214 protein-coding genes, 6 tRNA genes, 5 pseudogenes and 1 riboswitch (1 of these 226 only partly in view) are annotated in these 222,834 nt (G+C 69.9%); of the genes and pseudogenes, 115 read left to right on the top strand and 110 right to left on the bottom strand.

Features of this window, described 5'->3' with window-relative positions:
• Positions 1-338 precede the first annotated feature (338 nt).
• Complete coding sequence (locus ACWD04_RS05510) at positions 339-620, top strand: HU family DNA-binding protein (RefSeq protein WP_003968811.1); 282 nt, start codon at positions 339-341, stop codon at positions 618-620.
• Between the two features lie 335 nt (positions 621-955).
• On the opposite strand, the gene murA is transcribed toward ACWD04_RS05510, so the two are convergent.
• A complete protein-coding gene (gene murA / locus ACWD04_RS05505; RefSeq protein WP_451128371.1) occupies positions 956-2,296 on the bottom strand; it encodes a UDP-N-acetylglucosamine 1-carboxyvinyltransferase in 1,341 nt (446 codons plus the stop codon).
• A gap of 297 nt (positions 2,297-2,593) precedes the next feature.
• Between murA and ACWD04_RS05500 the strand changes: the two genes are divergently transcribed.
• The 12 genes from ACWD04_RS05500 to mycP all read left to right on the top strand — a co-directional run bounded on the left by ACWD04_RS05500 (position 2,594) and on the right by mycP (position 17,440).
• Complete coding sequence (locus tag ACWD04_RS05500) at positions 2,594-3,193, top strand: YqgE/AlgH family protein (RefSeq protein ID WP_451128369.1); 600 nt, start codon at positions 2,594-2,596, stop codon at positions 3,191-3,193.
• Between the two features lie 30 nt (positions 3,194-3,223).
• Entirely contained in the window at positions 3,224-3,526 is a 303-nt protein-coding gene (locus ACWD04_RS05495; RefSeq protein WP_451128367.1) for a DUF3039 domain-containing protein, read from the top strand.
• Positions 3,527-3,800: 274 nt separating this feature from the next.
• Positions 3,801-5,105, top strand: a complete 1,305-nt coding sequence (locus ACWD04_RS05490) for an extracellular solute-binding protein (RefSeq protein WP_451128365.1) — start codon at positions 3,801-3,803, stop codon at positions 5,103-5,105.
• 2 nt (positions 5,106-5,107) lie between these two features.
• Positions 5,108-6,079, top strand: a complete 972-nt coding sequence (locus ACWD04_RS05485; RefSeq protein WP_451128363.1) for a carbohydrate ABC transporter permease — start codon at positions 5,108-5,110, stop codon at positions 6,077-6,079.
• Complete coding sequence (locus tag ACWD04_RS05480; RefSeq protein ID WP_451128361.1) at positions 6,076-6,924, top strand: carbohydrate ABC transporter permease; 849 nt, start codon at positions 6,076-6,078, stop codon at positions 6,922-6,924. Before ACWD04_RS05485 ends, ACWD04_RS05480 begins: the two co-directional genes overlap by 4 nt.
• A gap of 1 nt (position 6,925) precedes the next feature.
• Entirely contained in the window at positions 6,926-8,566 is a 1,641-nt protein-coding gene (locus tag ACWD04_RS05475) for a beta-N-acetylhexosaminidase (protein ID WP_451128359.1), read from the top strand.
• Positions 8,567-8,815: 249 nt separating this feature from the next.
• Positions 8,816-9,712 (top strand): FAD binding domain-containing protein, encoded by an 897-nt coding sequence (locus ACWD04_RS05470; protein ID WP_451128357.1) that lies wholly within the window; start codon positions 8,816-8,818, stop codon positions 9,710-9,712.
• Positions 9,709-11,475 carry a 2Fe-2S iron-sulfur cluster-binding protein gene (locus ACWD04_RS05465; protein WP_451128355.1) on the top strand — a complete coding sequence of 589 codons (1,767 nt, stop codon included), beginning with the start codon at positions 9,709-9,711 and terminating at the stop codon, positions 11,473-11,475. The genes ACWD04_RS05470 and ACWD04_RS05465 overlap by 4 nt, the downstream gene beginning before the upstream one ends.
• Positions 11,476-11,551: 76 nt before the next feature.
• Positions 11,552-13,885 carry a xanthine dehydrogenase family protein molybdopterin-binding subunit gene (locus ACWD04_RS05460; RefSeq protein WP_451128353.1) on the top strand — a complete coding sequence of 778 codons (2,334 nt, stop codon included), beginning with the start codon at positions 11,552-11,554 and terminating at the stop codon, positions 13,883-13,885.
• A gap of 147 nt (positions 13,886-14,032) precedes the next feature.
• Positions 14,033-14,527 (top strand): hypothetical protein, encoded by a 495-nt coding sequence (locus ACWD04_RS05455; RefSeq protein ID WP_451128351.1) that lies wholly within the window; start codon positions 14,033-14,035, stop codon positions 14,525-14,527.
• A gap of 46 nt (positions 14,528-14,573) precedes the next feature.
• Positions 14,574-16,034, top strand: coding sequence for a translation initiation factor IF-2 (locus ACWD04_RS05450; RefSeq protein ID WP_451128349.1), 1,461 nt, complete (start codon positions 14,574-14,576; stop codon positions 16,032-16,034).
• 41 nt (positions 16,035-16,075) lie between these two features.
• Complete coding sequence (mycP, locus tag ACWD04_RS05445) at positions 16,076-17,440, top strand: type VII secretion-associated serine protease mycosin (protein WP_451128347.1); 1,365 nt, start codon at positions 16,076-16,078, stop codon at positions 17,438-17,440.
• Between the two features lie 134 nt (positions 17,441-17,574).
• Here the strand turns inward: mycP and ACWD04_RS05440 are convergent, their stop codons facing one another.
• Positions 17,575-18,135, bottom strand: coding sequence for a hypothetical protein (locus tag ACWD04_RS05440; RefSeq protein WP_451128345.1), 561 nt, complete (start codon positions 18,133-18,135; stop codon positions 17,575-17,577).
• Positions 18,136-18,590: 455 nt separating this feature from the next.
• Between ACWD04_RS05440 and ACWD04_RS05435 the strand changes: the two genes are divergently transcribed.
• From ACWD04_RS05435 to ACWD04_RS05410, 6 genes and pseudogenes are all read left to right on the top strand, one after another.
• Positions 18,591-18,785, top strand: coding sequence for a hypothetical protein (locus ACWD04_RS05435; protein WP_451128343.1), 195 nt, complete (start codon positions 18,591-18,593; stop codon positions 18,783-18,785).
• 238 nt (positions 18,786-19,023) lie between these two features.
• Complete coding sequence (locus ACWD04_RS05430; RefSeq protein ID WP_451128341.1) at positions 19,024-19,602, top strand: ISAs1 family transposase; 579 nt, start codon at positions 19,024-19,026, stop codon at positions 19,600-19,602.
• A pseudogene (locus tag ACWD04_RS05425) lies at positions 19,593-19,913 on the top strand (ISAs1 family transposase); the annotation flags it as partial. The gene ACWD04_RS05430 and the pseudogene ACWD04_RS05425, both read left to right, overlap by 10 nt.
• A 254-nt stretch (positions 19,914-20,167) precedes the next feature.
• Entirely contained in the window at positions 20,168-20,932 is a 765-nt protein-coding gene (locus ACWD04_RS05420; protein ID WP_451128339.1) for a toxin glutamine deamidase domain-containing protein, read from the top strand.
• Complete coding sequence (locus ACWD04_RS05415) at positions 20,933-21,235, top strand: YrhB domain-containing protein (RefSeq protein WP_451128337.1); 303 nt, start codon at positions 20,933-20,935, stop codon at positions 21,233-21,235.
• 4 nt (positions 21,236-21,239) lie between these two features.
• Positions 21,240-22,541 carry a YrhB domain-containing protein gene (locus tag ACWD04_RS05410; RefSeq protein WP_451128335.1) on the top strand — a complete coding sequence of 434 codons (1,302 nt, stop codon included), beginning with the start codon at positions 21,240-21,242 and terminating at the stop codon, positions 22,539-22,541.
• 192 nt (positions 22,542-22,733) lie between these two features.
• On the opposite strand, the gene ACWD04_RS05405 is transcribed toward ACWD04_RS05410, so the two are convergent.
• Positions 22,734-23,141 (bottom strand): hypothetical protein, encoded by a 408-nt coding sequence (locus tag ACWD04_RS05405; RefSeq protein WP_451128333.1) that lies wholly within the window; start codon positions 23,139-23,141, stop codon positions 22,734-22,736.
• 123 nt (positions 23,142-23,264) lie between these two features.
• Here ACWD04_RS05405 and ACWD04_RS05400 point away from each other — a divergent pair, with 123 nt between their 5' ends.
• Together ACWD04_RS05400 and ACWD04_RS05395 are read left to right on the top strand one after the other, a co-directional pair.
• Positions 23,265-24,041, top strand: coding sequence for a helix-turn-helix domain-containing protein (locus ACWD04_RS05400; protein ID WP_451128331.1), 777 nt, complete (start codon positions 23,265-23,267; stop codon positions 24,039-24,041).
• Entirely contained in the window at positions 24,038-24,286 is a 249-nt protein-coding gene (locus tag ACWD04_RS05395; RefSeq protein ID WP_451128329.1) for a DUF397 domain-containing protein, read from the top strand. The genes ACWD04_RS05400 and ACWD04_RS05395 overlap by 4 nt, the downstream gene beginning before the upstream one ends.
• A 56-nt stretch (positions 24,287-24,342) precedes the next feature.
• On the opposite strand, the gene ACWD04_RS05390 is transcribed toward ACWD04_RS05395, so the two are convergent.
• Positions 24,343-24,417: transfer RNA gene (locus tag ACWD04_RS05390), tRNA-Cys, on the bottom strand.
• Between the two features lie 197 nt (positions 24,418-24,614).
• Here ACWD04_RS05390 and ACWD04_RS05385 point away from each other — a divergent pair.
• From ACWD04_RS05385 to ACWD04_RS05370, 4 genes are all read left to right on the top strand, one after another.
• Positions 24,615-26,081 (top strand): MFS transporter, encoded by a 1,467-nt coding sequence (locus tag ACWD04_RS05385; RefSeq protein WP_451128327.1) that lies wholly within the window; start codon positions 24,615-24,617, stop codon positions 26,079-26,081.
• A gap of 32 nt (positions 26,082-26,113) precedes the next feature.
• On the top strand, positions 26,114-26,311 hold the full coding sequence (locus ACWD04_RS05380) for an Arc family DNA-binding protein (protein WP_073746295.1): 198 nt from the start codon (positions 26,114-26,116) through the stop codon (positions 26,309-26,311).
• Positions 26,311-26,679 carry a type II toxin-antitoxin system death-on-curing family toxin gene (locus ACWD04_RS05375; protein ID WP_451128324.1) on the top strand — a complete coding sequence of 123 codons (369 nt, stop codon included), beginning with the start codon at positions 26,311-26,313 and terminating at the stop codon, positions 26,677-26,679. Before ACWD04_RS05380 ends, ACWD04_RS05375 begins: the two co-directional genes overlap by 1 nt.
• Positions 26,680-26,843: 164 nt before the next feature.
• On the top strand, positions 26,844-28,625 hold the full coding sequence (locus tag ACWD04_RS05370) for a DEAD/DEAH box helicase (protein WP_451128322.1): 1,782 nt from the start codon (positions 26,844-26,846) through the stop codon (positions 28,623-28,625).
• 63 nt (positions 28,626-28,688) lie between these two features.
• On the opposite strand, the gene ACWD04_RS05365 is transcribed toward ACWD04_RS05370, so the two are convergent.
• The 3 genes from ACWD04_RS05365 to ACWD04_RS05355 form a co-directional block, all read right to left on the bottom strand.
• Positions 28,689-29,255 (bottom strand): hypothetical protein, encoded by a 567-nt coding sequence (locus ACWD04_RS05365; protein WP_451128320.1) that lies wholly within the window; start codon positions 29,253-29,255, stop codon positions 28,689-28,691.
• A 128-nt stretch (positions 29,256-29,383) separates the two neighbouring features.
• Complete coding sequence (locus tag ACWD04_RS05360; protein WP_451128318.1) at positions 29,384-31,678, bottom strand: hypothetical protein; 2,295 nt, start codon at positions 31,676-31,678, stop codon at positions 29,384-29,386.
• Positions 31,678-32,127, bottom strand: coding sequence for a hypothetical protein (locus ACWD04_RS05355; RefSeq protein ID WP_451128316.1), 450 nt, complete (start codon positions 32,125-32,127; stop codon positions 31,678-31,680). Before ACWD04_RS05355 ends, ACWD04_RS05360 begins: the two co-directional genes overlap by 1 nt.
• A gap of 667 nt (positions 32,128-32,794) precedes the next feature.
• On the opposite strand from ACWD04_RS05355, the gene ACWD04_RS05350 reads away from it, so the two are divergent.
• Positions 32,795-33,436 (top strand): IclR family transcriptional regulator, encoded by a 642-nt coding sequence (locus ACWD04_RS05350; RefSeq protein WP_329037781.1) that lies wholly within the window; start codon positions 32,795-32,797, stop codon positions 33,434-33,436.
• A gap of 88 nt (positions 33,437-33,524) precedes the next feature.
• A complete protein-coding gene (locus ACWD04_RS05345) occupies positions 33,525-34,313 on the top strand; it encodes a S16 family serine protease (RefSeq protein ID WP_451128314.1) in 789 nt (262 codons plus the stop codon).
• Between the two features lie 242 nt (positions 34,314-34,555).
• On the opposite strand, the gene ACWD04_RS05340 is transcribed toward ACWD04_RS05345, so the two are convergent.
• The 7 genes from ACWD04_RS05340 to ACWD04_RS05310 form a co-directional block, all read right to left on the bottom strand.
• On the bottom strand, positions 34,556-34,738 hold the full coding sequence (locus ACWD04_RS05340) for a hypothetical protein (RefSeq protein WP_451128312.1): 183 nt from the start codon (positions 34,736-34,738) through the stop codon (positions 34,556-34,558).
• A 13-nt stretch (positions 34,739-34,751) separates the two neighbouring features.
• Entirely contained in the window at positions 34,752-35,369 is a 618-nt protein-coding gene (locus ACWD04_RS05335; RefSeq protein WP_451128310.1) for an ArsR/SmtB family transcription factor, read from the bottom strand.
• A 62-nt stretch (positions 35,370-35,431) separates the two neighbouring features.
• A complete protein-coding gene (locus ACWD04_RS05330; RefSeq protein ID WP_451128308.1) occupies positions 35,432-36,403 on the bottom strand; it encodes a glycine betaine ABC transporter substrate-binding protein in 972 nt (323 codons plus the stop codon).
• Complete coding sequence (locus ACWD04_RS05325; RefSeq protein ID WP_451128306.1) at positions 36,400-37,254, bottom strand: ABC transporter permease; 855 nt, start codon at positions 37,252-37,254, stop codon at positions 36,400-36,402. The genes ACWD04_RS05330 and ACWD04_RS05325 overlap by 4 nt, the downstream gene beginning before the upstream one ends.
• Positions 37,251-38,519 carry an ABC transporter ATP-binding protein gene (locus ACWD04_RS05320; protein ID WP_451128304.1) on the bottom strand — a complete coding sequence of 423 codons (1,269 nt, stop codon included), beginning with the start codon at positions 38,517-38,519 and terminating at the stop codon, positions 37,251-37,253. Before ACWD04_RS05320 ends, ACWD04_RS05325 begins: the two co-directional genes overlap by 4 nt.
• A complete protein-coding gene (locus tag ACWD04_RS05315) occupies positions 38,512-39,159 on the bottom strand; it encodes an ABC transporter permease (protein WP_362926963.1) in 648 nt (215 codons plus the stop codon). The genes ACWD04_RS05320 and ACWD04_RS05315 overlap by 8 nt, the downstream gene beginning before the upstream one ends.
• Before the next feature lie 16 nt (positions 39,160-39,175).
• Entirely contained in the window at positions 39,176-39,649 is a 474-nt protein-coding gene (locus tag ACWD04_RS05310) for an Lrp/AsnC family transcriptional regulator (RefSeq protein ID WP_451128302.1), read from the bottom strand.
• A 122-nt stretch (positions 39,650-39,771) separates the two neighbouring features.
• On the opposite strand from ACWD04_RS05310, the gene hppD reads away from it, so the two are divergent.
• Positions 39,772-40,920: a 4-hydroxyphenylpyruvate dioxygenase gene (hppD, locus tag ACWD04_RS05305; protein ID WP_451128300.1), complete on the top strand. Its 1,149-nt coding sequence runs from the start codon at positions 39,772-39,774 to the stop codon at positions 40,918-40,920.
• Between the two features lie 57 nt (positions 40,921-40,977).
• On the opposite strand, the gene ACWD04_RS05300 is transcribed toward hppD, so the two are convergent.
• Positions 40,978-42,654 (bottom strand): tetratricopeptide repeat protein, encoded by a 1,677-nt coding sequence (locus ACWD04_RS05300; protein ID WP_451128298.1) that lies wholly within the window; start codon positions 42,652-42,654, stop codon positions 40,978-40,980.
• Positions 42,655-42,751: 97 nt separating this feature from the next.
• Here ACWD04_RS05300 and ACWD04_RS05295 point away from each other — a divergent pair, with 97 nt between their 5' ends.
• The gene (locus ACWD04_RS05295; RefSeq protein ID WP_451128296.1) at positions 42,752-44,119 is read left to right on the top strand and encodes an FAD-binding oxidoreductase; all 1,368 of its coding nucleotides are present in this window, start codon (positions 42,752-42,754) and stop codon (positions 44,117-44,119) included.
• A 16-nt stretch (positions 44,120-44,135) separates the two neighbouring features.
• Here the strand turns inward: ACWD04_RS05295 and ACWD04_RS05290 are convergent, their stop codons facing one another.
• Positions 44,136-44,612: an SsgA family sporulation/cell division regulator gene (locus tag ACWD04_RS05290; protein WP_451128294.1), complete on the bottom strand. Its 477-nt coding sequence runs from the start codon at positions 44,610-44,612 to the stop codon at positions 44,136-44,138.
• A gap of 217 nt (positions 44,613-44,829) precedes the next feature.
• On the opposite strand from ACWD04_RS05290, the gene ACWD04_RS05285 reads away from it, so the two are divergent.
• The 3 genes from ACWD04_RS05285 (at position 44,830) to ACWD04_RS05275 (ending at position 48,121) form a co-directional block, all read left to right on the top strand.
• On the top strand, positions 44,830-46,380 hold the full coding sequence (locus ACWD04_RS05285) for an RDD family protein (RefSeq protein ID WP_451128292.1): 1,551 nt from the start codon (positions 44,830-44,832) through the stop codon (positions 46,378-46,380).
• Between the two features lie 97 nt (positions 46,381-46,477).
• Positions 46,478-47,278, top strand: a complete 801-nt coding sequence (locus tag ACWD04_RS05280; protein ID WP_451128290.1) for a GNAT family N-acetyltransferase — start codon at positions 46,478-46,480, stop codon at positions 47,276-47,278.
• 189 nt (positions 47,279-47,467) lie between these two features.
• Positions 47,468-48,121: an RDD family protein gene (locus ACWD04_RS05275; protein ID WP_451128288.1), complete on the top strand. Its 654-nt coding sequence runs from the start codon at positions 47,468-47,470 to the stop codon at positions 48,119-48,121.
• A gap of 11 nt (positions 48,122-48,132) precedes the next feature.
• Here ACWD04_RS05275 and ACWD04_RS05270 read toward each other — a convergent pair whose 3' ends face one another.
• On the bottom strand, positions 48,133-48,438 hold the full coding sequence (locus ACWD04_RS05270; RefSeq protein WP_451128286.1) for a hypothetical protein: 306 nt from the start codon (positions 48,436-48,438) through the stop codon (positions 48,133-48,135).
• 380 nt (positions 48,439-48,818) lie between these two features.
• Here ACWD04_RS05270 and ACWD04_RS05265 point away from each other — a divergent pair, with 380 nt between their 5' ends.
• Entirely contained in the window at positions 48,819-51,218 is a 2,400-nt protein-coding gene (locus ACWD04_RS05265) for an immune inhibitor A domain-containing protein (RefSeq protein WP_451128284.1), read from the top strand.
• 121 nt (positions 51,219-51,339) lie between these two features.
• Positions 51,340-51,684, top strand: a complete 345-nt coding sequence (locus ACWD04_RS05260) for a hypothetical protein (RefSeq protein ID WP_451128282.1) — start codon at positions 51,340-51,342, stop codon at positions 51,682-51,684.
• A 40-nt stretch (positions 51,685-51,724) separates the two neighbouring features.
• On the opposite strand, the gene ACWD04_RS05255 is transcribed toward ACWD04_RS05260, so the two are convergent.
• Both ACWD04_RS05255 and ACWD04_RS05250 read right to left on the bottom strand, forming a co-directional pair.
• Complete coding sequence (locus ACWD04_RS05255; RefSeq protein WP_451128280.1) at positions 51,725-52,309, bottom strand: isochorismatase family protein; 585 nt, start codon at positions 52,307-52,309, stop codon at positions 51,725-51,727.
• A 157-nt stretch (positions 52,310-52,466) separates the two neighbouring features.
• Positions 52,467-53,795, bottom strand: coding sequence for a nicotinate phosphoribosyltransferase (locus tag ACWD04_RS05250; protein WP_451128278.1), 1,329 nt, complete (start codon positions 53,793-53,795; stop codon positions 52,467-52,469).
• Positions 53,796-53,883: 88 nt separating this feature from the next.
• Between ACWD04_RS05250 and clpS the strand changes: the two genes are divergently transcribed.
• From clpS to ACWD04_RS05215, 7 genes are all read left to right on the top strand, one after another.
• A complete protein-coding gene (gene clpS, locus ACWD04_RS05245) occupies positions 53,884-54,192 on the top strand; it encodes an ATP-dependent Clp protease adapter ClpS (RefSeq protein ID WP_031100168.1) in 309 nt (102 codons plus the stop codon).
• A 41-nt stretch (positions 54,193-54,233) separates the two neighbouring features.
• Positions 54,234-54,821 carry a DUF2017 domain-containing protein gene (locus ACWD04_RS05240; protein ID WP_451128275.1) on the top strand — a complete coding sequence of 196 codons (588 nt, stop codon included), beginning with the start codon at positions 54,234-54,236 and terminating at the stop codon, positions 54,819-54,821.
• A gap of 313 nt (positions 54,822-55,134) precedes the next feature.
• Complete coding sequence (locus tag ACWD04_RS05235) at positions 55,135-56,565, top strand: amino acid permease (RefSeq protein ID WP_451128273.1); 1,431 nt, start codon at positions 55,135-55,137, stop codon at positions 56,563-56,565.
• Positions 56,566-56,678: 113 nt separating this feature from the next.
• Entirely contained in the window at positions 56,679-57,113 is a 435-nt protein-coding gene (locus ACWD04_RS05230) for a Mov34/MPN/PAD-1 family protein (RefSeq protein ID WP_451128271.1), read from the top strand.
• 120 nt (positions 57,114-57,233) lie between these two features.
• Positions 57,234-57,347 carry a putative leader peptide gene (locus tag ACWD04_RS05225; protein ID WP_359464731.1) on the top strand — a complete coding sequence of 38 codons (114 nt, stop codon included), beginning with the start codon at positions 57,234-57,236 and terminating at the stop codon, positions 57,345-57,347.
• 110 nt (positions 57,348-57,457) lie between these two features.
• Entirely contained in the window at positions 57,458-57,736 is a 279-nt protein-coding gene (locus ACWD04_RS05220) for a MoaD/ThiS family protein (protein ID WP_451128269.1), read from the top strand.
• Complete coding sequence (locus tag ACWD04_RS05215) at positions 57,736-58,686, top strand: PLP-dependent cysteine synthase family protein (RefSeq protein WP_451128267.1); 951 nt, start codon at positions 57,736-57,738, stop codon at positions 58,684-58,686. The genes ACWD04_RS05220 and ACWD04_RS05215 overlap by 1 nt, the downstream gene beginning before the upstream one ends.
• Positions 58,687-58,746: 60 nt before the next feature.
• Here ACWD04_RS05215 and ACWD04_RS05210 read toward each other — a convergent pair whose 3' ends face one another.
• Positions 58,747-59,217, bottom strand: a complete 471-nt coding sequence (locus tag ACWD04_RS05210) for a type II toxin-antitoxin system PemK/MazF family toxin (RefSeq protein WP_451128265.1) — start codon at positions 59,215-59,217, stop codon at positions 58,747-58,749.
• 172 nt (positions 59,218-59,389) lie between these two features.
• Between ACWD04_RS05210 and ACWD04_RS05205 the strand changes: the two genes are divergently transcribed.
• Entirely contained in the window at positions 59,390-60,142 is a 753-nt protein-coding gene (locus ACWD04_RS05205) for an MBL fold metallo-hydrolase (RefSeq protein ID WP_451128263.1), read from the top strand.
• 81 nt (positions 60,143-60,223) lie between these two features.
• Here ACWD04_RS05205 and ACWD04_RS05200 read toward each other — a convergent pair whose 3' ends face one another.
• Both ACWD04_RS05200 and ACWD04_RS05195 read right to left on the bottom strand, forming a co-directional pair.
• Complete coding sequence (locus tag ACWD04_RS05200) at positions 60,224-61,477, bottom strand: PTS transporter subunit EIIC (protein WP_451128261.1); 1,254 nt, start codon at positions 61,475-61,477, stop codon at positions 60,224-60,226.
• A gap of 254 nt (positions 61,478-61,731) precedes the next feature.
• Positions 61,732-62,991, bottom strand: a complete 1,260-nt coding sequence (locus ACWD04_RS05195; RefSeq protein WP_451128259.1) for a PTS transporter subunit EIIC — start codon at positions 62,989-62,991, stop codon at positions 61,732-61,734.
• Positions 62,992-63,169: 178 nt separating this feature from the next.
• On the opposite strand from ACWD04_RS05195, the gene ACWD04_RS05190 reads away from it, so the two are divergent.
• The 4 genes from ACWD04_RS05190 (at position 63,170) to rdgB (ending at position 65,444) form a co-directional block, all read left to right on the top strand.
• Positions 63,170-63,445 (top strand): glucose PTS transporter subunit EIIB, encoded by a 276-nt coding sequence (locus ACWD04_RS05190; RefSeq protein ID WP_451128401.1) that lies wholly within the window; start codon positions 63,170-63,172, stop codon positions 63,443-63,445.
• Between the two features lie 148 nt (positions 63,446-63,593).
• Positions 63,594-64,331 carry a ribonuclease PH gene (gene rph / locus ACWD04_RS05185; protein ID WP_451128257.1) on the top strand — a complete coding sequence of 246 codons (738 nt, stop codon included), beginning with the start codon at positions 63,594-63,596 and terminating at the stop codon, positions 64,329-64,331.
• Positions 64,332-64,433: 102 nt separating this feature from the next.
• Positions 64,434-64,820: a hypothetical protein gene (locus tag ACWD04_RS05180; protein WP_451128255.1), complete on the top strand. Its 387-nt coding sequence runs from the start codon at positions 64,434-64,436 to the stop codon at positions 64,818-64,820.
• A 21-nt stretch (positions 64,821-64,841) separates the two neighbouring features.
• Complete coding sequence (gene rdgB / locus ACWD04_RS05175) at positions 64,842-65,444, top strand: RdgB/HAM1 family non-canonical purine NTP pyrophosphatase (protein WP_451128253.1); 603 nt, start codon at positions 64,842-64,844, stop codon at positions 65,442-65,444.
• A gap of 56 nt (positions 65,445-65,500) precedes the next feature.
• Here the strand turns inward: rdgB and ACWD04_RS05170 are convergent.
• The 4 genes and pseudogenes from ACWD04_RS05170 to bcp all read right to left on the bottom strand — a co-directional run bounded on the left by ACWD04_RS05170 (position 65,501) and on the right by bcp (position 68,442).
• Positions 65,501-65,585, bottom strand: a tRNA-Leu gene (locus ACWD04_RS05170).
• Positions 65,550-66,273, bottom strand: a pseudogene (locus ACWD04_RS05165) (HNH endonuclease signature motif containing protein). Before ACWD04_RS05165 ends, ACWD04_RS05170 begins: the two are co-directional and overlap by 36 nt.
• Before the next feature lie 75 nt (positions 66,274-66,348).
• Entirely contained in the window at positions 66,349-67,845 is a 1,497-nt protein-coding gene (gene proP / locus ACWD04_RS05160; protein WP_451128251.1) for a glycine betaine/L-proline transporter ProP, read from the bottom strand.
• A 129-nt stretch (positions 67,846-67,974) separates the two neighbouring features.
• The gene (gene bcp / locus ACWD04_RS05155) at positions 67,975-68,442 is read right to left on the bottom strand and encodes a thioredoxin-dependent thiol peroxidase (RefSeq protein ID WP_451128249.1); all 468 of its coding nucleotides are present in this window, start codon (positions 68,440-68,442) and stop codon (positions 67,975-67,977) included.
• A gap of 128 nt (positions 68,443-68,570) precedes the next feature.
• Here bcp and ACWD04_RS05150 point away from each other — a divergent pair, with 128 nt between their 5' ends.
• The 3 genes from ACWD04_RS05150 (at position 68,571) to ACWD04_RS05140 (ending at position 69,789) form a co-directional block, all read left to right on the top strand.
• On the top strand, positions 68,571-68,891 hold the full coding sequence (locus ACWD04_RS05150; protein ID WP_451128247.1) for a DUF3618 domain-containing protein: 321 nt from the start codon (positions 68,571-68,573) through the stop codon (positions 68,889-68,891).
• Between the two features lie 76 nt (positions 68,892-68,967).
• Positions 68,968-69,303: a GroES family chaperonin gene (locus ACWD04_RS05145; protein WP_051834804.1), complete on the top strand. Its 336-nt coding sequence runs from the start codon at positions 68,968-68,970 to the stop codon at positions 69,301-69,303.
• Between the two features lie 54 nt (positions 69,304-69,357).
• A riboswitch (guanidine-III (ykkC-III) riboswitch) is annotated at positions 69,358-69,423 on the top strand.
• 45 nt (positions 69,424-69,468) lie between these two features.
• Entirely contained in the window at positions 69,469-69,789 is a 321-nt protein-coding gene (locus ACWD04_RS05140) for a DMT family transporter (protein WP_451128245.1), read from the top strand.
• An 11-nt stretch (positions 69,790-69,800) separates the two neighbouring features.
• On the opposite strand, the gene ACWD04_RS05135 is transcribed toward ACWD04_RS05140, so the two are convergent.
• Positions 69,801-72,311 (bottom strand): transglycosylase domain-containing protein, encoded by a 2,511-nt coding sequence (locus tag ACWD04_RS05135; RefSeq protein WP_451128243.1) that lies wholly within the window; start codon positions 72,309-72,311, stop codon positions 69,801-69,803.
• 146 nt (positions 72,312-72,457) lie between these two features.
• Here ACWD04_RS05135 and ACWD04_RS05130 point away from each other — a divergent pair, with 146 nt between their 5' ends.
• Genes ACWD04_RS05130 through ACWD04_RS05115 form a run of 4 tightly spaced genes read left to right on the top strand, consistent with a single transcriptional unit; the run spans position 72,458 to position 75,858 of the window.
• Complete coding sequence (locus ACWD04_RS05130; RefSeq protein WP_451128242.1) at positions 72,458-73,258, top strand: ABC transporter permease; 801 nt, start codon at positions 72,458-72,460, stop codon at positions 73,256-73,258.
• Between the two features lie 13 nt (positions 73,259-73,271).
• Complete coding sequence (locus tag ACWD04_RS05125; protein ID WP_451128398.1) at positions 73,272-74,123, top strand: ABC transporter permease; 852 nt, start codon at positions 73,272-73,274, stop codon at positions 74,121-74,123.
• Between the two features lie 21 nt (positions 74,124-74,144).
• Positions 74,145-75,113 (top strand): ABC transporter ATP-binding protein, encoded by a 969-nt coding sequence (locus tag ACWD04_RS05120; RefSeq protein WP_451128396.1) that lies wholly within the window; start codon positions 74,145-74,147, stop codon positions 75,111-75,113.
• Positions 75,114-75,168: 55 nt separating this feature from the next.
• Positions 75,169-75,858 (top strand): DUF1707 SHOCT-like domain-containing protein, encoded by a 690-nt coding sequence (locus tag ACWD04_RS05115; RefSeq protein WP_451128394.1) that lies wholly within the window; start codon positions 75,169-75,171, stop codon positions 75,856-75,858.
• A 41-nt stretch (positions 75,859-75,899) separates the two neighbouring features.
• Here the strand turns inward: ACWD04_RS05115 and ACWD04_RS05110 are convergent, their stop codons facing one another.
• Positions 75,900-77,162 (bottom strand): SGNH/GDSL hydrolase family protein, encoded by a 1,263-nt coding sequence (locus ACWD04_RS05110; RefSeq protein WP_451128240.1) that lies wholly within the window; start codon positions 77,160-77,162, stop codon positions 75,900-75,902.
• A gap of 153 nt (positions 77,163-77,315) precedes the next feature.
• Here ACWD04_RS05110 and ACWD04_RS05105 point away from each other — a divergent pair, with 153 nt between their 5' ends.
• Positions 77,316-78,761 carry a DUF445 domain-containing protein gene (locus ACWD04_RS05105; RefSeq protein ID WP_451128238.1) on the top strand — a complete coding sequence of 482 codons (1,446 nt, stop codon included), beginning with the start codon at positions 77,316-77,318 and terminating at the stop codon, positions 78,759-78,761.
• Between the two features lie 150 nt (positions 78,762-78,911).
• On the opposite strand, the gene ACWD04_RS05100 is transcribed toward ACWD04_RS05105, so the two are convergent.
• From ACWD04_RS05100 to ACWD04_RS05085, 4 genes are all read right to left on the bottom strand, one after another.
• Complete coding sequence (locus ACWD04_RS05100; protein WP_451128236.1) at positions 78,912-79,229, bottom strand: hypothetical protein; 318 nt, start codon at positions 79,227-79,229, stop codon at positions 78,912-78,914.
• A gap of 114 nt (positions 79,230-79,343) precedes the next feature.
• Complete coding sequence (gene argG / locus ACWD04_RS05095; RefSeq protein ID WP_451128234.1) at positions 79,344-80,792, bottom strand: argininosuccinate synthase; 1,449 nt, start codon at positions 80,790-80,792, stop codon at positions 79,344-79,346.
• 336 nt (positions 80,793-81,128) lie between these two features.
• Positions 81,129-81,908 (bottom strand): DeoR/GlpR family DNA-binding transcription regulator, encoded by a 780-nt coding sequence (locus ACWD04_RS05090; RefSeq protein WP_451128232.1) that lies wholly within the window; start codon positions 81,906-81,908, stop codon positions 81,129-81,131.
• A 26-nt stretch (positions 81,909-81,934) separates the two neighbouring features.
• The gene (locus ACWD04_RS05085) at positions 81,935-82,777 is read right to left on the bottom strand and encodes a class II fructose-bisphosphate aldolase (RefSeq protein WP_451128230.1); all 843 of its coding nucleotides are present in this window, start codon (positions 82,775-82,777) and stop codon (positions 81,935-81,937) included.
• A gap of 124 nt (positions 82,778-82,901) precedes the next feature.
• Between ACWD04_RS05085 and ACWD04_RS05080 the strand changes: the two are divergent.
• The 3 genes and pseudogenes from ACWD04_RS05080 to ku form a co-directional block, all read left to right on the top strand.
• A pseudogene (locus ACWD04_RS05080) lies at positions 82,902-83,087 on the top strand (serine hydrolase domain-containing protein); the annotation flags it as partial.
• Between the two features lie 207 nt (positions 83,088-83,294).
• The gene (locus tag ACWD04_RS05075) at positions 83,295-83,771 is read left to right on the top strand and encodes a GNAT family N-acetyltransferase (RefSeq protein ID WP_451128228.1); all 477 of its coding nucleotides are present in this window, start codon (positions 83,295-83,297) and stop codon (positions 83,769-83,771) included.
• A gap of 161 nt (positions 83,772-83,932) precedes the next feature.
• Positions 83,933-84,865 (top strand): non-homologous end joining protein Ku, encoded by a 933-nt coding sequence (gene ku / locus ACWD04_RS05070; protein ID WP_451128226.1) that lies wholly within the window; start codon positions 83,933-83,935, stop codon positions 84,863-84,865.
• A gap of 16 nt (positions 84,866-84,881) precedes the next feature.
• On the opposite strand, the gene ligD is transcribed toward ku, so the two are convergent.
• Complete coding sequence (gene ligD / locus ACWD04_RS05065) at positions 84,882-85,844, bottom strand: non-homologous end-joining DNA ligase (RefSeq protein WP_451128224.1); 963 nt, start codon at positions 85,842-85,844, stop codon at positions 84,882-84,884.
• Positions 85,845-86,057: 213 nt separating this feature from the next.
• Between ligD and ACWD04_RS05060 the strand changes: the two genes are divergently transcribed.
• Together ACWD04_RS05060 and ACWD04_RS05055 are read left to right on the top strand one after the other, a co-directional pair.
• The gene (locus tag ACWD04_RS05060) at positions 86,058-86,336 is read left to right on the top strand and encodes a hypothetical protein (protein WP_451128222.1); all 279 of its coding nucleotides are present in this window, start codon (positions 86,058-86,060) and stop codon (positions 86,334-86,336) included.
• Between the two features lie 330 nt (positions 86,337-86,666).
• Entirely contained in the window at positions 86,667-88,238 is a 1,572-nt protein-coding gene (locus tag ACWD04_RS05055) for an FAD-dependent monooxygenase (RefSeq protein ID WP_451128220.1), read from the top strand.
• A gap of 110 nt (positions 88,239-88,348) precedes the next feature.
• Here ACWD04_RS05055 and ACWD04_RS05050 read toward each other — a convergent pair whose 3' ends face one another.
• From ACWD04_RS05050 to ACWD04_RS05040, 3 genes are all read right to left on the bottom strand, one after another.
• Positions 88,349-90,028 (bottom strand): cellulase family glycosylhydrolase, encoded by a 1,680-nt coding sequence (locus ACWD04_RS05050; RefSeq protein ID WP_451128218.1) that lies wholly within the window; start codon positions 90,026-90,028, stop codon positions 88,349-88,351.
• A gap of 253 nt (positions 90,029-90,281) precedes the next feature.
• Complete coding sequence (locus tag ACWD04_RS05045; protein WP_451128216.1) at positions 90,282-90,869, bottom strand: TetR/AcrR family transcriptional regulator; 588 nt, start codon at positions 90,867-90,869, stop codon at positions 90,282-90,284.
• On the bottom strand, positions 90,856-92,376 hold the full coding sequence (locus ACWD04_RS05040) for an MFS transporter (RefSeq protein ID WP_451128214.1): 1,521 nt from the start codon (positions 92,374-92,376) through the stop codon (positions 90,856-90,858). The genes ACWD04_RS05045 and ACWD04_RS05040 overlap by 14 nt, the downstream gene beginning before the upstream one ends.
• A gap of 109 nt (positions 92,377-92,485) precedes the next feature.
• Here ACWD04_RS05040 and aac(3) point away from each other — a divergent pair, with 109 nt between their 5' ends.
• Both aac(3) and ACWD04_RS05030 read left to right on the top strand, forming a co-directional pair.
• Entirely contained in the window at positions 92,486-93,355 is an 870-nt protein-coding gene (aac(3), locus tag ACWD04_RS05035; protein WP_451128212.1) for an aminoglycoside 3-N-acetyltransferase, read from the top strand.
• Positions 93,356-93,496: 141 nt separating this feature from the next.
• Positions 93,497-93,640, top strand: coding sequence for a hypothetical protein (locus ACWD04_RS05030; RefSeq protein WP_451128210.1), 144 nt, complete (start codon positions 93,497-93,499; stop codon positions 93,638-93,640).
• 81 nt (positions 93,641-93,721) lie between these two features.
• Here ACWD04_RS05030 and ACWD04_RS05025 read toward each other — a convergent pair whose 3' ends face one another.
• Positions 93,722-95,233: an alpha/beta hydrolase gene (locus ACWD04_RS05025; RefSeq protein WP_451128208.1), complete on the bottom strand. Its 1,512-nt coding sequence runs from the start codon at positions 95,231-95,233 to the stop codon at positions 93,722-93,724.
• 214 nt (positions 95,234-95,447) lie between these two features.
• Here ACWD04_RS05025 and ACWD04_RS05020 point away from each other — a divergent pair, with 214 nt between their 5' ends.
• Positions 95,448-96,182: a MerR family transcriptional regulator gene (locus ACWD04_RS05020; RefSeq protein ID WP_451128206.1), complete on the top strand. Its 735-nt coding sequence runs from the start codon at positions 95,448-95,450 to the stop codon at positions 96,180-96,182.
• A gap of 370 nt (positions 96,183-96,552) precedes the next feature.
• Positions 96,553-97,107, top strand: a complete 555-nt coding sequence (locus ACWD04_RS05015) for a M23 family metallopeptidase (RefSeq protein WP_451128204.1) — start codon at positions 96,553-96,555, stop codon at positions 97,105-97,107.
• Positions 97,108-97,134: 27 nt separating this feature from the next.
• On the opposite strand, the gene ACWD04_RS05010 is transcribed toward ACWD04_RS05015, so the two are convergent.
• From ACWD04_RS05010 to ACWD04_RS05000, 3 genes are all read right to left on the bottom strand, one after another.
• A complete protein-coding gene (locus tag ACWD04_RS05010) occupies positions 97,135-98,106 on the bottom strand; it encodes a MarR family transcriptional regulator (RefSeq protein WP_451128202.1) in 972 nt (323 codons plus the stop codon).
• A gap of 361 nt (positions 98,107-98,467) precedes the next feature.
• On the bottom strand, positions 98,468-100,678 hold the full coding sequence (locus tag ACWD04_RS05005; protein ID WP_451128392.1) for a HelD family protein: 2,211 nt from the start codon (positions 100,676-100,678) through the stop codon (positions 98,468-98,470).
• A gap of 52 nt (positions 100,679-100,730) precedes the next feature.
• On the bottom strand, positions 100,731-102,446 hold the full coding sequence (locus ACWD04_RS05000; RefSeq protein ID WP_451128200.1) for a CocE/NonD family hydrolase: 1,716 nt from the start codon (positions 102,444-102,446) through the stop codon (positions 100,731-100,733).
• Positions 102,447-102,679: 233 nt separating this feature from the next.
• Between ACWD04_RS05000 and ACWD04_RS04995 the strand changes: the two genes are divergently transcribed.
• From ACWD04_RS04995 to ACWD04_RS04980, 4 genes are read left to right on the top strand one after another with little or no spacing between them, the layout of a single operon-like run.
• On the top strand, positions 102,680-103,606 hold the full coding sequence (locus tag ACWD04_RS04995) for an ABC transporter ATP-binding protein (RefSeq protein WP_451128198.1): 927 nt from the start codon (positions 102,680-102,682) through the stop codon (positions 103,604-103,606).
• Entirely contained in the window at positions 103,603-104,415 is an 813-nt protein-coding gene (locus ACWD04_RS04990; RefSeq protein WP_451128196.1) for an ABC transporter permease, read from the top strand. Before ACWD04_RS04995 ends, ACWD04_RS04990 begins: the two co-directional genes overlap by 4 nt.
• Positions 104,416-104,468: 53 nt before the next feature.
• The gene (locus ACWD04_RS04985) at positions 104,469-105,686 is read left to right on the top strand and encodes a sensor histidine kinase (protein WP_451128194.1); all 1,218 of its coding nucleotides are present in this window, start codon (positions 104,469-104,471) and stop codon (positions 105,684-105,686) included.
• Positions 105,683-106,288 carry a response regulator transcription factor gene (locus tag ACWD04_RS04980; RefSeq protein WP_451128192.1) on the top strand — a complete coding sequence of 202 codons (606 nt, stop codon included), beginning with the start codon at positions 105,683-105,685 and terminating at the stop codon, positions 106,286-106,288. Before ACWD04_RS04985 ends, ACWD04_RS04980 begins: the two co-directional genes overlap by 4 nt.
• Positions 106,289-106,339: 51 nt before the next feature.
• On the opposite strand, the gene ACWD04_RS04975 is transcribed toward ACWD04_RS04980, so the two are convergent.
• Positions 106,340-107,851, bottom strand: a complete 1,512-nt coding sequence (locus tag ACWD04_RS04975) for a cryptochrome/photolyase family protein (protein ID WP_451128191.1) — start codon at positions 107,849-107,851, stop codon at positions 106,340-106,342.
• A 280-nt stretch (positions 107,852-108,131) separates the two neighbouring features.
• On the opposite strand from ACWD04_RS04975, the gene ACWD04_RS04970 reads away from it, so the two are divergent.
• Positions 108,132-108,572: an ester cyclase gene (locus ACWD04_RS04970; protein WP_451128189.1), complete on the top strand. Its 441-nt coding sequence runs from the start codon at positions 108,132-108,134 to the stop codon at positions 108,570-108,572.
• Positions 108,573-108,761: 189 nt separating this feature from the next.
• Here ACWD04_RS04970 and ACWD04_RS04965 read toward each other — a convergent pair whose 3' ends face one another.
• The 9 genes from ACWD04_RS04965 to ACWD04_RS04925 all read right to left on the bottom strand — a co-directional run bounded on the left by ACWD04_RS04965 (position 108,762) and on the right by ACWD04_RS04925 (position 116,916).
• Positions 108,762-109,529, bottom strand: coding sequence for a hypothetical protein (locus tag ACWD04_RS04965; protein ID WP_451128187.1), 768 nt, complete (start codon positions 109,527-109,529; stop codon positions 108,762-108,764).
• Positions 109,526-110,050, bottom strand: coding sequence for a hypothetical protein (locus tag ACWD04_RS04960; RefSeq protein WP_451128185.1), 525 nt, complete (start codon positions 110,048-110,050; stop codon positions 109,526-109,528). Before ACWD04_RS04960 ends, ACWD04_RS04965 begins: the two co-directional genes overlap by 4 nt.
• 73 nt (positions 110,051-110,123) lie before the next feature.
• Positions 110,124-111,755, bottom strand: coding sequence for a hypothetical protein (locus ACWD04_RS04955; protein ID WP_451128183.1), 1,632 nt, complete (start codon positions 111,753-111,755; stop codon positions 110,124-110,126).
• Between the two features lie 215 nt (positions 111,756-111,970).
• Positions 111,971-112,492: a hypothetical protein gene (locus ACWD04_RS04950; protein WP_451128181.1), complete on the bottom strand. Its 522-nt coding sequence runs from the start codon at positions 112,490-112,492 to the stop codon at positions 111,971-111,973.
• 240 nt (positions 112,493-112,732) lie between these two features.
• Positions 112,733-113,299, bottom strand: coding sequence for a hypothetical protein (locus ACWD04_RS04945; protein ID WP_451128179.1), 567 nt, complete (start codon positions 113,297-113,299; stop codon positions 112,733-112,735).
• Complete coding sequence (locus ACWD04_RS04940; protein ID WP_451128177.1) at positions 113,299-114,681, bottom strand: hypothetical protein; 1,383 nt, start codon at positions 114,679-114,681, stop codon at positions 113,299-113,301. The genes ACWD04_RS04945 and ACWD04_RS04940 overlap by 1 nt, the downstream gene beginning before the upstream one ends.
• A complete protein-coding gene (locus tag ACWD04_RS04935; RefSeq protein ID WP_451128175.1) occupies positions 114,678-115,496 on the bottom strand; it encodes an ABC transporter ATP-binding protein in 819 nt (272 codons plus the stop codon). Before ACWD04_RS04935 ends, ACWD04_RS04940 begins: the two co-directional genes overlap by 4 nt.
• A 29-nt stretch (positions 115,497-115,525) precedes the next feature.
• Complete coding sequence (locus tag ACWD04_RS04930) at positions 115,526-116,359, bottom strand: zf-HC2 domain-containing protein (protein WP_451128173.1); 834 nt, start codon at positions 116,357-116,359, stop codon at positions 115,526-115,528.
• Positions 116,356-116,916, bottom strand: a complete 561-nt coding sequence (locus ACWD04_RS04925) for an RNA polymerase sigma factor (RefSeq protein WP_451128171.1) — start codon at positions 116,914-116,916, stop codon at positions 116,356-116,358. The genes ACWD04_RS04930 and ACWD04_RS04925 overlap by 4 nt, the downstream gene beginning before the upstream one ends.
• A 575-nt stretch (positions 116,917-117,491) precedes the next feature.
• On the opposite strand from ACWD04_RS04925, the gene ACWD04_RS04920 reads away from it, so the two are divergent.
• Complete coding sequence (locus ACWD04_RS04920) at positions 117,492-118,727, top strand: epoxide hydrolase family protein (protein WP_451128169.1); 1,236 nt, start codon at positions 117,492-117,494, stop codon at positions 118,725-118,727.
• A 380-nt stretch (positions 118,728-119,107) separates the two neighbouring features.
• On the opposite strand, the gene tgmC is transcribed toward ACWD04_RS04920, so the two are convergent.
• The 4 genes from tgmC to ACWD04_RS04900 all read right to left on the bottom strand — a co-directional run bounded on the left by tgmC (position 119,108) and on the right by ACWD04_RS04900 (position 122,071).
• Positions 119,108-120,232: an ATP-grasp peptide maturase system methyltransferase gene (tgmC, locus tag ACWD04_RS04915; protein ID WP_451128167.1), complete on the bottom strand. Its 1,125-nt coding sequence runs from the start codon at positions 120,230-120,232 to the stop codon at positions 119,108-119,110.
• Positions 120,229-121,188, bottom strand: a complete 960-nt coding sequence (tgmB, locus tag ACWD04_RS04910; RefSeq protein ID WP_451128165.1) for an ATP-grasp ribosomal peptide maturase — start codon at positions 121,186-121,188, stop codon at positions 120,229-120,231. The genes tgmC and tgmB overlap by 4 nt, the downstream gene beginning before the upstream one ends.
• Positions 121,189-121,229: 41 nt before the next feature.
• The gene (gene tgmA, locus ACWD04_RS04905) at positions 121,230-121,490 is read right to left on the bottom strand and encodes a putative ATP-grasp-modified RiPP (protein ID WP_451128163.1); all 261 of its coding nucleotides are present in this window, start codon (positions 121,488-121,490) and stop codon (positions 121,230-121,232) included.
• Positions 121,491-121,567: 77 nt separating this feature from the next.
• A complete protein-coding gene (locus ACWD04_RS04900) occupies positions 121,568-122,071 on the bottom strand; it encodes an ATP-binding protein (protein WP_451128161.1) in 504 nt (167 codons plus the stop codon).
• Between the two features lie 203 nt (positions 122,072-122,274).
• On the opposite strand from ACWD04_RS04900, the gene ACWD04_RS04895 reads away from it, so the two are divergent.
• Positions 122,275-123,138: a helix-turn-helix domain-containing protein gene (locus ACWD04_RS04895; protein WP_451128159.1), complete on the top strand. Its 864-nt coding sequence runs from the start codon at positions 122,275-122,277 to the stop codon at positions 123,136-123,138.
• A complete protein-coding gene (locus tag ACWD04_RS04890; RefSeq protein WP_451128157.1) occupies positions 123,135-123,326 on the top strand; it encodes a DUF397 domain-containing protein in 192 nt (63 codons plus the stop codon). The genes ACWD04_RS04895 and ACWD04_RS04890 overlap by 4 nt, the downstream gene beginning before the upstream one ends.
• Before the next feature lie 129 nt (positions 123,327-123,455).
• Here the strand turns inward: ACWD04_RS04890 and ACWD04_RS04885 are convergent, their stop codons facing one another.
• Entirely contained in the window at positions 123,456-123,629 is a 174-nt protein-coding gene (locus tag ACWD04_RS04885) for a nucleotidyltransferase domain-containing protein (protein WP_451128155.1), read from the bottom strand.
• Positions 123,630-124,075: 446 nt separating this feature from the next.
• Between ACWD04_RS04885 and ACWD04_RS04880 the strand changes: the two genes are divergently transcribed.
• The gene (locus ACWD04_RS04880; protein WP_451128153.1) at positions 124,076-124,939 is read left to right on the top strand and encodes a helix-turn-helix domain-containing protein; all 864 of its coding nucleotides are present in this window, start codon (positions 124,076-124,078) and stop codon (positions 124,937-124,939) included.
• Positions 124,936-125,127 carry a DUF397 domain-containing protein gene (locus ACWD04_RS04875; RefSeq protein WP_451128151.1) on the top strand — a complete coding sequence of 64 codons (192 nt, stop codon included), beginning with the start codon at positions 124,936-124,938 and terminating at the stop codon, positions 125,125-125,127. The genes ACWD04_RS04880 and ACWD04_RS04875 overlap by 4 nt, the downstream gene beginning before the upstream one ends.
• 119 nt (positions 125,128-125,246) lie before the next feature.
• Here ACWD04_RS04875 and ACWD04_RS04870 read toward each other — a convergent pair whose 3' ends face one another.
• From ACWD04_RS04870 to ACWD04_RS04845, 6 genes are all read right to left on the bottom strand, one after another.
• Positions 125,247-125,759, bottom strand: coding sequence for a nucleoside deaminase (locus ACWD04_RS04870; protein WP_451128149.1), 513 nt, complete (start codon positions 125,757-125,759; stop codon positions 125,247-125,249).
• Positions 125,760-125,776: 17 nt separating this feature from the next.
• Positions 125,777-126,298, bottom strand: a complete 522-nt coding sequence (locus ACWD04_RS04865; protein WP_451128147.1) for a hypothetical protein — start codon at positions 126,296-126,298, stop codon at positions 125,777-125,779.
• Positions 126,288-128,003, bottom strand: a complete 1,716-nt coding sequence (locus ACWD04_RS04860) for a hypothetical protein (RefSeq protein ID WP_451128145.1) — start codon at positions 128,001-128,003, stop codon at positions 126,288-126,290. The genes ACWD04_RS04865 and ACWD04_RS04860 overlap by 11 nt, the downstream gene beginning before the upstream one ends.
• A gap of 164 nt (positions 128,004-128,167) precedes the next feature.
• On the bottom strand, positions 128,168-128,377 hold the full coding sequence (locus ACWD04_RS04855; RefSeq protein WP_451128143.1) for a DUF397 domain-containing protein: 210 nt from the start codon (positions 128,375-128,377) through the stop codon (positions 128,168-128,170).
• Positions 128,358-129,224, bottom strand: coding sequence for a helix-turn-helix domain-containing protein (locus ACWD04_RS04850; RefSeq protein WP_451128141.1), 867 nt, complete (start codon positions 129,222-129,224; stop codon positions 128,358-128,360). The genes ACWD04_RS04855 and ACWD04_RS04850 overlap by 20 nt, the downstream gene beginning before the upstream one ends.
• Before the next feature lie 864 nt (positions 129,225-130,088).
• Positions 130,089-130,835 carry an HNH endonuclease gene (locus ACWD04_RS04845; protein WP_451128139.1) on the bottom strand — a complete coding sequence of 249 codons (747 nt, stop codon included), beginning with the start codon at positions 130,833-130,835 and terminating at the stop codon, positions 130,089-130,091.
• 162 nt (positions 130,836-130,997) lie between these two features.
• Between ACWD04_RS04845 and ACWD04_RS04840 the strand changes: the two genes are divergently transcribed.
• Positions 130,998-132,209 (top strand): DNA cytosine methyltransferase, encoded by a 1,212-nt coding sequence (locus ACWD04_RS04840; RefSeq protein ID WP_451128137.1) that lies wholly within the window; start codon positions 130,998-131,000, stop codon positions 132,207-132,209.
• Here ACWD04_RS04840 and ACWD04_RS04835 read toward each other — a convergent pair.
• The 6 genes and pseudogenes from ACWD04_RS04835 to ACWD04_RS04810 all read right to left on the bottom strand — a co-directional run bounded on the left by ACWD04_RS04835 (position 132,144) and on the right by ACWD04_RS04810 (position 137,764).
• A complete protein-coding gene (locus tag ACWD04_RS04835; protein WP_451128135.1) occupies positions 132,144-132,599 on the bottom strand; it encodes a very short patch repair endonuclease in 456 nt (151 codons plus the stop codon). The genes ACWD04_RS04840 and ACWD04_RS04835 overlap by 66 nt on opposite strands.
• Positions 132,592-133,194, bottom strand: coding sequence for a hypothetical protein (locus tag ACWD04_RS04830; protein ID WP_451128133.1), 603 nt, complete (start codon positions 133,192-133,194; stop codon positions 132,592-132,594). Before ACWD04_RS04830 ends, ACWD04_RS04835 begins: the two co-directional genes overlap by 8 nt.
• On the bottom strand, positions 133,191-134,642 hold the full coding sequence (locus ACWD04_RS04825) for a PIN-like domain-containing protein (RefSeq protein ID WP_451128131.1): 1,452 nt from the start codon (positions 134,640-134,642) through the stop codon (positions 133,191-133,193). The genes ACWD04_RS04830 and ACWD04_RS04825 overlap by 4 nt, the downstream gene beginning before the upstream one ends.
• A 48-nt stretch (positions 134,643-134,690) precedes the next feature.
• Positions 134,691-135,761 (bottom strand): NaeI family type II restriction endonuclease, encoded by a 1,071-nt coding sequence (locus tag ACWD04_RS04820; RefSeq protein ID WP_451128129.1) that lies wholly within the window; start codon positions 135,759-135,761, stop codon positions 134,691-134,693.
• A 632-nt stretch (positions 135,762-136,393) separates the two neighbouring features.
• Positions 136,394-136,695, bottom strand: a pseudogene (locus tag ACWD04_RS04815) (ATP-binding protein); the annotation flags it as partial.
• 142 nt (positions 136,696-136,837) lie between these two features.
• Positions 136,838-137,764 carry a TetR/AcrR family transcriptional regulator C-terminal domain-containing protein gene (locus tag ACWD04_RS04810; RefSeq protein ID WP_451128127.1) on the bottom strand — a complete coding sequence of 309 codons (927 nt, stop codon included), beginning with the start codon at positions 137,762-137,764 and terminating at the stop codon, positions 136,838-136,840.
• A gap of 114 nt (positions 137,765-137,878) precedes the next feature.
• Here ACWD04_RS04810 and ACWD04_RS04805 point away from each other — a divergent pair, with 114 nt between their 5' ends.
• Entirely contained in the window at positions 137,879-139,444 is a 1,566-nt protein-coding gene (locus ACWD04_RS04805) for an MFS transporter (RefSeq protein ID WP_451128125.1), read from the top strand.
• A 21-nt stretch (positions 139,445-139,465) separates the two neighbouring features.
• Here the strand turns inward: ACWD04_RS04805 and ACWD04_RS04800 are convergent, their stop codons facing one another.
• Entirely contained in the window at positions 139,466-140,023 is a 558-nt protein-coding gene (locus tag ACWD04_RS04800) for an SMI1/KNR4 family protein (protein WP_451128123.1), read from the bottom strand.
• 165 nt (positions 140,024-140,188) lie between these two features.
• Between ACWD04_RS04800 and ACWD04_RS04795 the strand changes: the two genes are divergently transcribed.
• Positions 140,189-142,504 carry a SpoIIE family protein phosphatase gene (locus ACWD04_RS04795; RefSeq protein ID WP_451128121.1) on the top strand — a complete coding sequence of 772 codons (2,316 nt, stop codon included), beginning with the start codon at positions 140,189-140,191 and terminating at the stop codon, positions 142,502-142,504.
• A gap of 33 nt (positions 142,505-142,537) precedes the next feature.
• Here ACWD04_RS04795 and ACWD04_RS04790 read toward each other — a convergent pair whose 3' ends face one another.
• The gene (locus tag ACWD04_RS04790) at positions 142,538-142,744 is read right to left on the bottom strand and encodes a DUF4287 domain-containing protein (protein WP_451128119.1); all 207 of its coding nucleotides are present in this window, start codon (positions 142,742-142,744) and stop codon (positions 142,538-142,540) included.
• Between the two features lie 269 nt (positions 142,745-143,013).
• On the opposite strand from ACWD04_RS04790, the gene ACWD04_RS04785 reads away from it, so the two are divergent.
• Genes ACWD04_RS04785 through ACWD04_RS04775 form a run of 3 tightly spaced genes read left to right on the top strand, consistent with a single transcriptional unit; the run spans position 143,014 to position 147,628 of the window.
• A complete protein-coding gene (locus tag ACWD04_RS04785) occupies positions 143,014-143,463 on the top strand; it encodes a hypothetical protein (RefSeq protein ID WP_451128117.1) in 450 nt (149 codons plus the stop codon).
• 5 nt (positions 143,464-143,468) lie between these two features.
• Positions 143,469-146,183: a substrate-binding domain-containing protein gene (locus ACWD04_RS04780; protein WP_451128115.1), complete on the top strand. Its 2,715-nt coding sequence runs from the start codon at positions 143,469-143,471 to the stop codon at positions 146,181-146,183.
• On the top strand, positions 146,180-147,628 hold the full coding sequence (locus tag ACWD04_RS04775) for an extracellular solute-binding protein (protein ID WP_451128113.1): 1,449 nt from the start codon (positions 146,180-146,182) through the stop codon (positions 147,626-147,628). Before ACWD04_RS04780 ends, ACWD04_RS04775 begins: the two co-directional genes overlap by 4 nt.
• 29 nt (positions 147,629-147,657) lie before the next feature.
• On the opposite strand, the gene ACWD04_RS04770 is transcribed toward ACWD04_RS04775, so the two are convergent.
• Positions 147,658-148,665, bottom strand: coding sequence for an SEC-C domain-containing protein (locus tag ACWD04_RS04770; protein WP_451128111.1), 1,008 nt, complete (start codon positions 148,663-148,665; stop codon positions 147,658-147,660).
• Between the two features lie 386 nt (positions 148,666-149,051).
• Here ACWD04_RS04770 and ACWD04_RS04765 point away from each other — a divergent pair, with 386 nt between their 5' ends.
• The 4 genes from ACWD04_RS04765 to ACWD04_RS04750 all read left to right on the top strand — a co-directional run bounded on the left by ACWD04_RS04765 (position 149,052) and on the right by ACWD04_RS04750 (position 151,847).
• Positions 149,052-149,624, top strand: a complete 573-nt coding sequence (locus ACWD04_RS04765; RefSeq protein WP_451128109.1) for a winged helix-turn-helix transcriptional regulator — start codon at positions 149,052-149,054, stop codon at positions 149,622-149,624.
• Between the two features lie 44 nt (positions 149,625-149,668).
• Positions 149,669-150,001, top strand: a complete 333-nt coding sequence (locus tag ACWD04_RS04760; RefSeq protein ID WP_451128107.1) for a DUF6412 domain-containing protein — start codon at positions 149,669-149,671, stop codon at positions 149,999-150,001.
• 90 nt (positions 150,002-150,091) lie between these two features.
• On the top strand, positions 150,092-150,862 hold the full coding sequence (locus ACWD04_RS04755) for a YidC/Oxa1 family membrane protein insertase (RefSeq protein WP_451128105.1): 771 nt from the start codon (positions 150,092-150,094) through the stop codon (positions 150,860-150,862).
• Between the two features lie 124 nt (positions 150,863-150,986).
• Entirely contained in the window at positions 150,987-151,847 is an 861-nt protein-coding gene (locus ACWD04_RS04750; protein ID WP_451128103.1) for a fumarylacetoacetate hydrolase family protein, read from the top strand.
• A 46-nt stretch (positions 151,848-151,893) separates the two neighbouring features.
• Here ACWD04_RS04750 and ACWD04_RS04745 read toward each other — a convergent pair whose 3' ends face one another.
• Both ACWD04_RS04745 and ACWD04_RS04740 read right to left on the bottom strand, forming a co-directional pair.
• The gene (locus ACWD04_RS04745) at positions 151,894-152,373 is read right to left on the bottom strand and encodes a heme-degrading domain-containing protein (protein ID WP_451128101.1); all 480 of its coding nucleotides are present in this window, start codon (positions 152,371-152,373) and stop codon (positions 151,894-151,896) included.
• On the bottom strand, positions 152,370-153,476 hold the full coding sequence (locus ACWD04_RS04740; protein WP_451128099.1) for a Gfo/Idh/MocA family oxidoreductase: 1,107 nt from the start codon (positions 153,474-153,476) through the stop codon (positions 152,370-152,372). The genes ACWD04_RS04745 and ACWD04_RS04740 overlap by 4 nt, the downstream gene beginning before the upstream one ends.
• A gap of 56 nt (positions 153,477-153,532) precedes the next feature.
• Between ACWD04_RS04740 and ACWD04_RS04735 the strand changes: the two genes are divergently transcribed.
• From ACWD04_RS04735 to ACWD04_RS04715, 5 genes are all read left to right on the top strand, one after another.
• On the top strand, positions 153,533-154,678 hold the full coding sequence (locus tag ACWD04_RS04735) for an ROK family transcriptional regulator (RefSeq protein ID WP_451128097.1): 1,146 nt from the start codon (positions 153,533-153,535) through the stop codon (positions 154,676-154,678).
• A 138-nt stretch (positions 154,679-154,816) separates the two neighbouring features.
• Positions 154,817-155,698 (top strand): hypothetical protein, encoded by an 882-nt coding sequence (locus ACWD04_RS04730; protein WP_451128095.1) that lies wholly within the window; start codon positions 154,817-154,819, stop codon positions 155,696-155,698.
• 236 nt (positions 155,699-155,934) lie between these two features.
• Complete coding sequence (locus ACWD04_RS04725; RefSeq protein ID WP_451128093.1) at positions 155,935-156,729, top strand: HAD-IIA family hydrolase; 795 nt, start codon at positions 155,935-155,937, stop codon at positions 156,727-156,729.
• A gap of 66 nt (positions 156,730-156,795) precedes the next feature.
• A complete protein-coding gene (locus ACWD04_RS04720) occupies positions 156,796-157,356 on the top strand; it encodes a hypothetical protein (RefSeq protein ID WP_451128091.1) in 561 nt (186 codons plus the stop codon).
• Position 157,357: 1 nt separating this feature from the next.
• On the top strand, positions 157,358-158,050 hold the full coding sequence (locus ACWD04_RS04715; protein ID WP_451128089.1) for a class F sortase: 693 nt from the start codon (positions 157,358-157,360) through the stop codon (positions 158,048-158,050).
• 401 nt (positions 158,051-158,451) lie between these two features.
• Here the strand turns inward: ACWD04_RS04715 and ACWD04_RS04710 are convergent.
• Positions 158,452-158,525 (bottom strand) — tRNA-Lys (locus ACWD04_RS04710).
• Positions 158,526-158,694: 169 nt separating this feature from the next.
• Between ACWD04_RS04710 and ACWD04_RS04705 the strand changes: the two genes are divergently transcribed.
• From ACWD04_RS04705 to ACWD04_RS04695, 3 genes are all read left to right on the top strand, one after another.
• Positions 158,695-159,981 (top strand): peptidoglycan-binding protein, encoded by a 1,287-nt coding sequence (locus ACWD04_RS04705; protein ID WP_451128087.1) that lies wholly within the window; start codon positions 158,695-158,697, stop codon positions 159,979-159,981.
• A 37-nt stretch (positions 159,982-160,018) separates the two neighbouring features.
• Entirely contained in the window at positions 160,019-161,836 is a 1,818-nt protein-coding gene (locus ACWD04_RS04700) for an SPFH domain-containing protein (RefSeq protein WP_451128085.1), read from the top strand.
• 168 nt (positions 161,837-162,004) lie between these two features.
• Complete coding sequence (locus tag ACWD04_RS04695; protein WP_451128083.1) at positions 162,005-162,595, top strand: lytic polysaccharide monooxygenase auxiliary activity family 9 protein; 591 nt, start codon at positions 162,005-162,007, stop codon at positions 162,593-162,595.
• A gap of 78 nt (positions 162,596-162,673) precedes the next feature.
• On the opposite strand, the gene ACWD04_RS04690 is transcribed toward ACWD04_RS04695, so the two are convergent.
• The 7 genes from ACWD04_RS04690 to ACWD04_RS04660 form a co-directional block, all read right to left on the bottom strand.
• Positions 162,674-162,747 (bottom strand) — tRNA-Lys (locus tag ACWD04_RS04690).
• A 113-nt stretch (positions 162,748-162,860) separates the two neighbouring features.
• Positions 162,861-163,619, bottom strand: coding sequence for an IclR family transcriptional regulator (locus ACWD04_RS04685; protein ID WP_451128081.1), 759 nt, complete (start codon positions 163,617-163,619; stop codon positions 162,861-162,863).
• 175 nt (positions 163,620-163,794) lie between these two features.
• On the bottom strand, positions 163,795-164,628 hold the full coding sequence (gene ehuA / locus ACWD04_RS04680) for an ectoine/hydroxyectoine ABC transporter ATP-binding protein EhuA (protein WP_451128079.1): 834 nt from the start codon (positions 164,626-164,628) through the stop codon (positions 163,795-163,797).
• Complete coding sequence (ehuD, locus tag ACWD04_RS04675; RefSeq protein WP_451128077.1) at positions 164,618-165,259, bottom strand: ectoine/hydroxyectoine ABC transporter permease subunit EhuD; 642 nt, start codon at positions 165,257-165,259, stop codon at positions 164,618-164,620. Before ehuD ends, ehuA begins: the two co-directional genes overlap by 11 nt.
• Complete coding sequence (gene ehuC / locus ACWD04_RS04670; protein WP_451128075.1) at positions 165,256-165,990, bottom strand: ectoine/hydroxyectoine ABC transporter permease subunit EhuC; 735 nt, start codon at positions 165,988-165,990, stop codon at positions 165,256-165,258. The genes ehuD and ehuC overlap by 4 nt, the downstream gene beginning before the upstream one ends.
• A gap of 19 nt (positions 165,991-166,009) precedes the next feature.
• Positions 166,010-166,912, bottom strand: coding sequence for an ectoine/hydroxyectoine ABC transporter substrate-binding protein EhuB (gene ehuB, locus ACWD04_RS04665; protein ID WP_451128073.1), 903 nt, complete (start codon positions 166,910-166,912; stop codon positions 166,010-166,012).
• A gap of 217 nt (positions 166,913-167,129) precedes the next feature.
• Positions 167,130-168,086, bottom strand: a complete 957-nt coding sequence (locus ACWD04_RS04660) for a D-2-hydroxyacid dehydrogenase (protein WP_451128071.1) — start codon at positions 168,084-168,086, stop codon at positions 167,130-167,132.
• A gap of 183 nt (positions 168,087-168,269) precedes the next feature.
• Here ACWD04_RS04660 and ACWD04_RS04655 point away from each other — a divergent pair, with 183 nt between their 5' ends.
• Positions 168,270-169,034: a maleate cis-trans isomerase family protein gene (locus ACWD04_RS04655; protein ID WP_451128069.1), complete on the top strand. Its 765-nt coding sequence runs from the start codon at positions 168,270-168,272 to the stop codon at positions 169,032-169,034.
• Between the two features lie 90 nt (positions 169,035-169,124).
• The gene (locus ACWD04_RS04650) at positions 169,125-170,225 is read left to right on the top strand and encodes an LLM class flavin-dependent oxidoreductase (protein WP_451128067.1); all 1,101 of its coding nucleotides are present in this window, start codon (positions 169,125-169,127) and stop codon (positions 170,223-170,225) included.
• A 5-nt stretch (positions 170,226-170,230) separates the two neighbouring features.
• On the opposite strand, the pseudogene ACWD04_RS04645 reads toward ACWD04_RS04650, so the two are convergent.
• A pseudogene (locus ACWD04_RS04645) lies at positions 170,231-170,535 on the bottom strand (EAL domain-containing protein); the annotation flags it as partial.
• A 427-nt stretch (positions 170,536-170,962) separates the two neighbouring features.
• On the opposite strand from ACWD04_RS04645, the gene ACWD04_RS04640 reads away from it, so the two are divergent.
• Complete coding sequence (locus ACWD04_RS04640) at positions 170,963-172,204, top strand: M6 family metalloprotease domain-containing protein (RefSeq protein ID WP_451128065.1); 1,242 nt, start codon at positions 170,963-170,965, stop codon at positions 172,202-172,204.
• A gap of 59 nt (positions 172,205-172,263) precedes the next feature.
• On the opposite strand, the gene ACWD04_RS04635 is transcribed toward ACWD04_RS04640, so the two are convergent.
• The 7 genes from ACWD04_RS04635 to ACWD04_RS04605 all read right to left on the bottom strand — a co-directional run bounded on the left by ACWD04_RS04635 (position 172,264) and on the right by ACWD04_RS04605 (position 178,576).
• A tRNA-Lys gene (locus tag ACWD04_RS04635) sits at positions 172,264-172,337 on the bottom strand.
• Positions 172,328-173,023 carry a hypothetical protein gene (locus ACWD04_RS04630; RefSeq protein ID WP_451128063.1) on the bottom strand — a complete coding sequence of 232 codons (696 nt, stop codon included), beginning with the start codon at positions 173,021-173,023 and terminating at the stop codon, positions 172,328-172,330. The genes ACWD04_RS04635 and ACWD04_RS04630 overlap by 10 nt, the downstream gene beginning before the upstream one ends.
• Positions 173,024-173,182: 159 nt before the next feature.
• Positions 173,183-173,524: a hypothetical protein gene (locus ACWD04_RS04625; protein ID WP_451128061.1), complete on the bottom strand. Its 342-nt coding sequence runs from the start codon at positions 173,522-173,524 to the stop codon at positions 173,183-173,185.
• Positions 173,525-173,597: 73 nt separating this feature from the next.
• A complete protein-coding gene (locus ACWD04_RS04620; RefSeq protein WP_451128059.1) occupies positions 173,598-174,932 on the bottom strand; it encodes an AAA domain-containing protein in 1,335 nt (444 codons plus the stop codon).
• On the bottom strand, positions 174,929-176,557 hold the full coding sequence (locus ACWD04_RS04615; RefSeq protein WP_451128057.1) for a hypothetical protein: 1,629 nt from the start codon (positions 176,555-176,557) through the stop codon (positions 174,929-174,931). The genes ACWD04_RS04620 and ACWD04_RS04615 overlap by 4 nt, the downstream gene beginning before the upstream one ends.
• The gene (locus tag ACWD04_RS04610) at positions 176,548-177,732 is read right to left on the bottom strand and encodes a hypothetical protein (RefSeq protein WP_451128055.1); all 1,185 of its coding nucleotides are present in this window, start codon (positions 177,730-177,732) and stop codon (positions 176,548-176,550) included. Before ACWD04_RS04610 ends, ACWD04_RS04615 begins: the two co-directional genes overlap by 10 nt.
• The gene (locus tag ACWD04_RS04605) at positions 177,629-178,576 is read right to left on the bottom strand and encodes a phosphatase PAP2 family protein (protein ID WP_451128053.1); all 948 of its coding nucleotides are present in this window, start codon (positions 178,574-178,576) and stop codon (positions 177,629-177,631) included. Before ACWD04_RS04605 ends, ACWD04_RS04610 begins: the two co-directional genes overlap by 104 nt.
• Before the next feature lie 312 nt (positions 178,577-178,888).
• Here ACWD04_RS04605 and ACWD04_RS04600 point away from each other — a divergent pair, with 312 nt between their 5' ends.
• Entirely contained in the window at positions 178,889-179,485 is a 597-nt protein-coding gene (locus ACWD04_RS04600) for a histidine phosphatase family protein (RefSeq protein WP_451128051.1), read from the top strand.
• A gap of 185 nt (positions 179,486-179,670) precedes the next feature.
• On the opposite strand, the gene ACWD04_RS04595 is transcribed toward ACWD04_RS04600, so the two are convergent.
• Positions 179,671-181,026 (bottom strand): tetratricopeptide repeat protein, encoded by a 1,356-nt coding sequence (locus ACWD04_RS04595; protein WP_451128049.1) that lies wholly within the window; start codon positions 181,024-181,026, stop codon positions 179,671-179,673.
• A gap of 255 nt (positions 181,027-181,281) precedes the next feature.
• Here ACWD04_RS04595 and ACWD04_RS04590 point away from each other — a divergent pair, with 255 nt between their 5' ends.
• Both ACWD04_RS04590 and ACWD04_RS04585 read left to right on the top strand, forming a co-directional pair.
• A complete protein-coding gene (locus tag ACWD04_RS04590) occupies positions 181,282-181,644 on the top strand; it encodes a hypothetical protein (RefSeq protein WP_451128390.1) in 363 nt (120 codons plus the stop codon).
• 88 nt (positions 181,645-181,732) lie between these two features.
• Complete coding sequence (locus ACWD04_RS04585) at positions 181,733-182,620, top strand: spermidine synthase (protein ID WP_451128047.1); 888 nt, start codon at positions 181,733-181,735, stop codon at positions 182,618-182,620.
• A 26-nt stretch (positions 182,621-182,646) separates the two neighbouring features.
• On the opposite strand, the gene ACWD04_RS04580 is transcribed toward ACWD04_RS04585, so the two are convergent.
• Complete coding sequence (locus ACWD04_RS04580; protein ID WP_451128045.1) at positions 182,647-183,210, bottom strand: hypothetical protein; 564 nt, start codon at positions 183,208-183,210, stop codon at positions 182,647-182,649.
• Between the two features lie 78 nt (positions 183,211-183,288).
• On the opposite strand from ACWD04_RS04580, the gene ACWD04_RS04575 reads away from it, so the two are divergent.
• Both ACWD04_RS04575 and ACWD04_RS04570 read left to right on the top strand, forming a co-directional pair.
• On the top strand, positions 183,289-183,993 hold the full coding sequence (locus tag ACWD04_RS04575) for a response regulator transcription factor (RefSeq protein WP_451128043.1): 705 nt from the start codon (positions 183,289-183,291) through the stop codon (positions 183,991-183,993).
• Positions 183,990-185,453 carry a sensor histidine kinase gene (locus ACWD04_RS04570; RefSeq protein ID WP_451128041.1) on the top strand — a complete coding sequence of 488 codons (1,464 nt, stop codon included), beginning with the start codon at positions 183,990-183,992 and terminating at the stop codon, positions 185,451-185,453. Before ACWD04_RS04575 ends, ACWD04_RS04570 begins: the two co-directional genes overlap by 4 nt.
• Before the next feature lie 144 nt (positions 185,454-185,597).
• Here the strand turns inward: ACWD04_RS04570 and ACWD04_RS04565 are convergent, their stop codons facing one another.
• Entirely contained in the window at positions 185,598-185,999 is a 402-nt protein-coding gene (locus tag ACWD04_RS04565) for a hypothetical protein (RefSeq protein WP_451128039.1), read from the bottom strand.
• A 247-nt stretch (positions 186,000-186,246) separates the two neighbouring features.
• Here ACWD04_RS04565 and ACWD04_RS04560 point away from each other — a divergent pair, with 247 nt between their 5' ends.
• The 7 genes from ACWD04_RS04560 to ACWD04_RS04530 all read left to right on the top strand — a co-directional run bounded on the left by ACWD04_RS04560 (position 186,247) and on the right by ACWD04_RS04530 (position 196,772).
• The gene (locus tag ACWD04_RS04560) at positions 186,247-187,728 is read left to right on the top strand and encodes a cellulose binding domain-containing protein (RefSeq protein ID WP_451128037.1); all 1,482 of its coding nucleotides are present in this window, start codon (positions 186,247-186,249) and stop codon (positions 187,726-187,728) included.
• A gap of 697 nt (positions 187,729-188,425) precedes the next feature.
• The gene (locus tag ACWD04_RS04555) at positions 188,426-189,748 is read left to right on the top strand and encodes an ABC transporter substrate-binding protein (protein WP_451128035.1); all 1,323 of its coding nucleotides are present in this window, start codon (positions 188,426-188,428) and stop codon (positions 189,746-189,748) included.
• Positions 189,749-189,913: 165 nt separating this feature from the next.
• Entirely contained in the window at positions 189,914-190,912 is a 999-nt protein-coding gene (locus ACWD04_RS04550; RefSeq protein ID WP_451128033.1) for a carbohydrate ABC transporter permease, read from the top strand.
• Positions 190,913-190,927: 15 nt separating this feature from the next.
• Complete coding sequence (locus ACWD04_RS04545; RefSeq protein ID WP_451128031.1) at positions 190,928-191,848, top strand: carbohydrate ABC transporter permease; 921 nt, start codon at positions 190,928-190,930, stop codon at positions 191,846-191,848.
• 158 nt (positions 191,849-192,006) lie between these two features.
• Positions 192,007-193,464, top strand: coding sequence for a GH1 family beta-glucosidase (locus ACWD04_RS04540; RefSeq protein WP_451128029.1), 1,458 nt, complete (start codon positions 192,007-192,009; stop codon positions 193,462-193,464).
• A 245-nt stretch (positions 193,465-193,709) separates the two neighbouring features.
• Complete coding sequence (locus ACWD04_RS04535; protein WP_451128027.1) at positions 193,710-194,756, top strand: LacI family DNA-binding transcriptional regulator; 1,047 nt, start codon at positions 193,710-193,712, stop codon at positions 194,754-194,756.
• Between the two features lie 186 nt (positions 194,757-194,942).
• Positions 194,943-196,772 (top strand): TerD family protein, encoded by a 1,830-nt coding sequence (locus ACWD04_RS04530; protein WP_451128025.1) that lies wholly within the window; start codon positions 194,943-194,945, stop codon positions 196,770-196,772.
• Positions 196,773-196,896: 124 nt separating this feature from the next.
• Here ACWD04_RS04530 and ACWD04_RS04525 read toward each other — a convergent pair whose 3' ends face one another.
• Genes ACWD04_RS04525 through ACWD04_RS04475 form a run of 11 tightly spaced genes read right to left on the bottom strand, consistent with a single transcriptional unit; the run spans position 196,897 to position 202,893 of the window.
• Entirely contained in the window at positions 196,897-197,352 is a 456-nt protein-coding gene (locus ACWD04_RS04525; RefSeq protein ID WP_451128023.1) for a hypothetical protein, read from the bottom strand.
• Between the two features lie 47 nt (positions 197,353-197,399).
• Positions 197,400-197,810, bottom strand: coding sequence for a gas vesicle protein K (locus tag ACWD04_RS04520; RefSeq protein WP_451128021.1), 411 nt, complete (start codon positions 197,808-197,810; stop codon positions 197,400-197,402).
• A gap of 52 nt (positions 197,811-197,862) precedes the next feature.
• On the bottom strand, positions 197,863-198,054 hold the full coding sequence (locus tag ACWD04_RS04515; protein WP_451128019.1) for a gas vesicle protein: 192 nt from the start codon (positions 198,052-198,054) through the stop codon (positions 197,863-197,865).
• On the bottom strand, positions 198,051-198,875 hold the full coding sequence (locus ACWD04_RS04510; RefSeq protein ID WP_451128017.1) for a GvpL/GvpF family gas vesicle protein: 825 nt from the start codon (positions 198,873-198,875) through the stop codon (positions 198,051-198,053). The genes ACWD04_RS04515 and ACWD04_RS04510 overlap by 4 nt, the downstream gene beginning before the upstream one ends.
• Positions 198,872-199,288 carry a gas vesicle protein GvpJ gene (gvpJ, locus tag ACWD04_RS04505; protein WP_451128015.1) on the bottom strand — a complete coding sequence of 139 codons (417 nt, stop codon included), beginning with the start codon at positions 199,286-199,288 and terminating at the stop codon, positions 198,872-198,874. The genes ACWD04_RS04510 and gvpJ overlap by 4 nt, the downstream gene beginning before the upstream one ends.
• 36 nt (positions 199,289-199,324) lie before the next feature.
• Positions 199,325-200,503: an SRPBCC family protein gene (locus ACWD04_RS04500; protein WP_451128013.1), complete on the bottom strand. Its 1,179-nt coding sequence runs from the start codon at positions 200,501-200,503 to the stop codon at positions 199,325-199,327.
• Positions 200,500-201,045 carry a hypothetical protein gene (locus ACWD04_RS04495; protein WP_451128011.1) on the bottom strand — a complete coding sequence of 182 codons (546 nt, stop codon included), beginning with the start codon at positions 201,043-201,045 and terminating at the stop codon, positions 200,500-200,502. Before ACWD04_RS04495 ends, ACWD04_RS04500 begins: the two co-directional genes overlap by 4 nt.
• A gap of 26 nt (positions 201,046-201,071) precedes the next feature.
• Positions 201,072-201,329, bottom strand: a complete 258-nt coding sequence (locus tag ACWD04_RS04490) for a gas vesicle protein GvpG (RefSeq protein WP_451128009.1) — start codon at positions 201,327-201,329, stop codon at positions 201,072-201,074.
• Positions 201,330-201,362: 33 nt separating this feature from the next.
• Positions 201,363-202,076 carry a GvpL/GvpF family gas vesicle protein gene (locus ACWD04_RS04485; protein WP_451128007.1) on the bottom strand — a complete coding sequence of 238 codons (714 nt, stop codon included), beginning with the start codon at positions 202,074-202,076 and terminating at the stop codon, positions 201,363-201,365.
• Between the two features lie 3 nt (positions 202,077-202,079).
• Entirely contained in the window at positions 202,080-202,526 is a 447-nt protein-coding gene (locus tag ACWD04_RS04480; protein ID WP_451128005.1) for a gas vesicle structural protein GvpA, read from the bottom strand.
• Between the two features lie 58 nt (positions 202,527-202,584).
• Complete coding sequence (locus ACWD04_RS04475) at positions 202,585-202,893, bottom strand: gas vesicle protein GvpO (protein WP_451128003.1); 309 nt, start codon at positions 202,891-202,893, stop codon at positions 202,585-202,587.
• 368 nt (positions 202,894-203,261) lie between these two features.
• Here ACWD04_RS04475 and ACWD04_RS04470 point away from each other — a divergent pair, with 368 nt between their 5' ends.
• The 6 genes from ACWD04_RS04470 (at position 203,262) to ACWD04_RS04445 (ending at position 210,750) form a co-directional block, all read left to right on the top strand.
• Positions 203,262-205,472, top strand: coding sequence for an endonuclease (locus ACWD04_RS04470; protein WP_451128000.1), 2,211 nt, complete (start codon positions 203,262-203,264; stop codon positions 205,470-205,472).
• A gap of 146 nt (positions 205,473-205,618) precedes the next feature.
• Positions 205,619-206,716 carry a hypothetical protein gene (locus ACWD04_RS04465; protein ID WP_451127998.1) on the top strand — a complete coding sequence of 366 codons (1,098 nt, stop codon included), beginning with the start codon at positions 205,619-205,621 and terminating at the stop codon, positions 206,714-206,716.
• A gap of 131 nt (positions 206,717-206,847) precedes the next feature.
• Positions 206,848-207,285, top strand: coding sequence for a peptidoglycan-binding protein (locus ACWD04_RS04460; RefSeq protein ID WP_451127996.1), 438 nt, complete (start codon positions 206,848-206,850; stop codon positions 207,283-207,285).
• Positions 207,286-207,782: 497 nt separating this feature from the next.
• Entirely contained in the window at positions 207,783-209,330 is a 1,548-nt protein-coding gene (locus ACWD04_RS04455; RefSeq protein WP_451127994.1) for a S8 family serine peptidase, read from the top strand.
• Positions 209,327-209,656: a hypothetical protein gene (locus ACWD04_RS04450; RefSeq protein WP_451127992.1), complete on the top strand. Its 330-nt coding sequence runs from the start codon at positions 209,327-209,329 to the stop codon at positions 209,654-209,656. Before ACWD04_RS04455 ends, ACWD04_RS04450 begins: the two co-directional genes overlap by 4 nt.
• Before the next feature lie 2 nt (positions 209,657-209,658).
• Entirely contained in the window at positions 209,659-210,750 is a 1,092-nt protein-coding gene (locus tag ACWD04_RS04445; protein ID WP_451127990.1) for a M14 family metallopeptidase, read from the top strand.
• A gap of 274 nt (positions 210,751-211,024) precedes the next feature.
• On the opposite strand, the gene ACWD04_RS04440 is transcribed toward ACWD04_RS04445, so the two are convergent.
• Positions 211,025-212,131, bottom strand: a complete 1,107-nt coding sequence (locus ACWD04_RS04440; RefSeq protein WP_451127988.1) for a methyltransferase domain-containing protein — start codon at positions 212,129-212,131, stop codon at positions 211,025-211,027.
• A gap of 638 nt (positions 212,132-212,769) precedes the next feature.
• Between ACWD04_RS04440 and ACWD04_RS04435 the strand changes: the two genes are divergently transcribed.
• On the top strand, positions 212,770-213,888 hold the full coding sequence (locus ACWD04_RS04435; RefSeq protein ID WP_451127986.1) for a helix-turn-helix domain-containing protein: 1,119 nt from the start codon (positions 212,770-212,772) through the stop codon (positions 213,886-213,888).
• A 12-nt stretch (positions 213,889-213,900) separates the two neighbouring features.
• Positions 213,901-214,482 carry an HD domain-containing protein gene (locus ACWD04_RS04430; RefSeq protein ID WP_451127984.1) on the top strand — a complete coding sequence of 194 codons (582 nt, stop codon included), beginning with the start codon at positions 213,901-213,903 and terminating at the stop codon, positions 214,480-214,482.
• 350 nt (positions 214,483-214,832) lie between these two features.
• Here the strand turns inward: ACWD04_RS04430 and ACWD04_RS04425 are convergent, their stop codons facing one another.
• The 4 genes from ACWD04_RS04425 to ACWD04_RS04410 form a co-directional block, all read right to left on the bottom strand.
• Positions 214,833-215,474 (bottom strand): hypothetical protein, encoded by a 642-nt coding sequence (locus ACWD04_RS04425; protein ID WP_451127982.1) that lies wholly within the window; start codon positions 215,472-215,474, stop codon positions 214,833-214,835.
• Between the two features lie 291 nt (positions 215,475-215,765).
• A tRNA-His gene (locus tag ACWD04_RS04420) sits at positions 215,766-215,838 on the bottom strand.
• Between the two features lie 125 nt (positions 215,839-215,963).
• Positions 215,964-216,569, bottom strand: a complete 606-nt coding sequence (orn, locus tag ACWD04_RS04415; protein ID WP_451127980.1) for an oligoribonuclease — start codon at positions 216,567-216,569, stop codon at positions 215,964-215,966.
• Positions 216,570-216,579: 10 nt separating this feature from the next.
• A complete protein-coding gene (locus ACWD04_RS04410; RefSeq protein ID WP_451127978.1) occupies positions 216,580-217,815 on the bottom strand; it encodes a helix-turn-helix domain-containing protein in 1,236 nt (411 codons plus the stop codon).
• 824 nt (positions 217,816-218,639) lie between these two features.
• On the opposite strand from ACWD04_RS04410, the gene ACWD04_RS04405 reads away from it, so the two are divergent.
• Positions 218,640-219,161: a universal stress protein gene (locus tag ACWD04_RS04405; protein WP_451127976.1), complete on the top strand. Its 522-nt coding sequence runs from the start codon at positions 218,640-218,642 to the stop codon at positions 219,159-219,161.
• 77 nt (positions 219,162-219,238) lie between these two features.
• Here ACWD04_RS04405 and glmS read toward each other — a convergent pair whose 3' ends face one another.
• From glmS to ACWD04_RS04390, 3 genes are all read right to left on the bottom strand, one after another.
• The gene (gene glmS / locus ACWD04_RS04400) at positions 219,239-221,068 is read right to left on the bottom strand and encodes a glutamine--fructose-6-phosphate transaminase (isomerizing) (protein ID WP_451127974.1); all 1,830 of its coding nucleotides are present in this window, start codon (positions 221,066-221,068) and stop codon (positions 219,239-219,241) included.
• A gap of 52 nt (positions 221,069-221,120) precedes the next feature.
• Complete coding sequence (locus ACWD04_RS04395; protein ID WP_451127972.1) at positions 221,121-221,396, bottom strand: hypothetical protein; 276 nt, start codon at positions 221,394-221,396, stop codon at positions 221,121-221,123.
• A gap of 595 nt (positions 221,397-221,991) precedes the next feature.
• Positions 221,992-222,834, bottom strand: partial view of an acyl-CoA dehydrogenase family protein gene (locus tag ACWD04_RS04390; protein ID WP_451127970.1) — the 3' portion only. The gene runs 324 nt beyond the window's last position; the window shows 843 of its 1,167 coding nt (coding positions 325-1,167); its start codon lies beyond the right edge, outside the window; its stop codon occupies positions 221,992-221,994.

Raw genomic sequence — 222,834 nt, 5'->3', positions numbered from 1 at the left:
GGTGCCGTAGCTCACGTCCGGGCGCCCCGTACGGCGCGTCGCGGGTCGCGGCGTCCCAAACGCCCCTTTAGGGTGGGCGGGCAGCGAGCCCCACAGGCCCGTTATCCGCTGCGGACCGCTCCAGTAAGTCGACGGAACGTCATCACGGGCATGCGGTGGTGCTTTTCGTGTGACGTCGAGGGGTTCCGGATTGGCGTTAGCGCCGCAGGTGGGGGCAGGATGCGTATTCGGGCGCGAGGGTCTGACATCAGACCCGGGTCCGGGGACTGTCAGAGGGCCCTGGCAGCATCGGCTTCGATCTCACGCCTCACAGGCAAGAAGAACACGGGAGTACAAACATGAACCGCAGTGAGCTGGTGGCCGCCCTGGCCGACCGTGCCGAGGTGACCCGCAAGGACGCCGACGCCGTTCTGGCCGCCCTCGCCGAGACCGTCGGCGAGATCGTCGCCAAGGGCGACGAGAAGGTCACCATCCCCGGCTTCCTGACCTTCGAGCGCACCCACCGTGCCGCTCGCACCGCTCGTAACCCGCAGACCGGCGACCCGATCAACATCCCGGCCGGCTACAGCGTGAAGGTCTCCGCGGGCTCCAAGCTCAAGGAAGCCGCCAAGGGCAAGTAAGGCCCCCAAGGCAGCAAGAAGGGCGGCCGTCCTGACCAGGACGGCCGCCCTTCGGCGTACCCGGAGCCCTGAAGCCCCGTGCGCATCGCCCGTGCGGGCGCTGTGAGGCGGGCTGCGGCGCCCCGGCACCCTCCGGCGGCCCCGGGGGAAGCCGCCCGCCTCGTACGGCTCTGTACGGGCCCTCTGTGGCGCCGGTCATGAACGCCGGGGGAGGGCAACGGAAAATTCCGCCGCCCCGGTCCCTCGCGGGGGCCGGGGCGGCGGACTGTGGTGCGGGGCGCGCGATGTCGTGTGCGGCAGCACTGCGCGTGCGCCGGAGCGCGTCGGGCGGTGTGTCAGACGAGTGAGCCGCCCGGCAGTTCGACCTTCGCGCCGAGCTTCTCGAGCTTGTCCATGAAGTTCTCGTAGCCACGGTTGATCAGGTCGATGCCGTGCACCCGGGACGTGCCCTGGGCAGCCAGAGCGGCGATCAGGTACGAGAACCCGCCACGCAGGTCGGGGATGACCAGATCCGCGCCCTGGAGCTTCGTGGGCCCGGACACGACGGCCGAGTGCAGGAAGTTCCGCTGACCGAAACGGCAGTCGGAGCCGCCGAGGCACTCGCGGTAGAGCTGGATGTGCGCACCCATCTGGTTGAGCGCCGAGGTGAAGCCGAGCCGGGACTCGTACACCGTCTCGTGGACGATCGACAGGCCGGTGGCCTGCGTCAGGGCCACGACGAGCGGCTGCTGCCAGTCGGTCTGGAAGCCGGGGTGCACGTCCGTCTCCAGGGCGATGGCGTTCAGCGCGCCGCCCGGGTGCCAGAAGCGGATGCCCTCGTCGTCGATCTCGAAGGCGCCTCCGACGCGGCGGAAGGTGTTGAGGAAGGTCATCATCGAGCGCTGCTGGGCGCCGCGCACGTAGATGTTGCCCTCGGTCGCCAGCGCCGCGGACGCCCAGGAGGCGGCCTCCAGGCGGTCCGGGATCGCCCGGTGGGTGTAACCGTCGAGCTTGTCGACACCGGTGATCCGGATGGTCCGGTCGGTGTCCATGGAGATGATCGCGCCCATCTTCTGCAGTACGCAGATGAGGTCCTCGATCTCCGGCTCGACGGCCGCGTTGGACAGTTCGGTGACGCCCTCGGCGAGGACGGCGGTCAGCAGCACCTGCTCGGTGGAGCCCACCGACGGGTACGGCAGCCGGATCTTCGTGCCCCGAAGCCGCTGCGGGGCCTCCAGGTACTGACCGTCCGCCCGCTTCTCGATGGTCGCGCCGAACTGGCGGAGCACCTCGAAGTGGAAGTCGATCGGCCGGCCGCCGATGTCGCAGCCGCCGAGGCCCGGGATGAAGGCGTGGCCCAGCCGGTGCAGCAGCGGGCCGCAGAAGAGGATCGGGATGCGCGACGAGCCCGCGTGGGCGTCGATGTCGGCGACGTTCGCGCTCTCGACGTGCGACGGGTCGAGGATGAGTTCGCCCGGCTCGTCGCCGGGGCGGACGGTCACGCCGTGCAGCTGCAGCAGCCCCCGGACCACCCGCACATCGCGGATGTCGGGCACGTTGCGGAGCCGGCTGGGCCCGCTGCCGAGCAGCGCGGCGACCATTGCCTTCGGCACCAGGTTCTTGGCGCCTCGGACGCGGATCTCGCCCTCCAGCGGGGTGCCGCCGTGGACAAGCAGGACATCGTCTGTGCCGGTCATGTATCTCGCGTTCCGGAGTGGTCGGGCAGGGGGCCATCAAAAGGGTAATGGGCTCCGACCCCCCTCCCGTAAGGCACCGGGGGGCATACGGACGTCATGGATTCGCCACAACACGTACCGCTTCCGTGAAATTGCGGAGGGTCACCGCCCGGGCGGCCCGTCCGGCCGCCCCGCGATCACGCGCTCCCCGTGAGCCCGTGCGGCACCCGTACGCCCTGAGCTGCGGACGGGCGCCGTCCGGAACCGGGCGGGCCACTTGGCCCCCGCGGAGGGCGAAGATGCGGGATCATCTGTGCCATGACGGAGGTGTCCTCGCTCACAGGGCGGCTGCTCGTGGCCGCACCCGCCCTGGCGGATCCGAATTTCGACCGTGCGGTGGTGCTGCTCCTCGACCACGACGAGGAGGGCTCGCTGGGCGTGGTCCTGAACCGCCCGACCCCGGTCGGCGTCGGGGACATCCTGGAGCCCTGGGCCGGCCTGACCGGTGAGCCGGACGTGGTCTTCCAGGGCGGTCCGGTCTCGCTGGACTCGGCGCTGGGCGTGGCGGTGATCCCCGGGGACGAGGGGCCTTCCCCGAACTCCCGGCCGCGCTCGAACAGGGGGGATCCCGTCGGCTGCCGCCGGGTGCACGGGGCGATCTGCCTGGTGGACCTGGAGGCCCCGCCGGAGCTGCTGGCGGCGGCGCTCGGTTCGCTGCGGATCTTCGCCGGATACGCGGGCTGGGGGCCCGGCCAGCTGGAGACGGAGCTGACGGACGGCGCCTGGTACGTGGTCGAGTCGGAGCCGGGCGATGTCTCGTCGCCGCGCCCGGAGAACCTCTGGCGGGCGGTTCTGCGGCGGCAGCGCAGCGAACTGGCGATGATCGCGACGTATCCGGACGACCCTTCGCTGAACTGATGCGCGGAGCTTTCAGTACGCTTGGCAGTTATGAGCACTCTTGAGCCCGAGCGCGGGGCAGGTACGGGGACCCTCGTAGAGCCGGCGCCGCAGGTGTCGAACGGCGACGGCGACCACGAGCGCTACGCCCATTACGTCCAGAAGGACAAAATCATGGCGAGCGCCCTGGAGGGCACTCCCGTGGTGGCGCTGTGCGGCAAGGTCTGGGTCCCGGGGCGCGACCCCAAGAAGTATCCGGTCTGTCCCATGTGCAAGGAGATCTACGAGTCCATGGGCGCCGGTGGCGACAAGGACAAGGGCAAGGGCGGCAAGGACAACAGCGGCAAGAAGTAGGCCCGCCGACCCTTTTCATCCCTTTTCCGATCTCCCTGGCCTCTCTGGTCTCCCTGATGTCGACCCCGGCCCCCGGGGTGCGCGGCGACGCGTTCCCCGGGGGTCGTTCGCATGTCCTGTGCCGACGCGTGCGTCGCGCGGGCCGCACCCCGCGTGGTCACAGAGTGGTTGAGACCACTTGTCGGCGTGCTGAGCCGCGCTTAGTCTCCTGCAAGTTGTGCAGAACGAAACGCGTGTTGCATGGAATGCAACGATTGACCGGTAGGGGTCCCGGATGAAGCTTTCTGCCCGAATTGTCGCCCCGGCTGCAGCTCTTGCGCTGGCCGGCCTCACCGCCACCGGCTGTGCGCCGCAGACCTCCGACACCGGCGCCGGGGGCGACGAGAAGACCGGGACGCTCCGCGTCTGGCTCTTCCAGGAGGTCGGCAACAAGCCCAAGGAGAAAGTCGTCGACGCCGCGGTCGCCGACTTCGAGAAGTCCCACGAGGGTGCCGAGGTCGAGATCGAGTACATACCCGTCGACACCCGGGCCCAGCGCATCAAGGCCGCGTTCAACGACCCGGAGAGCGCTCCCGACCTCATCGAATACGGCAACACCGACACCGCCGGATACGTGAAGGACGGCGGGCTGGCGGATGTCAGCAAGGAGTTCGCGGCCTGGGACGAGGCCAAGGACATCGACCCGACCGCCAAGCAGTCCGTGACGGTGGGCGGCCAGGTGTACGGGGCTCCGCTCTTCGTCGGCGTACGGGCGCTGTACTACCGGACCGACGTCTTCGAGGACCTGGGCATCGAGCCCCCGAAGTCCCAGGACGAGCTGATCTCGACGGCCAAGAAGATCCACCAGGAGAAGTCGGACCTGTACGGCCTCGCGGTCGGCGGCGCGTACACCTACGGTGCGATGCCCTTCATCTGGGCACACGGCGGCGAACTGGCCGACGAGACCGGCGTGACCTACGAGGCAGCCATCAACAGCGAGAAGGCCCGCAAGGGCATCGAGGCCTACACCTCGCTCTTCGGCGACGACAACTGCCCGGCGGCCAAGTGCGCGGCCATGGGCGGCAACGCGACCGTCACCGCCTTCGCGTCCGGAAAGGCGGCCATGGCGATCGCCGGTGACTTCAGCCACGCAGCGGTCGAGGCGGGCGCCGTGAAGGGCAAGTACGCGGTCGTGCCGCTGCCCGGCGTGAAGACCGGCTCGATCGCCCCCGCGTTCGCCGGCGGCAACAACATCGGCGTACTCAAGAGCAGTTCGCACCGCACCCTCGCGATCGACCTGATGAAGTCGCTCACCGGCAAGAAGACGCAGGCGAAGATGTTCGACGCCATGGGCTTCCTGCCGACCTACACGGACGTGCGGGACACCGCTGCGGAGAAGGAGCCCTTCGTCGGTCCCTTCGTCGACACCCTCGGCGCGGGCGCGAAGTTCGTCCCGGCCTCCCCGGCCTGGGGCCAGATCGACGCCTCCCTGGTCCTGCCGACCATGTTCCAGGAGATCGTCAGCGGCCGTAAGGACGTGGCCGCCGCCTCGGACGACGCGGCGAAGAAGATGGACGCGGCGTTCGCCGACGCGGGCTGACGATGACCGCGGACACCACCCTCCACAAGGCCCCCGCCAGGCCCGGGGCGAGCGGGGCTCCGGCCCGCACGCCCCGGCGCCGGCCGGCATCGCCCGCGCGGCGTTCCGGCTGGACCCCCTGGCTCTACCTGTTGCCCGCGCTGGTCCTGCTCGGCGGACTCCTCGTCTACCCGATCTACCAGCTGGGCCTGATCTCCTTCCTGGAGTACACCCAGGCCCAGGTCAGCGGCGGCGAACCGACCACCTTCAAGGGCTTCGGCAACTACGCCACGCTCTTCGGTGACAGCCAGTTCTGGCAGGTGCTCCTCGCGACCGTGCTCTTCGCCACGGCCTGCGTGCTCGCCACCCTGTTCGTCGGCTGCGCCCTGGCCGTCCTGCTGACCCGGATCCGCGCGCTGCCCCGGCTCGCGCTGATGATGGCGGCGCTGGGCGCCTGGGCCACGCCGGCGATCACCGGCTCGACCGTCTGGGTCTTCCTCTTCGACCCGGACTTCGGCCCGGTCAACAGGGTGCTGGGTCTCGGCGACTTCTCCTGGACGTACGGGCGCTACAGCGCCTTCGCCCTGGTGCTCCTCGAAGTGCTCTGGTGCTCGTTCCCGTTCGTGATGGTGACGGTGTACGCGGGCATCCGCGCGATCCCCACCGAAGTGCTGGAGGCGGCCTCGCTGGACGGCGCCTCGCAATGGCGGATCTGGCGGTCGGTCATGGCACCGATGCTGCGGCCGATCCTGATCGTCGTCACCATCCAGTCGATCATCTGGGACTTCAAGGTCTTCACCCAGATCTACGTCATGACCAACGGCGGCGGCATCGCCGGCCAGAACCTGGTGCTCAACGTGTACGCATACCAGAAGGCGTTCGCGTCCTCGCAGTACAGCCTGGGGTCGGCCATCGGCGTCGTGATGCTGGTGATCCTGCTGGCCGTGACGCTGGTCTATCTGCGCCTCGTACGGCGCCAGGGGGAGGAACTGTGAGCCCACGCGCCCTTCTGCGGGTACGCCGGCCCGGGAGGCTGGCGGCGGAGGCGGCGGCCCTCGTCATCGCCGCCGCGGTCGCCTTCCCGCTGTACTGGATGGTGCTCTCCGCCTTCAAGCCGGCGGGCGAGATCCAGTCCACCGAGGCCCGCCCCTGGACCCTGTCCCCGTCCCTCGACTCGTTCCGCCGGGTTTTCGAACAGCAGGAATTCGGCCGCTACTTCCTCAACAGCCTCGTCGTCGCCGGCACGGTCGTCATCGCCTCCGCACTGATCGCTTTCCTCGCCGCTACGGCCGTGACCAGGTTCCGCTTCACATTCCGCACGACCCTGCTCATCATGTTCCTCGTGGCGCAGATGGTGCCGGTCGAGGCGCTGACCATCCCCCTGTTCTTCATGATGCGGGACTTCGGCCAGCTGAACACACTCGGATCGCTGATCCTGCCGCACCTCGCCTTCTCGCTGCCGTTCGCGATCTGGATGCTGCGCGGCTTCGTCAAAGCCGTCCCGGAAGCGCTGGAGGAGGCCGCCTACATCGACGGGGCGAGCCGCACCCGCTTCCTGTGGCAGATCCTCTTCCCGCTCGTCTTCCCCGGCCTCGTGGCGACCAGCGTCTTCTCCTTCATCTCGACCTGGAACGACTTCCTGTTCGCGAAATCGTTCATCATCAGCGACACCTCCCAGTCGACGCTCCCCATGGCGTTGCTGGTCTTCTTCAAACCCGACGAGAACGACTGGGGAGGGATCATGGCGGCCTCGACGGTGATGACCATTCCCGTGCTGGTCTTCTTCGTCCTCGTACAGCGACGTCTGGTCTCCGGACTCGGCGGAGCGGTGAAGGACTGACATGCATGACCTGATTCCGGCGCCGGTGCGCGCCGACGGCGACGGCCGCAGCGGTTTCCTCCTCGACGGGGCCACCACGCTCACGGCGGGACCCGGGACCGAGAGCACGGAACGCTGGCTGCGCACCACGCTCGGGGCCGCCTTCGGCCTGCCGCTCGCCCCGGCGGCCGCGGGCGCCGAGCGGGGCCCGAACACCATCGACCTGCGCATCGACCCCTCGATGGAACCCGAGGGCTACCGGCTGAGGTCGGCACCCAGCTGGGGTGTACGGATCACCGGGGGCAGCGCCGCAGGAGTGTTCTGGGGGGCGCAGACCCTCCGTCAGCTCCTCGGCCCCGAGGCGTTCCGCCGCGCGCCCGTCGACCCGCGTGCGCAAAGGAAAATTCCCTTCACGGACATCGAGGACAGCCCACGCTTCGGCTGGCGCGGCCTGATGCTCGACGTGGCGCGCCATTTCACGCCCAAGGACGGCGTGCTGCGCATGCTCGACCTGCTGGCCGCCCACAAATTGAACGTCTTCCACTTCCACCTCACCGACGACCAGGGCTGGCGCATCGAGATCAAGCGCCACCCCCGTCTCACGGAGACCGGAGGCTGGCGCGCACGCACCAAATACGGCCACCGCGCCTCGGAATTGTGGGACGACACACCGCACGGCGGCTTCTACACGCAGGACGACATCCGCGAAATCGTCGCGTACGCAGCCGAGCGGCATATCCGCGTCGTCCCCGAGATCGACATCCCGGGCCACTCGCAGGCAGCCATCAGCGCGTATCCGGAACTGGGCAACACCGATGTCATCGACACCTCCGCGCTTTCCGTGTGGGACACCTGGGGCATCAATCCGAACGTACTCGCCCCCACTGACAACACGCTGCGCTTCTTCGAGGGGGTCTTCGAAGAGGTGCTCGACCTCTTCCCGGCCGACACCTCGCCGTTCATCCACATCGGTGGAGACGAATGCCTCAAGGACCAGTGGAAGGCGTCACCGACGGCACAGGCCCGCATGGCCGACGCCGGCCTCGCCGACGAGGACGAGCTCCAGTCCTGGTTCATCCGGCATTTCGACCGCTGGCTGACCGCGCGGGGCCGCCGCCTCATCGGCTGGGACGAGATCCTCGAGGGTGGCCTCGCCGAGGGTGCGGCCGTGTCGTCCTGGCGGGGCTACGCGAGCGGGATCGAAGCCGCCGAGGCGGGGCACGACGTCGTGATGTGCCCCGAGCAGCAGGTGTACCTGGACCACCGTCAGGACGGAGGCCCCGACGAGCCGATGCCCATCGGGTTCGTCCGCACCCTGGAGGACGTCTACCGCTTCGAGCCCGTGCCCCCGGGCCTCTCCGAGGCGGCGGCCGGACACATCATGGGGACCCAGGCCAACGTCTGGACCGAGGTCATGCAGACCCGGGACCGTGTCGACTACCAGGTGTTCCCGAGACTCGCCGCCCTCGCCGAGGTCGCCTGGTCCTCACTCCCGGCCCCCGGTGAGCGGGACTTCGCCGATTTCGAACGCAGGATGAACACCCACTACGCGCGACTCGACGCCCTGGGGGTCGACTACCGGCCGCCCGCGGGCCCCCGGCCCTGGCAACGTCGGCCCGGCGTCCTGGGTCGCCCGATCGAGGGACCGCCCCCGACCGTGTGACGGCTGTCCCACCCGTCGGCCGGGGGAGCCGAATAAGTCGTACGAACGCGCCGAAGAGTGGCAATTCGTACGCCGGGCAGAAGGCCTGCCAAAGGTGACTTTTCCCCTTGTCGCGGTGGGAAACGCCCTTCGTGGACCCTCGAGTCGGACAGCCCGGAAGATGTGCCAGAGTTGCCACGTCCCGGCCGTGAGCACGTACCGTACGGCGGACAGGCGGGACTGCCGGGACACCGGGAAGGGGCAGCTGGGTTGACCACGCACGCACCGCAGGCGATGCAGTCGGTGACGCTGCCGGCCTCGCTCGACGAGGCCGTGGCGGCTCTCGGCGCCATGCCCGCCGCCGTTCCTGTGGCCGGCGGCACAGATCTCATGTCGGCCGTCAACAAGGGCCTGCTGCGCCCTTCGGGGCTGGTCGGCCTCGGCCGGATCAGCGAGCTCCGCGGCTGGCACTACCAGGACGGCCACGCGCTCCTCGGTGCCGGTCTCACCCACGCGCGCATGGGGCGGCCCGACTTCGCCGCACTCATCCCCGCGCTGGCCGCGTCCGCACGTGCCGCGGGCCCGCCCCAGATCCGTAACGCCGGGACGCTCGGCGGCAACATCGCCACCGCGGCCCCGACCGGCGACGCCCTGCCGGTCCTGGCCGCCCTGGAGGCCGAGCTGGTCATCGTGGGCACCGAGGGCTCCCGCCGCGAGATTCCCGTCTCGCACCTTCTGGCGGGCCGCGCGATGCTCGAACCAGCCGAACTGATCGGCTTCGTCCGGGTACCGCTGCTGCACGCACCCCAGGTGTTCCTCAAAGCGACCGGCCGCACCGGCCCCGGCCGCGCCACCGCCTCCGTCGCGATCGTCCTGGACCCCGCCCGGCGCGGGGTGCGCTGCGCGGTCGGCGCGATCGCCCCGATGCCGCTGCGGCCCCTGGAGGCCGAACACTGGATCGCCTCCCTGATCGACTGGGACGGCGAACGCGGCCTGGCTCCCGACGCGCTGGCCGCCTTCGGCGAGTACGTCGCGGCCGCCTGCATCCCTGACCAGGCTCCACCGGACGACGGGGGAGAGGCCCCTCCGCTGTCGCCCGCCGTCCTGCACCTGCGGCGCACGGTCGCCGCGCTCGCCCGACGCGCGCTGGGGAGGGCACTGTCGTGAGCAATGAAGAGAACCCCGAGCAGCAGCACGGGCAGCCCGACCCGTACACCGGCTGGCAGCCGACCCCGCAGGGCGGTGAGTACGACGCCGAGGCGACCGCCTTCGTCCATCTGCCCCCGGAGGACCTCGCCGCCCTGGGGAGCGACCCGCTGGCCGCCCCCGGTCACAGCTACGTGCCGCCGATGATCCTGCCGCTGACCCCGGCCGCGGGTCTCGACCCCGCGGCGACGGGCAGCTGGGTCCTGCAGACGCAGAGCCAGCAGGAGCGGGCGGCCGGTCACTCCACGAGCGCGGAGGCCGCGCCGGAGGCGGTGCACTGGCCCGACCCGAACCAGCAGCCGGATGCGTACCGGCAGGACCCGTACCGGCAGGACCCGTACCGGCAGGACCCGTACCGGCAGGACCCGTACCAGCAGGACCCGTACCAGCAGGACCCGTACCAGCAGGACCCGTACCAGCAGCCGTACCCGGACACGTCGCAGTACGCGCAGACGTCGTCCACGACGGCCCAGTGGAACTTCACCGAAACCGTCCCTGCCGAGCCCGAGCCGGCTCCCGAGCCCGCCGGTCACACCGGCCAGTGGACGATCCCGGTGGCGAACGGCGACCTCCCGGAGGAGTCCGGCGAGTTCGCGGCGTCAGTGATGGCGTCCCAGTGGTACGCGGACACACCACCGGCCACGCTGCCCGGCGGAGCACCCGCCCCGTGGGCGACGCAGGAACAGGCGCCCGAGCAGGCGCCCGAGCCCGAGCCTGGTGCGGAGGAAGCCCCGTCCGGGCAGTCGGAGCCCGTGGAGGCCCCGGGGATCGCGGAGGAGGCCTTCGAGGCCGTCGAGGCCGTCACGGAGCCCGTCAGCGAGCCGGTGGAGCCTGTGGAGGTCCTGGCGGCCGAGGACGAGGTGCCCGAAGCCGAGCTCCCGGCAGCAGTGGCGGCGCCCGAGGACGAGGTGCCCGAAGCCGAGCTCCCGGCAGCAGTGGCGGCGCCCGAGGACGAGGTGCCCGAAGCCGAACTCCCGGCAGCAGTGGCGGCGCCCGAGGACGAGGTGCCCCCAGCCGAGGCCGGAGCCGTCCAAGAACCCGGCTTCGACGCCGCTCCTGCACAGGCCCCCGAACCCGTGCGGGAACACGGGCCTGTGCAGGAGGAAGAGCCCTCTGCCGCCGCCGTCCCGAGCGGCCCCAGTGAGCACCCCTCGGCCTCGTACGTCCTCCACGTGAACGGTGTGGACCGCCCCGTCAGCGACTCCTGGATCGGCGAGTCGCTCCTGTACGTGCTCCGGGAGCGTCTCGGCCTCGCCGGCGCCAAGGACGGCTGCTCGCAGGGCGAATGCGGTGCCTGCAACGTCCAGGTCGACGGCCGCCTCGTGGCCTCCTGCCTGGTGCCCGCCGCCACGACGGCGGGCAGTGAGGTCCGTACGGTCGAGGGCCTCGCGGTGGACGGCGAACCGTCCGACGTCCAGCGGGCCCTGGCCGAGTGCGGGGCCGTCCAGTGCGGCTTCTGCATCCCCGGGATGGCCATGACCGTCCACGACCTCCTGGAGGGCAACCACGCTCCCAGCGAGCTGGAGACCCGGCAGGCCCTGTGCGGCAACCTCTGCCGGTGTTCCGGCTACCGGGGTGTGCTCGACGCCGTACGGGACGTCGTCGCGGGCAGGGAGGCGACCGCGGAGGCGGCGGCCACCGCTCCGGACGACGTACCGCGCATCCCGCACCAGGCCGCCCCCGGCGAGGGCAGCGTCCAGGCACACGAGGGAGACGTCCGGTGAACACCGTGTCGGCTCCCGCACCAACGATCACCCCCACCACCAGCCGCCGTAGCGGAGCGAACGACAAGGAGGCGGCGTGACCAGCGACGCAGCCACCGCGACCAGCACCACGCGCACGACACCGCCGCCCGGGGACCCCGACCCGGACCAGCCGCCTCCCGCGCTCGGACTGGGCACCTCGCTGCCGCCCGCCGACGCCCGTGCCAAGACCGAGGGCACCTTCCCGTACGCGGCAGACCTGTGGGCCGAGGGATTGCTGTGGGCCGCGGTGCTGCGATCCCCGCACCCGCACGCGCGCATCCTGTCCATCGACACGACGGCCGCCGCCGGCATGCCGGGCGTAAGCGCGGTCGTCACGCACGAGGACATCCCCGGGGACGGCTCATACGGCCGCCGGGTCGTCGACCGCCCCGTGTTCGCCTCCGAGCTCGTACGCCATCACGGTGAGGCGATCGCCGCCGTCGCCGCGGACCACCCCGACACCGCCCGGCTGGCCGCCGCGGCGATCGCCGTCGAGTACGAGGTCCTCGAACCGGTCACCGACCCCGAGAAGGCCTTCGCCGCCGAACCCCTGCACCCCGACGGCAACCTCATCCGCCACATCCCGCTGCGCTACGGCGATCCGGACACCGTGGGCGAGGTCATCGTCGAGGGCCTGTACCGCATCGGCCGGCAGGACCCCGCTCCGATCGGCGCGGAGGCCGGCCTCGCCGTGCCCCGCCCCGACGGCGGCGTCGAGTTGTACACCGCGTCCACCGACCCGCACACCGACCGGGACCTGGCCGCCGCCTGCTTCGGCCTGGACGCCGACCGGGTCAAGGTCGTCGTGACCGGTGTCCCCGGGGCGACCGGCGACCGGGAGGACCCCGGCTTCCAGATCCCGCTCGGCCTGCTCGCCCTGCGCACCGGCTGCCCCGTCAAGCTGGCCGCCACCCGCGAGGAGTCCTTCCTCGGGCACGCCCACCGCCACCCGACCCTGCTGCGCTACCGCCACCACGCGGACGCCGAGGGCCGCCTGGTCAAGGTCGAGGCGCAGATCCTCCTCGACGCGGGCGCGTACGCCGACTCCTCGTCCGAATCCCTGGCCGCCGCCGTGGCCTTCGCCTGCGGTCCGTACGTCGTCCCGCACGCCTTCATCGAGGGCTGGGCGGTCCGTACGAACAACCCGCCCTCCGGGCATGTGCGGGGTGAGGGCGCTATGCAGGTCTGTGCCGCGTACGAGGGCCAGATGGACAAGCTGGCGGCGAAACTGGGCATCGACCCCGTCGAACTGCGCCTGCGCAACGTCCTGTCCACGGGCGACATCCTGCCCACCAGCCAGACCGTGACCTGCCCCGCCCCCGTCGCCGAACTCCTCGGCGAACTGCGCGACTTCCCGCTCCCCGCGCTCCCCAAGGACGCCCCGCAGGACGACTGGCTGCTCCCCGGAGGCCTGGAGGGCGCCGGGGAGCCCGGTGCCGTACGCAGGGGCGTCGGCTACGCCCTCGGTATGGTCCACATGCTCGGCGCCGAGGGCGCCGACGAAGTCTCCACAGCCACGGTCCGGGTCCATGACGGCGTCGCCACCGTGATCTGCGCGGCCGTCGAGACCGGCCAGGGCTTCACCACGCTCGCCCGCCAGATCGTCCAGGAGACCCTGGGCGTCGAAGAGGTCCACGTGGCGGCGGTGGACACCGACCAGCCCCCCGCGGGCCCGGCGACGCACGGTCGCCACACCTGGGTCTCGGGCGGCGCCATCGAGCGCGCCGCCAAGATGGTCCGCACCCAGCTGCTCCAGCCCCTGGCCCACAAGTTCGGCATGTCCACGGAGCTCCTCCAGATCGCCGACGGCAAGATCACCTCGTATGACGGTGTGCTGTCCACGACGGTCATGGAGGCGATGGACGGCAAGGAACTCTGGGCCACCGCCCAGTGCCGCCCGCACCCCACCGAGCCCCTGGACGAGTCGGGCCAGGGCGACGCGTTCGTGGGACTGGCCTTCTGCGCGGTCCGCGCGGTGGTCGACGTCGACATCGAACTCGGCTCGGTCCGGGTGGTCGAGATGGCCGTCGCCCAGGACGTCGGCCGGATCCTCAACCCGTCCCAGCTGGCGACCCGCATCGAGGCGGGCGTCACCCAGGGCATCGGCGCGGCCCTCACGGAGAACCTCCGCACCGCCCGCGGCCTGATCCGCCACCCGGACCTCACCGGCTACGCGCTCCCGACGTCCCTGGACACGCCGGACATCCGCATCGTCAAACTCATCGAGGAACGCGACGTGGTCGCCCCCTTCGGCGCCAAGCCCGCCTCGGCGGCCCCGGTGGTGACCTCCCCCGCAGCTGTGGCCTCGGCGGTCCGCGCCGCGACGGGCCGCCCGGTCAACCGCCTCCCGATCCGGCCGCAGGCGGCGGTGGCCACACCCAAGGCGTAACGCTCCGGGTGCAGTCACGCGTGCACGCGTGACTCAGGGGAGCGGTGTGACACTGTTGCTGGCTACAGTGGCCCCGGAAGCTGTAGTCGGCTGTATCCGGGGGAGGATGCTGTGCTGCCGAGTGAGAGTGGAGCGGGACCGGCGTTGATGCCGATTCCGATGTCGGGGTTCGTGGGAGCGGGTATCGCGGCGGCGTCCCTGGCCACGGAGCTCACGTCGTTCAAGAAGTTCCGTAACCGCATAGACGAACTTCTGAGCGACCTGAAGAAGTCCCCTGCGGGACCCAGGAAACTGGCCGAAGACCCCATCTCCCGCCAGCAGTTCGGCGGTGGTGAAAACCGGTGGGCCGAGGCTGCTTCGCTGTTCACCTCGTACGAGAAGGTGATCACGGAGCTGGAGACGCTCTCCAAGCTGCTCTCGGACTGCATCGAGGGCATGAGCATCGCGGTGCTCGCCTCGCACAACGGCTACGAGAACATCGACGACGACACCCGCCGTCGCATGCTCGCGATCAGCGACGGGGTGGAGGAGCACTACGGCGGGGAGTACGACCCGGCGCAGGGCCAGGGGAAGCAGAGCGGGGACCGGCCGAGCGCCGCGAAGCCGGACACGGGCGACACCGCGGGTATCAGCGGGCTCTGAAGACGACGACCCCTGGCACGGCACAGGGGCAGACGGGGGTACGGGGATGGATCACAAGGAAGCCGGGCAGGGAACTCCGTTCGACAGCATGTCGCACGAGGAGATGCTCGCGTGGCTGGACGCGGCCAACAGCGGGGCGATCCAAGGCGCGTCGGACCGGTTGGTGAGCGCGGCGAAGGAGATCCGCGAGATCGCGGAGGAGCTGAAGGTCCGTCCGCAGACGGTCGAGTGGAAGGGCGAGGGCGCGGACGCGTTCCGCACATGGAGCGCGGACCTGGCGAACGCGACGCTGCGGCTGGGTGCTTACAGCGAGGGCGCGGCGAAGTGGCTGGCCCAGGCCTCCGACTCGCTCGCCTCGGCCCAGGTGTCCATCCCGCGCACGCACGCGGGGGCCCAGGCGAACCTGGACGCCGCGCAGGCGGCACGGAACGACCCGGACGCGTCGGCGGTGGCGCGGAAGTCGGCAGAAACGCTGATCGCCGCGAAGGAGGCGAACCGCCAGGACGCCGCGGCGGAGATGCGGAAGCTGGCGCAGTCGTACGCGTTGTCGGCCTCGCAGATGGACGGCCTGGAGAAGCCGGCGTTCCCGCCTCCGCCGGGGGCGATCGTGCCGGAGCGTGAAGGTGCCATCATTGATTCCGAGACGTGGGGTGCACCAGTTGGCGGCAGGGGAACTGTAGAAGGCGAAGGCGCCATTCGCGGGGCGACCACGTACTCCGCGTCCGCCCAGGCAACGGGACCTGGGAGCCCAGGCGCCCCAGACTCATCAGCGATTCGCGCGCCGCTCCACCCGGAAACCTCGGTCAGTATGGAAGTCAACGGCACAGCGACTCTGCCACAGTCCACGTCCACGCCCTCGGTGTCACCGCCAGGGCTGCCGGTGGCGGGTAAGCCGGATGGCGGTATCGCCCCAGGACTCACCGTGATGCCACCCGCGTTCAGAGGCGGATCGCGGCCGATTCCAGGCCCTTCCGGCAGTGCGAAGAACGCAGGACTGAGTGTCCGCGCGCCGTCGCTGCCTGGTCAGAGCATGCCCGGTTCGGGCTCGGCAAGCCGCACGCCTCGTGGTGATGCAGGCATCTTCGGTGGCCGACCGGTAGCCCAGCCAACTGCACGAGGGCTTCCTGGCGGAACAGTCGTCGGTGGTGAGGGGACCCAGGGACGGGGCCCCATGGGGCACGGCGGAATGAGCGGCGGCGCCGCTCGGGGCGGGACCACGGGCGGGCGGCTTCCGGCTGGTGCAAACGCCGGGATCGTCGGTGGCCGGCCCCAGCAGACGGCACGTTCAGGTGCACGTCCCTTCACGCCCGGTGGCACCGGCCTCGTCCGGGGCAACGAAGCCGGGCGTGCTGCTGGACAGGCGGGGCGTGGCTTGCCGGCGCCGTCCGGATCGCGGCCTGGAGGTCCCCGCCGCGATGAAGGTGGCAAGCGCCCCGATTACCTGATCGAAGACGAAGAGACATGGCAGCAGGGTGGACGACGCGTCGTGCCTCCCGTCATCGAGTGATGGAAAGCCCCCGGATAAGGATGCGAATGCTTACCAGCAGTATGTACAAGGGACGGAAAAGGGCCGCCGTGTCGGCGGCACTTGCGGCATTCCTGGTGGCTGCTGGGGCAGGGACTGCTCAGGCGGAATCGGTCCGTTCGAATCAGTGGCATCTGACAGCGATGAAGGCCGAGGAGATGTGGCAGAGCAGCACAGGGGAAGGCGTCACTATTGCGGTGATCGACTCAGGGGTCGATACGTCAAACTCTGATCTGCAGGGGCAAATCCTTGACGGGAAGGACTTCGCTCCGGGTGAGTCCGGTGACGAGCACTCCGATTACGACGGTCACGGTACGGGTATCGCTGCCCTGATCGCTGGAACGGGCGACAGTCGGGGTGGAGACGGCGCGTTCGGTCTGGCGCCCGGCGTGAAGATTCTTCCTGTCCGGGTTCCTGACAAGGCCGCCAACCTTGCGGAAGACATCGAGCAGTTCAACGCGACAGTTTCTGCAGCAATTCGGTATTCCGCCGATAGGGGCGCCCAGGTCATCAATATCTCGCTGGCTGCGAGCAAGGGTTCGCAGCAGTTGACGGATTCGGTGAAGTATGCGCTTGACAAGGGCTCGTTGGTCTTTGCGGGAGTGGGTAATGATGCGGAGAGAGCCAATGGCGTTAAGTACCCGGGAGCAACTCCCGGTGCCGTAGGCGTGGCGGCCATCGGCAAGGACCTGCAGAGGACAGGGGAATCTCAGTACGGCCCTCAGGTGGACCTTTCTGCGCCGGGCGAGGAGATGATCCACGCCTGTCCGAGCGAGACAGGCCTCTGTAAATCGCATGGTACTAGTGGCGCCACAGCCCTCGCCTCTGCCTCCGCTGCCCTGATCTGGTCCAAGCACCCGGACTGGACCAACAACCAGGTCCTGCGGGTCATGCTCAACACGGCCGGCGGCCCGATCAGTGGTGACGAGCGCACCGACTACATCGGCTACGGCGGCGTCCGCCCCCGCGTCGCGCTGGCGAATCCCGGCGACCCGGGCCCTGCCGACGAGTACCCGCTCCCGGATCTCGCCGCAGCCGAGTCCCCGACGCCTTCCGCAGAACCGTCCAAGGCCACGGGCGGCTCCCAGAAGAGCGACAAGCCGGCCGCCGCAGCACCGGCCACCGACGACGACGGCAACACCGTCCTCTGGATCGGTCTGGGCATCGGCGCGGTCGTCCTCATCGGCGCGGCAGTGGCCGTCGTGGCCATCCGCTCCCGCCGCCGAAGCGCCGCCCGCGCTGTGCCGCCCCCGTCCCCGTACCAGCCGCCGTACGGCTACCAGCAGCAACCGCAGCCCCCGTACCAGTCGTACGGGCCCCCGCCGCCCGGTGGCCCTGGAACCGGCGCACCGTACGGCGGTCCTCCAGGCCAAGGCCCCGCTGCCTGAGTTCGTAAGGGCTGTCACCGTCAGGTTCCGTACGCGGGAAGCCTCAGCCCTCGGCTGTCGGCGACGCGGAGTGCATCGGTCAGGCACTCCGCGAGCCGCTGAGTCACGAAGAACAGCTCACCCCGTCGGCTGCGTCAGCAGACGCCGTCATCGACGGTGGCGGTCAGGTCGTACTCGGGAATGGAGCTGCCGCTGCCCCCGTCCGCCCCCGGGACGAAGACCCCGCCCTCTGCGGACTTCTCCTCCGTCACGTGCATGCAGACAGTGGTGCCGGCGCCGCCCCCGGATATCTCGTAGTCGTGCCCGTCCCCGGCCCGCTCCACGGAGACGCGGTACATGGGCCCCTGGCCCTCACCCGCCCTCATGACGTCGGCCTTGATCAGCGAGGCGTAGCCGTCCGTCGGATCGCGGCGGATCTGCGTGTCGGAGGCCATGGAATCGGCCGCGTCCTCGGCGGCCTCCCGTACCTCGCTCGCGCTCCAGGTGCCCTTGTCGATGCCGGTCTGGACCTGGCAGCCCCCGAAGGCGACCACCCCGGCGACCCCGAACGCGACGACCCGCCCCACCGCGAGAGCCCCGTCCGACGGCTGCCGCGCCGCGTGCGGCCGGGCCTGCCAGTACAGCCGGTACGGGCCGACCAGCGCGATGACGAGAAATGCGGCGGCTATGACGAACAAGAAGATGACGACGGCCATGACCGCTCCTCGTGACTCCACTGATCCCGTATCCGGACAGGGGACCGGATCCTACGCGCTGCCCGGTGCTGGACACATGTTCCGCTCGTCGCCGCAGGTGGAGGCCGCGACCATTCGGTCGCTTTCGTCCGGAATGAAGCGAAGCCATTTTTTCGGACTACTTCTACGGGTCGAAGGGGCTGCCCGGCGGGCCCGAGAATCCACTGAACCCCTCGGGTGTCAACGGCTCGGGCTATGACCCGGTGATCAGCATGATGGAAGCCCTCGGGCACCGCCCGGAGGCCGCGAAGGAGCTACATGCCCCCAGGCGGCTCTCACGAGGCGTCGCACGAGGCGTCGCCGCCGTGGGAACAACGGGTGGCCGTGAACCGGCGGGTGGAATGATCCGAATGCGGGACGAGTGAAGTGGGTGTGCGCGGGTGGTGAGGCGATGGCTGACGGCCGCCGGTCTGGTGATGGCCTTGGGCGCCGGGAGCGTGGCGTGCGCTTCGGAGGATAAGGAGAAGGAGGAGAAGATATTCGTCGGGGCCGCTGAGGTCTGCGGTGACGTGTTTGCCGGCCCCTTGGCGAAGATGGTCGAGAAGGTGACCAGGGACACCGTCTTTTATGCGAAGAGCCCGAAGGGTCAGGGCTTCGGCGTAGTCGGCTGACGTCCGTTTCCTGACGGATGACCAGGTTGGGCGGGGCCCGATGCGGAACAGGCACGGACACCCGTGATCATGGAGTTCTCTACGCTCTGTGATCCTGGGAAGTCCGTGCCTGTCGACGCATCATCTCTGATCCCTTTCCTTTGACCAACTTGGCCCCCACCGGAGAGCTGCATCCAGGGAGATCCCCGACCTGCTGGAACACCTCGCGCAGGTCCCCGACCCGCGTGACCCCCGCGGAGTGCGGCATCCACTCGTCACGGTGCTGGCCCTGACCGCCTGCGCGGTCCTCGCCGGCGCGAGGTCGCTGCTGGCCGTGAGTGAATGGGTGGCCGACGCCCCGGCGGAACTCCTCGAGCGGCTCGGCATCCGCGTCGACCCACTCTTCCCGAAACGCTCCTGGCCTGCGGAATCAACGATTCGCAGACTTCTGGCCAGGACCGACACGGACGCCTTGGACCGGGCTGTCGGGGCCTGGCTCGCCGACCGGCAGAAGGATGCGGGCGGTTTGCGGGCACTGGCCGTCGACGGGAAGTCGCTGCGGGGCGCCGCCCGCGCGAAGGGCCGGAAGATCCATCTCCTGGCCGCCTGCGACCACGTCGGCGGCCTGATCCTCGCGCAGATGGATGTCGGTGAGAAGACCAATGAGATCACGCGTTTCCAGCCCCTCCTGGATACGCTGCCCGACCTGTCCGGCACCGTCGTGACCAGCGACGCCATGCACACCCAGCACGACCACGCCACCTATCTGCGCGGACGGGACGCCCACTACATCGTGATCCCGAAGCGCAACACGAAGAAGCTCCGCACATGCAGTTGAAGTCCCTCCCCTGGAAGCAGATCCCGCTCCGGGACCGGACTTGCACGACCGGTCACGGACGCTCCGAGATCCGCAGGCTGAAGGTCTGCACGGTCAACAATCTGCTCTTCCCCGGTGCCCGCCAGGCCGTCCAGATCGTCCGCCGCCGCGTCCACCGCAAGACGGGGAAGATCAGTCTCGAGACCGTCTACGCGGTCACCAGCCTCGCCGCGGAACAGGTACCACCCGCCCGACTCGCTCAACTGGTGCGCGGGCACTGGACGGTCGAGGCCCTGCACCACGTCAGAGACGTCACCTTCACCGAGGACGCGTCCCAGTTGCGAACCGGGAACGCACCCCGGGCGATGGCGACCTGCAGAAACCTCGCGATCGGAGCCCTCCGCCTCGCCGGCGTCCGCAACATCGCCGCCGGCCTCCGCCGGACAGCCCGGGACCAAACCCCGCACCCTCGCCCTTCTCGGCCTCACATGACCAAAAGGACGAGGCCCGACTATGCCGACGCCCTGTCAACCCCCTCGATGCCTACAACCTCACCCACCCCGCCGAGTACATCCAGAACGTCAACATGACGCTGGCCGGGTTGTTGTCCACCGTGGCCCATCCTGAGCGGGCCGTCCAGGCCGCGGTGGACGGATTCAAGAAGGACCCCTCCGAGTTCATCGGCCGTCTTCTCCCCGAACTCGTCGGCACCAAGGGCGCAGGGCTCGCCCGGGGTGGCCTGCGCCTCGGGATGAAGGAGGGCATGGAGGCCGCCGCGACGAAGGTGCCGCCGAACGGCCTGAAGTACGCGGACGAAGCCGCCGGTCCCGCGCCGAAGGACTGGAGCGACCTGGCGCGCAGCACGGACACGGTGAAAGAGAAGGCGATTCACTATGACTCGGTGGACGCGAAGAAGGCTCAGGAATTCCTGGATTCCGAGTATCCGTGGATGCGAGACGTCAATAAGACGGGACATTCCGGCTACGTGGACAACTGCAGCCACAACACCGTCACTGTGGACCGCCGTCTGGACGGCGTCGAGGTCAGTGCGGCCCCGAAGCAGGCCGGTGGTCACATTCCGCCGGAACAGCTCGGGCTCAAGGACAGGGCCGCAGGCCAGTACGACTTCGTGGATGGCTACGACGACATCATCCGTGATCTCCAAGCGCGTGGAGAAGGCTCAAGAAGCGCTGTCTACATCAGTCGGCCCGACGGCTCGGCCCATATCTTCAACGCCGTGAACACTCCACACGGCGTTACGTTCCTCGACGGCCAGAGTGGGACCCTGGGCATGCTGGAGAGTAACGTCTCGTCCATCGCACACATCCCGTATCGCAATGGAGCTCCCTAAATGGTAACCAAGGACGAAGCAGTGAAGGCGGCTGCTCGTTTCCTGAAAAGCATCGCTTACCCGGACAAGCCGGATTCCGTGGTGATGCTCCCGGAGACTGCTATTCACTTCACCGACGGCTGGTCTGTCCGCTTCGACTTCAAGGAACACATCGAAACTGGGGCCTTCATTGATGCCCCGTTCACCTCTGTGGTCGTGGTCCCCCACGACGGATCCGCGGCCCATTTTCCCCCGTCGCATCTCCCCGTGAGCGAGTACATGGCTCTCCGCGCGGCAGGCGACTGGCCCCCAGCGAGGCACTGACAGCATGATTTCCCCCGCACACCAGGCCGCGCCCTGGCTTGATCGGACCTATCGCGGTCTTGTCGCACTGGCCGCACCCCACCCGGTGCACGAGTCGGCCACGGCCTGGCTCATGGCCTGCCGGACCGTGCAACAGCCTGGATACCCGCACACTCCGATGCTCGCGGCCTCGGCCGTCGTGCCCAAGGACGGCAGCTCCCCCTTCCATCCGTCGCCGAGTTCGCCCCTTGCGGACCTGGAGCCGGCCCCGTCGTACGAGGTGGCCGTCGCGCGGGTACAGGGCCAGGGGGGCAGGATCAACGCCCGCGGCTCTGTTGTGGCGCTGCACTCGGCGATCAACGGGAGCCCTTCCGTCCCGCTGCCCTGGCAGGCGTCGGACGAGGCTCCCGGCTGGTGGAGCAGAGTGACCCGCCGGTACTTCCCGGAGTTCGAGCGGGTACGCGCGGACAGTTGGGACGAGATCGTCAAGGCGGTCGCCGAAACCGGGCCCGACACGCGGGGTTTGGTGTGGGTGCGCCGCGAGATCGGCGGGCTGGAAGCGACCGGCAATCTCATCTACGCGCACAACAACAAGGGGCGGTGCGTCTTTCTGGACAGCCTGACGTCGTCCCTCGCCCGGTTGGACACCGACCACGTTCGCGAGCTGGTTTTCGTCCGGGCCCGGCCCGAGGCGCTGGGGGCGCCGAGTCATCCTTGGGAGTGCGAGGCGCCCGACTTCGATTCGGCGCTCACCAAGGCACGGCGGTGGCTGGAGAACGCGTACGGAGGTCAGGCCGAGCTGGTCCGTCCGAGCGCCGAGGACGAAACCAGACGCGGATGGGTCTTCTCCTGTGACACGCGGCGTCATCTGAGCGAGGGAGGCTGGCAGGACACCATGCTCGACGCGACGCTGGTCGTCCCCAAGGACACGGGCGAGCCGTTCGGCCTCCCGAACTCCGATCCCTGGAACTGGCTGGCCCACTGGGACGCCGGCGGGGTTCCCGGCACCGGGAAGTTCCCGCCACCACCCGCGCCCGGCCGCGCCCACTGGTTCGAACCGACACTCGCCCAACTCGGGGATGTCCTCTCGACGTCGGACCACCAGGTCTGGTCGTCCGCAGTGGACGAACTGTCGTCGTTCCCGACCGGCGCGCGCGCCCTGATCTGGATCCGCCGCACGGACGGCCGGGGCCGCGAGGCCGTGGGTTGGCTGGTCAACGGCCTCACCACGGCGACCGGCGTCATGCTGTTCGACGGCTCGTCCGAGAACCCCGTGTCCTTCGACCCGACGGCAGTTCACGCACTGCACGTGATCCGGTACCGCTGACGGTCGGTCGGAAGGCCCGTCTGGTGCAACGCTTCGCAGGTCTCTTTCCGGTTGCTGGTGACGCTGTGTGAGGCCATGTGGACTGTGTGAATGTGTCGATGCGTGGGGGGAGCTTCACGTGACAGGAACCTCACAAGTCACGAACTACAGCTGTCGTGACCGCGCCCGGATCGGTAGTTGACGGGCCCTGTCTCATTCGCCCTCCGGGGCCAGTTGGGCCATTACCAGCCCGTACAGCGACTCCGCGTCCACGAACTCGCCCTCTCCTGGTGCCCCACAGCGCCAGCTCAGGGGGTACGTGTTGCCGTCCGGTGCGGGGATGCCGACGTACTGGTCGCGGGCTGCCGGGCCGAAGCACCGGGCGCCCGGTGGCCAGTCGTACTCCTTGCTCGAACCGGGTGGGATCAGGAAGTAGGTCCACCGGCTGCCCGCGATCTCCCGCACGACCGGGCCCGGTTCGCCGTCGGTGAGCGTCCCGAGGTGGTGCAGCACTGCCTCGCCCCTTACGCCCCGCAGCCGGATGGCGTCGAAGTGGATGCCGGTCAGGTGGAGCTGGTGCCCTGCGGCAGGTACCCATTCGGGGCGTTTCTTGCTCGTCATGACCCTCAGCATTCCTAACGCTGCGTAGCGTGACCATGAGGAAGTGGCGCACATCGACAGGATGTGGTGAGGGTGGTGGTGGCTGTGGGGACGAGTGGTGAGCCGTCGCGGGTGCGGAGGCTGGTGGGGGACCTGATCCGTATCCATCGGGTGCGGGCCGGGCTTACGCAGAAGGAAGCAGCGGGCAAGCTGTTGATCTCGGAGTCGCTGATGGGGGCGGTCGAGCGGGCGGAGCGTATCCCGGCAGTGGAGCTGCTGGCCGACGCGGACCGGACCTTCGGCGCGGACGGTGCGCTGAAGGCGTGCATCGAGCTGATCGACGAGGAGAAGTACCCGGCGAAGTTCCTGGACTGGGCGCGGTTGGAACGGCAGGCGCGGGTCATCAGCGCGTACGAGACGATGCTGATGCCGGGGCTGCTCCAGACGGAGGCGTACGCGTACGCGCTGTACCGGGCGCGTAAACCCGCGTACGCCGAGGACGAGATCGTCCGGCACGTCGAGGCGCGGCTGGAACGGCAGGCGGTGCTGATGCGCACGCCTCCGCCGTATGTCGGGTTCGTCATCGAGGAGTCGGTCCTGGACCGGACGCTCGGTGGCGCGGAGGTGTTGAAGGAGCAGTTGCTGCGTCTGCTCGACTGCATGCGGCGGATGAACCACCTCACCGTGCAGGTGATGCCCTCCGATCAGCACACGCACGCGGGGCTGATGGGCCCGATGCAGTTGATGTGTACGGAGAAAGGCCGAAATCTGGTGTACGTGGAGGCGCAGGGCGGCGATAGGTTGATCTCCAGGCCGGAGCAGGTGGGCGATATGTTCGATCTCTTCGGCATCCTGCGTGCGCAGGCGCTCAATCCCTGGAAGTCGGCTGAGATCATCGAAACGAAGGTGAGGCGACTATGACCGTCGGGTCGGAGCTCTCCTGGTTCAAGTCCAGCTACAGCGGCAATGAGGGCGGCGCCTGTATCGAAGTCGCCTACGACTGGCACAAGTCCAGCTACAGCAACAACGAGGGTGAGGCCTGCGTCGAGGTCACCACCTGCCCCCATACCGTCCACGTGCGCGACTCCAAGGTCACCGACGGGCCCACCTTCGCCGTCGCCCCCGCTGCCTGGACCGATTTCCTGACGGGTACGGTCACGGGCTGACCTCGCGCTTGATGCCCGCCGCCGGTTCCGGCGACGGGCATCGTTCGAACGGGGGCTGGAGGCCGTGACCGGATTCGAACCGGTGTAACTCGAGTTGCAGTCGAGCCCCTGAACCACTCGGGCACACGGCCGTGCGTTTCTTGATCTGCTGTCGACCGTACGGGCCGGTGGAACCGGGCTCAAGGGATGCGGGTGCGCCGCAACACGACTGCCACAGCGCGTTCACGTTCATGGTCCGGCCGGGGCCGTAGCCGTACGACCAAGGGACCAGCCGGCTACCGACCACCGACAGGGGTCACCCGGTGGTGCGGCCCTTACTCTGGGGCTCATGACTGCCCTGGAACCCAGTGACGCCGAGGTCACCGCCGCCCTCGTGGAGACCACCGTCGCCGAACCGGCGGAAGGCGTCCTCGGGCGGACCTACCGGGCGCTCAGCGTCGGCATCGTCTCCGTCGTCCTGCTCATCGCCTTCGAGGCGACCGCCGTCGGCACGGCGATGCCGGTCGCGGCGCGGGAGCTGCACGGGATTCCGCTCTACGCGTTCGCCTTCTCCGCGTACTTCACCACCAGCCTCTTCGCCATGGTGCTCTCCGGCCAGTGGGCCGACCGGCGCGGGCCGCTCGCTCCGCTCGCCACGGGTATCGGTGCCTTCGGGGCCGGGCTGGTGCTCTCCGGGGCCGCGGGGAACATGTGGACGTTCATCCTGGGGCGGGCCGTCCAGGGCATAGGCGGCGGACTCGTGATCGTGGCGCTGTACGTCGTCATCGGGCGGGCCTACCCGGAGCGGATCCGGCCGAGCATCATGGCCGGCTTCTCGGCCGCCTGGATCGTCCCGTCCGTCGTCGGGCCGCTGGCCTCGGGGACCGTGACGGAACACCTCGGGTGGCGCTGGGTCTTCGTCGGCATCCCTGTCCTCATCCTCCTCCCGCTGGGCCTCGCACTGCCCGCGATACGGCGGATGGCGGGAGGGCCCGCGGACGCCGAGGCCGCTGCGGAGCCGTTCGACCGGCGCCGTATCCGGCTCGCGCTCGGGATATCGGCGGGTGCCGGGCTGCTCCAGTACGCGGGGCAGGAGATCGGGTGGGCCTCGCTGGTCCCGGCGCTGGCCGGCGCCGCGCTGCTCGTCCCCGCGGTGCGCGGTCTGCTGCCCCGGGGCACCGTACGGGCCGCGCGGGGGCTGCCCGCGGTGATCCTGCTGCGGGGGATCTCGGCCGGCTCGTTCATCGTCGCCGAGTCCTTCGTCCCGCTGATGCTCGTGACTCAGCGCGGTCTGTCCCCGACGCTGGCCGGCCTCTCCCTGGCCGCGGGCGGCCTGACCTGGGCTCTCGGTTCGTACGTACTGGCCCGGCCCCGGCTGGAGCCCCACCGGGGGGCTCTCATGGTGGCGGGCATGATCTGCGTGACGCTGTCGATCCTTGCCGCACCCAGCGTGCTGATCGAGGCGGTGCCGGTGTGGACGCTGGCCGTGGTCTGGGGCTTCGGGTGTTTCGGCATGGGCATGGTGATCGCGTCGACGAGCGTGCTGCTGCTGAAGCTGTCGGCCCCGCACGAGGCGGGAGCCAACTCCGCCGCCCTGCAGATCTCGGACGGACTGGCCAACGCGCTGCTGCTCGCCGCGGGCGGTGCGGCCTTCGCCGCGCTCGGCGGCGGCGCGGTGGGCGCGGCCGCGCACGGGGCGGTGGGCGGCGGTACGGCCACGGCGCACCCGGGGGCGTTCACCGTGGTGTTCCTGCCGATGGCGGCCGTGGCGCTCGTGGGGGTGTGGGTGGCTACGCGGGTGCGGACGGATCCTTAGCACCGCGTGGTACCATGCGGTACCATTCGTGCATGGCTGGGCTGAATCTGAGGTTTACCGAGGAAGAGCTCGACGCCCTGCGCGCCCGCGCCGAGGCAGAGGGGCGAAGCATGCAGTCCTTCGCTCATGATGCGGTGATCACCGCCATAAACGAACACTCGCGCCTCTTCAACGAGGCGGCGGATCATGTGCTGAAGGTCAGTGAGGAGCTGAACCGGAGGCTGGCCTGATGCAGTACCTGACACTGCCTGAGCTGCTGAACCTTGCGGAACGGCTGGGGGCGGCCGAAGTACGTGACTACGGGCTGCTCGACTCGGCATTGGCGCGCCCGCAGGCGACCGTATTCGGCCAGGACGCCTATCCGGACGTGTGGCAGAAAGCCGCGGCACTCATGGAGTCCCTGGCGCGTAACTACGCGCTCGTCGACGGCAACAAGCGCATCGCCTGGTACGCGACCTGGGTTTTCCTGCACATGAACGGGCATCCGCTCGACGCGGGCTTCGACGTGGACGAGGCCGAGCGGTTCGTGCTGGATGTGTGTCAAGGGGCGCTGGACATGGCCAAGATCGCGGAGCAGCTACCCGGGTTCGCCAGGTAACCGTCTTCTGTGAAGCAGATCTCAGCACTGCAGAGTCACGGCTGATCCGTACGGGGTTCCGCCCCGACCGCCGGTAGGGTGGCCCGGTTGTCGTATCGCGTACGGGCTGCTTCCGGCCCTTACGGACAGCGCCCCACGTACCCGAGTGCCCTGAACCGGAGACCGTGACTACTACCGCCTCCCACCACCTCTCACCCGCCTTTCCCGGCCGCGCCCCCTGGGGGACCGCAGGGAAGCTGCGCGCCTGGCAGCAGGGTGCCATGGAGAAGTACATCCAGGAGCAGCCGCGCGACTTCCTCGCGGTCGCGACCCCCGGCGCAGGGAAGACCACCTTCGCGCTGACCCTCGCCTCATGGCTGCTGCACCACCACGTGGTGCAGCAGATCACCGTCGTGGCGCCCACCGAGCACCTGAAGAAACAGTGGGCGGAGGCCGCCGCCCGTATCGGCATCAAGCTCGACCCGGAGTACAGCGCCGGCCCCGTGAGCAAGGAGTACCACGGAGTCGCGATCACCTACGCCGGTGTCGGCGTGCGCCCCATGCTGCACCGCAACCGGTGCGAGCAGCGCAAGACGCTCGTGATCCTCGACGAGATCCACCACGCCGGTGACTCGAAGTCCTGGGGCGAGGCCTGCCAGGAGGCGTTCGACCCGGCCACTCGGCGGCTCGCGCTCACCGGTACGCCGTTCCGCTCCGACACCAACCCGATCCCCTTCGTCGCGTACGAGGAGGGCAACGACGGCATCCGCCGCTCCTCGGCCGACTACACCTACGGCTACGGCAACGCCCTCGCCGACGGGGTCGTCCGGCCCGTGATCTTCCTCAGCTACAGCGGCAACATGCGCTGGCGCACCAAGGCCGGGGACGAGATCGCCGCACGGCTCGGCGAGCCGATGACCAAGGACGCCATCGGGCAGGCCTGGCGCACCGCGCTCGCGCCCACCGGCGACTGGATCCCCAACGTGCTGTCCGCCGCCGACAAGCGGCTGACCGAGGTGCGCAAGGGCATTCCGGACGCGGGCGGGCTCGTCATCGCGACCGACCAGGAGTCGGCGCGCGCCTACGCCAAGATCCTCAAGTCGGTCACCGGGGAGAAGCCCACGGTGGTCCTCTCCGACGAGAAGGCCGCGTCCAAGAACATCGACAAGTTCAGCCATGACGAGTCGCGCTGGATGGTCGCGGTGCGGATGGTGTCGGAGGGCGTCGACGTCCCGCGTCTCGCGGTCGGCGTGTACGCCACGACCATCTCGACGCCGCTCTTCTTCGCCCAGGCCGTCGGCCGTTTCGTACGGTCACGACGCCGGGGTGAGACCGCCTCCGTCTTCGTGCCGACCATCCCGATGCTGCTCGACTTCGCGAACGAGATGGAGGTCGAGCGCGACCACGTCCTCGACAAGCCGAAGAAGGGCAGCGACGAGGAGAACCCGTTCGCCGAGGAGGACAAGCTCCTCGCGGACGCGGAGAAGCTCGAGGACGAGGAGACCGAGGAGCAGCTGCCCTTCGAGGCGCTGGAGTCCGACGCGGTCTTCGACCGGGTGTTGTACGACGGTGCCGAATTCGGCATGCAGGCGCACCCGGGGAGCGAGGAGGAACAGGACTACCTGGGCATCCCGGGCCTCCTCGAACCCGACCAGGTGCAGCTGCTGCTCCAGAAGCGGCAGACCCGGCAGATCGCGCACAGCCGCCAGAAGCCGGCTGCGGAGGCCGACCTCCTGGAGAAGGCGGCCGAGGACCGGCCGGTGGTCACGCACAAGAAGCTGCTGGAGCTGCGGAAGCAGCTCAACACGATGGTGTCGGCGTACACGCACCAGAGCGGCAAGCCGCACGGAGTGATCCACACCGAGCTGCGGAGGGTGTGCGGCGGGCCGCCGAGCGCGGAGGCGACGGCGGGGCAGATCCAGGACCGGATCAAGAAGGTCCAGGAGTGGGCCACCCGGATGCGGTGAGCCCGGCCTGACGGGGCCCCGGTGCGCGGGCGGTGTGATCCGCCTCGCACCGGGGTCGTGGTGTCATCCGGGCAGGGCGTCGGGCACCGTGGCGGGCAGCTTTGCCTCGGCGGCGCAGCCGAGTTCCTCGGCGAGGGCGTGCGACATGTCGTTGAGGATCGTCATGCGGTCCTTGCCGGTGCTGTCGGCGTTCATTTTGTCCTCCGCCGAGTACATGTTGGCCTTCACATAGGGAGTGCTGCCGTCGGCTCGCCTTGTGGGGCACGCGAAGAACAAGGATGCGGCGAGGTGTCCCTGTGCGGACGCGTACACCCCGAGGGGGTAGAAGATCTGGCCGGGCTCCTTTTCCTTGGCCGCCTCGGCCGGATCCGGGTGGCTCTTCCTCGCTATGAACCCGATGGTCATCAGCGGGAGTCCGCTGCCGTCGTCCTCTTGGTACAACGTGCACTCGTAGTCGGAGACTGCGAAATCCTTAAGGCGCTTCGCGGCTGAACCCAGCGACCACTTTTCTGGATCTTCCAGCTCGGTGTACCCGTTCTTACCTCCGATGCGTTCTAGCGCAGCCACGCCTGCCGTAGACAGTGTTCCACCGCAGACCTGGGAGGCGGAGAGGCCCTCAGGGGCGTCCACGCGGCCCTCATTGTTGTCAGAGCATGCGGTGGCCGCGCCCACCACGAGCACCGCGCAGACGGTCCAGCGCACCGTCGCCCACACATGCACTTCGTTCCTGATACGGGTGACTGCTCGTCGCATATCTATCAGTCCTCGTGCGGGGCACGCCCGCGGTAGTCGTTCTGCCCCGAGCCCAGGTCGTAACTGTTCTTGATGGCCTCTGTCCAGTTGCCCTGATCACCGGTGTCACCGAACTCGGGATTCTCGTTGGCATAGGTCCCGTAGGCACGACCGAGCTGGTCGAATCCCGCACTGTAGAATTTCTCGCTGGTCAGCTGAGCTTGCTCCGTGGGGTCTTCCTCCGCGTCGGCGATGCCCTTGTCGACCTGGTGGCCGATAAATGTGTTGAGGGCCTCGCCCGCCGTTTCCACAACCATCGGTGCGACGACCACGGCTGCCGCGGTGCTGCCGGGGATGGGGATGGCCGCTATGCCGCCTCCCACGATCACCTCTGCACCCAGATTGATCCAGTCGCCGGAACGGGCCAGTGACTCGTTGGCCTCTTCGGAGTTCTTCTCGAAGTCGGTCTCGGCCTGCTGCACGCGGGAGTGGTCCAGAACGCCTCGCGCCTCGGCGCCTGTTGTCAACGCGTCGCGAGCGTTGTCGATGTTCCTCTCGCTGGTGGCCGGGAACGCGTCCAACGCGCTGAGGGTGTAGAGGTGCTGCGCGGCGGAGACCACCCCGTGGGAGGTCTCGTTCTGTCCGAGCACGCTCAGGAAGTTGATGGCGCCCGTGTTGCCGAAGTTCGCCCGCCCGTCGTATTTGGCGGGGAAGGCACCGTCGTCCTTCGCGTGGTCTCCGATACCCGACAGGCTGTAGTCGATGTCGTCGATGTACGCCGCGCCCATCTTGCCCAGGCTGTCGGCCAGCTCCGACTGCTGGTGCAGCATCTCGGGGCCCTTCTCGCTCCCGTACAGGTGGACCACCTGCTCCATGACGCCCGCCGTCGCCGCCGTGCGGTGGTCCCCGCTGCCGGGGTGCAGGGGGTCCTTACCGGTCATCGGGTCGGAGTCGTATGCGTAGCCGGTGGTGGCGGACTCCAGTGCGTGGCCCAGCGAGTCCTTGCCGGCGTTGACCTTGCTGTCGCCCTCGCCGGTGGGGTCAGCGAGCCAGATGCGGTCCTGGGTCAGGTACTTCAGGTGCTCGTTGACCTCGCCGGCCTTGTCGACCGTTGCCCCCGCGCCCTCGGGCTGCGCGAAGAACTGGGTGGACGCGTCGGGGTTGTGGCCCAAGGCCTCCATGAAGCCCGTCATCGGGTCGCGGCCCCGGTCGTGCTTGCCGTAGAAGTTGAGGTCGCCACTATTCCAGTTGTTGACCCAAGGGCTCATGTCCTCGACGTTGTGTTTCTTGTCGTAGGCGATGAGCTTGTCGCCGTAGGCGTTGAGGAACTGGTCGTCGTAGTCGCCGAAGCGCATGAGGTTGCTCATGACGCCGAAGCCCGTGGGGTCGGCGGCGTCGTCGATGCCGAGCCGGTCCGGGCCCAGCTTCACCATCTTCGCTTCCCAGCCCTGCATCCTGTCGCTGTCGGACAACGTGGCCGTACCCAGCGTGATGCCGAGATTCTTCTGGAGTTGCTTCGCCTGCTCGAGGAACTTCGGGTCCCTGCCCATGCCCTGGTACGGGTCGGCGACTCCGGCGTAGAACTCCAGGAGCTTCTTCGGTTCCACCTGGGTGGCGAACCGCTCGGCGAAGAGCGGGTCGTTCTTGTAGGTGGCCATCGTGGTGTTGAGGGTGTTGAGCTCGGTCAGCGTGACGTCGTGCGGGTCCTTCTTGAGGATCTTGGCGAGCTTCTCCGCCTCCGCCACGGCCTTGGCCGCCGAGTCCCGGTCCGCGTAACTGGCGTCGGAGAAGCCGTGCTCGGCCTGGTCGACCAGGAGCGTGAGCACCTTGGCCGCCGAGGTGTCGCTGTCGGTGGCGTTCTTCAGGATGTTCTGGATCTCGTCCCGGAACGTATCGACGTCCTGCTGGGTGTGCTCAGGTACCGAGGTGCCCTTCGCCGCCCGGTCGGGGTGGATGTTCATGGTGACGGTGAATGAGCCCTCGCCCGTGTCACGCACGGTGAGGTTCTTCTTCACTCCACGGTCGATGGCCGCAATCAGCTGCTTGCGATAGCCGACCAGTTCACCGCGGGTGTCGGTGACGATCTTCTTGATCGTCTCGGCCTGGGTGTGGGCATCGGCGAACTCGCCGACCGTCTTGTCCACGAAAGTGCGGGTGACGGTGGCGTTGTCACCGGCCCAGTCCGCTTTGTCGGACTTGGCTTTGAGGTTGTCCTTGGCGTCGTCCTGGAGGGTCTTGAGTTTGGTGACCATCTGTTCCCAGTCGGTGATCGCCGCGTCCAGGTCGGAGAAGTTCGCGAAGCGCAGGGAGTCGAGATCCATCAGCTGCCGGCCCTTTCGTCGAAGCCCTTGTCCAGGGTGTCGATGTTGCTGACCACCGTCGCGATGTACACCTCGTCGCCGGCGTGGGCGCCCTTGGTGTAGTCGAGGTGGTTCGAGATGTGGGCGCAGGCGTCCAGCACGGAGCGGACCTGGTCGATCCAGCGCGAGGCCACGTGATCCAGGGCCCCGCCAAGGGCGAAGGTCTCCGTCTTCAGGGTTCCGGCCGCCTTCTGGGTGGAGGCGCGGGCGTGGTCACCGGCCTTTTCGAGGTCGCCGTACAGCCTGTACGCGGCATTGCCGATCGCGGCCAGGTCCTGTTGGTTGACCTTCAGGTCGCCCTGGGGTGGCGGTCCTCCACCCGCTTCGGGCGGCAGTTGGTTCAACTGCATCCGTGCCGAGTGCTTCTCGGCAGTCTCGGATTTCAGTTGCTCCCATTCGTCCCACGCCATTGGTGGTTACCCTCCCCGTAGCACCGATAATTCCCGTATGCCCCCTTGTGGTGGGTATACGGCGAAACAATCTACCAATTGGATCCGGCGGTTACCTCAAGAGTTGACCATGAATCGAAATGATCAATTGCGAGTGATGTGTGGAGAATTCGTGACGCCGCGCACGGAGGGGTTTGGCGCGGAAGATGGCGGGCTCTCCCGTCACGGTGCGCGAGGCCCCGGCTCGGCGCGAGGTGCCGCCGGGGGTGGGTGTTCGGGGCGCGTACCGGTCGCGAAGGGGGCGTGCGAGGGTGCGACGGGCGCCGGGGGTGGGTGATTTTTTTGTCCACTTATTTACGGTGCGTTAACAATCGTTTACGGGTGGTGTACGGAGCGTTGTTGCCGCGTCACCCGACTAGAACGCGCGTAGATGTTCGCGTTCCGGACGGTCCGCCGCTGACCGGCGGTTATGTCATGCCGTCCCGGAGGGAGACCGGATTCTGGACGAGGTCTTCCGCTGAGCGGACTAGCTCGCTAATGTCCCCGAAATATGAACGCCCCGTGGCAATGTGGCCGCGGAGCGCAGCCGGTGCCATGGCCAGTCGGCGGCCTCTCTGTGCGACGCCGTGGGACCGGCGTCGGCACCCGGAGAGACAACCGCCCCGCTCACCACGAGGGAGAGGGCGTCGTGACCGCGGAGACTTCTCAGACGCTCGACCGGGGACTGCGTGTCCTCAAACTGCTCGCCGATACCGACCACGGCCTGACCGTCACCGAGTTGTCGAACAAACTCGGCGTCAACCGCACCGTGGTCTACCGACTGCTCGCCACCCTGGAACAGCACGCGCTCGTCCGGCGTGACCTGGGCGGCCGGGCCCGAGTGGGTCTGGGCGTGCTGCGCCTTGGCCGGCAGGTGCACCCCCTCGTCAGGGAAGCGGCACTGCCCGCGCTGCGTTCCCTGGCCGAGGACATAGGGGCCACCGCCCACCTCACGCTCGTCGACGGAGCGGACGCGCTCGCGGTCGCCGTCGTCGAGCCGACCTGGACCGACTACCACGTGGCCTACCGGGCCGGCTTCCGTCACTCCCTGGACAGGGGTGCCGCGGGCCGGGCCATCCTCACCGCCCGGCAGAAGACAGCCGACCACCCGGGTTACACCCTGACCCAGGGCGAGCTCGAAGCCGGTGCCTGCGGGGCAGCGGCACCGCTGGTCGGGGTCTCGGGCGTGGAGGGGAGCGTGGGCGTGGTGATGCTCGCCGACGCCGTACCGGAACGGGTCGGCCCGAGGGTCCTCGACGCGGCCCGTGAGGTCGCCGACGCGCTGCGCTGAGGCCCGACCGCACCCGTGGCTCAGGCCCGCCGCCCCGGTGACGCCGGGGCGGTCGGAGCAGGTGGCGCGCGGCGGATAGATTGGGCGGGTGGCCATTCGTCTCTCCCGCCCCCGCCTTCTCGCCCTCTGCGCGCTGCCCGTCCTCGCCCTGTTCGGCACGGCCGCCTTCGCGCCGCTGCCGTTCACCGTGGCGCAGCCCGGCAGTACCGCCGATGTCCTGGGGGACGACAAGGGGAAGCCGGTCATCACGATCAAGGGCGCGCCGACCCGTACCACCGACGGCGAGCTGCGGATGACCACGATCCTCGCGACGGCCCCGACCGCCGACATCGGGGTCGGGGCCGTGGTGGACAGCTGGTTCAGGACGGACCGGGCGGTCATGCCGCGCGATTCCGTGTACCCGACCGGCGACTCCGAGAAGGAGATCGAGCAGCACAACCTCCAGGACATGAAGGAGTCGCAGAACGTCGCCGTCGACGCGGCTCTGAGCTACCTGGACAGAAAGCCCGGTTCGGTGGACATCACCCTGAATCTCGCCGATGTCGGCGGGCCCAGCGCAGGCCTGTTCTTCTCGCTCGGCATCATCGACAAGCTGGTCGGCAACGGTTCCGGCGGCGATCTGACCGGCGGCCGCACCGTTGCCGGTACGGGAACGATCGAGGCCGACGGCGCGGTCGGCGCGGTCGGCGGGGTTTCCCTCAAGACGCGGGCCGCCCGGCGCGACGGCGCGACCGTCTTCCTGGTGCCGAAGGCCGAATGCAAGCAGGCGAAGGCCGAGCAGCCCGACGGCCTGCGGCTGATCCCCGTCACGACACTGCAGAGCGCGGTGTCCTCGCTGCGGGCTCTTGACCAGGGGGGCAAGGTTCCGAGCTGCTGACCTGCGGCTCCGGGCCCTCCGTGCTGCGCCACGCGGGGAAGACCAGCGGGCTCAGCGTCGCCAGGAAGTACACCCCGCCCAGCGCCGGCAGCGCACCTGTCGCACTCGTCCCCTCGACCCCTCGACCCCTCGACCCCTCGACCCGTGGCCCCGCTGCCGGTCTCCTGACCGGCATGCCGGGTTGGGCGCCAGGACGGCGGCCAGTGGTGTGCGGTGCCGGGCCGGTCTCCCCCCGTCCACCGTCAGGCCGTCCGCGCGCCGCGGGCCGGGGCCGGCCCGGCCTGCGCCAGGCGCAGGCCCAGCGCGACCATCGTCCAGCCCATCCGGTGACGCAGTCCGGGGCGTACGGGGGCGAACTCCGCTGCCTCGCGGCAGAGTTCGGCGGAGCGGTAGGTGTGGAGCAGGTGATGGATGTCGCTGTGCATGACGGTGATCCCCTCAGTCGGTGGGGCGCGGGAACACGTGCACGTGGGTGCGCACGACGGCCGATCCCTCGGTGCCCTCGGGGACTCGGCCCCGGTAGCTGTTCACCAGCTCCTGCATCTTCTCCGCGAGCTCCAGGGAGAGTTCAGGGGTGAGGCGCAGCTTGAAGTCGCTGAGTTCGAAGGCCTGACGCCACTCCTCAGGCCATTCGTGCAGCGTCCCGAGCCAGGTGTTCAGCTCCTGGGCATGGGTGGTCGCCACCTCGTGGAGCACGACGCCGATGGCTCCGCGTACCTCGGGGTCCGGGTGCTGCAGGAAGTTCTCGGTGTGTCCGAAGACCGTGCCCGTGTGGACGGCCTTCCACCACCGCTCGCGTCCCTTGCCGCGCTCCGGGTCGTCCTCGACGAAGCCGTACGCCGCGAGTTGGCGCAAGTGGTAGCTCGTGGCGCCGCTGGACTCGCCGAGCCGGTCGGCGAGTCCAGAGGCGGTGGCGGGGCCGAACTCCCTCAGGGCGTTCAGCAGCCGGATGCGCAGAGGGTGAGCGAGCCCGCGCAGGGTGCGGGTGTCGACGTGGTGGATCTTGGGGTCGTCGGCGTAGGGCGCGGGCCGGCCTTCGGGCTCGTTCGGTGACATGCGACGACCATAGAGTTGCAAAGATTGCTTTGCAACGAGTTCTTTGGAACTCCGGGTTCCGCTCAGCCCTCCTGGATGAACCCCTCCTCCACCAGCCAGTCCTTCGCCACCTCGTGGGGGTCCTGCCCGTCCACGTCCACCTTGGAATTCAGCTCCTGCGCGAGCTGCGTCGTCAGCTTCTTCGTGACCGGCGCCAGCAGCTCGGCGATCTCCGGGTACTTGTCGAGGGTCGCCGTGTGGATGGCCGGTGCGGCGTTGTAGTTGGGGAAGAACTGCTTGTCGTCCTCCATGACGTCCAGGTTCATCGCCTTGATCCGGCCGTCGGTGGTGTACACCTCGCCGAGCAGGCACGAGTCGGACTTCGACACCTGCGTGTAGATGATCCCCGCGTCCATCTTCTGGATGTTCGAGGCCGGCAGCTTCATCCCGTACTTCTTCTGCATGCCCGGCAGGCCGTCGTCGCGCGACGCGAACTCGTTCTCCACGCAGACCGTCACGGCCTTCGGGTCCTTCTTCGCGAGCGCGGCCACGTCCGAGAGCGTCTTCAGCTTGTACTTGGCGTTGTTCTTCTTGCTGATGGCCAGAGCGTAGGTGTTGTCGAGAGTGGACGGCGGGAGCCAGGTCACCCCGTTGCCCTTGTCCTCGTCGCGCACCACCTCGTACTGCCTCTGCGGGTCGACGACCGGCTCGGCGTGGCCCAGATAGGTGATCCATGCCGTGCCCGTGTAGTCGTACAGGGCGTCGGCCTCGCCCTTGACCACCGCCTCGCGCGCGCTGATCGACCCCGGCAGGTTCGTCCGGTCCAGGACTTCGGCGCCCGCCGCCTTGAAGAGCAGGCCCATGATGTGCCCGAGGACGATGTTCTCGCTGAAGTTCTTCGAGGTCACCGTCAGTGACGCGCCCCTGAGCGGCTGCCCCTGCCCGACCGATCCCGGTTCCACCTCGTCCACCAGCGGCGATCCGCTCTTCAGCCCGCACCCCGTGAGCAGGAGGGCGAGCGCGGCCGCCGATGCCAGGCCCGTACGTACCCTCACACTTCCTCCAGTCCGCGCGGCGTCAGCCACAGTTCGACCAGCGAGGCCAGCCAGTCCACCAGCAGGGCCAGCACCACCGTCAGCACGGATCCGAGCACCAGCACGGGCATGCGCTGCGTCTGGATCCCCGAGGTGATCAGGTCGCCCAGCCCGCCGCCGCCGCCGAAGGTGGCGAGGGTCGCCGTGCCCACGTTGAGCACCAGCGCCGTGCGGACGCCCGCGAGGATGAGCGGGACGGCGAGCGGCAGTTCGACCTTGGTGAGCGTGCCCATCGCGGACATCCCGATGCCCCGGGAGGCCTCCACGAGGGTCGGTTCGATCGAGTGCAGCCCCGCCACCGTGTTGGAGAGCACCGGCAGGACCGCGTAGATCACCATGCCGGTGATCGCCGTGGAGGGGCCGATGCCCAGCCAGATCACCAGCAGGGCCAGCAGCCCGATCGCGGGGGTCGCCTGGCCGATGTTGGCGAGGGCCGTGACCCAGGGGGCGGCCTTCTTGAGACGCCGCCGGGTCAGCGCGATGCCGAGCGGGATGGCGATGATCAGCACCCAGAAGGTGGAGATCGCGGTCAGCCTGACGTGCTGCCACCAACGCACTTCGACGTTGTCGCCGGCCAGCGAGTTCTGCGCGATCGAGTCGAGGTCGACGTTGGAGATCCACAGATACGTCGCCACGAGGACGACCGCGCAGACCGCCGGTACCAGCGCCAGCTTCTTCCAGGTGATCCGGCGCTGCGGACCGGGCGGCGGCGGAGAGGGCTCGGTCTCCTCGTCACGGAAGGCGTGGCCTCCCACGTCGTGCTCTCCGGGTGGCCTCGCGCCCTTGGGAGGCGCGTGATGACTGGGGGTCATAGCCCGCTGCCACCACCCTCCAGCTCCTGCTCCGTCCGGTGGGCACGCAGCTCCTCCAGATCGTGCTCGTGCTCCATCGCGGTGAGCCGGTCGGCCTCCAGGAGTTCCTGTACGGAATTCATCAGGGTGTGCATGTCGACGACGCCGATGAATTCACCGCGGCGCCCGGTCACGGCGACCCGCCCGCCGCTGTCGGTCAGTACCGCCTCCAGGGCGTCGTGCAGCGTCGCGTCCCGGGTCACCGTGTCGTGCACCAGCTGTCCGGCCCTGGCGAGCGAACCCTTGGCCCGCATCAGGTCGCCGCGCCGCAGCCATTTGTAAGGACGGTTGCGGCGGTCCAGCATCAGCAGCTCGTTGTGCTGTCCGTCGCGCAGCTTGTTGAAGATGGACTGGAGCGGGTCCTCGACGGTCACCGTGGGGAAGTCGGCGATCCCCACGTCCCGTACGCGGGTGAGGTTGAGCCGCTTCAGGGCCGCGCCCGCCCCCACGAAACCGGAGACGAAGTCGTCCGTCGGATTGGTGAGGATGGCCTCCGGGGTGTCGAACTGTGCGATGTGCGACCGCTCCCGCAGCACCGCGATCCGGTCGCCCAGCTTGATCGCCTCGTCGAAGTCATGAGTGACGAAGACGATCGTCTTGTGCAGCTCGTGCTGGAGCCGGATCAGCTCGTCCTGGAGGTGATCGCGGGTGATCGGATCGACCGCCCCGAACGGCTCGTCCATCAGCAGGACCGGCGGGTCCGCGGCCAGTGCCCGCGCCACTCCCACACGCTGCTGCTGGCCGCCGGAGAGCTGGCGCGGGTATCGCCCGTGGAACTCCCGGGGGTCGAGACCGACCAGATCGAGCATCTCCTCGACCCGGTCCTTCACCCCGGACTTCGACCAGCCGGTCATCTTCGGCACGAGGGCGATGTTCTCCGCGACCGTCATGTGCGGGAAGAGACCGGAGGACTGGATGGCGTAGCCGATCTTGCGGCGCAGCTTCACCGGGTCCATGTCGGTGACGTCCTCGTCGTTGATCCTGATCCGCCCGGACGTCGGCTCGATCAGACGGTTGATCATCTTCAGCGTGGTGGACTTTCCGCAGCCGGACGGGCCCACGAGAATCACGGTCTCCCCGGCCTTGATGTCCATGGACACCTCGTCCACGGCCGGAGCGGGACTGCCGGGGTAGGACTTGCTGAGGTTCTCCAGCTGGATGGTGGCGCCCGAGGTGGCGGGGCGGGGCGGGGCCGCCTCCGGCGACCCGGTGGCGGTCTCAGGCACGGATCCCCCTAGGGATGGTGAGCCGCCCGAGCAGTACGTACGCGGCGTCGAAGAGCAGGGCGAGGATGACGATGCCGATCGTGCCGGCGAGGACCTGATTGATGGCGTTGGCACTTCCGAGTGAGGCGAGCCCGCGGAAGATCTCGTTGCCGAGACCGGGGCCCGATGCGTACGCGGCGATGGCGGCGATGCCCATGAGCATCTGTGTGGCGACCCGGATGCCGGTGAGGATGGGCGGCCACGCGAGGGGCAGCTCCACCTTGAGCAGCCGTCTGGTCCGGGACATCCCGATGCCCTTCGCCGCGTCGACGAGGGAGGGGTCGACCCCGCGCAGCCCGACGATGCAGTTACGGACGATGGGCAGCAGCCCGTACAGGGTCAGGATGATCACCGTGGGCGGGACCCCGAGGCCGACCAGCGGGATCAGCAGGCCGATCGCCGCGAGCGAGGGAATGGTGAGGATCGCCGAGGTGGACGTGATCGCCAGTGCGCCGCCCCAGCCGCTGCGGTAGCTCACCACACCGATCAGGACGCCGAGGACGGTGGCGATGACCATGCACTGGAAGACGGCGCTGACGTGCTGGAACGCGTCGGTGAGCAGCTGTTGATGCCTGGTGCTCAAATACTCCCAGAAGTTCACATGTTGCTCCCTAGGCTCAGTCGGTGTCCTCTGCAGCCTGCTCAACCAGCGGGATAATACGCAGGGGCACCGGGTTTTCCATGACGATCGCCGTGGAGGCCCGGACGATGCCATCAAAGCCGACGACCAGGTCGATCACCCGCTGGAGATCGGCGTTCGAGCGGGCCACGAGCCGGCAGAGCATGTCCCCGTGGCCGGTCGTGGTGTGCAGTTCCAGCACCTCGGGCACGCCACGCAAATGGGCCCTCACGGCGCTGCCTTGGCCCTGTTTGATCTCCAGCGTGGCGAAAGCGGTGACGGGGTAGCCGAGAGCCGCCGGGTCCACGTCGGGGCCGAAGCCGCGAATGACGCCATTGGACTGAAGCCGGTCCAGCCGCGCCTGCACCGTCCCGCGCGCCACCCCGAGCCGCCGTGACGCCTCGAGTACGCCGATGCGGGGTTCACGGGCGAGCAGCACGATGAGCCGGCCGTCCAGTCGATCGATCGCCATGATCCGCCTCCCGATGGTCAGCCTGTACAGACAGCCCGCCCATCTTGGCGGCAGGTCGCACAGATTGACCAGTGGATCGGCGAACGGTTGCGCACCTTGCGAAGCGGCGGGAACCTTCGGACATGACTGAGACTGTGCACACCACCACGCCCGACACCGCCCGGCAGGCCGATCCCTTCCCGGTCAAGGGAATGGACGCGGTGGTCTTCGCGGTGGGCAACGCCAAACAGGCGGCGCACTACTACTCGACCGCCTTCGGCATGAAGCTCGTCGCCTACTCAGGACCGGAGAACGGCAGCCGCGAGACAGCGAGTTACGTCCTGACCAACGGCTCCGCCCGCTTCGTCCTCACCTCCGTCATCAAGGCGTCCACCGAATGGGGCACGTTCCTCGCCGACCACGTGCACGCGCACGGCGACGGCGTGGTCGACCTCGCGATCGAGGTCCCCGACGCCCGCGCGGCCTACGCGTACGCCGTCGAACACGGCGCGCGGGGCGTCACCGAGCCGCACGAGGTCAAGGACGAGCACGGCACGGTCGTCCTGGCCGCCATCGCGACGTACGGGAAGACCCGCCACACGCTGGTCGAGCGCGGCGGCTACGACGGGCCCTACCTCCCCGGCTACACGGCCGCGGAGCCGATCGTCGAGCCGGCTGCCAAGAGGACCTTCCAGGCCATCGACCACTGCGTCGGCAATGTCGAGCTGGGCCGGATGAACGAGTGGGTGACCTTCTACAACACGGTCATGGGCTTCACCAACATGAAGGAGTTCGTCGGCGACGACATCGCCACCGAGTACTCCGCCCTGATGTCGAAGGTCGTCGCCGACGGCACGCTGAAGGTGAAGTTCCCCATCAACGAGCCGGCGATCGCGAAGAAGAAGTCGCAGATCGACGAGTACCTGGAGTTCTACGGCGGCGCGGGCGTCCAGCACATCGCGCTCGCCACGAACGACATCGTCGCGTCCGTGAAGGCGATGCGGGCGGCCGGCGTCCAGTTCCTGGACACCCCCGACTCGTACTACGACACCCTGGGGGAGTGGGCGGGCGAGACCCGCGTGCCCGTCGAGACGCTGCGCGAGCTGAAGATCCTCGTCGACCGCGACGAGGACGGCTACCTGCTGCAGATCTTCACCAAGCCGGTCCAGGACCGCCCGACGGTCTTCTTCGAGATGATCGAGCGGCACGGCTCGATGGGCTTCGGCAAGGGCAACTTCAAGGCCCTGTTCGAAGCGATCGAGCGCGAGCAGGAGAAGCGCGGCAACCTGTAGTCACAACGCGGAGGGGGCCTTCCCCCGGCTGGGAGAAGGCCCCCCTCCCGCAAGCGGTCACGAGGCCGCCGTGGCGCCGGGCTTCGCCTGCGACGACGGGGCTGCCGACCCCGTGGCCTCCTCTGTGGCCTCCTCTGTGGCCTCCGGTGAGGTTTCCGGGGAGGTTTCCGGTGAGGCCTCCGGAGAGGCCTCCGGTGAGGCGTCCGGGGAAGGCTCCGGCCCGGCGGAGGGCTCCGGGGCCGGCGGCTGCATGTCCGCGGGCCCGCCCGTCGGCAGATCACCCAGGGTGTCCAGGGCTTCCTGCGCCAGCGGCGCGGCCAGCGGTGAGAAGCCCGGGTTCGTGCGGAGGGCCTCCTCCAGATGTCTGCGGGCCGGGCCGTCCTGGCCGAGCGACCTCTCGATCACGCCCAGGTGGTAGGCGTACAGGGCGTCCCGTACGCCGCTGTCCACCGCCCGCTCCGCGTACTGCACAGCCTCCTCGCTCCGGCCCGCCCGGTGCAGCGACCAGGCCAGTGTGTCGGCCACCGCCGCACTGCGGCGCTGCGCCGTCCACTCGGCGCGCATCAGCTCCACCGCCGCTTCCGGGTCGCCGTGGTCGGCCTCGAAGCGAGCCTCGGTCAGCGACTCGTCGACCCCGGCCGATCTCGCCTGCGTGAGGAGGTCGCGGAGCTTCGCGTACTGGGTGCGGGCGTCACCGTCCAGGTCCAGTGACTCGAACAGCTCGCCCAGTTCGAGCACGTACCCGGGGCGGGGCAGCTTCGTCGTCACCGTCCGGTAGTCCGCCAGTGCCTCGTCCGTGCGGTCCAGGGCCACCAGCGCGCGGGCCCGCCCCGCGAGGGAGGCGAGGTGATCGCGGTCGGTGCGCAGGGCGGCGTCGTACCGCGCGAGGGCCTCCGCCGGCTCCCCGCGCTCCGCGGCGAGGTCCCCGAGGCGGTGCAGGGCCGCCGCCTTCGCGGCCGGAGCGGTGGCGCGGTCCGCCGCCTCCTGGGCGGTGGCCAGGGCGTCCTCGCGCCAGCCCTGGTTGCGGTACATCTCGGAGGCCCTGGCGAGGGCGGGGGCACCCTTGCGCAAAGTGCCGAACTTCTCCGTCGCCTTGTTCGCCGCCGCGTACTCGCCGAGGCCGTTGTACGCATCGATCAGCACCGGGTACACCGTCCAGTTCTTCGGCTCACGCGCGCGGACCGTCTCACCCCACTTCTTCGCGGCGAGGAAATCGTTCCGGGCGTTGGCGAGCGCCCCGAGACCCACCCAGGCCTCCGCGTTTCCGCGCTCACCCGGCTGGGCGTCCAGCGAACGCTGGAGGGCCTGCTCGGCCCGGGTGTAGTACGCCGCGTCCGCCGACCGCCGCCCCCACTCCACGTACGCCGTACCGAGCACCGCCCAGGACGGCGCGTCCGAAGGATGGGTCTCCACCCACTTCTGCCGGTCGCCGATCAGGGCCGTCAGGTCGGACAGGGAGGCGGGGGAACCGGCAGCCGCCGCGGCCTCGGCCCGCGCCACGGGTCCCGCCACGGGTCCCGCCACGGGTCCCGGCGCGGGACGCGCGGCCTCCTCGGCGCCGTCCGGTACGGCGATCACCGCACCGGTCACGAGCACGGCGCCGACGATCGCGCCGAAGGCCGCCCTCCGCAACGTGGTGCGCATCGGCGTCGGGAGCGGTGGAACGGACGTCGCACCCTGGGGCGGCAGGGTGGAGGGGGGCGGCTCCGGGTTCTGCTGCGGCTTGGCATCCATGGCCATCACTCTGCGGCAGTACGAAGATCGCATCGCGCTGGACGAACGCTGGCGCAGACGGGTTCACACCATTGGCCCTGAGTGCCACGCTTGGATGATGGACGATCTTCTCGAACGACTGCGTGCGGGACTTCCGGCCGAAGCGCTCATCACGGATCCCGACGTCACTGCCTCGTACGCCCATGACATGGCGAGCTTCTGCGACGCGGGTACCCCCGCCGTGGTGGTGCTGCCGCGCACGGTCGAGGAAGTCCAGCACGTCATGCGGACCGCCACCGCCCTGCGGGTGCCCGTCGTCCCCCAGGGTGCGCGGACGGGCCTCTCGGGAGCGGCCAACGCCTCCGAGGACTGCATCGTGCTCTCCCTGGTGCGGATGGACCGGATCCTGGAGATCAGTCCGGTCGACCGGATCGCGGTCGTCGAGCCGGGCGTCATCAACGCCACGCTGTCCCGCGCCGTCAACGAGCACGGGCTGTACTACCCGCCGGACCCGTCCAGCTGGGAGATGTGCACGATCGGCGGCAACATCGGCACCGCGTCCGGCGGGCTGTGCTGCGTGAAGTACGGCGTCACCGCCGAATACGTCCTGGGCCTGGAGGTCGTCCTGGCCGACGGGCGGCTGCTGAACACCGGGCGGCGCACCGCGAAGGGCGTCGCCGGATACGACCTCACCCGGCTCTTCGTCGGTTCGGAGGGCAGCCTCGGCATCGTGGTCAAGGCCGTCCTCGCGCTGCGGCCCCAGCCGCCGCAGCAGCTCGTGCTCGCCGCCGAATTCCCCTCCGCGGCCGCCGCGTGCGACGCGGTGTGCCGGATCATGGAGCGCGGACACACTCCGTCACTCCTCGAACTGATGGACCGTACAACGGTGCGTGCCGTCAACGCGATGGCGTCCATGGGCCTCCCCGAAAGCACCGAGGCGCTGCTGCTCTGCGCCTTCGACACGCCCGACCCGGCGGCCGACCTCGCCGCCGTCGGGGAACTGTGCACCGCGGCAGGCGCCACCGAGGTCGTGCCCGCCGACGACGCGGCCGAGTCCGAACTCCTGCTGCAGGCCCGCCGGCTCTCCCTCCCCGCCCTCGAGACCGTCAAGTCCGCCACGATGATCGACGACGTGTGCGTGCCGCGCTCCCGGCTGGGCGCGATGATCGAAGGGACCGCCGCGATCGCCGAGAAGTTCGGGCTCACCATCGGTGTCTGCGCCCACGCGGGCGACGGCAACACCCACCCCGTCGTCTGCTTCGACCACACGGACGCCGACGAGTCCCGCAGGGCCCGTGAGTCCTTCGACGAGATCATGGCACTGGGCCTCGAACTGGATGGAACCATCACCGGCGAACACGGCGTCGGCGTACTGAAGAAGGAATGGCTCGCCCGCGAACTGGGCGAAGTGGGCGTCGAGTTGCAGCGCGGCATCAAGGCCGCCTTCGACCCGCTCGGGCTGCTCAACCCCGGCAAGCTCTTCTGACGGCCGCGCCCACCGCTCAGGCCTCGCCGTCCTGCGGCTCGTCCTGCGACCAGGGGTCGCTCAGCCACAGGTCGTCGGCCGGCAGCGGGGTGAGCAGCTCGGCGAGGGCCCCGTCCAGTCCGAGCAGGGCGCCCTCGGTCCCCGGCGGTACCACCCGCAGGGTGCGCTCCGCCCAGGCGGACACGGCGGCCGACGGCATCTCCAGAAGGGCGTTGCCGTCGGGTGACGTGAGCGCGACGCAGATGAGGGCCCGGCCCTCGGCCTTGGTGGGCCAGAGCCGTACGTCCCCGTGCCCGCACGGCCGGAACACCGCCTCCACCAGCAGCTCACGGGCGAACGTCCAGTGCACGGGCGCCTCGGAGCCGATGTGGAACGTGATGTGCACGGCGTACGGGTCGTCGGTGAAGTAGGACAGCCGGGCGGGTACGGGGACGGACCGCTCGGGCGACAGGACCAGCTTCACTTCCAGCTCGCGTTCCACGGCGTTCTGCATGAGGGTGCACGACCTTCCGATGCTCGTAGGGGCCGGTCCTGTGACCGGTCCGCACAAGGAGAGAGCGCCCTCCCGGACGTCTATGACGCGACTTCCCAGGAGAACTTCCCGGGACTTTGAAAGTGGTCCGAACGGCAGGACCGGTACGGGGCTGCTCGGCTGTCTGATAGATGTGGACCCTTGTATTGAGGCCTCGAAGAGATACGGGACCACGGTGATGAGCGCCCCAACCCCGGCACCCGGTGATGAAAGCCCCCGCGAGGGGTACTACCCCGACCCGTCCATTCCCGGATACGTCCGGTACTGGAACGGGGCTTCGTGGGTCCCCGGCACGAGCCGGCCCGCGCCCCCGCAGGGGACGACGACACCCACGACACCACCCGCCCCGGCGGCCGACGCGGCCCCTCCCCGGCCGGCCCCGGTGGACGAGACCGGGCCGATGTACCTCGACGAGGCGGGCGGGGCCGACGGGACGGACACGGCGGCCGGCCGGGACGGTGGAGCGGGCGGCGGTGAGGTGGACGTGGCCCCCGGCCGGCCCAGGCCGGCGACCGCCTGGCAGGCCGACACCTCGCGGCAGACCGGCTTCGGCGGCGAACGCGACGACCGAGTCTCCTGGGGTGGCCCGGACCCGCGTACCCCCGGAGCCGAAGCACCGTCCGCGACACCGCCGGCCGCTTCCGCCCCGGCGGACCTCGCGCCCGCCGAGCAGGCGCCCGCCGATCCGCGGCGCCCCGACGCCCCGGACCCGGCGCGCGGTGCCCTGCCCGTGATGCGGGACGGCAACGACGAGGTGACCGACGGCACCGTCGCCATCCGCGTCGACCGGCCCGGGAGCGGCAGCAACCGCCCGCCGGCCGACGGTACGGTCACGATCCGCGCGGTGGGCCCCGGTGCCGCCTCCCGCCCGCCGCGCCCACGCGAGGCAGGGCCCGCCCCCGCCGACGGCACGATGGCGATCCGCGCCGTGCCGCCCGCCACCCCGCAGCCCCTGGCTCCCGCCCCGTCGCCCACCCCGCCGCAGGCACAGCCCTCAGGGCTGGTCACACCTGTGACACCGGGCCCCGGCGGCGGGTCCGCGGGCTGGCCGCACCAGGCCCACCAGCTCGCCCAGCCCGAGCGGACGGCCCACCCGCAGCAGCCCCGGCCCCAGCAGCAGCCCCGGCCCCAGCAGCAGAGCCCGGTGCCCGCGCAGCACGGCGTCGGACCCGAGCAGCAGCAGCCCGTCGTGCCCTGGAAGCCACCGGTGGACGACCCCTTCCAGCAGCTCGCCCGCTCCCAGGCCTCCGCCAGGCCCGCCGGGCTCGGCAAGCGGCTGGCCGCCCGGCTCCTCGACACGGTCGTCCTCGGCGCGTTCGTCGGCGCGATCGGTTTCCCGCTGGTCACGCAGGCGACGGATCACATCGACCAGAAGATCGAAGCGGCGAAGACCTCCGGTGAGACGGTCACCGTCTGGCTCCTGGACGCCACCACGGCCGGACTGTTCGGCGGGGTGATCGCCGCCTTCCTGATTCTCGGCTTCGTCCTGGAGGCCGTGCCCACCGCCAAGTGGGGTCGCACGCTGGGCAAGAAGCTGTGCGGTCTCGAGGTGCGGGACATCGAGTCCCACGACGCACCGAGCCTGGGCGCCGCACTGCGCCGCTGGCTGGTGTACGGGGTGCTGGGCCTGGTCGTCGTCGGTGTGCTCAACGTCCTCTGGTGCCTCATCGACCGCCCGTGGCGCCAGTGCTGGCACGACAAGGCGGCACGCACCTTCGTCGCGGGCTGACGGGTTTCGCGCGCCAGGAGCCGACCGCTCCCGCCGGGTGAGCGCCCCGCGCTCGGACCGGCAGTTTCCCCCGGTACTACGCCCATAAGGAGCCCTGGTGCAGGATCTCGCGGATGCGATCGAGTCGATGGAGCAACTTGTCGTGGGCTGGCGAGAGATGGTGCTCGACCGGGACGCGGCCGCGGATGTGCGCGACCTTCCGGGCATCGCCGTCCGGTGGGCCGACTCCCGGTTCGCCTTCTGGAACTGCGTCACCCTGACCGACGTCGGCGCGGACCCGCAGCTCGTGCGGCAACGGCTGGGCCAGGTGGCGGACATCATGCGCGCCAAGGAACGGCCGGGGTTCCTGTGGGTCTTCGAGGACCTCCTCACCGAGGAGGCGCGCGCGGCACTCGGGACGGCAGCCGAGCAGGCGGGCCTCGAACACGCCTTTCCCGGCACCGGTATGGCCGGAGACCTGCTGCCTCTCCCCGAACCGGCCCACCCCGACCTGACGTTCGTACGTGTGACCACCGACGAACACCTGCGGGCATACGCCGACCTCAACTCCCACGCCTACGGCTTCCCCCTGGAGGACGGCCGCGACGGGCTCGTCGGCTCCGCGCTGTGGAAGGACCGGGTACACGCCTACCTGGGCATGCGGGACGGCGTGCCGGTGACGTGCGCGGCGACGGTGGAGGTGGTCGGCCGGCTCTTCGTCGTGCTCGTCGCCACGGCCCCGGCGTGGGAGCGCAAGGGCTACGGCGAAGCGGTGACGCGTAAGGCGCTGTACGAGGGGGGCCAGGTCACCGGCCTGACCCGTGCGACCCTGCACGCGACCGCCGCCGGCGCGCCCGTGTACCCACGCATCGGTTTCGAACCGAATTCCCCGATGGCCTTCTACGCCTTGAAGAGCTGATGCGGGGAGGAACAACGACGGGCCGGGAGTTCTCCGAGCGGTAGGTCCCGCTGCCGGCCCCAGGCCATAGCCGGCTCCCACTGAGGGCTGCGGGCCGGACGCGGCTCGTACGCCCGTGTGCTGCCGCCCCCGTCCCCCGAAGGGACCTCAGCCGTTGCGGGCCTTCGTGGGCCGGGGTGCACTGCCCCCATGACCAACGAACCACCGCCTCCGTCGCCCGACGACCCTTTCTCGAAGCGGCCGCCGCAGGGGCCTCCGCCTCCCCACGGCGGTTCGCCCTACGGCAGCGGGCCGCCCCCGCCCCCGCCCCCGCACGACCCGTACGGTGGCGGGGGTCCCTATGGCGGCGCGGATCCGCTGGCGGGCATGCCGCCGCTCGCCGAACCGGGCAAGCGCATCCTGGCGCGGCTGATCGACTTCCTCATCATCTCGATCCCGCTGTATCTGATCTCGCTGCCTTTCGGCGGGCCGGTCGACGTCTCGTCGGACGACGGCAACGACGATTTCGGCAACGCCATCGGCAACACCTACTCCGGTCACCAGCTGGTGTGGTCGCTGATCGGCCTGGTGGTCTACGTCGGCTACGACACGTACTTCACCCACAAGGACGGCCGGACGCTCGGCAAGCGGCTGCTGAAGATGCGCGTCGCGATGCTCAACGACGGCTCGGTCCCCGATACGAGCTCCTCGCTGATGCGGGCCGTGGTGCTCTGGCTCCCGGCGCTGCTGTGCTGCCCCTGTCTGTGGTGGCTCATCAACATCGTGCTGATGTTCACGGACAAGCCCTACCGGCAGGGGCTGCAGGACAAGGCAGGAAAGACCGTGGTCGTCAGCGTCCCGTGAGTGGCGGGTGGTCAGCGGCGCAGCGAGTGCTCGCCGACGCGTGCCCGCTGAGCGGCGGCGATCTCGATGTTCTCTATCGTGCGGTGCGTACGGGCGGCGGTGGGCGGTGGCGTCACCATCCGGGCCGTCTGCTGACGGGTCGGCTTCGTACGGGCCGGCAGGGCCAGGGCCACCAGCAGGCCGAGCGCCAGTGCCGCGGTGCCGACGGCGGCGACACCGATGCCCGGTTCCGTGCGGAACAGCAGCAGCATGGCGAGGGCGGAGACGACGACGGTGGCCGAACCGTAGGAGAACTGTGCGGCAGTGGGACGCGGCATGGCGGTATCCGTCCTCGGGGTGTCGGACAGGGAAGTCTTTCGACGCGTTCGCACGGTCGATCGACTCTATGTCGGTGGATGCCCGTGAGGAACGGGTAGTAAGCGTGAGCTAACCCACGGTACCGGTGCACAGGGGGCGCACGGAGTCACGCTGTTGCCGGCATGAGTGGTCGGCGCGCCGGTTGCCGGCCCGGCCGGCCGGAGCCTTGTTCGGATACCGGAAGAGGACTTCCACATAATGCACTTGGTGTGCGCAAGTCAAGACCTGTCTTTTCTCTCATAACTCCGATCGAATGTCGTCACTTGTGACGCGTTGAAAGCGCGCGGCCCCGAATTCATCCCCTGGCCGCGGACGCGAACGCCGGGGAGGACTGCATCAAGTGACCACTCAGAGACGGGCGCTACGCGCCACCGCCGTAGCCGTGTGCCTGGCCGCCACCGCCGCGTCGGCATCAGCCTTCGCCACGGCGCAGGCGGACGACAGGACGCCGGAAGCGGGCGCATCCATCGTGGACCGGCGCGATCCCGCGCCGGCCAAGGCGCACGAGCACGATCTGGAAGGGCCTTTCAGTAAGGAGCAGGACGCACAGCGTCAGGCCGCGCTGCAGCAGGTCCTGTCCGGTGACAAGAAGGTGACCGCCAAAAGCGGTTCCAAGGTCGTCAAGCTCGGCAGGAGCAAGTACGTCGAGCTCGGCCGCGAGAAGACCGACAAGATCTTCACCATTCTCGTGGAGTTCGGCGATCAGGTCGACGACACCACGATGTTCGACCCCGACGGCGACGGCCCGAAGCCGCCCGTCGAGAAGTACGGCGGCACACCCGGCCCGCTGCACAACGAGATAGCCGAGCCCGACCCGGCGAAGGACAACAGCACCGCCTGGCAGGCCGACTACGACCAGGCCCACTTCCAGGACCTCTACTTCGGTGAGGGCAAGGGCAAGGACTCGCTGAAGACGTACTACGAGAAGACGTCCTCCGGGCGCTACTCCGTCGACGGCGAGGTCTCGGACTGGGTGAAGCTCCCCTACAACGAGGCCCGTTACGGCTCCAACTACTGCGGCTCGACCAACTGCGCCAACGTCTGGGACACCGTCCGCGACGGCGTGAACGCCTGGGTCACCGACCAGAAAACCAAGGGCCGCACCCTGGACCAGATCAAGGCCGACCTCTCGCAGTACGACGAGTGGGACCGTTACGACTTCGACGGTGACGGCGACTTCAACGAGCCCGACGGCTACATCGACCACTTCCAGCTGGTCCACGCCGGCGAGGACGAGTCGGCGGGCGGCGGCGCTCAGGGCACCGACGCCCTCTGGGCGCACCGCTGGTACGCGTACGGCACCAACGCGGGCGCGACCGGTCCGGAGGGCAACAAGGCCGGTGGCGCCGAGATCGGCGATACGGGCATCTGGGTCGGCGACTACACCGCGCAGCCCGAGAACGGCGGCCTGGGCGTCTTCGCCCATGAGTACGCGCACGACCTCGGCCTCCCGGACCTGTACGACACCTCCGGCGGCGGCGAGAACTCCGTCGGCTTCTGGTCCCTGATGTCGGCGGGCTCCTGGCTCGGCACCGGCGACGGGGAGATAGGCAACCTCCCCGGCGACATGACCGCCTGGGACAAGCTCCAGCTGGGCTGGCTCGACTACGACACGGCCAAGGCCGCCACCAGTTCGACCCACAAGCTGGGTGTCGCGGAGTACAACACCAAGAACAAGCAGGCGCTCGTCGTCGAGCTGCCCGAGAAGGCCGTCACCACCACGGTCACGAAGCCCGCCGAGGGCTCGAAGCAGTGGTGGAGCGACATGGGTGACGACTTGGCGAACACCCTCACCCGTTCGGTCGACCTCACCGGCAGAACGTCCGCCTCGCTGGACCTCTCCGGCTGGTACGACATCGAGGCCGACTACGACTACCTCTACACCGAGGTGTCGGAGAACGGCGGTACCAGCTGGACCGCGATCGACGGTACGGCCGACGGCCGGGCCATCCCGCGTGACGCCGGCGACAAGCCGGCCCTGACGGACGTCTCCGGCGCGTACAAGAAGCTCTCCTTCCCGCTGGACGCCTACGCGGGCAAGAAGGTCGACGTCCGCTTCCGCTACCAGACGGACGGCGGCGCGGGCGGCAGGGGCTTCGCGGCCGACGCCATCACCGTCACCGCCGACGGGGCCGCGCTCTTCACGGACGACGCCGAGGGCGACGACAACGGCTGGACGGCCAAGGGCTTCTCGCGGATCGGTGAGTCGTTCACCCACGACTACCCGCAGTACTACATCGCCGAGAACCGCCAGTACGTCTCGTACGACAGGACCCTCGAGGTCGGCCCGTACAACTTCGGCTTCTCCACCACCCGCCCGGACTGGGTCGAGCACTACGCCTACCAGAACGGTCTGATGGTGTGGCTCTGGGACACCTCCCAGAAGGACAACAACACCTCCGTCCACCCCGGGCAGGGCCTGATCCTGCCGGTGGACTCGCACGCGAAGCCGCTGACGTGGGCGGACGGCTCGCTCCTGCGCAACAAGATCCAGCCCTTCGACGCACCGTTCAGCTGGTACCCGAACAAGGGCTTCACGCTGCACAACGCGGACGAGCCGCTGAAGATCAAGCCGTCGCTGGGTGTCCCGGTCTTCGACGACCGCAAGGGGACGTACTGGTACGAGGAGAACCCGACCGGAAGCGTCGATGTCACTGACACCAACACCCGGATCTCCCTCGTGAACGAGCCGCTCAGCGGCTCGACGATCACCGTGAAGGTCGGCCCCTCGACCAAGTAGCCGGTGAACCCGCAGGTCGAAGCATGATCGGCCGTCGCCCTCTGGCGGGCGGCGGCCGATCGTGTTTAGGTGCGTCCCACCGGACCTTATTGACACGAAGTCTTACGGGGGAGCGCGAAGCATGGCAGGCGGAGGTTTCTGCAGGTTGCCCACCGGCACCGTGGTGGTGGCACTGACTCTGAACGGTCCGCTCGGCGGATCCGGCCCCAAAGCGCCGGTACGGGTGCTGGTGCACGCGGCGAACCGGGCGCGCGCCCTGACCAGGCTGCGCAACCTCGGACTGCGCGCCGTCTACCTCAGGGGCAACGCGCAGCCGCCCACCCCGGACGAGATCACGGCGGTCCTGCACCATCCGGACGGGCTGCTCTGGCGTACGGCGGCCCAGACCGGCCAGGAGCTCTGGCACCCGATACGGGCGCTGCTGAGGTCCTCCGGCTACGAGGGACCGGCCCGCCCGGCGGCCTGAGCGCCCGGGAGGGGTGGACAGCCGAACCCGGGCGGCCGGGTCAGACCGCCGGCTTGCCCGACAGCTGCACGCCGGCGGTCCGCAGCTCCGCCAGGGCCCGCTCCGTGGTTCCCTCGGCGACGCCGGCGGTCAGGTCCAGCAGGACGTGCGTGGTGAAGCCCTCCCGGGCGGCGTCCAGGGCGGTGGCCCGCACACAGTGGTCCGTGGCGATGCCGACGACGTCGACCGCGGTGACGGACCGCTCCCGCAGCCACTGGGCGAGCCCGGTGCCGTTCTCGTCGACGCCCTCGAAGCCGCTGTACGCCGCGGCGTACGCCCCCTTGTCGAAGACTGTGTCGATCGCGCCGGAGGCCACGGCAGGGGCGAAATTGGGGTGGAAGCCCACGCCCTCCGTACCGGCGACGCAGTGCGGCGGCCAGGAGTGCTCGAAGTCGGGTGCCTCGGAGAAGTGGTCACCCGGGTCGACGTGGTGGTCACGGGTGGCCACGACGTGGCGGTAGCCCGGCTGGGCCTCACCGATCAGGTCGGTGATGGCGGCGGCGACATCGGCGCCGCCCGCCACCGCGAGGCTGCCGCCCTCGCAGAAGTCGTTCTGAACGTCAACGACGATCAAGGCGCGATGCATGGGGGTTGTCCTTCGGTGGGGGTTCGGCGGGTGACGCGGAGGCGGACGGTGGGGACACTGTTCAGCCTAGAGACTGGACGTACCCGGCGGGAGGGCGCGCACACGTCGGCTCTCCCTCCGACACGCCCGATCGGGCGGGACCGGTTCCGGCGCCGTCTCACGCGTACTCCGTGGGCAGCACCGGCTCCCCCCGGGACAGCTGCATCGCCGACATGGGCAGTCCGGCCCGCGCCGCGACGTGGCGCTCCCGCGCGGCCTCCAGCGGCTCCCGGCCGACCACCTCGCCGCCCCTGACCAGCCGCACCTGCATCTGCCGGTCCGCCAGCTCCGCCGGGACGTCACCGGTGCCGATCACCTCGGCCTCGGCCACCCCGGCCTCGTCCAGCCGGCGTGCCGCCCACTTGCGGCCGCCCCTCGACGACTTCGCGCCCAGCGACTTCTTCACCACCGGCAGCAGCGGATCGGCCGGATCGGCGGACCGTGCGCGTGCCACCAGCTTGTAGACCATGGAGCACGTCGGGTGCCCGCTCCCGGTGACCAGCTGCGTGCCCACCCCGTAGGTGTCGACCGGCGCGGCGGCCAGCGAGGCGATGGCGTACTCGTCGAGGTCGGAGGTCACCACGATCTTCGTCTCCGTGGCCCCCAGCTCGTCCAGCTGCTGCCGGACCCGGTGCGCGACGAGCAGCAGGTCGCCCGAGTCGATGCGCACGGCGCCGAGCTCCGGTCCCGCGATCTCCACCGCCGTACGGACGGCCTCGGTCACGTCGTACGTGTCGACCAGCAGCGAGGTCCCCCGGCCCAGTGAGTCGACCTGCGCCCGGAAGGCGTCCCGCTCGCTGTCGTGCAGGAGGGTGAAGGCGTGCGCGCTCGTCCCGACGGTCGGGATGTTGTACCGGAAGCCGGCCGCCAGGTCCGAGGTGCTGTGGAAGCCGCCGATGTACGCGGAGCGGGCCGACGCCACCGCCGACAGCTCGTGTGTGCGCCGCGCGCCCATCTCGATCAGCCGGCGGCCCTGCGCGGCGGACGACATCCGGGACGCGGCGGCGGCGATCGCCGAGTCGTGGTTCAGGATCGACAGGATCACGGTCTCCAGCAGTACGCACTCGGCGAAGGAGCCCTCGACCCGCAGGAGCGGCGAGCCCGGGAAGTACACCTCGCCCTCCGGGTAGCCCCAGATGTCGCCGCCGAACCGGTAGTCGGCCAGCCAGTCGACGGTGGGCCCGTCCACGAGGTGCTGGTCACGGAGGAAGGTGAGCATCTCGTCGTCGAAGTGGAAGTTCTCCACCGCGTCCAGCACCCGCCCGATGCCGGCGACGACGCCGTAGCGCCGCCCCTCCGGCAGGCGGCGGGTGAAGGCCTCGAAGACGGAGCGCCGGTCCGCGGTGCCGGCCTTCAGTGCGGCCTGCACCATCGTGAGCTCGTACTGGTCGGTGAAGAGCGCCGTCGACGGGACACCGACCCGTCGCCCAAGGTCCGCTGAGTTCATGTCGGCGATGCTACCCCCTATTCGTCAAAGTGACGAGATGTGGCCTCCGTTTATGCGCTGGACCCTTCCTGGTGGCAGCATGGGGTAGGTGAGCGTTGCTGCCCCCGTAGAGATCGAACGTCCCGAATCGGCCGAGGAGACCTTCGCCGTCCCTGAGCCCGATGTCCCCTGGGTGACGCTGGTGCACAACGACCCGGTCAACCTCATGAGCTATGTGACGTATGTCTTCCAGGCCTACTTCGGCTACTCCAAGGACAAGGCGCACAAGCTGATGCTCGACGTCCATCAGAAGGGCCGCGCGGTCGTCTCCAGCGGCAGCCGCGAGGAGATGGAGCGCGACGTCCAGGCCATGCACGGCTACGGGCTCTGGGCGACCCTGACCCAGGACCGCAACTGACCCTCCGCTGCCCCTCCGTCCGACCCACCATCGGAGAATTCATGGCCGGCCACTTCGAGGCCACCCCAGGCGGCGGCGCGGCCGTCGCGCTCGACGAGGTCGAGATCGAGATCCTGCGCTCCCTCGCCGTCCAGCTGCTCGAGCTGATCGGGCCCGGCGACGAACCCGCCGCCGACGAGGATCCGCTCGCCGCCCTCTTCGCCGAAGGGCCCAGTGAGCCGCCCTCCGATCCTGCCCTGGCCCGGCTCTTCCCCGAGGCGTACGGGAACGGGGACAAGGAGCTGCGCGAGGCGTCCGCCGAATTCCGCCGCTTCACCGAGAACGACCTGCGCACCCGCAAGCGCGAGGACGCCCTCGCCGTCGTACGGACGCTGGACGCGCTCTCACCCGTGGCGGACAGCGGTGCGGTGCTCAGCCTCACCTCGGGCGAGTGCCACAGCTGGCTGGGGTCCCTCAACGACCTCCGGCTCACTATCGGCACCCGCCTGGAGGTGTCCGACGAGGACGAGGGGACGGGCGGTTCGCTCTACCGTCTCCCCGACAGTGATCCGCGCAAGCCGATGGTGATGGCCTACCTCTGGCTCGGCGCACTGCAGGAAACACTCGTCGAGGCACTGATGCCCGACTGAGATCCGGTCGGCCCGGTGTATTCGCTCAACGGATGCTCAAATCCGAATAACGATCCTGTCACCTGAATGGCCTTCTTTGCAGTGCCTGGAAACCCTTGTCCGCTTTTTCCTGTGGTGTGCGCCACATAATGGCCGTCGGTCTCACCCGGCGCCCGTGATAAATCTTCCACGACCGCCCGGGGATGCCACCCCTGTCCCCGGGGGCGCTGACAGCCGGCCGAACGCCGGCGGCACTCCATCCATATCCGGGGGGATCGGGACCTGATCCGACGCCGACGACGGCGCGGATCGGCGTGGAGAAAGGCGCACCACCATGACATCGGCGCAGCTCGACAAGGGGCAGGAGGACGGCCCGGAGGCCGTCGACGCCCCGGCGGGTGAGGGCTACCAGCGTGGCCTGGGAGCCCGTCAGATCCAGATGATCGCCATCGGCGGAGCCATCGGCACGGGGCTCTTCCTCGGCGCCGGCAAAGCCATCGACAGAGCCGGACCCAGCCTCATCCTGGCGTACGCCATCGCGGGCCTGGTCATCTTCTTCATCATGCGTGCCCTGGGCGAACTGCTCATGTACCGCCCGGTGTCCGGCTCCTTCTCGGAGTACGCACGCGAATTCCTCGGCCCTTTCTTCGGATTCGTCACCGGCTGGACGTACTGGCTCTTCTGGGTCGTCACCGGGATCACCGAAGTCACCGCCGCCGCCACCTACATGACGTACTGGTGGGATATTCCGCAATGGCTGTCCGCGCTGGTGTTCACCGTCATTCTGTACGGCGCCAACCTGATCTCGGTGAAGCTCTTCGGTGAGCTCGAGTTCTGGTTCTCCATGGTCAAGGTCACCGCGATCATCGGCATGATCCTCATCTGTGCGGGAGTGCTCACGATCGGCTTCTCCGACGCCGGTGACACCGCGACCGTCGCCAACCTGTGGAATGACGGCGGCTTCTTCCCCGAAGGCATCGGCGGCACGCTGATGACCCTCCAGTTCGTCATGTTCGCGTTCCTCGCCGTCGAGCTGGTCGGCGTCACCGCCGGCGAGTCCAAGGACCCGAAGACCGTCCTGCCCAAGGCCATCAACACCGTGCCGTGGCGCATCGCCGTCTTCTACGTCGGCGCGCTGATCATGATCCTTTCGGTCGTCCCGTGGAGCACCTTCAAGCCCGGCGTCTCGCCGTTCGTCGCCGCGTTCGAAGAGATGGGCCTCGGCATCGGCGCCGCGATCGTCAACTTCGTCGTGCTCACGGCCGCGCTCTCCTCCTGCAACTCCGGCATGTACTCCACCGGGCGCATGCTGCGGGACCTCGCGCTCAACGGGCAGGGGCCCAAGGCCTTCACCGCGCTGACGAGGAACGGACTCCCGCTGGCCGGCACCACGTTCTCCGCCGCGCTGATGCTCGTCGGCGTCTGGATCAACTACCAGTGGCCGGGCGAGGCGTTCAACTACGTCGTCTCCTTCGCGACCATCTCCGGCATGTGGGCCTGGATCATGATCCTGATCTGCCAGATCCGCTTCCGCGCCAAGGCCGACCGCGGCGAACTGCCCCAGTCCACCTTCAAGGCACCCGGGGCGCCCTTCAGCAGCTGGTTCGCCCTGGCGTTCATCGGCCTCGTCATCGTCATGATGGCCATCGACAAGGACGCGAGGATCTCGCTGTACTGCGCACCGGTATGGGGTCTGATCCTCGGCGTCTCCTACCTGGTGCTCAAGGCTCGCAACCCCGACAACACCGCCTTCGCCAAGCGCTGACCCGCGCCACGGCGCCTCCGGGACACCGGCCGCCCCAACGGCCCTGTCCCGCATCCGGGCCCTCCCGTACCACTCTTCGGTACGGGAGGGCCCGGATGCTTATCCTGGGCGCCATGCTGACCATCACCCAGGCGCTCTACGACCAGATCGTCGCGCACTCCCGCGCGGACCACCCCGACGAGGCGTGCGGCGTGGTCGCCGGCCCGGCCGGCACGGGCCGCGCCGAACGCTTCGTCCCCATGCTCAACGCCGCGCGCTCGCCGACGTTCTACGAGTTCGACTCCGCGGACTTGCTGAAGCTCTACCGCGACATGGACGACCGCGACGAGGAGCCGGTGATCATCTACCACTCCCACACCGCGACCGAGGCGTACCCCTCCCGCACCGACCTCACCTACGCCAACGAGCCCGGCGCCCACTACGTGCTGGTCTCCACCGCGGACACCGACGACGCGGGACCCTTCCAGTTCCGTTCGTACCGCATCGTGGACGGCGAGATCACCGAGGAAGACGTCGAGGTCGTCGAGGCCTACCCCACGGCCGCCTGACGCCCGGGAGCGGCTCCGGACGCACCGGACCCCACCCGAATGTCCACATGGCGAACGCCCAACATCCACGATGTGGGATCACACTCCGGATTCCGGGTGGGGAATCGATACGATGAGCGCATGGTTCCCCATGACGTGAGCGAAAAGACGCCGGGCATGCTGCTCGTGGCGCGGCTGCACGTCGACCTGTGCAGGCTGTCCAGCGCGATGTGTCCGGCTGTCGCCTGCCCGTGAACCGCACGGCCTGAGCCGCGGTCCGCGCGTCATCACGTACGCACCACCCCCGCGCCGGGGCGCGAACGCGCGCCCCCGCCACCTCCCCGCTTTCGACAGGAGCCCACGCCATGGCCATCGAGGTCCGCATCCCGACCATCCTCCGCACCTACACCGACGGCGCCAAGGCCGTCGAAGGCAACGGGGAGACCCTCGCCGACCTCCTCGTCGACCTGGAGAGCCGCCACAACGGCATCCGTGAGCGCATCGTCGACGGCGGCCAGCTGCGCCGCTTCGTGAACGTCTACCTCAACGACGAGGACGTCCGCTTCCTCGACGGCATCTCCACCAAGCTCACCGACGGGGACAACGTCACCATCCTCCCGGCCGTCGCCGGCGGCATGCGCTGATGCGGTACGACTCCCCGCTGGCGGCCGTGGGCAACACCCCCCTGGTCCGCCTTCCACGGCTGTCCCCGTCCGCGGACGTCCGCATCTGGGCCAAGCTGGAGGACCGCAACCCCACCGGCTCGATCAAGGACCGCCCCGCGCTCCACATGGTCGAGCAGGCGGAGAAGGACGGCCGTCTGACACCCGGCTGCACCATCCTCGAACCCACCAGCGGCAACACCGGCATCTCGCTCGCCATGGCGGCCAGGCTCAAGGGCTACCGCATCGTCTGCGTCATGCCGGAGAACACCTCGCAGGAGCGGCGCGACCTGCTCACCATGTGGGGCGCCGAGATCATCTCGTCCCCCGCCGCAGGCGGCTCCAACACCGCCGTGCGCGTGGCCAAGGAGCTCTCCGCCGAGCACCCCGACTGGGTCATGCTCTACCAGTACGGCAACCCGGACAACGCCGGCGCCCACTACGCCACCACCGGCCCGGAGATCCTCACCGACCTGCCCTCCATCACGCACTTCGTGGCAGGCCTGGGCACCACCGGCACCCTCATGGGCGTCGGCCGCTACCTCCGGGAGAACAAGCCCGGCATCAGCGTCGTCGCCGCCGAACCGCGCTACGACGACCTCGTCTACGGACTGCGCAACCTCGACGAGGGCTTCGTCCCCGAGCTCTACGACGCCTCCGTGCTCACCACCCGCTTCTCCGTCGGCTCCGCCGACGCCGTCACCCGCACCCGGGAGCTCCTCCAGCAGGAGGGCATCTTCGCGGGCGTCTCCACCGGCGCCGCACTCCACGCCGCCATCGGTGTCGGCCGCAAGGCCGTCAAGGCGGGCGAGTCCGCGGACATCGTCTTCGTCGTCGCGGACGGCGGCTGGAAGTACCTGTCGACGGGCGTCTACACCGCACCCACGACAGAAGCCGCCATCGAAACCCTGCACGGCCAGCTCTGGGCCTGACGGGCCTTCAGCCGGGAGGCGCGGAGCGGGAGAACATCCCGCCCCGCGCCTCCCGCGCGTTCACCTCGGCCCGCGCACCCGTCGCCACAACCCCGTGTCGAGCTCGCCCGCCTTCCGGCGGAACCCCGACACCGCGACCTCCCGCACCTCGTCCGTCTCCAGGAAACTCCGGCGGCCCCGCGCGTCCCCCACCGCGCCCGACGGCAGCGCGATCACCCCAGGCCGATCCTCATGACGCCTGCTGGTGATCTTGGCGACGACCGCCGTACCGCCCCGCACCGACAGCACGAGACACGGCCGGTCCTTGGACCCCGGCCCGTCCTCGTACGGCACATCCGCCCACCAGATCTCCCCCGGCCTGGGCTCCCCATGCTGCCGCCCCCTCTTCCGCTCCGGAGCGCGCCCCGGCGGACGCGCCCGCCCGCCCGGCCGCCGCGGCCCGCGCCCGCCCCGGCCCCGCGCATCGGAGACCGTCGCCACGAGCGCCAACAGCACAACGGCGGCCAGAGCCACCCACCACCACGTGTTCATGTCCCGACCGTACCGGCGCCCGGCGACACCAGGCCTTCCATCGAACCGGTGACAGCACAGGTGAGTTCCCCCACAACGGCAGGCCGCGGAGGAGCGACCAGGGGTTTCGCGCCTTACGCTCGACGGACCGCACGAACCCTCCCCGTTCCCATGTCTCGGAGGTTCACGCTCCATGAAGCTCACCGTCGTCGGCTGCTCCGGCTCGTTCCCGTCCGCGGGTTCGGCATGCTCGAGCTACCTCGTAGAGGCCGACGGCTTCCGGCTGCTCCTCGACATGGGCAACGGCGCCCTGGGCGAGCTGCAGCGCCATGTAGGTCTCTACGACCTCGACGCCATCTTCCTCAGTCACCTTCATGCCGATCACTGCATCGACATGTGCGCGTACTTCGTCGTCCGCTACTACCGCTTCGACGGCGGACGCCCCGCCTCGATCCCCGTGTACGGCCCCGAAGGCACCGAGCGGCGGCTCACCACGGCCCACGCCGACACCCCGTCCGACCACGCGATGGGCGAGGTCTTCGACTTCCACACGCTGAAGTCCGGCTCCTTCGAGATCGGCCCCTTCTCGGTCCGCACGGAGAAGCTCTGCCACCCCGTCGACACCTTCGGCATCAGGGTCGAGCACAACGGGCGCGCCCTCACGTACTCCGGCGACACGGGCACCTGCGAGGCGCTGGCAGAACTCGCCGAAGGCACCGATCTGTTCCTCTGCGAAGCATCGTTCATCCATGGCAAGGAGGACATTCCGGGCCTCCATCTCAACGGCCGCGAAGCAGGCGAGTACGCCGCACGCGCCGCAGCGGGACGCCTCGTCCTCACCCACATCCCGCCGTGGACGGACGCCGAACGCAACCTCGCCGACGCACGCGAGGTGTACGAAGGCCCGGTCGAGCTCGCCGTCCCCGGCGCGGTCTACGTGGTCTAGGGCCCCGGTCACGCACAAGCCCCACCTCCCGCGCGGGAGGTGGGGCTCGTGCGTGAGGCTGCGTCGTACGTTGCCCAGGGCTTACGCCTTGGTGAGGTCCTCGACCTCTTCCTCGGGCTCCCGGCCCGGGGTGGTGAGGTTGAACTTCGCGATGGCGAAGCGGAAGACCACGTAGTAGATCGCCGCGAAGACCAGACCGATCGGGATGATCATCCAGGGCTTGGTGGCCAGGTTCCAGTTCAGGAAGTAGTCGATCGCCCCGGCCGAGAAGGTGAAGCCGTGGTGCACACCCAGGGCCCAGGTCAGGGCCATCGAGATGGCCGTGAGCACCGCGTGGATCGCGTACAGCACCGGTGCGATGAACATGAACGCGAACTCGATCGGCTCCGTGATACCCGTGACGAACGAGGTGAGCGCCAGCGACATCATCATGCCGAGGACGGCCTTGCGGCGCTCCGGCCGGGCGGCGTGGGCGATGGCCAGAGCGGCGGCCGGCAGGGCGAACATCATGATCGGGAAGAAGCCCGACATGAACTGACCGGCGGTCGGGTCACCGTGGAAGAAGCGGTTCAGGTCGCCGTGCCAGAGGGCGCCGGCCGAGTCCTTGAAGCTGCCGATCTCCTGCCAGGCGACCGTGTTCACGAACTGGTGCATGCCGACCGGCAGCAGGGCGCGGTTGACCAGCCCGAAGATTCCGGCGCCGACGGCACCCAGGCCCGTCATCCACTCGCCGAAGTCGGTGATGACGTTGCCGATCGGCTCCCAGACCAGACCGAAGACGACGCCCATCGCCGTGCCGATGAAGGCCATGAGGATCGGGACGAGGCGGCGGCCGTTGAAGAAGCCGAGCCAGTCGACCAGCCTCGTGCGGTGGTACCGCTGCCAGACGACAGCCGAGATCAGGCCCATGATGATGCCGCCGAAGACCTTCGGGTCGTTGTAGGTCGCGGCTATGTCGGCCCCGGCCTGGACCTTGGCCTCGGTGACGGGGAACGCCTTGAGGACGTTCTGGTAGACGAGGAAGCCGACCAGGGCGGCGAGCGCCGTCGATCCGTCGGACTTCTTCGCGAAACCGATCGCGACGCCGATGCAGAAGAGCAGCGGCAGGTTGGCGAAGACGGCGTCACCGGCGGTCATGAAGACCGCGGCGACCCTGTCCCAGCCGAGTCCGTCCTTACCGAACACGTCGGCCTGGCCGAGGCGCAGCAGGATGCCCGCCGCAGGCAGCACGGCGATCGGCAGCTGCAGGCTGCGGCCGACCTTCTGCAAGCCCTGGAACACGCCGGAGCCCCGCTTCTTCGCGGGAGCCGCCGCCGCAGCGGTGTCCGTACTCATCAACTTCCTCCAGTAGGCAAGGCGCCGCCGGGGACAGGTGATCGGGGGGCGGCGACTCAGGAACGCGGCGGCAGAAACGGCCGCGTGGTCTGGACCACTCGAGTGGTGTAGACCAGTTTTAGCACGGTGAGGGTGGGATAAGGAACCTGCAATTGTCTCCCCGTTTTCGGCGTAGTCATGCCAGCACCCTGAGTGACACGGCGAAGGCCCCCGGACCATCAGGTCCGAGGGCCGCGCGAGGGCCGGAGAAGGCCCTACTTCGTCAGGTCCTCCTCAATCTTCTCCTCCTCCTCCCGGGGCTCGCGCCCGGGGGTCTGGAGATTGAACCTGGTGATCGCGAACCGGAAGATCACGTAGTAGACGACGGCGAAACACAGACCGATCGGAATGATCAGCCACGGTTTCGTATCCAGGTGCCAGTTGACGACGTAATCGATCAGCCCGGCCGAGAAGCTGAACCCCGCGTGCACGCCCAGCGCCCACGTCACCCCCATCGACACACCGGTCAGCACCGCGTGGACGCCGTACAGCAGCGGCGCGACGAACATGAACGAGAACTCCAGCGGCTCCGTCACACCCGTCACGAAGGACGTCAACGCCACGGACACCATCAGGCCCGCCACCTCCCTGCGCCGCTCCGGCCGCGCCGTGTGCGCGATGGCCAGGGCCGCGGCGGGCAGGCCGAACATCATGATGGGGAAGAACCCCGAGGTGAACTGCCCCGCCGAGGGGTCCTCCGCGAAGAAGCGGGAGATGTCACCCTGGACGGTCCTGCCGTCGGCGCCGGTGAACTCGCCCGCCTGGAACCAGAAGAACGTATTCAGGAACTGATGCATGCCGATCGGGATCAGCAGCCGGTTCGCGAAACCGAAGATGGCCGCGCCCCAGGCGCCGAGATCGATCAGCTGCTTGGAGAACCACGTCAGCGCGTCACCGACGGGCTGCCACAGCAGACCGAACAGCACGCCCAGGATCACGCAGAGGAACGCCATCAGGATCGGCACCAGGCGGCGCCCGTTGAAGAAGCCCAGCCAGTCGACCAGTTTCGTACGGTGGTAGCGCTGCCACACGACCGCGGTGAGCAGACCGATCAGGATGCCGCCCAGGACGCCCGGGTTCTGAGGCACGCCGTCGGGGAGCGCCTTCGTCACGGAACCGTCGACGGGGAACGCCGTCAGGACCCCCCGGTAGACGAGGAAGCCGACCACGGCGGCCAGCGCCGTCGAGCCGTCCGCCTTCTTGGCGAAGCCGATTGCGACGCCGATGCAGAACAGCAGAGGGAGCCCGACGGTGCCGTCCAGAATGGCGTTTCCGCCGCTGAGCAGGACCCTGGACGTCTTGTTCCAGAAGGCACCGTCCAGATACGAGTCGAAGAGGTTGCCGAGACTGACGAGAAGGCCCGCCGCAGGCAGGACGGCCACCGGCAGCTGCAGGCTCCGGCCGACCTTCTGCAGCCCCTGGACCGGCCCGTTCCACCACTTCCGCTGCGGTGCTGCCGCCGCGTCGGCGCTCATCGGCATCCTCCCGGAACACGCCAGGTCTGGCGGTCGTTTCAAACTGGTGTAGACCAGCTGCGATACGGTGCGGAGCCCCGCCGGACGGCGGGGCGCCGGTGATCGTCATCATTGGGTACTGCGCGGATACCCGCCCGTGAAGTTGGGCCAACCGTGCGTTACCGTGACGAACGGACCCATGGTGGGCCGCCCCGCGCACGCACAGACCAGGGAGAAGGACATGGCCAGCAAGGCTGAGAAGATCGTCGCCGGCCTCGGCGGTATCGAGAACATCGACGAGATCGAAGGCTGCATCACCCGCCTTCGCACCGAGGTCCACGACGCAAGCAAGGTCGACGAAGCCGCGCTCAAGGCTGCCGGGGCCCACGGCGTCGTCAAGATGGGCACCGCGATCCAGGTCGTCATCGGCACCGACGCCGACCCCATCGCCGCCGACATCGAAGACATGATGTGACCGCCTGATCCGGCCGGCCCCACCCAGGTCCGCACCGCAGGCCCCGCTCCCCGCCCCACCGGCCGGAGCGGGGCCTGCGGCGCGTCCACGGCCTACTGCACGGTCCACCCGAACGGACCCCGCCCCGCCAGCCGATAGGCTCGACGCCATGTCTCGCATCGACGGCCGCACCCCCGACCAGCTCCGCCCCGTCACCATCGAACGCGGATGGAGCAAGCACGCCGAAGGCTCCGTACTCATCTCCTTCGGCGACACCAGAGTCTTCTGCACCGCCTCCGTCACCGAAGGCGTCCCGCGCTGGCGCAAGGGCAGCGGCGAGGGCTGGGTCACCGCCGAATACTCCATGCTGCCCCGCTCCACCAACACCCGCGGCGACCGCGAATCCGTACGCGGCAAGATCGGCGGCCGCACCCACGAGATCAGCCGCCTCATCGGCCGCTCCCTGCGCGCAGTGATCGACTACAAAGCCCTCGGCGAGAACACCATCGTCCTCGACTGCGACGTCCTCCAAGCCGACGGAGGCACCCGCACCGCCGCCATCACCGGCGCCTACGTCGCCCTCGCCGACGCCGTCGCCTGGGCCCAGGGGAAGAAGATCATCAAGCACGGCCGCAAGCCCCTCACCGGCACCGTCGCCGCGATCAGCGTCGGCATCGTCGACGGCACGCCCCTCCTCGACCTCTGCTACGAGGAGGACGTCCGCGCCGACACCGACATGAACGTCGTCTGCACCGGCGACGGCCGCTTCGTCGAGGTCCAGGGCACCGCCGAGGCCGAACCCTTCGACCGCGACGAACTCAACGCCCTCCTCGACCTCGCCACCACCGGCTGCACCGACCTGGCCAAGCTCCAGGCAGAGGCACTCGCCCGTACACTCGGCGAGTAAAGAAGCAACCAAATACGCAGCACACAGCGTCGTAACGGGTACGGGCGCACGGGTCGAACCGTGCGTCCGTCCACGTATCCGCCCCCGGGGAGGGACCGCACCATGGCCTCGCGCCACCACCGCACCGCACTCGCCGTCACGGCCACTCTGCTGACCCTCACGGCCGCCGTCGGCTGCGCCGCCGTCGACAAGGCCATGGACTGCGTCCGGACCGCCGACGCCATCGCCACCAGCGTCGACAGCCTCCAGCAGGCCATATCCGACGCCTCCAACGACCCGACGCAGGCCTCGGAATCCCTGGACCAGATCGACAAGGAACTCAAGGACCTCGGCGACACCACGGACAACGCCGACCTCAACAAGGCCGTCGACGACCTCCAGACAGGCGTCACCAACGTCCGCGAGTCCATCGAGAAGGGCGACGCCACCCCCGACATCACCCCGGTCACCGACGCCGCCACCGAGATCGGCAAAGTCTGCACCCCGTGACCATGCGGCGATAATCGACGTATGACGCGCCTGATCCTCGCCACCCGCAACGCCGGGAAAATCACCGAACTCCACGCGATCCTCGCCGACGCGGGCCTGACTCACGACCTCGTCGGCGCGGACGCGTACCCGGACATCCCCGATGTCAAGGAAACCGGCGTCACCTTCGCCGAGAACGCCCTTCTCAAGGCCCACGCCCTGGCCCGGGCCACCGGTCACCCGGCGATCGCCGACGACAGCGGCCTCTGCGTCGACGTATTCGGCGGAGCCCCCGGCATCTTCTCGGCCCGCTGGGCCGGCGCCCACGGCAACGACAAGGCCAACCTGGACCTGCTCCTCGCCCAGCTCGGTGACATCTCCGACCCCCACCGTGGCGCCTACTTCGCCTGCGCCGCGGCCCTGGCCCTCCCCGACGGTACGGAACGCGTGGTCGAGGGCCGCCTCACGGGCACCCTGCGCCACACCCCGGCCGGCGGCTACGGCTTCGGCTACGACCCGATCCTCCAGCCGGACGGCGAGACCCGGACCTGCGCGGAGCTCACCCCTGCGGAGAAGAACGCGATCAGCCACCGCGGCAAGGCGTTCAGGGCGCTGGTTCCGGTGGTGCGGGAGCTGGTGGGCTGACGTGGGCGGCAAAAACGGCCTGCGCATCGTTCCTCCGATGCGCAGGCCGTTCCCGGTGCGGCGGAAGGGATTCGAACCCTCAAGCCGTTTCACGGGCCACAGATCCTAAGTCTGCTGTGTCGCCGGTTGCACCACCGCCGCTAGCCGTCTGTCATCGTACCGGGCAGGACGGCGAGGTGGTAAGCGAGTCTTGAGAGTGCACCGTTCGGGGTAGACCCCTCGGCACCACGTATGAGTGATGGCGTGGCAGTTCGGGCACAGGAGCCGAAGGTTCTCGGCGCGGTCATCGCTCCAGTCGCCGTTGATGTGGTCGATCTCCAGAGTAATGGGATTTCCGCGCCAGGCTGGAGGCGAGCGTGTGGCGAAGTGTCCTCTACCAGCAGTTCCTCGGGGGTACGGCGACGCTGCTTCATCCCGGCTTTGGACGGCTGGATGAAGTGCGAGGTGTTGATGCCGTATGCCTGGATGCGGCGGCTGATGTTGGTGTGGTGGCCCCCACTGCTTCGAGGCCGAGGTTTCTGGAGTACCCCGTACACGCTCGTTGACGCGGCCACCACAGGCTCAAGGACTTCCTTGGTCCATCGAGCACCCTCTCGCTCGACGTGCCTGGTGCGATGCCCAGCTTCTTCATGCGCGCGCGAACGTACGGCCGTGTCGAACTCTTCGGATCGACCCCGAGTTTCGTCAGCGCCTCCGAGAGCGTCCGCGACGACGAGGCAGCTTCCGTGAGGCGCTCGCGGGTATATGGGCTTGTCGGCGTGTCCCCTCCGTCCTCGGCCGCGCGTTCGCGGCCTCGTACGGAGCAACGAACCGGTAATCGGATGGTCACGTCCTCAATGCGACGAGATATGGAAGGGCCCGTACCGCTTCGTGGCGGTACGGGCCCTTCTCGGTGGGGTGTGCGTCAGAACTTCGGGTCCGGGCTCTGCGCGTGGACCATTTCGGCCGCTTCCTCTTCCGTCTCCACCGAGGGCGGGGAGCCGGCCAGGGGCTGGTTGGCGGTTTCCTTCATGCAGGCCACCGCGATCACACCGACCAGGGCCGCTGCCATGGCGTAGTACGCCGGCATGAGGTTCGAGCCGCTCCAGCTGATCAGGGCGGTGATCACCAGCGGGGTCGTGCCGCCGAAGATCGAGGCCGAGAGGTTGTAGCCGACCGACAGGGAGCCGTAGCGGACGTTGGTCGGGAACAGGGCCGGGAGGGCGGCAGACATCGTGCCCAGCATGCAGACCAGGGAGAGGCCCAGCATCGTCATGCCGATGATGATCGCCGGGATGCTTCCCTGCCGGATCAGGAGGAAGGACGGCAGGGACAGGAACAGGAAGCCGAGCATTCCGGCCATCAGCAGCGGCTTGCGGCCGAAGCGGTCGGAGAGCTTGCCGAACTGGCTGATGATCAGCATGAGGAACACCATCACGCCGAGCAGGATGAGCAGCCCGTGGGTCTCGCTGTAGCCGAGTTCGTCCGAGAGGTACGTCGGCATGTACGACAGCAGCATGTAGTCGGCGATGTTGTAGGCGCCGACGAGGGCGATGCAGAGGATGAGTGTCGGCCAGTACTGGCGGAAGATCTTGGCGAGGTCGCCCTTGGCGGTGGTCTCGACGTGGTCGGCGGCCTCGGTGGCGTGGGTGGTGCCGCCCTCCAGCTTCTGGAAGGCGGGGGTCTCGTCCAGGCGCAGTCGCAGGTAGAGGCCTACGAGGCCGAGGGGGCCGGCGACGAGGAACGGGATGCGCCAGCCCCAGGACTCCATCTGGCCGGTGTCCAGGACGGCGTACAGGAGGGTGACGAGTCCGGCGGCGCCGACGTATCCGGCCAGGGTGCCGAATTCGAGGAAGCTGCCGTAGAAGCCGCGGCGCTTGTCGGGGGCGTACTCGGCGATGAAGGTGGAGGCGCCGCCGTACTCGCCGCCGGTGGAGAAGCCCTGGAGCATCCGGAAGAAGATCAGCAGGACCGCGGCCCATACGCCGATGGTGCCGTGGGAGGGGATGAGGCCGATCGCGAAGGTGCCGATCGCCATGAGGATCATGGTGAGGGCCAGGACCTTCTTGCGGCCGATCTTGTCGCCCATGGGGCCGAAGAACATCCCGCCGAGCGGTCGGACGAGGAAGGCCACGGCGAAGGTCGCGAACGACGAGAGGAGCTGGGTGGTGTCGTTCCCGGAAGGGAAGAAGACGTGCCCGATGGTGACGGCCAGGTAGGAGTAGATGCCGAAGTCGAACCACTCCATGGCGTTACCGAGCGATGCCGCCTTCACCGCGCGCTTGACCGCCTGGTCGTCGGTGACGGTGATGTCGGTCCGACGGAGCCGGGGGTTCTGGCGCTTGCGGATGGCCCGGAAGAGCGCCGGGTGACGTTTGACCGCATCCGGGTCGGCCGCCTGGTGGGGGTCGGAGGCCGCCATGGCCGGTTCCTTTCGTCGAACGGTGTTCCAGGAAAGGCTTCTGCGCAGTCATGGCGGTTGCAAACCGAATCAATAGGCGATTGCGATCTCGCTCACAGATTTTTCGGTCAAGACCCCCCCGAACCAGGATCAGATCCCGAGGTCCTTGATGATCTTGGCGACGTGGCCGGTGGCTTTGACGTTGTAGAGGGCCCTTTCCACCTTGCCCTCCTCGTCGATCACAAACGTGGAGCGGATCACGCCCGTCACCACTTTGCCGTAGAGCTTCTTCTCGCCGTAAGCGCCGTAGGCCTCCAGGGTCTCCTTGGAGGGGTCGCCGACCAGGGTGACCTTCAAGTGCTCCTTCTCGCGGAACTTCGAGAGCTTTTCCGGCTTGTCGGGCGACACGCCGATGACGTCGTAGCCCGCGTCGGCGAGGAGGTCCAGGTTGTCCGTGAAGTCGCAGGCCTGCTTCGTGCAGCCGGGGGTAAGTGCGGCGGGGTAGAAGTAGACGATGACCTTGCGGCCCTTGTGGTCCGCGAGCGAGATCTCGTTGCCGTCGGCGTCCGGAAGGGTGAAGGCGGGGGCGGTGTCGCCGGTCTGGAGTCGCTCGCTCATGTTTCTCCTCGAGTGGCACGCGGGGTGTGTGCACCGAGCGTAATAGGGGGTGCCGCCGGGTGTGGGGGCGGCCGAGCTGACAGACTGTCGATGAAGGTTTACCCGACGACGACCACGGAGGCGGCGCAGTGTCGGATACCAGGACCCCTGCGCAGATCGAGGCGGACATCATCAGCAGGCGCGGGCAGCTTGCGGTGGTGCTGGACGAGATCGGGGTGCGGGTGCACCCGAAGACGATGATCGGTGACGCGAAGGCGAAAGTTGCGTCGACGGTGGACCGGACGGCCGGGCGTGCGTTCGTCGCGGTGAACCGTTCGGTTTCCGACGTGCGGTCGCAGTTCGTGGCCGAGGACGGTTCGCCGCGGCTGGAGCGGGTAATTCCGGTGGCGCTGGTGGTGGCCGGTGCGGTGATGTTGCTGACGGTGTCCGCGCGGCGCGGGAGGCGCTGAGCGCGGCTCCGGGCGGGCCCTGGGGCGTGTGGACCGGTTCGGGACAGGTAGGTTTCGGGACGTGAGCGACAACGGTATGAGCACCACCGACGACAAGCTGCCGATCCGGATGCTGCACGACCGCGTCCTGGTCCGGTCCGATTCACCCGAGGGTGAGCGGCGGTCGGGCGGCGGCATCCTGATTCCGGCGACGGCGGCGGTCGGCCGGCGTCTGGCGTGGGCCGCGGTGGTCGCGGTCGGCCAGAACGTGCGGACCGTGGAGCCGGGTGACCGGGTGCTGTACGACCCCGAGGACCGTGCCGAGGTCGAGGTGCGGGGTGTGGCGTATGTGCTGATGCGGGAGCGGGATCTGCACGCGGTGGCGGCGGACCGGTTCGAGGGGTCGGTGGATTCGACCGGGCTGTATCTGTAGGCAGGTGTGGGGTGAGTGGGCCTGGTGACGGTTGTCACCAGGCCTTTCGGCTGTCTGTTGCTACGGTGGTGTGACCCCGACGAGACGCGCCGTACCGGGTTTCCGCAAAGACGACGCACCCGTGTTGGTCACGCGTTTCGCGTGTTTCGTCGTGGAGGTGCCGTCGTGGCGTGGGTTCTGTTGCTCGTGGCCGGTCTGCTGGAAGTGGGCTGGTCGATCGGGATGAAGTACACGGAGGGGTTCACCCGGCTGTGGCCGAGTGTGTTCACCGGTCTGGGGATCGTGGCGAGCATGATGCTGCTGTCGCAGGCGGCGAAGACGCTGCCGATCGGTACGGCGTACGGCGTGTGGGTGGGTATAGGTGCGGCCGGTGCGGCGGTGCTGGGCATGGTCGTGCTGAACGAGCCGGTGACCGCCGCCCGTATTTTCTTCGTCTGTCTGCTGCTGGTGGCCGTGGTGGGGCTGAAGGCGACGTCCGGGCACTGAGTGTTCGGGGGTCAGGGGCGGTCGGGGCCGAGGAGGCCTTGGCCGTCCTTGCCGTCTCTGCTGTCTCTGTCGTCTCTTCTGCCGTCTCTGTCGTCCCTGCCGCCCCTGCCGTCCCTGTCGTCTCTGCCGGTCGGGACGTTCCTGTCGTTCCTGTCGTTCCTGTCCCGTTGGCCGACGGGGCGGCCCTCGGCGGCTTCCCGGATGGCGGGTGCGCGCGAGGGGACGTCGGCGGGTGTCGCGGTGCGGGGTGCCCGTGGGGCCCGGGTGGTGACGGAGGGGGTGTCCGGTGTGCGGGAGCGGGTGCGGTCCCGTTCCTCGCGGGAGTCTCCGGTGCCGTCGGGTTCTTCGGTGTCCCCACCGTCCCGTGGCGCCCTGGTGCCCCTGGCTTCCTCGGTGTCCTCGTCCTCCGCGCTCTCGTCCGGTTCGGGTTCTTCGGGGCCTTCGTCGGCCTCCAGCTCGAAGCCCTGGACCTCGCTGCCTTCCAGCGCGGCCCGGGTGTAGGCGGCCCAGGTCTGGGCGGGTGCGCCGCCGCCGTTCATGCGGGCCAGGCCGAGTGCGCCGTACAGGGGTTTCTGGACGCCGGTTTCGGGGTCCTGGCCCATGACGGCGATGACGGTGGCGAGGTCGGGGGTGTAGCCGGCGAACCAGGCGGCCTTGTCTTCCTCGGCGGTGCCCGTCTTGCCCGCGGCGGGGCGGCCCGCGCTCTGGGCGGCGGTGCCGGTGCCGCCGTCGACGACGCTCCGCAGGACGGAGGTGGTGGTGTCCGCGGCTTCGCGGCTGATGGCCCGCCGGGTGGTGCGGGCGGGGAGTTCGAGCTCGCTGGCGTTCTTGCTGATCTTGGCGACGAGGGTGTGGGCGCGCTGTCTGCCGTGGTCGGCGAGGGTGGCGTAGGCCGAGGCCATGTCGACGACGCTGGCGGTGGCGGGGCCGAGCGCGATGGAGGGGGAGGCGGTGAGGTCGGGGGTGTCCTGGGGGATGCCGAGGGCGATCGCGGTGTCCTTGACCGTGTCGGGGCCGACGTCCTGGGCCATCTGGGCGTAGACGGCGTTGACGGATTTGTCGGTGGCTTCGCGGACGGTGATGGAGCCGTAGTCGACGTCGTCCTCGTTGGCGGGGGAGTAGCCGGTGGAGCCGGCGGCGCTCTGGACGGTGCGTTCGTTGGTGCCGTCGTAACGGGTGTTGGGGGTGATGGCGCGGTCTTTCTGGGTGGTGGACCCGTTGGCGAGGGCGGCGGCGAGGACGAACGGTTTGAAGGTGGATCCGACCTGGTAGTCGCGGCGGGTCGCGTTGTTGACGTACTGCTTCGTGTAGTCGATGCCGCCGTAGAGGGCGACGACATGGCCTGTGGCGGGGTCGATGGAGGCGCCGCCCGCGCGGACGTTGCGGTCGGCCTCGCGGTCGTCGCTGGTCTTGGACAGGACGTTGTCCTCGACGGCTTCGACGAGGGCGTCCTGCTTCTTCTTCTGGAGCGTGGTGGTGATGCGGTAGCCGCCGGTGGCGAGGGTGTTCGCGTCGAGGATCTTGTTGTCGGTGAGGTAGTCCTCGACCGCCTGGACGATGTAGCCGCGCTGGCCGGAGAGCGCGGTGGCGGGCTTGGCCTTGCCGGGGGCGGGGAAGGTCATCGCGTCGCGGTCGGCCGAGGTGAGCCAGTCGTGTTTGACCATGCCGTCCAGTACGTAGTCCCAGCGTGCGAGCACGGCCTTCCTGTTCTCGGGGCGGGCGACGACGTCGTAGGAGCTGGGGGCGTTGAGCAGGGAGGCGAGGTAGGCGCCTTCGCCGGCGTCGAGGTCTTCGACGTCCTTGCCGTAGTAGGCGTGGGAGGCGGCCTGGATGCCGTAGGCGTTGCGTCCGAAGTAGCTGGTGTTGAGGTAGCCCTCGAGGATCTCGTCCTTGCTCTGTTCGCGGTCGAGTTTGATGGAGATGAAGAATTCCTTGGCCTTGCGGACGACGGTCTGTTCCTGGCCGAGGTAGTAGTTCTTGACGTACTGCTGGGTGATCGTGGAACCGCCCTGTCTGCCCTTGCCGGTGACGGTGTTCCAGCCGGCGCGGAGGGTGGCCTTGATGTCGATGGCGTCCTCGGAGTAGAAGTCCCGGTCCTCGGCGGCGAGTACGGCGTGCTGGATGGTGCGGGGGATGCGGCCGAGGGGGACGTTCTCGCGGTTGATCTCGCCGTCGCGGGCGATGACGGTGCCGTCCTCGTACAGGTAGACGTTGGACTGGGCGGTCGCGCTGGCGTTGGCGGCGGGGATGCCGACGAGCTGGTAGCCGGCGATGAAGCCGCCGACGAGGAGCAGCGCGAGGAGGAGTGCGCTGCCGAGGACCATGCGCCAGGTGGGGACGGCGCGGCGCCAGCCGGTGCGCTTGGGTCTCTTGGGGCGTTTTGTGCGTCCGTTGGTGGCTTGTGCGCCGTTCGGGTGCGCGGGGTTCGTGCTGGGGGCCGCGGCCGAGGTGTCCCGGGGGGCCCATCGTTCGGAGCCCTGCTGACCAGGGTCTCCGCCGTGCTGCGGTGGCTCGTGGCTCATGACTGTGGAGGCTCCTCGACTGCGGATGATTTTCCTATAGTGCACTTTTCGGACGGATAACCCTCGGATCCTCCACGGAAATAGGGTCGCGGCGGCCGGTCGCCGTGGACTAACGTCGTGCGCTTTGGCGGGAAGAGGGGGGCGAGGTGCGGCTCTACGCCGTGGTGGCGGCCGGTGGGTTCCGGCGGTATGCCACCTACCGGATGGCGACGTTCGCGGGGGTGTTCACCAACACCGTCTTCGGTTTCATCCTGGCGTACACCTACATCGCCCTGTGGGACGAGCGTCCGCACCTCGGCGGTTATGACATGTCGCAGGCGTTGACCTATGTGTGGCTGGGCCAGGCCCTCCTGATGACCTGCGCCATGATGGGCGGCGGTTTCGAGGACGAGCTGATGGAGCGGATCCGTACGGGTGACATCGCGGTCGATCTGTACCGGCCCGCCGATCTGCAGCTGTGGTGGCTGGCGGGGGACCTGGGCCGGGCGGCGTTCCATCTGCTGGGGCGTGGGATCGTGCCGATGGTGCTGGGAGCCCTGGCCTTCGATCTGGCGCTGCCCGGTTCGCCCTGGAGGTGGCTCGCGTTCCTGGTGTCCGTGGCGCTCGGGGTCGTGGTGAGTTTCGGGGTGCGTTTTCTGGTGTCGCTGTCGGCGTTCTGGCTGATGGACGGGGCGGGGGCGATGCAGATGGCCTGGCTGGCCGGGCTGTTCTTCTCCGGGATGATGCTGCCGCTGCCGCTGTTCCCCGGTGTGCTGGGGGAGGTGGCGAGGGTGTTGCCGTGGTCGTCGCTGCTTCAGGTGCCTGCCGATGTGTTCCTCGGCCGGTATGCGGGCTGGGATCTGCTGCGGGCGTACGCCTTCCAGGCCGGCTGGGCGGTGGCGTTGCTGTTCGCCGGGCGGCTGCTGCAGTCGGTGGCGACCAGGAGGGTGGTGGTCCAGGGTGGCTGAGGTCCGGGCCGAGGTGGTTGCGGCGGTGAAGCCGGAGATCGCGTTCGCCGAGCGGTCGCGGCTGGTCGAGGGGGTGCGGGCGTACGGGCTGATCGTGGCGATGTGGCTGCGGTCGACGTTGGCGTACCGCGCGTCGTTCGTGATGACGGCCGTCGGGAACTTCGTGGCGACGGGGTTCGACTTCGTCACGATCATGCTGATGTTCGCGCACGTCGATGTGCTGGGTGGTTTCACCCTGCCGGAGGTCGCGTTGCTGTACGGGACGTCGGCGACCGCGTTCGGGCTGTGCGATCTGGTGCTGGGGTCGATGGACCGGCTGGGGCGGCGGGTGCGGGACGGGACGCTGGACACGTTGCTGGTGCGGCCCGTTCCGGTGCTGGCGCAGGTGGCGGCGGACCGGTTCGCGCTGCGCAGGCTGGGGCGGATCACTCAGGGGCTGCTGGTGCTGGGCTATGCGCTGTTCGCGCTGGACATCGCGTGGACGCCGTTGAAGGTGGTGATGCTGCCGCTGATGGTGCTGAGCGGTGCGGCCATCTTCGGGGCGGTGTTCGTGGCGGGTGCGGCGTTCCAGTTCTACGTCCAGGACGCGTCGGAGGTGCAGAGCGCGTTCACGTACGGGGGGACGACGCTGCTGCAGTATCCGCCGTCGGTCTTCGCGAAGGACCTGGTGCGCGGGGTGACGTTCGTGGTGCCGCTGGCGTTCGTGAGCTGGCTGCCTGCCCTGTATGTGCTGGGCCGGGACTATCCGCTGGACCTGCCCCGGTGGGTGGCGTTCCTGCCGCCGGTGGTCGCCGCGGGGTGCTGGGCGCTCGCGGGACTGGCGTGGCGGGCGGGGCTGCGGGCGTACCGCAGTACGGGAAGCTGAGGAGTGGGCGTGGACGACGACATGGACTTCATCGAGCTCGACGGCGTCGAGAAGGTTTTCGACGTGCACCGCAGGACGGGCTTCCTGCGCCGCGAACGGCGCGAGGTGCGGGCGGTGGACGGCATCAGTTTCCGGGTGCCGCGGGGGGAGATGGTCGGCTACATCGGCCCGAACGGGGCGGGCAAGTCGACGACGATCAAGATGCTGACGGGTATTCTCACGCCGAGCGGCGGCCGGCTGCGGGTCGCGGGCATCGACCCTTCCAGGGAGCGTACGAAGCTGGCGCACCGGATCGGTGTGGTGTTCGGGCAACGTACGACGCTCTGGTGGGACCTGCCGTTGCGTGATTCGTACCGGCTGATGCACCGCATGTACCGGATCCCGGACAGCCGTTACCGGGAGAACCTGGACCGGTGTGTCGAACTTCTGGATCTGGGTGCTTTGTTGGAGGTCCCGGTGCGTCAGTTGTCGCTGGGGCAGCGGATGCGGGGTGATATCGCGGCGGCGTTGCTGCACGATCCGGAGGTGCTGTACCTGGACGAGCCCACGATCGGGCTCGATGTGGTCTCCAAGGCCAAGGTACGGGGTTTCCTGCGGGACTTGAACGCGGAGCGGTCCACGACGGTGCTGCTGACCACGCACGACCTGACCGATATCGAGCAGCTGTGCAAGCGGGTGATGGTGATCGACCACGGTCGTCTGGTGTACGACGGTGCGCTCGCGGGGCTGCACGAGGTCGGCAGGAGCGAGCGGACGCTGGTCGTGGACCTGGAGCGGGAGCTTCCGCCGATCGAGCTCGGGTCGGAGCCTTCGGCGCGGGTGATCAAGGTGGAGGGGCCCCGGCAGTGGCTGGCGTTCCCGGCGGCGGCGTCGGCCGCTCCGCTGGTGGCGCGTATCGCGGCCGACTATCCGATGGTGGATCTGTCGGTCCAGGAGCCGGACATCGAGGCCGTGATCGCGAAGATGTACGTGTCGGATTCTGCTCTCTAGGCCCGTCCTCGGGTTGCTCTATAGGCTGCGCCGTATGACAGGTGAGAACCCGGACATGCGTGCCTCCGACGCGGAACGGGAGCGGGTTGCCGAGACCCTGCGGGAGGCCGTGGCCGAGGGCCGGTTGGAGATGGACGAGTTCGAGCAGCGGCTCGACGCGACGTTCAGGGCGCGTACGCACGGGGAGTTGGTACCGATCGTCCGCGATCTGCCGGTGCCGGGTTCGGCAGTGGCGCCGGTGGCCGGCCTGCCGCCCGTCGCGGGCCACGGGGCGTCCGCGTCCGTGGACTGGTCGCGGCGGATCGGCGGCCCCGCGACCTCGACGTGGGCGTTCGCCTTCTGGGGCGGGTTCGGCCGCAAGGGCCGCTGGACGGTGGGACGGGCGTTCACCGCGTTCGCGATGTGGGGCGGTGGTGACATCGATCTGCGCCAGGCGGACTTCGAGGGCCGCGAGGTGGTGATCCGCTGCTTCACGATCATGGGCGGGATCCAGGTGAAGGTCCCGCCGGATGTGGACCTGCACGTCAACGGCGTCGGCTTCATGGGCGGTTTCGACGAGCGGACGAAGGACGCGGGCGAACCGGCCCCGGGTGCCCCGCGGGTGCGGGTGACCGGGTTCGCGCTGATGGGCGGGGTGGGCGTGGAGCGCAAGTGGAGCAAGGTGCAGCGGCAGCGGCAGCGGCTGAAGGAGGCGGAGCGGCTGCGGAAGCCGGACACGGGGGACGGGCGCGAGGAGCTCGGCTGAGCGGGGCGGTCCGCGAGGGCCGCCCGGCCCGCGTGCGTGTGTCAGAAGGTGTCGGCCTTCGGGGTGCTGTCCACCGCGCCGAGGTCGATCGCGTGGCCCAGAGCGCGGTAGCCGGCGTCGTTGAAGTGCAGCCGGTCGCCCGAGTCGTATTCGGGCAGGATCCGGTTGGGCGCGTACGGGTCGCGTACGGCCCGGTCGAAGTCGATGTATGCGTCGAAGATGCGGCCGGAGCGGATCTCCTCGTTGACCGCCAGGCGCACTCGGTTGCGTTCGGGCGACCAGGTCGCGTAGCCGTGGAAGGGTGTCAGCGTCGCTCCGACGACCCGTAGTCCCTGGGCGTGGGCACGCTCGGTGAGTGCGCGGAGTCCCGTTGCGAGGCGCTCGGGGTCCGGTTCCTGGGGGTACTGCTGCACGTCGTTGATGCCGAGCGCGATGATCACGGTCTTCGCGCCGGCCACGGACAGGACGTCGCGCTCGAAGCGGTTCGCACCGCTCCGCCCGCCCAGATTCCTCACGCCGTTCAGTGCGAGCGGGCTGTCGCGCAGGAGGCGGTTGCCCGCTATGCCTTGGTTGGCGATCCCGTAGGCGTGCCGCAGCCGGTCGGAGAGGATGTCCGGCCAGCGGTTGTCGGCGTCGGTGGTGGAGCCGCTGCCGGCGGTGAGGGAGTCGCCGAGTACGACGATCGTTCCGGGTGAGGTCTCGTTGCGGACGTCGACGGCCGTCAGATAGCGCCACCGGGTGGTGCTCCAGGTGGCGTGCTCGTCGGCCAGGTAGGACGTCTGGTGGGTGTTGGGGTGCTGGGTGACCGGCCCGGAGGCGTGCGGGGTGCGGAAGGCGACTTCCAGGTCGGTGTCGGGGGCGACGGGGACGACGACCGGGTCGCTGACGACCTGTCGGCCGGCGGCGACGGTGACGGTGGGCTGACCGCCGAAGGTCACCGGGCGGGTGTTGACGGTGGCCTGGTCGATGACGAGCGGGGTGGTGCCGAAGAGGTTGGACAGGGTGATGCGGGCGGCGTCCCCGCCGATGCTGGTGTGCACGATGTTGCGGATGGTGCTGCCGGGAAAGCCCTGCCCGGTATTCGGCTCCGCGCTGACGGGGGCCGCGGTCCAGGTGGCGGTCCAGGTGCCGATGGAGTGGGCCGGCGCGGCGGGAGTGCGGGCGGCGGCCCGGTTCTCCGGCGCGCCGAGCGGTGTCTGGCGGTTCCCGGCGATCAGCGACGTACCGAGCGCGACGGCGGCGGCGAGCGCGGCGGTGCCTGCCACGAGGGCGATGAGCAGGGCGTACCCCTGGCGCCTGGGCATCTGCGGTGTCTCTCCTTGCGGTGGTCGGCCCGGTGTTCGGGTTGCTCTCATGATGCGACAGGCCTCGGGGAACTCGACGTGCGGCCCGGGAGTAGGTGAGGTAGGGACAATGCGTACGGCACGGCGTGACGCGTACGCGGACGGGTGGAGCGGATGAAACAGGACGCGGGACAGGGAACGGGCACCGGGCCGGAGGACCACGGTTCCGGACGGCCCGCGCCTTCGGGCGTGGGGGCCGCGCCCGCCGGGCCGCCGGAGCTGGATCCCGGAACCGGCGAGGCAGGGCCCGCCGCGGCGCCCGGGGCTCCCGGCGGGCGGCCGAGGCCGACGTTGGGCGGATTCGCGTACACCGCCGCCGATGAGGAGAAGCGGCGCGGTGTGCGCCGCATGAAGACCACCGCCACAGGTCTGCTCCTGCTCGTCGCGCTCGTGTACGTCCTCGCCACCTGGGCGGAGAACGCGGGTGTGGGCGGCTGGCCGGGCTACGTCGCAGCGGCTGCCGAGGCGGGGATGGTCGGTGCGCTGGCGGACTGGTTCGCCGTCACGGCGCTCTTCCGGCGTCCGCTCGGTCTGCCGATCCCTCACACCGCCATCATTCCCACCAAGAAGGACCAGTTGGGGGAGTCACTCGGTTCCTTCGTGGGCGAGAATTTTCTCTCCGGGGACGTCGTTCGTGACCGAATTCACGCCCTGGGCGTCGGTTCGCGGCTCGGGACCTGGCTGGCGGAGCCGGAACACGCGGACCGGGTCACCGCCGAGCTGGCCACCGCACTGCGCGGTGCGCTGACCGTGCTGCGGGACTCCGATGTGCAGGCGGTGGTCGGGGAGGCGATCACCCGGCGGGCGGACGCGGCGGAAGTCGGCCCGGGGATAGGCAAGATGCTGGAGAAGATCGTCTCGGACGGTGGTCACCGCAGGGTCGTCGACCTCGTCTGCGTACGGGCGCACGACTGGCTGGTCCTGCACGGTGACTCCGTGATGGACGCGGTGCAGGGCGGGGCGCCCGGGTGGACGCCGCGGTTCGTCGACAAGCGGGTGGGGGAGCGGGTCTACAAGGAACTGCTGCGCTTCGTCACGGAGATGCGCGACATGCCGGACCACCCGGCGCGCGGCTCGATCGACACGTTCCTGACGGACTTCGCCGCCGACCTCCAGACGGACACGGACACCCGGGCCCGGGTGGAGCGGCTGAAGTCGGACATCCTGGGGCGCGATGAGGTCCAGGACGTCATCGCCTCCGCGTGGTCCTCCGTCCGTACGATGATCATCGCGGCGGCCGAGGACGAGCGGAGCGAGCTGCGGATGCGTGCCCGCGCCTCGCTGATGTCCCTGGGAGCCAGGCTGGCCACGGACGAGCGGCTGCAGGCCAAGCTGGAGGGCTGGCTGGAGGATGCGGCGGCGTATGTCGTCACGACCTACCGTGCGGAGATCACCTCGCTGATCAGCGACACGGTGGCCGGCTGGGACGCGGACCAGACGTCGAGGAAGATCGAGGCGCACATCGGCCGCGACCTGCAGTTCATCCGGATCAACGGCACGGTGGTGGGCGCCCTGGCCGGTCTGGCGATCTATTCGGTGTCCCACGCCCTGGGAGGCTGACCGACCGGGGGCGTGCCCGCCCTGTCGTAAGGGCACGCCCCGGGGTGACGCGGGGAGTTGCTCTTCGGTACGCGGCCCGCAGCGCCCGCGTCCGGCCCCCGGGGCCTGGTTTTCCGGACGCGGCGCCGTTCCCGGCCGTGCGTCCGTTCGTCACCGGAGTGCTTGTCGGGCGCTGCTCCGGGTGACCGCCCACGACGCGGCGGCGATGCCGCCCGCCACGGTGAACACCGCGGGCCAGGCGCCGACCTTCTTGGCCAGGGGGTGCGAACCGGCGAAGGCGGCGAGGTAGGCGACGGTCAGCCCGGTGGCCGCGCGGGCCCCGGCCTGCCGGTTCCACTCGTATGCCGCCACCGTCCCGGCGGCGGCCAGTGCGACGCCGCCCAGCGGGCGCCTGCCGGTCCAGCGGGCGATTCCGTACCCGCCGAGGAGACCGCCCGCCGCCACTGCCGCTGCCGGGACCTTCGCCATTGCCGCCACCTTCGCTTTCCTGCGCATCCGTCGGCGTATCCGCCGAGAATCCGAGGATAGGTCCCCTGCGGGCGGGCCCCCGGCCGGCCCGCAGGGGACCCGCCCGGCCGGCCGTCAGTCGGTGCCGAACTCCATTGCGGCGCGGTCCAGCAGCTCGTCGTCGCCGGAGACCTCGCCGCGCGAGGCGATGGCTTGGGCGCCGCCCGCGGGCATGGCGCCGATCAGGCCGGTCGCCGCCGCCTGTGCGGCGCCGATCAGCGAGGGCTGGGTCGTGCCGACGAGGCCGAGGCCGGCGAACTGTTCGAGCCTGGCGCGCGAGTCGGCGATGTCGAGGTTGCGCATGGTGAGCTGGCCGATGCGGTCCACCGGGCCGAACGCCGAGTCCTCGGTGCGCTCCATGGAGAGCTTGTCCGGGTGGTAGCTGAACGCGGGGCCGGTGGTGTTCACGATCGAGTAGTCCTCACCGCGCCGCAGCCGCAGCGTCACCTCGCCGGTGACGGCCGAGCCGACCCAGCGCTGCAGCGACTCGCGGACCATCAGCGCCTGCGGGTCCAGCCAGCGGCCTTCGTACATCAGCCGTCCGAGGCGCCGGCCCTCGTTGTGGTAGTGGGCGAGGGTGTCCTCGTTGTGGATCGCGTTCACGAGGCGCTCGTACGCGGCGTGCAGGAGCGCCAGGCCGGGCGCCTCGTAGATGCCGCGGCTCTTCGCCTCGATGATGCGGTTCTCGATCTGGTCCGACATGCCCAGGCCGTGGCGGCCGCCGATCGCGTTGGCCTCCATCACCAGGTCGACCGGGCCGGCGAACTCCTTGCCGTTGACGGTCACCGGGCGGCCCTGTTCGAAGCCGATGGTGACGTCCTCGGTGGCGATCTCCACCGACGGGTCCCAGAACCGGACGCCCATGATCGGGTCGACGGTCTCCACGCCGGTGTCGAGGTGCTCCAGCGTCTTCGCCTCGTGGGTGGCGCCCCAGATGTTGGCGTCGGTGGAGTACGCCTTCTCGGTGCTGTCGCGGTAGGGCAGCCCGTGGGCGACCAGCCACTCCGACATCTCCTTGCGGCCGCCCAGCTCGGTGACGAAGTCGGCGTCGAGCCACGGCTTGTAGATGCGCAAGTGGGGGTTGGCGAGGAGCCCGTAGCGGTAGAACCGCTCGATGTCGTTGCCCTTGAACGTGGAGCCGTCGCCCCAGATCTGTACGTCGTCCTCGAGCATCGCCCGGACCAGCAGGGTGCCGGTGACGGCGCGGCCGAGCGGCGTGGTGTTGAAGTAGGCACGGCCGCCCGAGCGGATGTGGAACGCGCCGCAGGCGAGTGCGGCCAGGCCCTCCTCGACCAGCGCCGCCCGGCAGTCGACCAGGCGCGCGATCTCCGCGCCGTAGGCCTTCGCACGGCCGGGCACCGACGCGATGTCGGGCTCGTCGTACTGGCCGATGTCGGCGGTGTAGGTGCACGGGACGGCACCCTTGTCGCGCATCCACGCGACCGCGACCGAGGTGTCGAGGCCGCCCGAGAAAGCGATGCCGACGCGCTCGCCGGTGGGCAGGGAGGTGAGAACCTTAGACATAGGAAGAGTATGCACTCGTTCGCATGTATATGCAAATGGTGTGGGCCCGGAAGGTGCGGCTGCCGGACTCGGGACAGGGTCTGGGCCCTGACCACGAGGGGGTCTCATGTTGATCCGTACCGGCTGCGTGCCGCTGGACGAGGCGATGAAGGCGGCGGGCCCGGCCGCTTCGAGGAGCCCCTCGCCTGGATCGGCACGCTGCGCGCGACGCCGGACGGCGATGTCTCCACGCCGAATCCGGAGAAGCACCGCACCGCACTGACCGGCACCCGGGGCCGCGTCACCACCCGGACGCGGGACCCCCCCCCGGACGACTGCCGCTGACCGGCGGCCGGGTCACACCCGCCGTACGTCGATTCCCAGGGCGGTGAATTCCCCGACGACGTCCTCGGGTGCGCCCCGGTCCGTGACCAGGACCGACACCGCGCCGGTCTCGCAGACCTGGGCGAAGGCCCGGCGGCCGAGCTTGGAGGAGTCGGCGACCACGATCACCGTGCCCGCGCACTCGGCGAGGGCGCGGTTGGCCCCGGCCTCCGACTCGTCGTGCGTGGCCGCTCCGAAGCGGGGATGCACGGCGTCCACGCCGAGGATCGTGTAGTCCAGGGCGAGGGTGCGCAGCACGGAGTCGACCAGAGGGCCGACGAGTTCGTACGAGTTCGGCCTGGCCACCCCGCCGGTGACGACGATTTTCACCTGGGGGCGGACCGCCAGCTCGTTGGCGATGTTGATCGCGTTGGTGACCACGGTCAGCGCGACGCCCCCGCCCGACGGCTCGGGCCGCAGTGCCAGCTCCCTGGCCACCTCGGAGGTCGTCGTACCGCCGTTCAGTCCGACGGTGGAGCCCGTCGGGATCAGCTCTGCGGCGGCCTTCGCGATGCGCTGCTTCTCGTCGGCCCTGCGGGCGGCCTTGTAGCGCAGCGGCAGGTCGTACGCGACGGTGCTCACCACCGCGCCGCCCCGGGTACGGGTCAGCAGATTCTGCCGGGCGAGCTCGTCCAGGTCGCGGCGGACGGTGGCGGCGGAACAGCCGAGCTGTTCGGCGGCGTCGAGCACGTCGAGGTGGCCCTGGTCGCTGAGGATCTCCAGCAACCGGGTCCATCGTGTGTGTGCCGCCACCTGGTCCTCCTCGCTCGCGTGGAACCCTATCGCCCGGGCCGGGCCAGGAGGTCCAGCAGGCGTGCCACCTCCGCGGCGACGGCGTCCCGGGCGGGGCCGAGGTACGCCCTGGGGTCGGCGGCCTCGGCGTGGGTGTCCAGATAGGTGCGGACGGCCCGGGTGAACAGCCTGTTCAGGTGCGTGGAGATGTTGACCTTCGTCATGCCGGCGCCGATCGCCTCGGCGAGGCCTGTGTCCCCGACGCCGGAGGAACCGTGCAGGACGAGCGGGACCCGCACCGCGTCGCGCAGCCGGGAGATGAGTGCGAAGTCGAGGACGGCGTCGCGGGTCGGCATCGCGTGCGAACTGCCGACGGCCACGGCGAGCGCGTCGACGGCGGTGCTCTCGACGAACGCCCGCGCCTCGTCCGGGTCGGTCCGCACGCCGGGGGCGTGCGTCCCGTTCTTGCCACCGATCTCGCCGAGTTCCGCCTCCACCCAGACGCCGTGGCCGTGGCAGTAGGCGGTGATGTCGCGGGTCGCGGCGACGTTGTCGGCGTACGGGAGCGCTGACGCGTCGAACATGACGGAGGTGAAGCCGAGTCGGACAGCCTCCCGTACCAGCCCGGCCGACTCGGCGTGGTCGAGGTGCACGGCCACCGGTACGCCCGCCGCGCGTGCGACGGCGAGGGAGGCGAGCCCGATCGGTTCGAGGGCTCCGTGGTAGCGGACGGTGTTCTCGCTGACCTGGAGGATCACCGGCCGCCCGGCGGCTTCCGCCCCGCTCACGATGGCCTGCGCATGTTCGATCTGTACGACGTTGAAGGCCCCGACGCCGATCGCGCCGGTCCGGGCGCCGTGCGTGATGTCACCGGTGGATATGAGCGGCATGGGCGTCCTTCGCGGGTGCGGGCTGTGTGATCGCAGGCGAATGGTGCTCGAAGCTGCTCATGTATAGCGCGTTTCGATCAGGTTGGAAAAGAGAGTAGCCGCCTCCGGCGAGTGCTGAGACGGCACCCCGTCCCAGCGAGAGGCGGGCGAACTTTTTCTGGAGGGGCAGGGGTACGGCGGCTCGGTGGACGTCGAGCGCACCGAGCCGTGGAACGTGCCCGGCCGCTACGGCTGGATCGGCGGTACGGGAACGGCGGCCCACCTCGTCCCCTCCACCGGTGCGGTCACCATCCTGCTGACCCAGCTGTAGCTGTCCGGTCCGGCCTCGCCGGCCGTGATGCGAAACCTCTGGGAGTACGCCGCGCGGTAGGGCGGGGCGGAACAAGCAGGTCATCGCCCGGTACCGATGACGTCGATCAGCCCGAGCCGGGCGGCGCTCCCGCCGCCCGGTCACCCCTCGCCGGGCCGGGCGTTATTTCGGTGGCATGGCGCGCATTCGGGCCCCTACGGTTCGCGCATGACAGCGCAGCTTCGCCTGGAGAAGGTGACCCCGGCCAACGTGCTCGACGCGTGCCGGCTGAAGGTCGCACCCGAGCAGGAACGGTTCGTCGCCCCGGTCGCGCGGTCGCTGGCCGAGGCGTACGCCGATCCGGAGACGGCCTGGCCGCGCCTGGTCTTCGACGGCGACCGGCTGGTCGCCTTCGTGATGGCCTTCTTCGACGTGCGGTTCGACCCGGCGAACCCCGGGGACCGGCTGCGCTCCGGCCTCTGGCGGCTGGCCGTCGCCGCGGACGAGCAGGGCAAGGGCTACGGGCGCTTCGCCGTGGACGCCGTGTGCGAGGAGATCCTGCGGCGTGGACAGCAGCGGGTGACCGTGACCTGGACACCGGGGGAGCACGGGCCCGAGGAGTTCTATCACCGGCTCGGCTTCCGCGGGACCGGCGAGATGAGTGAGGACGAGGTGGTCGGCGAGATGGACCTGCCGCGCGGGTGACCGCACCCCGGTGATCCACATGCGGTCCCAGGACGGGCGCGCGAGGATCAGGGGTACGGGCGGTGGTCCGGTCGCGCCAAGGCCCTCTCGGGCCGGTTCTCCCTTCCAGGCGCTCCGGGCCGCCTCCCGGCCCAGCCATCAGGGGGGTCTGGAGGTACCGGATGCCGCGGCCCCTGTGGACAGGAGCGATCAGCTTCGGGCTGGTCACGATCCCGATCAAGGTGGTGTCCGCCACCGAGAACCATTCGATCTCCTTCCACCAGTACCACCAGGAGGACATGGGCCGGATCCGTACCCGCAAGGTGTGCGAGGTCGACGGCAAGGTCCTCTCGCAGGACGAGATCGGCAAGGGCTACGAGGTCGCCAAGGACCGGACCGTGCCCGTCACGGACGAGGAGCTCGACCGGATGCCGCTGCCGACGGCGAAGGCCATCGAGATCGTCGCGTTCGTCGAAGCCGACAGCATCGACCCCGTACGGATCAGCGACAGCTACTACCTCGCGGTCGACGGCCAGGTCGCCGCGAAGCCGTACGCCCTGCTGCGGAAGGCGCTGGAGCGCAGCGACAAGGTCGCCGTGGCGAAGTTCGCCTGGCACAACCGTGAGCGGCTAGGCCTGCTGCGGGTGCGGGAGGACGCGATCGTGCTGCACTCGATGCGCTGGCCGGACGAGATCCGCAGCCCCGAGTCCCTCGCACCCGGGGAGACCGAGCTGGCCGAGGACGAGATCGAACGCGCCGTGCAGCTCACCGCCAGCATGGCCCTCGACGACATCTCCGGCTTCCGCGACCGCTACCGGGAGGCCCTGGAAGAACTGCTCGCGGCCAAGTCCGAGGGCAAGGCGCTTCCGGTGGCGGCAGGGGAAGAGGAGGAGCCGGGGAAGGTCATGGACCTGATGGCCGCGCTGAACGCGTCGGTGAAGGCGGCCAAGGAGACGCGGGGTGAGGACGCGACCGTGCACGAGATGACGCCCGGCAAGCCCCGCACACGGAAGAAGGCCGCCCCGGCCGCGAAGAAGAAGGCCTCCGAGAAGACGGCGGGGACCAAGAAGCAGCCCGCGAGGAAGACGGCCGCGAAGAAGCGGACCGCCTCCTGAGCGGTGTCGCGGCCTGTCAGCCGATGTCGTCCGGCGCAAGGTCGGGCCGCAGCCGGTGCCAGGAGGGATGACGCAGTCGCCCCGCCTTCGTCCGCGTCGCGTACCGCACCTCGCCGACCAGCCGCGGCAGCACCCAGCGGGCACCGGCGACAGGTGGCGTCTCTTCGAAGGGGCACGTGCCGACCGCGGCGACGCGGAGCAGTTCGGCGAGCCTGTGCCGCTCGGCGTCACTCCACCCCGTACCGACGCTGCCCGCATAGCGCAGACCGCCGCCCGGGTGCCGCTCGCCGACCAGCAGGGCACCGGGCAGGCCGCCCAGCCGCCCGCGTCCGGGCACCCAGCCGCCGACGATCACGTCCACCGTGCGGGCATGGCGGATCTTGATCCACGTACGGGCGCGCACCCCGGGCTCGTACACCGAGCTCAGCCGTTTCGCGATGACGCCCTCCAGCCCGGCCTCCCGCGTCATGGCCAAGGCCTCCTCGCCGTGCCCCACGACCACCGCGGGCGTCGACCAGTGCGGTCCGTTCAGCCCGAGCCCCTCCAGCGCCGCCCGTCGCTCGGCGTAAGGCAGCGGTACGAGGTTCCGGCCGCGCAGGAACACGGCGTCGAACAGCATCAGGTGGGCCGGTACCCGCTGCGCCATGCGAGCGGCCTTGCCGGGCGACCCGGAGAGCCCCATCCGTGACTGCAGCCGCTCGAAATCGCTGCGCCCCTGCTCGTCCAGCGCGACGATCTCGCCGTCCAGCACCGCAGTCACGCCGCCGAGCGCAGGCCCGAGGGCCGCCAGATCCGGATAGGCCGGGGTGATGTCGGCCCCGGACCTGGCCAGCAGCTGGAGCGAGCCGTCCCCCGGCAGATAGGCGACGGCACGCTGGCCGTCCTGCTTCACCTCGTACGCCCACTGCTCGTCGACGGCGGCGGACGGCAGAGTGCCGGGGGTGGCGAGCATGGGGGCGATCCGGGGCAGAGAGGCCATGGCGGCAGCCTCCCAGCAGATACGCCGCCGGGCCCGCGGACACGGCCTACGCCTCGGCGGACGCGCGGCCGGGGACGGTCGTGCACGGGCGTGGCACCATGTGCGGCATGACGATGATCCGAAAGGTCCATGCCGCGTAGCCGGGCAGGGCACCTCCGCACCGGCCGGGCGCACCGCCGTCGGCCGTCGGGCCCGAGCACCGTCATCGACGGCGTGTCCTCGCGCACGTCGGCGGAGATCGCCCGCCTGGAGCTGAGCCGCAACTACCTTGCGCCCGGCGGCGTCAGCGAGGCGGTCCGCTGCTGGAAGCGCCATGTGCGGCAGCCGCTGAGCGATCTGTGGCGCGAGGACGAGCAGGCCGGCACGCACCGGTACTGCTGCGGCGATCCACTGGAAGCGCGCGAGCTCCTCGACAGGGTGATGGGGGCGATGTCGCCGCGCGGGGCCCGTGAACTCCGGCGCGTCGTCGGCGGACTCGACGGTGAGCGGTGACGGGGGCGCCCCGGTGCTCGCTCGGCATGCGGCCGACCTCGACGTGTCGCCGGGCTGTCGCGCCGCCCGGTGGTCGGCGGCATCCTTGAGCCGGCTGCGACACGCCGGTCGTCAGGTGCTGGCTGCTGCTCGCCCGGCACGGCAGGGTTGAGGTCACGTGCCGTCACGTGCCGTCACGTGCTGAGCCACGCCTGAGCCACGTCAACGGCCTGATCCGTCCGCAGCCCCGAAATCCTGGTCCATCAGGGTGCGATGGCCGAACTGCGGCACGTCCCCCGGCCACCGGCACCGATGCCCCGGCTGACCGGAGGCGAGCAGAAGGAGCTCGACATGCCCGTAGCAGAGGCCGAGGCAGAGGTGTTGATCATCGGCGGCGGGCCGGTCGGGCTCACCGCCCGAGCGCTACTGGAACGCTGGGGCGTGCGGACACTGCTGGTCGAGAAACACGGCGAACTGTCACCCTTTCCCCGGTCCCGACTGGTCAACGTGCGCTCGATGGAGATCTACCGCCACCTCGGGCTCACGGCCAAGATCACGGCTGCCGCGTTCGCCCAGGAGTATGGCCGCATTCGCTTCCGCGACACCCTGCTCGACCACGACTTCGCCACAGCGGCGATGGTGGGGGTCAACGCGCCGGTACCCGAAAGCCCCGCGGTCGGCGTGGTCACCTCGCAGGATCGGCTGGAACCCACGCTGCTCGCAGCAGCGGACGCACACGTGCGGTTCGGGGTCGAGCTCATCGATCTGGTGGAAGAGACCGAGAGTGTCGTGGCCTCACTCGTGAACCACCGAAGCGGCGAAGAGACGCGCGTCCGTGCCCGTTACGTCATCGCCGCCGACGGCGCGAGCTCCACCGTTCGGCAACGGCTGGCAATCGGCACCACTGGCCCCGGAGCCCTGGGGAACATCACCACCGTCGTCTTCGACGCCGACCTCAACCGATGGTGCGCCGACCAGCCCGCGGGGGTCTACGTCACGGCGCACGGATCCTTCCTCCCGCTCTATCCCGAAGGGGGCTGGGCCTGGTTCGGTCCCACTCCCGAGGACGCTGCGCACACCGACTGGTCCGGCCTCGTCTCGCGCGCCCTCGGGCCCGGCGTCGCCGACGTGCACGCCGACGTACTGCGGGTCCAGCACTGGGTGATGAACGCTCTCGTCGCCGAACGGTTCCGCCACGGCCGGATCCTGCTGGCCGGCGACGCCGCGCACGCGGTCCCCATCATCGGCGGACTCGGCATGAACGCCGGCATCGCCGATGCACACAACCTGTGCTGGAAACTGGCGGGTGTCCTCCACGGGTGGGCCGGCCCGGACCTGCTGACGACCTACGAGACGGAACGGCAGCCCGTCGCCCACCAGACTCTTCGTCAGGCGACGTCCAACACGGAGCTCATGCTCCAAGTGCAGAACCGGCGCCGCGACCAGATCCGGAACGGCGAAGCGGCGGCGGCCCGGGGCGAACTTCCGTGGTCGGAACAGTACTTTGCGCAACTCGGCTTCGTGCTCGGTGTCGCTTACCGCTCCGAGGCCGTGCTCGCCGACGACGGCACCCCGCCCGAGACGTCCGACAGGGGCACGGTCTACGTCCCCACCGCCGCGCCAGGCCATCGCATGCCACACCTCTGGCTCACACCCGACCGTTCCACCCTCGACGCATTCGGCGAGTGGTTCACCCTGCTCACCCCGGGTCCCATCCCCTGGGAGCGGCCGGCCGCCGCGCCATGGCCGCTTCGCGTCGAGATCCTTCCCAGCGACCGCACCGACCTCCGCGGCCTACGCGCACAGGGAGCACTCCTCATCCGGCCCGACGGCCACATCGGCGCCCGCTGGTGCGATGGCCCACCGAGCGACTCCGCTGTCCGCCACGCCCTCACCACGATCACGTGCTCGACACCCTCCTGAAGGCCGGTGCCTGGGACGGATGGTGACGTGCGGTCCGGAGCGGAGTCCGGGGAGGGGAAAGGCGGCGGCCGGCAGGGGGTGGGCCCCCGCCGGCCGGTGAACGGCCGAAGTCAGGCCGTCGTGCAGGTGGTGCCGCTGAGCGTGAAGGCGGTCGGGGCCGTGTTCGTCGCGGTCCTGGTGCCGGTGAAGCCGACCGTGACCGAGCCGTTCGCGGCGATCGTGGCCGTGTAACCGGCGGGGGCGACGCTGACCATGGAGCCGCTCTGTGTGGGAGTGCCGCCCCACATGTTGGAGACGGTCTGTCCGTCGGTGAAGGCGAAGCCGAGGTTCCAGCCGTTGATGACGGCGTTACCGGTGTTACGAATGGTGATCTCGCCCTGGAAGCCGCCGGGCCAGTCGCCGATCACCCGGTAGCCGACGGAGCAGCCCACGCCCGGCGTGGGCCCGCTCTCGTCGGTGGTGACGCTCACCGTGGCGGACCGCGCCGAGCGGTTGCCGGCAGCGTCGCGGGCGTAGACGGCGAACGCGTACGCCGTGTCCGCGGTGAGGCCGGTCACGGTGACGCCGTTGGTGGTGGACGAGGCGGCGGCGGTCTCGGTGGTGCCGCTGACGCGGACGACGTCGTAACCGGCGATGGCAACGTTGTCCGACGCGGCGGGCCAGGTCAGGGTGGCGGAAGTGGCCGTCACCGCGGAGGCGGTCGGGGTGCCGGGGGCGGTGGGGGCCTGAGTGTCGTCCGGGTCACCGCCGCCGCCGAAGACGGTGGCTTCCTTCGAGGTCTGGGCGATGCCGTTCGCGCCGTGGAAGATGCGCTCGCCCCAGGAGCTCAGCCGGCTCGGGTCGAAGTCGATGGCCAGGTCGAGGACCGGGTCGGTGTTACCGCTCCAGGACCACGCCAGGTAGCCGAGATCGAGCTGCTCGGCCGTGGCCATCATCGTGTCCTCGTCCGGGTCCCCCCACTGGTCGGCAGGGCCGCCGAACTCGCCGATGAGAAGGGGCAGTCCGGCGTCGACGAAGGCGTTCAGGTAGTCGGTGACCGCCTGGGCCGTGTTGTAGACGCTGTACATGTGGATCGAGAAGATCAGGTTGCCCGTGGTGTCGGCGTCGTACACGGCCTGGGCGTTGGCGCGCATGACGCCCTGCCAGTCCTGGCCCCAGTTGGGCGCGTCCACCATGATCGTGTGGGCGAATCCCGCACCGCGCAGCTTCTGGACGGCGGCGGTCGTCGGTGCGGTCCAGCCGGCGGGGTCGGTGTTGCCCCAGGGCTCGTTGCCGATGTTGACGATGACGTAGTCCTCCTGGCCCGCGAGTACGTCCTTGAGGCTGATCCAGTAGTCGGCCGCGTGGTCGAGCGTGCCCGCCGCGGCGTCCTCCCCGTAACCGGTGGTGTCGTGCACCTCCAGTACGCAGATGAGCCGGTTGGCCTTGCAGTCCTTAACGATGCCCGCGACCTCGTCCGGGCCGTTCCTCGTCCAGCGGTGGCCGTCGGAGAGGACGACGCGGACGGTGTTCGCGCCGAAGGCCTTGATGTCGGCGAGCGACTGCGTCTCGCCCGGGTACCAGGTGTGCGCGTGGTTGACGCCGCGCATGACGAAGTCGTTGCCGTTGGCTTCCAGCAGGCGGCCGTCGCTGATGTGCAGACCGGTGGCCGCCGCTTCCGCCTGTGCGGGCCTGGCCTGCGCCGCGGCCGGGCCGAGCGCACCCAGCAGGACGACGCCGAGAAGGGCGGCCAGGCTCTTCAGCAGGACGGTTAAGGGGCTCTGTCGTGCCGTACTCGTTGCTGATCTCACTGCGACTCCAGGAAGTGGGTGCCGGGTGACATGAACATCGGCTGGGGTGGGAGCGCTCCCATGAAGCCACCTCGGCAGGGGCACGTCAAGACGTCGCGCACACTTCGGCCGTCCGGCTGTCCGCCGCCCCGCCCGCCGGGCCCGCCGGCCGCGCGTCGCCCCGCACCACGCGGAGGGCGGGCGGAGGACATGACCTCCCGTCAGAACCCTTCGGAAGGGAGCACGGCCGCCGCCGGGGCCTCGGTCGCCGTGGCTACGCCGGCGCCGCTCCCGGCCCGGCTTCGGTGAGCGCCAGTAGTTCCGAGCGGGCCTGTGCGAGCTGGCCGGAGGTCAGGTACGGGGTGTTCACCGCGGCGATCAGCCCTTCGGCGGCGTAGCGGACGGCCAGAGCTCGTCCCGGGGGCAGGCCGTCGGCGTCGAAGGCCTCGTTCCAGGCGTGGGCGTCGGCCTTCTGTTGAGCTTCGGCGGACTCCGCTCCCAGGGTCCCCAGCGCTGCGAGCAGGCCGCTGAGGCTGAAGGCGCGGGTCAGGTAGTCGCTCCCGCCGGTGAAGGCGCGCACATAGCCGCGGGTGAACTTGCCCGGGCGGTTCTCGGCGAGGTCGACATGGGCGCGGACCTCCTCCCACGAGCGGCTGATGGTGTGTTCGATCACCTGGCTGATCAGCTCCTCCCGGGTCCGGAAGTGGTGCATCAGTCCGCTCTTGGTGACTCCGGCGAGCGCCGCGATCTCCGCGAGGCTGGCCTTGGCCCCGCGCTGCTCGAAGGCCTGCTCCGCCGCTTCGAGGATCGCGCGGCGCGTGCGCTCGCGGTCGCGCACCAGCTCTCGCTCAGGCAGTGTCATGGTGCACCTTCCCCACGGAGGCCGACGGGATCACCCGCCAGGCGATCGCGGCCGCCACCAGCAGCAGGACGGCCGCGATGAATGATGTCATCTGCATCGCCGAGGTGAACGCGTTCCGCGCGGCCGTGATGACCGCGACGTCGTCGGCCGTGGCCAGCGTCGACGCCAGCGACTCGTTGACGGTGGCGTGTTCCGCCGCACCCAGGCCCTGCGGCAGCTCCAGCCGGGAACGGTACATCGCCGTCTGCAGCGAGCCCAGGACCGCGATGCCGAGGGCCCCGCCGAGTTCGTAACCGGTCTCCGCGATGGCGGCCGCAGCGCCCGACCGCTCCTTCGGCACCGCACCGACCACCGCGTCGGTCGACAGCGTCATCGCGATCCCGATACCGAGCCCCAGGGCGACCAGCGAGGCCCCCAGTCCCCAGTACGACGCCCAGGGCGCGGTAACGCCGATCCCGGCGAGACCGAGGGCCCCCAGGCCGAGACCGAAGCCGATGGAGCGCCCGGCGCCGAGACGGGTGACCAGGAAGCCGATCACGGCGATCACCACGATGGAGGCGATGGTCGCGGGCAGTTCGGCGAGTCCGGCGTGCAGTGGCCCGTAGTCCCGCACCATCTGCAGGTACTGGGAGAAGAAGAAGAGCAGACCGAGGAAGGCGAAGATGGCCAGCGCGTTCGCACCGACGGCACCGGCGAAAGCGGGGACCCGGAACAGCGAGACGTCCAGCAACGGAACGGTCAGGCGCGTCTGCCGGCGCAGGAACGTCCAGCCGCCCAGCAGTCCCACGACGGCCGCGAGGAGCACGATCGCGTCGGGTCCGCTGCCGATCCAGCGCTTGACGGCGTAGACCAAGGGGACGATCGCCAGGATCGAGAGCGCCGAGGAGGTCAGGTCGATCCGTTGGCCGGCCGTGCCGCGGGACTCCGGCAGCAGGAACCAGCCACCGACCAGTGCCAGCACCATGATCGGCACGTTGATCAGGAAAACCGAGCCCCACCAGAAGTTCTCCAGGAGCACGCCGCCCACCAGGGGCCCCAGCGCGGCCCCCGCGGTGGCGCCGACCGACCAGAGCGCGATCGCCCGTGTCCGTTGTGCCGGGTCGTGGAACATGGAGCGCACGATCGAGAGGGTCGAGGGCATCAGCGTGGCCCCGGCCACCCCGAGCAGGGCTCGGGCCGCGATCAGGGCCTCCGCGCCCGGCGCGAAGGCTGCGAGCACCGAGGCCGCGCCGAACGCCGCACTGCCCATCAGCAGGAGGCGCTTGCGGCCGATCCGGTCGGCGACGTTGCCCATCGTGATCAGCAGTCCCGCCAGCACGAAGGCGTAGACGTCACCGATCCACAGGACCTGGGTGGACGTGGGGGACAGGTCCTCGGTCAGCGAGGGAACGGCGAGGTACAGCACCGTGCCGTCGATGGCGAGCAGCATCACGACGAGCACGAGTACGGCGAGCGCGGCCCACTCGCGGGGGCCGGCGAGCCGCGACGTCGGTTTCAGATCGGTCATACCGAACAACTTAACAGACCATATGGTTGGCTAAGCAGTCCGAACGGTCTGTTCGAGGTGCCCCGCCTCACCACGGGGAGGAGCCGGCCGGCGGCGGTACGGTCCCTCCATGGATGAACCGTCACCCGGCCAGGCCGCCCTGCTCGCGCGCGCGGACGGCCCCGTCACACACGCCCGCCTCGTCCGCGACCTGAACGCTCTCGGTCTCGGAGAGGGTGACGCCGTGATGTTCCATACGCGGATGTCCGCCATCGGATACGTGGCAGGCGGCCCCCCGACCCTCATCGGCGCCCTCCGTGACGTCGTGGGGGAGCGGGGGACCCTGATGGTGACCTGCGGCTGGAACGACGCCCCGCCGTACGGCTTCACCGACTGGCCGCAGTCCTGGCAGGACGCCGTACGGGCCGGGCATCCCGCGTACGACCCGGTGCTGAGCGAGGCGGACCACGACAACGGCCGTCTTCCCGAGGCGCTGCGCCGGTGGCCGGGGGCCGTCCGCAGCCGGCACCCCGACGTGAGCTTCGCCGCGCTCGGGGCGGCGGCCACCGCGCTGACGGCCGACCACCCGTGGGACGACCCGCACGGGCCGGGCAGTCCGCTCGCCCGGCTGGTCGCCCTGGGCGGGCGGGTGCTGATGCTGGGCGCGCCGCTGGAGACCCTCACGCTCCTGCACCACGCCGAGGCGCTCGCCGACGCGCCGGGCAAGCGTTTCGTGGAGTACGAGCAGCCGATCCTGGAGGGCGGTCAGCGCGTCTGGCGCCGCTTCCGCGACATCGACTCCTCGGACGGGGCCTTCGACTACTCCTCCGTCACGCCCGGCGGTCAGGATCCCTTCGAGACGATCGTCCGGGACATGCTGGCCGCAGGCACCGGCCGCCGGGGCAGGGTCGGCGCGGCCGACAGCCACCTGTTCGAGGCCGGTGAGGTCCTGGACTTCGGCGTCGCCTGGGTCCAGGAGAAGCTGGGCGGCGCCCGGTAGCGGTGCCGGGCTTCGGGCTCTTCGGGATGCGGGAGCGCGCCCTGGCCACCGGCGGCGCCTTCCGCGCCGGGCCGCACGCGGAGGGCGGCTTCGAAGTCGCCTGCGAACTCCCCTGGACAGCCACGACGAAAGCGCCGCCCCATGACCATCCGTGTCCTGCTCGCCGACGACCAGGCCCTGCTCCGGGCCACCTTCCGCGACCGCCCAGCTCGTCGTCATCGCCTGCCGGAGCGGGTTGGTCCGACCGCGTCCGTACGGGGGCTGAAAGCTTTCTCGGTCCGGTGAGTCTCCACAGACCCACTGGTGATGGACGCGGCGGAGCGGACACGGCCGTGGACCGTCCGCTCCGCCCGGCCGGTCCGGGGATCAGCCTGCGCGGCAGAGCGTGTCCTCGCCGGGCATCTTCCCCTCGACGAGGTAGCGCGTGGTGGTGTTCAGCGCGCAGGGGTTGTCGCCCAGGACGTAGGCGCCGTGTCCGCTGTCATCGACGCTGAGCAGCCGGGAGCGGTCCGCGAACTTCTGGCGCAGCATCTTCCCGCCGAGGTGCGGTGTCGGCGCGTCGCGCAGGTTCTGTACGAGTAGCACGTTCCGCGGACCCTCGTCGTCGACCGGGACCGGCGGCTCGGCCGGGGCGTGCGGCCAGAAGGCGCAGGGGGTGATGTTGGCGGCGGCGGCGCCGAACAGAGGGTAGCGCTCGCGGTCCTTGGCGACGCCCTGCCGGTAGGTGTCGACGTTCTCGGGCCACTCGACGTCGTTGCAGGTCACGGCAAGGAACACCGACAAGGAGTTGTCGAGTGCGGGCGGCGCCTCGTCTGCGGCGGCGTTCGGGGACAGCAGACGGCGGGCCGCGGTGTCGTCGCCGGCCGCCAGTGCCTGCCACTGCTGGGCCAGCTTGGGGTACTGCATCTCCTTGAACAGGTAGGCGAAGGTCAGCTGCCGGAACAGGATGCCGTCGAAGCCCGCCACCGGAGCCTTGTCGAGTTGTGCGGCGAGGGTGAGGTGAGCCCTGCGGACCTGCTCGGGAGTGTCTCCCAGGCCGTAGCTGTCGTGCCGTGCCGCTGCCCACTTCGCGAAGTCGGGGAACGTCTGCTCCATCCCGAGGGCGTAGCGGCGCATGCCGTCGCGGTCGAGGTGGGTGTCACCGATGTTGCTGTCGAGCACGATGCGGTCGGAGCGCTCGGGGAACATCGACGCGTAGGCGGCGCCCAGTGCGGTGCCGTAGGAGTAGCCCAGGTAGCTGGTCTTCTCCTCTCCGAGCGCGGCCCGGATACGGTCCAGGTCGCGGGCGGTGTTCGCCGTGGTCAGATGGCGCAGCAATCCGTCGCTGTCGTTGCGCGCGCACTGCTCGGCCGCCTGCTCGGCGATCTCCGCCTGTTCGGTGACCGCCGCGTCGTCGACCGCGTAGGGCGGAATGTTGGCGAAGTAGGGGCCGTCGAGTGTGAACCCGCACGAGACCGGCGCCGAGTGCCCGATGCCGCGGGTGTCCATGCCGATCAGGTCGTAGCCGTCCAGGACGCCGGCGGGAAGGCCCCGGGCCACCAGCAGCGCGGGCAGTGCCAGTCCGGACCCGCCGGGGCCGCCCGGATTGAGCATGAGCGTGCCGCGCCGCTTGTCCGGCTTCGTGCTGGCCAGCCGGGAGATCATGAGGTCGATCCGAGCGCCGGCGGGGTCGGCGTAGTCCACCGGCACGGGCACGGTGGCGCACTGCAGCTCGGTCGGAGCCGCTTCGGCCACGACGTCCTCGGGACAGGTGTCCCACCGCACCTGCGGCGCCCGTGGCCCGTCCGCGACGGCGGGTGCCGCGGCCAGTGAGCCGCTGCTGAGGCCGAGGACGACCGCGAGGGCCGCGCTCCGGCCGATACTGCGTTGTCGTTTCATGTCCAGTCTCCGAACGGGTTTCCCTGCTGTGGTCGCCACCCATCGCACTCCGTGCCCGTGGGGCATGGTCAACACCGCCTCGCCGGCGAGGCGGGACCGGGCGCGGCGAGGGTTGACCCTGCCCCAGGGGCACGGTCTTGGATGGACGGCCTCCAGGGAACGATCCCGCCGACCGGCAGGACTGGAACCGAGCACTTCAGGAAGGGGCCTTGCGGTGGCGTGGAGCACAAGGCAGCTGGCTGAAGTGGCCGGCACGACACTGAAAACCGTCCGGCACTATCACAAGGTCGGCTTGCTGGACGAGCCGGAGCGAACAGCCAACGGCTACAAGCGGTACGGCGCGAAGCACCTCGTCCGCCTGCTGCGCATCCGCAGACTGGTCGAACTCGGCGTGCCGCTGTCGGACATCCCCTCGGTCGAGGCAGCCCCCGACGAGAGGGTGGAGCAGATCCTGCGTGCCCTGGACGCGGAACTCGCGGCGAGCATCGAACGCCAGCAGCGGATGCGGCAGGAGCTGGCGGCGATCCTGGACAACCAGGCCTCGATCGACCTGCCGACGGGTTTCAGGACGCTCGCCGACGACCTGCCGGAGGCTCATCGGTCCTTTCTGCTGGCGTACTCCAGCGTCCTCACTCCCTCGGCGAGGTCAGCGCTCCAGGAGCAGCTCTCAGTGCCTCGCAGTGAAGTCGGCGCGGAGTTCGAAGCCCTCCCCGCTGACGCGCCCGAGGACGTGCGGCAGCGGCTCGCGGAACGCCTCGTGCCCGAAGCCCGCACGCAGCAGGAGGCGCACCCGTTGCTGGGCGACCTGGAAGCCTCCTCCTGCCGGGCAGCGGCGACCACCCAGTCGGTTCTCGCGCACGCCGTGGTCGAGTTCTACAACGAGGCCCACATCGACGTCCTGCAACGCCTGTCCGCATTGCTCTCGGAGGACGACGCTGCCGGTACGTGACAACGCCGCGCGGCCTGGGGCCGGGACGGGAGCTGCCCGGGTTCGTGCGGTTCGACGACCGTGAGCGCCGCGAACGGCTCCGGGACGGTCATACCCGCGTGCGGTGCTCCGACCGGGCTGAGGCGGTCCCCGGGCATACGAAGCCGAGGGAAGCTGCCCGGACCGGGAGAGTCCCGGCGTGGTCCCGTCAAGGGTCCCGTGGCCCACCGGAGGGCCTACCGGCGCGGTACGTCGGGTGAGCCGGCGGCAGAGCCCGGCCGGGGCCCTGCGGCCCTTGCAGGAGGGGTAGTTGGGGCCGGATGATCCTGGTACTCCTCCGCCCCGACGGGACGCGGAGTCCGGTGCTCGTGACACACGAACGGAGACGCGTATGAGCGGGAAGAAGAGGGTTCTGCGCCGCGTGGCGGTCGGGGCGAGTGCGCTGCTCGCAGCGGTGGGCATCACGATGACGGGAGCGTCCCCGGCCGCAGCCGTGGACTACTACTACGAGCTGCCGTACCCGGCGGGGGAGGCCTACACGGTCACCCAGGGACCGGAAGGCACGTACTCGCACACCGGCCCGTACAACGAGTACGCGTGGGACTTCGGGCTCCCCGCCAACTACGAGGTGTCCGCCGCGCAAGCGGGCACCATCGTCATCTCGAACTGGTCGCCGTACTGGCAGAACGGCATCGAGGTGATCATCAGACACTCGAACGGGCAGTGCACCCACTACGCGCACCTGAACCAGTCGTTCCACGAGCCGGGCGACTGGGTCCCGCAGGGCCGGATCGTCGGCCACTCGGGCAGCACGGGCGCCTCCACCGCGCCGCATCTGCACTTCCAGGTGATCGACTGCAACAGCCGCGTGGGCCTGCCCGCCACCCTCCAGGGGTGGACGCCGTACACCGGGACCCGCCCGGTCAGCGTGAACGCGTACGCCTGATCCGGCGGCGCGGTGACTGCCCTTCGGTCAGGGGGACTTGAGCAGGTCTCTGAGTCCGGCGGCGAAGGTACGCACATCCTGCTCGCTGGGCCGCCCGACGGCCTCCTCGGGCCCGACGTCCTCTCCAGGGAGGCGGCACGGGCGGCAGAGGCCGTCGGGCAGGGCCTCCGGGCGGCCCGGGGTGCCGCACTTGGTGCACTCCAGCATCACGCGGTGCACGGGCGTGCCCGGTGCGGGCGGCGCCGGGGCGGCGGGCAGGTGCGGCGGGAGCTTGTCGGTGAGGCGGCGGCGTACGAAGCCGACGGGGGAGCCGACCTCGGGCGGAAGCCCGGAGGCGAGGGCCTGCGTGAAGTAGTCGGTGTCCACGCCGCGTGCGAACCACTCGGCGGCCAGACCCTCCAGGACCGCGCAGTCGGCGGCGGACAGGGGCAGGCGGGAGTCGACGCGGCCGAGCTGGGCCAGCGCGAGGTAGGCGAGGGAGGGGCCGCCGGGAGCCGGGGTCCTCTGCGGGGGCACGGCGGGCGCGGGGGCGGGCTCCGGAGGCGTCGGCGCAGGGGGCTCCATGGCGCCGCAGGGCTGCGGAGCTGCGGTGGTGGCTGCCGGGGTGACCTCGGTGGCCGCCCACCACTCGTTGTCGCGGGCCGTGCGTGACCAGAACGTCCGGGTGACCCAGCGCACCTGGCCCAGCTCGCCGACGAGACACCGGACACGGCGCAGGTATCCGGCGGTGGCCAGAGCCTTCAGGGCGGAGGCGACGGCCTGCTGGCCGTACAGCGGCAGCTGCTTGGCGAGGCTCTTGACGTCCATCGAGGCTCCGTCGGGCAGCTGGTCGACGAACCCGGCGACGTACCGCTCGCGGGCGGGGAGCAGGGCGTAGTCGTCAGCACTGCGCGGGAGTTGACCGGGCATGGTGCGCTTGCCGTAGCCGGACTTGGCCATCGGGTACGGGCGCGAGGATGCGGGGGCGCGCAGGGCGGAGCTAGTGTGCTGGATAGCCACGGGATCGGTCCTTCGATCTTGCGGTCAGACCCCGGCCTGGTGCGTCCAACACCGCGTCGGGGTCGATTGGTTCTCGCACCGTAAGCAGTCGCCACGCTCCGCCGCAAGTTGGTCACGATTAGTCATACTTGCTGGCCGTGACGGGTCAGGGGGGTCGGGAAGGTTTTCCCGAACCCCCTTCTTTCCCTACCGGTTGAAGGCACCGCTCGAATCCCGGCCCTCGGAGCCCGACGCCCGGGTCCCGAAGCTCGAGCGTCGGGCGGAAGCCCTGATTCCGGGCCCCGAAAGTGTGAACAGGCCCGTCCCGACGCTCGGATCACGGGACCCGAGCTTCGGGCGCCGAGGGCGGGCGGGGGCACCGTCAGCGGAGCGACTCGGGCAGCTCCTCACGGTGGACGATGCCCAGGCGCTGCGTCGCGCGGGTCAGCGCCACGTACAGGTCGCTCGTCCCGAACCGCCCGGGTTCCACGACCAGGACGTGGTCGAACTCCAGGCCCTTGGCCTCACGCGGGCCCAGCAGCACCACAGGCCGGGTCAGGTCGGGTTCTGCGCCCGCCGTGACCCCGTCGAGCGGAGCCGCGATCTCCTCGTGCAGCTCACGCGGCGCGATCACCGCGAGGCGCCCCTCCTCCGGCGTAAGCTCCACGACCGCCCGCGCCACCGCGCCCGCCAGATCCGCACCGGCGTCCCGCGTCCACGGTGTCTCACCGGTGGAACGCACCGACCCGGGCGGCTCGAACGACGGGTCATGGGCCCGTACGACCCTGGCCGCCAGCTCCATGATCTCGGCGGGCGTGCGGTAGTTGACGCCCAGTCGCACATGCTCGAAGCGGTCGCCGACGTACGGCTCCAGGATCCTGTCCCACGAGCCGACGCCCGCCTCCTCGGACGTCTGCGCCGGGTCACCGACCAGCGTCAGCGAACGGGTCGGCGACCTGCGCATCAGCAGCCGCCACGCCATCGGCGACAGCTCCTGCGCCTCGTCGACGATGATGTGCCCGAACGCCCAGGTCCGGTCGGCGGCGGCCCGCTCGGCCGCGCTCCGGTGATCGGCCTCCTCCTGCCGCTCCGCCATCCGCTCGGCGTCGATGATGTCGTGAGCGGCCAGGAACTCGGACTCCTCGTCCTCGAATTCGTACGACTCCGAGCCACGGGACAGCTCCAGGACGCCCTGCGCATAGGCGACCCGCTCCTGACGCTCGGCCTCGGCGGCGGCCCGCTCGGCGCTGTCGTCGGACCCGAGCAGCTCGGCCGCCTCGTCGAGGAGCGGCACATCGGCCGGCGTCCACTCCCCGTCGCCGGGGGCGCGCCGGACGGCCTCCGCGTCCTCCTCCGGCACGTAGACCGGGTCGGCCAGATAGTCGGCGAGGAACTCCTCGGGGGTGAGCACCGGCCACAGCTCCCCGACGGCGGCGTGCACCTCCTGGCTCGCCGCGACGCCCTTGCCGAGCTGGGCGACGTCGTCCGGGCCCAGGAAGTTGGGGCCGCCGTACGGGTCCGCGCCGATGCGCTCGGTGAGCTGCCTGGTGAGGGCGTCGATGACGTGGAACGTGAAGTAGGGACGGGCGAGGTTGTGCGGCAGGCGGGTCTCGCGGGCCGACTGGCGGGCCTCGTAGGCGATCTCCCAGTCCAGGACGAGGTCACCGTCGTCGTGCGGGATGATGACCGGTTCGCCGGGCTCGGGCAGCGCCTGCCGGTCGCGTACGGCGAGGGCCAGTGCCTCGGCCATGTCCGCACCGCCCTTGACGGCCGCCGCGCGGGGGGTGTCGGTGCCGTGGGCGTGGACACCCGGGAAGAGCTCGGCCTGGGTGGCGAGCATGACGCCGGTCTCGCCGAGGGCGGGCAGCACCTCGCCGATGTAGCGCAGGAAGGCGGGGTTCGGGCCCACGACCAGGACTGCGCGCTTGGCCAGCAGCTCACGGTGCTCGTACAGCAGGAAGGCCGCCCGGTGCAGCGCGACCGCCGTCTTCCCGGTGCCGGGGCCGCCCTCGACCACGAGGACGCCACGGTGCGGAGCGCGGATGATGCGGTCCTGCTCCGCCTGGATGGTCCGCACGATGTCGCCCATGCGCCCGGTGCGGGCGGAGCTCAGCGCGGCGAGCAGCACGGCGTCACCGCTCGGGTCCTCGAAACCGCTGCGCTCGTCGTCCCCCAGGTCGAGGATCTCGTCGTGCAGCTCGGTCACCGTGCGGCCCTCGGTGGTGAGGTGTCTGCGCCGGCGCAGCCCCATCGGCGTATGCCCGGTGGCGAGATAGAAGGGCCGGGCGACCGGTGCCCGCCAGTCGATCAGAAGAGGCGTGTGCTCGGTGTCGTCCTCACGAATTCCGATACGGCCGATATGGTGCGCGGCTCCGTCCTGGAGATCGATACGGCCGAAGCACAGCGAGCCGTCCACCGCATTCAGAGCCGCCAGCAGACCGGATCGCTCGGCGACGAGCACATCACGCTCGTGACGGGCCTGCAGACCGTTCCCCACCGGCGTCAACGCGTCCTCGACGTGCTGGGCGGTGACCCCGCGCAGCTCGTCGACACGGTCGTAGAGCCGGTCGATGAATTCCTGCTCCTTCTGCAGTTCGACGTTTCCGCGAGTTGACAAAATCGCTCCCTGCCGGATATGGTGTTGCTTAGTGGCCCCCAATGAGGGGCCTTTTCTGTGGGCGCACAGAAACATCAAATATACGTGAGGAAATCCCCGGCCCGCAATTGCGGACCGGGGATTTCCCGCTTTCGGCGCCGCGCGGGCGGCGGGAGTCCAGCCGGGAGACCTGCTCGTCGAACATGACGGCGGTGCCGTCGGGGGCGACGTCGTACAGCTTCACCATGACGTTGCCCTCTCCCTCGGCGGTCATGGCGATCCGGGGGGTGCCGGTGACGCGGGTGGCCCGCCCGACCGGCTCGGACCACACGAAGTAGCTGGAGCCGACCCCGCCGGCCTTCTGCTGCTTCACCTGCGCCCCGGCCAGCCCCTCCGGGGTGTTCGGCGTGCTCCTGGCGCCGTTCTCCACGTCCCGCTCACCCGAAGGCTTCGCGGCCCCGGGTGCGGTCGCCGTGCCGGACGGGTCCAGCGCCCGCCTCGCCGACGTGCCGCCGTCGTCGACGTACGAGCCGCCGCCGAGCCGGAGCGTGGTGCTCTTCTCCGCGACCGGCCACGTCTCCTGGGCGCGCCAGGCGCCGGTGCTGTCCTGGACGGCGTAGTCCGGGTAGTCGGCCTCCGGCTTGCCGCCCTTGAGGTACTGGTCGTAGAAGGACAGGGTCTCCTCGAACCAGCCCTCGCGCCCCATCTCCGGACGCCCGTCCTCGGCCCGGTCGTTGCCGCGCACGTGGTCCCACTGGCCGACCCAGCCGCGCTGCGGGCCCTCATGGTGGGCGAGGAAGTCCGCCATCCCTTCGGGCTTGGTGTTGGACTCGATGAAGCCCTGGGTGAAGAACAGCGGGGTGTCGGTTCCCCTGGCCTTCTCCGAGGCGTCGCGGGAGGTCCAGTACGCGTGGTCCGGGTCGGCGATGCGGTATCCGGCCGCGTTGTCCTTGAGGCACTCCGGATGGTCCTGCTCGTACTGCGAGTTGGCCAGATAGCGCGCGTCGTCGTCCGGCATCTGGGGGGTCGCGGCGATGGTGCCGTAGGACTGGGCGGTGGCGACGACGTTCGGACGGGGCACGCCGTTGGAGTGGATGAGCCGGTAGGCGTCCCACACGGGCTCCTGGGCGACGACGGCCTTCAGTGCGTCCTGGTCCAGGTTGTTGCCGATGAGACCGGCGAGCGCGTCGTACGACTTGCCGTACATCCCGACCGCGCCCGTGGACCACGGCTGACCCGCACTCCAGTCGATCGCGGCCTTGACGTCGGCCTGTTCGCCCGGCCCGCCGAAGTCGAGGCAGCCGGTGGATCCGCCGAAGCCGCGCAGGTCCACCATGACGAAGGCGTAGCCCTGGTCGAACAGATCGGTGCCCTCGATGAAGTCCTGGAAGCGGTCCGAGGGGCCGGTGTGCTCCAGGCCCTCGTAGTAGAGCTCCCCGGAGTGCCCGAAGTAGGCGCCCGCCGACAGGATGACGGGCACCTCCTTCCCTTCGGGCAGCTTCTCCGGCAGCAGGACGTCGGCGTGCAGTTCGGTGCCGGAGCCGTCCGAGGACGGGAAGTAGTGCTGCGTCCAGACGGAGCCCTCCGGGACGCGGTCGTTCTCCCCGTGCGTGACGCCGTCGGTGGCGGTCGCGACCGCCGGCTTCTGCGCCGTGGCGGCGGGGGCGGACACCGCCGCTGTCGCGGGGCCGGTGAGCGTGGCGGTCAGGGTGAAGGTGGTGACGAGTGCGGCGGCGGCGAAGCCGGCCGCGCGGGAGTTGTTCACATGTCACTCCGGGGTGGGTGTGGGGGTGATGCGGGTGGGCCGTGAGTGGGTGTCCGGCGTCGCCCACGGGCCGTACCGCTCCGGCACGGCGCTGATGTGCATGCCCTCCACGCTCCCCGGCAGCGGTCCACAGGGGCAGTGCCGTATGTCATCGGCCCGCATGACAGCCGTCATACGAACCTGATGACACACCGCACTGCCGTCCGCCTCGTGTCGCCGGGAGTGTGGAAGGCATGAACACAGTCATCGAAACCGTGGGACTGAAACGGAGCTACAAGGGGTTCGAAGCCGTACGCGGTATCGACTTCACGGTCGCTCGCGGAGAACTCTTCGCGCTGCTGGGCACCAACGGCGCCGGCAAGACCTCCACGCTCGAACTCCTGGAGGGCCAGGCCACCCCCACCGGCGGGAGCGTCCAGGTACTGGGCCATGACCCGTTCCGCGACCGCACGGAGGTACGGCACCGCATCGGGGTGATGCTCCAGGAAGGCGGCTTCCCCCCGGAACTGACGGTCATGGAGACCGTACGGATGTGGGCGGGCTGCACCAGCGGCGCCCGTCCCGCGGACGAGGCCCTCGAACTGACCAACCTGTCCGACCGTCGCGACGTGAGGGTCAAGCAGCTCTCGGGCGGCGAACGGCGACGCCTCGATCTCGCGCTGGCCCTCCTCGGGCGGCCTGAGGTGCTGTTCCTCGACGAGCCGACGACCGGCCTGGACGCCCAGTCCCGCCGGGACACCTGGGAACTGATCCGCGAACTGAAGTCCCAGGGCACGACCGTGCTGCTCACCACGCACTACCTGGAGGAGGCCGAACAGCTCGCCGACCGGCTGGCGATCATGCACAAGGGGCTGATCGCCACCACCGGGCGGGTGGCCGACGTGGTGGCCGAGCGGCCCTCCCGGATCAGCTTCGAGCTGCCCCGGGACCGCTTCCTCGGCGAACTGCCGCCGCTCGGGCCGATGGGCGTCATCCGGCACACCACCGAGGACGGGACGGTCCGTCTGGAGACCCGGGACCTGCAGCGCACCGCCACAGAACTGCTCACCTGGGCCCGGCACACCGGCGTCACCCTGCATGCCCTCGACGCCCGTTCCGCATCACTGGAAGAGGCCTTCATGGAGATCGCCAAGGGCCTCGAGAAGGAGGAGACACGATGACGACCACCGCGAGCGTCACACGACCGGACACGACCGCGCCCGCGCGGAGCGGTGCCCCGGCCCGGCTGGCCGCCCTCGGCCGCGCGGAGCTGACACTGCTGATGCGCAGCAGGGCCGCGCTGATCACCGCCCTCCTCGTGCCGGCCGTCACGGCCTTCTCGATGCGGGGCATGGTCAAGAACCTGGACCTCGGCGGCACCGGCCTGTCGATCGCCACCGTCCTGCTGCCCGGTTCGCTGGGACTGGCGCTGATCTTCTCCGTCTACTCGAACCTGGTCGGTGTGTACGTCACGCGCCGTGAGAGCCTCGTGCTCAAGCGGTTGCGTACGGGCGAGGTGCGCGACTGGGAGATCTTCGCCGGCGGAGCGCTCCCGGCTCTGCTGCTGGCCCTGGTGCAGTGCGTCCTGCTGATCATCGGCCTGACGGTGGTCCTGGACGCGCCCGCACCCGCGGCGCCGCACCTGGTGGCCGTCGGCCTGCTGGTGGGTGTGGCGCTGCTCGTGGCAGCGGCCGCGCTGACGGCTGCGGCCACCCGGACGGCAGAGAGCGCGCAGCTGACGTTCCTGCCGTTCTGGCTGCTGAGTATGGTCGGCTCCGGGATGTTCGTACCGCGTGATGTACTGCCCGGCGTGGCAGGCGACATCAGCGCCTGGCTGCCCTTCTCACCGGTGATGGATCTCCTGCAGGGCGGCTGGACCGGCAGCCTCGGTGGCATGGACCAGATCCGGCTGCTGCTCGCCGCTCTGGCCTGGACAGGGGTGGCGGTCCTGGGAGTGCGGCAGTGGTTCCGCTGGGGTCCGCGCGGTTGATGGCGCGAGGTCGGGTACGCGGGCCCGTGGACGAGGAAGTCGGGGACCAGAGCATGAGCATGAGCGTGGAGGACTGGGTGGAGCGGCTCGGAGGCCAGGACGGCCCCGAACGCTACCGCCGGTACGCCCTGGGCAGCGTCGGCTTCCTCGCCGTCAGCGAGGTGGGCCTGTGGGCCGTCTGGGTGGTGAAGGCGGACGCCGACGCGTTCTCGCTGACATCAGTGGCCGTGCTGGTCGCGGTACACGCCGCCCTCCAGTTCCTGCTCTGGCGTTCCGCGCTGAGCTACTACCTCACCGTCGGCCCACGGCCCGTCGGGCTCGTGGCGGCGTACACGGCGCTCACCCTGGCCGTGGCGGCTCTGGGATGCGTGCTGCGGTCGTCCGGCCGTATCGACGACGCCGATCTGGCGTCCTTCACGGTGTGGCTGCTGATGTTCTGGGCCGGACCGCCCGTGCTGGCGCTGCCGCTCCGTCAGGGAGCGGCACTCGTGGCAGCCGTCACGGTCGCCACGCTGGCCGGGGCCTTCGTAGCAGGGCTGTCGGGATCGTCCACGGTCCTCGTCATCGGCGCCAGCACCATCATGGTGCCGTTCATGGCCATCGCGTCCCGGGCCTCCGGCTGGAGTGTCCGGCTGATCGAGCAACTGGCCGCCGCACGCGAGACACAGGCACGCCTGGCGGTCGCCGAGGAGCGACTGCGATTCGGCCGTGACCTGCACGACGTACTGGGCCGCAACCTCGCGGTCGTGGCGCTCAAGAGCGAACTCGCGGCACAACTGGCGCAGCGCGGCCGTCCCGAAGCGGTCGAGCACATGGTGGAGGTGCAGCGCATCGCACGGGAGTCGCAGCGGGAGATCCGGTCGGTGGTACGCGGCTACCGCACCGCCGACCTGCACACCGAACTCGCCGGAGCACGCTCCGTCCTGGAGGCCGCGGGCATCGACTGCCGCATCGAGTACGGGCCCGCGTCCCGCCTGCCGTCCGACGTCCAGTCGGCCCTCGGCTGGGTGGTGCGTGAAGGCACGACGAACGTGCTCCGCCACGCGCCGGGCGCCTCCCGCTGCACCATGGCACTGCGCACCGCCGGAGCGACCGAGGCCCTGCTGGTGATGGAGAATGACGGCGTGTCCGATACGGAACCCGGCGCCGGCACAGGCCTGGCCGGACTGAAGGAACGCCTGGCCGACCTGCGCGGCACACTGGCCACGGAACAGGACACCGGCGGATTCTTCCGCCTCACCGCACGAGTCCCGTGGGAGGAAAGCGAATGATCACGGTCCTGCTGGCGGACGACGAGCACCTCATCCGGGGTGCGCTCGCCTCCCTCCTCACCCTGGAGGACGACATCAGCGTCGTCGCCCAGGCCGCGACCGGCGACGAAGCCGTGGCCATGGCCATGGTGCACCGCCCCGACGTCGCCGTGCTCGACCTCCAGATGCCCGGCCTCGACGGTGTGGCGGTCGCCGCGCGCCTGCGGGACGCCGTACCCGGGTGCGCCTCGATGATCGTCACCAGCCACGCCAGGGCAGGCGCGCTGAAGCGCGCGCTGAGCGTCGGCGTACGCGGCTTCGTACCCAAGACGGTGTCCGCGCACGACCTGGCGCAGATCATCCGTACCGTCCACACCGGCGGCCGCTACGTCGACCAGGAGCTCGCGGCCGACGCCATCGCGGCGGGCGAGTCACCCCTGACGCCCCGGGAGGCGGAACTCCTGTCGTACGCCGAGGACGGGACCCCGGTCGCGGACATCGCCTCGCGCGCCTCGCTGTCCAGGGGGACGGTCCGTAACTACCTGTCGGCGGCCGCGATGAAGCTGGGTGCGGAGAACCGCCATGTCGCGGCCCGCATCGCCCGGGAACACGGCTGGCTCTGACCGTTCCGGGAAAACGGCCGTGAGACTCCGGCTCCCGCGGTGGCCGGGATCTCAGGTCCAGCGGTCGCGCTCCTGCTCCAGCAGCTCTTCGAGATCGCGGAGCCGGTCCAGTCCTCGCACCGCCCGAATCATCCGCGCGTTGTGCTCGAACCGGTCGCGGTGGCGGTGCAGAAGATTCCAGTACCCGGCGGTGAAGGGGCAGGCGTCCTCGCCGACGCGCACGGACGGTTTGTACCGGCAGGAGCCGCAGAGGTCGCTCATGCGGTCGATGTAGGCGCCCCCGGACGTGTAGGGCTTGGTGGTCATGCGGCCCCCGTCCGCGTACTGCGACATGCCCACCACGTTCGGGACCATGACCCAGTCGTAGCCGTCGACGAAGCTGCGGTGGAACCAGTCGGTGACGGCCCGGGGCTCCCATCCTCGTTGCAGGGCGAAACTGCCCAGAATCATCAGACGTGGAATGTGGTGGGTCCAGCCCGTCGTCCGGACCTGTTCCAGGGTTCGGGCCAGGCAGTTCGCCTCGGTCCCGTCCGGGGACAGTTCCGTGAACCAGTCGGGCAGCGGCTCGTGGTGTCCCAGGGCGTTGCCGTCACGGTAGTGCGTACCGAAGTACCAGTAGACGTGCCAGACGAACTCGCGCCAGCCCGCGATCTGCCGCACGAATCCCTCGGCACTGTTGAGCGGCACGTCACCGGACCGCCAGCGTGCCTCCGCCCGTTCGACGCATTCAGCGGGGTCCAGCAGACCGAGGTTGAGGGACGAGGAGAGCAGGCTGTGGCTCATCGTGGCGTCCCCGGTGAGGACCGCGTCCTCGTACGCGCCGAACGTGGCGAGCCGGTGCTCCACGAAGCGGCGGAGCGCGGCGAGTGCCTCCCGGCGCGTGGCGGGGAACCCGCGCGGCGCGTCCTCGCCGACGAACTCGACGTCCCCGTCACGCGACCAGCGGTCGAGGTCGGACCGCACCTCGGCGTCGATGTCGCTCTCCCGGGGGCGGTAGGGCGCCGGTACGCCCAGGTCGGTGACGCCGCGCGGCGGGGGCTGCCGGTTGTCGTGGTCCAGATTCCACCGGCCGCCGACAGGACGGTCCCCCTCCATCAGCAGGTCGTGCGTCTGACGGACCCACCGGTAGAAGTCCTCCTGCCGGAGGTGCTTCGTGCCGCGGCCGTCCGCCCACTTCCTGAACTCGTCGTGCGTCACGAGGAAGCCCCGCGCCCCGAGAACGCGTACGGAGGGCAGCGCGTGCACGAAGGCACGGGCCGCGTGGGACGTGGGGTGGTGCACGGTCACCGGACCGTCCCCCACCGTCTCGCGCAGACCCTGGCGGTAGGTGTCGGCCTTGACGTACCGCACGCGTTCACCCAGCTCGGCGGCTCGATGGCGCATCGCCGACAGGATCAGGTGGGCCTTGGCGCGATGGAACCGTCGCCGTCGGAAGACGCTGCGGGCCTCGATCATCAGCAGCGGCGCGTCCCGGTGCGGGCCGCCCCGTGCCGAGTCGATGAAGTGGGGTCCGAGCTGATCGCCGAACAGCCAGTGGGGGGTACCGGACTCTTCGTCAGTCATGCCGAGTGCTCCGTCGACGATCTGTTGCCTGGCCGGCGCGCTCCGCGACGCGACGCTGTCCTTCACCGATCAAAGCGCACGACGGCGTGACCCGTACTCCGCACACGCCGCGCGGCAACGTTCGCCCTGCTGCGGGCGTACCGGGTCACGCGCGTGCCTGCTTCCGGGTGACCGCGCACGGAAGCCCGGCGCGGCGGAGGTGTCGCCCCATCGCCGGGCGGGTCATGCTTCCGGTCGTGCACGCCGGTTCCGGCGGTACGAACGCGTGTGGAGGAGTCCCGTGTCGAGCGAAGAGAACAAGAAACTGGTTCGCCGCTTCTACGCGGAGATCGACAAGGGCAACCTGGAGGCCCTGGACGAACTCGTGGCCGAGGACTATCAGGACCACTCACCGCCACCGTTTCCGGGGCTCGGGTCCGGTCGCGAAGGGCTCAAGCAGGTGTTCCGTCTCTTCTGGGAGGCGACTCCCGGGACCCATGCGATCGAGGACCAGATCGCGCAGGGCGACAAAGTGGTGACCCGACTGACGGCCCGCGGGGCACATGAAGGGGACCTTCCGGGCATTCCTGCCACCGGTAACCAGCTCACGATGACGGCGACCGTGATCCACCGCATCGAGAACGGCAGGCTCGCGGAGAAGTGGTCGGACAAGGACCTTCTCGGCTTCCTCCAGCAACTCGGCGTCATCCCGGTGGACGGTGCGGCCGGGTCGGCGTCCTGAAGACCCGCACCCCGAGCGTCGCTCCTGGGCGGCTGGATCGTCGACCAGGGTGAGGCGCCGGGCCGGGGAGGGCCTGGCCAGAGGTGATGAGCGGCGTTGTCGGGCCACCGCCCGTGGCCGGGAAGCGCACCCCGGGCCCCGGCACGGCAGCGACACCGCCGTTCCGGGGCCGCTGGGCGGCTCACCGGCTCAGGGCGTGGCCGGGCAGTAGCCCTGCGGGCAGAACGAGGCGGCCGCCACCGAGGCCGATTCCGCGTACGTCGCGTCCCACTCGTCCTCCGGCCCGGCGACGAGGACCACCCATCGCACCCCGTCCTCGGCGACGAACGCCCGGAGCAGCGACTGCCGGACCGTCCCGTTGTCGCGTGGCACCCGGTACTCCAGTTCGGCGGCCTGCGATCCGTCGGCGGGGTCCAGCTCCTCCAGCCTCAGTCGCTGGTAACCGTCGGCCTTGCCCACCAGCCGGTCCGTCTCCTCCAGAGCGTCGTACGGCGTGTAGCCCAGCTCGGAGATCCGGTAGATCTGCAGGAACCCCGCGCCGTCGTCCGTCTCGTAGAAGACGACGTCGCCCTCCGGGCGCGGCTCCTCCCGGCGCTGCCAGCCCTCCCTGACCTGCACGCCGAAGCCCTGGGCATCCTCCTCCGCCACGAAGCCGGGCGGCGGCCCCTCGGCTGTGGGGGTCTCGCTCCCGGCGTCACCCTCCTCGGTCGCGCCGGCGCCCGGGGCCGTTCCGGTGGGGTCCGTGGCTCCAGGGGTGGCCTCCGCGGACGCCTCGACCCCTTGCGCCTCGTCGTCGCGGAACAGCAGCCGCCCGCCCCCGAAGGCGACCGTGCCCACCACTGCCACCGCCAGTGCGACGGCCGCGATCCGCAGGCCCCGTTCCATGGCCTGCGGCTGGCCGGTGTCCGGAGCCTGGGACGGCTGCCACCGCTGTCCCCTGACGTCCCATCCCCTCATGGCAGCATTCCCGTGATCACTTCGGCGGCCACCCCGGCAGCGGTCTGCCCGCCCACGGACCCGGCCGCCCGGCCCGCCAGCGCCGCAAGCCGTCGCAGCCGGCCCCCTTCCACCCCTCCGGTGGCCTGGATCTCCCGCTCGGCCTCGGCAGCCTCCGTACGCAGCTCACCCGACTCGCCGCGCAACAACCGCAGCGCGTCGACCAGTTGCGGAGTCGCCTCGATGAACCGCTCCGACCGGTCGGTGGAACGCGCACCAGGGCCCGACGCCGCCGCACCGCCGGTCATCCGCCCGATGGCGATGCCACCCGGGACGGGAGCCACCACCGGCGGCGGCAGGTCCGCGCCGCGCGGTCGGCCGATCCGCCTGCCGGCGTCCTCGGCCTCCGCCCGCAGCCCGGCCGCGACGGCCCCTCCGTCGAACTCGCCGATGACGATGCCCCCCGTCGGTTCCGTACTCGTCGGCTCCTCGCCGGCGTCCGGCTCCCGGTCCGCACGCTGTGTTTCGTTACTTCCACCCATGTCCCCGCACCCTGCTCTCTTGTTCGCCGTTGCCACAGTCCCCACGGTTCGTCAGGCGCTCCCCGCCGGACTGTCACCTGCCGTCGCGGCGGCCCAGTACCTGCTGCAGCGCTCCGTCGGCCCGCGCCCTGGCACCTCGGCCCGTCGCCACCGCGCCGCCGCTCATCGTCCCGATGAAGACGCCGCCGTTGCTCACCTGGACGATCTGCTGCTCCAGCTGCCCGGTGTCATGGCCCTTCTCGCTCAGGGCCTGGAGCGCCCCCGTACCGATGCGCTCCTGGATCGTCCTCAGGTAGCGGCTGACATCCATCTGCTGGAGCGGTGACTCGCCGGGAACGGAGGCCAGTTCACGCACGGACGCCGCGGCGCCCTCGGGGGAGACTCCCGGCGTGCCCACGTACCCGGCGCGGCGCGTGGCCCAGCGGATCGCGCTGTCCAGCGAACGCGCGGCGGAGAAGGCCGCCGCCACCCCGGCGGCAGGAGCGGTCACCAGGGCTCGGCCCGCCGCGATCGCCGGGTACGCGCGGCCCCGCTCGACGATGGCGTCGACGAGCCCGAACTCCGGCTTGAGTGAATCGAGTACGTGCGGAACGACCTCCAGCACCAGCAGCTCACCCTGGGTGTGCACCCGGATCAGTACGGAGACCACCACCTGGTGCTCCCACGCGCTGACCCGGACCCGCAGGAAGTGCCGCCGGGCCTCGCCGCCCTCGCCGACCGATGTGAGCCGGTGCGTCGTCGTCGCGTCCTCGCCGTGATCGACCTCGAGCCTCGGGGGCCCTGACGGCAGATAGACCAGCTCGTCGATCTCCACATCCCTGAGGCGGTCCAGCCCGGACGGGGGCTCCGGAAGCCGGCCGAGATCCTTCAGCCGCTCACGTACGCAGTTCAGCACCCCGGCGGCGGTGAGCGGCTCCGAGTCGGCTTCCGGCCTGCGGCGCAGGTCCATCACGAGGGACCAGGGCTTCAGGGCACGGCCGGACCCGACGAAGGGCCGGGCCGGTTCGTACAGGACGATCCCCGAGTTCTGCTCCCTGTCGATGGCCAGGCCGATCTCCCGCAGCCACTCGGGATGGGTCAGCTCCTCCCGGGGCTGTTGCGCGAACGCCTCGGCGCGGAGACGGTCGCACATCACCGCCTCCACCGCACTGCGATGCCTCCACACGGGGATCACCAGCAGCAGCGGAAAGACCACGGCCATCCAGTTCGCTGAAGCGTTCCACAGGGCGGCGAGCGCGGCCGCCCAGTACAGGGCCATCAGGATCCGGGGCGCGAAGGCCACGATCCGGGCCCAGCCGCTGCGCGCGGGCAGCAGGCCGTCCAGGGAGTACACACTGGTGCCGCGTCCCGACACGTTCCGGGCCAGCCACAGCAGTCCGCTGATGATCGCGTAGTTGAACGCCCAGACACCGGAGCCCGGATAGCGCCGGACGCTGTCCCCCTCTTCGAACAGATCGGTCAAGAGGAAGAAGTGCCGTTCCGTGTAGCTCTGGCCGTAGGCGTCGGCCAGGCTCCAGGAAGTCATCCAGCCGAACTCGTGCCCGAACAGATCGGCCAGCCAGAACAGCGCCCACAGGAGCGCGATCAAGCCACCGGCCTGCAACTCGAGTCTGCGGGCCCATAACGCGTGCGCCAGCACGGGGACCACATCGACCCCGGCCGAGGGCGCCACCGCCCTCCCGTCGTGCTCGACCAGCTCCTCCACGACACGCCGCCGGAAACGCGCCTGGAGATACGGCCCCGCGCAGAGAAGACGGGTGGTCCCGGTATGGGAGTACCGGCTGCCGGTCTGCTGTGGTGGGTCGCCGGGGGCCGGTGGGCCGGGAGGTGGATTCGACTGAGCAGGAACCGTCAAGGTGGCCCCAATTCCTCTTTATAGCCGCGAGTTGCGGCGAAGCGATTGCTGTGAGGCGCCAGACTCTAGAGCAACCGATTACAGCGCGCCACACGAATGCCACAGTGCGCACTCGACGGGTGAACTTCGTGGTGGAGCGGGCACGGTGATACGGAGGGCAGGCGTGCGGAGCGGGGGTAGCGCTCCGGTGTGATGTCGACGGTCGGCGCGGCGTCCTCGAAGGCCGGCACGGGAGCGACGGATCCCCGTCCGGAGTCGTACACCCGTACCCCGTCCACGTCGAGGAGTTCCAGCTCTCCGGCATCGGTCACCACCAGGGTCCGCGCGTCGCCGGCGCCCACGGACGACCGCCAGGTTCCGCCGCCACGCAGCTCGACCTGGACCCAGCCGCTGAGCCTGAGTTCGCCGGCGGCCGGTGACCGCTCGTCCTCGCCGGCCCGCCGGCGGACCTGTCGTGCCGTCCGGTCGGTGACGACCGGTACCCCGGAGGGGTCGTAGTGCAAGGCGTACCTGCCCGAGGGCGATACCAGCTCCGCCCCGGCAGGCAGCGGCGTGTGCTGCTCCAGTCGGTTCCTGCGGTGAGACACGGACACCCGTCCTCATCACTGAACGCTTACGGTTTCGTCGCTCGCCACCGCACCCGCCGGAGGTGCCCGCACACCTGCGGTGGGTGCGTGTGACGGCGGTCTCATGTCCTTGCACCAGTGGCCCGAACTGCTCCCGGTCCGGGGGAGAGTGCGGACGACGAACGGCCGGCCCGCCTCTGACGAGGCGGCGATTTCTCCCGCCTCGTCCTTGCGTGGGCGAGATCCGTTCCAGGCCGGACGCTAGCGCCTGGGTCCGACAGCGGCGTATGCCACGGTGCCGGCCACGGCAAGGGTCAGGGCGACCCACGAGGCAGTCGCGGTGTCCGGCGGCAGCAGCGGCCAGACCAGGATCTCGTTCACACCCTCCGGCAGGGTCGACGGGAAAAGGGCGAGCGTCAGCCAGCCGACCGGCAGCGTCCACGCGTGTTGCGCGCCGCACAGCACCGCCCCGGCGGCGGCGAGCCCTGTGAGGCCCGCGCTGTCCCGGACGACGAAGGCGGTGGTGCCCACGTCCGCGCCCAGCGCCCGCGCCGTCAGCAATGCCGAGGCCACGACCGCCATGACGAGCAGCACGTGCACCGCACGGCGGGGCACCCAGCGGATGGCCGCCGTGCGATCCAGCGCGGAGTCCTGCCCGCCCAGGCCGATCGAGGCCGCCGTCACGGCCGCGGTGAGGGCGAGCACCGGCAGCCGTGGGTCGGTGTCCTCCCCCCGGGCCAGGAACCACACCGCCAGGACGGCGGCCAGCACCGCCGCTGCCGATGCGGGTACCTGCCGGGAGCGCGCGTACAGCACCAGCCACCTCATCAGAACGCTTCACCCGTCAGCACTCCGCGCGTGTCCCGCAGGTCGCAGGCGAGGGTGGCAGTGCGCGTGTCGGTGATCCATGTGCGCTGCTCCGCCGAAGACAGTGCCCCCAGCCGGCTCCACGCCGCCTCCCCGGCCTCCCGGTGCTCCGGCCCGTCGAAGTGACCGGCCCAGTCGATCAGCCGGAAGTCACCGAGCGCCCAGCCCGCCGCGATGCTCTGAGCGATCTCATCCAGTCCGATGCTGTTCATCAGGCTGCTGCGCTCGGTGCAGTGCGGCGCCAGCCCCTGGCCGACCAGGGCCCGGGTCAGCTGCTCGCCCTCCGCCCGTACGACCACCGGGTCGTCGAAGTCGAGGAGCACGGCCTCGCCCGAAAGCTCCCGCTTCCCCATGGGCCCACGCAGCGCCGTCTCCTCCCGCACCGTGTCCGGCGCATCCTCGCCCAGCGCCTCCCGCAATACGCGCAGCGCCTCCTTGCCGTGCGGTGCGAGGGCCGCCAGCCGGTCACGGTGCATCTCCGTCACACACACCGGGCCGTCGCACACCAGTTCCACGGCAGCCTCGTCGATCACGTACGTGTCGCGCGGTTCGGCGGGAAGAATCAGCAGGGCGAGCGATGCGCCCGCCAGGACGGGGGCCAGGGCGAGCAGCCGGGCGCGCGCCGAGACGGCGGTCAGCAGGGCGAAGCCGGTGGCGAGCATGCCGACCAGCCACAGGGTCTGGCCGAGGTGCACGGAGGAGGCGAGGGTGAGCAGCTCCTCGCGGGGCAGCGCCACCCCGGGCACCAGCTGCGCCAGCAGGTTGGGCGCGTTACCCGTCGGCAGCGCCTCGTCCGCGTGCTGCTGGAGCAGGACGGTCATCACGAGAGCGGCCACCGCCATCAGCGGCGGGGTGAGCACGGACGGCAGCGCGCGCGCCACGCCCATGCCGAGCAGAGCCCCCGCGACCAGGGCCAACGCCGCCACCAGCACGATCGGCAGCCAGCCGAGAGGCGTGTACACGGTGTCGCCCAGCAGCACCCGGACTCCGCCCGTGGCGACGATGACGAGGAAGGCGGATGCCAGCGTGACGGCAGAGGCCGCCGCCGGGACCGCCACGCGCTGCCAGGCGGGCCGGGGCACGGTCGCCATCAGCTCGGTCACCCGCGAGCGGGGATCGCGCAGACCCTGAAGGGCCCCGAGCCCCACCGCGACGGGCCACAGGTAGTACAGCAGGCCGCGGACGGTCAGGGCCATGGGCGTCCACTGGGCCGTCCAGTCCGCGGTGCTTTCCCCCGGGCCGAGAATCAGGAGGAGGAAGAGCAGGCCGGTCGCCAGGACGGCGATGCCGGTCCACGGGGCGACGGAGCGCCTCAGTTCGGTACGCAGTACGCGGAAGTTCACCAGGCACCCCTCTCCTGCGCGGAGCCGGCGGGCTCGGCGAGCAGCGCCGAGTAGCCGCGCTCCAGCGGACTGTCCCCCGGATGGCCGGCGCCGCCCGCCGCGGCCATCTTGTCCGGCGTGCCCTGGAAGACCAGCCGGCCCTCGGCGAAGAGCACCACGTCGGTGCAGGCCGCCGCGACGTCCTCCACCAGATGCGTGGAGACGACCACACAGGTGTCCGTGCCCAGCTCCTGCAACAGCTCGCGGAAGCGCATCCGCTGCGCCGGGTCCAGTCCGACCGTCGGCTCGTCCAGCAGCAGGACCTCCGGGTCGTTGACGATGGCCTGGGCGATGCCCACGCGCCGCACCATGCCGCCGGACAAGGCCTTCATCCGCTCGTCGGCCCGGTCCGCGAGGCCGACCCGCTCCACGGCTCGCTGGACGGCCGCCGGGACGTCCGCCTTGGGGACCTCCTTCAGCCAGGCCATGTACTCGACGAACTCGCGCACCGTGAAGCGCTTGTAGTAGCCGAACTCCTGCGGCAGGTAGCCGATCCGGCGGCGCACCGAGCGGTGCTCGCCCGCGGAGGCCACGGACTCGCCGAACAGCTCCAGGGTGCCCTCGGCGGGCCGCAGCACGGTGGCCAGCGCCCGGATGAGGGTGGTCTTGCCCGCCCCGTTCGGCCCGAGGAGGCCGTGCACGCCCGTGCCGAGGGACAGGTCGAGCCCGTCGACGGCCATCCGGGTCCGCCCGACACGGATCCTCAGCCCGGCGGCCCGGATCTCATGGGCGTAGGTCCTCGGCGCGACTTCCGCCGCGCTCACCGCGCGTGTCATGCGCTGTTCCTCTCGGTTGGTCAGGGTGCTCACCGGGAAACCCCGGGAACAGTGGTGTACGCGCCCCGGCGGGCCATCACGGCGCCGGTGCCGAGCGCGAGCAGCAGGCCCCACACGGGCAGGCTGTTCGTTTCCAGGAAGGCGGACTCGCTGCGGGTGATCAGGGACGGCGCCATGACACCGGCCGCCCATACGGCCATCAGACCGAGCGCGGCGCGGGTCACCCCGAAGACGCCGCCGAGCGCCAGGGCCGCCGAGGTCAGGGCCAGGCAGGGCAGCAGCCACTGCGCGGCCGACACCCCCGCCGGCCAGCCCGCGGCCAGCAGCACGGGGACGACCACGGCCAGCACGGACGCCGTGCGCCGCAGCACCAGGTGCAGCCCCGCCCTCGGGGCCGCCGCCGTCAGCTCGTACGCCGGATCGAGACCCCGCGACCAGGACACGGCGACCCCGCACAGCGGCAGCACCGGGGCCAGCAGCAGCACCAGCGACACCTCGCCGAAGCCGGGACCCGCCAGGTCCAGCGCCAGCGCGATCAGGATTACGCCGACGGTCATGGCCAGCCACGGGGCCATCACCGGCGTCAGCCACGCCGTCAGCCACACCGGCCGGCGCCGCCGCCGCGTCGGCATCGTGGTCGCCGTGTCCAGGATCGGCTCCAGGCCGGACCAGACGGTGCCGACCAGCGAGGCGATGTCGGGCGCCCCGGTCTCCACGGCGTCCGAGAGCCGGGTGCGGCATGTCGCGCAGGCCTCCAGGTGCGCCTCCAGCGCCCACACCTCGTCGGCGGTGACGTCCGCGTCGTTGCGCGCGTAACCGCCGATGAGCCGCACCGACGCGTGCTCTCCGCTCTCTCCGCTCATGCCAGTGCCTTCCGCATCGCGATCCGAGCCCGGCGGGCACGGGTCTTGACCGTGCCCTCGGGCAGCCCGAGCAGGGTGGCGGTCTCCCGGACGGACAGCCCGTCGAGCACCGTGGCCTGCAGTACCTCTCTGAGTTCCGGTGCCAGGCGCCGCAGCGCATCGCCGACGTCACCGCCGACGCCCGCTGCGAGCGCCTCCTCCTCGGCCGCCGGCGCCATGGCCCGCGCGGCGGCGGCAGGCGGCGGCTCGGCGTGGTGGGCGCGGCGCCGGAAGGCGTCCACGAGGCGGCGCGCCGCGATCGTCCACAGCCATCCGACGGCCGTGCCGCCGACCGCACTGCCGGCGAACGCGCCGGCCGCGCGCCACACCGCCAGATACGTCTCCTGCATCACCTCGGCGACGATCTGCTCGTCGGAGCAGCGGCGGCGCAGCCGTACCGCCATCCACGGCGACGTGCGCCGGTACAGCTCCTCGAACGCGGCGCGGTCGCCCTTGGCCACCAGGCGGACGAGGCGCTCCTCGTCCACCCGGTGCAGCGCTTTCCTGTCTGATCTCACACCTGCTGGACGCCGGACCGGGCCGATGGGTTTTCCCTGTGCTGTGATCTACGTCACGAACAGGGTCGCAGCGGTGCCCGGCCGGACCGTGGCGGTGCCCCCGGTGGGGCTTCCTCTCCGCCGGCGCAGGGGCTCCGCAGGCGCCGGCCGGGACGGGTGGCCTGTAGGTCCCGAAGCGGTCGCGGCCGACGGGCCCCCTCGCAGGCCGCCACCGTGGATGATGAGCGGGTTGCAGCCCGATGCCCTCGGTGGCGGCGTCCTGGAACATCTCGCCCTCGTCCACGTACGCCCGGAACTCGGGCTCCTGGAGCACTAGTTGGCCCGACTGCGGAGCTTCTCCACGTGCTTGCCCTTCGTGCCGCCGGTGTTGACCGGTCCGCGGCGGTGGGCGGGGTGCCGGTGATCCGGTGTCCGGTCAGGGCCGTGTACTGCGCGCACGGCGTGAGCGCGCGGCCCACCCCGTCCGGGGACGACCGCGCGCTGCCCAGGGCGCCCCCGCCGGATGACGCCTACGCAACCGCCCCCGGCCCGCGCAGCGGGGGAGCCTCACCCCTACCCAGTAAGGAACCCACGCCATGACCACCCCGCACGCCTTCCCCCTGGAGCCCACCCCGATCCATGTGTCCGACGACGTCCTCGATGACCTGCGTGCCCGTCTCGCATCGACCCGTCCGCCGCTGGACGAGGGGAACGGGGACTGGTCCTACGGCGTCCCGGACAGCTATCTGCGTGAGCTGGTCGCCTACTGGCGGGACGGCTACGACTGGCGCGACGCCGAGGCCGCCATCAACGCCTACGAGCACTACCAGGTGAGCGTCGCCGGTGTCCCGGTGCACTTCATGCGCAAGCCCGGCCGCGGCCCTCGCCCGATCCCGTTGATCCTCACCCACGGCTGGCCGTGGACGTTCTGGCACTGGTCGAAGGTGATCGACCCGCTCGCCGACCCGGCCGCGTTCGGCGGTGACCCCGCCGACGCGTTCGACGTCATCGTGCCGTCCCTGCCGGGCTTCGGTTTCCCCGGCCCGCTCACCGGCTTTCCGGACGTCAACTTCTGGAAGGTCTCCGACCTCTGGCACACCCTGATGACCGAGACCCTGGGCTACGAGAAATACGCCGCCGGGGGATGCGACATCGGCGGGATCGTCTCCAGCCAGCTCGGCCACAAGTACGCCGACGAGCTCTACGGCATCCACATCGGCTCAGGGCTGCCGCTCGACTTCTTCACCGGCCCCCGCGCCTGGGACTTCGCCCGGAACCGGCCCCTCACCGACGACCAGCCCGCCGACGTCCGCGCCCGCATCATCGAGCTGGACCACCGCTCGGCGTCCCACCTCACCGTGCACATGCTCGACGGCGCCACCCTGGCCCACGGGCTGAGCGACTCACCCGCCGGACTCCTCGCCTGGCTGCTGGAGCGCTGGAACGCCTGGAGCGACAACGGCGGCGACATCGAGTCCGTCTTCACCAAGGACGACCTGCTCACCCACGCCACGATCTACTGGGTGAACAACTCCATCGCCACGTCGATGCGTTACTACGCCAACGCCAACCGCTACCCCTGGACCCCCGCCCACGACCGCACCCCGGTCGTGCAGGCCCCGGTCGGCCTCACCTTCGTCACGTACGAGAACCCGCCCGGCATCCACACCACCGACGAGCGCGTCCGGGCGTTCACGACCGGCCCGCAGGCCGACTGGTTCAACCACGTCAACGTCAACGCCCACGACCGCGGCGGCCACTTCATCCCCTGGGAGAACCCCGACGCCTGGGTGAGCGACCTGCGCCGCACCTTCCACGGCCGCAGGCCCTGAACGACCCTGCGGGCTCGTCCGGCGACGGGCCGACGCGAACGCTGCCCGGCCAGGGCGTGCGCGTCGCCCGACCGGCCCGCACCGCCCGCCACGCCGTCTGCCCGAGTCGGCCCTCGGCCGGACCCCGCTCACCGCCACCCTCACGGGATCCCTGTGATGCCCGCCGCCGCTCCACTTCCCTCAGACGGCCGCACTGCCAGCGCCGGGCTGCTCCTGCTCACCGCTCCGGCGGCCAAGGCCCTCCTGCGCCGGGCGAGACTGCCGATCAGGGCGATCGCCCGGCACCCGGGCATCCCGAACCGCCCGGCACCCGGGCATCCCGAAGCGCCCGCCCCCGGCTGCTGGCCCTCGTATCGGGGACACGAGGGCGCCTGGTGGCGTCAGGCCCACATCAGGCGTTGCCCCTGTGGCCCGACACGCAGGCGCATCCGCTCCACCGGTGGCCGCCCCGCCTCGTGCCAGCGGGCGTACTCCTGAGTGATGGCGTCCCACAGCCGCCGAGGGCCGCCCTGGCGGACCAGCCACCGGCCGCGCTCCTCGTACACCGCCGCCCAGGCGCCCGCTTCCACGTCCACGACCACCTGTTCGGTACGCCCGTCGCGCGGCAGCCGGAACCGCTGGGCGCGCGGCGCCGCGAACTGGGCGACGAACCGGGGTGTCCACGCGTCCAGCACGTCCCCTCCGATGTCCGTCGGCTCCGGCTCGGCGTCGTCCAGGTCGGGCAGCATGCCCAGCGGCGGTGCCTGGTGGGGGCGGGCGAGCATGAACGAGACCTGCCCGCCCAGGACCGGTCCGCTCGCCGTCCCGTCCTCGGCGACGGTGAGCCGCACCAGCTCCGAGGCGCGCATCCACCCCGCGACGGTCGCGAGGATCACCCCGCCCGGCCGGCTCCCGGCGATCCACGCGCCGGGCACGGTGTGCACACCACAGGTCGCGATGATCCGGTCGTACGGGTCGCCTCCGGCAGGGTGACCGTTGAGCCCGTCTCCGACGATCAGCTCCGGCCGCAGGCCCAGGCCCGCGAGGGCCACGGCGGCGCGGGAGGAGACATCGGCGTCCACCTCGACCGAGGTGACCCGCTCGCCTCCGAGCGCCTGGCTCAGCAAGGCGGTGGAGTACCCGGTTCCCGTGCCGACCTCCAGGACCCTCGCACCCTCGGCCGCCTCCAGCGCCTCCAGCATCCGCACGACCAGGCTCGGCAGCGTCGAGGAAGACGTGGGGCGCTGGGCGATCCTGCCCTCGACCTCGCGCGGCACGACGGCTCCCGCGACCTGGGTGACCAGCGTGTCGTCCTCGTAGACGCGGTCCAGGCCGCCCGCGCCGTCGAGAAACGCGGGCCGGTACCAGCCGCCGTCCTCGCATTCGAACCAGCCGCCACCGAGGAACGCCTCACGCGGCACGGCCCGGACGGCTGCCTCCCACGGGGCGCTGCGCAAGGTCCCGGCCCCGGTGAGCCTGCGGGCCAGGGCGGCCCGGTGGTGCACGGAGGAGGTGTACTCGTTCACCGTCGTTCTTCTCCTTGTTCGAGCAGGTCAGCGATGGCATGGGTGAGGGGCAGGGCGGTGGCGGCCTCGAGCCAGGCCCACTGCCCGTTCGGATTGCACTCCAAGAACCACCATGTGCCGTCCCGGGACACGGCGAAGTCGAAGGCGCCGTAAGCCAGATCGAAGGTGTCGAGGTATCGGAGGAGGGCGTGCCGCATGTCCTGCGGGCAGTCGACGGACGCGTAGGACAGGTTCCTGTACTCCGCCCGCCAGTCGACGACACCCGGCGGAGCGGTGATGCGTACGCAGAACACCTCCCGGCCGACGACGACGGCCCGGATGTCCGCCACCTTGTCGACCTGCGCCTGGAAGAGGTGCGCGCAGCGGCCGACGGTGTCGTCGAGCTGGTGGGGTCGTACGGTGCCGGCCCAGATTCCGGCCGGCTCACCGTCCACGTCGTACGCACCCGCGTGCAGCGGCTTGTAGATCGTGGGCCGGGCGGCGGTGAACGCCTGCGCCTCCAGCCGGTCATTGGTGATGACCGTACGGGGGACGAGCATCCCGACGTCGAGCGCGGCCGCGAGTTGCTCCGGCTTGTACTCGGCACGGGCAATGGCCGACGGGTGGCTCAGATACCGGCACCGGGGCAGCGCGGCCAGTACGCCGCCGAGGCCACGCCGGTTCTCACCCGCCGCGAACCGCGCCGCTTGGTCAACGCCCCCCGCCGGGGCGAACGGGCTGGGCCGGCGATGGTACAGCGACCGCACCTCCGCCAGATCCGCCGTCCTGTCACGCACCGTCAGGGTGCCTTCCCAGCCGTCCCGGCCGAGGCGCGCGGCGAGTCCGACCGCCGCCGTGAGGTCCCGGCCGGGATCGAACCGCAGGACGGGCACACGGCGCCGGTTCAACTCGGCGATCACCAGATCCGCCGTGGCGTCCTCGTACTCGGTCGCGACCAGCACCGTGTGCCCTCGCATCACTCTGTCCTCCGATCTCTCTGTTCTATCCGGTCCCGCTCTCAGTCCTGGGTCGCGTCGCTGCCGCTGTCGGAGTCGAACTTGCCGTCCTTGCAGAACTGCGTGGGCGGGTAGGTGTTCACGGACGTGCCGTGCTTGCCCAGCTCGACAGGCGTCATGACGCCGTCCCCGCCCACCCAGCGCCCGGTCCGGGACTCGTGGTCGATGCCCTCGTACCGCCAGGGCGACGGTTCGGCGTTACGCAGAGGCGTCATGCGGCTCATGCCCCAGGGCTCGGACGGGGCATCGGTAGTCCGGAACATCGGTTCTCCTTCTGGTGGTTGCCGGCGCGGGGCTGTTCCCCGCGCCGGGTACTGGTGCCGTGAGCCGGGATCTCGGCTCACAGGTGTGCGGGGTGACGGCGAGGCCCGCTCGTCACGGCGGCTTGTCCGTACGCGGGCGTGCCGGGCCTCGTGGGCAGTACGTACTCCGCCCAGACCGTCTTTCCCGGGCCGACGCGGTCGCGTACGCCCCAGCGGGCGGTGAGGGCGTCGACGAGGACCAGGCCACGACCGTGGTCCTCGTCGAGGTCAGGCACGACGTGGGCCGGCTGCGCGGGGTGGGTGTCGGACACCTCGATACGGATGACGCCCCGGTGCGCGTCGTACGCGAGGAGCAGGGCGAAGTCCCGGCCGGCCACGCGGCCGTGCAGCGCGGCATTCGCGGCGAGCTCGGCGACGACGAGCGTGACCGCGTCGTGGTCACCCGTCCCGCGAGGGTGTCCCCACTCGGCGAGCTGAAGCGCGGCGAGTAAGCGCGCGAGGCGCGCTCCGCGCCGGGTGGCGGAGAAGCGCTGGGCGAACACGCGTGCGGGGAGCGGGGGTTCGTCGTGAGGGGCTGGCATGGGGCTCAGCCTGGCGGGGGCACATGGCCCTGTGGCAGGCACGGCACCGATACAGATCGGCTTGTATCTGTTCACGCGCTGGACTGGGAGGGTCACGGTACGTAACCATTGACCGGGTCGGGCGGTGGCGCAGCGCGGACGACGCACGGTAGGGCACGGGTGGGCTCCGCGAACGGGCCCTGCACAGGGAGAGGCGGCCGTGCATGGCTACGGACCACGGCGGTGGCAGGGGCGGGGGCAACGGAAACTGCGGCGAGCCGGAGGTGTCCGACAGTCTCAAGACGTTCGGGGCGGTGCTCAAGGCGCTGCGGGACGAAGCGCGCCTTACGCAGGAGCAGTTCGCACCTCTGGTGCAGTACTCGGCGGCGTACATCGCCAAGATCGAGCAAGGCAAGCGGTTCCCGCCGAGGGACCTGCTGGAGCGCTCGGAGGAGGTGCTGGGGGCGACGGCGGCGCGGGTGCTGGTGGCGGCGGCAGGCAGCCTGACGCGGAAGGTTGGACTGGCGTCTTGGTTCTTGCAGTGGGCGGGCATCGAGGAGGAAGCGATCTCGCTGTACGCGTACGAGTGCCGAGCGATCCCAGGGCTGTTGCAGCCTGAGGCGTACATCCGTGCCATCTTTGAGCGCCGGCTGCCACCCTTGTCCGGCGAGCAGATCGAGCAACAGGTAACCGCCCGGCTGGAGCGCCATCAGCTCCTGACCGAAAGGCCGAACACAGCTTTCAGCTTCATCATCGAGCAGGCGCTGCTGGAACGCCACATGGGCGGGCCCGAGGTCACCCGCCACCTGCTGGATCACCTGCTGGACCAGGGTGCGCGGCGGAACGTCGAGATCCAGGTGATGTCCCTGCGCCAGTACGACCACGCGGGTATCGATGGTCTGATGTACCTCGCCGAGACCCAGCAGCACGAGTGGGTCGGCTACTCCGAGGGCCAACAGTCGAGCATTCTCATCACGTCACCGAAAGACGTGAGCGCCATGCTCCAGCGCTATGGCAAGCTGCGTTCGCAGGCCCTCGGCCGCGAAGCCACGGTAAGCCTGCTGGAGCAGATGCGAGGAGCGCTATGAACACCACGGAACCGGCCTGGTTCAAGAGCAGTTACAGCGGCAGCTCTGGCGACAACTGCGTCGAGATCGCCGTACGTTCCGAGGCCGTGTTGGTCCGGGACTCGAAGGACACGCAGAGGCACGCGCTGGCGGTCTCGCTTCACGCATGGTCTGCGTTCATGGTGCTGGCTGCCGACTCCCGCGTCTGAAGGGTCGTTGGGCCAGCGGCTGCCATGCTGCCTCACCGAGGCAACGGTGCAGGCGAGCACCGTGCGAAACTCGGCCAGGTGACCGGACTGACCTCCAACGTGATCACCGTCCGGGTGCCGCGCATCGGCTCAAGCCGCCAGCACATCGACGTCACTGTGCTCGAGGAACGCGTGTCCGACGGCGAGCTCGATCGCGTAGCCGCCAGCAATCCACCAAGGAATTCGAACCGCCGAGAACAGGGCACCTATATCAGACAACGGTGTTGGGTCCCAAAGGCCCCAGAGGGCCTCACTACACGTCATGCGGCCATCTTTACCGACGCGGAGCCCTCGCGCTGATCCCCCGACCAACGTCGAAACCAGGCACTTTGAAAACGCACCCTAGACCGGCCGAGTCGGGCGCTCGGGGTGCTGCCCCCGATGAGAACCATCGGCGAGCTGAAGCGCGGCAAGCAGACGCGCGAGGCGCGCTCCGCGCCGGGTGGCGGAGAAGCGTTGGGTGAACACGCGTGCGGGGAGCGGGGGTTCGTCGTGAGGGGCTGGCATGGGGCTCAGCCTGGCGGGGGCACATGGCCCTGTGGCAGGCACGGCACCGATACAGATCGGCCTGTATCTGTTCACGCGCTGGACTGGGAGGGTCACGGTACGTAACCATTGACCGGGTCGGGCGGTGGCGCAGCGCGGACGGCGCACGGTAGGGCACGGGTGGGCTCCGCGAACGGGCCCTGCACAGGGAGAGGCGGCCGTGAATGGCTACGGACCACGGCGGTGGCAGGGGCGGGGGCAACGGAAACTGCGGCGAGCCGGAGGTGTCCGACAGTCTCAAGACGTTCGGGGCGGTGCTCAAGGCGCTGCGGGACGAAGCGCGCCTGACGCAGGAGCAGTTCGCACCTCTGGTCCAGTACTCGGCGGCGTACATCGCCAAGATCGAGCAAGGCAAGCGGTTCCCGCCGAGGGACCTGCTGGAGCGCTCGGAGGAGGTGCTGGGAGTTGCTGCGGCTCGGGTGCTCGCGGCGGCTGCGAAGAGCCTGACGCGGAAGGTCGGGCTCGCGTCGTGGTTCTTGCAGTGGGCGGCCGTCGAGGAGGGGGCGATCTCGCTCTTCTCGTACGAGGCCAGCGTCATTCCGGGCCTGCTGCAGCCTGAGTCGTATATCCGCGCGCTCTTCGACCGACGTCTGCCGCCCCTCGATGAGGAACAGTTCGAGAATCAGGTCACTGCCAGGCTACGGCGACAGCGCCTCCTGGTGGATCGGCCGAATGCAACGTTCAGTTTCATCATCGAAGAGGCGCTGCTGGAACGGCGAATGGGAGGCGACGAAGCCACGCGGACACTCATCGATCACCTACTCGCGGCAGGCCGCCTGCGGAACGTGGAGATTCAGGCCATGCCACTGATTCAGGAGGATCACTCGGGCTTCGAGGGCCCGCTCTCCCTGGCTGAGACGGCAGAGAACCGATGGGTGGGATACGTCGAAGCCCACGACTGCAGCATGCTGATCACCGACTCAAAAGCCGCAAGCGCGATGCTTCAGCGCTATGGCAAGATGCGCTCGCAGGCTCTGAGTCATCAAGCCACCGCGAGTCTGCTGGAGCGGATGCGAGGAGCGCTATGAGCACCACCGAACTTGCTTGGTACAAGAGCAGCTACAGCGGTGGCGGCGGTGGCAACTGCATTGAGATCGCCGTACGTCCAGGGGCTGTACTGGTCCGGGACTCCAAGGACACGCAGAAGCCCGCGCTGACGGTCTCGCTTCACGCATGGTCGGCGTTCAGGGTGCTGGCTGCCGACTTGCGGGTCTGAATAGTCGTTGGGGCGGCTGTTGCTGCGACACCGAGGTGACGCTTTCGGGTGGCTTGGTGGGCGAGTCCCCAGGCGGTCGCCGAACTTTCTGAGGGCTCAGCGCTGGCGGTGGGTGGGAGTCAGAGTTTCGGCACCACGGTGAAGGGCAGGTTAGAGGCCCATTCTGCAAGGGCTGCCGCAGCGTCCTCGCGGAGCCGGCCCTCAACGGGGGTCACCTCCAGCTGTGACCGATCAGCGTGGGGCAGCGCGAGCTCGCGATAGAACTGCAGGTCTTCGAATCCGTTCACGGCGACATCGTGGCTGGTCGCGGCGTACACGAGGCGCGGGATGCGCGCCCAGTAGCACGCCACAAGACACATCGGGCATGGCTCGCTGCTGGAGTACATGACCGCGTCCTCCATGAGGTGATTCCGCAGTGCACTGCCGGCGGCGCGCAGCGCCATCATCTCCGCGTGAGCGGTCGGGTCGTGCAGCTCCACCACTGAGCTCGTGCCTGTACCCACGATCGCTCCGTCGATGACGACCAGGGCTCCGAAGGGTGTCTTCCCCTCGTCCTCCAGCGCGTGACGAGAGACAGCGATCGCCTTCGTCAAAAAGGCGTGATCCTCTGGCGACTCCTTGGCGTACGGCAACGGGGCCTCCCCTCATCTCACATGTGCACTGATGGATCACTGTCGCTGAACGGCCCCGACAGATCAACGTCGTAACCCGTAAGCGGCGTGGTCGCGCCTCCGGTAGCGATGATGCGCAAAGCTGCCTCCGCTTGCTCTGCCTCGGACCACTGACCGTTCTCCAATACTGCGACCATATCCGGCGGGGGTGGCTCGGGGTGGTCACCGCGGATGATGAGCCGGTGTACCGCGGACGTCGGCGCCGACAGCATTGAATAAGCTGCGGCCATCCTGTAGTGCCACTCGTCGAAGGATGCCCTCAGTGAGTGGAAGCCGTCATCCTGGCTCACCGACATCGGCAGATTGTGCAGGACGATCCTGTCGATTCTCAGGCTGCTGCCGCGCCTGACCTGCGCAGTCAGCAAAGCCTCCTCGACCGCGTTGCGCAGAGCTAGTGTGTCTGGCCGTAACCAGCCGACACCGCATTGGATCAGGACGGCTGCTCGTGTTGAAGGCTGTAGCAGTTGAGCCGTACGTCGTATCCACAGTTCACTGTCCATGTCCCACCCGCGTGTGTGCGCCAACCAGATGCATGACTTGGAGACCGTGCACCACGGCGTCGCCGGGCTCAGCCTGCCGGACGGTGCCGGGCAGCACACGGGCCGCCAACTCGTCGGCGGCTGCCAGCGCGGGGGCCGGGAGACGAGCAAGAAACGCTCTCAACTCCCTGTCGGAACCTCCGGGCTCAAGGGGCGCCAAGCGACACGCGATGGACAGCACCATGGCGGCGGGCCGCTCCTGGGGCTCTGTGCGGGGCGCGGCTGTCCGTAGCCCTTGCGCGGCAGTCCGCTGGCGGGCCAGGTTCCAAGGTGAACTCCCGCCTTCCGCATGGCTCATGAGGGAGAGCAGCGCCTCGTGGGCTTCCCGAGCCGTGGAGAACCAGCGGTGTGTCCCAAAGGAGCGCAGGTAGGCGCCCAGTAGCTGGGGGTCTGGAGTGAACTCGGGACGGATCAGCTCGGGCGGGTGGGGCACCCTCTGGTCGCGCAGGGTGGCGATGGCGCTGACCGAGACGAGCGCCCAGAAGCGGTCGAACTCAGCGACGCCACCGAAGAGACGCCGGGCCGCGTCTGCCTCCGGTTCCTCGGTCCGCGAGTCGTCGTCGCTGAACAGGCAAGTGCGTAATGCACCGATGATCGAGTCCCCGTCCCAATAGTTGCCCATGAACTTTGTGCCGGTGAGAATCTGGAAGACGCTGTACAGGGCATTGGCCTGATGAGCGCCCTGGAACTCGGTGAAGTCCCTGGCCCAGACGAGAACGCCGACTGGGTCGGCGATGGCCGAGGCGGCTTCGTCAGCGCTGGAGAACTGTTTGGGATCGGGATCGACGGCCAAGAGGATGCGGAGTCGGCGCTCCACCGACATGGCGACCAGTTCTCGCGCGGCGCGGCTGGAAGCGATTCCCCGTACGGACATGAGCCGAGCGGTGCTGCCCAGCCAGGCCAGGTATCTGCTGAGTTCTCCCAGCACGACGGACGGGTCAGGCAGTTCATGCCCCTGCCGCACCACGGAATCGATCAGCGACTCTCCGCAGCCGACGACAACGACGGGGTCGGCGCCCCGCACGAGGGCCGCTCGCGCGAGGCGGTGCAGGACCTCCAGCCGCAAAGTCACTGAAGCGGCGCTCTGGTCTGGTGGCACCTCGGCGTCGACAAGATGAGCGACGAGGTGGCGTATTCCTGTCGGGTCATTCGTGCTGATTGCTTGATCAAGCGCGCCCAGGTATGCGGCGATCACCGGGTCCGGGTCGCCCGGGGTGGCCTGTGGCTGCGGACTGGTCAAGGCCGAAGTAAGGGTTTCGCGCAGGAGCCGGTTCCGGCCGCCGATACTGGCGAGGCCGAAGAGGCGTATGAACGAGAAGATGCCAAAGACGTTGGCCAGGATGAAGAGCAGGGCGCCGTACGTCAGGCTGATGCCACTCTGGCCGAGCAGCCCGCAGGCGGTAAACATCGCGGCGAGCCAGCCGATGAACACCCACTCTCGGAACGCAATGTGGCTGTCGATGGCGCGTAAGGACGGCCAGGAGCTGGCTGCCGAGAAGGTGAGCGCGAAGATAACGGCTTCGCCGGTGAGAAGGGTGGCGAAGAACGCAACGGTGAACTGCGTCGCGTCGACGGCATCGTCCTGCCCGACTGGATGGCGCACAGCGATAGGGATTAGCAGCAGGGCGCATGCCGCCAGCACGGCTTCACGACGTACATGTGCCACCGCAGATGCCCCCCAGACGTCGCCTGGGGGTCAACCCTGCCAGCAGTGCGAGGCGTTGCCAAGGAAGGCGGACTGCCCGCGGCCCTTGTCGGCCAAGCGCTCCGAAGTCATGCCAGGTGTCTCGCGAGCAGGACGGCTTGCGCCGGGGCCCCTGGCTTCAGGCCTCAGCTGAGCTGACCACCTCGCAGTGAGCTGACGAAGTCGGTCCAAGCCGCGGAGCGCACATGAAATCGCCTGTCGTGCGGTCGTGTGCTGTCGCGTACTGAGGTGCCGGCATCGATGAACGCCGTTTCTACGCACTCCGTTTCGTTGCCGCCGCTGTACGACGACTTGAACCAGGCGGTTTCCGGGGCTTCATTGTTCGACCTTGTCATCTTTCAGGTCCTCCATGGCACGGCTGATCAGCTCCCGCGAAGCTTCGATGTGCAACGCTTGTGCGCGCAGGTATTCGAACGCAAGCCGGTAGCGCATCAGTTCCGCGTCTTTCTCCATGAAGACCGATCCGACGTGGAGGTCGACGTACACCACGTCAAGTGAGGGCTCGGGGCCGCCGAGAATGACGAAGCTGCCGAGGGCGGCACAGTGAGCACCGCGGGAGAACGGCAGGATCTGCAGGGTCACGTTTTCGGACTCGCTGCTGGTGAGCAGGTGACTGAGCTGCTCACGCATGATGGCGGGGGAGCCCATTACGCGGCGGACTACGGACTCATCAAGGATCGCCCAGAGGTGCGGAGCGTTGGGACGGCTGAGGATCTCCTGTCGGCGCATACGGATGTCCACGAGGCGTTCGATCTCCTCGGCGGAGCGACGCATCTCGTTGGCTTGCTGAAGAGCGGTTGTGTAACGCCGGGTCTGGAGGAGTCCGGGTACGTACACGCAAGAGAAGTGATCCTCGCGCGCCGCTTCGTCTTCGAGCGTGAGCATAAGGTTCATGGTCTCGGGGATGTGGTCGGCGAACGAGCTCCACCAGCCCTGCTGCCTGGCATCTTTAGCCAAGGCGACGATTGCCCGCCGTTCGGCATCGCTGGCTCCGTACTCGCGGCACAGAGCGTCGATGACGAGCCACTTGACGGGACCCTCGGTCGTTTCATAGCGGCTCACTGTGGCCTTTGAGACACCGACGAGCTGTCCGGCATCTTCCAGCGTCAGTCCCGTGCGGGCGCGCAGCTTGCGCATTGTTGCGCCGAGGTGGCGTCGGCGGGTGGTGGCCCTCGCTGACATGCAGATTCCTTCCAACTGACGCCGGGATGCTGGCTGCCGCGGCCCAACGAGGCTAGATCGACGTCGACGTGCCGCACTACCGAGTTCACTCGATAGAGAGTCGTGAGAAGTTACACGGTGCAATATCTCAATGCCATACTCGCATCCAGGTGTTAAGCAGTACAGCCGTATGAGCACGACGAGGTCGGCACTGTTGTGGCTGAGGAGGGAGTACCAGCATGACTAGTCGCAGCGACGCTCAGGCTCCGCACCAGTACGTGCTTCCGTTCGTGGCATCTCCCGAGGCCATATGCGGACTCCGGCGAGCCGTGCGGGCAGAGCTGGGCCCCCGGGGGCTGGCAGACCTGACGAGTGAGACCGAACTGGCGGTGAACGTGGTCAGGCACGTAGGTGTGAGAAGTGTTGCTGCCCTCGTCGTTGAGTTTCGCGCTGAGGTGCTCCACGTAGAGGTTCATGGCGCGAGTCACCAGGTGCCGTCCCTTACCGAGGCCGGATGTGCCTCAGTGTGCGGTCGCGGGCGTCAGCTGCTGCCAGCAGTCGCGCGTGACTGGGGTGCTCGTCTCACTGCGTCGGGGAAGGCGGTCTGGTGTGACCTGTTCCGTCCCGGGGGCACCGAGTGTGTACGAGCCCAGCGCGCCAGCTTGGTTCTCAGTGGGTACCGGGAGCTGGCCGGGGCGGATGCTGTACCGCTCCTCAGCCATCCGCGGGCGCAAGAGGAAGGAGCGGCTGCTTTGATCGTGAACCTTCTCCACTGGACGGAGACCCATGGCCGGGACCCAGATGGCGTCCTTGACCGCGCGCAGCAGCGTTACGAGGCCGATCAGAGGGCTTTCGCGTTAGACCGGTGCAGGGGCGGGCGTCTGCTCAGGAGGCGGGGCTGGGCCGGTCGACTTCGGCCCGCAGGGCGTCAGGGGTGCGCCAGGATTCACCGGGCCGGCTCTTGTGGCACATGCGGTGGCAGTTGGCACACAGGAACGCTAGATCGTCCAGCTTGGTCTCGCGGGGCCCGGATATGTGGAGGGGCAGCCGGTGGTGAACCTCGATGTAGCCCTTACCGAGAGTTCCGTAGAAGTGGCTGAAATCGAAAGTGCAGACCTCACACTGCAGGGGCTGCCGCAGTTTCTCAGCCCTGGCGATCTTGCGGGCACGGATGCCGCGGTCGCGTTCGCGATGCAGGGCCCAGCGGGCGAGGAGGCGGCCTTCGACTGCCGAGTTCCCGTCGTCGTCGACCTCGTCCGGGTCTACGGGGAGCTCGTGCAGGGCGCCTGTGCCGATACCCTGCCGCAGGGCAGCGGCAGCCCCGAGCATCTCGGAGGGCCTGGCGATGAAGGCGGCGATTACTTCTTTGTCCAGCCGCCCACCCCTGGTGGGCGCGCCGGCGTAAGCAGGATGATTCGAGGCGAGATCGGTGGTTTTGTGACTGACGCTGCCGACGGATCTGAACGTAGGGATGGTCTGCGCAGCGCCTTCGTGTATGGGCAGGGACCGGAGCATGTCAGAGAGATCGAGCACACGGGGATCACCCTCACGGAGCTCATTCCAGTTGTTCTCGACTACGAGGGCGCAAGCCAGCAGCAGCTCGTCGTGGGCCCATGCAGGGATTTTCGGCACGGGTCATATCGTATGAGTGTTCGCTGTCACGTGAGGTGCGGTCGGAGGGTATTGGGTGTGTGACGGACACTTGGAGGCGGTCGCGTTGTCAGTGGGGTCTGTCACCCTCTGTGACGACTGGCAGCAATGGGTGCCAGTCGGGAAAGATCGGGAGGAGGGTGCATGACCAGCACCAAGAGGGAGTTCACCTCAGTTGAGATCTGCGCTGGGGCCGGCGGGCAGGCTCTGGGCTTGCACAATGCGCTTTTCAGGCATCTCGCGCTCATTGAGATTGACGTGAACGCAGTTGCGACCCTCAAGAGGAACGTCGAGGGCAACGCAGAGTGGGAGGGCTGCCAGGTCAAGCAGGCTGACCTGACCAAGCTAGAGGCGCGGGACCTGAGGCTGGAGCTAGGTCTGGAAAAGGGGGATCTTGACCTGTTGGCTGGTGGTGTTCCGTGCCCGCCTTTCTCTCTTGCGGGCAAGCAGCTCGGGCGGGATGACGAGCGGGACCTCTTCCCGGACATGATCAGACTCGTGGACGAGCTGAGGCCTAAAGCTGTCATGATCGAAAACGTCCGTGGCTTGCTGGAACCCCGGGAGAAGTTCCTGGATTACAGGGAGGAGCTTCTGGGGGATCTCGCGGACATGGGTTACAAGCAGTGCTACTGGAAGGTCCTGGAAGCCAAGAACTACGGGGTCCCTCAGCTTCGCCCTCGGGCCATTCTGGTAGCGCTGAGGGAGCCACTGGTCCCGTTCTTCGCTGCTGCGGAGCCAAAGGAGCGTCCACTTCGCACTGTAGGGGAGGCTCTTGAGGAGTCAATGCATAAGCGTTTCCAAGAGGTTGATGACCCCAGGGCTGATGACGCGTTCAAGGCCTGGCTGAAGGATGCCTCAAAGGGTGTAGCGCCGACTCTTGTTGGCGGCTCGAAGAAGCACGGTGGCGCTGACCTCGGCCCGACCCGTGCCAAAAAGGCATGGGCGGCACTTGGAATCTGCGGACTGGGTGTAGCGAATGACTCGGCGGAGATGAAGCGGCAGGAAAGTCAGGAACGTGATCTGTTTTCTGCAGCAGGGCCGAAGCTGACGGTAGAGCAGGCAGCCATCATCCAGGGCTTTCCCTCCACTTGGAAGTTTGAAGGAAAGAAGACCGCAGCTTACCGGCAAGTCGGGAATGCGTTCCCGCCACCAGTGGCCGAGGCGGTCGGGCAGCAGATCATCGCCGCGCTCAGGGCAGCGAAGGCAGCCGGCGTTACGGCCGCGATGCTGAAGGCCCAGCCCGAGGGCAGAGAGAGGGAGAGCGAGCTGCTGTTCAGGATGGACGATCTCTCAGTGCCGAGCGTCGCGGAGACGGCTCACAGCAGCCGCGATCGCGAGGGCGCAGTCGTCGGGTGACTCGTGTTCCCAGAAGCGGAGCACGGTCCACCCCGCTTCACGGAGGCGCTGGTCCGTGTCTCTGTCGCGGGTCACGTTCCGCACTACTTTGCTAGACCAGTAGCCGGTGTTGGTCTTGGGTGACACGTAGTGTTCCGGACAGCCGTGCCAGTAGCAGCCATCGATGAAGACCGCGAGCTTCGCCGGACGGAAGACAATGTCTGCCGTCCGGCGAAGCTCTGGTACCGGCCTTGTTGCCACGCGGTATCGTAGCCCCTGGGCGTGCAGCAAGCGCCGAACTAGCAATTCTGGTTTCGTGTCCCGGCTCCGAATGGCTTGCATGTTCCGGCGACGGGCAGCTGTAGAAGCCCAAGAGCCCTCGGGTCGCTGCCAGTTGCCGTGATCATTCATTTTCGAAAATACCAGCGTTCCTGAGAATGCGTTTCTTTTCGGGAGTGCTGTATGCTTTCGTCTTTCGAACGTTATTCTTCACGATAAACGGAAGCAGATCGAAGTTCAAGTTAAGTGATCGCAGCTCGTACACATCAATCTCGTCCAACGCGTACGACTCGACATCCAGCCCCAGCTCACGTAGTTCACGTGCGCGGCGCTCCGTATGTACTCCATCACCCGTAACGATGCGTACCATGGCTGCGGGCACAGGCTGGGTGAAATTCTCTTGAAGCAGGGAAAAGAGTCGCTCGTGAGTTTTTCCGCGGTATGGGGTCCTGAGAAGATTTTTGGGCACGGTGTCCGAGTACCGCAGGTTCAGTTCCTGCTGGAGTTCCGCGTGCAGCTCTTTGAACTTGCGATTCTCTTCAGGTAGATGCATCAGCATTCTCGACCTGATAGCACTAGCGGTGATGTTTTTCGCGTAAGTGTATGCATCGAAGAGTGATTGGGGATCTCTGTGGCTGCCAATCTCTGAGAGCAAGTTACTGAGAGCATGCTCGGCATCTGGCCTAAGCCGCTTCCACTCGTCCTCGGGCGTGTTTTGGGTGGTCATCTTGCACTCCCATCGTGAATAAAGGACTCCGGCAGTCTTAACTGGTCGTGATCATTTATCCTGAGGTCAAGCTGTTGTGCAGCGAGCCCTTGGAGGGTCTTCCTGTCGCGCCTAGCACAGGATTCGACGGCTTGTGCAAACCACGGTGCGATCCATGACGAGCTGCGGTAGGGCCACTCGCCTAGGTGAAGACGGACCCCGGGCAGCCAAGTCGCATCTGGCTGCTTATCTGACCGAGTCGCAGGCATCACGAGTACTTCTGGTTCGTCATCGAAGCGCTCCCGACGGCCCAGCTGTGCAGTTACTCCGATCAACCACCAGCTGAAAAGTAGCTGGGAAGGCGTATCGCCGATCCCGTCGAATACCGAATCATCTACGCCGATAGCATGAAGGGATGCTTCCACTAGGTGAGGTGATGGCTGGCTATGTACTGCTCGCTCTTCTGTAACCAGCGTGACAAGCGGACTCTTCGCTGCCCGATCAATTTCCGCATAGGTCGTTTCAGCGATCTCGGCATTGAGGAAACGATTGATCCCACGATAGAATTCTCCGGGGGTCTCAATGCGGAGCTCGGCGCCCGTGCGCATCCTCAACTCGCTGGTTAGGTATGGCCAGGGGCGAGAGCCCTGCCCATTGCCGGCTGGCTGGTACCAGTCTTCCTTGGTGTCATTGGATACGAAAAGAAGGTGCGATCGCTCTGGAGCAGATGCCATGTGTGTAATAGTCTCCTCCCAAAGAAGATAGTCGCCAGACGAGGACAGGGCGGTCTGTTTCCCTTCATCAGAGAATCCAGGTGGGATCCGATTAGGGAATCGGTACGACGCTGCTTCTTCGACACGCCGACGGATTTCTGCTGGGTCGGGTGGCCCTGCAATCCTGTCATTGAAGAGCTCGGCAACTTGGGAGAGAACCGGGTCATTCCTGTCGACTGAAGAAATGGCGAGATCGTAATCTTTGAGTTGTTTGATGTGGTCGACTAGGATTTCATTCCACTCGGCGTGAATATCCGTGATGGCAGAATCTGAAATCTTGACGTCAAGTTCTTCCTTCGCGTTGTAGTCTTGTGCATATCTAATTAGGAGATCCTGGACGAGCTTGCGAGCGTCTGCGATCGCTGTGCGCGCGTCACTCATCTTCTTCCTGAGGGCCTTCGATGCCTCGTCCAGAGCCTTTTTTCTGCCGACAATGATGCGGTGTCGGTTCTGGACGAACTCGAGACCGACCTGGTGTGGCAGCCACAGTTGTTGATGGACGCTCCGGAGGGCGCCGAATACCTGCTCGCGCGCCTGGGGCGTGTATTCGTAGAGACTCAGCAACACGTTGGTATCGAGCACAACTGTGCCGCGTGTGAAGAACTGCTCCCGGCCGGGGGCGTCTTCATGTGTGCTGTTCTGAATCCAATCCCGATACTGCTTGAATAGGGGGTACTCGTCTTCAGTGCCGCTCACTGATAATTTCCTCTCCTCTCCGGGGCGGTGTGCAGGAAACGCATCATCTTAGCCTTGTTGTAGTGGCTGCAACGAATGTCGCTCCGGCAATTCTTCGTGCAGGTGACCTCTGGGACTGGGGGCGTTGGCTGCTGAGGGATGCGTGCGCGACGGAAGCTTTGGTGCGGGCATCTGGGTCTCTTCGTGTTCATCTAGCGCGACCCAGCGGATTCCGTCTAGTTCGGCAGATGGACGGTTGCCATGGATGGAATCGGCGCGTGCAATCTTAAAGCTTACAAATTCCCCCTTGTCGGGAACTGGGCCGCCGAGCGCACTTGCCACTGCACGGTGGTTGGTTGAGTCACCGACGATGATAATGCCCTCCTTTCGCAAGGCAGGGCGGGCGCGCGTGCCATTCTTATCGTCGCGGACGCGGGCCATGTAGTCATGTTGCCGGGCGAGTGTTCTCACCACGTTTCGATCGATTCGGCGCCGTTGCACTCGCCTGAAAAGTTCATTAACCTTTCCCTGGCCGGAGCGTGGGGCGAGGATGGCAGCTCGTAGCGAGGGATCAAGATGTAGCAGCAAGTTTTCTTTCAATGGGCGTCGGCGCCAGAGCCAGGTGACCATGGAATGATGGTCTTTGGTGAGGCGGAACTTTCCGTCGCGATTTCCCTTCTTGGTGATGTTGCCCGTTGTAGTCAGTTTCTGACGGTCAGCGCGGAACAGGCCGGCGCTCCAAAGGCCTCGTTCCTCGTGGTCGTCGGCCCAGACGACCAGGCAGATTTCATCCAGGGCTTCCGGTGGGATCATCCAGCCGAACTCTTTTTGGGAAAATTTGCAGTCAACTTCGATGCCTTCGATCAAGTAGTCCATGTCCTGACCGCTGTGCAAGTTGAACTTCCTGAGCAAATTAAGCTCTATCAAAGTACCGGCGTGAGTTTTCTCCGTTTTGTGTAGTTCGCTCCAGTCGAAGCGCCCGGTATGCTCCCCGTCCAGCAGTTGATCAATCGCTTCGCGTAAAACCTGAGCGAAGCGTTGCCCGTCAGGGTCCTGTTTCATAAAGTACCTGTGCACGAGCATCAGTTCAGGATCGTCACATACGCCAGGCCCCGGACCAGGCATATCAAACAAAGTCATTTCGTGGCTCTTTCACAGGAGTTCGGTGCTGGGGTGGTATAGGTCATGCCGCGTTGCTCACGCAATGCAGCGCGTATTCCCTTCAGGCCATTTCGGTCGCGATCACAACGCTGTCGGCATGGCGGCGGCCAGTGGATCGTGGGCATCGCATGCGCGGCATCCCTTCGCTCGGTACCGCAGGAGACGCCGTGCCAGATCTTTGGCGGAAAGCAGAGGGAACAGTGCGAAAGCCACGATGACCTTCGACGGGTCGGCCAGGCCTTGGGTTGCTTCCTTGACGGGTTCGATTTCACTTTCCCCTCCACGACAGGATGCGGCAGCATCACGCCGGTTGAGAGAGTGGCTGCCAGTCCCGGCGAGCCTATGCCTTCGATCAGGCGCTGAGCCGCAGACCGGTGCTCCAGGCTGGAGATGCGGCCGAAAGCTGTTTTCTCGCTTGCCGGCTTCGGCGCACGAGAGAGAAGGTGGACCGAGATGCTCCCATCTACGCGGATAGCTGTCGACAGTTGGGGCGCGATGATCAGCCAGCCGCCTACGGTGGTGAGCTTCTCCTCAAGTTGCGAAAGGCAGGCGAGATGCGGCTTGGAGGCCTCGGGGCGTTCCTACCCCAGACCAGCCAGAACGCCCCGGTCGAGCGCCTGCTCCCCGTACTCCTGTGGGCCGCCCACGATCGTCGCGGTGTCGAGCGTCTCGTCGTTCATGCCCCGCCCGTCGTCGACGACCAGGAGGCTGACCAGACGGTCCTCGTCCCGCAGGAAGCTGAGGACGACGTTGCGCGCACCCGCGTCGATGGAGTTGTCGACGAGGTCGGCTGTCGCCGCCTCGAATCCGTACCCCTGGTGCGTCAGCGATTCGACGTAACGGGCGGCAGCCGCTTGCTGCCGGTCGTCGGGACCTCGTACTGCCAGTCCGAGGACGGCTGGTAGGGCGGCATAAGCGTCCTCGCACAGACGGAACGGGGCCTGCGTGGGGGTGAACGGCCCGGAGCTGATTGTTGAATGTGATGGTATTGCAAAGGTGGGTATTTCCGCCGGGTTCAGTTGACTGCTGTTACACACTGCGGTAGTTGAGGGGCCTCACCCCGGGCCCGCCTCCCCCCCCCGCACCCCCGCCACCAGCACCGCCACCCCGTCCAGCACCCGGGCCAGGCCGAACTCGAAGAGGGTGTCCAGCTCCAGCTTGAAGCTGTCCTCCTTGGAGAGGGTGGACAGCACCGGGTAGGCCGCGGTCGTCTGGATCGCGTCCACGCGCGGCTCCATCGACGTCATCCACTCGGCCGCCGTCATGCCGCTGTCCTGCTGCGCCTGGGACTCCAGCTCGACGGCCATCGCGATGCCCTGGGCGTATCCGAGCACCGTGAGGTGGGTGTGCAGCATCTGCTCCGGGGTGAGGCCGAGGCCCGTCAGGGCGCTCAGGATCCGCTCGGGGTACTGCATGGCGTTCGGGGAGGCCATGGGGCGGGTGAGGCCGGCCATGGCCCGTGCCAGCCAGGGGTGTTGCCCGTACTGCTTCCACAGCCAGCGTGCCTCCCGCTCCAGCAGCGGGCGCCAGCCCGTCGGCCGTGGGCCGGGCGGGCCGCTGCCGAACACCGCTTCCGACATCAGCCGGACCAGCTCGCCCTTGCTCGGGACGTGGCGGTAGAGCGCCATGGTCGACGTGCCGAACTCCGTCGCGATGCGCCGCATCGAGAGTGCGGCGAGGCCCTCCTCGTCGGCCAGCGCGATCGCCGTACGGATGACGCGCTCGCGGCTGAGCTGCCGTCCGGGAGCCGTCGCGCGCTGGCGGTCGCTCTGCGCCACCACCGTGCCGATGCCGGGCACCGGCCGCACCAGCCCTTCCTGGTTCAGTGCGGCGAGTGCCTTCGTCGCGGTGGCCATCGCGACGCCCCATTCCTGGGTGATCCGGCGGGTGGAGGGGACCGGATCGCCGGGGCCGAGCTCGCCCGAGGCGATGCGGCGGCGGATCTCCCCGGCGATGCGGAGGTAGGGCGGTTCGGCGCTCATGGCGTCACCGTACTAGTGCACCTGAGCCCGTTGCACCCCGTTCAGCTGGTGGTTCCGGGCGGTGCACTAGGCAGCTGTTTGCGCTGTACGTGACGGGCCGCTTCCGTACGGTGTATGGAGAACACCCCCGGACCCCGCGCGGGCCGTAAGGAATGGACCGCCCTCGCCGTCCTCATGCTGCCGCTGCTCCTCGTCTCGATGGACATCTCCATCCTCTACTTCGCGATTCCCTACATCAGCCAGGACCTGGAGCCCAGCGCCACACAGCAGTTGTGGATCCTGGACATGTACGGCTTCGTACTCGCGGGCCTGCTCATCGTCATGGGCGCCCTCGGCGACCGGATCGGGCGGCGCACCCTGGTGCTGGGGGGAGCCGCCGTCTTCGGTGCCGCCTCGGTGGCAGCCGCGTACGCGCACTCCGCCGAACTGCTCATCGGCGTACGCGCGCTGCTCGGCCTCGGCGGTGCCGCCCTGATGCCCTCGACCCTCGCCCTGATCCGCAACCTCTTCCACGACGCGAAGCAGCGGGCGAAGGCGGTGACCCTGTGGACGGGCGTCATGACCACCGGTATTTCGCTGGGGCCCGTCGTCAGCGGGCTGCTGCTCGAACACTTCTGGTGGGGCTCGGTGTTCCTCATCAACCTGCCCGCCATGGTGCTGCTGCTCGTGCTGGTGCCCTTCCTGGTGCCGGAGACCGCGACCATCGCTCGCGGCCGCTTCGATCTGTTCAGCGCCGTGCTCTCGCTCGGTGCCCTCCTCCCGGTCATCTACGGCATCAAGGAGTGGGCCCGGCACGGTTACGAGCCGTTGCTCGCGCTCTGTATCGCCGCGGGGCTCGCACTCGGGGCCGTTTTCGTACGCCGTCAGAGGCGCCTCGCCCACCCGATGATCGACCTCGGCCTGCTCGGGCGGCGTGCCTTCGGCGGCCCGGTACTCGCCGATCTGCTCGCGATGTTCGCCACGGTGGGCATGGCCGTCTTCTTCACCCAGTACCTGCAGTCCGTGCTCGGTCAGAGCCCCCTCACCGCCGCGCTGTGGAGCCTGGTGCCGGCCGCTGGCGTGGCCCTCATGGCACCGACCGCCGCCGCGCTCGCCCAGCGGACCGATCGCGCGTACGTCATGGGGGGCGGCTTCTCCGTCGCCGCCTGCGGATTCCTCTGGCTGTCGCAGCTGCGTACCGACTCGCCCCTGTGGTACGCCCTCGTCGGCGCGGCCGCGTACGCGGGCGGGCTGGTCGCCGCCATGACCCTCGCCAACGAACTCGCCCTGGGCGCGGCCCCGCCGGAGCGCGCCGGATCGGCGGCGGCCGTGCTGTCGTCGGGGCAGGAGCTGGGCGGGGCCCTGGGCATGGCGCTCCTCGGCTCCATCGGCGCCGCGGTCTACAGCCGGGACATGGCCGACGCCGTGCCCGCCGGGCTGCCGAATGCCGAAGCGGTACGTGAAACCCTGGGCGGCGCGGCAGCGGTCGCGGCCGAACTTCCGCCTGCGACGGGGGATGCCGTGCTGTCGGCCGCGCGTGACGCCTTCACCCACGGGCTGGGCATCGCGGCGGTCGGCGCAGCCGTGGTCATGGTCGGAGCAGGTGTGCTGTCGGTCGGTTTCCTGCGGGGCGTGGCCGGGCAGGCGCCGGCCGCGCCGTCGTCCTCGGACGACAAAGGTCCGACGGCGTCGGCGCTCTGACGTACCTGGCCGCCCGGGGGCTCACCGGCACAACGCGTCGATGTCCTCCTCGAAGGTGGGGAACTCCGCCCTGGCCTCGGTGACGATCTCCTCCGCCGTCCGGCGCGGTGTCGTCGCGTGGTGTTCGGCGATCCGGGTCAGGGCCGCGTCGGGGGCGGACTCGAACGCGTCGGCCAGGGCGGCCTCCATCGGGCCGTAGCCGTCGGCCAGGACCCAGAGGAAGTCGGAGAGGCTGCCCGCCACCACGCCGCACTCGCCCTCCGAACCCATGAAGACGACCGGCTGGTCGGCGAGGGGGCGGCAGAGGCGGGTGCGCCAGATCATGGCGTGGCCGCCCGCGCCGTTCTGGCCGAAGATGAGATAGGCGTCGCCGTCGATCTCGCTGTTTCCCGTCCAGCTCCGGAAGTGGTCGGTGGTCCATTGCGCCGACTCGAAGTCCGTGTCCGGCTCGAAGTCGATGCGGTGGTCCCCCTCGTCCCCGGCCACGCCGGTGTCGTCGTGGCCGTAGTGGAAGTCCACCTTCGCCACGTCGGCGAGGGCGGCGGGGAAGCTGCGGTCGGACGCGTCCGTGTCGTTCATGGGCGCAGGCTATGCGGCCCCACTGACAACACCCGGACCCGTCGGCGGAGCCGGGCCCGCTCCGGTAGCGGGCGGCGGACCGGGGACCGATGCTGGACGCGTACGTGTCCACGTGTGCGGAGGCTCGGTACGCGGGCCCCGTGAGGGGGCGAAGGAGCTGGGCTCATGGCTGACGCGCCCTTGATGGTCGTGGACGGCGCCGGGGTGGTCACCGGCTGGAGCCGGGCGGCCGAGCGGCGCTTCGGGCCCGCGACCGCCGATGCGCTGGGGCTGCGCGTCATGGACGTACTGGCGGGCGACACCCGGGCGGCGTACAGCGGTGACAACGCGCCCGCGGGGCTCCGGCTGGAGCCCCTCGCGGGGGCGAGCTGGGCCGTCTGGGAGGCCGATGAGAGCGGGGGGCCCGGCCAGGACGGCGATGTCGTCGGGACGGCGCTGCTGGACGTGCTGTTCACACAGGCTCGCGTACGCGTCTATGTACTCGATCCGGGACTGCGCCTCCTGAAAATCAGCGATCCCTCCGCAGGCCCGGGCACCGACGAGACCGAGCGGCTGCGTGGACGGCCGTTGCGCGAGGTGTGCGCCTTCGAGGAACCGGAGCAGGTGGAGGCCTTCGTACGGGAGGTCCTGCGCACCGGGGTACCCGGGATCGAGCGGCCGTTCCGCGCCCGCCCCGGCGACGTGCCCGGCGGACGGCGCACCCTCGCCCTGACGGCGTTCCGGCTCCAGGAGGGGCGCGGGGCGGGGCCGGGTGATGACGGCGGCGCCGTCCTGGGGGCCGCCGTGTCCGTGATCGACGTCAGCGAGCAGGTCCGGCGCCGGGGCCGGGAGGCCGCGCTCGCCGCGGTCCGCGACAGTGTGGGCTCGACGCTGGACGTCGACGCCACCTGCCGCGACCTCGTGGCGGCGCTGGCTCCCGGGTACGCGGACATCTGCGTCGTCGAGGTCGTCGACGCGGTCCTGCGCGGCGAGGACCTCGATCCCGGGCCGCCCGCCCCCGACGTACCGCTGCGGCGTGCCGCGTACGCGGGCGGCAACCGGGCCGCCCACTCCGTCGGAGACGTACGGGTGGCGCCCCTGGGAACCCCCTACCAGCGGGCCCTGTCCGACCTCCAGGTCCGCGTCCTCCCGCTGGCGGACGCCCCGTGGGCCGACGCCGACGCCGCGCGAGCGGGATCCATCCGGAAAATCGGCGCGCACACGCTGCTGGTGGCGCCGTTGACGCTGCACGGGGCGGTCCTCGGGCTGGTGAGCCTCTACCGGTGCGGGGACTCCGAGCCGTTCACCGAGGAGGACGTCCCCGTGGTGGAGGCGATGGCGTCCCGTGCCGCCCTCGGCATCGACAACGCCCGCCGGTACGTGCACGAGTACACCATTGCCAGCGCCCTCCAGCGCCGGCTGCTGCCGCAGAGCCCCGCGCCCCAGCCCGCCGTCGAGACGGACCATCTGCTGCTGCCCGGCGGGGGCGCCGGCACCTGGTTCGACACGATCGCCCTGTCCGGCGCCCGTACGGCCCTCGCCATCGGGGAGGTGGCCCAGGGCGGCATCCACGCGGCCACCACCATGGGGCAGTTGCGCACCGTCGTCCAAGCCCTCGCCGCGCTGGACCTGGAGCCCGACGAGCTGCTCGCGCGCCTCTACGACACGGCGGCACGGCTGGCGGAGGAACGCGCCCGGCTGCCGAAGAGTGACCCTCTGTACGAGGAGCCACTGGCCGCGACCTGCGCGTACGCCGTGTACGACCCGTTCACCGGGAAGTGCACGGTGGCCGCCGCAGGCCATCCCGCCCCCCTCGTCGTGGAACCGGGCGGCGACGGCTTCGTGGTCGGCCTGCCCGTGGGGCCGCCGCTGGGGGCCGCGGACCGGGCCCCCGTCGCCGAGGTCTCCCTCCCTCTCCGGGAGGGCAGCCTGTTCGTGCTGCACAGCAACGCGCTGCGGGGCCACGCCCAGTCCCCCTCGGGCGCGCTGCGCCAGGCGCTCACGCCCACGGACCGGCCGACGCGCGAACTCTGCGACGCGGTCGCCCGCGCCCTGCCGGACAGCGCCGACCTCGAGGGTGCCGCGCTGCTGCTGGCCCGGACCCACGCCATGCCCGAGGACCGGTACGCCGCCTGGGAACTCCCGTACGACAGGACGGCCCCGGCCACCGCGCGCCGCCTCACCTCCGAGAGGCTGGCCGACTGGCACCTCGAGGGCGACACGGGTGACGCGACCGAGCTGATCGTCAGCGAGCTGGTGACCAACGCCGTGCGCTACGGCCGCCCGCCCGTGGAGCTGCGCCTCATCCTCGACCGGGGCCTGACCTGCGAGATCCGGGACGGCAGCACCACCGCCCCGTACATGAAGTACGCCGGAGCGGTGGACGAGGGCGGGCGGGGCCTCTTCATCATTTCCCAGCTCGCCTCCCTGTGGGGCACCCGGTACGCCGCCGAGGGCAAGACCGTCTGGTCGGAGCAGGCGATTCCCGGCGACGGCACGTGAGCGGGGCGTCCGGGTGCGGCGCCTGGGGCGGTCCTACTTGTCCTCGGCGAGGGTGTGGGCGACCAGGGCGTTGGCATGGCCGTGGCCCAGGCCGTGCTCGGTCTTGAGCCAGGAGACGAGCTCCATGTGCTTGGTCAGGGGCGAGGAGTGGATCAGGTCCTTCCACTCCGCGACCGGGCGGCCGTACTTCGTCTCGATCGCCGGGAAATAGCTTGCCGGGCCCTTGACCGCGTCGGTCATGTCTGCGCGTCCCCTCCGTGGAAACCTCGTGGTGAGCACCACGAGGTGATCGTGACTCTCTCAGGGATACGACTGCCGGCAGGCGCGAAAGTGATCGGTGGGCGCGAAAGTGCCGGCAGGCGCAGAAGTGACCTGTGGGGCGCGTAACGGCCTTCAAACGGAGCTGAACGAAGGGGTGTCCTGTGTCAACGCCCGTGGGATGATCCTGTGTTCAGTGGCCATCTCCTCAAGGGCGAGGGGATGAGGCCGACGGGCCGATGGGGGCGGGCATGACGGACGGGTCGGGCACGGACGCGCAGGGACAGCAACAGGGGCGGGGGAAGGTCGAGTTACGGATCAGCCTCATCGGGACGCACACCCGGCGTGACGATCTCGAAGCCCTGAACACCTGGCTGAAGAACGCGCCCGTTCTCGAGGACGCGCTGGAACGTCAGGAACTCGCCCTGGCCCGCAAGGACTCGCTCACGCAGACCGAGGCGATGGGCGGGGAGCTGATCCAGGACATCATCCTCGTCGTCTCGGTCGAGCTGGCCCGGACCGTGGCCGAGAACACGTGGCGCTCCGTGGAGACCTGGCTGCGCAACCGGCGCCGCTTCGCCGACCCCGAGGAGACGCCCCGCGTCACCCTCGACGGGCCGCTTCAGGGGCCGGGCCCCGACCTGAGCCGTGACACCGACCGTGACCGAACGCGCGGCGGCGACGAGCCCGGAGAGGTCTAGCGGCTGTGCCGCCGTACAACGCGCGCGGCGAGGCGAACAGAGCCAAGCGGCACAGAGCCGTGCTCATCGGGGTCGAGCACTACACGGGCACCCGGAACGACCTTCCGGCCGTCGCCACGAACCTCCGCCTCATGCGCGAGGCCCTGACCGCCGATACCACCGGGGTGCTCGGCCCGGAGGACCTCGTCGTGGTCCCCACGGACGGCGGCCCGACGGCCACCGTCGATCCGCTCCGGGTGCGTGCCGTGCTGACCGCTGCCCGCAAGGAGGTGACCGGGCTGCTGGTCGTCTACTTCGCCGGGCACGGCATCGTGCGGACCGACGGCAGCGACCTCAACCTGATGTTCACCGATTCCCGGGTGACCAGGGACCGTTCCCACCCCTTCGTGGACACCCTGTCCTGGCGTGACGACATCATGCGCGAGCTGCGCCGGGCCGACGCCGACTGGGTCGTCGTCATCCTGGACTGCTGCTTCGCCGGCAACGCCCTCACGTCCTTCAATCCTGCCGTCGGACAGAATTTCGCCCTGCTCACCGCGGCGGAGCCGGGCGTGGAGATCCCGCCCGGTGACCCCGCCACCGGTACGGAGTTCACGGCCGCCCTGCACCGGCTGCTGACCGCGGGCGAGGGGGAGCCGGTCACCTTCACCCGGATCGTCACCGGGATACGCCGGGCGATGGCGCCGCTGAAGGCGGTCGACGGGCACCCGTGGATCCCGGACGAGCTGCGGCACGGCGACGACGTGGTGCTCGCACTCGCGGCGGACTCCGAGCCCCCGCCCCCGCCCCCGCCTCCTCCGCCACCCCCACCGCCGTCACCGGTGGTCGATCCCCTGCCGGGGATCACGACGGGGCGGATGCGGTGGACGGCCTGGCCGCGTCGCGTGCTTCCCGCTCTGGTCCACCACATGACCCGCACGACCACCCTCGTCCTGGCGGGCGTTGTCGCTCTCGCCGGGGGCGGAGCCTGGTACATCCTGGGTCCCACCTCGCCCGGTGCCTGCGATCCGCCCCTGGAGCTGCGCGTGCTCACCGACCCCGATCTGCGGGCCACCGTGAAGAAGGCCGCCGACACCTACCTCGACCGGGAGGGCGACGGCTGCCGGACCGTCGGCATCACGGTGGACGACGCCAAGACCACCGACGCCGTGACGGCCCTCAGGTCCTCCTCGCTCTGGCAGGAACCGCCCGCCGCCTGCCCGTCCTCCGGCGACTGCCCCCGGCCCCAGCGGGACGTCGGAGCACAGCCGGACATCTGGATCCCGGCGGCCGACAGCGCGTGGCAGCGGGCGACAGCCGAGGACGCGGGCGGCGGCACCTCCACGACCGGGACCGACGGGCCCGCCGCGGGCGCCCCGGACGCGGCGGGCAGCGTCGTCGGCCTCCACCGGCTGGGCTCCATCGCCTACACACCGATGGTCCTCGGCGTGCCGGACACCATGGCGCAGGTCCAGGCCCTGCAGACCGACGATCCCCTGGACGCGATCATCTCCGGGCTCAAGAGCCAGACGGTCAAGATCCTGCGCCCCGACCCCGAAGGGACCGAAGGCGCCCTGCTGGCGACCGACGCGCTCTACGCCGCCTCCGGCGCCGGGCGCGTGGCCACGGTCGAACAGGGCATGGCGCAGATCCTGCGGCCCATGCCCCCCACGGCGCGGGAACTGATGTGCGTACTGGCCGACGGGACGCACAACTCCCTGGAGCGTCAGGCCGCTGTCCTCGTACCGGAACAGACCCTGGCGCAGTTCAACCTGTCGGCGGGCCAACCGGGCCGCCCCGACTGCGTGACGGAGACGCTGGGGCACCGGGTGGCCCACTACCCCTCCGACGTGCCGATGCTGGACCTGCCCTTCGTCCGGGTCACCTGGGCCGGGGCCGACCGGGACGCCGCCGACCGAAGGACGGCCGTCGAGGACTTCTACGACTGGCTGGTCACGGACGAGGACGCGCAGAAGTGCTTCACCGACGACGGTTTCCGGGGCGCCGGCACGAACGGCCCGGCACCGCCCGGCGCGGACTCCGTGCTGCGGTCCGAGGACAACGCGACCGCCGTACGCGAACGGATCCCGGCGACCGGGCGGGGCACCGACGTGGCCGCGTCGCTGAGCGAAACCCTGAGCCGCTACCGGGGGGCGCTGGGGCCCGGCAAGGTCCTCTACCTCCTCGACAACTCGGCCTCGACGGAGGAGAAGCGGGTCTGGGACGGCATCGGAGGCGCCAGGGAACTGGTGGCCCGCTCGATGAGCTCCCTCGGCGCCGGGGACGAGTACGGAGTGCGGCTGGCGGCCGTGAAGGACGGACAGCCCGCCACGAACCTCGTGGCGTTCGGGCGGCGCCCCAGGGCCGCTGCGCAAAAGGCCGTCGCCGGCGCGACGACCGCCAGGTTCGACGCCCGCATCGCGGCGGGCCTGAAGGAAGCGCTCGTGACCCTGCGCAACGATCCCGAGGGGGAGCAGCCGCGGCTCCTCGTCCTGGTCACCGACGGCGAGGATTTCGAGGCCGTCGAGGAGGCCGAGCGGAAGGAACTGGTCGCGAAGGCGGCGGAGTCGCCCCATGTGAGGATCGTGACGGTGTCGCTGCAGAACGGCGCCTGCGCGGACGGCCGGTTCGGCGAGCGGCTCGCCGAGGCGAGCGGCGGACGCTGCCTGGACGCGGCCGGCGACCTCGCGGTCGAGCTCGCGGCGGAGGTCGCCAGGACCGGTACGGGAGACGCGGAATGACCTACGGACACCGTCGCGCCCGCCGCCGGGCCAGGGCGGTCGTCGCCGTCGGCGGTCTGCTCGCGCTTCTCTCCGCCGCCTGCACGGGTGGGTCCGGGGACATGCGGCAGTCCGGTCAGGGCCGGCAGACGCCGGAAGGGCCCATCGTCGTCGCCAGCGGGCTCGACGTCACCGGCTCCGGCAGTGTGCGGCAGCAGCTCGTGGAGGAGTGGAACCGTCAGCACGCCGGGTCGAAGGACGAGCAGGCCAAGCTCGTCGAGCTGCCCGGTGACGCCGACCAGCAGCGCAGTCAGCTCCTCGGCGCCCTGCAGTCCGGCAGCGCCCGCTACGACGTGGTGAACCTCGACATCACCTGGATCCCCGAGTTCGCCGAGGCCGGACTCATCAGCCCCATGCCCGTCGCGGAGAGCGCCGCGTCCGACGACGAGCGTGACTTCATCCGGCAGGTCCACGCCACGACCGTATGGGAGGACCGCTCGTACGCCCGCCCGTTCAACACCGACGTGGGACTCCTCTACTACCGGCCCGACCTGCTGACGGAGGCCGACATCACGGAGGACAGGCAGCCCGACGCCGACTGGACGTGGGACCAGCTCTACTCCTCCGTCAAGACCCTCAAGCTGAACCCGGTCCGCAGCGAGGACCGCGCGGGCTGGACCTCACAGCTCGCCCTCTACGAGGGGCTGACCGTCAACACCGTCGAGGCGTTCGCGGACGCCGGTTTCGAACTCACCGACAGCAAGGGGAAGTACAGCGCCGGCGAGGAGAAGCTGAAGAAGGGCCTGGACACGCTCCTCGACCGCGTCGGCCGGGGTCAGGTCCTGCCCGCCGCGCACACGTCCATGGAGACGGAGTCCCTCACCGACTTCGCCGAGAGTCGCGCTGTCTTCCTGCGCCACTGGCCGTACGCGTACGGGGCGTTGGAAGACCTGATGAAACCGGGGGAGTACGCCGTGAACCGGCTGCCGGGGAAGGCTGTGCTCGGCGGGCAGAACCTCGCCGTCACCTCCGTCACCGGCGATTCGCCCCGGGCCGGGAACGCCCGCGCCCTCATCACCTTCCTGACCTCACCGGAGAGCGAACGCTGCCTGCTCGACGCGGGCTTCGCGGCGACCCGGACCTCCGTGTACGACAGCTTCGCGAAGCCCTGCTGGCCCCGTGTCGCCGCCGCGCTCCGGCTGGCCGGCGGCACGCCGGATGCGGCGGCCACGGGGGAGGGCGCACCGGAGGGGCAGGGACCTCAGGCGCGTGCGGCGTACATCCAGACCCTCGCCGAGGCGCTGGCCGATGCGGTGCAGCGGCCGCGCACCCCGTACTACGGCGCGTTCACGCAGGTGCTGCAGACCCATGTGCACGCGCTGCTGGCCGCCGGGCACCGTCCCGACACCGCCGAGGCCGCCAGGAAGCTCGACAAGGATCTCCGGGACGTGTTCGCCGGCAGGTGAGGGAATCCGAGAGCCAGGGGAGGGACGGTTCAGGCCGCGCCGTGGCAGTCGCGGTACGAACGTTCCGAGCCGCACCAGCACGCCGCGCTGCGCGCCGGGGGCCACGGGACGGCGCGGCCGCGGGCCGCCAGTGTGGTGGCGTACTGGGGGAGCAGGTCGGGGTCGGAAGGCGACGCGGCCTCCGACGCGGCGAAGGCCTCGTAGGAGGGGACCGTGGCCGTCACGATGCCGAGGTTCGGTGTACCCGTGGCATGCAGATCCCGCAACGCCGCCTCCAGGCGCGCCAGATGGTCCTCGTGTGAGACGTACTCCCTGGCCAGCTCCGGGTAGGCGGTGAGGAGCTCGCGCAGCTCGTCCTCCGGCCAGCGCAGCACCGCGACCGGGAACGGGCGGGACAACGCGCTGCGGTAGGTGCCCAGTTCGGCGCGGAGCCGGTTGATCTCCGCCTGCAGCTCGCCCGGGTCCGAGGAGCCGAGGGCCCACAGACGCTTCGGGTCGTGCAGCTCGTCGAGGGGGACGGCGGCCGTGTGCAGGGCGTCGGCCAGCTCGTCCCACGCGTCATGGGTGACGCCCCGCAGCCTGCGCACCCGGTGCCGCCCGATCAGCAGCGACTGGGTGGCGTACGGGACTTCCTCGCCCGGCGCGAGGAGCAGCTTCAGTGCGGCCGAGAAGAAGTCGTGGGCGTCCTCCAGCTCGTCGTGCGCTTCGAGCGTCTCCGCGGCGATCTCCCACGCTGCCGCGTCGAGCGGGCCGGCGGTGCGGATGCCGTCGATGATCGCGCGGGCCTCCGCCTCGTGGCCGTACTCCCACAGGTTGGACGCTTTGAGTGCTTTGACCAGGTACGGGCGCTCGATGGTGATGTCGGTGGAGCCGAGCAGTTCGTCGTAGAGGGTGCTCGCGCGGGCGCGCTCACCGGCGAGCTCCAGGTGGGCCGCGGCCTGGAGGAGCAGAGGTTCGTGGTCCTCGGGGTACTGCGCCGCGGTGCGCAGCAGGCGCTCGGCTTCGGTGATGTGGTCGGCAGGCGTGTCGGGGCGCATGGACCACACGGTACTGCGGGTCGGGGGGAAGGTGAGAGGGAGCGGACCGGAGTGCTCGTGAAGGCCGGAGGACGGCGGGGAGGACGCGCTGGCGCAAGGCCGGGGACGGCGGGGAGCCAGCCGTCCCGGCCGAGCGTCAGGGCCGTCAGCAGCGCGGTCATCGCCAGGACGAGCACGGCGGCGCCGGCCAGGTCGGGGCGGCCGGCGCGGGGGGAGCGGGATTCGGTGAGCGTACGGAAGGCGAAGGCTCCGGCGGCGAGGGCGGCGAGGGCGGCGAGGGCGGCGAGGGCGGCGAGGGCGACGAGGGCGACGAGGGCGACGAGGGCGACGAGGGCGAGAGGGCGAGAGGGCGAGAGGGCGACGAGGGCGGCGAGGCTCAGGGCGAGATGCGTCAGCCGCCAGTCGAGGGCACCGAGGGAGCCCGCGAGCAGCGGGCCGAGCGCGATTCCGGCGCTCACGAACGCTCCCCACACCCCCATCGCCTTGATCCGCGCAGGGCCGACGGGATACGCGCCGACCAGGAGCCCGAGGCTGGTGGCCAGGATCGCCGCACTCGCGGCGCCCTGGCCGGCCCGGGCGAGGGTGAAGCCGAGGGTGCCCGTGAGGCCGGGGTCCTGGCCAGGCAGCGCTACCAGGAGTCGCCCCCGCGCGACGAGTACGTCCTCACCGACAACGGCAAGGCCCTCTGGCCCACCCTGCGCTCCCTCGGCCTCTGGGGCCGCGAGCACATCGAGGGCACGGTCCCCATGCGGTACTTCTTCCACGCCATGTGCGACACCGAACTGGGGGTCTACGGGCAGTGCCAGGCCTGCGGCAACATCGGCGTGCGGCTCGAGGACGTCGAGATGCGGCCCGCCGCCGGCCTGGACACCGATGCCGACGACCCCGACGACCCCGTCAGCCGCGCGCTGGTCGCCCCCCGCCGGCTTCTTCAGCTGCTGGACACCGATCGTGTATAACGGCTGAAGGACACGTACGAGCGCGAAGCGAAGGGGGAGGGCCGATGAACGACGACATGAAGCGTGTACGCCGCGCGGTCGCGCGCCTCTTCCGCCCCGCGGCCTTCCTCGTCCTGTTCCTCACCGAGGTCCTGCTCGCCGAAGGCGGCAGCCTCTCCGCCGCCGTGGCCCTCGCCGCCACCGCGGCCGCCGGCTCGGCGCTCCTCGTCTGCTCCGTCATCAGCGCCCGCTGCGCCGCCCCCGTACCCCGTACGAGAGTGCGCACCGCCTTGCGCGACCGCGAGAAGCGCACCGCGTTCCTCCCCCAACGGGACCCCGACGCCCGGGGGCGCACCAGGCCCCGAGCACCCGGCTCCGCCCTCCTGACGGCCGCGTAGAGGGCGCACCTTTCCTTCCCGCCCTCCGCGCGGCTCGTCCTGCCGAGTTCCTCACTCCCCGGCACGACGAGACCCCCGGAGGGCTCACCCATGTCCGCATTCATGTCCGCCTTCGCGAGCCTGGTCGGCGCATTCGCCGACCTGCTCCAGCCCCTGTTCCAGCACGCGTCGACCGCCGCCGCGATCGTCCTCTTCACCGCCCTGGTGCGGCTCGCCGTACACCCCCTGTCACGGGCGGCGGCGCGCGGACAGAAGGCCCGCACCAAGCTCCAGCCGCAGATCGCCGAACTGCGCAAGAAGCACGCCAAGAACCCCGACCGGATGCAGAAGGCGCTCATGGAGCTCCACGCGAAGGAGAAGGTCTCGCCCCTCTCCGGCTGCCTGCCCAGCCTGCTCCAGATGCCCGCCTTCTTCCTGCTGTACCACCTCTTCTCCAGCCAGAAGATCGGCGGCGACCCCAACTCGCTGCTCGGCCACGACCTCTTCGGCGCCCTCCTCGGCGAACGCTGGCACAACGCGCTCGCCGACGGCGGCCCCTTCGGCGAGCAGGGGCTGGTCTACCTCGCGCTCTTCGTGATCGTCGTCGCCGTCGCCACCTTCAACTACGGCCGCACCAAGCGGCAGATGGCCGCGAACCCGATGACGCCGGCCACCGGCCCGGACGGCCGGCCCGTGCCCGGCATGGACGCGATGACGAAGGTCATGCCGCTGATGTCCTTCCTGACGCTCTTCTCCGTGGCGTTCGTGCCGCTCGCCGCCGCGCTGTACATCGTCACCAGCACCACCTGGACGGCCGTCGAGCGCGCCTACCTCTACCGGGAGACCCCGGCCACCGAACCAGCCGTAGCGCCCGCCGTATAGAGGCGACGGGTCCAGTGTGTGAACAGGGCCTTGCGGAGTGATCCGATGTCTTGGAGGATCGGCCAGGCCTTTCGCTGGCCGCGACCCATCGACGGGCTCGACTCGACCAAGGGGAGATGGACCGTTGAAGCTTCTTCGCGTGGGTACGGCTGGCTCGGAGCGCCCCGCACTGCTGGACCGTAACGGGATCTTGCGTGACCTTTCGGGCCTCGTCGCCGACATCGACGGTGAGCTCCTCGCCGACGCCTCGGCCCTGGCCCGGGTGCGGGAAGCGGCCCAGACGCCCGACGTCCTGCCCCCGCTCGACGCGGACGGCCTGCGGATCGGGCCTCCCCTCGGGAGGATCGGCAAGATCGTGTGCATCGGGCTGAACTACCACGACCACGCCGCCGAGACCGGGGCGGCGATCCCGGACGAGCCGATCCTGTTCTTCAAGGCCCCCGACACCGTCGTCGGCCCCGAGGACACGGTGCTGGTGCCGCGCGGCAGCCGGAAGACCGACTGGGAGGTCGAGCTCGCCGTCGTCATCGGCCGCACCGCCCGCTACCTCGACTCCGCCGAGGAGGGGCTCGGACACGTCGCCGGATACGCGACCTCGCACGACGTCTCCGAGCGGGAGTTCCAGATCGAGCGCGGCGGCACCTGGGACAAGGGCAAGAACTGCGAGACCTTCAACCCGCTGGGCCCCTGGCTCGTCACCGCGGACGAGGTGCCCGACCCGCAGGCGCTGCCGCTGAAGCTGTGGGTCAACGGGGAACTGAAGCAGGACGGCACGACCGCCGAGCAGATCTTCGCGGTCGGCGAGGTCGTGCGCTATCTGAGCCACTTCATGACGCTCTACCCGGGCGACGTCATCAACACCGGCACCCCGGCGGGCGTGGCCATGGGCCGGCCCGAGCCGAAGCCCTACCTCCGCGCGGGGGACGTGGTGGAGCTGGAGATCGAAGGGCTGGGACGCCAGCGCCAGGAGCTCGAGGACGCCTGAGGCGAACGCGGCACGGCCGCCGGGTGCCCCGGCGGCCGCACCGTCGTCAGGCCCGGGGAAGCGCCGTGAACTGCTCCAGCGCCTCCACCACCAGCGCGTGGTCCTCGGCCTGCGGCAGGCCCGAGACGGTGACCGAGCCGATCACGCCCGCGCCCTCCACGGCGATCGGGAACGAGCCGCCGTGCGCGGCATACGTGTCCAGGTCCAGCCGGGACGACTCCTCGAACGTGGTGCCCTTCGCCCGGAACCGCGTACCGACCAGGTAGGAGCTCTCCCCGTACCGCTCCACCACCTTCCGCTTACGGTCGATCCAGGCGTCGTTGTCCGCGCTCGAACCCGGCAGCGCGGCATGGAACAGCTGCTGGCCGCCCCGCCGGATGTCGATCGCGACCGGGGCGTGCCGCTCACGGGCCAGCGCGACCAGCAGGCGGCCCAGGGCGTACGCGTCGTCGTAGCCGAAACGCGGCAGTGTCAGACGCCGCTCCTGCGCGATCAGCTCGGAGATGGTCGGCGCGCCGGTGCTCATGCGTGCTGCTCCTCGTCGTGGTGGGGAAGAAGGGTCACGGACACACCCTCACGGGCCGAGCGCCGTGCCGCCTCCAGGACGTCCAGTGCGGCGGCGGCCTGCAGCGCCGTCACCGGGTTCTCGCCGTCGCCGCGCAGGGCGGAGGCGACGGCGGCGTAGTACGCGGGGTAGTCACCCGGGAGCGTGCGGACCGGGTCGCCGCCGCCGGTCAGCGGAGACTCGCCCGAACCGATCCGGCCCCACAGCTCCTCCGGCTCCTCGCCCCACGGCACACCGGCCGCCGGACGCGCACCCTCACGCAGGGCGGCCTCCTGCGGGTCCAGGCCGTACTTCACATAGCCCGCCTTCGAGCCGAGCACCCGCAAACGCGGGCCGAGCTGCGCCGTGGTGGCGCTCACGTACAGATGTGAGCGCACCCCGCCGACGTGGGTGATCGCGATGAAGGTGTCGTCGTCGGCCGCCGCACCAGGGCGGCGTACGTCGGACTCCGCGTACACCTGCACCGCGGGCCCGAAGAGTGTGAGCGCCTGGTCGACGACATGGCTGCCCAGGTCGTACAGCAGACCGCCGATCTCCTCCGGGTCACCCGACTCGCGCCAGCCGCCCTTCAGCTGAGGGCGCCACCGCTCGAAACGGGACTCGAAACGCTGCACCTCGCCGAGCTCGCCGCTCTCGATCAGACCGGCCAGCGTCAGGAAGTCGTTGTCCCAGCGGCGGTTCTGGAAGACCGAGAGCAGCAGCCCCCGCTCCGCCGCCAGGGCGGCCAGCTCACGGGCCTCGGCGGACGTGCCGGCGAGGGGCTTGTCCACGACCACCGGCAGCCCCGCGTCCAGCGCCGCCTTCGCGAGCGGGACATGGGTCTTGTTCGGCGAGGCGATCACGAGCAGGTCCAGTTCGCCCGCACGCGGCCACAGCTCGTCCGGCGAGGCCGCCAGGCGGACGCCGGGGAACTCGGCGCGGGCCTGCGCCTGACGCTCCTCGTTCGACGTGACGACCGTGTCGAGGACAAGGCCCTCGGTCGCGGAGACCAGCGGGGCGTGGAAAACGGAACCCGCCAGGCCGTAGCCGACGAGCCCGACGCGGAGAGGAGCGTTGGCAGTCATGCGATCCACTTAAGCAACGCTGTTGCCAAAGTGCAAGCGATGGAGACAATGGTGCGGTGAACAGGAGTAACAGCAGGAGTGGCGGGGCGAATCTGCCGGCCCTGCGCCACCACAACGCGTCGCTCGTCCTCGACCTGCTGCGCGTGGCCGGTGAGCAGGGCATCAGCCGGCTGGAGCTCGCCGAACGCACCGGACTCACCCCGCAGGCCGTCAGCAAGATCACCGCCAGACTCCGCACGGAGGGCCTCGCCGCCGAAGCCGGCCGGCTCGCCTCCACGGGCGGCAAGCCCCGCACCGTCCTGCGGCTGGTCCCGGACGCCGGATACGCCGTCGGGCTCCACCTGGACCGCGACGAGCTCACCGCCGTCCTGGCCGACCTCGCCGGCACCACGGTCGCGACCCGCACCTTCCCGCTCGACCTCGGAGCCCCGGCCACCGAGGTCCTCGCCACGGCCGCCCACGCGGTGCGGACGGTCCGGGCCGAGGGCCCCCAGGCCTCCCGGACCGCAGCCCGGCAGGTCTTCGGCGTGGGCGCCGCCCTGCCGGGCCCGCTGGACCACCGCGGTGGGGTGCTGCACCGCGTCACCGGCTTCCCCCAGTGGGACGGCTACCCGCTGCGCGACGCCCTGGCCGAACACACCGGGCTGCCCGTCGTCGTCGACAAGGACACCAACGCCGCCGCCCTCGGCCTCGCGCTGCGTGAACGCGCCGGGGCCGACTTCGCCTATCTCCATCTGGGCACCGGCCTCGGCGCCGGGCTCGTCCTCGACGGCGCATTGCACCGCGGAGCCCGGACCGGCGCCGGGGAGTTCGGCCACCAGACCCTCCAGCTGGACGGGCCCCCGTGCGACTGCGGCGGGCGCGGCTGCATCGAGGCGCTCTGCCTCACCGCTGCCGCCCGCGGCGACGTCGCCGAGGCGGCCAGGGTCCTCGGGGCGGGGGCCGCCAACCTCGTCGGGCTGCTCGACATCGACCGGGTCATCCTCGGCGGCCGTACCGTCGCCGCCCACGAGGACGCCTATGTGAGCGGGGTCCGCGCCGTCATCGAGGAGCGCGCCCGGCGGGAGGGCACCACCACCGCCGTACCCGTCACCGTGGCGGGCGGCGGCGACCGCCCCGTCGCCGAGGGGGCTGCCCAGCTCGTCCTCGCCCCGCTCTTCGGACGGGCGGGTGAGGCCGAGGAGCGGGGCGAGCAGAGCTGATCGGGCGGATTCCGGCGCCCGAACGGGCGGTGTCCACCGCTCGGCGGTAGCCGTCCCCGTGCGCGCGTGGCAGCGTCGTCCGCGGCAGCCGGTGGCCTTCCGCGCCGGTCGTTCGCGAGTAGCGAAGGGTGTTCTCCGATGGGCCCCAACCCCCCCGTACGGCCGCGCGACGGCCGCGTCTTCTCCACCCTCGGGACGTTCGGGCTGGCGGCCGGATTCGCCGTACCGGCCGTCCTCCTCGCCGGCACCCAGGCAGCTGCCGCACCGGCGGCTCCCACCTCCGTCGTCGCCGACGACCGGCAGCCCGCCTGCGGTGAGCCGGACACCGAGCGCTTCCCGATCGGGACCCGGATCCACGGCGGCCCGGACACGTACGCCTCCGGCGGCGGTTACGGGACCTGGTACCTCGACCTCGTCAACACCACGTCCGAGCGGTGCGTGGCCATCCATCCGGTGCTGGTGCTCACCGACGAGGACCGCACACTCACCCCTTCCCGGATCCAGCTGGAGTTCTCCGAGCGGTCCGATCCGGACACCCGGCACCGGGTCACCTGGGAGACCACGGAACGGTCCGAACAGATCGGTGTCTTCGGTGGTGGCGAGGACGACGACTTCGCCGGCTTCACCGTGCCGGCGGGGGGTACCGTCACCGTCCGGATCCGGATGGCCTTCACCTCGGACACCGAGCCCGGACGGGTCACGGCCAACGCGGCCGTCGTGCAGCGGCTGGCGGCGGCGGAGGAGCGCGGCGACGACGGCGACTGGGTGGGGGAATCAGGGGACTACACCTTCGACATCGTCGAGGGGGACCTCGACGGCGGAACAGACCTGGAGCCCACCGGCCCCGGGACGGACGCCGACGAGGAGAGCGGTACGGGGACCGGAGACGACGTCTCCGAACTGGCCCGCACCGGGCAGGAGGACCAGGCTGCCGCAGCCGGACTCGTATCCGGTGTGCTGCTCGCCGGTGGTGTGGCCGCGCTGGCGGGGGCACGGAGGATCCGCCGCGTACGGGACTGACCGACCGGGCACCCCACGGACCGCCACGTCGAGTTCGTGTGTGCCTGCCACTCGCGCGAGACCGTGCGGCAGCTGACCGATGCAGGCGACCGGCCGGTGAAGATCAGCCGGCCGCGTCCGGCTGGTTCCGCCGACCTGGGAGGGCAGCCTAAAATCGGGGCGTCGGCGCTGCACAACGCGGTGCCGCCGGCGTCCAGCACCTCGAGTGCACAGCGCGAACGGCAGGAGCCCGTCAGATGGCAGAGCGCAAGCCGATCGAATCCTGGCTGACCGACATGGACGGCGTCCTCATCCACGAAGGCACGCCGATCCCTGGGGCCGACGCCTTCATCAAGCGGCTGCGGGATTCCGGACTGCCGTTCCTGGTCCTGACCAACAACTCCATCTACACCGCCCGTGACCTGCACGCGCGCCTCAAGCGCATGGGTCTGGACGTGCCTGTGGAGAACATCTGGACCTCCGCCCTGGCCACCGCCCAGTTCCTGGACGACCAGCGGCCGCGCGGCACGGCGTACGTCATCGGCGAGGCCGGTCTCACCACCGCGCTCCACGACATCGGCTACGTCCTCACCGACCACGAGCCCGATTACGTCGTGCTGGGCGAGACCCGGACCTACAGCTTCGAGGCGCTCACCAAGGCGATCCGGCTGATCAACGGCGGCGCCCGCTTCATCTGCACCAACCCGGACGAGACGGGCCCGTCCGCCGAAGGTCCGCTGCCCGCGACCGGTTCGGTCGCCGCGCTGATCACCAAGGCCACCGGAAAGGCGCCGTACTTCGCGGGCAAGCCCAACCCGCTGATGATGAGGACCGGGCTCAACGCCATCGGCGCCCACTCCGAGACCTCCGCCATGATCGGCGACCGGATGGACACCGATGTGCTCGCCGGTCTGGAAGCGGGAATGCAGACCTTCCTGGTCCTCACCGGCCTGACCACGGAGGCCGACATGGACCGTTACCCCTTCCGGCCCTCCACGGTCGTCGACTCGATCGCGGACCTCGTCGACCTGGTCGACCTGCCCGTGCAGTAACCCGACCGGTCTGCAGCGGATGCGGGATGCCGCCCCCTGCGTGAACCTTCCCTCAGGAGGTTTACGATGCGTTCACTGCCCCTCACGTTCTGTGCCGTGGTGCTGGCCGGGACGGCAGTCCTTCCCGCGTCCGCCGCGCCGGCCGGTTCCACAGCCGATGACCCCGGGGACGGGAAGCGTTCGGGAACGGTCTCCGTCAGCCCGTCCCGGGTCTCCCCCGGAGGGGAGGTGGAGCTTCGGGTCGACGTCTGCGGCAAGGGCATATCCGCCCGCGGCAACTCCGAGGCCCTCGCTTCCGAAGCGCGCTTCGAGCCGGCCGAAGGCAAGGGCCTCGTCGCCGAGGCCCGGATCCGTTCCGACGCCGCACCCGACGACTACGAGATCTGGGTGACCTGCAAGGACGGCCATGGCAAGGCCACCGGCACGGTCACCGTCGTCCACCACGGCCGCCCCTCGCCCGTCGCCCCCGTGCGGGCCGGCGGCGGAGGCACCGCAGTGCTCGCCGAGAAGGCCGCGGCCGATGAGGGCCCCGGCACCCGGCACGCGGTGATCGGCCTCGGACTGGGCGCCGTCGCGGCCGTCGCCGTCGTGTTCCGCGGCGCGCGCCGCCGCCCGGCGCAGCACTGACATGTCCGCCCCGGACCGCCCCGCCGGAACCGGACGCCTCCTGACCGGTGTCGCCTGGGCCGTACTCCTGCTGGGACTGTGGCTGTGGGGCCGTGCGGCCACCGCCGGCAACTCGGCCCCGACGACTGGTGACGTCGCGGCGGTCGGGCGCCCCCTGGGCATTCCGCTGCCGCCCGCTCACGACCCGCTCGACGGCGCCGTGCCGCAGCGGGTCGAGATCCCCTCCATCGGCGTCGAGGCGACCGTCGTGCGGCGCGGGCTCGACGACGAAGGGGCGATCGAACCCCCGCCGTTCGGGACACCGGGCGCCGTCGGCTGGTACGCCGAGGGCGTCGAGCCCGGTACGGAGGGCGCCGCGCTCTTCGTCGGCCACGTCGACACCGAGACGAAGCCCGCCGTGTTCTACGGGCTCAGCGCCGCGAGGCCGGGCGAGAAGGTCCGGGTGAGCCGGTCCGACGGGAAGGTCGCCGAGTTCACCGTCGACGACGTCCAGGTCTTCACCCGGGAACGCTTCGACGCGCAGAAGGCGTACGGGCCGCGCGAGGACGGGCGGGCCGAGCTCCGGCTGATCACCTGCGGCGGTACGTACGACCACAGGACCCATGCGTACACGGCCAACGTCGTCGTCTCCGCGTACCTGACGGCGGAGAAGAGCGCCCGTGACGTGAGCGCGGACGGCGGGAGCCGCGGCTGAGCACGCACCGTCGTGGATACCTGGCCCGGCCGGTGACCCGCCCCCTGGGGGCGGCCGGCCGGGCCGGTCCTCCGTCGCTGGTGCCCGGGCTGCGGGAGAAGCCCGGGCACGGCACGGGAGGCCGGGGGCGTACCGCAGGACACTGTAGGGCGGGCGGCCGGTCCGGCAGGGCATTTCTGACAGGCTGTCCGAATACGGTAGGCGTACGAGGCCGGTGCCGTCGTCCCGGCCGTCCGACCGGCCGGCGGAGGGCCCTGCCCGGCACGGCCCCCGGGTCGGCCGCGACGCCGGAGGAAGAGGATGGTCCTTTGTCCGTCGGTGGTTGCCGAAGGTGTCCGCCGTGCGCGGACACAGAAAAGTCGAGGTCCCTTCGCTCTGGGCGAAGGGACCTCGACTGTGCGTGCGCCGTCAGGGACTCGAACCCCGGACCCGCTGATTAAGAGTCAGCTGCTCTAACCAACTGAGCTAACGGCGCCTGCTGACCTGGAGAACTTTACCCGATGTGTGGGCGTGCTCCTGACCAATTCTCTCCGGCACGGCCTGTCGGATGGTCGTTTTTTTACCTTTGGTCCGTCACCATGAGATATGCCGGGAAAGTTGAGGTATGGAAGATCTGGACGACTGTCGAAGGGACGAGGAATCGCATGACTGTGCCGGTCTTCGAGGAGTACGAACCCGCTGCCGACTGTGGCTGTCCGGGCTGCGCCCGACGGCGTCGCACGGCAGCCGCACCGCCCGTCCGCCGCGGCGGGCACCCGGCGGCGCACGGTGCCCGGCGGGCGCTGGTGCTGGTCACCGCGGCGGGGGTGGTCCTGTCCTGCGGGGCGGGCCAGGCCGCCGCCACCGCCGCCGGGCGCGACGTCCGTGCCGGCGCGGTGGCCGATCCCCAGCCGGGCACCCCCCAGGGCACGGTGGGGCCCCTGAACAGCGGCGGAACCTCGGGGTCGCCTGCCCCCACGGACACGGCGCCGCGCACGACGACCCGGGCCGAGATCATCGCCCGTGCCAAGAGGTGGGTGACGGCGAAGGTCCCGTACGACATGGCGGCGTACTGGTCGGACGGCTACCGGCAGGACTGCTCCGGCTTCGTGTCGATGGCCTGGAACCTCGGTACGAACGAGTGGACCGGCAGCCTCGCCGCCTTCGGCACGAAGATCGCCCGGGCCGACCTGCAGCCCGGTGACATCCTCCTCTTCCACAATGTGGCCGACCCCACGGTGGGTTCGCACGTCACGGTCTTCGGCGGCTGGACCGACCACACGCACAGTCACTACCTCGCGTACGAGCAGGCCAGCCCGAACGCGCGCGAGGCGACGACGCCGATGGCGTACTGGAACAACTCCTCGAAGTACGTGGCCTACCGATACAAGGGCGTCGTCAGCGGCGCGAGCGTGAGCGACTCGGCCATCGCGTTCCCCCCGGCCGGGGAGTTCGGCCCCGGTGCGGACAACGCGTACGTCACCCGGCTCGGGCAGCTGCTGATCGCCCAGGGCGGCAGACGTTTCTACGAGGAGGGCGCCGGCCCGCGCTGGAGCGACGCGGACGAGCGGGCGACGCAGGCGTTCCAGCTGGCGCAGGGGTGGAAGGGCAAGGAGGCGGACGGCATCCCCGGCCCGGACACCTGGAGCCTGCTGGTCGAGAGCACGGGGCGCATGATCCCCGCCGCCGGGTCCGACGGCGGCCCGAGCGGGACCGTGGCGTACCCGGGGAGGAGCTTCTTCCGGCCCGGACAGTCCAGCAGCCACGTCCAGCTGCTCGGCGCCCAGCTGGTGAGGAAGGGATACGGCGCGCATTACGTGACGGGCCCCGGCGCGCGCTGGACGGAGGCCGACCGCCGCAATGTCGAGGCGTTCCAGCGGGCCCAGGGCTGGAGAGGGAGCGCGGCCCACGGGTACCCGGGGCCGGAGACATGGCGACGGCTCTTCGCGTGACGGCTGAAGTGACGGAACGGACATGACGGAGGCGGGAATGCGATCCACCGAGAACGTGCGGGGCGAGTGGGACGAGCTGGGCGAGCGGGACACGCGGGTGGTCCTGCCCGGGCCCGGTGTGGGGGACGTGGGGGGAGAGGGACCGGTCGGGGTGCTGCCGGAACCGGAGCCGGAACCGGAGCCGGAACCGGAACTGATGGTGGAGACCGCTGGGGTCACCGTGGAGGTGGCAGCCCTGGAGGACGACGGCATCCCGGCGGATCTGGGGCCGGCCCTGGACGCGGTGGCCGGGGTGGGCCGGTTCGCCACGAGCGACGGCGGGGGCCCGGCGGAGCCGGCCCTCGGCCCTCGCCCGGACTCGGACCTGGTGCCGGAACCGGAACCGGAGCCGGAGCCCGCCTCGGAGGTGCTGGTCCCGGAGCCCGCCTCGGAGGTGCTGGTCCCGGAGCCCGGCCCGGAGGCGCTGGTCCTGGAGCCGGAGTGCGCCCCTGGCCAGGACGCGGGCCCGGAGCCCGTCGCGGTCCCGGAGCCGCTGGTCCTGGCCCCGGTATCCACCCTGCGGCCGGCCGCCGACGCGGTCCCGGCGGTGGAGCCCGCCCCGACGGGCCGGGGGAGCGGGCCGGAGGGCGGGCCGCCGGACCTCCGGAAACCCGTGTCCGACGGGGGCCCGCCGGACGTGGGCGAGGGGCGTACCCGGGCGACGCTCGCCGTCGGGACTGCGGAACCGGTCGCCCGGCAGGGTGCCGCGCGCAGGCAGCCCGTCGTCACCACCGAGACCACCGCGCCCATTCCCGTGCACCTGCTCTTCCGCGAAGACGACCACGACGGCGGGCCCACCGACGCGGGCGGCGCCGCTGCGGGGACCGGGGTCGTGCGGCGGCCCGCTGACCGCCGCCCGCCCGTGCCGCGCTCCCCCTGGGGGAAGCGGCCCACCCGGCCCGCCCCCCTCGCCGACCCCCGGCTCACCGAGCGGCCAGCACCCGTGCTGCCCGGCTGGTCCGCGCTGTTCACCGCGGCGGCGGGGGCGGTCGCCGCACTCGTCGTACTGGGGTGGCAGGGCGCGCTGCCCGCGGCCGTGACCGGCGGCCTCGGACTCGGCGCGCGTCCGTACTACGGCATCGGCACCGGGACCTGGGCGCTGCTGACGCTGCTGGTGGCCGTGGCGCTGTTCGCGCTCATCGGTCTCGGACGGGGCCGGGACGGACACGCCTCGGTGCTGACGCTCTTCGGTGACTACCGGGGCAGTGTCCGGCGTACCGGCCTCCTGTGGATCTCCCCGCTCCTGCGGCGCCGCCGGATCGACGTACGCCTGCGGCACTGGCGCAGTGAGCCGCTGCCCGCCGTGGACGCGAGCGGTACCGCTCTGCGGGCCGTGGTCCTCGTCGTCTGGCGGGTGCAGGACACCGCGCGGGCCATGCTCGGTGTCGCGGACCACGAGCGGTATCTGAGCGACCAGGTGGAGGCGGCGCTGGCCCGGGTGCTCTCGCAGCTGCCCGCCGACGCCTTTCACGAGGACACCCGCACCCTGCGCGACGCGGAGGCGGTGGGCGACGCGCTGACCCGGATGGTGAAGGCGGACTGCTTGCCCGTGGGCATCGAGGTGTACTCCGCGCAGCCGACGGGGATCGAGTACGCCCCCGAGGTCGCGGCGGCGATGCAGCGGTGCCGGGTAACCGCCATCGACGCGAAGCACCGGGACGGAGTGCTGACCTCCGTGGTCGACGCGGTGGACGACACGGTCAGCCGACTGACCGCGCGCGGCATCGTCGAGCTCGACGCCTACGAACACAAGGCCCTGGTCAGGGATTTGACGGTGGCCTTCTACACCGGTCGGAACGGCGGGGAAGGGGCCTGATCACTTCCGGTCGCACGGGATTGCGCGCTGAAACCCGATGCCCGTTGGCCTGGACATGTTCATGTCGCGTCAATAATCTGGACTTGGTCTAGACCGCACAAGCGATGCGCGCAGCACGGCACAGCTCAGCTCAGAACATCCCCCCACGTTCTCGAGGAGCGACACAGCATGCGGAAAAGGGCAAGCGCGGCCGTCATCGGCCTGGCGATAGCGGGCGTCTCCATGTTCGCGACCGGCAGTGCCAGCAGCCATGGCTACACGGATTCCCCCATCAGCCGACAGAAGCTCTGCGCCAACGGCACCGTCACCGGCTGCGGCAACATCCAGTGGGAACCGCAGAGCGTCGAGGGCCCCAAGGGCTTCCCGGCATCAGGACCGGCGGACGGCAAGATCTGTGCCGGCGGGAACAGCGGTTTCGCTCAGCTCGACGACCCGCGCGGTGGCAACTGGCCGGCCACCCAGGTCACGGCGGGGCAGGGCTACAGCTTCCGCTGGCAGTTCACCGCCCGGCACTCCACGAGCGACTTCCGCTACTACATCACCAAGAACGGCTGGGACTCCACCAAGCCTCTCACCAGGGCTGCCCTGGAATCGCAGCCCTTCATGACGGTGCCGTACGGGAACCAGCAGCCTCCGGCCACGCTCACGCACCAGGGCAGCATGCCCACCCAGAAGAGCGGGAAGCACGTCATCCTGGCCGTCTGGAACGTCGCGGACACGGGTAACGCGTTCTACGCGTGCTCCGACGTGAAGTTCTGACGCGCACAGCGCATGGCGGCACAGCACGACGCACAGTGGGCGGTCTCCTCGGAGGGAGACCGCCCACTGTGGTGTCTGTGCGCCGTCAGGGACTCGAACCCCGGACCCGCTGATTAAGAGTCAGCTGCTCTAACCAACTGAGCTAACGGCGCCTGCTGACTCGAAAATAATACCTGGTGCTCAGGGGTGCTGATGACACGTGCCCGCCGGACCGGCAGCGTCCACCCGTGGCGTGTGCCACGGCACCGAGCTCACGCGTCGCAGCTCAGAGGGCCAGCGACAGGAGAACCGGTGCCGCGCGCCGGTTCAGTGTGGCGGCCGCGGCCCGCAGTCGGTGCGCGTGCTCGATCGGCAGGGACAGCGCCAGGCACCCGGCCGACGAGCCCGCCGTCAGCGGAACGGCAGCGCACACCGTGCCCACGGCGTACTCCTGCAGGTCGAGCACCGGCACCGTCGCCGGCTGGCTGTCCAGCTTCGAGAACAGCACCTTCTCGCTCGTGATCGTCCGCGAGGTGAGCCGGGCGATCCGGTGCCGGGCCAGATGGTCGCGCCGGCCGTTCTGGTCCAGCTGGGTCAGGAGGCACTTGCCGATCGCGCTGGCGTGCGCCGCCGAACGGAAGTCCACCCACTCGTTGACGGCGGGCGTGCGGGGCCCGTCGGCCACCTGCGTCACCCGGATCTCCCCGTCGACATAGCGGCTGACGTAGACCGCCGCGCCGACCGAATCCCGCAGCTGCACCAGCGACGTCCTGAGCTTCGCCTGAACGGCCCGTCTGCGGGCGGCACCGGAGCCGAGCTCCACGAGCGAGGCGCCGACGATGTACGCGCCGTCCGCGACCTGCTCGACGTATCCCTCGTGGCGCAGCATCAGCAGCAGGGGTGTGAGGTGCCCGGTCGGCAGTCCCGTCTCGCGGGAGATCTGGACGTCGGTCACCCCGCTGCCGTGGGCGGACACGGATTCGAGCACACGCAGGGCGTAGCGCACCGAATGGAACGGCGTCTTCGGCTCGGGCTTCAACGCCACGGTTCCCCCTCAGGGCATCTGCCAGGTCGTGACTTCAAGCTCGCGACCCACGATAGTCGCCACGTGGCCGATATGGAGGGGCCGTCGACGAGTTGGCGGTGCGCCCCGGCTCCGCGAGCTGGGGCGCACCTGATCGGCATATGCCACAGTCACCAGCGTCGTGCCGAAGGCGAGGTCACAGCACCGCGTGGAGGAACTCGCGCGTACGTTCGTGTTCGGGGTCGGTGAATATTCTTTCCGGCGGACCGGACTCCACGACCCGCCCCGCGTCGAACATCAGGACCTTCTTCGATACGTCCCGGGCGAAGTTCATCTCGTGGGTCACACAGAGCATCGTGATGTCGGTGTTCCGCGCGATGTCGCTGAGGAGCTCCAGCACACCCGCCACGAGCTCCGGGTCCAGCGCCGACGTCACCTCGTCGAGCAGCAGGATCTCCGGCTGCATCGCCAGCGCGCGGGCGATGGCGACGCGCTGCTGCTGACCGCCGGAGAGCTGGGAGGGATGGGCGTCGACCTTGCCGGAGAGTCCGACCAGGTCGAGCAGCTCCCGCGCCCGTGCCTCCGCCTCGTCCCGGTCCGTGCCCAGGACGTTGACCGGTGCCTCGGTGATGTTCTGGAGGACCTTCATGTTCGGGAAGAGGTTGAACTGCTGGAAGACCATCCCGATCTTCTTCCGGGACCTGCGCAGCTCCTTCTCGCCCGCGGGCTTCAGTGAGCCGTCCGGCCTGCGCACGTGCGAGAGCGGTGAGCCGTCCACCCAGATCACGCCGTCGCTGACCTTCTCCAGCGTCATGAGCAGCCGCAGGATGGTGGTCTTCCCCGAGCCGCTCGGTCCGATCAGGGTGACGTGCTCGCCGCGCCGCACGGTGAAGTCGAGCTCGTCCAGAACCACATGGTCGCCGTACCGCTTGACGACCTTGTCGAAGCGGACCAGCGGCTCCACACCGGCCGTCCTGGTGGTGGGTACCGCGTCCGCGGGCTCCTTCAGGGGGGCAGAGTCAGTGGCCAAGGCGCTTCTCCAGCTTTCTCATCAGCAGCGACGTGGGGTAGCTCGCGACCAGGAAGACCAGGCCCGCGAGCGTGAACGCTTCGGTGTACGCGAAGTGGTCGGCTCCGTACTTCCGGGCCTCGAAGACCATTTCCTGCACGGTGATCACGGCGAGGAACGGGGTCTCCTTGAACATCGAGACGGCGTAGTTCCCGAGGGCGGGCAGCACGTTGCGCACCGCCTGCGGCAGGATCACCGCCTGCCAGGTCCGCCGGGGAGACATCGAGAGGGCCCGGCAGGCCTCCCACTGGCCCTTGGGCACGCCGTCGATCCCGGCCCGGTACACCTCGGAGGTGTACGTGGCGTAGTGGATGCCGAGCACCACGATGCCGATGGTCAGCGGCTCCACCGAGGTGAAGACGGCCGCCGCGCCGACCAGCTGGACCAGCAGCGGGGTGGAGCGGATGAACTCCATGACCGCCTTCACCGGCACCGTCACGAGGCGGGACGGTGCCCGCCCGGCCACGGCGATCGCGAGGCCGAGCAGCGCGGCCACGAGCGTGCCGAGCACGGTCGCGAGCAGCGTGACCCGGAATCCTTCGAGCAGCAGGGGAAGAGCTTCCCCGACGGCATCCCAGTCGAACGTGTTCACCGGGCACCTCCGGCCGTCGGGGCGGGCTCCGCGCTGCGCGTCTTCAGCAGGCTGCCCGTGCCGGTGTGCAGGCCGAGCCGCCGCTTGGCGGTCCGCTCCAGCAGGTTCATCAGCAGGGTCAGCGCGTAGGCGAGGACGAAGTAGACGGCCAGCAACGTCAGATAGGCGGTGAGGCTCTCACCCGTGCGGTCGCGGATCGTCTGGATCACGGTCATCAGGTCGGCCGCGGAGAGCAGCCACAGCAGCGGTGTGCACTTCAGCAGCTGTATCAGCAGGTTGGTGAAGGACGGGATCATCTGGACCCAGGCCTGCGGAAGGATCACCTTCCGCATCCGGTGGAAGGGCGTCATGTTCAGCGCCACCGCCGCCTCGTACTGGGCGCGCGGCACGGAGTTGATCGCGCCCCGCACGACCTCGGAGCCGTACGCCCCGTAGTTCAGGCCGAAGGCGACGACGCCGCAGAGAATCGGCGTCAGCTCGTAGCCCGTCAGCTGCGGCATCGCGTAGTACAGCCAGAACAGCTGGATGTAGAGCGAGGTGCCGCGGAAGAACTCCACGACGGTCCGGGAGGCCCCGCGGACCAGGAGCAGTCTGCTGCCCGCCGCCAGGCCGAGGGTGAACGACAGGAGCAGGGCGAGCAGGGAGCCCAGGACGGTGGCCTGGACCGTCACCCACAAACCGGATCTGACCTGGGGAAACTCATCGAGGAGTGTGGAGAAGAAGTCACTCATGCAGTGTGCTCCGCCCTCATCAGCCCTTGCACAGGTCGGCGGTCTTCAGCGTGGCCGGCGGGAGCTCCGTGGCGCCGAAGCCGTACTCCTGGAGCAGGCTCACATAGCGCGACTTGTCCGAGACGATCTTCTTGAGCTCGCGGTTGAAGGAGTCCCGCAGGTCCTCGTTGCCCTGGCGGAACACCGCGCCGCCCGGGGAGAACTGCTTCACGCCGTCCAGTTCGGGGACGAAGGCCTCGGTGACCTCGGTGTCCGGGTTGGTCTTGGCGAGCCAGCGCAGGGAGATGCCGGTGAGCAGGAACGCGTCGATCCGGCCGCCCTTCACGGCGTCCGCGCCGTCCTGCGGCTTCTGCAAGGTCTTGATCTTCGCCTCGGCGATGCCCGCCCCTTCGGCGTACGAGCCCTCGACCGCACCGGACATCACACCGATGGTGACCCCGGCCGCCTTCGCGGACGCGAGGTCCGTGAGCTTCTTCGGGTTGCCCTTCTTCACCATCAGGGCGGTGGGGGAGATGAACTCCGGCTCCGAGAAGAGGGCGTTGGCGCAGCGCTCCGGGGTGATGGCCATACCCGCGCTGACCACGTCGTACTTGCCGGCCTGCAGGCCGGGGACGAGGCCGTCCCACTCGGAGAGGGTGGGCCTCAGCTCGTCGACGCCGAGCGCCTTGAATATCTCCCGGTGCAGGGTGGGGGCTTCGCCCTTGAGCTCCTTGCCCTCCATGTAGCCGTACGGCGCCTCGTTGGCGTACGCGACCCGGACGAAGCCCTGCTTGCGGAGCTCGTCGAGAGCGCCCTCACCGTCCGCGGCGCCGGCGTCGGTCTTGCTGCACGCGGAGAGCAGTCCGGGGACGACGAGCAGACCTCCCACGGCTGCCGTTCGATTGAGGAAGCCCCGACGGGACAGGTGAGGGAAGTCAGCCATGGTTCGCAATCTCCTGGAGAAATCGGGGTGTCGAACAGTCCGGACAGGGTGAGCACCTGCCCGATCCCGGGCTCCTATGCAGCAAGCGCTGCCATGTAATCGAACGGTGGCCGGAGGGTGACCTTCCCGTGTCCCGTCGTGGGCAGAGGGCGACGGCAGGTGCGCGGGGCGTTCTCCCCGCGCCGTGTGCCCTCATGGGTGCCCGTCATGCCGGACATCAAGGGATGTCAGGAGAAGGTACGTAACCACGCTGCATGTCCACCACGTTGGGCAGCGGCTGTCCGGCTGCCCACTGCTCGTACATCGAGACGAACTGCTCGCCGAGCCGGTCCCGCCAGCCGGCCGTGTCCCCGCTCATGTGCGGGGAGACCAGCAGGCCGGGCACGTCCCACAGGGGGCTGGACGGACCCAGGGGCTCATCCTGGAACACATCGAGCGCCGCGCCCGCGACCCATTGCCTGCGCAGCGCGTCGACCAGGTCCTCCTCGACGGTCAGTGGACCGCGCCCCACGTTGATGAAGTGGGCGGAGGGCTGGAGCAGTCCGAAGAAGCGGGCGTCGAACATCCCGCGTGTCCCGTCCGTCAGCGGGGCCGCGGCGATCACCCAGTCCGCACCGGCCGCCAGCCGGCCCAGGTCCTCGATGCCGTGGATCGTGCGCCGCGCCGTACGCCCGACGAGCGCCACCTGGACGCCGAGGCCGTGCAGCAGCCGCATGATCTCCCGGCCGACGGGGCCCGCCCCGACGACCACGGCGCGGCTTCCGGCGAGTCCCCGGGTCTCCCGGTGGCGCCACCGGCGCTGCCGCTGGAGGTCCAGCGTGCGGGGGAGGTCCTTCGCGAAGGCGAGCACGAGCCCTGCGACGTACTCGGCGATCGGCAGCTCGAAGACGCCCCGGGCGTTGGTGACGACCGTGGGGGACGCGGCGAGCTCCGGGCAGAGGAGCCGGTCCACGCCGGCGCTCGCCGTGTGCACCCAACGGGGGCGCGGCCCGACGCCCGGCCAGGCCGCGCGGACGGCGTCGGAGGTGAAGTCCCAGACGAGCAGCACATCCGCGTCGGGCAACTGACCGGCCAGCGTCCGCTCGTCGGCGTACCTGACGACGGCCCGGCCGGTCAGCCGGCCCAGGCGCGGTGACGGGTCGGTGTCCAGGACGAGGATCAGGGGAGTGTCCATCAGGAATGACTACGCTCGCACCGGTGCGCACCCCCGTCAACAGGGCCTCCACCACGCGGGACAAACCGCTGGTCACACCTGCTGCGGGCGACGATATGGGGCCATAAGGGGAATACTTGTCCCAGGCAGGGGCAGCGGTGACAGGAGTGCCGGCAGGACATCCCGCCGTACGGAAGGACGGACATGACGACCGTAGGACTTCTCTACCCGGGCCACGCCGCGGAGGACGACTTCCCGCGCACCGAGGTCATGCTCGACAGCGACATCAGAGTGCCGCTCTTCCACACCGATATCGACGAGGAAGCCCGCAGGATCGAGAACCTCCGCGCCGCAGGCGCGCCGGACCGCCTGAACGCCGGTGTCGAGGAACTGCGGATGGCCGGCGCCGAAGCCCTGGTCTGGGCCTGCTCGGGCGGCAGCTTCGCCTACGGCTGGGGCGGGGCGCACACGCAGGCCGCGGAGCTGGCCAGGGCCGCCGGGCTCCCCGCGTCCAGCACCTCCATCGCCTTCGTCCACGCGGTACGCGAGCTGGGTGCCTCCCGGGTCGCGGTCGCCGCGACCTACTCCGAGGACATCGCCGCGCTCTTCGCCGGCTTCCTGGAGTCCGGCGGCGTCGAGGTGGCCGCCACCCGGGGCAGCGGCATCATCGCGGCGTCCGAGGCGGCCGCCGCGGACGTGGAGCGCCTGAAGGAGCTGGCCGTGGCCGGGGACCACCCCGACGCCGAGGTGGTGCTGGTGCCCGACAACGCCCTGCACACCACCGCGCACGTCCCCGAGCTGGAGGAACTCCTCGGAAAGCCGGTCCTCACGGCCAACCAGGTGGCGGTCTGGGAAGGCCTCCGGCTCGCCGACCGCCGCATCTGGGCCCCCGCCCTCGGCACGCTGTTCGCCACTCGCGAGCCCCCGCTGGGCGCCAGTGAGCCCCGGGGTATCGAGGTGCGCGAGTAGGGCCAGGGAGCAGCCGCGCGGGAATAAGCGGAGCCGTCCTCCTGTTCGAACTCTCCAGTACCCAGACGCACCACCGGAGAGGCCGAACACGTGGACGAGAACCGAGGCGACCAGATTCGCGGCACAGCGGGCGGGACGGCCTCCGTGCCCCTTTCCGTGCTCGACCTGGTGACCGTGGGCCAGGGTCGCACAGCGACCCAGGCCCTGCGCACCAGCGTGGACATCGCCAAACTGGCCGAGAGCCGGGGTTTCCACCGCTTCTGGGTCGCCGAACACCACTCCATGCCCGGCGTGGCCTCCTCGTCCCCCGCCGTGATCCTCGCGAACCTGGCCGCCCACACCGAGCGCATCCGGCTCGGCTCCGGCGGCGTGATGCTGCCCAACCACGCGCCCCTGGTGATCGCCGAGCAGTTCGGCACGCTGGAGGCGATGGCCCCCGGCCGCGTCGACCTCGGCCTCGGCCGGGCGCCCGGCACGGACGGCGCCACCGCGGCAGCCCTGCGCCGTACGGACCGGCTGAACGAGGGTGCCGACGACTTTCCGCAGCAGCTGTCCGAGCTGACCCGCTTCCTGGACGACGATTTCCCCGACGGGCACCCTTACGCCCGTATCCACGCCGTTCCCGGACCCGTGCAGGCCACGTCGCCCGGCGGCGTCCAGTCCGCCGCCCGTCCGCCCGTCTGGCTGCTGGGCTCCTCCGGCTTCAGCGCCCGGCTCGCAGGTGTGCTCGGCCTGCCCTTCGCCTTCGCCCACCACTTCTCGGCCCGCAACACCGTGCCGGCCCTGGACCTGTACCGGGAGTCCTTCCAGCCCTCCGCGGTGCTCGACGCCCCCTACGCCCTCATCGGCGTTGCGGCGCTGGCCGCCGACGACGAGCGCGAGGCCCGGCGCCAGGTGCTCACCGGCGCACTGTCCATGGTCCGGCTGCGCACCGGGCGCCCGGGCCTCGTGCCGAGCCCCGAGGAGGCGGAGGCCTACGACTTCAGCCCCATGGAGCGCGAATTCGTCGACGGCTGGCTGAAGGACATCGTCCACGGCACTGCGGACGAGGTCCGCAGCGGCCTGGACGACCTGGCCAAGCGCACCGGCGCGGACGAGCTGATGATCACGGCCAACGCGCACGGCGGCGAGGCCCGGCTGCGCTCGTACGAGCTCATCGCGGACGCGTACGGGCTGCCCCGGGCGAGCTGACCCGGTCAGCCCCCCGGCGGCCTGGTGCCGATCAGTTCGGCGATCCGCTCCGGGGCGACCGCGTGAATACAGACACCCCTGCCCGGTGTCGCAGCCGCACCGCCTGGCCCGCGGTCTCCACGCACTCCGCGGCGACCGTCAGGCCCAGGCGGTGCGCCGGTTGCACCATGGCTTCGACGATCGTCTCGTCGGCCGGGCCGGGGTGCGCTCCGCCCTCGTAGGGGAGACCGCGTACGAAGGAGCCGTCCAGCTTCGGCACGGACACGGGCAGCCGGCTCGGACAGGCGAGGCCGGAGTAGCCGGTACCGAAGCTCCCGCTGTGCAGATCGTCATGAACAGGTGTGGCCGGGCAGGGGTGTGGAGCGGCATGCCGCGCCGGAGACGGGAACCACGCAGGAGAACGAGGTGAAGCACAGAGGGCGGCACGGCGGCCGTTCCGGCCTCCCCCGTTTCGGACACGTGGCACGCGCATGGCCGACGTCCGTCCCGTGTCTTGCCTCGTGCGTGTCCCGGTGGAGGCGTTTTTATGCGCATTAGCCGCAGCTGATCACTTTTGCGTCGATATAGTTGATTCGCATTTCGGAGTGAGCGATTATGACTGTCCGTGCGTGTGTTCATCGTCCCCCGGACGGCCACTCCGGCCTTCGCTGACCCGTGTGGGGCAGCACAACAGGGCGTACGCCTCCAGAACGGCACAGGGTGAGGGGGAGTCCCGCATTCGCCACCCGGAGGTAGAAGTGCCGCGTCAGCACGGACCCGGGGGACTGGAGAAGCCGAGTCTGCGCAGTGCGGCGGCCGCTCTCACGTCCCTCCTGGCGCTCGCCGCCACCGGACTCGTCGCCGGGCCCGCCGTCGCGGCCTCGGGGGACGCCGGACCGTGCGCCCTGCCCCGGACTGCGGCGCACCATTCCCTCGGCCTCGACACCTGGAACAGCGCCTACCCGCGCCCCGAGCGCCTGCTCGACGCGGTCATGGTCTTCCTCTCGTTCCCCGACTCCGAACCCGTCGTGTCCCCGGAGGTGCTGGCCGCCGACTACTTCCCCTCCACCACCCGCTTCTTCCGGCGCGCCTCGTACGGGAAGTTCACCCTGCGAGCCCACCCCCAGCGGCAGTGGACCCCCATGCCGCACCCCTCCGCCTCGTACGGCATACAGCGTGACTGGAGCTCCGAGCGCCGCAGCGACTACCTGCGTGACGCGATCGAGGCCGCCGACGAACGGACCGACTTCTCCGCGTACGACATCGTCTACCTCGTCGCCGACCCGCACGCCCCCGGTGTCGACTCCGACGCCACCAAGGTCGTCAACTTCGACCGGCCGGTGCGCGCCGACGGCGCGGACATCCGACGCCTGGTCACCGTCTTCGAGGAGCACCCGCCGGACCGTAACGTCCTCGCGCACGAGACCGGACACGTCTTCGACCTGGCGGACCTCTACCACCGGCCGGAGGACGGAAAGGGGGACTGGGACACCCACGTCGGCGACTGGGACGTGATGGGCAGTCAGTTCGGACTGTCCCCGGACCTGTTCGGCTGGCACAAGTGGAAGCTCGGCTGGCTGGAGGGCAGAGAGGTCGTCTGTGTGCAGGGCGCCGCCGACCTCACCCTGGCACCCATGGCCGAGGTGCCCGTGCCGGGCGTGTCCCTCGGGACCCGGCTCGCCGTCGTCAGGACCGGCGCGGACAGCGCGCTGGCCATCGAGGCCCGCAGCGCCACGGGCAACGACCGGACGACCTGCGCCGAGGGGGTGCTCGTCTACCGCATCCGCAACGCGACGCCCTCCGGTGGCGGCCCGGTGGAGGTGCTGGACACCCACCCCGACTCCGACGCCTGCTGGGACCGGTCGGTCTACCCGCCGCTCGCGGACGCCCCGCTCCGGGAGGGCGAGCGTTTCACCGTGCCGGGGGAACGCATCCGTATCGACGTCGCCGACCGGACCCGGTCGGGGGCCTGGACCGTCCGGGTCACCACCGGGGTCTGAGCGGAGCGCACGCACACGAAGAAGCCCCCTCGCTTCCGCGAGGGGGCTTCTTCCGTCTGTGCGCCGTCAGGGACTCGAACCCCGGACCCGCTGATTAAGAGTCAGCTGCTCTAACCAACTGAGCTAACGGCGCCTGCTGACGTCGTAGACATTAGCACCCGGATCGGCGGGAGGAAAAATCGAATTCCCGGTGGTCGACGGGGCCGCCGACCTGCCCACTCGCACGCAGGCCCACAGCAGCACGTCCGGGCCAGGAAGCCAGGGGGTGCGGGTGTCCGGGGCGACCACCCAGCGGGGCCCCCCGGCACCCGCACCGCCGGTCAGGGGCGGGACGGTGACGGCGTCCCCCGTACCGTGACAGAGCACCGGCGGCAGGGCGCCCTGGTGTCGCGAGCCGTCGGTGCCCCCCGTGCCCCACTCCTCCCACGCCAGCAGGGACGGCAGACGCTGGGCCGTGCCCGGGGAGGCGAACAGAAGCATCCGGCCCCGGTGCGTGGCGACGGGGCCCGAACCCGGTCCCTCCGCCCAGAGCTGCTCCAGCATCCGCCGGCCGAACAGCGCCGGCACGTTCACGATGTCGAACGCGGAGCCGCACGGCAGGACGCCGGGGGCGGTGGGGTGGGCCTCCCACTGCGAGAGCGTGCCGCGGGGGTAGGGCGAAGCACCCGCCAGCCACGCCGCTCCGGACGTCGTGACCTGTGCGGCCCTGTCGTCGGTCCGGTGGTCGATGCGGTCCCGCAGCAGGGCGAAGATGTCGACACCGTGGTGCGGGGCGCCAGCGGTCCGCAGGGTCGTTCCGTCATTCAGCCATGCGCTCATGGCGTCATGTCTACCGGCCGTGACACTCCTGTTCCTCAGAGTTTCCGAAAGCCGGACAGGGATCAGGACAGCGCGGTATCTTGCCCGGCGGCATATGCCACAGGTGTACCCGCGGTGGCGTACGTTCGTGCGGTGTCAGGGCCCTTCCCGTGCTGGAGGTCAGGGCGCCGGGGTGTCCAGCAGGGACCGGCCGAACTCGATCATCTTCTTGGTGTAGTCCTCGGTCCACTCCGCGCGCTCGGCTATGTCCGCGGGCGTGAGCCGGTCGAACCGCCGCGGATCGGCGAGCTGGGCGGCGGCCACGGCCTGGAACTCCACGGCCCGGTCGGTCGCCGCCCTGAAGGCGAGCGTCAGCTCCGTCGCGCGGGCCAGCAGCTCCTTCGGGTCCTCCATCGACTCCAGGTCGAAGAAGTGCTCCGGATCCGCTGCCGCCTCCGACGGCTCGAAGAGCAGCGGCGCCGGACGCAGCCTCTGCCGCTCGTTCCGCTCGGGTTGTGCCATGTGGTGTTCCTTCCTCGTACGGCCGGGCGGCCACCTTCCATTGTCCAGCCCGGCGCAAGAGCGCTGCCCAGGATCAGGGCGCCCAATGCACGCGATGCTCCGCGAGGTGGGCCAGGACCGCGTGATTCGCCTCCCAGCCGTCGGGGAACTTCACCATCACGCCCAGCTGGACCGGCTCCGTCGACGGGTGCTCGTCCAGCAGGTCCGCCACCCCGGCACGGCACACCACGACGCACGCGTGCCGGTGCCGCGAGGCCAGCACGCACAGGCGGCCCGTCTCCAGATGGAACGCAGTGGCGTCCGGCCGGCCCGACAGCGGGTGCAGGACCACGGTCACATCGAACTCGCGGCCCTGGAGCCGGTTCGCCGTGTCCACCGCCACACCCGTCACACCCAGCTCCGCGAGCGCCGCCCGCACCGCGGCGGCCTGATCGCGGTGGGCCGTGCCGACCGCGACCCGCTCCGCCGTCACCGGAACCGGGTCGGGGCCGCGCTCGCTCGTCGCGGCGCCGCCCCTGTCCAGCAGTCTGCGGACCACCAGGGCGACCGCCCGGACAGCCTCGGGGTCCGTGCGCGGGGTGTGCCGGGCCGGGAGCTCCAGCAGCCCCCAACCGGACTCCGCCGCCTCGTCCAGCACCCGGTCCGGGCCCGACCCGTCCGAGGACACGCCGAACGACAGCCGCCGGTCCCCGTGGTCCGTACCGCTGCGGAACGGCGTGTACGGGTAGAACGCGTGCGAGACCAGCGGCGCCGCCGACGCGGGCAGCCGCCATGACACCGGAAGCCGGTGCTGCGGCAGCTCGGGATTGTGCGCGAGCAGGGTCGAGACGGCGCTCGCCGACGGGTCGTACGAGAGGCCCGCCCACTGGTCGGCACCCACGATCGAGAACGGGTCCAGCTGGCCGGGGTCCCCGACGAACAACGCCCGCTCGAACAGCCCGGCCACGGCCAGCAGGGCGTCCGAGCGCATCTGGTACGCCTCGTCGACGATCGCGTGCCCCCACGGCTCGACGTTCTTCACGTGCGCCCACTTGGCGGCCGTGGAGATGACGACGTCCAGTCCCGCCAGATCCGCGGCCTTCGCCGACTTCCGTACGTTGTCCAGGCCGTCCAGGACCTTGTCGTACGGATCGGAGTCGCTGCTGTGCAGCCGGCCCACCGGCAGCCCGGGAGCCTTCTCGGCCAGCCGCACCACCAGGTCGTCCACCTGGGCGTTGGTCTGCGCGACCACCATCAGCGGGCGGCCCGCCGCGGCCAGCTCCAGCGCGGCACGCACCACCAGCGTCGACTTCCCGGCGCCCGGCGGCGAGTCCACCACGATGCCGCGCGCCGTACCGCGCAGGGTGTCGCCGAGGATCGCTTCGGTCGCCCGCGCCGCCGCGGCACCCGGGTCGGGAACGGCTGTCACAGGAGGTCCTCCGCGGTCACGGGATCGGGCTGCTCGGCATGTCCGCCACCGGTGGCGCCCGGCGGGCCGCCATGGGTCCACGGGGTGTCCTCGGGATCAGGAAGCTTCGGCCCGCCCCGCTGGTCGTGCTCGAACAGGGTCCAGGCGATCCGGTCGCCGGGCTCGGGCACCGAGCCCGGCGCGGGCTCCTTGCCCCGGCCCATCCGGTCCATGATCCGCAGCACGAGGCCGACCGAACCGGCGCCTCCCGCGTCCCCGGCCGCGTACGCCACGAACTCCGCCGTCTGCGCTCTGACGGGGTCGCCGTCCAGCGAGCGGTACACCTTGGTGCGCTCACCGAGATGCGGGCGCTCGTCCGTCCGCACCGTGACCAGAGGGCGTGGCGAGGGCCGCTTCGACTCGCTGTACGCCATCACGACCTCCGTCACCTCCCCGATGAACGCCTCGCCCGCCAGCCTGCGCCCCGCGAGCACCAGCGGATCGTCGAGCGCCTCCTGGGCGTCCAGCTGCGCCTGGGCCGTCTCCCGCGAGGCCAACTTGTGCGCCGCCGTCACCGCGTCGTCCCGGCGTGGCTGCGGGGGCTCGCCCGCCCGCACCCGGTCCCGGTGCGCGGTGAACGACCAGCGGTCCCTGGTCCAGCGGTCCTCGGCCCGCTCCCCCTCCGGCAGCTCCGCCAGCAGGTCGAGTCCCCGCCACACCGCGTCCCAGGTGGGCAGCAGCACCCCCGCGAGCAGCGACCTGATGTCCCGCTCGGCGCCGCTCAGCTCGCCGAGCCGGGTATCGGCGTCGAGGCCGTCCTCCGCGGCGGCCAGCGCCGTGCGCGCCCGGTCGTACCGCTCGATCGCGGGGGCCAGCAGCCTGTTGTCGAACGCAGGATCGGTCGCCGGTCCGGCCGGCGGGCAGACCAGCTGACCGGCACGGTTCCGCTCCAGCTCCGCCCGGAGAGCCGCCTCGGCACCGGACTCGCCGTCCGGTGGGTCGACCCAGGCGAGCAGCGCGCCGAGATGCTGGTCCTCCAGGCTGCTCTGCCCGGTCGCCCAGTGGCGGTTCAGCAGATCCGTCGCGGCGAGGAGCAGCGAGGAACCCGGCACCCTGGCCCGCTCCCCGTAGTGCGTCAGCCAACGGCCGAGCAGCGGCACGCGGGCGGGAGCCGGGTACGGGGTGTCCGGATCTTCCTCGGCGGTACGCCGGAACCGCATGGACCGCCCGAGCAGCCGGAGGAACTCGATGCCGGCCCTGCTGGGCACGATCAGCTGCGCCGCGTCCGCGCACAACTCGACCTCGACCTTGACCTTCTTGCCGGTCCCGGGATCGGTCTCGTTGCGCTCGGCGGGCTCGACGACATCGGCGTACGACTCGATGTGCGGCAGCACTGCCTCGGCCAGCTCGGCGAGGAACGCGAACCGCAGATCACGGTCGCGCGGCTGTGCCACCGCCAGCAACCGGGGCGCCGCACGGTCCGTGCCCACGAGCGCGCCCAGCGGGGCGCCGGCCTCACCGGCGGTCGTCAGCGGCACCAGCACGAGCGGCCGGCCGGTCAGATGCCGGTGGCGCACGGTGGCCAGCGGCTGGGCCCGTCCAGTGTCGACTGCTTCCAGCCGGGCGAGGGTGCTGATCAGTGACATGGCACGCCGCCCTTCAGGCCGGCCAGGGCTTCGGCCCGCAGGGAGGCTGCCCGGCGCAGAGCCGCCACCGTCGGGTCGGACGGGTCGCCCTCCTTGCCGGCTGCCGCGGCCAGCACTCCGGCGACCGTCGTCAGGCCGCCGAGCTCGCCCCGCACACTCCGGCCCAGCGATTCCACCGCGCCCTCGGCGCGGGCCTTCGCCCGGCAGTGGAAGGCCAGCTCGCACGCGGCCAGGCACTCGGGGGCGTACGCCGCCGGGACCGCCTCGACCGCGGCGCCGAGCATCTCGGGGGAGCAGCCGGGGTCGAAGGTGGTGCCCTCGGGCAGGGCGGCCGCGATGTCCTCGACCCGGGTCAGCCTGGTCAGCTGGCGGTCGGTGACGGCGCGCTGCTTGCGTACGTCCACGACGGAGGCGGTCGGCAGGTTGGAGAAGTCTCTGGGACAGACCAGCAGGACCCGGTGCCCGGCCTCGGCGCCCTGTGTCTTCGCGGCGACCCGCTCCAGCGCCAGGACGTAGACGGCGGACTGGCGGGCCGCGGCGCCGACCTTCGCGGCATCCGCCGAACTGTCGATCATGGGGAAGGACTTGATCTCGACGACCGTCCAGGTGCCGTCGGGGTGCACCACCACGGCGTCCGGCTCCAGGTAGGCGGGTGAGCCCGCGACCTCCAGGGCCAGCATCGGATGGTCGAGCAGCGTCCAGCCGCCCGCCGCCGTGGCCTCGCGCAGGGCCAGCGCCGTACGCGCGGCGCGGCCCTCGGGGCCGGCAGCCGTCAGATCGGGCACCGTGGCCACGGCCGGTGCTTCGGCGCCGTCGCCGAGCCGCTCTACGAGGAGGCGCAGCAGCTCGGTACCGCCGTCGGCCTTGACCTTCGCCTCGAAGGCGTTGCCCCGCACGAACGCGAACTGGGACTGGCCGAACGCGGCGGGGGAGCCGAGCGCCGTAGCCAGCACGGCCTTGTCGACGCCCGCGCCGTCGAGCAGGGCGCGCCGCTTGCACCCCGGGTTGGCGGCGAGCGCGGCCAGTGCGCGTGCGTCGAGCGGATGCGGCGCGACGGAGGGGCCGCGCAGCTCAGCGAGCCGCTGCCGGAGCGTCGTTGTCGGCTTCGGCCGCGGGGCGGGCGCTCGCGTCGCTGGAATCTGCGGAGGCGGTCCGCTGGCCGGGTATTCGCTCACCCGCGGAAGTCTTGCATCCGGCACTGACAATCGTGGATTCCGTGAGGGTGAGGGATGCGCGCCCCCGCGCGAACACTGCCCTGGCCCGGTCCTTGACGCGGTCCGAGAGCCGCATGAACGGCCTGGTCAGCAGGGCGCCCATGGCCATCACGGCGGCCCCGGCCACGGCGTCGAGGAAATAGTGGTTCGCCGTGCCCATGACGACGAACACGGTGATCAGCGGATACGCGACGCCCGCTGCCCTGACGAGCGGGTGGCGGCCGTGGCGCCACAGCAGCACACCGCACCACACCGCCCAGCCGACGTGCAGGCTCGGCATCGCCGCGTACTGATTGGTCATTCCGCTGAGCCCGCGCGGGGCGCTCGCGCCGGCGCCCCACCAGCCGTAGGCGCTGTACTGCGCCATCGTGTCGACGAAACCGTGGTGGGCGTCGAGCAGCCGGGGCGGGCAGGTCGGCATCAGCGTGAAGCCGGCCAGCCCGAGGAGGGTGGAGGTCATGAGCCAGGTACGGGCAGCCCGGTAGGCGGCGCTACGGCGCCGGAATATCCAGACCAGGACGGCCGGGGTGACCACGTAGTGCAGGGAGGCGTACGCGAAGTCGGCGGGTATGCCGAGCGCGGGGTGGGCCGTCAGCAGCCGGTTGAGCGGGTGCTCGGCGTTGAGATGGAGCGCCTTCTCGAGGCGGAGGATCGCGAGACCGTTCTCCACGGCCGCCGGGACGTTCTCGTGCACCAGCAGCCGGCCCACGGAATACAGTCCGTACACCACCGCGATCAGCGGAAGCTCCGTCCACCAGCGGGGCCGGTGACCGGAAGACGGTGGCGCGGCGGTGGCGTGCGGCATCCGGTAGCTCTCCCCATGTTCACGCGGTCGACGGCGGGCGTTCAACCGTACGGTGGTCGTATGCCCTGTTTTCCCTGGGGCCTCCCCCTGCGGACGTCCCTGGTCATGCGCTCTGAGGGACGCGGACACCGCCCCGCGGGTTGCCCGTGAGACACGTGGGAGATGATGGGGTGTGGCCTCCGCCCGCACCGGTCTCCCAGCCGGTCGCCCGCGTCCGCCGCCCCGTAGCCGTCCCGGACACCGCTGTCCCGGACCCACCAGATCCTAGGGTCCCCGGATCTTCGGATCTCCGTATTTTCAGGGAGAGCCGTCATGGCACCGCGAATCCTGCTCGCCCGGCACGGCCGGACGCAGTGGTCCGTCCAGGGCAATCACACCGGCAGGACCGACATTCCCCTCCTCGACACCGGCCGCGAGGGCGCCAAACTCCTCGGCGAGCGCCTGCACCGGGAGCCCTGGGACGGCCTGCCCGGCGTCGAGGTGCGGACCAGCCCGCTCGTCCGCGCCGCCGAGACCTGCGCGATCGCCGGGTTCGGTGAACGGGCACAGCCGTGGGACGCGCTGATGGAGTGGGACTACGGGGATTACGAGGGCCTGACCCCGGCACAGATCAAGGCGGAACGGCCGGACTGGCTCATCTGGCGGGACGGGGTCCCCGGGGGCGAGACCCTCGCCGAGCTCACGGCCCGGGCGGACGAGGTCGTCGAGTGGGCGCGCTCGGCCGACCGCGATGTGCTGGTCTTCGCCCACGGACACATCCTGCGGGCACTGGGGGCGCGGTGGCTGGGCGAGGACGTGTCGTTCGCCGCGCGGATCCGCCTGGAGCCCACGTCACTGTCGGTGCTGGGCTGGGCGTACGGCCTCCCGGCACTGGAACGCTGGAACGACACGGGCCACCTGGACCTCTAGGGCCGACGCCGTTCAGCCAGGCCTGGTGCTCTCTGACGGTGAGCTTCACGCTCGCGCTCTTCGACGCGTGGCGGCGCACGTGCGTCCCGGCGGTGAGCCGGCCGTCGACCCGCACAGCGACCAGGGAGCGCGAGGACTGCCCCGTGGGGACGTACAAGAGGAGCACCCTGCCGGTCGCGGCGGCCTCAGGCGTCCGGGGGCAGTTCCTCGTAGCGGGCCAGGAGGGCCGTCACCTCCGGGCCGCCGCGCGGCCGGAGCACCCGTACCGCGCTCGCCAGCATCCCGCGGATCCGGGTGGACTGGACCCGGTCCAGCAGGTCCAGCACCTGGTGGACCGCCGCCGCGGCCTCGTCGGCCATGCCCGCCCGCGCCAGGTCGCCCGCGAGCTGTGCGCGGTACAGCGCGAGGTTCCGGGTGAAGTGCGGATCCTGCAGCCGGGTCGCCCGCTGGGCGTGCCGCGCCGCCCGCGGCCAGTCACCCAGTGCCGACCAGCACTGCGCCTCCAGCAGCTCCAGCTCCGCCTCCCGGAAGAAGGTCATCCACTCGGGGTCCGCATCACCCGGCCCCCGGTCGAACGCCGTCTGCGCCCGCCCGATCGCCTGCTCGCACCCCGTACGGTCCCCGAGCCACGCCCTGGCCCCCGCCTCCCGCAGCGCCAGCAGGGCCAGCAGCCGCGGTGAGCCGAGCGGCCGGGCCGCCCGCTGTCCGGCCTCCGCGGCACGGACCGCCTCACGAGCCCGCCCCGTGTCGCGGGCCAGGAACGACGTGTTGCAGAACGCGTGTGCCTCCAGTGCGGCGTCCCCGGCCAGCCGCGCCGTCGCCAGCGCCTCCGCGTAATGGGAGCGTGCGTCGTCGAAGCGCCCGGAGTCATGGGCCAGCCAGCCCACGGAGATCGCCAGTTCACCGGCGCCCGCGTACAGCCGGTCCGCCGTGCCGCGCCGCGTCGTGGTGCCGGAATCGAGCAGCGCGAACGCGGCGCGGAGCGGCTGGGAGGCCCGCCGGTAGAGGCCGTCCGCGCCGTGCCGGTCGTCCAGCAGCCGGATCTGGCGCACCGCCCTCTCCACGGCTCTCACCTCGGCCTCGCCGACCCGGCGCTGCCCTGGGAGGGAGAGGGGGCCCGCGGCGGTGGGATGCCCGCCGAGGCCCAGGGACGCGGCCGCCACCGTGGCGGTACCGCTGGTCATGAACACGCGACGCAGCACGTCGCTCTCCTCGTGGATGTCGCTGTCGAGCATGGGGGGTGTGGTGGGCTGGGGCACGGCCGTCGTGCGGGCCCCCCGGCCGCGCACGCTCTCGCGGGCCGAGAAGCCCAGGTCCGCGAGGCCGGCCCCGGGGAACATGTGCAGGAACACCCGTTCGTATGCGTAGTTGGGGCAGCGGATCTCGCCGGACTCCACGCGCCCGATGTACCGGGCGTCGCACGCGACCTGTTCACCGATCTCGCGGGCGGCCCTGCGGACCGCGGCCGCGAACTCTCCGGCGGAGCGCTGTCCGCGCAGCCGCCGGAAGGCGAGGTTGGGAACTGCCCGTGTCGACACCATGGCGGGGCCCTCTCTGGCGCAGCCGGGCGCCTGCTTTCAGGTGTCCCGGCGAGGCAAGAACGTACCGGCTGTGACGAGACACACACACAGCGTTTACCTATAAAGCGGACATCTCGCCCGTGATCCGCCATGAACTGCCACCCTTTGCGGCGGCGTGCCGCCGTAGCCCTTGACGCCGTCGGCGCGTTGGTTCATGCGGAGACGGGGCGTGGCCCCGCCTCGTCGAGACGAAGAGGAGGGGTTCCCTTGCCTCACATGGGCCCGGAAACCACGCCGTGCGACCTGGTTACCGTCCCGGCGCGTCAGGGCCTGGAGGCCGTTGACATCCTGCGCAGGGGAGCGGAGAACGAGCCCGTCGGCCCGGTCCTGCACGACGGTGCCTGTGCCGTCCTCGGTTTTCTCGTGCCGCCCGGCACGGCGGACGCGTGGGACGTGCCCGGCAGCGCCTGTACGCGGACGGACGGCCGGGGGCTGCGCATCCCCGCCGAACCGCCCGTCATCGGCGGCGGCTGGCTCCTGCCGCCCGCCGCGGAGGCTCCGGTCACCGACCCGGCCGTGCTGCGGGCGGCCCTCGACCAGGCGGCCCGGCTCATCGAGGCGGCCGACAACTGCCGCTGAGGCCATAATGGCCAGGTGGGCGGATCTCCCGCCGTCGCCGGGCCTCCCCAGGTAACCGGCCCGAGCCGGTGAGCGAGGACGAGCGCGCGTGGCACGTCGAGGAGCGGCCCGAGGCGAGAGCGACCGTAAGCGGTCCGAGCGCCGGCAGGAGCCCGTCTCCGCGACGGTGGACGGCGGCCTGGCCGAGCTCGTGCCCGACCGTGAACGCCCGCGCGCCTGGACGCTGCTGCTGGACGGCGCCCCGCAGTCCCATGTGGACCTGGACGACCCCGCGTACCTCGCGTTCGAATACCAGCGCAGACTCGGCCATGTCATCGATCTGTCCGCGCCGCCCGGACGGCCGCTCCAGGCCGTCCACCTGGGCGGCGGGGCCTTCACTCTCGCCCGGTACATCGCCGCGGGCCGCCCCCGCTCCACCCAGCAGATAGTGGAGATCGACGCGCCCCTGGTCCAACTGGTACGGCGGGAGCTTCCCCTGGACCCGCAGGCCCGCATACGGGTGCGCTCGGTGGACGCCCGCGCCGGGCTCGAAAAGCTCCAGGACGGCTGGGCGGACCTCGTCATCGCCGACGTCTTCGGCGGGGCCCGCACTCCCGCGCACCTCACCTCCGCCGAATTCCTCGCCGAGGTACGCCGGGTGCTGAAGCCCGGCGGCCAATACGCCGCCAACCTCGCCGACGGCCCGCCGCTCGCGCACCTGCGCGGCCAGATCGCCACGGCCGCATCCCTCTTCCCCGAGCTGGCCCTGGCCGCCGATCCGACCGTCTGGCGCGGCCGCCGTTTCGGCAACGCGGTCCTGGTCGCCTCCGACCTGCCGATCGCGGTCGCCGAACTGTCCCGGCGGGTGGCGAGCGACCCGCACCCCGGCCGCGTCGAACACGGCCGTGCGCTCGCCGACTTCACGGGTGGCGCCGCCGTCGTCACCGACGCGGGCGCCAAACCGTCGCCGGCCCCGCCGCCCGGCGCCTTCTCGTAACGGTCCCACCCACGACGGACAGCGGACTACTGATCCACGGTCTCCACCATCGGCGGGTGGCCGTTCCAGGTGCAGAAGACGGAGACCGTCGCGCCCGCCCCGTCGCTGAAGTCCACCCGGATCCACCCCGGATTCGTCCACACCTGCATCGACCAGCCCGGCTCCGGTGTCGCCGAGACCAGCTTCGCGGAGTCGTCCGCAAGCTCCAGGACGACCCTGCCTCCACGTGTCGGGTAACTCCTCACCTCGCCCGCGTCGGCGGCCGGTGGCGCCGAGGATTCCGCCGGGCCCGGCCCCGGGCTCACGGCCGGAGGGCGGGAGGACGGCCGCCGGGACGGCCGGGAGGGCAGCGTGGGCGTGGCGCGGGAGGCAGTGGCACTCGGTGAGGCCGAGGGCAGTGCGCGGTGCGTCGAGGACGACACCGGCTCGTTCGTCGCCTGCCCGCCGCGCGCGCCCACCGAGATCGGAACGGCGCGCGGAGGGTCGTACGCCGTACCCGACATGACCGAGTGCACGCCCCACCAGGACAGGGTGACCGCCGCACCCGTGGCGAGCGACCACGCGATCGCGTGTACGAGTCCTCGTTGCATCGGGCACATCCTGCCCCACCCGCACAGGTGCTGTCCTGGAGGGGACCCGGTTCCTCCGTATGGGCTACGGTGCGGCGCATGCCTAGTGTGCTCGTGGTCGAGGACGACCAGTTCGTGCGTTCCGCCCTCATACGGCACCTGACCGAGGCCTCGCACACGGTACGGAGTGTCGGCACGGCGCTCGAAGCGCTGCGCGAAGTCGCACACTTCCGCTTCGACGTCGTCGTCCTCGACCTCGGGCTCCCCGACCTCGACGGCGCCGAGGCCCTGAAGATGCTGCGCTCCATCACCGACGTACCCGTGATCATCGCGACCGCGCGGGACGACGAGGCCGAGATAGTCAGGCTGCTCAACGACGGTGCCGACGACTATCTGATCAAGCCGTTCTCGGTGGAGCACCTCTCCGCCCGTATGGCGGCCGTCCTGCGCCGTACCCAGGGGCCCGGCGCCCAGGCCCCGCCGCCGCGCGTCATCCAGGTCGGCGGACTGTCCGTCGACCCCCTGCGCCGGCAGGCCGAACTGGAGGGCACGGCCCTGGATCTGACCCGACGTGAATTCGACCTGCTGGCCTTCCTCGCGGGCCGCCCCGGCGTCGTCGTTCCGCGCCGCGAGCTGCTGGCCGAGGTCTGGAAGCAGTCCTACGGCGACGACCAGACCATCGACGTCCATCTCTCCTGGCTGCGCCGCAAGCTGGGCGAGACGGCCGCACGGCCGCGCTATCTGCACACCCTGCGCGGAGTCGGCGTCAAGCTCGAACCCCCGGCCCCGGGGCCGTCCGCATGAGATGGGCCCTGGTCAAGGTCTGTCTGGCCGTCACCGCCATGGTCGTGATCGCGTTTGCCGTACCGCTCGGACTCGTCATCAAGGAAATGGCCCGCGACCGCGCCTTCTCCGACGCCGAGCGGCAGGCCGCCACCATCGCCCCCACCCTCACCATCACCGCCGACCGCGAGGAACTGACCCGGGCCGTGCTGTCCACCGAGCCCGGCGGCCGGGGACGCCTCGCGGTGCACGTCCCCGCCGCGGAACAGGGCGGCGACCGCCTTGAGATCGGTACCCGGCGCGCCACCCGCGAGGACCTGGAGACCGTCGGCACGTCGGGGCGCGCCTCCATCGCCGAGGTGCCCGGCGGCTCCGCACTGCTCCAGCCCACCGCGTTGGGTTCCGGAGGCATCGCGGTCGTGGAGGTGTTCGTGCCCGAGGACGAGGTGGCCAACGGCGTCGGTACGGCCTGGCTGGTGCTCGCCGGCGTCGGTATCGCGCTGATCGTCGGCTCGGTGGCCGTGGCGGACCGGCTCGGTGTACGGATGGTGGAGCCCGCCCAGCGGCTCGCCGGCGCCGCCCAGGACCTGGGGGAGGGCCGGCTGGGGACCAGGGTGCCCGAGGAAGGCCCGACCGAACTCCGTTCCGCCGCAGTCGCGTTCAACTCCATGGCGGACCAGGTGGTCCAACTCCTGGCCAACGAGCGCGAACTGGCCGCCGACCTCTCGCACCGGCTCCGCACCCCGCTGACCGTCCTCCGCCTCAACGCCGCCTCGCTGGGTGAGGGGCCCGCCGCCGAGCAGACCAGGGCCGCCGTCGAGCAGCTGGAGCACGAGGTCGACACGATCATCCGTACGGCGCGGGAGCAGCGGCCGCAGACCCAGGGCGCGCAGACGGGTGCGGGCGCCGGGTGCGACGCGTCCGAGGTCATCCGGGAACGCATGGGGTTCTGGTCGGCGCTGGCCGAGGACGAGGGGCGTACGGTGCGCCTCGCGGGCGTGGACCGCACGGTACGGATCCCGGTCGCGAGGCCCGATCTGGCCGCCGCTCTGGACGCGTTGCTCGGCAACGTCTTCCGGCACACCCCGGAAGGCACGGCCTTCGCCGTCGATGTGCACCACAGCGGCGACGCGGTGCTCGTGCTGGTCTCGGACGCCGGACCAGGCATACCCGATCCGGAATCCGCCCTGGCCCGGGGCGGGAGCGGAAAGAACGCGGCGCGGGGTGCGGTCGGATCGACCGGCCTCGGCCTCGACATCGTCCGCAGGGTCGCCGAATCCACCGGCGGCGACCTGCGGATCGGGCGATCGGTGCTCGGCGGCACGGAGGTACGCATCTGGATCGGGCTCGACGGCGGCCCGGCCGAGCGCGCGCGCCGGGGACACCGGGTGGGGCGGCGCGGCGGACGGCGGGGGCCACGCGGAGTGAAGGGACGGAGCGCGGAATTCCGTCACGCCCCGGGCTCCGGCCCCGACCTTTAGGGCCCTGCGTCCGGAACAGGCTGGTCCCTGGTGCGGTGCCGGACCATGCGAGTCCGGCTGCTTCGCGCAGGCGCGGGTTCCTTCCTGCGGGATGCGCTTCTGGACCTTCCGGCCGGTGCGGCAGGGACGGGGCACGAGGAAGGTTCAGGGAGCGGGCGACGGTCCGGCGGGCGAGGCCTCGGTGCTCGATCCGAGAGGCGTCGCGTGGCTGAGACAGGTGGTGCTCGACCCCTCCGTGCGCCATCGACCGGTGCGGGTGTGGCCCGTCACGGTCACCTTCACCGAGTCGATGTCCGGGTCGGTGACGAGGTGAGCACTGGCTGCCGTGCAGATCAGCTGGTCGGTCGCGGTGCGGGAAAGCGGGCTTCGGAGGTACTGGGGGAGCTCGATCGACACCGTGTCGCCTTCCGTCCGTGTCTCCACCACGGACGACGCCGCTGTGGGAGCCGCGGCCTCCCGGGCCGGGTCCGGCGGAAACGACGGCAGTTCGGTGGTCAGGCCCTCGGACAGTTCCAGGACGGTCGGGCCCTCGAACACCGACGCCACGGCCTTGTCGGCACCGACCGCGTCCGTGGCCCTGCGGGGGACGGCGACCAGGGTGCCGTCGCCGACGAAGTAGAGCCAGCTCTCCGTCCCGCCCCTGCCGCGCCGGTCGTTCTTAACCGACGCCGATGCCCTCCTTAAGCAAACCCTAAGAACAGCAACGCGGGTCCCATGAGCCCCATTTGACCGGATCGCTGCGGCTAGCGTGCAGACGCAACCACCCCCCCGGCAGGACAGAGGCAGGCACGCGATGGGCATCAGTACGCACCGCCGCACGACGAGCACCCGCACGAAGGCGATCGGCGCCGTCGTCGCCGCGGCGGTCGTGGGCGGCACGGTCTTCGTGCTCACCGGTACGGCGCAGGCTGCGGCCGTCGGCGCGACGTACACGAGGGCCAGCGGCTGGGCCGGTGGGTACACCGGGCAGTACGTCGTCTCGAACGACACCGGGACGGTCCAGTCGGGGTGGACGCTCGCATTCGACCTGCCCGCCGGTACGAAGATCGACTCGCTCTGGAACGGTGAGCACACCGTCAGCGGCAATCACGTCACCGTGAAGCCCGCGCGCTGGAACAAGGACATCGCGCCGGGCGAGTCCGTGACGGTCGGCTTCGTCACCTCCTCCTCCGGCACCGCCGCGGACCCGGAGGACTGCCTCATCAACGAGGCCGCGTGCTCCGCGGACGGCGGAGCGACGCCGGAACCCGGCGGACGCCCGACCGGGGCCCCGACGTCTTCGCCGGCGCCGACGAAGAGCGCGACGCCCACGGAGACCGCGACGGCCGAGCCGACGAGCACTCCGACGGACGAGCCGTCAGGGCCTGTCGGCGGCACGGCCGGCGGGGCCGGGTTCGCCCCGTACATCGATACGTCGCTCCACCCCGCCTACGACCTGCTGGACACCGCGTCCAGGACGGGCGTCAAGGAGTTCAACCTGGCCTTCATCACGTCGGGCGGCAGCTGCGCCCCGCTGTGGGGCGGGGTCACGGGGCTCGCCGACGACAAGGTGGCCGCCCAGATCGACGCGCTACGGGCCGAGGGCGGTGACGTGCGGGTCTCCTTCGGAGGCGCGGCCGGCGCCGAACTGGCGCTGCACTGCTCCTCGGCGGCCGAGCTCGCCACGGCGTACGGCAAGGTCATCGACGCGTACGGGCTGACCAAGGTCGACTTCGACATCGAAGGCGGGGCGCTGCCGGACACCGCCGCCAACTCCCGCCGTTCGCAGGCCATCGCCCAGCTCCAGGAGTCGTACCCCGAGCTGGACGTCTCCTTCACCCTGCCCGTGATGCCCGAGGGGCTGACCCAGCCGGGCGTGGATCTGATCGCGGACGCGAAGGAGAACGGCGTCGCGATCGACGCGGTCAACATCATGGCGATGGACTACGGGGCGTCGTACAGCGGGGACATGGGCGATTACGCCGCCCAGGCGGCCACCGCCACGCAGGCCCAGCTCAAGGGGGTGCTCGGGCTCTCGGACGCGGCCGCCTGGAAGGCGGTCGCGGTCACCCCGATGATCGGGGTGAACGACGTCGTCACCGAGATCTTCACCGTGGAGGACGCCACGCAACTGGTGGAGTTCGCGCGGGAGAAGGGCATCGGCCGGCTGGCGATGTGGTCGGGTACGCGGGATGTGCAGTGCGCGGGCGGCGCGAAGCCGGCCGCGGACGCGACCTGCAGCTCGATCCTCCAGGAGCCGCTGGCCTTCACCAAGGCGCTCGGCGCCTTCGCGTAGTCCCCTCGGACCACCATTGACCACCACCGACGCGCGCCCCGGCCGGGCCCCCACCCCCCCCCACACCCGGCCGGGGCGCGCAGCCCCGTTGTCCCTCGGCGCTCGCCCTGGCGTGCGGAGGGCTCCGTCGTGTCCGGCCTTGTCCCACTCGTACGGAAGGAAGCGGAACCCTCTTGTCCCACTGTGGAGTTCGGGGAAAGAACACGGAAACGCCCCATGACCGCCCTGTGCACCCCCATGACGCCCTGCCCCGTTCATCTTCCGGCGGGCATCTCCGGATCGCAGGGGCTGTCGGCGCCCTTCCGGGCGTCGCTCGGAAAACCCGGCTCCGTACCGCTCCTCCCGGGGCCCAGAGGTACGAAAAGCCGCCCAACACCCCATTGACCTGCGGCAATTGAGACCCTCGCCCATGTCGGATGCAGGGGTTGAAGGTAAACGCAAGCCCTCGGCCGGACACGTTCCCGTGACTTGCAGGACACGCTCGGGCAACGGAAGCGTCTTCAACTCTTGACACCCACCCCCTTGAGGCAGCAATCTTCCGGCATCAGCGCATGGGAGCGCTCCCATATATCGAGGTATTTCGCTCGTACGGGGACGGCACCGCCCATGTCCTCTCCGTACCACTGGCACCCGCAGCCATCAGCGCGTATGCCGAGCAGATGAACGCCAGTCCCACCCTGGAACAAGGAGTAGTGGAATGCGCATCACCCGCACCGTCGCAGGTCGAAGCCGCAGAACCGCCATCATGGCTACCACGGGCCTCACGGCCACCGCCCTGCTGCTGACCGGCTGCGGCGGTTCCGACTCGGATTCCGAAGGGGCCGACGCGAACGGGAACATCACCCTGACCGTGGCAGACTTCGGGCAGTTCGGCTACAAGGAGGCCGGGCTCTTCGAGAAGTACCACGAGCTCCACCCGAACATCACGGTCAAGGCGAACACCGCGGCCGAAGAGCCGGTCTACTACACCAAGTTCCTCCAGCAGCTCAACACGGGCAGCGGCCTGGCCGACGTGCAGGGCATCGAGGTCGGCCGCGCCAAGGAACTCGTCGACACCAAGGCGGACGCCTTCGCCGACCTCTCCAAGGTGATCGACACCGACCAGTGGGTGAACTGGAAGGCGCTGCAGGCGACCGCTGAGGACGGGAAGGTCATCGGCGCCGGCACCGACATCGGCCCCATGTCCATCTGTTACCGCCGTGACCTCTTCGAGAAGGCCGGACTGCCCACCGACCGCGAGGAAGTCGCCGCGAAGCTCGCCGGCGGCTGGGAGGACTACCTCAAGCTCGGTGAGGAGTACAAGAAGAAGGCGCCCGAGGGCACCTTCTACATGGACTCCGCCAGTGCCATGTACAACGGCGTGGTCAGCTCCCACTCGGAGCAGTACTACGCGAAGAACGGCGACCCGATCTACAAGGAGAGCGCCGGCGTCAAGGAGGGCTGGAAGCTGGCCGCCGAGGCGGTCGACAAGAAGCTGACCCAGGGACTGGCCCAGTTCCAGGACCCGTGGAAGGCCGCTCTGCGCCAGGGCACCATGGCCACCGTGGCCTGCCCCGCATGGATGGCCGCCCAGATCGCCGAATACTCCGGTGACGAGTACAAGGGCAAGTGGGACATCACCCGCGCCCCGGGCGACACGGCGGCCAACTGGGGCGGTTCCTTCCTCTCCGTGCCCGCCAAGGGCAAGCACGTCAAGGAGGCGGGTGAGCTCGTCAAGTGGCTGACCGCGCCGGAGCAGCAGGCCGCCGTGTTCAAGGCCGCCGGTCTCTTCCCGTCGAACAAGGGCGCCTACGCCCTCCCTGACGTGAAGACCGCCAAGCTGGAGTACTTCAACAACGCCCCCATCGGTGAGATCTACGCCGAAGAGGCCAACGCCATCCCCGCCGCCGTTCTCGGCGCGAAGGACGGCAACATCAAGGACACCTTCTCCAAGCAGATCAACAACATGGAGCAGCGGGGCACCAAGCCGGACGCCGCCTGGGACGCCGCCGTCGACACCATCGACAAGGTGGTCGGCTGATCCTCCGCCGTGCGGGCGGCGGGACGTTCTCCACGCGTCCCGGCCGCCCGCGCCGGTGCCGGTTCATCACCGGCACCGTGGACCGCTTCCGACACCTGCACTCGACCCGACAGAGGTCCGGCCTGCCCCTGCGGTGTCGGCACACCCAGGGAAGGACTCCCACTCGTGGCAACCACGACCCCCACGCGGGGCACGCAAGGCTCAGAGCATCGCCGGCGCACTCCGAAGCCCATGACCCCCAGCCGCCAGGCATGGCGCAGCCGGCTGTGGCGCTTCGACGACAAGGCGTCGCCGTACGCGTACATCGCCCCGTTCTTCCTCGTCTTCGGCGCCTTCGGGCTGTATCCGCTCGTCTACACCGGCTGGATCGCCCTGCACAAGGTGGAGATGACAGGCCTCGACCAGATGGAATGGGTCGGCCTGGAGAACTTCAGCGACATCCTGCAGGATTCCGAGTTCTGGACCGCGGTCAGCAACACGTTCGTCATCGGCGTCATCTCGACCGTCCCGCAGCTGATGATCGCGCTGGGCCTGGCCCACCTGCTGAACTACAAACTGCGTGCCAGCACCTTCTGGCGCACGGTGATCCTCACCCCGTACGCAACCTCGGTGGCGTCCGCGGCCCTCGTCTTCGCCCTGGTGTTCCGGGCCGACGGCGGCCTGCTGAACTGGGTACTGGGGTTCTTCGGCGTGGGCGAGACGAACTGGGTCAACGGCCACTGGACGTCCAACATCGCCATCGCGGTCATCGTGATCTGGCGTTGGACGGGCTACAACACGCTGATCTACCTCGCCGCGATGCAGGCCGTCCCGTCCGATCTGTACGAGGCCGCCTCGCTCGACGGTGCCTCGCGCTGGCAGCAGTTCCGCAACGTCACGATCCCGGCGCTGCGACCGACGATCCTCTTCACGATCGTCATCTCGACCATCGGCTCGATGCAGCTCTTCGGGGAACCTCTCCTGCTCGAGGGGGGCACCAACGGCGCGACGGGCGGCACCGAGAACCAGTACGAGACGCTCAGCATCTACCTCTACAACTACGGCTGGAACCTCGGGCACCTCGGTACGGCCGCCGCGGTCGCCTGGGCCATGCTCGTCCTGCTGCTGCTCATTGCCGCGATCAACTGGCTCATCGGGCGCTTCATGCGCAAGACCGCGGCCTGACCGGGAGCGATATCCATGACCACCACCAGCCCCATCACCGCTCCGGACCGCCGCGTCTCCAAGGTCGCAACCGGCAGCGAACCCCCGAAACGCTGGCGCTTCCGGCCCGGAGCGGGCCGTCAGCACCACGCGGGTCCCTTCGCCTACATCGCCCTGGCCGTCGTGGGCCTCGGCTCGATCTTCCCGCTGTACTGGACGCTCGTGGCCGCGTCCCGCACCCAGGACGAGGTACTGGCCGCCACCCCGCCGCTCGTCCCGGGCGGCAATCTGTTCCACAACCTGGAGGCGGCCTGGGAACAGGCCCACCTCGGCAAGGCCATCGTCAACACCGCCGTCGTGGCCGGCTGCATCACGGCCGCGACGCTGTTCTTCTGCACCCTGGCCGGCTACGCCTTCGCCAAGATGCGCTTCAAAGGCCGCGGCGCACTGATGACAGCGGTCATCGCCACCCTGACGATCCCCCCGCAACTCAGCGTCGTCCCGCTGTTCATGATGATGTCGGACATCGGCTGGGGCGGTCAGCTGGAGTCGGTGATCTTCCCGACCCTGGTGAGCGCGTTCGGCGTGTTCTTCATGCGGCAGTACCTCCTGGAGGCGCTGCCGTACGAGCTCATCGAGGCGGGCAGGGTGGACGGGGCGAACAACCTCCGCGTCGTGTGGAGCATCGTGCTTCCGGTCGCCCGCCCGGCGATGATGGTGCTCGGCATGCTCACCTTCGTGCAGGCCTGGAACGACTTCTTCTGGCCCTATCTCGCCCTGAACCAGGAGAACCCGACGCTCCAGGTGGCACTCGGCCAGTTGAGCGCGTCCTACGTGCCCGACCAGAGCATCGTCATGGCGGGCGCGCTGATCAGCACCCTGCCGCTGCTCGTCGTCTTCGTGATCTTCGGCAAGCAGATCGTCGGGGGAATCATGGCCGGCGCCGTCAAGGGCTGACACGGCCCGCCGCTCCACCCCGGTCCGATCCCGGCCCGCCGTTCCGCATCCGGTCCGGCCCGGCCGTACCGTACGGCCTGTACCTGACCACAGGCCGTACGGGGCCGGCGCCCCCGCACTTCCTGTCCCTGTCCCTCCACCCATGGGAGCGCTCCCGCATGACTGCCGTACGACCCGACATCACCCCGAAGCAGGCACCCGAGGCACAGTTCCCCACGGGCTTCATCTGGGGTGCGGCGACCGCCTCCTACCAGGTCGAGGGCGCCGCAGCCGAGGACGGCCGCACGCCGTCCATCTGGGACACCTTCAGTCGTACGCCCGGCAAGGTGCGCAACGGCGACACCGGCGACATCGCCGCCGACCACTACCACCGCTACCGCGACGACGTCGCGCTCATGAAGCAGCTCGGGCTGAAGGCCTACCGCTTCTCCGTCTCCTGGTCCCGGGTCCAGCCCACCGGCCGCGGCCCCGCCGTGGAGCGCGGTCTGGACTTCTACCGCAAGCTCGTCGACGAGCTGCTGGACGCCGGCATCATGCCCGTCGCCACCCTCTACCACTGGGACCTGCCCCAGGAGCTCGAGGACGCCGGCGGCTGGCCCGAGCGAGTGACCGCCGACCGGTTCGCCGACTACGCCGCGATCGTCTCCGGCGCCCTCGGTGACCGCGTCGGCATGTGGACCACCCTCAATGAGCCGTGGTGCTCGGCCTACCTCGGTTACGGCTCCGGGGTGCACGCCCCCGGCCGCACCGAGCCCGCAGCCGCGCTGCAGGCGGCCCATCACCTCAACCTCGCCCATGGCCGGGCGATCGAGGTCCTGCGCGCCCAGCTCCCCGCTGCTGCGCAGACCTCGGTCACCCTCAACCTCCACCAGGTCCGCCCGCTCACCGGCAGCGAAGCCGACGCGGACGCCGCCCGCCGCATCGACGCGGTCGGCAACCGTGTCTTCACCGGTCCGATGCTGCGCGGGGAGTACCCCGAGGACCTGATCACCGACACCTCGCACCTGGTGGACTGGTCGAAGCTGGTCAAGGACGGCGACCTCGCCACCATCTCCCGTCCCGTGGACGCCCTCGGCATCAACTACTACACGCCGACCCTGGTCTCCACCCCGGTCAAGGGGGCCGACTACGCGCGCAGCGACGCCCACGGCGCCAGCGACCACTCCCCCTGGCCCGGCTCCGAGCACGTCGCCTTCCACCTCGCCGAGGGGAAGGAACGCACCGCGATGGACTGGGCGATCGACCCCAGCGGGCTCTACGACCTGCTCATGGACGTCACCCGGGACCACCCCGGCCTCCCGCTGATGGTCACGGAGAACGGCGCGGCGTTCGACGACTACGTCTCGCCCGAGGGCAAGGTCCAGGACCCCGAGCGGGTCGCCTACCTGCACGGTCACCTCGACGCCGTGCAGCGGGCCGTCGCCGACGGCGCGGACGTCCGCGGCTACTTCCTCTGGTCGCTGATGGACAACTTCGAGTGGGCGTACGGCTATTCGAAGCGCTTCGGTGCGGTCTACGTCGACTACGCCTCGCAGCGCCGCATCCCCAAGGCGAGCGCCCACTGGTACTCCGACGTGATCCGCCGCCACGCACTGCCTCCGGTCAGCACCGTCTGATCTCAGCCGGCACGAACGACCAGCACGAACAGCGGGACCCGGCGCACCGCCGGGTCCCGCTGCTCCGTGCCCGCCACCGGCCCGCCTCACGTGTTCGTCATCCGGACCCCGTACGCTTGGGAGCGCTCCCAAGGTGTGTGGCGCTGCAGAGACCCGTTGAGTCGGGACAAGTGCCGAGGGGTAGGACAGTGGGGCTTGGTTTGACCAACCCGCTGTGAGAAATTGACCGCGAACGGGAGGCAGCCATGGCGGCAGCGCGAGTACGAAGTGGCGGGCGGCCCACGCTCGAAGAGGTAGCGGCCCGGGCCGGAGTCGGGCGGGGCACGGCCTCACGCGTCATCAACGGCTCGCCGCGGGTCAGCGAACAGACCCGGGAGGCCGTCGAGGCGGCCGTCGCCGAGCTGGGATACGTCCCCAACCGTGCGGCCCGTGCGCTCGCGGGCAACCGCACGGACGCCATCGCCCTCGTCGTACCCGAATCCGAGACCCGGTTCTTCGCCGAGCCGTACTTCTCCGACATCGTGCGCGGTGTCGGGGCGGCCCTCGCCGACACGGAGATGCAGCTGCTGCTGACCCTCGCGGGCAACGACCGCGAGCGCCGCCGGCTGGCCCAGTACCTGACCGCACACCGGGTCGACGGGGTGCTCCTGGTCTCCGTCCACGCCGACGACCCGCTGCCGGACCTCCTCGAACAGCTCGGCATGCCCTCCGTGATCAGCGGACGTAGGCACGCGGCGGAGACGCTGCCCTCCGTCGACTCCGACAACTTCGAGGGCGCCCGAGCGGCCGTCGGCCACTTCGTGGCGCGGGGCCGCCGCTCCATCGCCACGATCACCGGCCGCCTGGACGTCTACGGCGCACAGCGTCGCCTCGACGGCTACCGCAAGGCCATCGCCGCGGCCGGCCTCGACCCGGACGAGCGGCTGATCGCGCCCGCCGACTTCAGCGAGGAGGGCGGCGCCCGGGCGATGCGGGAGCTGCTGGAACGGCGCCCCGACGTGGACGCGGTCTTCGCGGCCTCCGACGTGATGGCGGCGGGAGCCCGCCAGATCCTGCGCGAGTCCGGCCGCCGCATCCCCGACGACGTGGCCCTGATCGGCTTCGACGACTCGGCGGTGGCCCGCCACATGGACCCGCCCCTGACGAGCGTGCGCCAGCCGATCGAGGAGATGGGCCGCACGATGGCCCGCGTCCTGCTCCAGGAGATCGCGAGCCGCTCCTCGGGCGACACCGCAGCGGAGCGCCCGAGGATCGTGCTGCCCACGGAGCTGGTGGTGCGGGAGTCCTCCTGAGGTTCGCCGCCGTCGGCCGAGGACGGCCGAACATATGGTGAGCGAACTTTTTCACCGTTTCTCCATGCGGCATCCACGCGGCCGATAGGGTTCCCGGAGTCCGGCGAATGTGTGACGCACCACACGACGTCACGCAATGGTCTGCCGCACGTGCGCTCTGATCCGGCAGCGCATCTGGGGGCACGCATGCAGAAGATGATCAGAGGGGCGAACGTCGGGCTGGCCGCGCTCAGTGACAACGTCGGCTCGGTGACGATGAGCCTGGGGTGGAGCAGCCCGACGGGCGAGGGTGATGCGGACGTCTCCCTGTGGTTGCTCGGCGACAACGGCAAAGTACGCAGCGACGTCGACTTCTGTTTCCACAACAACCCGGTCGTCGGCAACGGCAGTGTCCAGCTGCTCGGGAAAGCCCCCACGGCCGACGGCTACGAGGATCGCATCCGTTGTGATCTCGACGCGGTACCGCCCGAGGTCGGGCAGATCGTGGTGGCCGCGAGCCGTTACGGCGGAGCCCATTTCGGGGATCTGAACGACCTCTACCTGACCCTCACGGACAGCTCCGGCACCGGTCTGGTCCAGTTCTCCGTCGAGGAAGCGGGCGATGTGGGCGCCTTCATCTTCGGAGAGCTCTACCGGCGCGCCGACGAGTGGAAGTTCCGTGCCGTCGGGCAGGGCTACGCGTCCGGCCTGGCCGGGCTGGAGGCGGACTTCGGTGTCGACAACGATGACGACGCCGGGGAGGAGGGGGTGGCGGCCCAGAGCCCGGACGGGGACGCTCTGCCCCACTCCGGCCCGCAGGTCGCGTCCCCGGCGGCGGTGCCTTCACCCCGAGCACCGGAGCCCGAGGCCGCGGCGAGCGCAGGGGAGGCGAGGAGCCAGGAGGAGCCCGCGGGGCAACCAGTGACCGAAGCTCCGATCGACGCTGTCGACGCCCACGGCGACGCCGACCGGGAGGCTGTCGAGCGGGAGCGGGCCGAGCTGCGGGAGTTCATCAAGGGTCTGAGCCCGGACGACATCAAGTCGGGCGGCTGGTTCACCAAGCTCAGCGCCCAGGCCATGAGCTCCTACACCGACAAGGTCGACTGGCAGTACTTCCAGGAGCGGTACGAGGGCGTACCCCCGGATGCCATCGTCGATCAGCGGATCAAGATGGCGGCTCGGTACGCCGCGCTCGAAGGCGGGCTGTCCGCCGGGGCCTACACGGCGGCCGTCGCCGCCACCATCGGGAGCCTCGGGGGTGCCTCGGCGGCGACCGTCCCGGCCGCCGTCGCGACCATGATGGTCGATGTCGCCTTCGTCACCCGGCTCCAGCTCCGCCTGGCCTACGACATCGCAGTCCTCTATCGGGTCCCGCTCGACCTGTCCGATCCCGAGGACATGTGGAAGCTCATCCGGGTGGCCTTCACGATCAAGAGCGGGGAAGCGGTCCGGGGAGGGGTGGTCAAGGCGGTCCCGGCCCTGGTGCGGCCGGTGATCAAGCGCTTCTACTCCGGAGGGGTGCTGACCGCCGGGAGAGGCCTCCCCGTCGTCGGGAAGTACCTCCTGCAGCGCAACGTCATCAAGATCGGTATCCCCCTGGTCGGCGTTCCCCTCGCGGTGGTGCTGAACCGCTATACGACGCTGCTCGCGGGGCGGCACGCGCAAGCCGTCTTCCGGAACGAGGCGCGGGTGATCGAACTCGCCGAGGGGCTGAGCAAGCGGAGTCAGCACCCGCAGTTGATGCTGTGGATCGCGTGGCTCGTCGTCATGGCGGACGAGAAGATCGCGGACGACGAGACGTTGCTGATGCGGCACCTGGTGAGACTGGTGCGGGATCAGCACCAGGTGGTCGATGAACAGCTCGCTCACCTTGTCGACATCGACCCCGCCGAGGTGTGGCGACGAGTGGACGCCGAGCCAGGGGATCTGAGCGACCTCCTCGACGCGGCCGACCGGGTGGCCACTGTGGACGGTGACGTCAACGCGCGCGAGGAAGCCGTCATCTCCGAGCTTCGAGACCGCTGCTGCCGGGTCTGACGCCGGCCCCCCAGCAGACATGCCGTCAGGCAACGGCCTCGGGCTGTGTCAAGTGCCCCCATGGAAGGAGGGCCGACAGTGCTCTGTCGGCCCTCCAGGGTTTCGGTGTGTGCCGCGGTTCCGGTCAGATCCGGCCGCCGGTGAGGCGGGTGATCGGGCCGGCGTGGGTCCTGGCCGTCTGGCGGCCGAGGGCGAACGCGCCGCCGACGAGGCCGCCGAGACCCGCTGCGGCACCCACGGCTATGGCCTTGCGATGCTTGACGACGGTCCACGCGTTGGTCGCCGTCGAGGTCACCTTGCCCGCCGTGTCCAGGACCGTCTGCCGACTCGTGTCCCAGCCGGCGACAGCGGCCCGCTTCGTCGCCAGGCCGGCCGACCGCACACCGGTCTCCGCCGACTCGGCGGCGTCCTGCGCCGATGACTTGGCCTTCGAGGCTGCGACCGCCGAGCCGGACCTGGCCTGGTGCCCGGCCGCCGCAGTGGTCTGTCGCCCCTTGGCGGCGGCCGTCCGGGCACCCGTACCGGCCTTCGCCGCAGAACCGTTCACGTTCTTCCTGGTTTCTTCGCTCTCTGCAGTCATGGTGTTCGTGTTACCTCTCGGCGCGGCTCGAAACGGGCTGGCGGAACTCAGCCGGAATCCCGTGGGAGCAGCGAACCCAGCGGGCCGAGGTCCAGGTTGAGGTCCTCCATGGTGAGGTCGTAGCGCTCGCAGAGCTCCGCCATCCGGTCCTGGAGGATCATCAGCGTCATCCCGATGCGCTCTTCCTGTTCCTCACGCAGATCGCCCACGTCGACCCGGTGCAGAGCGGTGCGCTCCATGAGCTGGCGCAGCAGTTCGACGATCGTCAGCACCAGTTTGATGAGGTCGCGTTCCACCGTGTCCGGGTCGGTCTCCAGGCGCTGTGCCAAGCCGTCGCGGGTGCTCCGGTCGTCGGGCCCTGCGGGTACGAGGTCGAAGGCGTGTGCCGCGGCCTGGGCGACCTCCTGGAGGCTCGTCGCCTGCGGACGCGTATCCGCCTTCTCGGGTGCCTCGGGCATGGGGTCCTCCTCGTTCATCGGCCGTTGTCGCGCCAGGACGTGCGTGCGGCCCTCACCACGGCGCCGGTTCCTCCGACGTGATCGACCGGATCACGGCTCTCAGGTTGATGTGGACGAGGTCGACGTCGGCGACGGAGAGAACCAGGTCTCCCGTCAGCACCGCGCCCCCGTTCAACAACCGGTCCAGCAGGTCGATGAGTGCCACCTGGCGCCCGGCCAGTGACTCGACGGAGTCTTCGCTCATCGAGGCTCACCGCCGCCCGCCGCGGGCGGAGTGGCGAAGGAGTACGGCGCCCAGGGGCCGGTGACCTCCACGCGTACGCCCGGTACGCCGTCGGCGAGCCCCGTGAGCGCCGCGCGGAACGTGTCGGCCCGGGCGCCGTCGACCAGGTAGGCGTCGTTGACGATGTTCTCGCCGGCGGTCTGGGCCAGATCTCCCTGCTGCGGGCGGTGCGTGACGTGCGCCTCGGCGATGCCGCTCACCCGGGAGGGCACCTCGGCCGCCACCGCGCCCGCCGCCCGGTAGGTCGCACGGTGGTTCTGCTGCTGGGCACGGCGCCGTTGCAGATAGGCCCGCCCCGGGCTTGCCGCCGTGTCCGGCTCCGGCGCCCGGCTGCTCACCGTGACCGCCTCGCGCGGGTCGGCGTAGACCTTGACGCCGAGTTCGACGTGGCCTTCGAGACGGGCGAGCAAGGCGGCGAACTCAGGCTCGCGCGCGCCGAGCATCCCGCGCACGCGCTCGTCGTCGAGGTAGACCGTCGCCAGGCGCATGGGCAGTACGGTCGCGTGCTCGTACGCCGCCTCGACGACCGCGTGGTGGGTCCGGGCCAGCACCTCCAGCCGGCCGAGATCCTCCATCTGCTCCTTCATACCGTCGGTTCCGTAGAGGCGGGAGGGAACGGACGAGGTCAGGGCCACGAGGTCGCCGGCGCGGACCGCTCGCAGAGCGGCCCCCTCCAGGCCCGGCCGGCCCGTGAGCGTCGCCTCGAGAGGGGTTCCGGCGCGGCTGACGGCGTAGACGTAGGACATGACCGGGCCGGCCGGAGGGGTTGCTTCCGCAGTCACTTCGGCTCCTCACTTTCCGCGTGCGCGGCCTGACCGGCCGGCAGCCCCACAGCGGCGCGCAGCTCGGCTATCTCGGCCCGCAGCCGTGCGTTCTCGGCCTCCACCTGGTTCGTTGCGGGAGCGTCGCGCACCTCCGGCCTCTGTTCCGGGCGGGCCCGGGAGGAGAGCGAGGGATCGTGCTCCCACCAGTCGATGCCCATCTCCTTGGCCTTGTCCACGGAAGCGACAAGCAACCGCAGCTTGATCGTCAGGAGTTCGATGTCGAGCAGGTTGATCTGGATGTCACCCGCGATGACGACGCCCTTGTCCAGGACGCGCTCGAGGATGTCGGCCAGATTCGCGGAGGACTGCTGCTGGCCGTACGGAGACGCTGCCGAAGAGGCCCCCATGCGGCCGGCCAGTGAGTCGGTCACGTCGGATCAGTCCCCTCGTGCTGTGGGCGGAGCATGTCAGCTGCGGGCGGAAGAGGTACGGCGGCTGGTACGCGGGGCCGGTTCCTCTTCTTCGTCCTCAAGGGGTTCCTCCTCCGCTTCCTCGTCCTCGTCCTCGTAGGGGCCCTCGTCCTCGTAGGCGTCCTCGGCCCGGGGCTCGTCGTCGGCAGGTTCGTCCTCCTCGGCCTCGTCCTCCGGGGCCAGTTCCCCGTCCTCGTCGTCGTACTCCGCGGCGGGATCCTCGTCCTCCCCGTCGGCGGGTGCGCCGTCGGCCCCGTCGGCGTGCCCGGAGTCCGCCTCGTCGTCCCGCTCGGGCCCCTCCGACTCCGAGCCGTTCCCCTCCTCGGCGCGGGCTTCCTCCTCCTCGACGGCCTCGTCGTGCTCCAGAACGACCTCGCCGTCGCGGATCTCACCGCGCCAGCCGTCGGTCGCCTCTCCGCGCATCATGATGAACTTGCGGTACAGCTTCAGATCGAGGCGGGCCCTGCGGCCCTGGGCGCGCCAGATGTTGCCGGTCTTCTCGAAGAGCCCCTTGGGGAAGTACTCGAGAACGAGCAGGACCCGCGTCAGGTTGTCGGTGACGGCGTGAAAGGTCACCACGCCCTTGACCGTTCCCTTGGCACCCTCGGTGGTCCAGGTGATCCGCTCGTCCGGTACCTGCTCGGTGACGTTCGCCTTCCAGCTGCGCGTGGACTTGGCGACCTTCACCTTCCAGTTGCTGCTGGTGTCGTCGGCCTTCTCGACACTCACGACGCCCTTGGCGAAGGTGCTGAACTCCTGGAACTGCGTCCACTGGTCGTAGGCCTCGCGCACCGGCACGCCGACGTCGATGTCCTCGCAGATCGTGACGCTCTTCGACGTGCTGCCGCCGCCCTTGCGCCCCTTGCCGAACAACCCCTTGACCTTGTCCTTGAGAACGTCCTTCACCTGCGCGGCACCCGCGCCGACCGCTGCCCGGGCCGGAGACTTGCCCTCACCGAGAGCCTTGCCTCCCTTGGCGAGGCCCTTCACCGCGCCGCCGGGGGAGTCCTTGCCGTCCGCGAGTCTGCCGACCCCCTCACCGAGCTTGTGACCGAGGCTGGTGACCGCGTGCTGCGCCCGGGCCCGGAGGTAGTCCTGCAGCTCTTCCTTGAGACGGTCGGTGGCGGGATTCTTCGCGACGTCGTCCTTGAACTTGCTGAAAGCCGTGTCAGTCATTTGCTGCCACCCCGCTCCCGGCGCGCGCTCGAGGAAGCCGTCCTACGGGCCCCGGAGGCGGCCTTGCGCGTGGCCGGAGCAGCCTTCTTCCGGGCGCCGCCCGCGGACCTGGCCGCCTTCTTGGCCTTGGTGGCGCGGCGCGGGGCCGGCTTCTCCTCGGTGTCCTCGCTGTCCGTGTCCTCGCTGTCCGTGTCCGCGTCGTCCGTGTCCGCGTCGTCCTGCGCGTCCTCCGCCCGTCCGCCGGACGGATCCCCGAGTTCGAGGGTGCGTTTGCGCAGAGAGTCGGCGAGGCCGGTCGCGCGGTCCGTAAGGGCGTTGGTGGCGGCCGTCTTCGTGGCGCCCACCAGTTCATTGCGGACCTGGTCGTTCAGCGTGCCGAGGAGCGGTGATTCGGCCAGCATCCTGCCGAGCTGCTTCGGGTCCAGGCTCAGCTTCTTGCCGGCCAGGAACATGCCGAAGCCGATGGCAAGCTTGGCCTTCTTCGTACGACCCAGCAGGTAGCCACCCACCAGGGCCACGCCTATTTTCGCGTTGCCGGTCATCTGCTTTGCACCTCAATCTCCCAAGATCAGGAATTTTCGTTCAGGCGTCTCTGACGGGTCTCGCATTCGGCGAGCCAATCCAGCAATTCGTCCTCGCGCCGGTCGAACTCTTCATCGCCGATGTTTCCGCTCAGCAATTCACGCTCCAATTCGGCCAGTCGCGTGCGTACCGGGCCGGGGTCGTAGTGCTCGCGTTCGGCGGCCAGCACCACTTGGTCGAGGACCCAGACCGTGCCACGTACCGGGGCGAGAGGAAGGGTGAGCAGCTGGGAAATGAGGCCCATGCGCGGGTACCTCCCCTCTGCGAGGGATGTATGTCAGACGAAGCTGTAGGGCGGGAGCGGGCCGTTGAGCGCGAAGGTGTAGTCGTCACCCCTGCGCTCGGCCTCTTCGTGGACCGCCTGCGAGAAAGCGGACGCCTCGTCGCGCCGCACGAGGTAGGACACGTTCAGGAAGTGGGTCTTCGTGGGTTCTCCTTCGGAGACCCGTTCCGCGGCATCCGCCAGTGCGGTCGCCACTTCCCTTCCCACTGTTTCCTGCCTGGCCTGAATTTCGTGCGACACGAGCTCGCCGAGGGCCATCTTCTGGTCCTGCGCCCCCGGATTCTGCCGGGTGTACTCGCTGAGCCGCCGGGCTTCCGGCGATTCCGTGAGTATTTCCCGCAGCAGGCTCTCCTCTTCGCGAGAGACCTTCACGTTGTACTCGAGACGGCCGTCCAGCTCGGAAAGGCGGGTCGTGTAGCCGTCCTTCCCCTGCTCGAGCGCGGCACGTACCTGTTCGTCGTCCGGCCCCACCAGGCCGAACCGCATCGGCAGAGCCGCGCCGTCGGCCATCAGCCGCTCCAGCACACTCTGGTGAGCGACGAGGTCACGTCGCTTCGCCCGTAGTTCGGCCGGGGTGTCGCTGACCACCGCGCCGAGCTCGCCCGTCCTGACGGTGCGCAGGTCCGACGCCGGTTCCCCGACTCCGGACAGACCATCCAGCCGCAGAGGGTGGTCGGCCGCGGTGATGGCGTAGATGTAGGTCGGCATGGGTTACTCCCCCCGCTGGGACGTACGGCGGCTGCTGCTCGAAGCGGAGGCCTTGCGTGCCGGCCGCTTCTCCTTCTCGTGTTCGTCGGAGTCGTCGCGGCCGCCCTGGAAGGAGTCCGTGAAGGCTTCGACGGCGCCGGTCAGCGCCCCTTTCGACTTGCCCTTGGCACCGCTCTCCATCGTGTCCCCGACTATGTCGGTGAGCTGAGTGGGAGCCTTGCGGCCCGACTCCAGGTCCAGCCGGTTGCACGCCTCGGCGAAACGCAGATACGTATCCACGCTGGCCACCACGACACGTACGTCGATCTTGAGGATCTCGATTCCGACGAGCGAGACACGCACGAAGGCATCGATGACGAGCCCCCTGTCGAGAATGAGCTCAAGAACGTCGTAGAGATTTCCGGATCCACCCCCGCTGTTGGAGGCGTTGCTCTGCTGCACGAGACTCATGGTCGGTCTTCCTTCCGATGAGTTGTTTTTCTGCGGTTACGGCTGCTCGTCGGGCAGATCAGCGTTCGACCTGTCCTCGCGAGTACCGTCGAATTCGTTCGTAACCCACGAGTTGGCCCTGGCCGTCGAGGTTGACGCGATAGGAGGCCATGACACTCATGGTGTCCGGGATCTTGTCGATCTCGACGACTTCCACGTGCGCCGTCCAGCCGTCGTCCGTCGCATTCAGCGAAGACACCGAATCGGGTGTGCGCTGGAGGAGTTGAGCAAGTTGCTGTGCTGCGTTCCGCATCGCCGTGGAGACATCGACCCGGCCGTCACCACCACTGCTGCCGGATTCGCTCTTGGTGTTCTCGCTCGTCGCCATCTGTTTCACCTGCCGCGCGTCATCGTGGCTTCTCGTCGGCTTCCTGTCGGCTTCGTTCGGTCAGCCATTCGTTCGGGGATGCAGTTCGCGTGCCCATGGGACCCGAACGTATGCATGAACGTTCCTCGCGCTTTCCGTACCGCCGCTGCCGAACGGACGGAGCTGCGGCCGATCTGTTGTGTGACCCCATGCACTCATCGGCCTGCGGTGCGGACGCCGCCGCCGGTTCGGCGGCTGAGGCCGTCTCGTGGCGCGAGCACCTGATTGAGCGGGTGACATGTGAACACGTGACCACTGGCTCCGGGAAGAAATCCCTCACCTCCGGTGCACACAATGGAATGGGGGACGAAGGGACGGAGGTGCCGTTCATGGTCACCCTGGAGCATGTTTCTCAGGCCGCGACCGACTACGCGGCGCAGATGGAACGCGCGGGGATGCGCTTCGAGAAGCGGACCCCGCAGCGGGAGGAGAACCGCCGCACCGTCGCGAGCCGGGGCGTGCTGTACGCCGACGATCCCGAGCGGGTCGAGAAGCGGCTGGCGCGCCTGAACGCGGACTGGTCGCTGGCCAGGTCGATCGAGCGGAAGCGTACGGAGCCCGCCGCGACGACGGGCAGCACGCTACCGCTGGCCCCGGACGAGTTCGACGCCGACGTCCTCGGCCTGGAACGTCTGATGGGGCGCAACAACCTCACCGGAGTGGCCTTCCTGGAGGGAGGGCACCTGGCGGCCCGGTCGGTCGGGCGGGTGACGGTGACCGGCCCCGGGGGCGGCAGGCACTACGGCACCGGCTTCATGGTGTCGCCTTCGCTGCTGATGACCAACAACCATGTGCTGCGCAGCCAGGAGGAGGCGGGGCGGGCCCTCGTCGAGTTCAACTTCCAGGCGGCTCTCGACGGGCGTCCACTCGCTCCGGTGCCCTTCGCGCTCGAACCGCAGAGGTTCTTCGCGACCGACGTCGATCTGGACTTCAGCGTCGTCGCCGTGGCCGAGGGCGGCGCCCAGCCGGCGCGGCTGGCCGACTTCCACTGGCTGCCACTGGACGGTTCGCAGGGCAAGGTCATCATCGGGGAATTCGTCAACATCATCCAGCATCCTGACGGCGAACCCAAGCAACTGGCGCTGCGCGAGAACCAGGTCGTGGACCTGCTGGACCGGTTCCTCCACTACTACACCGACACCGCGCGGGGCTCCTCGGGGTCCCCGGTCTGCAACGACCAATGGGAGGTCGTCGCGCTGCACCACTCGGCCGTACCGCAGACCGACGAAGAGGGCCACCCCCTGACCCTCGACGGCGCACTGTGGCAGCCGTGGATGGGAGAGCACAAGCTGGCGTGGAAAGCCAACGAGGGGGTGCGGATCAGCCGCGTCCTGCAGGCGCTGAGCCGACTGACCCTGGCGGGAACCGCCGCCCGGCTGCGTGACGAGCTGTTCCAGCCGAGTGGCGGCACGCCCCTGCCCGGCGACGGCACGCCGGTGGCGGCCGTCGGGGAGCCGACGGGACCTGGTCCCGTTCTGTCCCCGGGCCCCGACGGGCTGGTCCCGAAACCTGACGGGCCGGTCCCAGGACCCGACGGGCCGCTGCCGAGGCTCACAGCGCAGTCGGTGTCCGGCGCCGCCGTGGACGTCACTGTGCCGCTGCGCATAACCGTCGGAGTCGGCCTTCCCGCCCCGGAGCGGCCGGCGGCCCTCGACGGGGCGGCCGGCTCCGTCGCCGCGGAACGGGATCTGAACGCGGCCCTGCTCAACCTCCGGCTCGTGGAGGGCCGCGTCTACTACGACCGCGAGGCCGACCTCGCCGCCCGGGACGCCTACTACGCCGGCATCCACGTGGAGTCGGAGGGCAAGGCCCTTCGGGAGGCGCTGACCGGTCTGCTGAAGGACACCCACGAGCGTCGCCCCTCGTACAGCCCCGCCCGGTTGCTGTACCCGTGGGTGGATCTGCACCCCGACCGCCTGCTGCGCAGCGTCTACTCCGGCAAGACGTTCACGGCGGAGGACCTCATCCGCGCCGACGCCGCCGCGGAGGCGGCCCGGCTCAGCCGCCTGCAGGCGTTCATGGTGCGCGAGAGTTCGGCCGGCCCGGCCCAACTCGCGGCCGAATTCGACGCGCTGGAAGCGTCGCTGCCGTTCAACTGCGAGCACGTCGTCCCGCAGTCCTGGTTCACCAAGCGGGAGCCCATGCGTGGCGACCTGCACCACCTGTTCGCCTGCGAACCGGCGTGCAACAGTTACCGGAGCAACATCCCGTACATGGATTTCCCCGGCTTCGACGAGGCCGTGCGGGACGACTGCGGCATGCGCGAGAGCGGAGGGTTCGAGCCCGGGCACAGCAAGGGTGCCGTCGCCAGGGCCACCCTGTACTTCCTGCTTCGCTACCCCGGACTGATCGGCGACGCGGAGGGGGAGTTCCCCAAGGAGCGTCTCCCCGTTCTCCTGGGCTGGCACGAGGGCGAGCCGGTGAGCGAGTACGAGTCGCACCGCAACGCGGCCGTCGCCGAGATACAGGGGAACCGCAATCCTCTGATAGATCACCCGGAGTGGTGCCGGAAGGTCGACTTCTCCGGTGTCTGGCTCTGAGCCGCCGCGGTCGGGGTTCCCCGTCCGGCGGACCGCTGCCCCGGGACTGAGACCGACAGCGGCCATCCGGGGCCATGGGGTCACGCCGCGTCGAAGCAGGAGGCGCGGTAGTGGATCTCCGTCCGGGCAACGGTGATAGTCGGCACATGAGAGTCACGCGGGTAACGCGAGAAGGCAGGGAGGCGGGCAAGCGCGAAAGAGGACTGTGGGAGCTCAGAGAAGGCCTCTCTTCCCGTATCGGCGAACTCGAGGCGCTTCTCCGCGCGCAGGAGGAGACCTGGGGGGATCAGCTCTCCCCGGAGCGGGAAGCGCTGTCGGCCCGGGCGTCGGATGAGTTGGAGAAGGCGAAGGAAACCCTCCGTCATACCCACCCCCGGCGCCAGCCCGCGGCGCACCTGGCCGTGGCACAGGCTCACTTCGACGTGGCCCACGCCATGATGCTGCGCATGGCGCCGTTGGAAGAAGTCGGCGCCATGATTCCCGGCCTGCTGGCGTATGCCCGCGAACACCTCGCTGTGAGCGACGAACGAAGAGTTCAGGCCGAGCAGATCGCGATCTCGGTCAGGGCGGGTGGCGTACTCGATGACGCGCAGCGCCTCGTTCTCGTCGATGCGATGAGCGTCGCGCGCCAGGCGCATCTGAGGGAAACTCTCCGGGTCCGGAGTTTCACCCGGATCGTGTACGGCCTCTTCGTCGTCCTGACCGTCATCGTGCTCCTTGTCGGTGTGTTCGGTGCCCTCTCCCCGTCGACGGTTCCCCTGTGTTTCCAGCCCGAGGGCGCCGGAGTCGTCTGTGCCACGGGCAGTGAGCCAGCGGCACAGTTCCAGCGACCAGGGCCCGACGTCGACGAGCTCTACACACGTGTCGCGTCCCCCTGGGACTACGTGGTCGTCGAGTTCGTGGGAATCGTGGCCGCGGCCATCGCCGCGGCGGCGTCCCTGCGGCGGATCAGGGGGAGCTCCACGCCGTACAACGTCCCGGTGGCCCTGGCCCTGCTCAAGCTGCCGACGGGCGCGCTGACCGCTGTCCTCGGGCTCCTCCTGATGCGCGGGGAGTTCGTCCCAGGGCTTCAGTCACTGAATTCGTCCGCCCAGATCATCGCCTGGGCCGTGATCTTCGGCTACGCACAGCAACTCTTCACGAGATTCGTCGACAACCAGGCCCAGACGGTGCTGAACTCCGTCGGAGGACCCAACTCCACCCCGGGCAAACAGACCCGGGACCCGCAGATCCCTCCCGTCTGAGAGCGTTTCGTGCGCGCGCGGAAATCATGGTGTCGGCGCTCGAATTCGTTGGCGGAGTGGGCAACCGTTCGCACGCCAGATTCGCATCCGGGGAATCGCCCGGCACTCAAAGGCGGACTACCCTGAGCAGTATGACGACACAACACGAAACACGACAGGATACGTACTACACGGTGCGGTCGGGTGACACCCTCTCCGCGATCGCGAAGCGCTATCACACCACTGTGAAGCAGCTGCAGATCTGGAACCACATCCCCAACGTGGACGTCATCCATCCCGGTCAGCGGCTCCTCGTCGCGAAGCAGGGAGATTTCGTCCCCTTCCCAGGCAAGGACTGGTTCGCGGGTATGCCGAACAGCCCCATCATCCTGATGATGGCGTACCGGCTGATCGACGAAGGGTGCAACTGCTATCCCGACAACGTGGAAGGCGTCAGCCCGCGTTGGGACGAAGACCACCGGAATTCCTACGCCATGTGGCAGCGGCAGCTGGGCTACAGCGGATCGGACGCGAACGGCGTACCGGGACAGAGGTCCTGGGACCGGCTGCATGTGCCTTTCCCGGACTAGCGGGCCGATCAAGGCGACCCCCACGCACGGGCAGGAACCATCTGAACCATCCGACGAGCGACGTACGCCGACCTGAGCGCGGGCCGTCTCCGCCCACGCCTGGTCGGCGCTGTCCGCGTTACCGGAACGAATGCCCGCGCCGGCCTCGTTCCTGCCGGTAGGCGTCGTTCTTTCCGGCCAGGAAAAGATCGGATCGGGCTTTCGAGCAAGGGGCCGCGCCCCTGTAATTCCCGTTCAGTGTGCCGTGGAATTTCTGGGTCTCGTCATCCCCGGTCGATAGGCATGCGATCGACCAGCTCAGGCCGGTTGTCGGCACAGAAGCAGACGTTGCGCATCCGTCGCAGAGTCACACAACGGGGTGTCAGGAAAGTCGACCCCAAGATGTTGCCGCGTGCCGCAGGGGAGAGAAGACTGGAAGTGAAGGACTTTTCCGAGGTGCGGGGTCCGTGCCGTCCACGCCGGGATTTCCCGCGGTCGGACATGGAGAGGCGAGTGACATGACACGCCAGTACTATCAACGCGGCCGTCTCGTCGAGGCCGAGGAGATCGACGGCGTCGTCGCCGTCAAAGTGGAGACGCCAACCCCTGGCGGCGCCGACATCGGTGCGGAGCTCGGCAGCAGTGCCACCGACGAGATGCGCGAGGCAGGCGTCGACGAGGAGACTTCGGACGCCTTCGCCCGCGCCAACTGGGTGCTCGTCAGACCGACTCCGGAGACCCGCGAGGCGTTCACGGCGGGCGAGGAGATCCCGGGGACGGAGGCGACCGGAACGATCGTCCGGCGGCCCAACGGAAGGATCGGCATCGCGACCGACGCACTGACCGTCCGGCTGGATCCGGCGCTCTCGGAGGAGGAGGCGGAGCGGGAGCTGGAGACGGCCCGGCTCACGGTCCTCAACAAGCTCGGCTTCGCGAAGAACCTGTACGAGGTGCGCGCCCCGGCGGGGCGGGACTCCCTCGTAGCCTCCGTGGAGCTGCACGACAACACCCGTTTCGTCTTCGCCGAGCCGTCCTTCGTCGAGCACGTTCCCACCCGGTTCCGGCCCACCGGCATCCGCTACTCCGAGCAGTGGCAGTGGAGGAACGCCGGTACCGGCGGTGGTGTCGCGGATGCCGACGTCCATGTCGAGACGGCCTGGGACCGCACCTTCGGGGCCGGGGTCCGGGTCGCCGTCCTCGACAACGGCTTCGACGCGAGCCATCCGGACCTGGTCGCCGGTCTGGATCCGCTGGCGGGCTTCTTCACCGAAGGCCCGCAAGGCACCGACTTCACCCAGAGCGTCTCGGACATGCCCGACAGCGACCACGGGACCTTCTGCGCCGGCATGGTCGGGGCCCGGCACGACAACGGGGCGGGTGGTACGGGCGCGGCGCCCGAGTGCGTCCTGATGCTGCTGGCGTGCCTGGGGGACCAGGTCGGTACGCAGACGACGCTGGCCCGCGCCGTGGGTTACGCGGCTGACCCCTCGACGGAGGTCGCCGGGGCCGACTCCGAGGGCGGGGCGGACATCCTGGTCAGCAGCCTGGGCCCGAACGGGGCGGACTGGGACCTGACCAGCACGCTCGACCTCGCTCTCGAGTTCGCCGCCACGAAGGGCCGTCAGGGCAGGGGGCTGCCGATTTTCTGGGCGGCGAGCAACGGGAGGAACGTCGACATCCTCAAGGACGAAGTCGTCTCCCACGCGGATGTGATCGCCGTGGTGCGGTCGACCAATCAGGACCGGGAGGACAACGCGGCACGCGGTCCTGAGGTCGAGCTGATCGCGCCCGGCGTCAACGTCCTCAGCACGACGTCCGGTGGCGGCTACGGAGTCAGCACCGGCACCAGCTTCGCCGCTCCCTGTGCGGCAGGGTGCGCGGCCCTGGCGCTGGCGGTGAACCGCGACCTCACCCGCGACCAGCTGCGTGAGCTGATGCACCGGTCGGCCGACAAGATCGGCGGGCCGGGAGTCCGGTACGACGCGGCCGGTCACAACGACGACTACGGCTTCGGCCGTGTGAATGCCGCCAAGGCGGTCGACCTGGCCGACGGGATGACGCCATGAGCGAGGAACCCGAGGTCCCCACCGTCTTCCGCTGCCACGTCGTCGCCGAGAACGCCGACGCGCTCAGAAGATTCGTCCATGAGACCCGTCCCGATCTCGGCTGCCGGCCGGTACTGCGCGGCGGCCCGACGGGCGTGGGAGCGGATCTCTACTTCCGTCAGGATCAGCTCGACGGGGCCCGATCGGCCAGGTCGGCGCAGCTGGTGGACATCACAGCAGTCGAGAACGTCACGGAGAACTGGCGCGCCCGGAAGGAAGAGGTCGGTGACGGCGACCGATTCGCGGCCCGGGACGCCGTACCGCACGGTCTCGGCCGGAAGGAGTGACCGTGTATCTCAATGTGGCTGAGATCGAATCAGCGATCAGCAGTCTGCACGACGTGTATCCCGAGGCCACGGAGATCATCACTCCACCCCACACCACCCACGAGGGCCGGACCGCTCGTCTGCTGCGGGTCGGGCCGCGCCGGGGCGACGGTGAAGTACCCGCAATCCTGCTGCTGGGCGGGGTGCACGCCAGGGAGTGGGTACCGCCCGACGCGCTGATCTCGCTGGCCGCGGACCTGCTGGAGGCACACGGCTCGGGCACCGGGCTCGGCTACGGCTCGTCGTCGATCACGGCGGCCCAGGTCGGGAAGCTGATGGAGAGCCTGGTTCTGTTCTTCTTCCCTTGCGTCAACCCCGACGGCCGGGCGTTCAGCCAGGCCGCTTCCCCGATGTGGCGGAAGAACCGCAGGCCGGCGCCTGCCGGGTCCAGCGGCCCGTCGTGTGTGGGCGTCGACCTGAACCGGAACTTCGACTTCCTCTGGAACCACACCGCGAAGTTCGCCCCGGACGCGGACGTCCACACGTCGGACCGCGCGTGCGATCCGCAGGTCTACCGCGGTCCGGCCGCCGCATCGGAGCCGGAGACCCGGAACGTGGTCTGGGCGCTCGACAACTGTCCGGAAATCCGGTGGCTGGTCGATGTCCACAGCGCGGTTCCGGTGATCCTGCACAACTGGGGCTCCGACCGGAATCAGACCGGCGCCCCGGGAGACAACTTCCGCAACCCCGGTCTCGACGCGGTGCGAGGGCGGCCGGGAGACGACATCGGTGAGTTCATCCCCGAAGAGGACCTGCGGACCGCGGTCGGACTGGCGGAGCGCATGAGCGACGCGGTGCGCGCGGTACGCGGCGCCGACTACGGGGTCGAGCCGGCGTACGGGCTGTACCCCACGTCGGGGACGAGCGACGACTACGCGTACAGCCGCCATTTCACCGATCCGGCCGCCACCAAGGTGTTCGGCTACACGATCGAGTGCGGCGACACCTTCCAGCCGCCGTTCGGCGAGGCCGAACAGGTCATCCGGGAGGTCTCGGCGGCGCTGCTGGCACTCGCGGTCCACGCTCCTGAGGCATCGAGCGTTTCACGCGTGTGACGGGCGACGCACGGGGAAGGCCCGACCTGTTCTCACAGGTCGGGCCTTGATCATTCAGGGTGAGTAACGGGACGCGAACCTGTTCTGTTACCTACACTTGACCTGCGACGATTCATGAAACCCGGACAAACAGGCCTCGTCCGATACCGCTGAGCGCCACTGGATACCAGTGAATGCCGCTCGATTCCCTGATCTGTTCCCAATACAGCGATCTCCTGTTGATCGCTCGGGCGCTCGAGATGCCGCAGTCTGAACCTGTCCGGGAGTAGGCCGGCTACCACCTCACAGGCTCGATGACCGCGTGCGGATCACGGAGCCACACCCGCTGCCCCCTGTCCGTCACGGTCAGACCGAACTGGTCAGGGCCGGGCCGACTGAGCGCTCTGTACTCGAGCCACACCTGCTCGATGTCCTCCCACAGGAAACCTGGCCCGTACTGCCACACGTCTTCCCCCGTGGCTGCCGTCGCGGCAGCCCCGTCTTCTCGGGTCGCCCATACCTGAGCGCCGTCGTTAGTGTCTGCGTGGGTCAGGCGCACTCCAGGCAGCCGGGCCCCGGCGTACAGCGCAAAGCCCAACGTGAGGAGCTCCGCGGGATCCACGCTTGCAGCACGGGCCCGCCCCACCGTCCCATCGACCTCGTGGTGGCCGGCCGTGCGGTGCGACCGCATCGGCATGTACGAGGCGCCGCCGCAGAACGTGCCGACCGCGGTTCCGTCGTCCTGGACGTACAGCTGGACCAGGGCGCCAGACCAGAAATCGCGGTCGAGCGGGGCGACGAGGATCCCGCCTGGACGGACCTGGCGGACCAGGGCGTGCGGAACGTGGCGAAGTGCGCAGGTAGAGACCAGCCGGTCGAACGGCCTGGCACCAGGCCACGGCTGCTCGCCGTCGCCGCAGCGCAGGTGCGGCCGGTAGCCGGCCCCGCGGAGGAACTCCGCAGCCTGCGCCGCCACGGCGGCATCCAACTCGATGCTGTAGACCTGCTCGTCGCCGAGCCGCTCAGACAGCACCGCGGCCACGTACCCGGTGCCGGTGCCGATCTCCAATACTCGGTGCTCGTCCTCCACATCGAGCAGCCCGAGCATCCGGGCAACCATGGACGGCTGAGAGTTGGACGACGTCGCGATGCCGGGCCCGCCCTCGGCCCCGTCGTGGAGCTGGGTGACGACTGGCTCGTCGCTGTTGACCAGTGCCAGCCATTCATCGGTGCCAACTACCAGCTGGCACCTGTCGTGCAGCTGCCGCCACACGTCCGCCGGAATGAACTGGCTGCGCGGTACGACCTCAAACGCCTGCCGCCACCGGGAGTCCAGCAGCCCGCGGTCGGCGAGGTCCTGCACCAGGGCGCCGTACGGCGGCGCCTGCTGCGTGGTGCTCACGTCAGGACCCGGTGTGCTTGGGCCCGCTGCCGTCCGGGGATGGCGGGCTGGGCGGCGGGGTCCACGGTTTGTCAGAGGGAGTCCCGCCGTGTTTGCCGTCATCGACTCGTGCAGTAGTCATCGTGCATCTCCTTCGAGAGAGGTCGAAATCACCGGTGGGGAACAGGCTGGGTGGGAGGCTCGACCGGGGCGGGGTCAGTGGGTGTGGCAGCGGCACGTGCAGCGGTGAACCTCGAGGGGGCGTTCCCATGCGGGCGCGCCCTCCCGTCGAAGCTGGCCCGGCCTGGGGCACCTGCTGTGCTCGCGATCCGGCACGCTGGGGCGAGCGCCACATCACCTGCGGTGGTCACGGCCGTTGGACAGTGCGCGGGGCGCAGCGGGGGCACTTGCAGGCCGGCAGCAGAGACGACGGCGCGGCCTGCAGCAGGGGTACGACCTCGGCCTCCTCGCGTAGCACGCGAATACCCCCGTCGCGATTTACCTCGCAGACCTTCATCGTCATCGTCACGACGACGCCCCTTCCGCTACGCTGAGTCGCCTGGTCATCACTGCACGTACGACGGTAGGGAGCAGAGACCGCCACTTGAACTGACTGCGGGTACGGGTGCCCTGGCGGTCAAAGCGGCAAGGGGGATGCCATGGACGTCACATCGCACACCACCCTGACCAGCGGTCAGGGAACGCCTCGTAGGAGCCGCAGCGGCATAGTGTCCGGGTACGTCTTCCGATTGATCCGCGAGCAGTTGGGCCACACTCAGGAGACTCTTGCTGAGCGGTTCCGGGTCTCGCCCGACACTGTCGCCGGATGGGAGTCAGGACGGCGATCCCTGACATCTGTGCCCGTCGGACAGATGCTCGTTCACCGCCATCAGCTCCTGCAGCTCGGCAGCGCACCGGCTCTGCTCCTGGCGCTCGAGCGCTCCATGGAGGCAGACGTACTACTGGCCACCGCCCTTGACGAGGGCACCCCTGCCGAAGACAGTCCCGTCGGCGCGTGGGTCTTGCAGCGCGACCTGGTCGAGGTTCTCTCCTGGCCGCTCAACGGCGTGACGCCCGCCCCTCTACGGACGCTGCCTGACCCGCCACGCCCGCGCCGCGGCCCCGTACCGCGCGGGCCAGAGCTCCCCGCCGGCGACCGTCGACGCTTCTTCTCCCGCATGCGCCAGACCGCCGAGCAGGCACGCGGCGAGGAGCGCTTCCTTCTGCGCCGTCAGGCCCTCTACCTGGCCGGGTACGACGACGCGGCCGACACTCCCGCTTGGCTGGCCCAACAGCAGAAGACCGAGCGCCCGGACGGCTGGCTGACAGGCTGGCTCAACTCCCGCTCCGTCGCGGCCGTCGCCGCCCGGCAGGGCGACCGAGACCGGATGGGGCACTTCATCCGGACGACGCTCGCCAACGACGACGCGGGCGAGGTGGCGAACCTCAACTACTGGGCGTACTGGATCGGCGAGGCGCCACACCTCCAGCTGTCCGACGACTTCATCGCCGACGCGAGCCCAGGCCCGTGGCCCGGCGACAAGCTGATGCGCCACCTCGTGCGAGGCATGACTCCGGACCACGGCTTCTTCGACCTCAACGTCCACACCCTGTGGGCGCTGCTCGCCGCCCGCCCGAACCTGCTCCGCCCCGGAACCGCGATCGGTAACGAGCTACGCGCCGCCCTCCCTGTGATGTTGGATGACCGGGAGCTGTCGACGCAGGCGCGCCGGGAGCTGGAGGGCATCCGGTACGCAATCCGCCTTGCTGAGGCGTGAGAGGAGACGGGCGTGGCTGACGACCTGGCCGCAGTAGGGCGCTTCCTGTATGAGGCGGGCACGCTCAAGAACACGCGCCGAACGGGCTGGTGGATGGCTGGGGTCAGCGACCCGGAGAGCGTCGCCGAGCACTCATGGCGCGCATCGCTGATCGCCTCGATCATCGCGAAGCTGGAAGGCGCCGACCCGGCGCAGGCTGCGTTTCTCGCCGTGTGGCACGACACCCAGGAGACCCGTACCGGGGACGTGAACCACTTGGGGAAGAAGTACGCGCCGCCCGGTGACCCGCAGGAGGTCACCGCCGATCAGACGGCGGGCATGCCCGAGGTGCTGGCCTCAACGGTCCGTGATCTGATCGCGGAGTACGAGGCCAAGGAATCACCAGAGGCGGTCTGCGCTCGGGACGCGGACAAGCTGGAGTGCATGCTGCAGGGCATCGAGTACAGAGCGCAGGGTTACGAGAACGCGCAACGCTGGATTGACAACAGCAGAGGCCGCCTCGTCACGGAAACCGGCAAGCGCCTCGCCAGCGAACTTCTCGAGCAAGGGCCCCTCGACTGGCTACGTGCCGCCCTCGGCGAGACCAAGTCCTAACCCTCGGAATGCGCGAATGCGCCCTTGCCTGCCCCGGTGAAGGGGCGGGCAGGGGCGTTCTACGTCATGGGCGGCGTCGCTCCGGGACGAGCGCGGCGGGGGATGAGCTGGGTGCGGCAGGGTCGGGAGACGTGGGTGGTGGGGCGTCGGTCCGCCGGCACATCAACCCGTCCGGGTCTCCGGGTGCCGGCTGCGCCTGTGTCAGGGGGTGGTGAGCGCTGTGTGCCCGCACGTCCCCGGAGTATGCGGCTGTCACGCGATGGTGACCATGTGGGTAAAAGCGTTGACGGGTGCCGAGCAGACGTACGCGCCTCCCGGACTGGGTTCGTGCCGCGTGCCGGGAGGTTCGGTCACAGGATCGCTGCACGCCGACAGGAGCTCGGCTTGTCGCAGGACACGGCCTCGCCGACCGCATCGGGATGGAGCGGCGCAGTATCAGCGATATGAGGCCAGTGCCCGAGACCCGCGCGCCCCACCGCATGCCCGTGCCGACCAGCCAGTCGGCCAGTGCCCGGGCTCCCGGGTCGGTGATCTCGGCGGCGAATGCGCTGGTACTCCTCCCGCTCGAGGAACGTCATCTCCTCGGTGGTGTGGTCGTCGGTCCTCGGCGACGACGTCCGCTTGCAGCAGTTCGTGGTGCGCGGCTGCGGCGTGCTGTCGATGGCGGCCTGGACGATGCAGTACAGCAACCCGCGCCGGTTCGCGATGGACTTGGGATCCGCCGGCCGCCGCAGCCACTTGGACTCGACTGTGGGGTCCGGCTCTCCGGCCTCCTCGGCGCGCACCCAGTCCGTGATGTCGTCCTCGGTGAGGTTGCCGATCGTGGCCGGGACGGAGCGGCCCTGCAGGGTGGTGTGGCGCAGCAGGGTGAAGTGGATCCGGAGGTCTCGCGAGTAGTCCTCGCGGGTGCGCTCCTCGATGCCGGTCAGCCGGTCGATGTAGCGCGCGGCCCAGGCGAACGGCATGTCTCCGGGAGTGCTCGGCTCCTCCACGAACCCCTCGCCGCGGACCCAGCCGGGTGGCCACCGGCCGCGTGGGCCAAAACCAGCTTCTGGAGCTGTTCGGCCGAGGGCCGCTCGCCAAACTTCTCGCTCTGCCACTCGCCGGCCTCGCGCCACTTCACCTGATAGGTGGCCGTGCCGTCCTTCTTCGGTCGCTCCACGATGCCCGCCATGCGGGGAGATTACGGCCGAATCGGCACCCTGTGTTCCCGTCGTGTTCCCAAAGATTCGCGGACGACAAAGGCCCGACCTGTTCTCACAGGTCGGGCCTTTGTCATTCAGGGTGAGTAACGGGACTTGAACCCGCGACATCCTGGACCACAACCAGGTGCTCTGCCAGCTGAGCTATACCCACCATGTCGTCCGGTCTTTTTCTGACCGGCCGAGAAAAAGTGTACAGGGTCCGAGCGGGTGCTCGCGCACGAGTTCTTCTGGGAGGGTGCACGGGCCCCGGAGGGCCCGTGACCAGGGGCTGTGTGCCTACTGTCCGGTGGCCTGAGCGTGGCGCGCCGCGATCTCCCTGGCGCGGGCCGAGTCCGGGCCGGGCTGTGGCACGAAGACCGCGTCCCGATAGAAACGCAGCTCCGTGATGGAGTCGCGGATGTCGGCCAGTGCCCGGTGGTTGCCGTTCTTGTCCGGACTGTTGAAGTACGCCCTCGGGTACCAGCGGCGCGCCAGCTCCTTGACCGAGGACACATCGACGATCCGGTAGTGGAGGTAGCCCTCCAGTGACGGCATGTCGCGCGCCAGGAAGCCCCGGTCGGTGCCGACCGAGTTTCCGCACAGCGGGGCCTTGCCCGGCTCCTTCACGTGCTCGCGGATGTACGCCAGGACCCGCTCCTCGGCGTCGGCCAGGGTCGTGCCGCCGGCCAGCTCGTCGAGGAGGCCCGAGGCGGTGTGCATCTGCCGCACCACCTCGGGCATGGTGTCCAGGGCCGCGTCCGGCGGGCGGATCACGATGTCCACCCCTTCGCCGAGCACGTTCAGTTCCGAGTCGGTGACCAGTGCGGCCACCTCGACGAGCGCGTCGTCCGTCAGTGAGAGCCCGGTCATCTCGCAGTCGATCCACACCATACGGTCGTTCATGGGCCCCACCCTACGGGGCGGTGCGCTGCCCCGGCAGGGCCGGGCGCCCCGGAACATACGCCTCGGGGCCCGGTCCCAGGCGCTCCGCGGGGCCGCCGGGAGCGGCTGCCGCGGTGGCCGGGGACAGGCTGGGGGAGGACGACGCCGCGGCCCGCCGGCTCGACGCCGCCGTGCCCTGGGCGGGTACGGACGTTTCCAGCGCCGTGCTGACGTTCTCAAGCGCCCCGCCCTGCGGACGGCGGGCCCGGTAGGCGGCCCGGTACGCGGCGGGGGAGGACCCCAGCTGGCGGCGGAAGTGCCCGCGCAGCGCGACCGGTGAGCGGAAGCCGCAGCGGCCCGCCACCTCGTCCACCGAATAGTCGGAGGTCTCGAGCAGCCGCTGCGCCTGCAGCACGCGCTGGGTGATGAGCCACTGGAGCGGTGCGCTGCCCGTGAGCGAACGGAACCTGCGGTCGAAGGTCCGCCTGCTCATGTAGGCACGCGCGGCCAGCGTCTCCACGTCGAACTGCTCGTGGAGATGCTCCAGCGCCCAGGCCACGACCTCGGCGAGCGGGTCGGAGCCGATCTCCTCAGGTAAAGACCTGTCGAGATAGCGCTCCTGGCCGCCACTGCGCCGCGGCGGTACGACGAGCCGGCGGGCCAGCGCGCCTGCCGCTTCCGTGCCGTGATCGGTACGGACTATGTGGAGGCACAGATCGATTCCGGCCGCCGTTCCGGCCGAGGTGAGCACATCGCCGTCGTCGACGAACAGCTCACGCGGATCGACGTGCACCGACGGATAGCGCTTGGCCAGCGTCGGTGCGTACATCCAGTGCGTGGTGGCCGGTCGGCCGTCCAGCAGGCCGGCCGCGGCGAGGACGAAGGCCCCCGTGCAGAGCCCGACGATGCGGGCACCCTCCTCATGGGCGCGGCGCAGCGCGTCCAGGGCCTCTGCGGGCGGCGGGGAGGTGATGGACCGCCAGGCGGGCACCACGACGGTGCCGGCCCTGCTGATCGCCTCCAGGCCGTACGGCGTACTGAGTTCGAGCCCGCCCGTGGTGCGCAGCGGTCCGTCCTCGCCCCCGCAGACCAGCAGGCGGTAGCGCGGAACGCCCGCGTCCTGCCGGTCGATTCCGAAGACTGAGAGCGGAATGGAGCTCTCGAATATAGGGCCGCCACTGAACAGCAGTACGGCTACGACTTCCCGGCGTCGCCGCCCGGTCAGTTTCCGTGCGGCCTCCGTTGCGATGGCGGAGTCCTGGCTCATGACGCTAAGCCCCCCTCGGTGTTCGCGTCTTCCTGGTCCCTACGGGCCTGTCGCTCCTGCACGTTTCCCCTCGGTCTCGCACGCGTCCCCAGCCTTCGACACTCATGATCGAATCTACTGCGTCCCGTGGTGCCGGCGTGACACGTTCCCCCACCGGCACTATGTCGACAAGGCAACTTGGCGCGAAGCGTTCGATCACGAAGCGTTGCACTCGCGAGCCCCGCAGGGAAGTGCGCATCGCGATCATGGCCCGTCCCCATAGGGTCAAAGCGTACCGCCCGGTCTATTCCTGCCTGGTGGCACGCGGGTTGGGCGGCTGTGACACCAAGGGGAGAGGGTTGCGGCGAAGTTGGCTGAAAAGCGATGGTTGCATGCATGTATTCCAGTCATGCGACCGGCGCACGCCCCTTGATCCCAGGAGCTTTCACGCGCCTCTGAGGCCCCTTGGGGTCGTCCGGGCTCCGGAGATGAACGATGCGCGGTTGCGCGATAGCGGAATGTGACGGTCCGGACCGGAGGGGCGATTGGCGCATTCGGCCGTCTCGCCCGGGGCGCCGTGAGGGCCGGCCGCGGGCGTGACCGGAACCCGTCAGAGCCTCCACGAGCCGGATGTAGGACGCAACCGGCATTGCCATACGGGGCCGACTCCGGCATGCTCCCTCCATTGCCGCCTGCGCTGTGCGAGGGCTGGGCAGTGGAGGAGTGGCGCCGTACCCTTGGGGGTATTGGGTCAGGAAGATGTTTCCCGGACACAGCTTCACCGCTCGCAGGTATACCTCCCAAACCGCTCCCTCCTCACGAGGACTCTCTTCGCCGAGACACCGATGGCCGGTCACGAAATCCCCGAACCCGCAGACCGCAAGCAGGTAACCGACCCCGGGTCGGTGCCGCAGCCGGTCGCAGAGCCGCGCCCTTCCTGCGATCCCGCTTTCCGGCATGGAGTCGTGGTCGGCTTCGACGGTTCCCTGTCCAGCGAGCGAGCCCTCGCGTACGCGATCGGCATGGCGAGCCGGCTCAGCTCCGGACTGATCATCGTCCACGTGGCGAACCGGCTGCCGACCACGGTCTGGGCCGGCTGTGAGCCGCCCGTCTTCGTCGATGTGCCCGACCACCGCACCGAGGTCCTCGGCCTGGAGCTGGCCTGCGCGGACTACCTCGCCGAGGTGCCCTGGGTGCTCGTGGAGCGCGGTGGCGACATCTGCCACGAGCTCGAGGAGGTAGGCCGGGAGTATTCGGCCGACGCCATCGTCGTCGGTTCGACGCACGGCATCGTGGGCCGGATCTTCGGATCCGTGGCCGGCCGTCTCGCACGTCGCGCCCAGCGCCCGGTCATCGTCATCCCCTGAACGCCGAAAAGCTCCTGACGTGGCGTCAGGAGCCTTCTGGGTGCCTTCGGAGAGGCAGGCGGGGGAGGGGGCGCCCGCTACTCGACGGTGACCGACTTCGCCAGGTTGCGCGGCTTGTCGATGTCACGGCCCATGGCAAGCGCCGTGTGGTACGCGAACAGCTGCAGCGGGATGCCCATCAGGATCGGGTCCAGCTCGTTCTCGTTCTTCGGGACGAGGATCGTGTGGTCGGCCTTCTCCTGCTCGCGGTGGGCCACGGCGAGGATGCGCCCGCTGCGGGCCTTGATCTCCTCCAGCGCGGCGCGGTTCTTCTCCAGCAGGTCGTCGTCCGGGACGATCGCGACGGTGGGAAGCGCCGGCTCGATGAGCGCGAGGGGGCCGTGCTTGAGCTCCGAGGCGGGGTAGGCCTCGGCGTGGATGTACGAGATCTCCTTGAGCTTCAGGGAGGCCTCCAGCGCGACGGGGTAGCCCCGGACGCGGCCGATGAACATCATCGACTGCGCGCCCGCGTACTCCTCGGCCAGCTTCTTGATCTCGTCCTCGGATTCGAGAATCTGGCCGATCTGCTCGGGCAGCCTGCGCAGGCCCTCGATGATCCGCTTGCCGTCGGACACCGACAGGTCGCGGATGCGGCCCAGGTGCAGGGCGAGCAGCGCGAAGGCGACCACGGTGTTGGTGAAGCACTTGGTGGAGACGACGCAGACCTCGGGGCCCGCGTGCACGTACATGCCGCCGTCCGCCTCGCGGGCGATCGCCGAGCCGACGACGTTCACGACGCCCAGGACGCGTGCGCCCTTGCGCTTGAGCTCCTGCACGGCGGCCAGCACGTCGTAGGTCTCACCGGACTGCGAGACGGCGACGTACAGGGTGTCCGGGTCCACGACAGGGTTGCGGTAGCGGAACTCGGACGCGGGCTCCGCGTCGGCGGGGATGCGGGCCAGCTCCTCGATGAGGCCGGCGCCGATCATGCCCGCGTGGTACGAGGTGCCGCAGCCCAGGATCTTGATCCGGCGGACGCCGCGGGCCTCTCGGGCATCCAGGTTCAGGCCGCCCAGGTGCACGGTGGAGAAGCGGTCGTCGATGCGGCCGCGCAGCACGCGGTCCACGGCGTCGGCCTGCTCGGAGATCTCCTTGTGCATGTACGTGTCGTGGCCACCCATGTCGTACGACTCGGCCTCCCACTCCACGGTGGTCGGCGTGGCCGTCGTGGTCGAGCCCTCCGTGGTGTACGTACGGAAGTCGTCGGCCTTGAGGGTGGCCATCTCGCCGTCGTCCAGCGTGACGATCTGGCGGGTGTGCGCCACCAGGGCGGCCACGTCGGACGCGACGAACATCTCCTTCTCGCCGATGCCCAGCACGACCGGAGAACCGTTGCGGGCGACGACGATGCGGTCGTTGAAGTCGGCGTGCAGTACGGCGATGCCGTACGTGCCCTCGACGGACTTCAGTGCTTCGCGGACCTTCTCCTCCAGGGTGACGGCCTGTGAGCGGGAGATCAGGTGGACCAGCACCTCGGTGTCGGTCTCGGAGAGAAAGACGATGCCGTCGGCGACGAGCTTCGCACGGAGCTCGGAGGCGTTGTCGATGATGCCGTTGTGGACGACGGCGACCCTGTTCTCCGCGTCCAGGTGCGGGTGCGCGTTCTCGTCGCTCGGGGCGCCGTGGGTGGCCCAGCGGGTGTGGGCGATGCCGGTGGTGCCGGCGAACCGCTTCGGCACGCGGGCCTCCAGCTCGCGGACCCGGCCCTTGGCCTTGACCATCTTCAGGGTGCCGGGCTTCCCCGCCGCGGCCTTGCCCGTGATGACGATGCCCGCGGAGTCGTATCCCCGGTACTCCAGCCGCTGCAGGCCTTCCAGCAGCAGCGGAGCCACGTCACGCTTCCCGATGTAACCGACGATCCCGCACATAGATCTCTGACCCTCCATCGACGTACACAAGTGTGGTGCCCGGCCGTCCCGCTCAGCCGTAGACGATGCGGCGCAGCTGGCGGAGCGAGAGCTCCTGCGGCGCCACCGCGCGGTGCGGCAGCTCGGCCGCGATGCGCGCGAAGATCTCCGGGTTCGCCAGGCCGCCGGACTGCAGTTCGCGGTGGCGGCGCCGGACGAAGTCCTCGGTCGTCTCGTCGAAGTACGCCAGCACGTCGAGGATCACCCTGGCGGCCTCGCCGCGCTGGAGCGCGGTGGAGCGTACGAGGTGGTCGATGAGGTCGTCATGCGTCTGGCGGCGTTCGAGCACTCGTCGATATTGCGCGGATCGGTGTCGTTACGCAAGATTCCTGCCCGAAATCGGGCAGAGACCTCATCCAGTGATGCCCGTATGTGAGAAATAGTCCGTATGTTCTCATTCGCATGCGGGGCTTCGCGTGGCCCTCGTCGTGTGTAACCGACCGTGCGGTTTGGTTGAAACGAATACGGCTTAGTTCGGCCACGGCGGTGAACGCGCCTGCGGTCGAACGCGCGCTCGGCGGGGCCGATTCTCGACGGCCTCGGCGAGGGCCGAGGACCGGCGCGCACGTGGCGCAGGAGTGGACGGGTTCCGTCGTGCGCGGGATGGCCCGGCCGGCCTTGACGGCGGGCAGGCCTGCCCGGGTCGGGGCGCCGAGAGGGCGAAGGAAGCGGCCCATCCGTTGACGGCGCACGGGGAGAGCGGAGAGCCGCCTTCCCGTACGCGGGGGAAGGCGGCTGTCGCGGACATCCGCCCTCAGCCGGTGACCGGCTGAGGGCGCGCACCATGCCTGTGGCGGGGCACCTTGGCGATCGCACCGGAATCATCGATCCGGGACCGGCCGGTATACGCCTGCGGCAGCTGTACCGCTCGCGGAGTCCGTCCGTCAGGCGTCCATGCCCAGCTCCCGGGCGATCAGCATCCGCTGTACCTCGCTCGTGCCCTCGCCGATCTCCAGGATCTTGGAGTCGCGCCACATCCGGGCCACCGGGTACTCGTTCATGAAGCCGTAGCCTCCGTGGATCTGGGTCGCCTCGCGGGCGTTGTCCACCGCCACCGTCGACGAGTACAGCTTCGCGATCGCCGCCTCCTTCTTGAACGGCTCACCCGCCAGTAGCCGCGAGGCCGCGTCCCGCCAGCCGATACGGGCCATGTGCGCCCGCGTCTCCATGTCCGCGATCTTGAACTGGATGGCCTGGTTGGCACCGATCGGCTTCCCGAAGGCGTGCCGCTCCTTCGCGTACTTCAGGGACTCGTCCACACAGCCCTGCGCCAGGCCCGTCGACAGCGCCGAGATGGCGATCCGGCCCTCGTCCAGGATCCGCAGGAACTGCGCGTAGCCACGGCCCTCCTCGCCCAGCAGATTCGCCGCCGGGACGCGGACGTCGGAGAAGGAGAGCTCACGGGTGTCCGAGGCGTTCCATCCGACCTTGGAGTACGGAGCGGCCACCGTGAAACCGGGTGTGCCGGACGGGACGATGATCGCGGAAATGCGCGGGGCGCCGTTGTCCTTGCGGCCGGTGACCGCCGTCACCGTCACCAGCTCCGTGATGTCCGTACCGGAGTTGGTGATGAAGCACTTGGAGCCGTTGATCACCCACTCGCCGGCGGCCTCGTCCAGCACGGCCGTCGTCCGCGTCCCGCCGGCGTCCGAGCCGCCGTCCGGCTCCGTCAGCCCGAACGCGCCGAGCGCCTCGCCCGAGCAGAGCTTCGGCAGCCAGCGCTGCTT

The organism is Streptomyces sp. NPDC002911 (assembly GCF_053591835.1).
The sequence above is the reverse complement of the archived record's forward strand: the minus strand, read 5'-3'. Positions and strand labels throughout refer to the sequence as shown.

What these genes read in the sequence shown, in the direction of transcription:
- ACWD04_RS04895 (WP_451128159.1), top strand. Translation starts at nt 122,275, where the DNA reads ATGGCTACGGACCACGGCGGTGGCAGGGGCGGGGGCAACGGAAACTGC.
- ACWD04_RS04835 (WP_451128135.1), bottom strand. Translation starts at nt 132,599, where the DNA reads ATGAATGATCACGGCAACTGGCAGCGACCCGAGGGCTCTTGGGCTTCT.
- ACWD04_RS04730 (WP_451128095.1), top strand. Translation starts at nt 154,817, where the DNA reads ATGGGCCCCAACCCCCCCGTACGGCCGCGCGACGGCCGCGTCTTCTCC.
- ACWD04_RS05205 (WP_451128263.1), top strand. Translation starts at nt 59,390, where the DNA reads ATGAAGCTCACCGTCGTCGGCTGCTCCGGCTCGTTCCCGTCCGCGGGT.
- ACWD04_RS04605 (WP_451128053.1), bottom strand. Translation starts at nt 178,576, where the DNA reads ATGCCGCACGCCACCGCCGCGCCACCGTCTTCCGGTCACCGGCCCCGC.
- ACWD04_RS04630 (WP_451128063.1), bottom strand. Translation starts at nt 173,023, where the DNA reads ATGAGCGCATGGCTGAATGACGGAACGACCCTGCGGACCGCTGGCGCC.
- ACWD04_RS04920 (WP_451128169.1), top strand. Translation starts at nt 117,492, where the DNA reads ATGACCACCCCGCACGCCTTCCCCCTGGAGCCCACCCCGATCCATGTG.
- ACWD04_RS05475 (WP_451128359.1), top strand. Translation starts at nt 6,926, where the DNA reads ATGCATGACCTGATTCCGGCGCCGGTGCGCGCCGACGGCGACGGCCGC.
- ACWD04_RS04975 (WP_451128191.1), bottom strand. Translation starts at nt 107,851, where the DNA reads ATGACTGACGAAGAGTCCGGTACCCCCCACTGGCTGTTCGGCGATCAG.
- ACWD04_RS04695 (WP_451128083.1), top strand. Translation starts at nt 162,005, where the DNA reads ATGCGGAAAAGGGCAAGCGCGGCCGTCATCGGCCTGGCGATAGCGGGC.
- ACWD04_RS05040 (WP_451128214.1), bottom strand. Translation starts at nt 92,376, where the DNA reads ATGACCGATCTGAAACCGACGTCGCGGCTCGCCGGCCCCCGCGAGTGG.
- ACWD04_RS05490 (WP_451128365.1), top strand. Translation starts at nt 3,801, where the DNA reads ATGAAGCTTTCTGCCCGAATTGTCGCCCCGGCTGCAGCTCTTGCGCTG.
- ACWD04_RS05300 (WP_451128298.1), bottom strand. Translation starts at nt 42,654, where the DNA reads ATGGATGCCAAGCCGCAGCAGAACCCGGAGCCGCCCCCCTCCACCCTG.
- ACWD04_RS05360 (WP_451128318.1), bottom strand. Translation starts at nt 31,678, where the DNA reads ATGGATCTCGACTCCCTGCGCTTCGCGAACTTCTCCGACCTGGACGCG.
- ACWD04_RS04530 (WP_451128025.1), top strand. Translation starts at nt 194,943, where the DNA reads ATGCAGAAGATGATCAGAGGGGCGAACGTCGGGCTGGCCGCGCTCAGT.
- ACWD04_RS04660 (WP_451128071.1), bottom strand. Translation starts at nt 168,086, where the DNA reads ATGGACACTCCCCTGATCCTCGTCCTGGACACCGACCCGTCACCGCGC.
- ACWD04_RS05285 (WP_451128292.1), top strand. Translation starts at nt 44,830, where the DNA reads ATGAGCGCCCCAACCCCGGCACCCGGTGATGAAAGCCCCCGCGAGGGG.
- ACWD04_RS04570 (WP_451128041.1), top strand. Translation starts at nt 183,990, where the DNA reads ATGAGATGGGCCCTGGTCAAGGTCTGTCTGGCCGTCACCGCCATGGTC.
- ACWD04_RS04455 (WP_451127994.1), top strand. Translation starts at nt 207,783, where the DNA reads ATGACACGCCAGTACTATCAACGCGGCCGTCTCGTCGAGGCCGAGGAG.
- ACWD04_RS04625 (WP_451128061.1), bottom strand. Translation starts at nt 173,524, where the DNA reads ATGGCACAACCCGAGCGGAACGAGCGGCAGAGGCTGCGTCCGGCGCCG.
- ACWD04_RS04600 (WP_451128051.1), top strand. Translation starts at nt 178,889, where the DNA reads ATGGCACCGCGAATCCTGCTCGCCCGGCACGGCCGGACGCAGTGGTCC.
- ACWD04_RS04965 (WP_451128187.1), bottom strand. Translation starts at nt 109,529, where the DNA reads ATGAGGGGATGGGACGTCAGGGGACAGCGGTGGCAGCCGTCCCAGGCT.
- ACWD04_RS04475 (WP_451128003.1), bottom strand. Translation starts at nt 202,893, where the DNA reads ATGGCGACGAGCGAGAACACCAAGAGCGAATCCGGCAGCAGTGGTGGT.
- ACWD04_RS05015 (WP_451128204.1), top strand. Translation starts at nt 96,553, where the DNA reads ATGAGCGGGAAGAAGAGGGTTCTGCGCCGCGTGGCGGTCGGGGCGAGT.
- ACWD04_RS04580 (WP_451128045.1), bottom strand. Translation starts at nt 183,210, where the DNA reads ATGCAACGAGGACTCGTACACGCGATCGCGTGGTCGCTCGCCACGGGT.
- ACWD04_RS04980 (WP_451128192.1), top strand. Translation starts at nt 105,683, where the DNA reads ATGATCACGGTCCTGCTGGCGGACGACGAGCACCTCATCCGGGGTGCG.
- ACWD04_RS04945 (WP_451128179.1), bottom strand. Translation starts at nt 113,299, where the DNA reads ATGAGGTGGCTGGTGCTGTACGCGCGCTCCCGGCAGGTACCCGCATCG.
- ACWD04_RS05110 (WP_451128240.1), bottom strand. Translation starts at nt 77,162, where the DNA reads ATGCCCAGGCGCCAGGGGTACGCCCTGCTCATCGCCCTCGTGGCAGGC.
- ACWD04_RS05025 (WP_451128208.1), bottom strand. Translation starts at nt 95,233, where the DNA reads ATGAAACGACAACGCAGTATCGGCCGGAGCGCGGCCCTCGCGGTCGTC.
- ACWD04_RS05440 (WP_451128345.1), bottom strand. Translation starts at nt 18,135, where the DNA reads ATGGCCGTCGTCATCTTCTTGTTCGTCATAGCCGCCGCATTTCTCGTC.
- ACWD04_RS05195 (WP_451128259.1), bottom strand. Translation starts at nt 62,991, where the DNA reads ATGAGCGCCGACGCGGCGGCAGCACCGCAGCGGAAGTGGTGGAACGGG.
- ACWD04_RS04470 (WP_451128000.1), top strand. Translation starts at nt 203,262, where the DNA reads ATGGTCACCCTGGAGCATGTTTCTCAGGCCGCGACCGACTACGCGGCG.
- ACWD04_RS05230 (WP_451128271.1), top strand. Translation starts at nt 56,679, where the DNA reads ATGCTGACCATCACCCAGGCGCTCTACGACCAGATCGTCGCGCACTCC.
- rph (WP_451128257.1), top strand. Translation starts at nt 63,594, where the DNA reads ATGTCTCGCATCGACGGCCGCACCCCCGACCAGCTCCGCCCCGTCACC.
- ACWD04_RS05135 (WP_451128243.1), bottom strand. Translation starts at nt 72,311, where the DNA reads ATGAGCCACGAGCCACCGCAGCACGGCGGAGACCCTGGTCAGCAGGGC.
- ACWD04_RS05260 (WP_451128282.1), top strand. Translation starts at nt 51,340, where the DNA reads ATGGCAGGCGGAGGTTTCTGCAGGTTGCCCACCGGCACCGTGGTGGTG.
- ACWD04_RS05085 (WP_451128230.1), bottom strand. Translation starts at nt 82,777, where the DNA reads ATGCCGCTCATATCCACCGGTGACATCACGCACGGCGCCCGGACCGGC.
- ACWD04_RS04540 (WP_451128029.1), top strand. Translation starts at nt 192,007, where the DNA reads ATGACTGCCGTACGACCCGACATCACCCCGAAGCAGGCACCCGAGGCA.
- ACWD04_RS04555 (WP_451128035.1), top strand. Translation starts at nt 188,426, where the DNA reads ATGCGCATCACCCGCACCGTCGCAGGTCGAAGCCGCAGAACCGCCATC.
- ACWD04_RS04575 (WP_451128043.1), top strand. Translation starts at nt 183,289, where the DNA reads ATGCCTAGTGTGCTCGTGGTCGAGGACGACCAGTTCGTGCGTTCCGCC.
- ACWD04_RS04850 (WP_451128141.1), bottom strand. Translation starts at nt 129,224, where the DNA reads ATGTCAGCGAGGGCCACCACCCGCCGACGCCACCTCGGCGCAACAATG.
- ACWD04_RS05295 (WP_451128296.1), top strand. Translation starts at nt 42,752, where the DNA reads ATGGACGATCTTCTCGAACGACTGCGTGCGGGACTTCCGGCCGAAGCG.
- ACWD04_RS04705 (WP_451128087.1), top strand. Translation starts at nt 158,695, where the DNA reads ATGACTGTGCCGGTCTTCGAGGAGTACGAACCCGCTGCCGACTGTGGC.
- ACWD04_RS04830 (WP_451128133.1), bottom strand. Translation starts at nt 133,194, where the DNA reads ATGACCACCCAAAACACGCCCGAGGACGAGTGGAAGCGGCTTAGGCCA.
- argG (WP_451128234.1), bottom strand. Translation starts at nt 80,792, where the DNA reads ATGTCTAAGGTTCTCACCTCCCTGCCCACCGGCGAGCGCGTCGGCATC.
- ACWD04_RS04545 (WP_451128031.1), top strand. Translation starts at nt 190,928, where the DNA reads ATGACCACCACCAGCCCCATCACCGCTCCGGACCGCCGCGTCTCCAAG.
- ACWD04_RS05075 (WP_451128228.1), top strand. Translation starts at nt 83,295, where the DNA reads ATGACAGCGCAGCTTCGCCTGGAGAAGGTGACCCCGGCCAACGTGCTC.
- ACWD04_RS04480 (WP_451128005.1), bottom strand. Translation starts at nt 202,526, where the DNA reads ATGAGTCTCGTGCAGCAGAGCAACGCCTCCAACAGCGGGGGTGGATCC.
- ACWD04_RS04785 (WP_451128117.1), top strand. Translation starts at nt 143,014, where the DNA reads ATGACGGACGGGTCGGGCACGGACGCGCAGGGACAGCAACAGGGGCGG.
- ACWD04_RS04765 (WP_451128109.1), top strand. Translation starts at nt 149,052, where the DNA reads ATGCGTCAGCCGCCAGTCGAGGGCACCGAGGGAGCCCGCGAGCAGCGG.
- ACWD04_RS04805 (WP_451128125.1), top strand. Translation starts at nt 137,879, where the DNA reads ATGGAGAACACCCCCGGACCCCGCGCGGGCCGTAAGGAATGGACCGCC.
- ACWD04_RS05435 (WP_451128343.1), top strand. Translation starts at nt 18,591, where the DNA reads ATGGCCTTGGGCGCCGGGAGCGTGGCGTGCGCTTCGGAGGATAAGGAG.
- ACWD04_RS05270 (WP_451128286.1), bottom strand. Translation starts at nt 48,438, where the DNA reads ATGCCGCGTCCCACTGCCGCACAGTTCTCCTACGGTTCGGCCACCGTC.
- ACWD04_RS05410 (WP_451128335.1), top strand. Translation starts at nt 21,240, where the DNA reads ATGATTTCCCCCGCACACCAGGCCGCGCCCTGGCTTGATCGGACCTAT.
- ACWD04_RS05510 (WP_003968811.1), top strand. Translation starts at nt 339, where the DNA reads ATGAACCGCAGTGAGCTGGTGGCCGCCCTGGCCGACCGTGCCGAGGTG.
- ACWD04_RS04855 (WP_451128143.1), bottom strand. Translation starts at nt 128,377, where the DNA reads ATGACAAGGTCGAACAATGAAGCCCCGGAAACCGCCTGGTTCAAGTCG.
- ACWD04_RS04880 (WP_451128153.1), top strand. Translation starts at nt 124,076, where the DNA reads ATGGCTACGGACCACGGCGGTGGCAGGGGCGGGGGCAACGGAAACTGC.
- ACWD04_RS05310 (WP_451128302.1), bottom strand. Translation starts at nt 39,649, where the DNA reads ATGGCGATCGATCGACTGGACGGCCGGCTCATCGTGCTGCTCGCCCGT.
- ACWD04_RS04810 (WP_451128127.1), bottom strand. Translation starts at nt 137,764, where the DNA reads ATGAGCGCCGAACCGCCCTACCTCCGCATCGCCGGGGAGATCCGCCGC.
- ACWD04_RS05240 (WP_451128275.1), top strand. Translation starts at nt 54,234, where the DNA reads ATGGCCGGCCACTTCGAGGCCACCCCAGGCGGCGGCGCGGCCGTCGCG.
- ACWD04_RS04615 (WP_451128057.1), bottom strand. Translation starts at nt 176,557, where the DNA reads ATGTCACTGATCAGCACCCTCGCCCGGCTGGAAGCAGTCGACACTGGA.
- ehuB (WP_451128073.1), bottom strand. Translation starts at nt 166,912, where the DNA reads ATGGCTGACTTCCCTCACCTGTCCCGTCGGGGCTTCCTCAATCGAACG.
- ACWD04_RS04935 (WP_451128175.1), bottom strand. Translation starts at nt 115,496, where the DNA reads ATGACACGCGCGGTGAGCGCGGCGGAAGTCGCGCCGAGGACCTACGCC.
- hppD (WP_451128300.1), top strand. Translation starts at nt 39,772, where the DNA reads ATGACTGAGACTGTGCACACCACCACGCCCGACACCGCCCGGCAGGCC.
- ACWD04_RS04590 (WP_451128390.1), top strand. Translation starts at nt 181,282, where the DNA reads ATGGGCCCGGAAACCACGCCGTGCGACCTGGTTACCGTCCCGGCGCGT.
- ACWD04_RS05250 (WP_451128278.1), bottom strand. Translation starts at nt 53,795, where the DNA reads ATGAACTCAGCGGACCTTGGGCGACGGGTCGGTGTCCCGTCGACGGCG.
- ligD (WP_451128224.1), bottom strand. Translation starts at nt 85,844, where the DNA reads ATGGCCTCTCTGCCCCGGATCGCCCCCATGCTCGCCACCCCCGGCACT.
- proP (WP_451128251.1), bottom strand. Translation starts at nt 67,845, where the DNA reads ATGGCGGCCTCCGACCCCCACCAGGCGGCCGACCCGGATGCGGTCAAA.
- ACWD04_RS04820 (WP_451128129.1), bottom strand. Translation starts at nt 135,761, where the DNA reads ATGACTTTGTTTGATATGCCTGGTCCGGGGCCTGGCGTATGTGACGAT.
- mycP (WP_451128347.1), top strand. Translation starts at nt 16,076, where the DNA reads ATGTACAAGGGACGGAAAAGGGCCGCCGTGTCGGCGGCACTTGCGGCA.
- ACWD04_RS04795 (WP_451128121.1), top strand. Translation starts at nt 140,189, where the DNA reads ATGGCTGACGCGCCCTTGATGGTCGTGGACGGCGCCGGGGTGGTCACC.
- ku (WP_451128226.1), top strand. Translation starts at nt 83,933, where the DNA reads ATGCCGCGGCCCCTGTGGACAGGAGCGATCAGCTTCGGGCTGGTCACG.
- ACWD04_RS04790 (WP_451128119.1), bottom strand. Translation starts at nt 142,744, where the DNA reads ATGACCGACGCGGTCAAGGGCCCGGCAAGCTATTTCCCGGCGATCGAG.
- ACWD04_RS05395 (WP_451128329.1), top strand. Translation starts at nt 24,038, where the DNA reads ATGACCGTCGGGTCGGAGCTCTCCTGGTTCAAGTCCAGCTACAGCGGC.
- ACWD04_RS04500 (WP_451128013.1), bottom strand. Translation starts at nt 200,503, where the DNA reads ATGACTGACACGGCTTTCAGCAAGTTCAAGGACGACGTCGCGAAGAAT.
- ACWD04_RS05180 (WP_451128255.1), top strand. Translation starts at nt 64,434, where the DNA reads ATGGCCTCGCGCCACCACCGCACCGCACTCGCCGTCACGGCCACTCTG.
- ACWD04_RS05200 (WP_451128261.1), bottom strand. Translation starts at nt 61,477, where the DNA reads ATGAGTACGGACACCGCTGCGGCGGCGGCTCCCGCGAAGAAGCGGGGC.
- tgmB (WP_451128165.1), bottom strand. Translation starts at nt 121,188, where the DNA reads ATGCGAGGGCACACGGTGCTGGTCGCGACCGAGTACGAGGACGCCACG.
- ACWD04_RS05100 (WP_451128236.1), bottom strand. Translation starts at nt 79,229, where the DNA reads ATGGCGAAGGTCCCGGCAGCGGCAGTGGCGGCGGGCGGTCTCCTCGGC.
- ACWD04_RS04930 (WP_451128173.1), bottom strand. Translation starts at nt 116,359, where the DNA reads ATGAGCGGAGAGAGCGGAGAGCACGCGTCGGTGCGGCTCATCGGCGGT.
- ACWD04_RS04435 (WP_451127986.1), top strand. Translation starts at nt 212,770, where the DNA reads ATGGACGTCACATCGCACACCACCCTGACCAGCGGTCAGGGAACGCCT.
- ACWD04_RS04485 (WP_451128007.1), bottom strand. Translation starts at nt 202,076, where the DNA reads ATGCCGACCTACATCTACGCCATCACCGCGGCCGACCACCCTCTGCGG.
- ACWD04_RS04875 (WP_451128151.1), top strand. Translation starts at nt 124,936, where the DNA reads ATGAGCACCACCGAACTTGCTTGGTACAAGAGCAGCTACAGCGGTGGC.
- ACWD04_RS04655 (WP_451128069.1), top strand. Translation starts at nt 168,270, where the DNA reads ATGACGACCGTAGGACTTCTCTACCCGGGCCACGCCGCGGAGGACGAC.
- orn (WP_451127980.1), bottom strand. Translation starts at nt 216,569, where the DNA reads ATGAACGACCGTATGGTGTGGATCGACTGCGAGATGACCGGGCTCTCA.
- ehuC (WP_451128075.1), bottom strand. Translation starts at nt 165,990, where the DNA reads ATGAGTGACTTCTTCTCCACACTCCTCGATGAGTTTCCCCAGGTCAGA.
- ACWD04_RS04515 (WP_451128019.1), bottom strand. Translation starts at nt 198,054, where the DNA reads ATGAGCGAAGACTCCGTCGAGTCACTGGCCGGGCGCCAGGTGGCACTC.
- ACWD04_RS04410 (WP_451127978.1), bottom strand. Translation starts at nt 217,815, where the DNA reads ATGAGCCAGGACTCCGCCATCGCAACGGAGGCCGCACGGAAACTGACC.
- ACWD04_RS04760 (WP_451128107.1), top strand. Translation starts at nt 149,669, where the DNA reads ATGAACGACGACATGAAGCGTGTACGCCGCGCGGTCGCGCGCCTCTTC.
- ACWD04_RS05335 (WP_451128310.1), bottom strand. Translation starts at nt 35,369, where the DNA reads ATGTCACCGAACGAGCCCGAAGGCCGGCCCGCGCCCTACGCCGACGAC.
- ACWD04_RS05220 (WP_451128269.1), top strand. Translation starts at nt 57,458, where the DNA reads ATGGCCATCGAGGTCCGCATCCCGACCATCCTCCGCACCTACACCGAC.
- ACWD04_RS04770 (WP_451128111.1), bottom strand. Translation starts at nt 148,665, where the DNA reads ATGCGCCCCGACACGCCTGCCGACCACATCACCGAAGCCGAGCGCCTG.
- rdgB (WP_451128253.1), top strand. Translation starts at nt 64,842, where the DNA reads ATGACGCGCCTGATCCTCGCCACCCGCAACGCCGGGAAAATCACCGAA.
- ACWD04_RS05420 (WP_451128339.1), top strand. Translation starts at nt 20,168, where the DNA reads ATGACGCTGGCCGGGTTGTTGTCCACCGTGGCCCATCCTGAGCGGGCC.
- ACWD04_RS05340 (WP_451128312.1), bottom strand. Translation starts at nt 34,738, where the DNA reads ATGCACAGCGACATCCATCACCTGCTCCACACCTACCGCTCCGCCGAA.
- ACWD04_RS04885 (WP_451128155.1), bottom strand. Translation starts at nt 123,629, where the DNA reads ATGACGTGTAGTGAGGCCCTCTGGGGCCTTTGGGACCCAACACCGTTG.
- ACWD04_RS05495 (WP_451128367.1), top strand. Translation starts at nt 3,224, where the DNA reads ATGAGCACTCTTGAGCCCGAGCGCGGGGCAGGTACGGGGACCCTCGTA.
- ACWD04_RS04775 (WP_451128113.1), top strand. Translation starts at nt 146,180, where the DNA reads ATGACCTACGGACACCGTCGCGCCCGCCGCCGGGCCAGGGCGGTCGTC.
- ACWD04_RS04840 (WP_451128137.1), top strand. Translation starts at nt 130,998, where the DNA reads ATGACCAGCACCAAGAGGGAGTTCACCTCAGTTGAGATCTGCGCTGGG.
- ACWD04_RS05355 (WP_451128316.1), bottom strand. Translation starts at nt 32,127, where the DNA reads ATGGCGTGGGACGAATGGGAGCAACTGAAATCCGAGACTGCCGAGAAG.
- ACWD04_RS05380 (WP_073746295.1), top strand. Translation starts at nt 26,114, where the DNA reads ATGGCTGGGCTGAATCTGAGGTTTACCGAGGAAGAGCTCGACGCCCTG.
- ACWD04_RS04755 (WP_451128105.1), top strand. Translation starts at nt 150,092, where the DNA reads ATGTCCGCATTCATGTCCGCCTTCGCGAGCCTGGTCGGCGCATTCGCC.
- ACWD04_RS05415 (WP_451128337.1), top strand. Translation starts at nt 20,933, where the DNA reads ATGGTAACCAAGGACGAAGCAGTGAAGGCGGCTGCTCGTTTCCTGAAA.
- ACWD04_RS05055 (WP_451128220.1), top strand. Translation starts at nt 86,667, where the DNA reads ATGCCCGTAGCAGAGGCCGAGGCAGAGGTGTTGATCATCGGCGGCGGG.
- ACWD04_RS04465 (WP_451127998.1), top strand. Translation starts at nt 205,619, where the DNA reads ATGAGAGTCACGCGGGTAACGCGAGAAGGCAGGGAGGCGGGCAAGCGC.
- ACWD04_RS05485 (WP_451128363.1), top strand. Translation starts at nt 5,108, where the DNA reads ATGACCGCGGACACCACCCTCCACAAGGCCCCCGCCAGGCCCGGGGCG.
- ACWD04_RS05215 (WP_451128267.1), top strand. Translation starts at nt 57,736, where the DNA reads ATGCGGTACGACTCCCCGCTGGCGGCCGTGGGCAACACCCCCCTGGTC.
- ACWD04_RS05105 (WP_451128238.1), top strand. Translation starts at nt 77,316, where the DNA reads ATGAAACAGGACGCGGGACAGGGAACGGGCACCGGGCCGGAGGACCAC.
- ACWD04_RS04745 (WP_451128101.1), bottom strand. Translation starts at nt 152,373, where the DNA reads ATGAGCACCGGCGCGCCGACCATCTCCGAGCTGATCGCGCAGGAGCGG.
- ACWD04_RS05225 (WP_359464731.1), top strand. Translation starts at nt 57,234, where the DNA reads ATGGTTCCCCATGACGTGAGCGAAAAGACGCCGGGCATGCTGCTCGTG.
- ACWD04_RS04800 (WP_451128123.1), bottom strand. Translation starts at nt 140,023, where the DNA reads ATGAACGACACGGACGCGTCCGACCGCAGCTTCCCCGCCGCCCTCGCC.
- ACWD04_RS05500 (WP_451128369.1), top strand. Translation starts at nt 2,594, where the DNA reads ATGACGGAGGTGTCCTCGCTCACAGGGCGGCTGCTCGTGGCCGCACCC.
- ACWD04_RS04450 (WP_451127992.1), top strand. Translation starts at nt 209,327, where the DNA reads ATGAGCGAGGAACCCGAGGTCCCCACCGTCTTCCGCTGCCACGTCGTC.
- ACWD04_RS05275 (WP_451128288.1), top strand. Translation starts at nt 47,468, where the DNA reads ATGACCAACGAACCACCGCCTCCGTCGCCCGACGACCCTTTCTCGAAG.
- ACWD04_RS04890 (WP_451128157.1), top strand. Translation starts at nt 123,135, where the DNA reads ATGAACACCACGGAACCGGCCTGGTTCAAGAGCAGTTACAGCGGCAGC.
- ACWD04_RS04460 (WP_451127996.1), top strand. Translation starts at nt 206,848, where the DNA reads ATGACGACACAACACGAAACACGACAGGATACGTACTACACGGTGCGG.
- ACWD04_RS05385 (WP_451128327.1), top strand. Translation starts at nt 24,615, where the DNA reads ATGACTGCCCTGGAACCCAGTGACGCCGAGGTCACCGCCGCCCTCGTG.
- ACWD04_RS05375 (WP_451128324.1), top strand. Translation starts at nt 26,311, where the DNA reads ATGCAGTACCTGACACTGCCTGAGCTGCTGAACCTTGCGGAACGGCTG.
- bcp (WP_451128249.1), bottom strand. Translation starts at nt 68,442, where the DNA reads ATGAGCGAGCGACTCCAGACCGGCGACACCGCCCCCGCCTTCACCCTT.
- ACWD04_RS05030 (WP_451128210.1), top strand. Translation starts at nt 93,497, where the DNA reads ATGACCATCCGTGTCCTGCTCGCCGACGACCAGGCCCTGCTCCGGGCC.
- ACWD04_RS04535 (WP_451128027.1), top strand. Translation starts at nt 193,710, where the DNA reads ATGGCGGCAGCGCGAGTACGAAGTGGCGGGCGGCCCACGCTCGAAGAG.
- ACWD04_RS04700 (WP_451128085.1), top strand. Translation starts at nt 160,019, where the DNA reads ATGCGATCCACCGAGAACGTGCGGGGCGAGTGGGACGAGCTGGGCGAG.
- ACWD04_RS04740 (WP_451128099.1), bottom strand. Translation starts at nt 153,476, where the DNA reads ATGACTGCCAACGCTCCTCTCCGCGTCGGGCTCGTCGGCTACGGCCTG.
- ACWD04_RS05115 (WP_451128394.1), top strand. Translation starts at nt 75,169, where the DNA reads ATGCGTGCCTCCGACGCGGAACGGGAGCGGGTTGCCGAGACCCTGCGG.
- ACWD04_RS04720 (WP_451128091.1), top strand. Translation starts at nt 156,796, where the DNA reads ATGCGTTCACTGCCCCTCACGTTCTGTGCCGTGGTGCTGGCCGGGACG.
- ACWD04_RS04960 (WP_451128185.1), bottom strand. Translation starts at nt 110,050, where the DNA reads ATGGGTGGAAGTAACGAAACACAGCGTGCGGACCGGGAGCCGGACGCC.
- ACWD04_RS05455 (WP_451128351.1), top strand. Translation starts at nt 14,033, where the DNA reads ATGCCGATTCCGATGTCGGGGTTCGTGGGAGCGGGTATCGCGGCGGCG.
- ACWD04_RS05210 (WP_451128265.1), bottom strand. Translation starts at nt 59,217, where the DNA reads ATGAACACGTGGTGGTGGGTGGCTCTGGCCGCCGTTGTGCTGTTGGCG.
- ACWD04_RS04490 (WP_451128009.1), bottom strand. Translation starts at nt 201,329, where the DNA reads ATGGGCCTCATTTCCCAGCTGCTCACCCTTCCTCTCGCCCCGGTACGT.
- murA (WP_451128371.1), bottom strand. Translation starts at nt 2,296, where the DNA reads ATGACCGGCACAGACGATGTCCTGCTTGTCCACGGCGGCACCCCGCTG.
- ACWD04_RS05190 (WP_451128401.1), top strand. Translation starts at nt 63,170, where the DNA reads ATGGTGGGCCGCCCCGCGCACGCACAGACCAGGGAGAAGGACATGGCC.
- ACWD04_RS05235 (WP_451128273.1), top strand. Translation starts at nt 55,135, where the DNA reads ATGACATCGGCGCAGCTCGACAAGGGGCAGGAGGACGGCCCGGAGGCC.
- ACWD04_RS04900 (WP_451128161.1), bottom strand. Translation starts at nt 122,071, where the DNA reads ATGCCAGCCCCTCACGACGAACCCCCGCTCCCCGCACGCGTGTTCGCC.
- ACWD04_RS05255 (WP_451128280.1), bottom strand. Translation starts at nt 52,309, where the DNA reads ATGCATCGCGCCTTGATCGTCGTTGACGTTCAGAACGACTTCTGCGAG.
- ACWD04_RS04985 (WP_451128194.1), top strand. Translation starts at nt 104,469, where the DNA reads ATGAGCATGAGCGTGGAGGACTGGGTGGAGCGGCTCGGAGGCCAGGAC.
- ACWD04_RS04520 (WP_451128021.1), bottom strand. Translation starts at nt 197,810, where the DNA reads ATGCCCGAGGCACCCGAGAAGGCGGATACGCGTCCGCAGGCGACGAGC.
- ACWD04_RS04525 (WP_451128023.1), bottom strand. Translation starts at nt 197,352, where the DNA reads ATGACTGCAGAGAGCGAAGAAACCAGGAAGAACGTGAACGGTTCTGCG.
- ACWD04_RS04990 (WP_451128196.1), top strand. Translation starts at nt 103,603, where the DNA reads ATGACGACCACCGCGAGCGTCACACGACCGGACACGACCGCGCCCGCG.
- ACWD04_RS05325 (WP_451128306.1), bottom strand. Translation starts at nt 37,254, where the DNA reads ATGACCCCCAGTCATCACGCGCCTCCCAAGGGCGCGAGGCCACCCGGA.
- ACWD04_RS05450 (WP_451128349.1), top strand. Translation starts at nt 14,574, where the DNA reads ATGGATCACAAGGAAGCCGGGCAGGGAACTCCGTTCGACAGCATGTCG.
- ACWD04_RS04725 (WP_451128093.1), top strand. Translation starts at nt 155,935, where the DNA reads ATGGCAGAGCGCAAGCCGATCGAATCCTGGCTGACCGACATGGACGGC.
- ACWD04_RS05045 (WP_451128216.1), bottom strand. Translation starts at nt 90,869, where the DNA reads ATGACACTGCCTGAGCGAGAGCTGGTGCGCGACCGCGAGCGCACGCGC.
- ACWD04_RS04715 (WP_451128089.1), top strand. Translation starts at nt 157,358, where the DNA reads ATGTCCGCCCCGGACCGCCCCGCCGGAACCGGACGCCTCCTGACCGGT.
- ACWD04_RS05405 (WP_451128333.1), bottom strand. Translation starts at nt 23,141, where the DNA reads ATGACGAGCAAGAAACGCCCCGAATGGGTACCTGCCGCAGGGCACCAG.
- ACWD04_RS05120 (WP_451128396.1), top strand. Translation starts at nt 74,145, where the DNA reads ATGGACTTCATCGAGCTCGACGGCGTCGAGAAGGTTTTCGACGTGCAC.
- ACWD04_RS04495 (WP_451128011.1), bottom strand. Translation starts at nt 201,045, where the DNA reads ATGACCGGCAACGCGAAAATAGGCGTGGCCCTGGTGGGTGGCTACCTG.
- ACWD04_RS04405 (WP_451127976.1), top strand. Translation starts at nt 218,640, where the DNA reads ATGGCCGGTCACGAAATCCCCGAACCCGCAGACCGCAAGCAGGTAACC.
- glmS (WP_451127974.1), bottom strand. Translation starts at nt 221,068, where the DNA reads ATGTGCGGGATCGTCGGTTACATCGGGAAGCGTGACGTGGCTCCGCTG.
- ACWD04_RS05145 (WP_051834804.1), top strand. Translation starts at nt 68,968, where the DNA reads ATGAGCACCACCGACGACAAGCTGCCGATCCGGATGCTGCACGACCGC.
- ACWD04_RS04595 (WP_451128049.1), bottom strand. Translation starts at nt 181,026, where the DNA reads ATGGTGTCGACACGGGCAGTTCCCAACCTCGCCTTCCGGCGGCTGCGC.
- ACWD04_RS04560 (WP_451128037.1), top strand. Translation starts at nt 186,247, where the DNA reads ATGGGCATCAGTACGCACCGCCGCACGACGAGCACCCGCACGAAGGCG.
- ACWD04_RS04995 (WP_451128198.1), top strand. Translation starts at nt 102,680, where the DNA reads ATGAACACAGTCATCGAAACCGTGGGACTGAAACGGAGCTACAAGGGG.
- ACWD04_RS05290 (WP_451128294.1), bottom strand. Translation starts at nt 44,612, where the DNA reads ATGCAGAACGCCGTGGAACGCGAGCTGGAAGTGAAGCTGGTCCTGTCG.
- ACWD04_RS04865 (WP_451128147.1), bottom strand. Translation starts at nt 126,298, where the DNA reads ATGGACAGTGAACTGTGGATACGACGTACGGCTCAACTGCTACAGCCT.
- tgmA (WP_451128163.1), bottom strand. Translation starts at nt 121,490, where the DNA reads ATGTTCCGGACTACCGATGCCCCGTCCGAGCCCTGGGGCATGAGCCGC.